A 230,686-nucleotide genomic window follows, 5' to 3' on the forward strand; every position below is an offset into this window, starting at 1 on the left:
ACATCGTCGCGTTACGGCGATGGGCTTTGTTCCATGAATTCCTGGCTCGATAACTCACGGCAGCTCAGTACGACTACGACCGCATATTGCGGGAGCTTCCTCAGATCTTTGAGCATTCCGCGAATCATGGCTGGTAGTCCGTATGGATCGCGATCTCGGCGGCAAGCCGGAGTGACGATAGCCCCATGGTCTTGCCTTCCGGGAGGATGACGAGCGAGGTCTTTTTCTCGTCTTCTGCATTTTTCGGCTTGTTGGTGACTTTCTAAATCCGCACAAAAATGACGACAAGAATGGGCGGTAGGATGGTGAGGGAACTAAAAAGGCGGCCCGCAAAGGCCGCCGCCGAGTGTCGCAGTGGTGTGTGTTTCAGAAGGAGTGTGGTTGCTCTTCGTCGTCGCGGTGATCGGCCGGCGCTTGTTGCTCCTGGATGAGTTCCTGGATCTTGAGGCAGTAGTGCGACCAGATGCTGTCGGATAGATCCTTGAGGAGCTCGTGGACAGCGAGCGCCTGCTCCGGGGTCCATTCGGGATTGATGAGGAAGCTGATCCCGAAGTTGAGGCCGGATGGTTGATGGTGGTTTCTGGTCATGCAACGTGCTCCTTCTCGTTGGTACTGGCGGGCCGGCTTCGATGCTGTGTGCTCTGGGCCTCGGCGCGTTCCAGAGCTTCCTTGAGGCGGTAGGATTCGCCGTCGATGGAGATCACCTCGGATCGGTGCACGAGGCGGTCGACGAGGCTGACGACGCATGCGGCATTTGGGAAGACCTCCGTCCATGCGGCGAAGGGCTTGTTGGTGGTCACGATTGTGGAGCGGGCCTGATAGCGCCGGCTGACGAGTTCGAACAGCAGGTCTGCGTGACGGTTCGAGTAGGATAGATATCCCACCTCGTCGATCGCCAGAACGTCGGCGGCGGCGTAGTGATGGAGCCTTCGGCGCAAAGCGGTATCGCTGTCGAGGGCGGCAAGCTCGCCGAGCATTTCGCTGGCCGATCGGAACAAGACCGAGTGACCGGCGATGAGCGCCTGGTAGGCGATATTCTGCGCGAGGGTCGATTTGCCGACGCCGTTTGGTCCGACGAAGACGATGTTGGTTGCGTCGTTCATGAAGGACAGCGACATCAATTGCTCCACTGCGGCGCGGTCGAGGCGCCTGGGCCAGAGCCAGTCGTAATCGGCCATCGGTTTGAAGTGACCGATCCTGGCGTCGCGCAGGCGTCGCTGCAGCGAGCGCCGGGCACGTTCCTCCTCCTCCCATTGCAGCATGGGGGCCAGCCATGGGGCGCCGGCGATTTCGTCCCAGTGTTCGACCAGGCCGTTGAGGCGCAGCGCCTTGGCGCGGTTCAGCAGGGCATCATCAGTGCTCATCGTCGTTATCTCCAGAAGGGGTCAGTTGGTCGTAGCTGTCGAGGCGGTGCGGCCGGACCGTTGTATCCTTGCGCCGCACATGTTCGGGCAGGCTGGTTTCGACGGGCGGCGGTTCACCACGCTCAAGGCGCCGACGTTCGAGTGCGGCGCGGACCGTCGCCGCATGGACGGAGCCCGCACGCAAAGCGTCCTCGACGGCGGCCTGCAATTCCGTTGCGCCGTAGCGATCGAGCAGCCGCAGCAGCGCGGTCGTGAGCGCACCGATGTTGGCGCCACGTTCGGCGGCCCTGATCATCAGGGTCTGACAGACCGGCACGGTTCGGGTGAGGCTGTTGAGGCCGCGATGCTGGCGCGCCTCACGCTTGATCTCGGCGAGATCCTTCAGGTGTCGTCGGTCTTCGATCTCTTGGCCACGATCATAGCTGCGACGGTGACTGGCGATCATTTGCGCGCCGTCGAAGATCCGGACCTGGCTGAGATCGGCCCGCACGCTCAGCATGCGCCGAACATGGGTATGGGGAACCGTGTAGTCGTTCAGGTCGAACCGCACATAGGGCGTTTTGCCGACCTTCACGGCGACCTGCTCCTCAACGGGATACGGGTTGGCGGGCAGCGGCAGAAGCAGTGGTTGCTCCTTTGCGAACGCCTGGCGTACTGTCATCTCGCGATCCTCCGGACATGGTCGGTCCGCCGCTTCGGATCGGCACCATTGTTCGGCCTGGGCATTCAGCTCGTCGAGATCGGTGAACTTGCGGGCGATGAAGAATGCCTCCCGGATATGCCGTATAGCGCGCTCGACACGGCCTTTTTCGTTGCCCCGGGCAACCGCGACAGGACGCGGCTCGAACCGATAATGGCCGGCGAAGGCAAGCAGCGTGGGATGGAATCGGATCGCATCGCCCTGGCGCTCGAGCACCGCGCTCTTAAGATTGTCGTAGAGCAGGACCCGGGGCAGCCCACACCATGTGTTGAACGCGCCGATGTGGCCGCGCAGGAAGTTTTCCATGCGCGCATCGAGGAAGAAGCGCAGGTAGATGTCGCGCGAGTACGACAGCACCATGACGAACGCCATCAGCGGACGGCGGGCGCGACCGATCTCGATGTGACCGAAGTGCCCCCAATCCACCTGCCCTTGTTCAGACGGCAACGTGCGCAGCCGCAGGAACGCCTCGGCTGGCTTGCGTGGACGGTGCAGAGCGATCAGGTGCCGGAAGTAGCTGGGCGACCCGCGGTAGCCGCGCTCACGCATCATCGCATACAGGCGGCTGGCCGTGAGTGCGGGGAACTGCTCCAGCGTCTTCAGGACGATCGGCAGATAGGGCTCGATCTTCGTGGGGCGCAATATCGGCCTATTCCTGGGCAGTCCGGCCTGGGTCAGGACGCGATGCACGGTCGTGTGATGAACGTGCAACTGCTTCGCAATGGTGCCGCAGCGCCATTTCTCGACGTGATACAGACGCAGGATCTGCGCTTCCAATTCAGGGGTAACGGTCATCGGTCGGGTCTCGGCCTCCATAGGGGTGAGCATGACGAGGCCCCCGGCGACGCACGAAGCCGGTACGAAGGAACAGCGACAACCGACAGCCGCAGAACCGACAGCTCGGCATGGGCATGATCGATGTCGTCGCTCGCTCGCCGACGTCAGTAGGTGCAACAACGACATCGTCCGCAGGCCGGCGCAGTAGTGAACCGACAGGCCATGCGGGTGGAGAGTGATGCGTCACGTTATTGTGCCGCGCCCGGTATCGTCGGGCGCGGGTCGCATGCGCCAGGCGTCCGCGGCGGCTGCGCTGATAACGCCGTCCCGCCTCGCGCAGGCTCTCGCGGCGGGCAGCACGGGCGCAGTCATGGCCGCAATAGCGTTGTCCCCGGTCGCAGTTGCGGCAGATCGTTACCTGCGAACGGCAGCGGCCGCACAGAAAGAAGCGGCCCGTGAGCATCCGCGGCGGTCCTTTCGGAGCGCCGCCGGAGGTTGGTGGAAAAGGTCGACGGAATGCGCTGACAGTGCGATAGTGCAGGCCGCGCACCGTCCGTGGGGCGTGACATCGAGCCCCACTTGCCAGTTGAGATCGGTGTTACGCCGGCTTTGTTTCTGCGGCGCTGATTACCCGCAGATCTACCATAAGGCAGGCGCAAAGCGGGGTACGTCGAAAGGAGCCTCAGGGCGCCCGGAGACGTGCCCCGCGTCTTTTATTCCTCAACTCAGACGCTGGTCGTCGCCGCAAAGGCGTCCGCCCGCTTCGGCGCGATTGGTGAGCGCGCGTGCGGACGCCTTCGCTCTACCGCCGTCGACCTCGTCGTCATTCTTGCGCGGTTTTCGACAGTCAACGACACGGCTGTTCAGTAGATCGCCGCGCCCGCGCCTACATTGATTGAGGCGTCTTTCATGGTCTCGACAATGAATTCGATCTGGCTATCAGTGAGATGCGTATGAAATGGCAGTGCGACGGCGCGATCGGAGATCTTTTCCGTCACCGGCAGATCGCCACGGCGATAGCCCAGATCAAGATAATGCCGCTGCAGATGCAGAGGATGGTTGTAGGCCGCAGCCTCGGTCTGCTCAACGCGAAGATCCTCGACGATCGCGTCGCGGCTGGAGCGCGTGAAACGCGTCCCGAGATGGACAACATAGAGGAACCAGTTTACTTCGGTCACGTCGGGTCCGACATAGGGCGGTTTGATGCCTTCAAAGGCCTGCATATGCGCCGCATAAAACTGTTCAATCAGCCGGCGACGCTCCAGGATCTCGTCGATACGCCTTAGCTGCGTAATCCCCAGTGCAGCGGACAGATCGCCCATTTCGGCTTGATATGGCGCAGCCGAACCGACGGTAACGGAAGAACGCTCGTCCGACCGATGCGAACGGTGACGACGAAGTGCCACAGCAAGATCGATATCATCGGTAACCACTATGCCGCCTTCGCCGCAGGTCAGAAGCGAGGGCTGCGCGAAGTCGAACACAGCGACATCGCCGAAGGTCCCGACCAATTGGCCCTTATAACGTGAGGCGACGGCCTCAGTGGAATCTTCCAGCAGCAGAAGATTACGCCTTCTCGCGATATCGCGCAGCTCCGACCAGGCTGCGGGATGGCCATTGGTGTTGCCGGCGAGGATGGCGCGGGTCTTTGGCGTGATGCGCTCCTCGACTCTCTGCGGAGCGAGCGTCCCGGACCAATAGTCGATGTCCGCAAATACCGGCCGCGCACCGGCGAGGCTGACCGCGTGCGCTGTTTCACGATATGAATAGGACGAGGCGATCACCTCGTCGCCCGCGCCAATGCCGCAAGCTTTCAGAGACAGCAGAAGGCCGATGGTTCCGCTCGGTACCGCAACGGCATAATTCCGTCCGAGATAGGTGGCAAATGCCGCCTCGAATTGTTCCATGAGCGGACCGTTAGAGAGACGCGGCGAGCGCAACACGCGATCTACTGCCGCGATTTCGGCCGGGGTAATGTCGGGATCTGACAACGGAATCAAGGATTCATGGCCCGTTGAAACCGGCTCTTCGTCCGCCTTGGCAACGAGGCCGTGGCCTAGGGCTGGTCCGGTCACGGCTCGACCGCCCGCGTGGCGAGCACAATGCCGGTCGCTCGCGTCGGATCGTCCGTGATCCGGGCACAATGATCCGCGCTATCGAGCAAATGCAGGTCGAATTGTCCGACGCTGTGAAAAGGCGTCTCGGTAAGGTCAGACGAGTCGCAGCGGATCCAGGCGAGATGCGGGTACCTCTGTCGCAACACCGCATAGGCTTGAGAAGCATCATCGAATGACGCAAGCGCCCGCTCGATGTCCGCAATTTCGCCTGCTCCCAGAGCCATCGAACGGGTCCTTATTGCCAAAACACGCGTTCCGGATCGGCGTTCAATAGATCGGTAACTGCTGCCAAACGCTGGTGCGTGGAGTGCAGTTTCCAGATGCCCTGCTTGTGATCTTTTCGGAATACCTGCCAGTTGGCGCTTGCCCCGTCATGCCGCAGCATGGCTACGTCAATGATGCCGCCCTTAACGTCGATATTGCGCGAGCAGCATGGGCATTCGATCAAGTAGCCTCCGGCAACTCCGGTGATGTTGGCTGAGACATAACGGTAGCGCTCTCTCGACCTCAGCGCGCGCTCGATGCGCCTGCGATCGATGTCGTTGGGGTGCGCGGGTAGGTCCGGCTTTATGTCTAAGGCCACGTTCATCGCGTCTACTTCCTAGACCAGGCCGATTTCTCTTTCGAGGCAACCGACGACCAAGTGCTCACCGAACTTGACAAGATAGATCGGAAGGTTCGCTTCCGTGTGCCGGCGAACTTGGACGATCTTGCCGATGTCGCCGAGGCTGACCAGGAGCCCTTCAGCTGGGGCATCGGGAAAGGATCCGTCATTGGTCAGGTCAAACATCGCCTTGACGCGCTGGCCCCGCTGATATTTTGGCAGCCCGGCTTCAATCATCGTTGGCTCCCGGCAAGTGCAGGTCCTCGACTTCGGCGCGTGGTATGACCGGATCGAGTTCCTTGCGCTTCATGCCGACCCGGTGACCGCTTTGGATGAATTCAACGCCGTAGATGTAAAACCGCTGCAAGAAAGTGCCGATCGATATGACGTAGCCGACCTCGCCCTTCTTCGCCAGGATGTCGCCGATCTCTTTGCCGGCGTAGGTGCCGTCATTGCGGATGGTGCGGTTGGCCCGCACCTTCTCGCCAAAGTCGAAGAAAGGTGGTGCCGTCAGCTCGACGATGTCACTGTCAGCCACAATATTGCTCATGCCGGGGTCCCCTGTTCTTGTCCCGGCTACCGGGCAAGTCGCGAGCGCGCGACCTCGCGCACCAGGCTATATGGGTCATCGACAAGGCCTATGAGCTCGGAGGGTACGATCCGGCTTGCGACCTCATGCCGGATACGCCAATCCGGGTCGTGGCGCAGAAGCCACAATAACTCCGCCGACAGGCGTTGAGCGACCTCCAACCGCACCAATGCGTCACGGTCGGCGACCAGGCTGAGCAACCATTTCTCTGGGAGGCGTCGCGCCACGGCGCGACGGACCTCAGCGTCCTCGTCGCGGATCATTCCGCGGAGCAGCAACGGCGCAATCCGCCGCGCAACCACAAGGCGGACGTAGTAGTATTCATCCGAGGCCATCGGCAGCAGTTCGTCACCTTCGAGCAGTGTCGCGACCCACATCCTAACTTCGTGATGAGGGTCGTTGCGAAGTTGCAGGGCGAAACGCTTGGGCAGGCGACGGACGGCGCTCCAACGCACGGTTTCGTCGTGATCGTGGAGCAACCGCGGCAGCAGGAAGACGTTGGCGAATCTCGCCGCGATTGCGCGCACCTCAAATTGCGGGTGAGTGAGGTAGGCGTCGGCGAGGCTCGGATTCCTCTCGAAGAAGCGGTCGATACGTCGGGCATAGCGGTCGTTAACGCAAGCATGCTTGAGTTGACAGCAGCCAGCGCGATTCAGAGCAATATGCGCGCAGCAGGCGCAACTGATCTGATTACCCTGCCAATTTCTGGCCTCGTCAACGTCCTCACTCATCCGCCTGCCCCATGCGTTCGAGGACACGCAGGAGAACCTTGGCACCGATCTTATCGGTGGGGTCGATCTCAAGAAGCTTTTGAACGGCTAACCGCCCTTCCTCGGTTTGACCGAGGCGCATCTGCAAATAAGCGTATCCTTTCAGCGAGAACAGAAAGAACCGCGGCAGAATATCTTCGTATCGACCGAACGCAGCATCATGGGCACGGACAAGACGCCAGTCTGATGGGAGATTGTTCATCTCCGACGCCTTGCTTATGCAGAGCTTGGCAACCTGAAGCGCCTCGGCGAGCCGCGCCTTATAGAAATAGAAGCGAAATAAGCCGATCAGCACTGCCGCATGCCCTGGTGCCAGGCCGACGGCCTTGCGCAGGTGGCCTTCGGCGACCTCATCAAGGTGATAGGAGAGGCTTGCTTGCCACAGGTGATGCTCGGCCTCGCTGGGCAGCCCATCTCCAAGCAAGGTCCTGGCGAGGAGCGCCTCGTTGATCTCGGATTGCGGACTGAACAGAGCATCTGGCATCGCGGGTCGCCTCTTGAAATCAATGGTCCCCGCAAGAGACTTGCATGCGATCTTGCAATACGAACCCGGTCCGCTTCGGCTTGTCAACGAAGTCGGCCGTCACATCGTCGTGCCGGCTGATCCCACAGACAAGCCCGGAACATCCACTTGGGCTGATCGCGAGACAAAGGTCGCAGCCGGCGCGGCCGCCGGCCTGGAGCATCATTCGGATGGCTCGTCGCACCGATCGTATGTTCCAGAAGTTCATGTCATTTCCTTCGCTCAACTGCGCGCCTGGTAGCGTGCAAGCGAGGTGTCAAGGACACATGTATTGTCGACTGGGCAGACCGCCACGCATTGCGGCTCGTCGAAATGGCCGATGCATTCGGTGCACTTTTTAGGATCAATCATGAATGTTCCGCCCTTCTCCGCGATCGCGACATTGGGGCATTCCGGCTCGCATGCCGAACAGCTCGTGCATTGAGCGGCGATGATCTTGAACGGCATGTTTTTCCTCTCTCATGCCGCGGAAATCAACGCGCCTTGGCGGATCGCAGCATCGCCGCGTTCGACATGTTTGATCGCACCGCTGGTGACCCTGTCGAGATAGGTCTTGAACCAGGCGATCGTCGACTTATCGATAGGCTCATAAGCGTATTGATCGACGGGCTCTACGCCGGCCTTGATCAATTCCGCCCTGGGACAGCCGCCAATTTTGGCGATGAATACTGCGTGGCAATCGTTAATGGCACGGATGATGGTCTCGAGCTTTCCCTCTTCGGCATAGCCACCTTGGCAATACAGATCGACGCGGCGATGGCCAATGAACTTGGCACCGCCGCTGGAGAGCTCATAGACTTGAAACTCCTTGGCGTGACCAAAGTGCTCGTTTATCAGACCCGAGCCCTTGGTTGCGACCGCCACCAGGACCTTCGTATCGCCGAGGCTAACTGCGAGTTCCACAAGGTCAGCGTGCTTGGCCGCGGCCTTGGCGGCGCGGTCGTCCTCGACTTTGGCCTGATAAGCGTTGCGGCTCTCGACATCGTATTTGATGTCGATCGTCGCGAGCTTTTCGGTGGTGAACTCCGCGCTGCGGTCTTCGCCTAGCAGCCCGATCGCATCGGCTCGGCACTGTCGGCAGTGGCGCATCATATGCAGCTCACCCTCGCAGCTATCCTGCAGCGCCTTTAGTTCCAGTGCCGTCGGGCTGCGCTGGCCCTTCACACCGAAAACGGTTCCGTATTTGGGGGACGAGATCAACGGCATGATGTTGTGCAGGAAGGCGCCGCGCGACTTCACTGCCTTACTCACTTCGACGAGGTGTTGATCGTTGATTTCGGGGATCATAACCGAGTTGATCTTGCAGAGAATGCCCCGCCGAGTGAGCATCTCCAGGCCCTGGAGCTGGCGTTCAGTGAGGATCTTTGCGGCTTGGACGCCCGTGTATCGTTTGTGATTGTAGAAAATCCAAGGATAGATCTTTGCCCCGATCTCGGGGTTGATCATATTGATCGTGATCGTGACGTGCTCGACGTTGAGCTTGGCAATGGTGTCGATGTGATCGGGTAGGGCGAGACCGTTGGTTGACAGGCACAGCTTGAGATCCGGTGCAAGCTTGTGCACGAGCTCGAAGGTCTTGAAGGTCTTTTCGGGGTTCGCGAGCGGGTCGCCAGGACCGGCGATACCGAGCACGGTCATCTGCGGAATCGTAGAGGCAACGGCCATCACTTTCCTGGCCGCCTGCTCAGGCGTGAGCCTCTCGCTGACCACGCCCGGACGCGATTCATTGGCACAGTCGTACTTGCGGTTGCAGTAATTGCACTGGATGTTGCAGGCTGGCGCGACCGCGACATGCATGCGCGCATAGTGATGGTGCGCTTCCTCGCTGTAGCAGGGGTGCTTTTTCACCTTTTCCCATGTCTCAGCTGGAAGATCACTGTGGCCTGCCGGCGAGCCGCATCTAACTCCGCCGCCGCAACTACTCTTGCCACAGCCCTTGTGCTCGGCAATCGACTGCGTGATCTCGCCGTCTTCAATGGCGTCGCTCGATGATCCCCGATGCATTGGAGTCCCCATTTACCCAGTTCTCCCTTCAAGCCTGAGAAATTTCTCGGTATCTAAGGCTCAGCAATCAGCGTGCCACGGCTCGGCGCGCAACTTTCATGATCTTGTTCAACGAGCTAGGAAGCGCTTTGGTGTGCCTCTTGCCGGGGCGTGTTGGAAAGCCGACATGCGTTGTGATCGAAACGGCACGTAGCGGCGCGAGAAGATGTTGACTGAAGGTATGGCCGCTGCTTTCTCCTTTTTTGCTGGAAACATGGCTCGTCAGATGGCGGCAAGATGGTGTGAGAGCTGCCCGGTCAAGCGCTGGTCAAATGTCCACGCAGCGCCCCTAATCTGCCAAAAGGATCTCGACGGCACGTGCAAGCGGAACTGCGAGTGGCGTTAGGCCTTGGTCGACCAGAAAGCGGAGCTCATTTTTGGAGAGCGTGTCGGCCTCGACCACGGCATAGTGAACGTCGGACGAGCGCTTTGACACCTGTCGCGCATAGGTGCGCAGGAGCTGGTCGTTGAAGCGGCACCCCAGAAACAGGAAGTTGCGGCCGGTGCGGCGAGCCTTCACCTCGCCGGGAATCGGCGTCTGTATGTCGATTTCCGTGAGCACCTCAACATAGTCGGCATCGGAGACCAGGAAATTCTTGGCCGGGGCAACGCTGCCGTGCGGCTTGTAGAGGATCGTTGTCCAGCTTTTTGCAAGAGAGCAATCGACTTCATTGCCTGCGGAATCGTAGAAGCGATACCAGCGATCCTCACGCAGACCGGCGCGGGCGATGCCCTGGATCTCGCCCCAATTGCTGTGTCCCGCCAGCGCATTTCGCATCGCGTCATCGTACCAGCTGTCGACGATCAGCGGCAGCCGCAGCGTTGCAAGATACCGCTGTAGCTGCGCTGGCGCGATCGGCGCGCTAAATGCGTCCGCCATCATCGCTGTTACGGTGGTGCGGTGCCTCGTGCTTTCGATGTGCTGTGCGGAGGCCCAGGCGTTCCCTCTCGTGCGCCTTGGCAACGTCACCTTGGTGCCGAAGAATGCCGCCAGGTCCTCCGGATTCATCGGCGCGCTCGTGTTCGACGATCCCACTAAGCCGGGCCCGAGATAGGGAACGACATTGCCACGACGAAGCCCCTCCGCGACCTTGCGCAGCAGGGCTTCGGCAACTGGCCGACCAACGAACTCGATCCGCGGAGCCGGCACGTTCACGTCTCTTCTCTGTCGCCGCCACGCCTCTTTGCGTTGATCGTAATCGGCAAGGTAGTGTCGCTCGTCATCGGCGGCAGGTCGAGCACCCAGCCATTAGCTATTCTGATCCAGCCGCCCCACAGCGTCTCGTGCTCGGATTCAACGATCCGCTCCTCAAGGTCCTTCTTGGGGACGTAGATCGAGAGACCAGTTTCAGGTGAACGACGAATGATGACTTTCATCTGATAGACTCATTGGATCGAAAGGTCGTTTCTGCACGCTCTGACCGCCCAGGTGGGGTCCCTCTCAATTTCGCGATGATATTTCGTAGCACAACGAGGACGTGATCGATCTCCTCGCTGGTGGTCTCGCGGGACAGCGAAAAGCGGATCGCGCCGTGCAACAAGGCAGACGGTACGTGCATCGCTCGAAGCACATGAGACGGTTCCATGGCGCCGGACGCACAGGCTGATCCGAGGGACGCGGCAACGCCGGCGCGACTCAAATGATGGATAATTGCTTCACCTTCGAGATGCTCGAAGGCGATATTTGACGTGTTTGGCAGACGGCTCTCCTTGTCACCGAGCACCACGCACTTGCCGAAGTCGAGGACGCCATCCTCCAGCCGGTCGCGCAGCGCGGCTATTTTCCTGCGCTCCTGCCCGAGCTCTACGGCAGCAAGCTCCGCCGCCTTACCCAGCCCAATGATACCGGGGACGTTCTCGGTGCCGGAACGTCGGCGGCGCTCTTGCGGTCCGCCGAAGATCAGTCGTCTGAACTTAGTGTCCTTGCGCACATAGAGCGCGCCAACGCCTTTTGGACCATGCAGCTTGTGGCCAGAAAGCGACAGCATGTCGATCTGGGTCGTCTTCACGTCGATCGGAACTCGCCCCACAGCCTGCACCGCATCAGTGTGGAAGAGTGCGCCAGTGGATCGCGCCATCTTGGCGAGGACCTCCACTGGAAAGATCGTGCCGGTCTCATTATTGGCCCACATGACGGAGACGACCGCGGTATGCGGGGACAAGGCACGGCGATAAGCATCAATGTCGAGCCGGCCGGAGCAGTCAACAGGAATCAGATGGCATTTGTTGCCGCGACGGCCGAGCTCGTCTGCGAGCGAGAGCACAGCTGGATGTTCCACGGTCGTGGTGACGAGTTCGTCGCGTCGCTCCTGCACGGCAAGTGCCGAAAGGATTGCCGTGTTATCCGATTCGGTACCGCCCGAGGTAAAGACGATCTCGTGATCAAAAGCAGCACCGATCAGTGCCTGCACACTCCTGCGAGCCTGTCTTATGCTTTCTGCAACTTGCCTGCCTGCTGCATGGGCGGACGATGCATTTCCGAATTGCTCGGAGAAGAATGGTAGCATCGCAGCGACGACGGACGGATCCGTCCGAGTCGTCGCGTTGTTGTCGAGGTAGACCGACTGCACCGTATGCCTTCTTTAGTGTCGGGCTTTGGTGGATCCCGCGACCGGGATCAGGCGGACGAATGTGCCAAGCCGTTCGATGAGGCGCGCCTGGATGCCTTCTAGTGTCGCACTGGCGAGCTTGCAGAAGACGCAGGCGCCCGTAAGCTTGATCATGATCTTGTTGCCATCGATCCCAATAAGCTCGCAATCTCCGCCGTCACGCTTCAGATTCGGCCGAATTTCGTCGAGTACGGCGCGGACGATACGCTCACATTCGGTAGATTTCGCGGCCGCCGATTGTCTCGTTTGTTCAGTCTCGACAAGCATGTTTGACACCTCTCCGTGGCGACTCGTCAGGAATGCGGCTCTAGCTAAAGGACTTGCCACATGAGCAGCCCGACTTGGCGTTGGGATTGTCAAAGGTGAAACCAGATCCCTCCAGCGCCACCACAAAATCGATCGTCGTTCCGGCAAGATGCGGGTGATAATTCTTGTCGACAAACACCTTGATGCCGCCCCGCTCAATTACGGTCTCATCGGGCTTTGGCTCATCGGCAAGCCCCATTGCGTACTTGAACCCGGCGCAGCCGCCCCCTTCGACCATTATACGCAAGCCCTTCACCGGCTGCGCTGCCGCAGAGATCGCGCTCTTCACCGCATTCTCCGCGCTCTTCGTCAGACTGATCATCGCTTTCCCTCATCAGCTACGGCAGTTCGGGATGAGATTGGCAAGTCCCATGCCAGCAACCACCCTCCCGACAATACTTGGCTTTTGCCAATGTCGGTCACTTGCGTTGCAGGGCGTGTCGGGCTTGCGACACGACGCTTTGCAGCTAGCGAACAATCTTGGCGCGGCGCCGTAACCCTGCCGGCAGGGGGTATATCTGCCAAAGCCGCACAGACAAGGCCTTGCTTTTGGCTTTCGCCGCATACTTGGGCCGACGGCAAACAATTTGCATGGAGCCGAACGTGGGTTCGCGCGGTTCGATACCTGCGCCAGCCGCATCAAACCAGGAGGATTTCATGACGTCGATCGACAACACCGCTCTTGGTCGGCTTGATAAAGAAGGCCGCTTGCTTAATGCGGTGCTGAAGGGTGACACCACAAAGCCGGGCCGCTTCGGCTTCCGCGGCGATATCGCGCTAAGGTTCCAGGTTCAGGTGGCCGACGAGAAGCGCCCGCCCGACTATTCGATCGAGCAGGTATTAACGGTCGCGGACGAGGGAGAGACCACAATCCCTGTACTGGCTGGCTACCTGCATTCTCTTGCCTATCTTGCCGATGTCGCAAAGGTACTGGATGGCGCCTTGAGCCCGAACGGCACCTACTTCATGTTCTGCAATAATATCGATCTTCTGGCGAAATACCGCATCAAGATCGGTAACGTCACATTTCGCATACTGCCATGTGACGAGTCGACGGTTTGGAAGGAGATGATGGATCTCACTGGGGTCGAGAAGAACGACATCAAGAAGCTCGATACTGCCGGCAAGCTCGATTATCTGCTCGATGCCGCCAAGAGCATCAATGCCTCTTATGCCGAACTCTCCTACGAAGACGGCCTCGCCAGGATGCAGCCGGTGAAGAATCGCAACGAGAACCGCCCTGTGTGAGGTTCTCGCGTCAGATCTCTTCTTATCCCATATTGCCAGGGCTGTTGGCGTTGTGCTGGACTTGCCCGCCAGGCCAGACAATCGAACGATCAACAGTGCGGAAGTCTCGCATGCAAGTCCCCTCGGTACAGATTGCGGCAGTTCAAGTTCAAACGGCTGGCTTGAGCCGCTCGACGGCTACAATGCCCATCCTACGTCCGGGCTTCGCTAAAGGAGCGAGAGGGAAGATGGGTGGAGCTCACGTTCTGTTTGACGGGACTAGATTCCAGCTGGCGTCGCGTCGGACCCGTCCGACTATGTGCTGCGGCCCAAGGCGACTTTCCATGTGGCTGATTTCAGCGGTGCCGACGTGTCTCGCTTGGACGCGGATGATCGTGTGATCCGGTAGAAGTCAACGCACTTGAAGCTTGACAAGCTCTGCCGCAGCTTTGGATCGTGAAGCTATATGTGGGCGCCGCGCAGGAGGCAGAATAGAAATGGCAACGCTCGTCAAGACCACTCAGGACGGCCGCAAGCTCGAGGTACTAGGGCTGGCAATCCTGCTTGGCGGAAAGCTCGAAGCTGGCGAGCTCATCGAGGTCAAGGATCATCCGTACCGCCGAGCAATCCTGGCCGCAGTACCGGACGCTACCCACATGGCCGGCCGCGTCCCGCTGACGCGCGAGGAAGCCGAGATCGTTCTCGCCGCCTTCAAAAAGGCCGAGGCGGATATGCTCGCCAACCCCATCTCCATCCAGGAGCGGTTTCGGATTGCCGCGATGATGAAGGCACGCGAACAGGGGATCGAGTAGCAAGAGTTGAGGCAGCTTTAGCTTCGATTTGACCGTCATATCTCGGCGAACTGGTATCAAGTATTCGCGACATACCGAATTCTCGCGGACAAGCGCGGCAATGACGACGAGAGGCGCCAGCGCCAACACATTTTTTAAAGCTTGCAGCGGCATAGGCGGAGCACTCACGCACTCATATCAATGCCTTCTGACGTTATACAGGCTTGGCCCCATGCAGAAGATCGCTAAAGACGTTTATCGCTGCTCTGTTCCCGATGGCTAAACTCAAGCAGCTGAAACGTGGGTTTGGCAGTTGGTCGGGCACACCCGGGCACAAGCGCCGCAGCCGATGCACGCTCCGTCATCGCTCAGCACCATGATCTTCTTCTCGATCTCATCGTCATCGTCTTCGAGGTCGATCGTCTCGCCGTCCTCGTTGATGCCCTTCAGCATCATGACCTCACGGCCACACACCTTGTAACAGCGGCCGCAGCCTATGCACTTCTTTGGGTCGATGGAAGCCAGATACTCTGGCTTCCAGTCGCGGCCGTCGCGCGTTGCGAATGACATGGTTACCATCCGTCTGCTTTTTCCTGCGCTTTGAGATCCTCGCGCTTGCGCTCGAGCTCGTCGAAGGCGTCGTGGACCTTCTGGGCCACACTCAGGATCGAGGTCCAGTTGACCGGCAGTTCTTCGGCGAAATCGTGGAGATCCATCTTTGCCTGAGTCGCTTTGGCGGAAAGCTTCTTGATCTCGGCTTTTAGTGTTTCAAGATCGCTCATTCGTCACCTCAGTAGTTCGCAACTTCCGGGAACCTGCGGATCATGTCGATTCCGCGGTCGACATACATGTCACCTTCCGTGGCGAGTTTTGAGAGGTTGTCAAATCCGAAACGATGCACGTCGCGCAGCTGCTTGTTTACGACAATGAGCCGACCGCCGATCAGTACTATGCGGCCAAAGCCTTCATGGTGCATTTTCAGCATCGGCGAGACCATCACGCCGGTCGCCTTCTCAATGGACACGGCGACAGCGTTGAAGAACAATTCAAGCCGCCAGATCGTGTCCGGATCGGGGTCACCGACGATCGGCAAGGTACGGCGCTTCTCCCTGTCGAGAATATAGGGCTCGAGCAGCTCTAGGTCCTTCTTGTCCTCCCAAGCGCCATGGCCGTCCTCGGCGCGCCAGATTTTGACGAGCTCCTTCACAAAGGGCGCCTCTCCCGCAAGGCCGGGTTGGATCAATTCAGCCGCCTCAGTCATAGTCGTTTACCTCAATCCTCGAAATCAAACGAGCGTTCCTGGCCCTTGGCAAGCACCTTGCGCAACCAGGGTGGCGGTGAGCCTTTCAATACGGCTTCAAGCTTGACACAGAGATCGTCGATCGCTTCAGGCTGGTTCACCTTCATGGGATGGATGTTATTTGCGACGACGCGCGCGGCGCCTGAGCCGCCGATCGCCGCAACATAGAGAATGGAGCAGTCTTTGATAGCTTCGATCTTCGGCGCGAGCTTGTCCTCGTTGCCGTCGTCCTTGAGGTCGCCGTCAAACTGGATGGCTTCGACGAAGCTGTGCCCCTCGGGCCTGACGTCATAGATGGCGATGTTTTTGGCCCAGCCAAAATGGGCATCGACGCGCTTCAGATCCTGGGTGGCGAATGCGACTTTCATCGGCGTAATTCCTCTCTTCGCGTCAATTGGGCCGCGGGGGAACGACATGCAGGCCGTTGTCGGTGATGCGCCAGGTGTCCGGCGTCGGCTGGCGGTTGTCCTCGCGGTCGGTAATGATGAGATTGGCAAGGTCAAAGATCAGCTCGCGCGTGCCGCGATAGCCGACGGTCAACTGGTGACCTGCGCCAAGGCGATCGAACATCGGAAAGCCGGCACGGTAGAATGGAATGTTCAGCCGTGCTGCCGCTTGGCGGCCGTGTGAATGGGAGATCAGGAGATCGCATTCGCGCGTTTTGGCAAGCTCCTCCAGATCTTCAAGATCGCCGATGATGACCTCTCCGATCCTGACGCGTTCGAGCACCGGAGAGGCCGTTGTCGTCACTGCCGCGGTCAGCTGTGCGCCCATCTCATAGAGCATGCTGGAAATGTCGAACAAGAGGTCCGGCTCGGCCCCAATGGCGAGCTTTCGGCCGCCAATATGGAAATGCGCATCCAGCATGGCGTCCGCGAGCTGGCCACGTTGCCGGCGGTATTTGGGGGGCACTGGTTTGCCGCTGATCTCGCTTACAGATGCGATGAATACATCGCTGGGGACGAGGCCACAGAGCCGCTCGAACAGCCGAAACGGCACGCCCGTCCTTGCTTGCATGGCCTCGGCCGCGCGCCTCATCTGCGCTCCGATCGCGATCGTCCAAGCCGCCTGCCCCATGGTCGCGATCTCGTCGACCCCGATCCCACCGATCGTGGTCGGCGTGAATTCATCGGGAATGTGACCGTCGAGCGAACCGGCGATATCCGGCAGGAAGGACGGCCTCAGCCCAAAATCCTCAAAAATCGTCCGCAGCTCGTCAAGGTCGCCGGGGGTCAGGTGGCAGCCAGGCAGGACATTAACGCGCGAGAGGTCGCGCGGTGCGGCCGCATCGACAGGATCGACAAGCACCTCGATTACGCGCGCCACGGTCTTGTCCCAGCCATCCTGAAACGCGTCCTTGAAATCCGGCGTCGAAACGTAGACGAGCGGCAATTTTTCGAGCTGCGGATGCTTCTGCCGGATAAGGCGGATGAACGCCTCGACGTCGTCACCCTTGGTCTCGGTGACTCCGGTCGAATTGATGCCGATAATTTCGGGCTTGGTACGGTTGTAGATATTGAGGATCGCCTGCTCGACATTCTCGTAGCCGCCGAGCACCGTGGCAACCTCGCTCATCGCGGTGGTCTGCAGCGGCACCGCCTCCTTGAAATGGCGGACAAACAGGGTCAAGCCGAAGGACGTGCAGCCTTGAGAACCGTGTAGGAGCGGCATTGCGCCCCGAAGCCCCAAGAAGGCAAAGGAGCCGCCGATTGGCTGGCTCATCTTGAGCGGATTGCTCAAGCAGGCCTTATTGGAACTGGTAACGATAGCCATGGCTTGGAACCTGCTTTGCCGTCCTACTCTGCCGCCTGCTGCGTGGACGTGGGCTGGGCCGCAGTCATGTCCGCGATGGCCCGCTCGCTGGCGCCGCAGACGTCGGGGGCCTCGGTGTGCTGCGCGATGTCATCGACCGTAGTCGAGCCGAGAGCGACCACACTCTCCTTGGTGACACCGAGATCAAGATTTTGGCAACGGAAGGCGCTTTTAGCGCAGCGGGCCTTTTCGACGCGACCCAGATTCGGATCAATATCGACAGTCGCCACATCTGCCTGTACTAGCGACTTGGCTTTCCAACTCACGTCGGCATCATCCCACGGCGCGGGCTTACGGAGCTGATCCCATATTGGGTTGTAGAGTGCCTTATCGATCTCTTCGATCAGCTTCACGATGCCGAGATAGCCCATATAGGCGTGGCAGCGCTCCTGATTGATATCGAGCCATGGAGTGGCGGTTTTCAGGGCGACAAATTGCGACTTGCCGCCCGAGAGCATGATGTCGGCTTTTGCTTCTTTGAGCATCTTGTACATTTCACGCGGCGTCATATCCTCGATCATGTGAGCATCATGGCCCATCAATTTTTGGATGCGCTCCTTGTCCTTCATGGTTGATTTTTTTACAGACGTGCCGACGATCTCTAGCCCGGCCTCCTGCAAAGCTGCAACGACCGACCACGATTTCACGCCCCCGGTGACGAGCAGCACCTTTTTGCCAGCAAAACGTGGCTTGAAGAACTCGATCGCGGCCCTCGCCTTTGCTTCCTCGCGTGCGACTGTGAGCTCGGTGCGTTCCATCAACTCGGCCGGGGCGCCGCGCTCGATCAGCATCCGCGCAATCTCGCGCAAGGACTCGCTGGAGTCCTGGATACCGTAGAATGATCCTTCGAAGAATGGGATGCCGTATCGCTCCTTCATCTTACTCGCGACATTGATCAGGGACTTCGAGCACACCATCATTGCCGCGCGCGCCCGATGTGAGCAAGCAACGTCGCGATATCTGCCATCGCCGGAGATGCAGGACAGGACGCGAATCCCGAGTTCGTCCAACAGCGGCTTGACCTGCCAGAATTCGCCGGACAGGTTGTATTCGCCGATGAGATTGATGTCGTAGGGGGTCGTGTAATCGGGTTCTTGGGTGCCGATCACGTATCGCAGCAGGGCTTCGCCGGCGAGCTTATTTCCAAGGTTCTTCGAACCGACAAATCCCGGCGCGTTGACAGGAATGACGGGCCTGCCGCATTTCGCTCTGGCGATCTTGCAGACCGCATCGATATCGTCGCCGATCATGGCCGGCACGCAGGTTTGGTAGACGAAGATCGCCGAGGGATCATACTTCCGGATGATTTCCTTTATGGCTTTGTATAGCCGCTTCTCGCCGCCGAACACGACATCGATCTCTTGCATGTCGGTCGTGAAGCTTCTGCGCCAGAGATCGGAGCCAGAGGAGGCAGACCCGCGATTGTCCCAGGAGTTTCCTTCGCACGCGATCGGGCCATGAACCAGATGAGCGACATCGGTAAACGGCTGCAGCGCGATCTTGGCGCCATCAAAGGCGCAACCTCCGGCGGCTCCGCCAGGCTGCAGTTGCTTGGTGCAGCCTTTCTTGCGGGCAGCTGCCGATTTGTTGGCGTTCTCGACGCAATTCGCCTCGTTGAAGACGCCTTGGATGGTCGCCGATAGCGAAGTCAAGGTTTTCTCCTTCCGCGGACGTTTTCTGGTTCGGGCACGGTCGATAGGCCGGCTGGCGCCCACATCCCCACCTCACGGCGGCGACAAGCCGCAATGAGGCGGAGACACGCCCACATCAACGGATGATGTCGAAGCTGTAGTCCGTTTTTCCGACCACGTTGGTGTTCTTATCGATCTCCTCAAAAATCTTATCGAGTATCTTCACCAGAACATTCATGCCCCCCTGATAACCCCAAACCGGATAGCGGTGATGATGGTGCCGATCGAAAACCGGGAAGCCGATGCGGATCAGGGGCGTGCCCGTATCGCGCTCCAGGTACTTGCCATAGGTGTTGCCGATCAGAAAATCGACCGGCTCGGTGAACAGCAGCGAGCGCATGTGCCAGAGGTCCTTACCCGGATAGGCATGGCAGTCTTTGCCGAACTGCGAACTGGCGAAGAGCGCCTGCATCTTCTCTTCCCAGGCCTTGTTGCCGTTGGTTGACAGGACGTGCGTCGGTTCGGCACCTAGCTCGAGCAGGAAGGTCGCCAAGCCATAGCAAAGGTCGGGATCGCCATAGATTGCAAACTTCTTACCGTGAATGTGTGCGCTGGAGTCTGCCATGGCGTCGACCAGACGGCCGCGCTCTTGTTCCAGGACCTTTGGGATTGCCTTGCCCGTAATGCTCGACAGCGTCATCAGGAAGTCGTCGGTCGCACTGACGCCGACCGGATGGTTGAACGCAACGACTTGCTGGCCATGACTCTCGATGAACGGTAGCGTTTTCTCCGTACAATATTGCTGCATGGAGATGGTCGCCTTGGCGTGGATCGCATCCGCGACGTCTTTCAGCGTCGTGCCGCCATCATACATGCGAAACTCACCGTCAGTGGGTGTGTCGAACACGTCACTGTTATCTGCAAGGATCGTGTATCTGATCCCCATCAACTCGAAAATGCGCTTTATCTCGCGGATGTTGCCTACGGTGTAGCCGTCGAAGCCGCCGATGAAGTTGATCTTGTCGCTCGGCTCGCGCTCAAGCTTGGGTTCGGACCCGGCTTTTCCGTCCCAGAAATGCTCGATGATGCCTTTCAGGGCGTTATCATAGCCGGTGACGTGGCTACCGACGAAGGCAGGCGTATGAGCAAAGGGAACGTCGAACTTAGCCGGCACCGACCCCTTTTCCTTCGATGTCTTGATGAAGGCGTTGAGATCGTCGCCGATCACTTCCGCCATGCACGTGGTTGAGACCGAAATCATCTTCGGTTTGTACATGTTATAGCTGTTGGCGAGCCCGTCGATCATGTTGTTGAGGCCGCCGAATACGGCTGCGTCTTCGGTCATCGACGAGGAAACACAGGAGGTCGGCTCCTTGAAGTGTCGTGACAGGTGGCTTCGGTAGTAGGCGACGCAGCCCTGTGAGCCGTGCACGAAGGGCAAGGTGCCCTCGAATCCGACCGAAGCAAACACCGCACCTAACGGCTGGCAGGCCTTGGCCGGATTGATGGTCAGTTCCTCGCGCGCGAAGTTCTTCTCGCGATATTCGGGGGTTTTGGCCCATTCGCGGATACGCGCAACCTCCGCGGGGTCATGTGCATTCTCGAAGAGCGCTCTTTTGTTGGCCAGCATCTGCTGGTATTCCGGACCTCGGAACAGCTCGAAATGATCGAGCACGTTTTCGGCATTCTGGGTCATCGTGGCGTCCTTTTTGGATTCGTGTTCGATCGTTTGGCCCGGCTCGCCTATTCCGCCGCCATCAGGCTCGGACGTGGGGCGTCCTTCCACGGCGCCCTGGTCTTCTTCCAGATCGGGGAATTGATTGCCATGTCCATGTCTCGGGCGAAGATCGCGAACCCATCGTAGCCATGATAAGGACCCGAATAGTCCCAGGAGTGCATTTGCCGGAACGGCACGCCCATCTTCTGGAACACGTACTTCTCCTTGATGCCAGAACCAACGAGGTCAGGCTGGATCTTCTCGACGAAGCGCTCGAATTCGTAGCCAGTGACGTCGTCATAAATCAATGTGCCGTCCTTGACGTAATGCTGGGCGGTGCGCTGATAGTCGTCGTTGTGGCCGAACTCGTAGCCGGTCCCGATGACCTCCATACCGAGGTCTTCATAAGCGCCAATCACGTGCCGAGGGCGCAGGCCACCCACAAAGAGCATCACGGACTTGCCTTCCAGGCGCGGTCGGTACTTCGCGATGACGGCGTCCATCAGCGGCTGGTATTTCACGATGACGCGCTCGGCCCCCTCCTTGATCTTGTCGTCGAAGAAGCTCGCGATCTTGCGCAGTGACTCTGCGATTTTGGATGGGCCGAAGAAGTTGTACTCGCACCACGGAATACCAAACTTCTCCTCCATGTGGCGAGAGATGTAGTTCATGGAGCGGTAGCAGTGCAGGATGTTCAGCTTCGCCTTTGGCGTCGCCTCAAGCTCGGCAAGGCTGCCGTCGCCCGACCATTGCGCAATCACCCGAAGGCCCATCTCCTCCAGGAGGATGCGAGAGGACCAGGCGTCGCCGCCGATGTTGTAGTCGCCGATGATGGCAACGTCATAGGGCGTTGGTTCGAATCGCCGTTCTGTCTCCGAGGTGATCTTGTCGAACACCCAGTCGCGGATGGCATCGTTGGCGATGTGGTGACCAAGCGACTGCGATACGCCGCGGAAGCCTTCGCAGCGCACCGGAACGATTGTCTTGCCGTCATATTCCTTTGATTTGACCCTCGACACCGCCTCTATGTCATCGCCGATCAGGCCGATCGGGCATTCCGACTGGATGCTGATTCCGCGGTTGAGCGGAAACAGGTCCTGGATCTCGTCGATGACCTTGGCGAGCTTCTTGTCGCCGCCGAAGACGATGTCCTTTTCCTGGAAGTCGGAGGTGAACTGCATGGTTCCGAAGGTATCGATGCCGGTGGTGCCGACATAATAATTGCGCCGCGATCCCCAGGAGTACTGCCCGCAACCGACCGGGCCGTGGCTGATGTGGATGATGTCCTTGATCGGTCCCCACACCACCCCTTTCGAGCCGGCATAGGCGCAACCTCGAATAGTCATTACGCCCGGGATCGATTTGAGATTCGATTTGACGCCGCAGTCGGACTTACCAGCCTCGTGCACGTTAAGGTGCTTTGCACGACGCTTGGCGGTCTTCTCCGGGTAGACCTTCAAAACTTCGTCAATCAGCTCCTTATTGCGGGCCTTGATCTCTGCAACGCTCTGGGTAGATGCGAGGCTCATACGGATATCCTTCAAATTGTCCTGTGCGCTTTAGGCGTCGACGCTTTCTCGAAAGACGCCGAATATGCGGGCTGGATTACGCTGACAGCGCGGCTAGCTCGGAAGCAGTTTTACCGACCTGGCTTTCATCGATCGGCTTCATGATGCCGTGCTCCATCAGCATGTCCTCAAGCTCGTCCATGCTGATCGGGGTGGGGATGATGCCCTTGCCGCCATTGTTGTGGATTTTGGTCGCAAGATTGCGATAGTGGTCTGCCTGCTTGGAGTCCGGCGCATATTCCAGCACCGTCATGCGGCGCAGCTCGGCGTGCTGGACGACATTGTCGCGGGGCACGAAGTGGATCAGCTGGGTGCCGAGCTTCTTGGCGAGCGCTTCCGCCAGTTCCAGTTCCTTGTCGGTCTGCCGCTCATTGCAGATCAAGCCGCCCAGCCGCACGCCGCCCGAATTGGCATACTTCAGAATGCCCTTGGAGATGTTGTTGGCGGCATACATCGCCATCATCTCGCCGGACATGACGATATAGATCTCTTGCGCCTTATTCTCACGTATCGGCATTGCAAAGCCGCCGCAGACGACATCGCCGAGCACGTCGTATGACACGTAATCGATGTCCTCGTAGGCCCCGTTCTCTTCCAGGAAGTTGATCGAGGTGATGACGCCACGGCCGGCGCACCCGACGCCCGGCTCCGGACCACCGGATTCGACGCAGCGAATATCCTTGTAGCCGACCTTCAAGACGTCCTCGAGCTCGAGGTCCTCGACGCTGCCGGCGCTTGCCGCGAGACTCAAGATTGTGTCCTGTGCCTTGGCGTGCAGGATCAGGCGGGTCGAGTCCGCCTTCGGGTCGCAGCCGACGATCAGGATCTTGTGACCCATCTCGGCGAGTGCGGCGAGGGTGTTCTGCGAGGTCGTCGATTTGCCGATACCACCCTTGCCATAAAACGCGATTTGTCTCAGTGAAGCCATGTTGCTCTCCATCAACCGATTGACGATCTGCCTACTGCGCTCTGTCATGATCCATCGTCCAGCTCGCCGCATCACGGCGCAGTCGAATACGATGCTCGACAGCCTCGCCCTCGGGTAATGACTTTTGCAACGAGCGTGCCAGTGCCTGTTCGGGACGAAAAACGAAGCAAGTGGAGATAGATACCGGTCCAGATGGGCTTTGTTGCAAGTCCGACATCGGCAAGGCTCGACGTTTCGTCGCTCTCGCTCGTCCGAAACAAGGCAACGCTCGTCTTACCGACTAGCCAAAACGGCAGTTATCCTACCGCTCATCGCTGATCGTAATCCGGTCCGGAGCTTGCTTGAGGCGCATCAATGAACGAGCCGAGGGTACCATGCAGTTCGAAACCGACGTTTCAGCGAGTGAAGACCGTCCGACCATTTTCCTGATCGAACCTGAGCAGGTGGTGCGTTCCGCGCTCGACTACATCTTGCGCGAGCGCTATCAGACACATGCTTTTGCCACGGTGGATGAGGCTATGTCGTCGTCCACGAAGACTCCCGCCGTGGTACTGATCGGCATTGCCATCCTGCGGGACCGAGGCGAGGCGGTCCTGGACGAACTCAATAGAGTGTTCACGAGCACCAAGATCCTCCTCGTAGCGGAACGGAAATCCGATCCTGTGGTGCAGGCCGGGCTTGAACAGGGCGCACACGGGGTCATCAGCAATCCAATCTCGTTCAGTTCTGTCTGCGGTGCCGTCAGTGCAGCCTTGGGCGTACCGGACCTTCCCGGCGAACCATCCCATGTCATTTGTGTCGCGTTCGATTAGGCGTTTGTTATGCGTCTTCGGATGGCCGAATTGCAGTCCACCTGCGCCAGCTCGCGGATGACCTCCGCGAATCGGCATGACACTTTTATCTACTTTTTCAGCTCTGCCTTGGCGGTTTGGCCAAGGTAACCGGTTTGAAGCCCGCTTCGACCGCGAGCTTTTGCGCCGCAGACCTCCAACATCACCACCTCGGGCCGCCCTCGGGATGCTCCGATCGAACTCGTCGAAAGGAGGAGACCATGTCTTTCGACCTCCGCGCGCATTATGTCCTGAAATTCGGGCTCTTGGGGTCCTCGACGCCTGGGCTGTCCCGGTCATGGTCCAATAGGCCTCCAGCGGTCATGGAGGCATTCAGGCAAGTTCGTTCCCTCTGTGATGGATTTCTGCGATCTTCCGACAGAGCCTTTCAGGCTGTCAGAGCCTCAAAGTGATAGCGATTGGTCGAGCGCGATGCCGCGCACACTCTGCTAAGCTGCCAATCATCTATTAATCGCTGGCGACGATGACACTGACCGGCAGGCTACCGCAAGCTCGCCGCGCCGCTTGACAATTCGGCGCGCATGCGCCGACGATCTCTCGATCGACTCTATCGGTCGGGGCAACATCCTCTTCGACGTCGTCAGGCGGGGACGCATGTGCCCTCGACCGGACAAACGACCGCGCATTGCGGCGTATCGCAGTGCCCCTCGCACTCTGTGCACTTTTTGGGATCAATCACATATGTGTCGCGCTTTAGACTGATCGCGCCGTTCGGACACTCGAACTCACATGCACCGCAAACCGAGCATTGCGAGGCGACGATCTTGTAAGCCATGAATTGCAACTCCTGCGAGTAATGATGCCGTTAGACTTCGGCATTTCCCCTTCAAGCATCGTGCCACACACGAGAGATTGGATAGCCCGACACTATCCGTGAGTCGTGTGCCGTCGCGAGCCAGACGGCACCTCGCATTCGTGATGCCCGCCAGAATTATTAAGGTACCAATGTCCTGAGCGTGTAGCCGATCTGCAGCGATCCCGAGAGAGGCGACGTGGGCTCTTCCCGTGTTCAGCTGCACCAAGCCTACCAGCAGCTAGCTGCTGTCACTATGAACGGCGCCTCGTCCGACTGCCTCACACTTCGTCCGGCTTCAAATTTCAAATCACTGTAGGTCACGTGGGAAGTTCTACTTACGCTGTCGGACTAGCGACAGCCATTTTGTCGTCTATGCGGGCATTTTTGTCCCGTTTGCGACCGTCGAACTGACAATGCACGACGGACAAGCCGATATCTCGTCTTAAGCCAGCGCGACTAAGAGTACTTTCGCGTCTGCTCTGTCCGCCAATATCACACGTGCTGTCCGCCATTGATCGGCACTTCCGCACCTGTGACGTAGCTCGCAGCGCTTGAACAGAGGAAGAAAATAACCTTCGCAACCTCATCGGGCGTGCCGACACGATGTAGCGGTATGATCGGCGCTAGCTTCGCTTCGGTTTCCGGCGAGAGGATGTCGGTCTTGATCTCGCCTGGCGCGATCGCGTTGACCCGAATCCCGAACGGAGCGTAATCATGCGCCATCTCGCGCGTGAGACAGGCAAGCGCCGCCTTGGAGGTCGCATAGGCTGTACCGGCGAAAGGATGCACACGAGTGCCAACGATTGAGGTGACGTTGACGATCGAGCCAGATGCCACTTTCAACTCTTCGAACAGACCTTGGGAAAGCAGAATCGGCGCGACCAAATTGACGTGAAATACGCTCATCCAAGTTCCGATGGATGTTGTTAGCGAATTCAGTCGGCCTCCGTCCGACGCCTTTGGGGAGATGCCCGCATTGTTGATCAGCGCGTGAAGCGGCTCTCCATTGAGCCGTTTCTTGATTTCGGTAATCGCGCCCGGTAACGCGCGATGATCGCTCAACTCAACCTGCACATGGTTATTGACTCCCGACTCCCAGGGACATCGGCTATCGAAGGGTTGTCGAGAACAGGAGATGACTCGCCAGCCAGCCTCCGAAAACAACTTGCCCGTCGCGTGGCCAATGCCGCGCGAAGCGCCGGTTAATACAAGCGTCTTCCTTCCGCCAGCCTGCGCGTGCGACCTATCGTCGTGAAACGGACAGAGCGCGAGATCCGGCGCAGAGGTCGGGCCAGCAACGCTGTCTCCTTTTGATTCATGAAGGGGCAAGCGAGCTCCTTTAGGACTTGATTAGATGCGCAACCTCGGCATCTACGACCGGGAATTAGCAATTATTGGACCAAGGCCGGCAATGCAGGACGCGATGCCCTCGGCCAGATGTCAGCTGACCGACATCTTCGTCGGTTCGGTGCAGAAGCTCGTTGCCTCTCGAATTAAATGCGGCGTTGAGGTCGGCTCAGGTGGCGAGGCGGGCTGACAAGGCCATGTTCGTGCAGGTGCCCCCATCGGTTTTCCAGCTGGTTTGCAGCTTGAGGCGACACGTCAAAGCCCACCAACCGTCCTCCGACAACGCACTTCGGCGCTGTCGATTCAGACTTCGACGCATTGCGGCTCGCGATCAACCGAGGCGCCCAGCGCACTTTGCCGTGTGTAAAATGCGCCGGGTCCCGCCTCTAGCACCACCAGTACGTCCGTGATGATGCTGCTCTGACTGAAGCGACTAGCGTGGCAAAACTGAGGCGCATAGCCTGCTCCACAGCAGCAAAGCAAAATTTGCGCGAGCGCTTCGATAGAACTTGAATCGGACGTAGCGTCAGTTGGTAAGCTCCGCAAATTTGCGTTTGCACGACAAAACGACAAGCTACAAGAAAGGCGCCGTGCCATTGACGCTCTCGCTTTTGCGACCATTAATCCGGTGGCGCCGCTTAACAGGACATTCGACGCGAATCGCGCAGTACCGTCTTGGAACGTTTCTGTTTAACAGCACGACGGCTTCGCCCGATGCACGTCGAATGTGCTCCAATCGCTTTGTAAGCTTCACGAACAGTGGACTAACTACTTTCCGGCGCAAAATTTGGTCTGGTTAGCCTTTGAATAGAATCGGCCGGTGGGCTGAAAACTGCAAGGTCGGACGGAATTGCAGTTGACGTTGGTCGCTGCCGCTGATTCATTCTTGCGGATGAAACGCGCGCAAGCTCTCCGGGCCCGCCAGAAGCTGGCCGGCAAATTGCCGGTCACCGGCGAGATTCTGCGTGGCTCGCTGCTGGAGCGTACTGTCCGACATACCAAAGATTGCCCGAAATGCGCGCGCGGCGAAGGGCACCAGGTCTTCGTGCTGACGGTGAGCTACGCCGGTGGACGAACCCGGCAAATCAGTGTGCGCCGCGAACGGGTTCCCGAGGTTCGCCGCTGGCTCGACAATTATCAGAAGCTGAAGGAGGCGATCGAGACGATCTGCGAGCTCAATCACGATTTGCTGCGTCCGGAGAGAGCCGCGACAAAGCGCCGAGCACGCGGGGGCAAGAGCTGTGATTAAGATGCGGCGGGCGCAGCTGAGCTTCGGCGACGGACTGATCACTGAGGAAGTGAGCGATCTTCGTGAAGACTGGATGACACACGCCGACCAAGTGCTGGCGGACGAACAAATCGTAGCTGCCGTGTACGAAGCGTTGGCGAAGCGGCATCCCAAGAGTCGCAGCCGCGGCCGACCGGGCGCTCCAGCCGAAGTGGTGCTCCGCTTGTTGATTCTCAAGCACATCCGTAACTGGAGCTATGGCGTGCTGGAGCGCGAAGTGCGCGCCAATCTGGTGTACCGGGACTTCACCCGCGTCGGCGCCGCCAAGACGCCCGATGCCAAGACCATGGGGCGCTGGGGCGTGGCGGTGGGGCCGGACGTGGTCAAACAGATTCACGAAAGGCTGGTAAAGCTCGCACGAGACAAGGGGGTGACGGAAGGGCGCAGAATGCGCGTGGATACAACGGTGGTGGAGACCAACATCCACTATCCGACCGACTCGAGCTTGTTGGGAGACGGTGTTCGGGTGCTGATCCGCACCATGAAGAAGATCACAACGATCGCTGGCGAGGTCGGAGCCGCGCTGTCCGACCGTAGCCGGACCGTGAGGCTGCGGGTGCTGGACATCGCGCGCGCGGCGCGCTCCAAAGCCAAGCAGAGCCGGGAGAAGCTCACGCGGGCGTATGGCAAACTGCTCAGTTCGACCAGCCGGGTGGTGGGACAGGCGAAGCGGTTCTCCAAGGAGATCGCCGAACGAGTGAAGCGCGCCTCGAGCGCCCGCAAGCAGCTGATGCTGGAGGGCCTGCGTCAGGAACTCGATGCGATGGTGCCGCTCATCAAGCAGGTGATGAAGCAGACCAGAGCGCGCATCTTCCGTGGTGATACGCGCTCTGAAGGCAAGATCCTCAGCCTGTTCGAGCCATCGACAGAAGTCATTCGCAAGGGCAAAGCGGGCAAGCCCAACGAGTTCGGCAAGATGGTGAAACTACAGGAGGCCGAAAACCAGATCGTGATCGACTATGAAGTCTACGCTCAGCGACCGCACGATTCGGAGCTGCTGATTGCAGCCATCGAAACGCATCAAACGATGCTCGGACGTGCGCCACGCCTCGTGGCGGCAGACGCCGCCTTTTACTCCGCAAAGAATGAGGCAGCCGCGAAAGCGAAAGGCGTCAGACGCGTCTGCATCCCCAACCGCTCAACCAAGAGCATTGAACGCAGGTGCGAGCAGAAAAAGCGCTGGTTCCGTAACGGCCAAAAATGGCGGACCGGATGCGAGGGCCGCATCAGCGTAGCCAAGCGGCGACATGGGCTTAACCGTTGCCGCTACAAAGGCGAGGCCGGCATGAAGCGTTGGGTCGGCCTCGGTGTCGTCGCCGACAACATCGTCAATATCGGCCGTGCAATGGAAAAGCGGACCGCCCCATAGACAGCCTCGCCATCTGACTCTGCAACACTCCGCCGGTCACCTCCGGCGACTTTTGCGTTGCCGGACGCCCTCGGCCACTCTCTCCAAAACATCAATTTTGCGCCGGAAAGTAACTAGGAGCGGCTAGAGGCTGTTATGAACCAGCAGCGAGTTTAGCGACGTTTTTGAGCATGATGCATGCGAAGGCGATGAGGTGAAGGTCGGCGAGGGTCTGAGCACATCGCTCGTAGTCTTTGACAAGTCTTCGGAAGCGTGTGGCCCACGCGAAGGATCGTTCGACGACCCATCGCCTTGGGAGCAGCACGAAGCCTCGTTTGGCCTCCGACAGCTTGATGACCTCGAGGGCAATGCCGTGTTCTGCAGCCGCCGTTGCAGGCTTGTCGCCTGTGTAGCCTTGGTCAACGAAGGCGACTTCAACGCTCTGGCCAGTCTCTGCCTGAATCGCCTTGGCGATCCGGCCAATCTCGGCGCGATCGTCGCTGTTGGCGGGCGTGACATGTAGCGCCAGAAGATGGCCGAGCGTATCGACGGCCAGATGTAGCTTCGAACCTTTCTTGCGTTTGGCTCCGTCGTAGGCGCCGCGGGCGCCACTCTCGGGTGTCGAGCGCAGAGTTCGACTGTCGATGATGGCGGCGGTCGGCTGCGCAGGTCGTCCAGCCGCAAGGCGCAGGATGACGCGCAGATCCTCGGCCAGGGCCTCAAAACAACCCGCGCGCAACCACCGCTGCGCCTGTTGATAAACGATCTCCCACGGTGGCAAATCGTTCGGCATCCAGCGCCAGGGCGCGCCGGTCTTCACGATGTAGCGCAGGCCGTTGAAAACCTCGCGAAGCGCGTGCGTCCGCTGCGAGGCGCCCTCGGGCAAAAGTGTCAGATAGGGCGCAACAAGCGCCCACTCGTCATCGGAAACGTCAGAAGGATAAGGCTCGCGGGGAATCGACATCCCGCAAACCTCAACCTCTATGGTTAATCAGTCCCTAACAGCCTCTAGTTGTTTGGATTTTCGAAGTTGCCCCCTCGTGGCTGCTACCTCGTACAACATCATCTCGGTGTACACGCTGCCTCGTGCGTTTGCCCACGCGGACGCGGGAGAGCCCTCAAATACATGCGTGCGGGAGCTGCGGCTCGTTATTCTCATGAGCAGCTGCGGATTCGATGTATGCATCCCGCTCTCCACTGCATGAGCCATTGAACGATAAGAGAACCTTCCGCTACTCGGAAATCATCCCTGCCCTTATCGGCTCTCGCGGTCGCAGGCGTCTGGAGAGCCGACACTGGGGGGCGCATCAAGCACGTCCAGTCTGTACTGGTCACGTCGCCGAAACCGTGATTCTAGCGCGGCATAGGCGAACCCAAAGCTAGCAAAGAAGATGGAAAGTAAAATGAAGAGGAGAGCAACACCCTCCTTTCCCCACATGCATTGTGAGAACGTCATAAATCGCCACCTTCCTAGGTCGGTATCACCTATGGTGCGATCTACAACTTGACGTAACGTGCGATTCAAGCTCCGTCGAGCTCTGAGTCAGAATATTGCGGAGGCGATGCGTTGACCGACTGGGCCGCCTCAGATTTCCCACGCAACTTGATTCATGAGCGGACACATTGTCAGAATGCACGGGCGATGTGTGCCGGAGCTGGCGCACTTTCTTCCTGACAACCTGCGCCGGACGCTTCAACCATCCCTTTTCTCCTGCGCCGTCTGCTCGCGTCCCAAGATGTCAGGGCTGACCGCGTCGTGTTAGCTCCGTATCCACCGGCTAATGTCACGATCAATACGTTAACCCGGACAGCTAGGCCCATTTCACCTAGAAGCAAAGCCTGTCATGGCGTACTTCAGCCTTTATGTCCGCGCGAGCGCCAAAAGGCATAAATCCGCTCCCTGCGCGTCGGCCACAAGCGCCGTTCGATCTTCTTGCGAGATCATGGCGCTACTGCCAGCTCGAACACAAACAGACGGATGGTTTTTGAACCAACGTTCCTCAGACCGTGCGCTCCGCCTGGGCTGTTGCGGATCAGATCGCCAGCGCGGACAGGAAAGACATCGCCGTCTCTCCACATTTCACCATGCCCATCAAGAACGAGATAGAACTCCTCCTCATTCGGCTTATGCCGATGCCGTCCAATGGACGAGCCGGGAGGGACTTCTGCGTAATCAACAAAATTGCACGAGCCTGCAAAATTGCCCGGTACAGCAATGCGACGGGAAAGTACATCCCCTTCCCCGCAGTGGGCGCACTCTCGCTCGAGAGGCAGTTCGAACAAATTGCAGCGATCAAATGTCTTTGGGAAAAGATCAGGGTCAGGCATGACGACCTTCTCAAACCGCATCGCTTTATCTTAGTGTTGAATATGTCATACTACCGGGATGTCAAGCCGAGGGCAAAATCGTCGCCGTAACGGCGGTTCGGTTTTGAAGTGACCGCAACCCTCGGAATCGTGTTACGGTTATCGAGTTCGGGTTTGTTTCATCTTCATGGTCTTGCCGGCTCCGACCGCATGGGCGAGATGCGTCGATCCGGCCGAGACAATGCGCCAGATACCGCGCTTCTGGTGCCCATAAGGAACAAAGGCGCCAGAGGCACCCGGAAGCTTCAGGTGGGAGCCGTCGAAGGCTCTTGGCGCGATGTTGTTGAAGCGATCGTTATAGACCCTGGCCAGGCGATCGGTGCGATCCGGATCGGACCAGATCCAGCGCTGGAAGGCGTCCTTGATCTTTTGCAGCTTTGCTTTCGCGGCCTCGGTCTCGACGACATTGAGCACGCGCCGCTCGCTCATCTCCTCCTTGATGGTGTCGAAGATCTGCGGCACCCTGCTGTTGAGCGCGTCGGCGAGCAACTCGCCGGCGTGCCAGCGGTCGGTGCCACATTCCGACGTACCGCCGCCATCCATGCGAGCTGACGTGCCTCCACGGTCCACGACGCCAGTTCTGGCATGTGATGGATCCTGATCTCGGCATCCATCGTCTGCTTGACGAAGGCGACGACATCGGCGGCCGGAATCCATGTCATTCGGCCCTTTAATTGCGGAACTGATGTCAAGTGATCTCTCCTTTTTTCTTGACGGTGGTAGCGCTCGACCTGTCGAAGCCCGCCATATTGCGTAGACAGGGCGAGCGCGGGTGGTGACGTGATGCCGCCCCGGTAGCCGTTTGGCGTCATTGGGCCTGATGCCGTCGCTGGGCTCATGATCCTTTCCGAGGTCGCAAGGCGCCCCATGTGATGTCCGGGGCGGACGCCTCAACGTCTGCAGCGGAGTACGGTCGAGCCGCTACCAGCCGAATGAACGAGGTCGTCACAACCAACAACCACCGTCCCAGCGGTGCCGATCAGATAGCCACCGCTAGATAATGAGCTCGGCCACCCCATGCCGCGCCGGGCGTGGCGAACTTCGAGAATTTATCTCTTCTCAAATGTTTGCCGCGTCCTTCCAGCACTGGCGGCAACGTTAGTGCCCCGCGGGGGTCCCAGATGAGGACATATCTGAGCTCGTATCTACTCGAAGCTATTCGCGGGGGATCTGGCGGCTTTCGGCAGCCCTGCGACCGGGCGCTCAGGCGACTTGAACGCCTTCACCCCGCCCGCCGCCACGTAGTCCTTCACCGTGTGATGACTGCAGCACAGCTGGCGCGCAATCCGCTTCAGACCCCACCCGCACGCCCTCTGGCGCAACTTCTCCGCCACGACATCCGGCGTCTTCATCACCTGCCCCGCGGATCACTCCACGACGAGCCTTCCGTGATCCGTTCCTCGTTCATTCGCTCTCTCCTCGGCTATCCTAGGAGGGGGCAATTCCTCATGATGCCGAGGGGGCAACTTTCCATGGCGCGCGTCCATCGCGATCGGGTTCGCTTGCCACTTTGGGGCTCCGCCTACCAAAACTTGCAGGTGCTGAACCTCTCGAGAGCTGATCAACTGAAGCAGGATTTATGCACGACGTAGCGCTTGGTCGTTCTGTCGCAGAGCGTATGCCCAGCCGCCGACCCAAATACTTCGGTTGCGCCTGCGTGTCGTTGAGGAGCGGCTTGATTGGACGAGGAGCGGCTTGATTGGACGGAGTCTATTTTAAGCGACTTGGAGATCGGTATCAATGATCTCCAACATCTGCGATCTCCTGTCGTTGTACCATGCAAGCTGTGGGGCCGTCGGGTTGCATCCGGCTGCTGTCCCACAATAGGTCCGACAGTGATGGCTGACACCTTCTCTCCATTCTGCCTTTCCATTCTGCGTGTCGACAAACAAGCGCCAGGAAGTGTGCTTGGCGCTGGTGCCAAGCCCTTCATCAAAGTCGGAAAACACTCACATCGTGTCAACCTGTTCGCGGCGGTATTCGAAGCCATGCAAGGAATCCGCGCGAACTCAATCCTTGCAGTCACTGAAGCGTGCCGGTTGCACGCGGGAACTTGTCAGATCCACAGCCGATTGTCTGAACGACGGCACTTGCCGGATCACGCGGCACATCCACCTCAAGGAGCATCCAAGGCACCTTCGCTCGCAGCTGTCGGAGCGCACCACCATCGGAGGACCCTTGGTGACAATGCTCATTTCTCGGGCGACTGACCGAAAGACTCGTCAAGTTAGAGGACTACTAGGAGATCGACATGAAACCTTCGCTGGCCGTTTCGCCGACTGAACATCCCGACGTCGCTGCGCCGGAGCTTGAACTATCGCTTGGAGCGAGCCGCTCTTGGCGCTTTGGAGTCGACCTGTTTGAGGATGTCACTTCAGCCTCTTTCACGCGATGGATCAAGACTCATCTGAACGACCATCGTATCCTCGTCGTTATGACGCCAACCGTTTATCGCCTTTATTCGCAACAGCTCAGCGCTTGTTGGTCGGTGCTAGACGTCGAGCCGCGTGTGTTCGTGCTGGCATGCACAGAAATAACAAAATCTATTGATGCTGTCATGGCTGTCTGTCGTCAGGCCCAAGAAGCGGATATCGATCGCCGCGGTGTTCTTGTTTCGATCGGCGGCGGCGTGTGCTCCGACATCGTTGGTCTCGCCGCGTCTCTTCTGCGACGGGGTATATCTCATGTGCGGATTCCGACCACCCTAATCGGGCAGGTGGACGCGGGCATCGGACTCAAGGGCGGTGTCAACTTTGGCGTCCTCAAGAGCTACATCGGTTGCTTTTACCCGCCGAAAGCGGTCGCTGTCATTCCGACGTTCCTTAGAACCCTCAGCGAAGATGGCATCCTCCAGGGCATCGCCGAGATCGTGAAGCTTGCGTGCGTTTGTGATAGTGCGTTGTTCGAGGATGTTGAGGCGACGGTCACCGATCTGACGCGAACGCGATTTCAAGAGCCAGAGGCTGTCGCAAAGAAGGTTCTGAGGCGGTCGATTTCGGGAATGCTTACTCAGCTCAGCGAGAACCCTTTTGAGACGGTAACATTGGAGCGTGCGGTCGACTTTGGTCACACCTTAAGCCATCCATTGGAAGCAGCGACAGGTTACCAACTGCATCACGGTTTCGCCGTCGCAATTGACATTGCGTTTAGCGCAATTCTGGCGTCGCGATTGTCGTTGATAACAGAGCGGGAGGCGCTGCGCATTGTTCACCTGCTCACTAACGCGGGGCTGCCGATCTATCATGCAAAACTGGACGGATCACTGGTCGAGGGCGCGTTTGACGCCACAAAGAAACACAGAAATGGCGCGCTCAACTTAGTGGTGCCCACCGGGATTGGCCGGCACACTTTTGTAAAGGACACCAATTGCCTCTCGATGTCGCTCATTGGAGAAACGATTGAGTATCTACAAAAGGCGTCTCACACCACAGCGAGACTGCCAGTGGACGACGCAATCAGGAATCAGCACGAAAATGCTCGAAACGCGCTCCGCCTCTGAGGATACGGCTAGTGGCTCTTCACAGTGATTTTGACTGGTTGGGTTCGGGCAGTCAGATTAACTCCGGCAGAGTTTTGGGATCGACGAGGAGTTCGATACTGCGAGCCGTCCTTGGCAACCTTTTGATAAGGCCTGCTGTCTCGAGCGATCGTACCATTTGATGAACCGAAGGCGGGCTGACGCGGAAATATTCCTGCATGTCAGCTTCTGCCGGAGGCCTTCGATGCAGCCTCGTATAGAGGTGGATGAAGGAGAGGTATTGACCCTGTTTGGGCGTGAAGGTTTTTGCCGAAGGACTCACGCCGGCCATCCGATTCAGTTGTTCGTGCGTGCCTCTCAGGGAGGCAGGCATGAATGTACGCTATCGGATCGAACTCAGCCAAGTCGAGCGCGGCGAACTCAAGGCGCTGCTCACCGGCGGCAAGCATGCGGCCCGCAAGCTCAAACGCGCCCAGATTTTGCTGGCTGCCGATGCCGGGGCCGGTGACGAGGAGATCGCCAGGAGCGTCGGCGTGGGCGGCTCGACCGTGTACCGGACCAAGCGCCGCTTCGTTGAAGGCAATCTGGAACGGGCGCTGAGCGAGGAGCTGCGGCCCGGGGCGGAACGCAAGCTCACGGGCAAGGAAGAAGCTCTGCTGGTGGCGACCGCCTGTGCGGCCCCTCCAAGGGGGCGTACCCGCTGGACGCTCGATCTGCTGGCGGGTGCACTCGTCAAGCTCACCGAGCACAAAAGCCTGTCGCGCGAGACGGTCCGGCGACGTCTGGCGGAGAATGACCTCAAACCCTGGCGCAAGGACATGTGGTGCATTCCGCAGGTCGATGGTGAGTACGTCGCCCGAATGGAGGACGTGCTCGATCTCTATGCCGAGGCACGGGATTGAGTGTGTCAAGGTGGTTGGTCAGCTCTTTGTTCGATTGCAGGCCAGCTCTTCGTCCCGACCTTGGAGCTTTGGAGATGGGGCGCGCAGATCAAGTCAAGGCCGGGCCCGTAGGGCCGCCGCGCAGCGGCTTGGCCTTGACTTGATCGAGCACGCCATCAGGCTGATGTGGTCGGGCGTAGGCAGGCCAGATAGCTCCTTTTTTCGATGGCGATCCAAGGTCGAGCCCGGTTTTGGCAATCTGGTTTACTTGCCAGATCAAACTCACATTCGGTCGTCGCGCGAGGCAACTGCACCAACATTCCGCTTGCGGCGGGCAGGCTCGAGAGGACGAGACCATTCTTCGACGCGGCTTTTTGAAGCCATGCACACCATCGGTTCGTCCACCCGGATCGGCCGAGGCTGATCGAACCTCGGCAGATTGGTTTTGAGTGTGCGGGGGAAAGCGCTTGTGTTAGGCGACGGACTTCATCACGGCTCCCTCAATCACGACGCCAGCGGTCACGTATTTCCACAGAGCCACGAGCAGCTTGCGCGCCAGCGCCACGATCGCACGCTTGCGGCCGCGCTGGCTGTGCGCCTTGAACCACTGCGCCAGAGCCGATTGTCCCTGGTGGCGCACCCAGAGCCAAGCGAGCTGGACCATGGTTGTGCGCAGCCGCGGATTGCCGGCCTTCGACACGCCCTGCTCGCGTTCGATACCGCCACTCCGCCATGGCGTGGCCGCAAGACCGGCATAGGCAGCAACCTGACGACGGTTGGCGAAGTGGCGGTAGAAGGCCTCCGACCAGAGAACCCCGGCGAAGTTGGCGCCCATTCCCTTCAAGGCGAGCAGCATTGTGACCGGGTCCGCTGCGCCCTTCTTCTCGCCCGCTGGCTTTCCCGCCTCGACCAGGAGAGCATCCTGCGCGGCCTCCACTGCCTTGATCTGGTCGAGCAGCAGTTCGAGCCGATCGAGTTCGCGACTGACCTGCGCTTTGAGATGCGGCAGCAGTGCGCGACCGTCCCCCGTACGCAGGGCCTCAAGGCGCGCCCGCCGGTCGCGCCGCAACGGCGCGTAATCAGATATCCCTTGCGCGAACAGAAGGCCTTTGATCCGGTTCACATGCTCGATCCGCTCAGCGATCAATGTCCGCCGCTCACGGCAAATCCGGCGGCGGTCCTCTTCTTCCGGAGAGGGAGCAACGACCATCGCGCAGACTCGCGGCTCGCCGCGCTTGTAGGCCAAAAGCGCCCGCAGCAGCGTCTCGCCATCCAGCCTGTCCGTCTTGGCCCGCCTGCGCCGGCGCGAAGTCGCGATCGAGGCCGGATCCACCACGTGGCTCTCGATGCCCTCCTGCTGCAGACTGCGATGAAGCCAGAACCCATCCAGCCCCGCCTCCTGGATCGTGATGATCGGATAGCTCTCACCCGTTCGCGCCTGCGCCTTGCGCTTTAGCTCTGCGAACAACTTCAAGAGTTTCGCAATATCGCCGGCCTTCACGCTGTGTTTGGACATCTTCTCGCCCTTGCCGGGCGACAGCGAGGTAACCAGCCAAGTCGAACGGCTCAGTTCCAACGACACAAAAATTGCGCCAAACTGCGTGCGGATAGCGGCCGGTCCGTCGAAATGATGATCGAGCAACATCGTCGTTCTCCAGGTTGAATGGATTCAGCAACCTCAGTCTGGCCTCAGACCTAGTCGCTATCCACTCCCCATGGAATCTTCGACGAAAGCCCCGTGCAGCTCATCGGCGAGGTCCGTCAGCCAATTCCGCCAAGGCCCGGCCGGCTCGAACGTTACGACTACGAATACCGTCGCAATGGGACGGTCAATCTGTTCGTTCTCCTCGACGTGCATCGCCCCTGGCGGAAGGTCAAGCTCACCGAGCGCCGAACGGCAAAAGACTATGCCCGATGCATGCGCGACCTCGTCGACATCCATTATCCCGATGCCGAGCTCGTCCGCGTCGTGCAGGATAATTTGTCGACCCACTCAGCCGGAGCCCTGTATCAGACCTTCCCGCCCGCCGAAGCACGGCGCATCCTGCGGCGGATCGAGTTCCACTACACCCCAAAGCACGCGAGCTGGCTCAATATGGTTGAGATCGAGATCGGCGTCCTGCGGGGACAGTGCCTCGACCGCAGGATCGACAACCCCAAGCGACTGCGCCGCGAAATCTCCGCTTGGGAACGCCAGCGAAATGCCGCTCGCTCCCGCATTAAATGGATGTTCACAACACAAAAGGCCCGCGCCAAAATGGGCCGCGCCTACCCAAACCCTTCCAAAGAGTCATAATCACTGTGCAGAAGTACTAGGTCAACGTGGCGGTTTGGACGGATCTTGCATGTGGGCTTGCAGGGCAGATTCATCAGAGCGATCATCGTCTCTCTCCCATAACGCTCGTGGATCGCTGCGTTACTGCACTCAGTCCGTGAACTCCAGGTCAAACCTGTTTGGGCCGGTCGATTTGGTGCTAAAAATGAGGGTCTTTCCCGATACTGCGATCAGGCTGCCGGAGGCGAATTTGACGAGCGCTCGTCCAGATGTCGCGATGCCGGAAGGAATACCGTCTTTCATCACGACGGTGCCCTCGATTCGACGAGTTGCGTCACCGCTAATCCGCCGCTGGTTCAGTGGATCCCCCCACCGAAAAAGTCGGATGTCTGAGGGCCGTCGGCTTCGCCGATGACCATCGCGCTATACACCGCGCCCATCAACATACCGTAAGTTCCAAGGCACGTGTATTGCTGGCTGACCAGGGCATGCCCGCTCCGGTCGCCTATTTGGTCCTGGTCAGGCAAACCGAACACGTTGCATTCGTACCGTCCGATCGTCTCAGGAAGCATGATCCCGCTTGTGCCCATCGTGACACCGCTAGCGCCGATCAGAGCCACAACAGAACAAACACACGTCGCCAGAACACGTGTCCGACGTGGGTTCTCGATTTTTTTCAGATCGGGGATTTGTCAGCAATGGATGTCCTCCCTGTTTTTGTTTCACGATACGCTTCTCCGTCATTCCACAATTGCGCGGGATGGACGCCTGCAAAACCTCGAGGTATCAGCACAAATCTCTCCCTCAGGTCATGCTTCCCGGCATGAAGCAGCGGATGATCGGATGACCGTCCATATACATGGGCCAAACCATTGTACGCCCGACCAGGTTGGGTGCGGTGATCAGGCGATCTTCGGGAACGTCGACCCATTCACCCTCGATCCGCACGCGGTAATGTCCGTCCTTGCTCTCCGAATCGACGTCGGCGATAAACCTGCCGTCGGCTTCGGCGCAGCATTGTTCGCCATTCTTGCTGCGCAGGCTCTCGAACCACGCCTTCATGGGCGAGTTCACATACTGGCCTTCATCGCGGCCATGCGCGGGACCTTGTCCGAACCCTACCGCGAGGAGTAGCGCAGGCATAAGAAGCTTCCTGAACATCTTAGCCGCCCTCGGCGTTAGCCGGTGCGATAGCCGCCAGTCGGCCCGTCGTGATCGACGAGCCGCTTACTTCGTAGGTCGGCGCTTCGATCGTTAATCGATTGTGCATTGAGCACACCTTTCTTGAAATACGTCAGATGCAATGATCGTTCGTGTCGCCGCCAGCATCAACGATGCGCGACTGCCGCGGCCTCGCCGATCCCTTGCGTTAGCGCCGCCTTAATAGATCTCACGAAAACAATACGGGACATCGCGGGTATGTCGGCGTCAGCTCTGCCATCTTGCCCAATGAGGATGAGCCCGGCCCCGCCATTCGCAATGTTCAGAATGACCGGCTCGCCGCCCCAGGTCCTGATCGGTTCCATTCCGACGATGAGAAATTCCCCGATGGGCTGCTCGAAATACTGCAGCCGCAACTGCGCGCCGATTTCTGCCGTTGCAAGCTGGAAGCCCAGTTGCTGCGCCCGCGCATAAATTGCCGCCAGCTTCGCGGTGTCGCCTTCAAAGCCGAGTTCTGTCGCAGGTACCGCCACCAGCTCGACGTCCGTTTTGGTCGCGCTAACGGTAGCGGCGGGACGGACGAGAATTTCCGCAGCCTGGCCGCCGATCTTGCAACCTGCTGCATCCGATGCCCCAACAAGAGCGAACGAGCCCGCGAGGGTACCGACTTCAATTGTTTTCCAGGTCTGGATATCGGCCGCGGATGCAGTCGGAGCTTTAGGCGTGCGAACTTGCTCGGCAGTCGGAAGCTTCAGTCGATTCTGCAGGACGTCTCGCGCCGTACATTGGGCTGTGGCTTGGCTGATAAACGGGAGCAGGAGTGCAGCCCAGAGCATCACAAGAACGAGATACCGGCGACGGGGGATGGCTGCGATTCCCAAATGTTCCGACACCGCAATCTCCGCTACTCAAATATCAACTGTCCAAATGCATCACTTCCAATGAATTCATTCAAAGCGCATCAGCCGCGATGCGCATGTCCCAAATGGGAGGGGCCGAGATAAAAACGACCCGCGCACCGTGCCTGAACGCTATGAGCACTCAAGAACGGCAGCATCGAAAGTATAGCACAACGCACCGGGCAACCCGCGCTTCATAGAGCGCATGAATTTATCTCCCTTCAAGGGTCTGTACGTTTTCGTACAATCGCAACTTGATATGAGATGAGCCTCTTTCCCGGTCGATGAGAATCTCGTCTTCCACAGAGACAGGCTCGCGATGCCTCCGAAGGACCGTCAACGCGGAACCCACATGCGGGTCATTCCGAAAAAACGCTTCGGCGTGAGCGGCCAAGGAAACATGATTGAGTGCATCAATGGTTTGGCCTCGCGCCCCGAGATGATTGCCCAATCGACGAAGAGCGCGAGCGTAAGCGCATGCTGTTCCTTCTGTTAGATTCCCGCGCTTAACCTCGGCCTCGAGAGCCGAGTTGATGAGGTTCTGGTCGTTATCGGACAGATGAGGATAGTTACGGTCTGAACGCGGCAGGACCCGTGCGATGGGAGCAGCACCCACATCAATTGGTCCAAGCTCACGATATCTCCTAAGGGACGTCAACGCGGAGCCAACATGAGGGACATCCGAAAAAAACTTTTGGGCGTGAGCGACCAAGGAATCATGATCGATTGCATCAATGGCTTGCCCTCGCGCCCCGAGATGATCGCCCAATCTACGAAGAACGCTAGCGTATTTGCGTGCTGTTCCTTCTGTTAGATTCTCGCGCACAACCCTGGCCTCGAGAGCCGAGCTGATGAGGTTCTCATCGTTATCGGACAGATGAGGATAGTGAGGGTTTGAGCGCGGTGGGCGGCCCCTGCGATGGGAGCAGCACCGCCTTGGCGCTCCTCGACCAAGTGCTGCTCAGAGTCCTCGTGCGCGACCTGGTCTACCGCTCCTGGCGCGGCCGGCTCTGCCTGTTGTTGCAACATGGCGTCGTACGCCTGCAGCCAACCTGGATCGAATGGATCGAAATTGTCTGGGTCCACGCCAATCTCCCGCGTCCGAACCTAGATCGTAGCAAGTTCTCGACCTCAGCGCCAAAAGCGGGAGGGGGTGAATTGATCGGGATAGGGCGACAGTCCCGCACGTTCGCGGGCGACGACTTGGATCCCTGGCCGGCGCTTCAGCCAGCTGCGCTGGGGTGGCTCCATTCACCGACAGGCCCATATTCGCACAGACCGTAGAATTGCGGACCTACCAAAGCTGGGCGGCGGCGATCAGGGTGAGCACACTCCGTCTCGTCTTCTTCATCATCCGCTCCATCTAGGTCAGCGTTTTCGTGGTTCGAATCATATTCAGGTGGCCTCGGCGAGCTTGTAGGACCAGGTGTGGACGACAGGATACCGATTGACGTCGTCGATGCCGGCCATGATGCGCTCCTTGAGTTCGTGTTTTGAGGTCACCCGGATATGGCGCAGGACGGAACGAGCGAATTTGGAGAAGAAGCCTTCAATGAGGTTGAGCCAGGAGCCGTGCTTGGGCGTGAACGTAAACTCGAAGCGGCCTGCCGCTCGTGTATCGAGCCAGGCTCTGGTTTCTTTCGAGATGTGTGCGGAGTGATTGTCGAGAATCAACTTGATCGCGGTACCCGCCGGATAGGCAGTATCGATAAGTTTGAGGAATTCGATGAACTAGCTGTTAGCTGCTCTATGTGATGGCCGGGGCCCCATTGATCACTTCCCAGTTACTATCCAGCATAGTACCCGCCAAATAGAAACGCCGCGCAAAATGCCGAGCGTTTCTATTAACGGTTGACGGAGCGGTCGCCTTCCAACCTAACTGAGGGTCCAAAAAGCAAGCCATCTCGCTTTGTCTTTAAATGGCCGCAGCCTTCCAGATGTGATCGAGGGAGCACGCTACTCCAATTCGCTCGTTGACCCGCGCAACAGTGCCTCCAGTTTACGCCCGCCTTGCTCGATCGCCTCAGACCAATGGCCGAACCGTTCCTGCGCGACGACTTCGAACGACGGGTACCACAGTGGCTTTCCGCCAGCCTGGGCCCAATACCAGGGATAACCGCATGGCACGAAAACCACGCCGGGAACTCCGAGTGCTCCGGCGATATGGACGGCGAAGCTGTCGGGCCCAACCACGGCGTCGAGATTGGCGATCGCTGCGATCAATTCCGCAGGGCGCTCGATATGCACACCGGCATCGATCGGGTGACGCCATCGCTTCATGTCGTGGCGTTGCGCTCCACTCATCAAACTGATCGGCGTGACGGAATGTGGAATCACAGCGGCGACCTGCTCCATCGATAGGCCAAGAGCGCCGCTCTCCCATAGGATTCCTACCAACGGCCTTGCGAACACGGCCAAAGCATCGCGCCACTTGGCGAATAGCTCGGCATCGGGACGCAGGTACGGAACGTCATCTGCAATGGTGCAGGCGTCGATCGACAGAATGCGCAATAGCGATTGCAACGGCGTAGCTGAGAGTCCAGGTCTCGGCTCGTCCATAATCACCGGCTCAGCGAGGTGGGCAAGAAGAGCCTGATAACGCGCCTCCGCGACCACCTGCACATCTTGCTGGCTCGTCAGCCGGCGCAAGAGGCGAACGAGCGCTACGAACTCGAGTGCGCCGGTCGTCGGGGGGACGAGTATCCGCGTGACAGGCTCTAAGGCGGTCGGATCGGGTGACGGGAAGCGACCGAGCGTCAGTTCGAGCGTTTTTTGTAAAGACTTCGCTGCTTCATTCTCTGGCAGCGCCTGCGCGACGCGGTCGACAAGCTTGAGGGCTTCATTGAACCGGCCAACGAGTTGCAGGACACGCACCAGAGCAATCGCGGCGGAGTGGTCCGATTTTTGAGCGCGAACGAATGCCGTCAGTTGCGCAATGCCTCGGTCCATGTCACCCTTGGCAATCGTAACGCGGGCCAAGATTTCGCGGGCACCAACATGAGCCGGCGCATAGGCCAGTAACTTCTCGCAGGTCGTCTCCGCTTGCGACCAGCGCCCTGCTGCGGCGCGGCAATAAGCCAGATGCAAGAGGCCGTCTGTATCGAGTGGGGCGCGCAGATGCGCGCGTTCGGCAAGGTTGAGTGCCTCGTCGAATCGGCTTCGTTCGAGCATAAGTGCCGACAAATGGCCCAGCGCATCAGGATCGTCTGGAGCAATCTCGAGCGCACGAAGCAGGACAGTCTCAGCCGACGAACTGTGGCCCAAGGCGAACTCTATGGCTCCGAATTGAACGAGAGCGCGCGTATTGCCTGGCTCGTTGTCGACAACGGTCTCCGTCATCGCGCGGGCATCCGTAACGTTGCCGCGGCTCAACAAGGCTCGAGCGAGCGCTAGCTTGATCGCGCCGTTGCGCGGGGCGAGAGCAACCGCGCGTTCGAGGCAGATCATCGCCTCCTCAGCGCGGCCGAGCAATTGGTGAGCGATACCGAGGTTGGTGATGAGGCTCGCGTGTTCGGGGTAAATGGTCGCCGCTTCTGCCAGCATACCGAACGCAAACTCGGTCTGTCGCCGCGCAAGCGCCAATGTGGCCCTTGCATTGAGCGTATCCGGATCGCTTGTGGCAGGGATCTCCTCCAGTAGCGCTTCCGCCTCCTCGATACGGCCGGCGGCAATAAACTCCTGGGCCGTTTGAACCCGGTCTTGCCAGCTCGGAGCGGACATGCCAGCGGACGGCATCGGCTACGCAACCGTGACGCGTTTGCCGTCGAGACGGAGATCCTCGCTCACCATGGCGACTTTGATAAGGGCTATCTCAGAAGCAATGCCAGTAACCCTAATGGCTCGGGTTTCGGTCTGCAAAACGTCGATGCGCTCAATCACCGTGGCACGGTCGACTACCTTTACGGTGAGCGACCCGGTGCTCGCTTCCTGGGGCCGCGCCGAGGATCGGACATGATCCGCGATTAACGTGTAGAGTTTACCGATCCAGGTGCCTTTGTTCGCGAGTACCGAAAACAATTTGGCCTGCAGATCGACACTATCGGCGCAAAAGGAGGCGCGCTGACGCGCCGCAAGAGTGATGGTCTTGGCTTCAATCGTAATGTTGTGACCTCCAAGTAGGCCGACCACAGGACCGTTGAAAGCCGCCCGCTCGAGCACGGTCACGACAAAACGCTTGATCCACGTAGGTAGCGAGCAAACCATGTCCTGTGGCTAAGGTCGGGCGAGGGATATCCGACAGCTACCGTCAGCTGTGCCGAGTGCTAGCGAATTTGACGTCCACCGCAATGCGCTGACTGACACGACACGGGCCGTGTTATGTTCGCCTTCTAGCAAGCGCTCGGCCGTCGACAAAATGTGGGCGTTTGTGGCGCGGATCGTCATCGTCATTCTTGCTCACTGGTCAGCTACAGGAAGATTGTCTGGTCCTTTTGTATGACTTCCCTCTTACCGGTGCGGGACATGGTCTCTGCTGCTCGGATGACAAGCTCGTGCTGCGCCGTGCTTAACTTGCCCTGCCTCACATCTTTTTCTGTAACGGACATGCTGGTCTTGCAGATCTTGCTGTCGCGGCCGACCACCTTCAGGTCTTCAACGGGCACGTATTTGAAACTGCTTGTCTTGAGAATTGTTTGACTACTATCTGCCGACTTGAAGTCGGGTCCAAAAACACACTTAGTCGACTTGCCGATCACTTGCTTGACGTCGTGGCCTCTGACAACGTTGAGGTTGTTGCCAACCGTGACAGATTGCGTATCGCTCAGATTAAATGAACATGATCTTGAAATCTTATAGGTGAACGCTTCTCCAAAGAAGATTGATACTTTCCTGGCCATCGTCAGCTGGGTAGCCGCGCCGCGCATACAAGTGAGTTTTGTTCCGTCGAAGAATTCCTCCGCGTTGCCCATAATCCGCTTTTCGGTGTTGCCAGTGGTCGTTTCTACTTTGTCACCCTTATTGACCAATTTGACCCGGTTCGAAGCCGTCAGGATGATGTCTGCGGACGTCACAGCGCTGCCAGCAGTGATTGACACGCCATTCTCGGCGGAGATCTCATAGATGCCTTTTGGCACCTTGTGCTGGACGTTGCCGTTCGTGACCTCCATCGTTTGGCCGCACCCGATTTTCAACAGTGCCGCGCCTTCGACATTTGTCTGGAAGTCCTTGTTGGTAAAGGCAAGTATGCCAGCGTTGTCGCTCTCATGCTCGCGGGTCACTGCCGGACCATCGTTGACTGTCGCCGTGAGACCAGTGACAAGGTTTGCCTCTTCGTCCGAATAAGAGCCGAGGCGCAGATAACTCGACTTGGTCAGAGGAGAAGAAAAGGTTTCTGGAACGCTCAGTCGCATGCTGGCATTTGGCATCGTTGAATTCCCTAATCGTTTGGCTGTAGGCGCTCTAGCGCTGCGTCATCAAGCGGATTTGAGAGGTCAATATCGAAAGCCCGAAGGCATTCGGGTTGGCACCGTTGTGCTTGGTTAGCATGGCCACTCTGGTTGCCGCTGACCCGCCGATTGACAAATCGTCCGATCCAGCCTTGGCGCGGCCCGGACCAATGACAAGACCAGAGATGACGCCCAGCGCCAGCCGCGCTGGCTCCATTCATCAACAGGCTCACATTCACACAGACCGTAGAATTGTCGACCTACCAAAGTTGGGCGGCAGCGAACCGCATCAAAACCCCGGCCTGCCGCCGCCCATGCTCGGGCACATACCGACGAGGTTCTGAACGAACTGGGCCTTTCCGCAGCGAGCGTCGCAGAATTGCGCCGCTAGGAAATCGTCAGTTGATTGGAAGCAGAGCTTCCCGTTGAAGCCACCTTCTCCCGCAAGGGGAAGCTTATTTCCGGGAAAGACGCAACACTCTCAATGACTAACCTCGCGAGTGTCCGCCAAGTGTCGGGAGTAGCGTTTTTCAAGCCTTTTAAAGTATTTTGTCGGCGCGCCGCCCGTGGACATGCTGGACGCGGCCTATAGCCCGGATGCGCCGGATTTTTGACCTTGAACCAATGCGCGGTACGCCCATCGCGATGCGATGCTTCGACACCGGGCCCTCCAAGCCCATGCGGCACGCCGCGAGGAATAGGTGTGCGGTCTCTCGGATGCCCAAGCGCAAGACAAAAGCCGTTGGCGGTTTTGAGCGACGGCTGGAATGCCTCAACGATTAGGTACACGAAAATTCAGAGGCTGGTGATCACCAAATGCGAAATGGGTCTCAAACAGGAAAACCCCCGGCATTGAATGGATACTGAGAATAACACCACGTAACCGCCAACCGGCGCACAGGGAATGTTTCGGCGAGCGTCCAGTGTCGCCGGAGCCGTAGGCCCGCTCCGTGCTGTCCCTGCCTTTCGGGCTTAATGAGTTCACCAACGCGTGCACTCGGCTCCCTTCGCGAAGGTCTTTTCTTCCGCGCAGAGCCGATGAACGTTGTTTAGCGAGATCGCAATAGCTCGAACCAGGCGCCACGGCCTTGGCGAACAGCGAAGGACGGCGTCCCAGAGAGGTTACACGGTCGATCTGCGCGAGAATATGCCGGCGCCATTGACCCGGCTGCCACCACCGTCCTGGGGACTCTGCCGGTGCGCATTAAGCTCAATCGCTCGACTGAGGGCGAGAGCGGTTACCACTAATGAGAACGGGCTCGAGCGCACGCGGTGGAATTCGTGCTGGCGCACGTTGCGCCCCGGCGGCAAGGTCCAGAAGGCCTACCGGCGCGGCATGATGTTCAAGGCGCGGATTGCGATCATGCGCGACTGGGCCAACCATTGCACGGCGCTGCCACCCACGGCCAGGCTCGACAATGACAACGTGGTGCCGATGGGCAGGAGCGCCTGACGGCGAGGCGCGGTGGAGCCGGACGCGCAAGGTCGCGGCTTTGACTTAACTCAACGGCCGGCGTGGATATCTTTGGTTAGGGTTCTTTGGCGATGGAGGAGATCGTCATGCACCATCCCGCTTATCCGCTCGGTCACTCTGACCATGAATTGAAGCGTCTCCAAACCCAGGCCCGTTACGTGGACCCGCTCACGCGACGGTTTTTGAAGCGGGCGTCAAGGCCGGAATGCGTGTGCTGGACGTTGGCAGCGGCACGGGCGACGTCGCATTTCTAGCGGGCGAGCTTGTTGGTGACGCTGGTGAAGTGATTGGCGCGGATCATGTGGCGACGGCAGTCGGGGTAGCAACACAACGGGCAATGGCCAAAGGCATGCGGAATGTTTCGTTCCGCGTCGGCGATCCGAGCGAATTGGAGTTCGGCCGGCCGTTTGATGCTGTTGTGGGAAGATACGTGCTTGTTTTACAAGCCGCCGCCGCCGCGATGGTGCGGAAACTCGCAAAGCATCTTTCGCCCGGAGGCGTTATCGTTTTCCACGAGCCCGATTGGAGCTGCGTCCGATCGTTCCCGCCCGCGCCGACCTACGATGCATGCTGCCGATGGGCCGTGGAAGCGTTTCGACGTGCCGGCACAGACCAAAACGGAACTATAACTCTGTACGTGCGTTCTTGGACGCCGATCTGCCGGCGCCGCAGATGCGCATGCAGCTTTATTGGATTCGGTGCTGCCTGCGCGGACTGGTTGACGGTTGCGGCGGATCTTGAACGTACCTTGCTGCCAAAGATCGAACAATTCGGCCTAGCAACGGAGGCCGAAGTTGACGTGGCAACGTTAGCCCAGCGCCTCCGTGACGAGGTGACCGCGAGCTCGTCTCTAATCGTCGGGCGCTCTGAAATTGCTGCGTGGTCGCGGCTGTAGATGATGCCATTTACGTGTGCCGTCAATGATATCAATCCTCGTCCGGACAAACCCACGAGGAGTCCACGAAAGCACTTCCAGTTCCGTGGATACCGGTTTCATGGAATCGATTCTAGTGAGGCAACACGTCCACAAGCTGATCGTGAAGTTCAGGCGGCATCTTCGCCAGAAGAAATTTTTCGATCGTCTTATGATTGTCAGAGAAACGTTGAGCCCCATCGATCACTGAGCTGCCCTTGACATAGAGTTCTCGTTGAGTGCCCCCCGTTAGGAAGTTCACTTTGAAACCGCGAAAACCGAGTCCGTTTGCCGCACCGGCAGCAGACTTCACCTTACTTAACTTCTGGAGCAAACCTAGAAGCACCGTCAGATCGGTGCGTCCAAGCTCCCACGTTGGATTGGGGCGGCCCGAAAAAACGTCAATCTCGACTTGAGCGCGATCGGGTAGCTGATCCATCGAGTTCTTGCTTTGTCGTGTGTGGGGCCAAGCATCATCGGATGTGAACCTCTCGGCTCGTGACCATGTAAGCACAAAAATCGGTATAAGGGCCGCGATTGCAAGACCGCGGATCGGAAATTGCAGCGCCAGCATTGTCGACGTTCCTCGCCGCCGTTTGTCCCGGCTTATGCGACCAACATCCAACGTCGTCCTGTCGGTACCAATGATAATCATTGTTCGGCCAAACGACCAGAGCCACGTACCAGCCGGAACCTTTGGCCAAGGGGCTCGAGAAGTTCGCTGCCGGTTTCAATCCATCCGATTGAGCCCCCGGCTGCACATGGCTGCAAGCCATGGCCGTCGCTGGATGTCCGCTGGCGCGACCTGGCTGAGCGAAGGTATTTGTCGCGTTATTGTTCGCGTAGTTATAGCAGTTGTTGTACGGCTGAATATTGGGAATATTCCAGAGGCCTGGGTTGTAAGCTGGCGCATCCACGGCGCGACATGCCGGGCATGAAGGCGGCCCCGCCAGATTGGCATCGAATCTGGTTTGAGCGTGAGCGCCGATGCGCGAACTGACATGCTGGCGGACTTCGTCACTTGTGGCACGCGCCGACGTCGTGATTAGCCAGTTCTCGATATCGGAATCGGCAACGTAGTTGGCGAGACCAAGGCCTCGATCAAGGATGCCCTCGTGCAGAAACAGGCGGCTCGGTCCGGTCAAGCTCTCGACCTGCTGCGCAATATGAAATCCGCGATATCCTAATCCGCCGACGACGCCGGAGGGTCTCGCGTGGGTGAAAGTCGATGAGGCTCGGATCCGGTCCTCCAGTTCCCTCTCTTCGACCGCCGTCAATTGCCAACTCGGGTTCGGCAGTCCCGAGAACACGTTTAGCGTTACAACCGTTGTCATCTTCTGGTCCTCCTTAATTGCTCAGACCTTCGTTCGCGTGAAGGCCGTCCCTGCGCCCGAACAAGCAGCGCAGCAATGGCCGTGCCACACCCTGCGAACCTTGGGCGGCGGCTGGCTGCAGCACCAAGAAACTTGTTTTGTCTCGACGAACGGCGGCGGCTGATGCCAGCCGCCGCCTAGGAGAATCAGGAAACCTTGATAAGGTTTTCGAGACCGATTGCTGCGGTCCGAGCCGTCAGGGCTCCTCCGTAGGTCGCCTCCACAGCGCCGGTTACATCTTCGACGTCGATGACGTCCCCGGTCTGGTAATTGCCGAAGATCACCCAATAATTGGGGTGAGGAGTAAACACGGCGGTCATGTTCGGAGCGGCTTGGACCACGAAGGTGCCCGACCCCGCCATGCCGACGCCGACGGATGTGCGGTTTGGCACAACATTCGACAGTTGACGGATGGTCAGTGAACCCACAGCGCCATCGACGCTGGGATTGATGAAAGTCGTCGCGCCGGCACTGTCCTGGGTAAGTTGAATTAGGTTTTGGCCGCTCGGATCGGCAGGCTGTACCTGCGTGGCCGAGAAGTTGACGCCTGGTTGCAGCACTCCGGTCTCCGACCAGACGAAGCTGTAGTCGAGGCTCCACGTAAAGGTCACACGGCTACCTGGAGCGGTTGGACGGGCGAACCAGGCGAGCGAAAATACGTTGCCAGGGATCGTCGTCGGCGGCGCTTTCTGGAATACCGCGAAGCTACCGTGCAGCTGTGAATTGTTGACGCAGGTCAGAGAGTATGACGTCATTGATCGTGTCCTTCATTGCTGAGATGGCGCCCGGGATTGTTGGTGGCCGGCACCGTTCCGGGCTTAAACGGCGCCGACCCTTGCTCACTCAAAACGAGGAGTGAGAAGCGCGGGGGAACTGAGCACTTAGGAGCCGCGACGCGTTGAAGGGATCTCTGCTGCCGTTGCATCGGGGCCGATTGGAATGTTGGACTGCTGGTCTTTCATTCTGACCGACATCGAAGAGATTCCATTCGAAGGCACCCTGTTGGCACTGCTCTCTGCGGTCCTAAGCGTGCCTATGACGCTACTGATGTTCTTTCGGGGTGTCCTTGGACGCGCATCCCGAAAAGTTGGACCAGCGTCCCAACAGGCGTCGTTTAGTCGGTCCGCAATTCCATCACCCAATCGGAGAAGGTGCCGCCGCTGAATGGGCGGAACGTGCCGTCCGCCGCCGAACTGTCCGCTTGTCGTGTGGCTGCGCGAATAGCGCGCGGAGAGAGGCCAAAGGCCTGCCGGAACGTGCGACTGAAATGAGCCTCGTCTTCAAAACCCATGTCGTGGGCGATGTCGCCTATTCTTCGATCGGCCCAGCGCGGATCGCACAAAGCCAGCAGGGAGCGCCTCAGGCGGCGGCGGCGGATATAGGCCTCGACACCCGTCGTCTGGAACTGTCGGAAGAGTTGACTGCGCGAGATGCCAAGCTCCCGCGTTAAACGGGAGGAGGTCAAGTCGTTGCGATGCAGGTTTTCCTCGATGTACCGACGCAAGCGGCGCCCAAGGTTTTCCTTGCGTCCTGTCGTGGTCAGAACATCTGAGGGCCCGAGGCAGGAGGCGAGTAGGTCCGGGATAGATGCCCCGACCGCGATCACGTCGCTTTGGCCGAAGTGCCGGGCCGCCGCGGAAAGAGCCTCGACGAACTTCCCGACGAAAACGCCCATTGCGTTGTCTTCGGGTAGAACGCGTCCGTGAATCGGCTGCACTGGAGCAACCGAGGCCGGCAGCGCCGCTCGCGGGATGATCAGGTGTACCGCCTCGACGGCTTCCAGAACGAAGGCCACGGGTGTGGACAGATCGAGCACCGCTACATCGCCCGGTCGAAGTCGCCGAAACGCTGGAGTCGACAACGCGACACGTCCGCGCTGGATGCATGAGACAATGATATGGTCGAGGTCGTCCCAAGCCAAACGTGCTGTGGTGCGTCGATAGCGCCCGCCGTCAGCGATGCTGCGGCAAAGCAGGAAGGTGCCAAAATGGTAAGCGAGGAGATCCGCTTGGAACGTACTTGATTCGGAAGTTTGTTTTGACGGGTGGCTCTCGAACAATATCTCGACCAGCGATTGCCACGCGTCAAAGGGGGCATCCGTCTCGGAGGTCGTGAAATGGAAACTTGGGATTGGGCTTTGTCCGCCCATAGGACGCGCCGACTCTGTTTGTTTGCTTACCCTGACCTCGCGCGCGGCAGATGGATGGTGATGGGTGACCCCGCGCTAGGGGCGAAGAGCACGCCGCGCCAACCGCGCTGCTTACTCTTTGCGCCGTCGCTTCAGGGCTACGCCGCCAGACGTCTACGGTAGCCTTGGCCTGTGGTTGATGTTTGCCGTCAACTTCCGCGCGAGTGCGTGCTCGCGGGCGGTTTCCTGCGCACAGCCGTCCGATGCTCATATCGCGGCCCTGTGCTCCGACGGCCAGACTCTACGGCCGCAGCAGCCTGTGCTCGGCACGCGGGAAACGCTAGGCGTGCTGTTCGTCACGGCGGGTTAGTACAATTCGCGAGCCTCTGATCTGCATTATCCGAGTTTGGGTCTTTCGTTAGCGGCCTACGTTTGAAAACCCGACCGAAGCAGCGGTAACGAGAGAGCGTCCGGTGCCTGGATTTGACCACGGACTTGCGAAAAACGGTTTAGGGGCGAATTGAGACTTGGACCTTAGGACGTAGAACAGCCTTGCTATCGTGGTTCTCTTTGTAATGCCTTTCTTTCAGATCCGCGATGTCGTTCAATAGTTGGGCTAGGTCGTAGATTGCTCGGGTTTCCTGATTGTCAAGATGTTGCAGATCGAGGTGGTTCAAGATGACGATCAGCCCGTCCTGAAGCCGACCGAGCTGTTTTCCATAGCTAGCCACGTTCGACAGAACTTCTTCTTCAATCGCTGGATTGGATGCTTTCCCGAGGTTCACGTTAATCAGTCCAAGCTGACCGGTCATTGTGCTAAGGACTGATTGCCAAGAGCGGAGCAACTGCGACACCGCTCCTGAAAGCGGTAGGTTTGCATCTGACATGAGAGACCCTCGAACAGACATCTTACCATCGCCACCGCCTCGCTGCCTGCCCCAAAGACGGCAACTCCGGGTTTGCATTCTTCATGCCAAGGCAATTTGCATCATGTCTGTGTCCAATTTGTCGTCTTTCCGACGAGCTATGGCTGATTCTGGGGGACGCGGCCTGATCAGGCCGCGTGGCTTTCAGTGGTCGGAATGACCTCGATGCCGTCGCGTTGGTCTTCGGCAACTGATTTGTCCATTTCAGTCGGCGTGATGTCTTCGATGCTGCGTCGATCAACTTGAACACCATCAGTTTCGCGGTCTTCGGCGAGGGCGATCCTTTTGTCCGCACCGTGCGTGCGGTACCGCGCCGTGGCGAACACGCTCTCGATCGGATTCGAAGTGTGCAGATGAGCCCAATGCTCGGCAGGGCCTGCATTTGGTTCTGCATTTCTCGACGAAGGCGTCGATCGCGGTTTCGGCTTTCGCCCGGCTCGGCGCCAGATAGACGTTCCGCAGGCCGTTCTTCATTGCGCCCTGCACGGATCTGGCGACCTTGTCGAGTACTTTGCTGACTTTGTGGCACCAGCATCGCTGGTGTCGCGTGCCGGGGAAGACCTCATCGAGGGCCTTCCAGAACCACCAAAGCGCCGCCGCCGACCGCCGCTTCAGGAGCGATCCACAGGCCGCGTTGCTTCACATCGATCAAGAGCCACCCAACGTTCGTCAAGCTCTCATCCATTCGGGTTTGGCTACGTGCTCACGGGTCCGCGCCGCCCTAGCCGCCACGCCCCTTTTTTCAACTCTCACCACTCGTCGGAATTAAAGCGATCGGAATCATACTGCACGATAATCCACTTGTTGATGGTTACCGGACTTCGCATCTCGCGCTCGGTCGCGGCGCGGGCAGCCTCCAATGCAAGCTCGGCGACTCCTATTTCTGCAAACGTGCCTTGCAGGGTCGTATGGGGAAGGCGGTACCATAGGTTGTTGCTGCCGAGCACCCAAGCCTCCCAGCCGTGCGCCACGGCCTGTTTCAAGAACACAGGGTGGGTGCCGCGAAAGCTTCTTCCGCGAAAGTCTCTTCCAAGTCATACGAGCACAGATACTTTGCCATGGTGGCGCCGCTTCACAGAATTGCCCACCAGCAAGCAATCACGATCGCGGTATAAACGAGCACAGCACCAATTGCTGACGTGATTTCTACCAACGTGATTTCCATCGCGTAGCTCCCACTTCAATTGCGTGCGCCGCCGCCCACCAGACGGTGTATGTGAGAAACGAGTTCCTCCGCCAATCGGCTATCTTGACGCCATTGTCTGTCACGCTCACCGAGAAACGGGTTGAGGTGCAATAATCAAAGCCGCTGTAGAATCGTGGGCGCTTAGGTCTTAGCAGCCAATGCGACTTGGCACCGAAGTGGTATATGCTCGGTAGCGCACCGGCGATGTGGCACTCATCGTCGAAGTCGTAACCGTTTGCTAGGCTCCCGGCTACGCGGACACTGATCCTGTTGTACCCGCGGCCTTCATGTTCGTACACGCTGAGGACTTCGCGATCGAACGCATGCGCGAACGCAATCGCCGCGGAAGCCGCCCGGACATGTTGCTCCATGCATGTTGTTCCATGTTGCCTCGCGAGCGATAGACCGGGCGGCCCCAGTAGTGCCCTGAAACTACCGGGTCCGCCCTCAGCATCGCAGCCCCTGCAAGACCGGCAATGCTCACCCCAGCGAAGCAAGGAGCGTGCCGCCTTAACTGTCCTCTTTCTGTTTTCATGTTCAGCCCGGCCGCTTCAATGCGCAAATGTCTGATACTGACGCGCACGCTGCAAATGTCTGATACTGACGCGCACGCTGCATATGCATACTCCTAAAGAGAGCAGCGCGGGCGCGACTGGACAGTCCGCGGCGAGAGGACGCTGTCCCTGTCCGCCCGCGCTGCAGGAGAAATTAGCGGTCACATGACTCCGCACCCGAGGTCGAATGAGGAGGCGCTGAGTCACACGCCCCTAACTTCACGAGTCAACGATCGCTGAGCTACGATGCTGACTAACCACGGGGAGTAGCAGCCCCGGGGCAATACCGAGTCCTGCACCCTTCGTGCCAAGATCAGATCCACAGTTCGCATCTTGTTTGCGTCGGATTTTGTCAGCTTTCGACATGCCATGTCTTAGTATGGACGCCGACACGGATTGATGTCCGCTCTTCGCTTGCTTTTGTGGGCAGAGCGGATGAGGCGAATTTATGATGCACGGCTCCGACGGCGATGGCATTCGAGCCACCGCGCGGTCACGCCGGGCGCGGCTTGTGTTCGCTCGCAGTGTCGACCAGCGTTGCCAGACAGCGCGCGATTTCGGCGGCCGGGACCAGAACCCGCGCGCCGCAGCGCTTCCTGAAACTTCATTCGACGATCCAGGCCAACCCGGAATGGGAGTCGTCCAGGCGGCCGGCATCGTGACCAACCAACTCTGGTAGGCGCCTCGCGGATCTCATCGGGATACAAATCCGAAGCGGATATAAGGACCGGCAGCGTGGGGTAGAGAAATGGCCGATAGACGCGTGCTTTGGTTCTGCCTCGGTCTTGGTGTCGGTTTCAGTCTTGGCCTACGGATTTTGCCGGGTGGGCTGGCCGGTCAGAGCGGCGACATGCGTGCGGATGACAACGCCCTGATCAACCAGGTTAGATCAACCTGGCGAGCGCAAGATGGTGAGACGGCGGAGCAAATCTTCGCCAAGGTTGCAAAGGTCGCACACTTCGTTCCCAGGGGATGGGAGCTTGGCCGAAAGACCGACACAGGCGAGCCGGTCGTGCTTTCGTGGGCCAAACACAGGTTTGATAAAACAACGGACGAGCATACGGTCACCTGGGAGGTGGGACGCGATGGCACAGTGACACTTGTGACGCCGTATGCAAAGCCGATGGAACTAGGCTGGCGGGCGTTCGCACTCTCACTTCTTGCTGACGAGGTCACCAACAACGAAACAGGGGGGAGCCGTCGCTTTCTACATGATCCCGCTAACTTTAACTTCGTGACGACAGCGCAAGGTAAGCTGGGTGACCTTCTACGGCGCGGTCGTTGCACTATTGGCGATGGTGTTAAGGTGCACTACTTGCCGACGGTGGACGAGCAACAAACGGTCAAGGATGGCTTGTGGCGCGTTCGGCTTTCGGTCGACTGCGATGTTCAGGGGGATGGTTATTCTACCCGCGATGTCATCATTTTCGAGAAGCGCGAGGGGCAAGATTGGAAGCCGCAATCGTTCTTAGCCAAGCGTATCGAGACCTATGCCCCAGATTCCTGGTTTGATCTTGCAGAACCGAAAGATCAGGAAGCGTTCGAGGCGGCGCGTAAGGCGTTGGCAAAATGACATTGGCTTGCGCTGTCGATACCCTGGCGGATGACGATGATTGAACGCGAAGTCGCCGCGCGGCTGCTCAATGTGTTTCCGCGCCACCCAACCCCTGTTGGGTTGGCGCAGAGGTCGACGTTGGATCAGCCGATGACGCCCTTGACGATCATTAGCGATTGGTTCCAAACGCAGGACGGAAAAGTGCAAGCCGAAATCGCTGGCATGGCGGCGCTTTTGATGTTCGACGGTGCTGACCTTCTCGACCTCGGCAGCCAAGAGCAGGTGGATTTTCTCCGACATTGGTTGCATGAGGTGGGATTGGAGACCCATACGGTCGTTGGCCGTGTTTTGACGTTCCGATTTTGAGTATGTCGCGGAAGACAGGTTTACCGAGTTCGGGTGGAGGCTCTCCGAAAAGGCCCTCCGTAAAGCTCTCGAAGAGGCTGAGCACGCGCCGAATTCTGACACTATGCGTCTTGCTTCTCATGCGCGAAGAATGCTCGATGATTTGCCAGCCCGCAAAAACAAGTGGATCGAAGTCGGGAAGTCTTGGCGAGAACTGGCTGACGCCTGCCTGACGTCTAGCGCTCTCAGGGATTGGACCTCCTCGCAGAGGAACAGCCCCCGGACAGCGGCTGAGCGGGTTAGCTGTGGATGAAGAGATCGATGGGAGAGACAGAAGTGGAGGCTAGGTAAATCTCTGTAAGATAGCCCTCTATACGCCCCACGGGGGGCTGATCGCGACAAGGGCGGGCGTCCTCATCCCTCAGGGGCGCGGGAAGTCCCGCGCTACGCAAATCATTGCATAATTAGGAATGACGCAAGGGCCTGGATTGAGCCTTACTCTGCCTCATCGAGCCGACTAAAAGGATTTTCGATAGCATGCTCACTGCCCAGCAAATCGCCGAAGCCAAAAAGCACGTCCGCTATCAGCGACAGAACAATGTCCACGAACATGATGACTGCATCAGGATCGCCTATGAATGGCTTGATGCGCAAACCACGACCAAGGGAGCGTTGAAGCGAGCGTACCCAATTAAACAGATCATCGAAAGATGGGGCGGCAGATACATTTCATCTGCGGACGTGGAAGTTGCGGCCGAAATTCACCCGAGGATCAAAGGACGGTATCCACGCTTCAATATCAGTTCTCGCCTTATACTACCCCGTCATGGTCGGTTGGCAGTTATTCAAGAGGCGAGAGCGCAGGGATTCCAGCTTACGTCGCTCCATATTACCCAAACCTATTCTCGGATCGAAGCCGAATCGGAGGGTCGCAAGACCGATAGCACATCTTCGGGACCCGCTTCAAAATGAGCGAGAGTGGGGGAGCTCCTGTGCCCAGATCTGGTTCACACAGGCGCGGCTGCCAAAACAGCCTTCGCAGCACCGGCGTCACAGTGCTGTTCGATGGTAGGCCATGACCCAACCAGCATCAACACTGAGACGATCCATCTCGTCGGGCATGCGCGCCCATAACCTCGCTGACCTCTTTCTCGCCAGCTCAATCCACATGGCAACGGAAACCTGCGTTAGAACGTAGATTAGCGCTTGGGTGGAGGCGCCTGGCTAGGAGGCAAGCCGCTGCTCGACCGACGTGTGTAGCTCAATGCCAATGGCCATCGCCCACGCGTGCGTCGTGCCCTGCGAAAGCATCTGCACGCACGCTGCAACTGGGAGAGCGACAGGGCGGCGGTCGGCAGCCACGCCGTGCGACGGCATAAGCGCGCGAAGCGCATTACTCGCTTTGGCAATCGCTATTTCGGAGTCGCTCTTTTCGAACTGATCGAGTTCGGTGAAATTGAGACCTACAAATCCGTCCGCTCGGGCAAGATCATCATCCGTTGTGCTGGACCCGCGCGGGTACCAACTTGCAATAACGAAGGAGAGAGAACTGGCCTACCAGTTGTCAGAGGTGTGGGAAGCCAGAACGAAGCGCTAATTGGTAACTTGGAGATAGCGCATGTTCTACGTTTACAAGTACGCGCGCAAGCCCGGCCGAGTAAATGGGCCTTTACGTCGAAGCACGCGAAGTTGGAAGACGCCGAAGCGGCGGCGCGCAAGCTATGCCGACGGGCGCTGAGGTCTGCACGGAACCAAGCATCGAACTGCGACGTGGCTTCTTCGGCTCCGAGAGGGGGACCGATTGGTCCACCTTTGGCGTCGGCTGCGACAACGGCGACGCGGAGTGCCGCTTCTTCGCCTACTACGCGGACGTAACTTGGTCGCAGTATCAAATGATGTTCTCGGACGAACACGAATATGCAACCAATCGAGGATCACAGAAGCCGACCTCGTCGCGATTGAAGCGAGTGCGTTGCTCCATCGGGTAGTCGACTTGGAGCGCGCGTTGTGCTTTTACGGGGACCCGAGGCGCTATGAAGGTCCCCATCAACTCATCGATGGCGAGCGCGACACATACCAGCCAAAGGATGCGTCATACCTTTGGAACGTAGCGAGCGATGGCGGCCAGATCGCACGTGATGCGCTGGACGGCAAAGCCGTGTCGAGCGCAGTGGCCGCTGGCATGTCGACATTTCAGGCTAGAAAGTACGTTCCTTAGGGCACAGATGCGCTTCGATACTTCGCTCTGGGAGCGCGAACACGGTAAGAAGCCAAGCCGGAGGCGCAAATGGCGCTTCCGAATCGTCTCGCCCTGCAATACAGTCGAAGACTATGAAGTCACAACCGCTGCACTACCTTCCCCACCGCATGTCGAGTTGCGATCGAGAAGGCCAGGCAGCGCCGTTCGGACCGAATTGTGGTGTTACCGTAGGGGGCGCCCACACGATGCCCGACACGTCCTTGTATGCGGCGCCGCCCTGTGAGGCCGCTTCAATCGCTTCGCCTTCGGCAGAAGCGCCGGAACGCTTTGAAGATGCGGCGCGAGCTAATGGAAGCATGATGCCGCTTCGACGAAGGTGTGTCTGACGTTGTGGCGCTCCGCGCCTAGGGACGATCGAATGTATGATCGTCAAAAGCCGCATCGGAGGCAGTCTCGACGGCAAGCGGCCACTTTTCGTTTTGTGAATTGCGTCGGGCTCTCGTCAGCTTTTGGAAAGCTAGCCCGAATACAGGGTCGCTCGTGAAGAATTCGGAAGCGATTGATCTGTCGCTGTGATTTGACGTGAGCAAGTATTCGATTGTGCAAGAAAGCCGTGGGTAGGTGTTGGTTTTCTTGCGTTTTTGGATTCCGGATTTGGCGACGTCGTGATTCCTTTGACGGCGAGATTCGCTGTTGGGGAGAACCCATGAGCCATCCGCGCGACGATCGTCAGGACGATCTGTTTCGTCCATCTCTGGAGAAGATCATCAACCTTCGCCATCCGTTGGTGCGTCTGGCGGCGGAGATCGATTGGGACTTCCTGGCGGGACGCTTCAGTTCGGTCTGTCGCCTCGGGCCGGGGCAGCCACCGTTGCCGACACGATTGGTAGCCGGACTGTTCATCCTCAAGCACATGCACAATCTCTCTGACGAGGCGCTGTGCGACAGGTGGGTCGAGAACCCGTATTTTCAGTATTTCTGCGGCGAGGTGGTGTTCCGGCACGACCTGCCGTTCGATCGCTCGTCGCTGACCCGCTGGCGCCAGCGGCTGGGTGAGGAGCAGATCGCCGCGCTATTGCAAGAAAGCCTCTCGGTGGCGCATCGAACTGGGGCGATCGAGACCAAAGATCTCGAGCGGGTCGTTGTGGACACCACCGTCCAGGAGAAGGCGATCGCGCATCCGAGCGATGCGCGGCTTATGCACCGGGCGATCGAGAAGCTGGTCGATTTGGCCAAACGCGAGAGCGTCGAACTGCGCCAGAGCTATCTGCGCGTGGCCAAGCGCGCCGCCATCATGGTGGGGCGGTACACGCATGCCCACCAGTTCAAGCGTGCCCGACGAGAGCTCAAATTCCTGCGCACCCGGCTTGGCCGCATCATCCGTGACATCAGACGCAAGATCGAGGGCGACCCTGCGCTTGAGGACCGCTTTGGTCCGCTGCTCGATCTCGCCCACCGGGTTCGCCATCAAGAGCAGCGTCAACGCGGTCCCAAGGTCTACTCGTTGCACGCCCCCGAGGTGGAGTGCATCGGCAAAGGCAAGGCCCGGGCACCTTACGAGTTTGGTTGCAAAGTCTCGATTGCCACGCCTGCCACCGCGCCCAAAGGCGGGCAGTTTGTGCTGCATGCCAAGGCCCTGCACGGCAATCCCTATGACGGCCACACGCTCGGTCCCGTCATCGCCGACCTCGAAAAGCTCACAGGTGTTGCAGCGCGCCGCATCCACGGCGACAAGGGCTACCGCGGCCACAACTATCCCGACCGGTTCAAGGTCTGGATCAGCGGCCAGGTTCGCCGTGTCACCAAAGCGATCCGTCGCGAGATGCGGCGTCGCGCCGCCGTCGAGCCTGTGATCGGCCATCTCAAGGACGACCACCGAATGCGCCGTAACCATCTCAAGGGCCGCGACGGCGACCGCATCAACGCCGTGCTCGCCGCCGCCGGCTACAACTTCAGCCTGCTCCGACGCTGGCTCGCGGAACTTTTACGCGGCCTGTTATGGATACTCTGTCGCCACCTATCGCAACCACACCTTGCGTAAAAACCGTGCTCAGAAACGTTCTTCACAAACGACTACAGAACCGTCGAGGTCAGCGGCGCGCGGTAGGGACAGCGCTATCTACGCAGAAGGTCAGCGCCGAGTCGCGTCGCTGCTAACCTCAATCGGCAGCGCGGACGCGGTAGGGACAGTGCCCGATCTATTGCTCCCCAAAGCTGGAATCTGGCGCCGAGTCGCGCCCGCGCTGCTTCCGGTCCCAGGTGTCAAGCCACTTGTGACGGCCAGTTCTGGTAGTTGTGCCCGTGAAGTTAGCGGCGCGCGTGGTGCGACTTTAGCGAGTTGGTCGGGACGCCGGTAGAACTTCAATTCTCTTCACCTTCACAACAATGCGCTTCGCGAAGGCGCTGGGTGAATCTTCAGCGTAGTCGGCAGGAACTATTCGAATATTCCTTCGGCAGGCGGGCGACGCAATCCTCTTGATGACGCCGCAGTCATGTTCCAATGTCTCCCGCTCAGCCGCTGGTTCGATAGACTTCGCGAAAACTACCGTAATCATCCCGCGTGAAGGCGCACAGCGATAATCGCCCCTATCGGCGTAGAAGCAGCTCACGTTTCGAATCTCGATAGGCTTCCCAATGAACTTTTCAGGGGCAACATGAAGGTCGTCAGGATCAACGACCTTGAAATCGTTAGGGCTGAAGTTCGTAACGATTTCTTTGGTGTTCGCTGTTTCCGGTCCGACGAGAACGTCAACGGCCTTGAGCGTTGCAGCGGCTTTGTCGAAGCACAATAAGCTAACTTTGTCGTCCTTCACCGCCGTGCAGCCTTGCATGACGGCTTCCAGTGCATCCGCGGCGAGCGCTGGCCGTGTCGAACAGATTATGATTGCTGCGCCACAAACATACATAAGCCGCTTCCGCTTTAAGAATGCTTTCCTGTACTTCATCGAAGCCAGCTTTCTTCCGAATGAATGCGTCCCGGGCGCAGTTGGCTGAGCTGCTGTCAGTCGCGGTGTCACGGACACTCAGCGAGCAATAGAAGATTGTCGTGATGAATGACGTCCGCCGCCGTCTTGATGTACTTGTGCCCCTCGTGCGTGGCGCACACGACGTCAACCCTGCGGCCGTTTTCTTCGACATAGAACTCTCCACTCGTTGATCTCGATGTCTCCGATAGCCTGATCGATGGATCGCTTCCACGGCGTTCCGTCGGGGTTTGCTCCGCCAACATGTGAGAGTCTTTCGTGAGGGTTCTTTCTGTCCGTCGTGTTGATGCAGCGAATGCGTGCGTGTTTGGTCATTCACGTCTCCTGAACCTGCAAGGCTGAGGACCAGCCTAGTCCACAACGGCTGGATTAGGCGGCCACCAATTCTGATAGGTGCTTGCGGTACTTCTCCACGATGCAAATAGGTACCATCCTAGGGAATTGAGCTTCTCGGGGAGCGAGGTGGTCAGCTTTGCTAATCCAAGGGCGAAGGCTGGCCACGAAAGTTTGCGGCGCGTGGTAGGGACAGTGCTTCAGGCGTCTGGTCTCGCCACTACGCGAGCGCCGTGTCACCTCCGCTGCCTCCGTCCCAGGAGGTGACGGACGGCGATTTCGCGAGCAAGCGCCTCATCGATCGTCGCCGGCTATCCCCCACTCACGACCACGGAAGGTACAGCGCGACGAACAGCACCAGGACGATTAGAGCGCATGCCCACGCGATCAATAGCGCCTTATCCATCGGCCGATTCCGATCGATCTCCTCGGCCGCCCGCCTGCATCTGAGCGGTCCTTAGCAAGCCGACGCGCTTTCAGCTCCACCATCGACGCTCAGCCTGCTACACTTTGTACTGCAAAGGCCATCTCTGCCCCCAACCAAGTCCGGTAGTTGAGACGACCGCGTCAGGTTGCAAAGCTCCGGCCCCCTTCAAATCTATCGATCATAGGGGCGATGCCGGAGGAAGATTGATCGCTCGTTTCCAATACTTCGTCACGCTCCATAAAGGCCAGTGGATGGTTGCGCTCAATGGCGAGCATTTCGGCCCGTACGCTACTCAGGAGGAAGCAATCCGCGCCGCGGTGGACGCAGCCCACAAGGTGGGGAAAGCAGGACACGGCGCTCAGGTTCTAGTTCTAGGCCGGGACCAAAAATTCAGAACCGAGTGGACATATGGCCACGCCCCATACCCACCACGCGGCTAACCGCGTTGACCTGCTCGCCGACGGATATGAAGCTTTCAAAAGTGAGGGCTCCTCGGCCGATCCACCATCCGGCGCTTCTCGCTCATGTCGCCACGGCGGCCCCATCAGACCCGGTAGACGACGACCGCGTCGGCATGCACGGGTCTGGCGCTACCCCCGCACTGATCTCGTCCAGCGCGTCCGCTAGCCTTGTCAGAAACGGTTGATGCCAATCATATTCATCAGACAGCAGCCAAGCCGGTAGGCTGGCGACGTAGCGACTCAGAGCGATGACGCCCGCAAGCGTGGTCGGTTTGGAGTGAATGAGCGCGGCTGCGTACTGCTGGAGCGCCAACAACCGTTCGTCGCTGATTGCGTCGTCGGCACCAAATTCGGGACCGTCGTCTAGTTCCGCGGATATGGATACCGCGGCATCGTATTGCGCGGAAAGCTCGCGGTGATGCTCAATCACATCGAAAATCGAATCGAATGCAGTCGCCATGGCGCATTTGCCCCAGGCCACGTGAGATCGGCACCAACCAATTCTGGCAGGTGCAATGGAGACCATTCGTCGATAAAGCTTGAGGGGCATACCCGTGGACTCGCACCCCGCGCGGCCTGTGCCTGGCGGCGCGAGCGGTAGGGACAGCATCGCTCGTGCTTCCCGACGCCGAGTCGTGCTCGCGCTGCCTCCAGGCCGCGCGTGCGCCGCAGAGCGGAGCAATACGATGCCGAGATTTATTGCCTCATACGATTTGAAAGAGATCATGCCGGACGCGCACAAAAAGTTCATCAATAAGGCAATCGAGCACGGATGGTCTCCATGGATTTTGGACCATGATCACACCACCTTGCAGGGATCGTTCGTCGATCTTACGCAAGCGGTCGCTGCTCTCAACTCAACAAGGGCGGAGACGGAATAAGAGCTTGGGATCAAGGTCATAATGGAAAAGTGGTTGGTCGCCCGATACGAAGCCACGCCAGACTTAGACTGCAACGAAAGGGAGAAGATCGTCTAGCAGACTATCCGCGCCAGTTGCCCCCTACTGTCTTTCCATTCTGTGAAAATGGGAGGTCGGATGACGTTGTGATTGCCTGCGGGAGACGTAGTCATCTATCTACGGCGACCTGCGCGCTAAGGCAACAGCCCTTCCGAAGCTTCGGCTTTCTGACGGAACGACGCGCAAAGATTACACGCCAAGGAGGGATTGTTCGTGCCGCGGGCCGATAAGCGATCTCCAAGTTTACAGAAGCCCCAGCACACGCTACACATTCTTGCTTCGCGCTGTCACCGCGCTCTGCGCCACTGTTCAACTCCACGGAATCATCAGTCGTCGGCAGCGAACCCTGCCGATGGCAGCGTGATCGAGCGCGCCTTCGCCGCCAGCAGCATTTTCTACAGCTGGCTCACCGGCCCGAACTATCCAGGTTTTTGGACTGCGGTTGCGATCTCGCTGCCGACATTCGCATTTGCGGCTTGGTACCTTGGGGCGAACAGGAAGCATCGCGCCATCATCTATTTCTGGACTCGGCGCCGAAAGGCTCGGGGGTGTCAACGACGCTGTCCCTACCGCCCGCGCTCAACATTTTTGCTTACCGTGCGTGCGGGGAGGCAACCTTCATTAATGGGCATGACGAAGGCGCGACGCGATGGCAACCAATGGAGGATTCGCGGCACTTGAAATAGTTTTCAGGCTGGGGCGCTTATCGCTCCAATCCGTGAGAGCCTTAAGAGTCAGGCGAGTCGAAGCCAGTTCATTCCAGGATCTCGCCACCTCATGCCATCTTGCTTGTCGTGTGGGCAATAGCTCAAGCATCCTTTGCGCCTTGCGTGCAGCCGGGAACTTCCCGACGCGCTTAGCGTCGTCCAGGGTTTTGCGCAGCTTCGCTTCGGTTTGTTTCCATCCGCAGCCGGTAGTTCTACCCTCGACAAAGTAATCCATGGAGATACGGAAGGTCAGAGCACGGCTTGCGGCGGCGTGCGATTCCAATTCGGGTTCGTTCAACCATTGACGAACAGCTTCGAGCTGCTCCGGTATGCTAAGCGAGGGAACGTCGCCAGCCTCGAAAATCAAGAATGAGGCGAATGACGCGACGTCGATTTGCAGGTCCAGATCTTGCGCTTCCAGCCAACTGACGATTGCTTCGATTGGTGACATCACTTTGGCTCTCCTTCCTTACGGTCGTGATTGCGCTTGATGCCCCTAACCAGGTAGCGCTCATCGTGAGAGCGATTCGGCCCGAAGAACGTTGCACTGGTCAACTACAAGAATTTGTAGGCCGCCCTGGTCAATGGCTGGCGATGAGGGCGTACCTCTCCTCGAAAGTTTCGAGGTTCTCATCAACGCTAAGTGAGCTGCCGCCGCGTTTTCCCGAGCGGTTTGCTTGACCGCTCGGATTGCTCTTTGTCTCGCAGCTTAGGCTTTGTTTCTTTTTTTGGGCGCGTTTGCTTTTGGGGCGATATGGTGCGGTCTCACTGATTTTTTAGCTATGCGATTTGGAAGTCTGATGCCTCACGCGTATTGACTTTGAACTATCACCGACAAGACCACGTTATGTCTCTAAACGCATCCGTGCGGAAGGGCGGCGGCGCTTTTTGCCATTGGCACGGCGCTTGCTGGACGCCATGGGCCACTGAATGAATAATCCAGTGCAAATTCACGCTGAACCACGCCCATGAATTGCTTGACGGCATGAAACAGTATGTTCGCGCTTCGGCAGTATTCAAATGATCACGCGCCGCGATTTTCTGGCAGGTACTGGCCTTGCCATCGTCGCCGGTATAGCCCCTATCGACTTCCTTCGGGCTCAACAGTTCTCACCCTACTATCCGCCGTCTCTGACAGGTCTGCGCGGCAGCCATCCTGGCTCATTCGAGGCGGCACACGCACTTGGACGCGAGGGTAAGGGTTTCCAGGTTGCACAAACACCTGCGGAGGAAACTTACGATCTGGTCATTGTCGGCGGCGGCATCAGCGGCTTGTCTGCCGCATGGTTCTATCGACAGAAACATGGTGCGGATAAATCAATTCTCATCCTTGAGAACCACGATGATTTCGGCGGACACGCCAAGCGCAACGAATTCACCGTCAGTGGCCGGCTAATCATCGGCTATGGTGGCACGGAAACCATCGATTCCCCGCGCACCGGCTATAGCGAGGTCGCTGCCGGCCTACTAAAATCACTGGGCATCGATCTCGACCGATTCACCGCGGCATTCGACCGTACTTTCTACGCATCCAGGAATCTGAGTCGCGGTGTCTTCTTCAACAGGGAACACTGGGGCGAAGACAAGCTCGTGACCGGCGACCCGTTCTGGATGGCACGCGACGACCAACTTCCCAATCGGCTGAACGCCCGCCCGCTAAAAGCCTTCATCGCCGATTTTCCACTCGCGGAAGCTAACAAGGCGGCTCTTGTTGCCTTCCATGAAGCGCCTATCGATTATCTCAAGGGAATGGCTTTGGATGCCAAGGAGAAGATTCTCGCCAGAACCAGCTACCGGGACTATCTCATCAAGCATGCCGGGCTGAGCGAGAGGGCTGCGCAGTATTTCCAGGGACGTTTTAACGACCTCTTCGCGTCAAGCTCCGACACAGTGTCGGCGCTGGCTGCAATGAACACCGGCTTTCCGGGCTTCGATGGCCTAGGCATGAATACCGAACGGGCCACCGACAAGGATGCGGATGATCCCTATATCTGCCATTTCCCGGACGGCAACGCCTCCATCGCCCGCCTGCTGGTCCGCAGCCTCATCCCTGGTGCGGCGCCGGGCACGACAATGGATGACATTGTCCTTGCACGGTTCGATTATAGCAGGCTCGATGAAGCCACTTCGCCGGTGCGGATACGCCTCAATAGCATCGCGGTGAATGTTAGGAACTTCGATGATCATGCAGATGTCAGCTACGTGAAAGGAGGTGCGCTACGCAAGGTTCGCGGACGCAAATGCATCCTCGCCGGATACAACATGATGATCCCATTCCTTTGTCCTGAACTGCCGGAGGAGCAGAGGCTCGCGCTCCGGAAGAACGTCAAGATGCCGCTGATCTATACAAACGTGGTGGTGCGGACTTGGAAGCCGTTTCTCGAGCTCGGCATTCACGAACTCTATGCGCCAACCGGAACATACGCCCGCGTCAAGATGGATTTTCCAGTCAATCTCGGCGGATACGAACACCCGAAGGATCCGTCAGAGACGATGTGCGTTCACATGTACTGCGCTCCAACCACGCCGAATCAAGGCCTAGATGCGCGCAACCAGTCGAGGCTTGGTCGCCAGAGATTGCTCGAGACGCCCTTCGACAAGTTGGAGCACGATGTCCGCGACCAGCTCAGTCGCCAGCTCGCTGGCAGCAGCTTCGACGAAAGCCGCGATATCCAGGGTATTACCGTCAATCGCTGGCCCCATGGCTATGCCTATTCTCCGAACAGCCTGTTCGACGATCCAAATGAGATGGCGCACACGATGACGGTGGCGCGGCGCCCCTTCGGCAATGTTGCGATTGCCCATTCCGATTCCGGCTGGGAACCCCTTACCCAAGCGGCGATCAATCAAGCTTGGCGTGCCGTCGGCGAGATCGGCTAGCAGGCAGGAGTGACTGGCCTATGTGCGGGCTAGCTGCGAGCTTTTAATAGGTTGCCCATCCGGCTCCGGTCGGGGAAGCTGAAGTTGTCGAAGCTTTAGCAACCCGCAGGAGGAACCGGATGGACATTCATGAGAATGCCCGGCTTACGCCGCTCACGCTGCTTGGCCGCACAGTCCCGCCGGACTAACTCAATTGCGGCGATCCATTTCGACTTTGTTTGCCGTCATGAGCATATTACGGACATATCCCGTCAAGTCGCCGACCTCTTTCTCCATGGCCTTTTGAGAAATGCCTTGCCCCCTCGTCCCCTCAATGAGGCGACCGACTAGTTCGTTCACGTCCTGCGACGCGCCGGGCGTTTCGTATTGCTCAGCGGCGTGAATGCTATTCTTGACCCAAAAATCAATGTACTCGCGCGTTTTGGTCTGCATTTGCTGTCCCCTGCTGAATACGGTTAGCCTGCGAGACCGCGGCCTGGCAAATGGAATCCTTATTCCTAGCAGAGAAAAAGACCGGCTATTGGCCGGATTTTTCTGTAAGGCTGGATCAGTTGACGGCCTCTCTCTTGATCAGCCGTCCTGGACGGGCTGTATGCCGGCGGCGACGTGCATCCGGCCTTTCTATAGCACTCATTGTAACACAACCGGTGATAGTACTATCATTTCACTCCGGGCAGGGGGCAACGGCGCTGCGTCCCTCAAAAAAGGAGGAGCACGGTGGCGGCTGAGCAGAGAGCTTACCTTCTTTATCGGTACGAGCTGCTAATCGAGGATGAGCCGCTCGATGAGCGAGCACAGGCGACTGCGCTCAAAGAACTCCAAGGACAATTCTATCCGTCCGGGCCAAAGGCAGAACGTGATAGAATTTTCGACACGGTGCTGATGCGGCCCCGTGGTTTTAAAATGGACGAAATTCAGGTTCTGACTTGGTCGGTAGGTAGCTCAATTCAAGCGAGGATCAGGGTTACCTACGACAAGAGGAACGACGAGCTGAATCGCAAATTGTTGGTCGACAACGATAGCCTGAAATACGCCGACTTTGTTGCAGTGCCTGATCTAGTCTTACTGCGTCACAAATTTCGATAGCTACTTTGACGTGAGACTGCCCTGATGCAACAGGGGCATCGAGATAGTGTGGACGCGAGAGCGACGCTCAATCCTCGCCGAACGGTCGCGATCGAATTTGGAACGTGCCGTTCAGGCCGCAATGGCGGCCCCCCTCGGGCGATAAGTTTCGGGAATTGTAATTTCTTTGAAAAGCCCGGCGGAACCTGTTGCTGAGGGGGGAATCGTCTCCCGCTCGGAGACCAGGAATCCGTAGGCCGCGATGCACAGCGTTGCGTGATGGTGGAAGCCGCGCCAGCCTCGCCCCTCGAAGTGGGGGATGTCCCGATCGCTGTTGAACTAGGTCGGGCCGACGTTGCCGGAATGAATGTTACGCGGCCCTCGTGACGTGGGCAACGGGGTTGATCGTCATGCGATTGTGGCGAGCTTGAAGAGCCGCACGCAGAACCGACAATTGCTTATGCGCCTTCAATCGTCGGAAGCCCTTGTTGGCCTCGATCATGCCGGCCGCGACCCATCGCAAGGCCATACCGGCATCCCGCCAGCGTTTGACGTTGCGCGTGACGCGGCGAATGGTGCCCATCATGTTCTCGGCGATGTTGGTACAGGCGAGCGATCGACGAAGCTCCTTCGGCAACTTCAACCGGACGACAGTCAGGATTTCGTCGAGGCCTTCGAGGATGCTGGCCGCTACGCCGGGCCATTGCTGGTCGAGTCGACGCGCGAGATTGCGGATCAATTTTTCAGCCTTGTCGGCGTCATCGAGCTCCCAGGCCTGGCGCAGCACCCGACGGGTGGCCGCATGATGCTCTTTCGGCAGGCGCTCCACGATGTTGCGCGCCTTGTGGATCTGGCAGCGCTGGATCGCAGCGGCCGAACCGAAGGTGCGGCGGATCGCCTTCGACAACGCCTTCGCGCCGTCGACGATGAACAGTCTCGGCACCGTCGGGTCGAGCCCGCGCGAGATCAGGTTGTCCAGCAGGGCCTGAACCGTTGCGGCATTCTCGGTCGCCCCTTCCACCAGCGCCAGCGGATGCTTGTTGCCTTCACCGTCAACCCCGATCGCGGCGACCAGCACGAGATCGTCGCCGAGATGCAGCCCGTCGATTTGGACCACCAGAAGGTCGAGCGCGGACAGATCGGTAGCCATGAAGTTCGCCAGCCGCGCCGCCGACAGCGCCACAAACCTCCGCGAGGCCGCCGACTTCGAAACCCCCGATCCGGGCGGTGCCGGTACGTCACCCTCGGGCAGCCGGACAGCGCGGCCGAACCGGCGCGTCGACACATTGATCAGCATCAGGTTCATCGCCCAGCGACCGAGCCAGTCCTCCTGCGCTGCCGTTTCCCAGCTCGGGATCGTGACCTCGCGGCCGTCCACGCCCCGGACCCGCGGGCGCTCGACCTCGATCTTGCCGCCGTGGAAGCCAATCCGTCCCCGCGTTCGGCCCCAACGGTGCGCCCGCCGCGCCGCATCGCGACCGTGGCGCGGCCCGCAGGCCGCCGTGACATCCGCCTCCATCATCGTGCCGAGCGCCTCGATCCCCGCCGCAAGGCAGAACCGATCAAAGCTCGCCCGCACTTCTGCAAACGCTTCGTCCACAGCCCCAGTCGCCGGCGAACCAGCCGGTGTGATATCTCTCGTCATGGCGTTGCTCTCCTTTGTGGAATCAGCACCCCGAGCCTACCGGCTCAAGGTGGGCAACGCCGACCTCTTCAGAAATTCAACAGAACCCGGGACATCCCCTCGAAGTGGCCAAGGCCGATCTCCTGTTTGAGTTCGTAGTAGTCGCGCTCAATGCGCCAGCGCAGCTTGGCGGTGTCGACCAGCTGACGGAATTCAATGTTCGCCGGAAGCGTCGAGAACCAATATTTGGTGGGTGCTTCCTCGCCCTCCGGCCATTCGATCAGCAGCCATTCCTCCGGCCGGCTTTCGGCGAGCCAGTAATCTCGATGTGCCGCACGGATGCGCACACGGGCAAAGCGCGAGGATAAGCGTTCTGCCGTCCCCTCACGCCACGTGATCTTGCGCCAAGCATCCATTGGCAGACCAATCGCAAGCTTCTTAACTGAGATCGGTTGATACTTGCCATCACGTCGCAGCAACTTCGGAGGTCGTCCGCTCCCCGACCACTTCTTCGGCGCCCGCGGCCCAGTGCCAGGGCGCCATACGGACGTTTGTGGCTGGATGCCGGCCACATAGTTCAAGCCGAGATCTGTGATGTTCGTACGCAGATCAGTATCAGTACCATAGCCGGCGTCCATCAGCACTACGCCACGCGGCAAGCCCCCTGCACAGGCCCAGCGCAATTGCTCAAGCGCGATGGCCGGCTTGGTTTTGAAGGTGATCTCGTTGGGCACACCGGCTTTGCGCCGACGCGGACGGTCGGTCGCCCATTCCTTTGGTAGATAAAGGCGATACGCCACCGGCAGGCTCGCGTGATGGTTGGCAATCGAAAGGGTCACGGCGACCTGACAATTGTCTTGCTTGCCCAGTTGGCCGCAATATTGCCGTGCAACCCCGACCGAATGCCGCCCCTTCTTAGGAAAGCCCGTATCATCGATGATCCAAGCTTCGATCTCTCCGTGGCGTTCGATGCTCGGCAGCACTAACTCACGGACTTTGGCCAACACTTGCTGGTCCGACCAGTCGCCTTGACCGACAAAATGCAACAACGACTGGTGCTGCGCTGCTGTCCGCTCAGGAGCCGTGATGGCCGCCATCGGCTCGACACTCTTGCGATCGCAAGGCATCATCAGACCGGTGCAGTAATCGCGAAGCGGTTTGGCTCGGTCTGCGTGTCCGATCACGCTCGTAAGACCCTCAACATACGCCGAAAACCGCGACGCGACGTCCCCCGATTTTGCCAGACCCATCTCAGCCTCTCCGCATGCTGAAAAGATGAGTCTTCTCAAATACATGATTCTTCTCGGTAAACGCCGCGACACTCTGACTCAGTAAGACTAGCAGGCTGTTGAAGAACTCAGCCGCGTTCGCAAACGAAGCCTGAATCGTCGCCATTGTGGATGTAGAAGTGGCCGACAAGCCTGCCCGCAGTGCCGATCATCGCCCATCCGCGACCGCAGGACGGATCATTCTCGTCGTGCCCTTCCCATGAAAAACTCGGCGCAAGCCGATCCGTCGCGGGTGCCGTAGCGCACGTCCAGGAAGCCCTTGAGAGCCCCGAAGACGATTTCGCCATCGGACTTGCCCTGGAAGGTGAGATGCGCCTCTTCGACAAGATCGAGGAAGTCGCTGTCCCAGACGTCCATTTCGACGATGCGCCAGCGGCCGACAAAGGCCTTGGCGAAGCCGGGCACCTTGGCCATCAGCCGGTCTCCGCGATCAACTTGGGCAGCCGCACCAGATTGTAGGCGGTGGCAGCGAAGGTAAAGGCCCATGCGACGCGATCGCGACCACGGAAGCTGGTCTTCTCTTGCCTGGCGACCGTCTTGATCCAGCCGAATGCCTCCTCGATCCGCTTGCGGATGCGCTGGCTGACGGCATAGCCGCCGTGCCGGGTCGTTCGCCCGTCAATCGCAGAGCTACGGCCGCTGGTGTTCTGCGCAACATGCGGCGTCACGTTCATCGAGCGAGGCGCAGACATAGAAGCCCACATTGATGGGCTATCGGCTTTTGGCCGAAAAGAATGCTTTTCTTTCCCGAATTTTCGGAAGAGCGGCCGTTAAAATTGGAGCGCCGCCGCGCTCGAGATCTGAGTGGTTGATAGGAAATTCCCTGCCCCCCGGCCCACTTAGAGCCCAGGGACGGGCTGTTTGCACGCGGCTCTGATATAATTTTAATCTCTGGCTGAGTCCGAGTCGGAGGACCCTTGCATGTAATGAGATTAATGGCTCCGTCTTGCTGTTGGTCTCGGTTGCGAAAGGGTTATGCCGGCTACAGTTCTGTATGAACCTTATTGCGCCAAGCCACACTGGTCATCCCGATCCGCACCAGCTGTCTTTCTTCCCTAAAGGCAAAACGGGTGTGAGGTACCCTACACCCAGCGCAAAATGTCGCGATGGGCCCAGGAGCGGTCGTCTCAAGTCACCCGCATAGTGAGCTAGCCTCACTCGCGGGAGCGTTCTGGCGGTTGAGGATTGTTGGCAGGATTGCTGTCGAACTTAGATATTTGATTGATGATCCCGCTACGGGCGACCGACTGCAAGTCCGCTTCTAGCGCGTCAGCAATCTCCCTTTCATAGACCTCTTGATCATCCACGTAGAGCGTAAAGGATTTCAAATACTTTTCCTTCTTCGTTGGATCTTCGATCGTTGCCTTCGTCCACCGATAGAGCGGATAACTTTTGACGCCGTTTTCCTCTGCCGCGGCGACATACTCCGCAAAGGCGTCGAACTGACATTTCGGTGCCGCGCCATGCGCCGTGAGTATATCGAATAGAGGCCTCAGTGCCGGATCGCGAAACTTTCGACGTAGTGATTCCGCTACCGCAGTATCGCGGACATCAAACCTAACTTGATATTGCCACTGAGAGGTCACGAGGCCGTACCGTTTCGCCATGCATTGGCCCATTCTACGCCAGTTCGCTCTGGTTACAAAACGAGACAACGCCGACTTCTGTCACAAAGCTTAGCAGACATTATGTGACGAACTTTAGATTCACGGGACTAGTTTGGCGGATATCGATACCGCGGCATCGTATTGCGCGAAAAGCCGCGGTGATGCTCAATCACATTAAACACCGGATCTAATTCAGTCGCCATGGCGCATTTGCCCCAGGCTACACAACATCGGCACTACCAATCCTGGTAGGTGCTTGCAGCACTTTTCCGCGATACTCCTTGCTCGCCCCCTTGGGAATTGAGCCTCTCGGGGGCAAGGTGATCAGTCTCGCTAATTCGAGGGCGAAGGCGGGCCACCGAAGTTTGCGGCGCCTGGTAGGGACAGCGCTTATGGTCCAACGCGAGCGCCGAGTTATCGCCGCTAACTTAACTGGCAGCGCGAGCGCGGTAGGGACAGCGTCATCGGCTTCCAGACGCTGAGTCGCACTCGCGCTGCCTCCAGTCCACGCGTGCGCCGCAAAGCGGAGCAATACGATACCGAGATTATTGCCTCGTATGATTTGAAAGAGACCAAACCAGACGCGCACGAAAAGTTCATCAATAAAGCGATCGAGCACAAGTTTTCTGCTCCGGCCAACCAAAGCCGGGCCTTTCGCTGTTCAGCGCTTCTCGATGCAGCATTGCAGCATCGCGTCCTTGCGCGCGATCGATTTGCTCACCTCGTGCAGCGTGAAGGCGAAGCTTGCGAGCACGATGACGTTGATCAGGACCAGCGCCAGGGCGAGCGGCTCAGTTCGCAGGCCCTCAACTATGTTGTTGGCGAGTTGTCTGACCATATCGGCTCTTCTCGACCATAAACGGAGCGGCGCTTGTCACGCGCTCCTTCCTCCCAACGCGCCAAAGGCCACGAAAACTCGTGCACGGTGCGAATATAGTGATATGGTTCGAGCACGTTGTCGACGTCAAAGGAACGGCTCTGCGGCTTCAGCGCTTTCGAGAGTAAAGCGGACATCAATGCCCGCTGAATCCGTCGAAAGGCACAACCTGGGCATTTCTCGATAAGCTGGGAAGCGTGCCATAAGGGGTCAAATGAGGCGGTGCTCGTTTGCGCGGTGCTGGCGGTACTTTCGCCAAGATGCGCAGAATCTGCGGATCGCGTCTGGCGCTTAGGCGTGCTCTCGCTTCCCGACCGTGGCGCTATCCGATCTGTCACGCTGCCCTACTTGGCGGCCCGGGGCTTCGTCGAAGGCCGCAATCTAGTTGTTGATTTTCGTGTGGGTATCGAGGAGCAAATGCCAGCACTGGCGCAGGCCCTTGTTGGCGACAAACCCGATGTCATCATTGCCTCTTCCGATTGGTCGCTCCACGCTGCTCGCGCAGCAACGAGGACAATTCCGATTGTCGCCGCACCAATGGGCGCAGACCCGGTCGGCGCCGGTGTTGCCGAGAGTTGGGCGCATCCGGGTGGCAACGTCACGGGCGTTTGCCTGATCGCCCCGGAACTTGAGGTCAAGCGGCTGTCCCTGCTTCGTGAGGCCTTGCCGTCAGTGCATCGAATTGCAGTGATCTCCGCTCATCGCAAGATCGTGGAAGCCGGCTTCGCGCCCTTGCGCAAGGCTGCTGCCCAAGCCGGACTGGAACTGGTCGAAATTTGGGTCGAGGGCCCGAACGAGTATGCAGCCGCGTTTGATGCGATGCGCAATTCTGATGTGGAAGCCCTCGTGATCGTGCCGACCCCGGAGCTGAACCGCGACCTTGAAAAACTCGGCGCGCTTGCGGTGAAAGCCGGATTGCCGACGATTGGAGGCTCCCGCGAGGCCGCTCAAAGCGGGCTTCTGATCGGCTATGGCCCCAGCATTGCAGAACTTGAGCAACAGGCGGCAAGCTATGTGGAGCGCCTGTTCAATGGCGCGCAAGCTGCCGATTTACCGTTTCAAGGTCCCACCCATCTCAACTTCGCCGTCAACATGAGGACAGCCAAGAAGCTTGGCCTCACCATCCCGCCGTCTTTGCTCGTGAGCGTCGACGAGGTGATTGAATGAGTCTGCAACGAAGTGGGGCACCTCTCGTTGAGGTCCGCTCAGCGCGGAAAAGCGGACTAGATTTGCTCTCGTTGAGTTCTTCGCCATTTGACCGGATTATGGTCCGGCCGCGCGTTGCAAGAAGATTTCGACGACCTGGCGGTGAGCGGTCTTGCATCAATGTATCCGGCCTCTGTTTGGAGCGTGACCGCTAATCAGATCGCATGCGCGCTGATATCCATGATGGTCCGGAGCAGAGGCCTCGACCGGGCCATTCGGGTCACGCGCTCGGGCTGATCCGGCTTGTTGATAGTTTCGGTGTCGTTCATTTCGTCCGTCCTTCCTCGCCTGCCTCGCAAACTCCAAGGCTCACCCCGCCCTGCCTCGCCTTGCCGATCCATGCCTGACCTCGCCTGCCACCCCTAAACTGCTTCCCTCAGTGCGAATTTGATGCGGTCATCGGTGCTTGCCCGCCACCAATCCGGTAGATCGATAAATTCTGCATCCGCGCGGTCATCGCCAGGACCAGGCCACACGCCGCTGCGGTAGCAGTCCCAGAACATCTTGGCGGCCAGCTCATTGAGGGCATGGCCGCGCGCCAGGTCCTCGTCCTTGAGGGTCTGGGCGCGCACGCAATAGGGCGACTTGCTTTCGACCCAGAGCAGCGTGAACGATGAAGGCCGAGCGCGCGGGCACCGTCTAGCACGAGCGCTCCTTGCTGGGTGTAGCCGTAATCGGTGATCGAGCGCTGCGTGTCGCGATAGAGCACGCTGCGCGTCGTTTTCAGATCGACATAATCACCATCGCTGTTCGGGATCTGATCGGGCCTCGCCTTGAGCCAGAAGCCACGCGGGTCGCGCCAGATCTGGGCCACGTTCAAGGGCCAGAAGGAGCCGTGCTATTTCCCGCCCCTCGACGCGGACCCGGATCAGTTCACGCTCGGCAAGCTGCGGCCCAAGCGTAACGACAAGGGCTTCATCATGGGCTCGCCGCTGATCGACCGACCAGTGATGCGTAATTGGAGTGTTGGCTGATGTACAGTTTTCTCCTGGCAAACGAACACGGGCACGCGGGCACTTCGTTCGCAATGCCGGTCGTGGCGGCCGAAGCCGCGCGATATCTCTCGATGCTCGCCGAGTTCAAGGCCATCAGATGCAGCGCGAGGACTGGGCCGCAGATCGGGGCTGGCATCATCCAGCATGAGGAGAGCTTTGCGGCCATGCGCGCGGGTCGATAATCCGGGGCGTAGGGCGGTCACGGGGAGGTTGATGCGCGAAGCGGCGTTTCCGAAAACGCAGGCCCACATTCAATCCCGCACGACGGGCGACTCGTGGTAAAGCTAGGTCACGTCACCCGCGCGACTTGGCGGTCACGTTTCATGGCGGCCTCGGCCTGCGCGTCGCTAGTACCCGGAATCAGAGCTGAGTGATACGGCGGCCTTTGAAGGGGCGTTGACGAACCTTTTTCTTGGTCCAGACGAAGGGCTCGGCTTTGTCGTTGTATGCGTTGACGTAGGCATCGATGTGTTCCTGAAGGCGCTTGAGGCTTGTGAAGGAGGTGCCGCTGAACGATTGCCCCTGCAAGATTGAGAACCATACCTCGACCTGATTGAGCCAGGACGCACTTGTCGGCGTGAAATGGAATTGCACATTGGGATGGGCCTTGAGCCAGTCCTCGTTCTTCTTGTGGGTGTTGAGGTTGTCGAGGATGACGTGAAGCTGACGGTTCGGAAAGGCCGCGGTGAGGCTGTTCATGAAATCGAGAAACTCGACGCGGCGACGGCGTTTTGAATGCCTTGCGATGATCTTTCCGGTGGCGACGTCGAGCGCCGCAAACAATGTTGTGGTGCCATGCCGCTTGTAATCGTGGCTCTGGCCGATCAAGGCGCGGCCATTGGGCAACTTCAGATAACCCTGCGCTCGCTCCAAAGCCTGGATCGAAGGCTTCTCGTCCACGCAGAGCACAATAGCCTTCGCCGGCGGGGCGACGTAAAGGCCAACAACATCGGCGGCTTTGGCCGTAAAGTTCGGGTCGTTGCTCTCGCACCAGGACTTGCGAGCTGCGAGGTCAAGCTTGTGGCTGCGCAGGAAGCGCCGGACATATTGGACGTCAACATCGCCCAGCGCCTCGGCCAGCAGAGGACCGGTCCAGCGCGCAAACCCTTGCGGGGGCGGCTTATCCAGCAGCTTCAGAATCCGCTTGTCGGTCGTCTTCGTATAGATCGGCTGCTTGCCAGGCCGCGGCTTATCTCGCAGCCCTTCAAGGCCATGGTCGGCATAGCGATGCCGCCAAAGGCTGACAACCCGCGGCTGGACCCCAACTTCCTTGGCGATCGAGCGGGTGCTGCGCCCGGCCGCCGCCAATAGAACTATCCGTGCCCGCTTCAAATCGCGCTGCAATGTCACCGGTGAGCGACAACACGCCTCAAGCACCTTGCGATCTTTCCTCGAAAGGTGGACTTCTCTTGCTTCGGGTATCATCCATATCTTGAATCACGACTCACGATCTAAGAAAAGTGGGTACTAGGTCAGCGTTTTCGTGGTTCGAATCATATTCAGGTGGCCTCGGCGAGCTTGTAGGACCAGGTGTGGACGACAGGATACCGATTGACGTCGTCGATGCCGGCCATGATGCGCTCCTTGAGTTCGTGTTTTGAGGTCACCCGGATATGGCGCAGGACGGAACGAGCGAATTTGGAGAAGAAGCCTTCAATGAGGTTGAGCCAGGAGCCGTGCTTGGGCGTGAACGTAAACTCGAAGCGGCCTGCCGCTCGTGTATCGAGCCAGGCTCTGGTTTCTTTCGAGATGTGTGCGGAGTGATTGTCGAGAATCAACTTGATCGCGGTACCCGCCGGATAGGCAGTATCGATAAGTTTGAGGAATTCGATGAACTAGCGGCTGCGGTGGCGATCTTTGACGAGAGCGTGGACCTTCCCGGTCAGCAGATCAATTCCAGCCAACAAGCTGAGTGTGCCATGACGTTTATACTCAAAATCGCGCGCAAAGGCCGGATAGACGCCTGGCACGGGTGGCAAATCCGGAGCCGTCGCCGCGATCGCCTGGATTCCAGGCTTCTCATCGTAGGAGATGATTGCCACCCGCTTGCCCGATTTCTTCGACTTGGCGGTGCCCTTCTTCAGGACCTGGACCTCGCGATAGACACACAAGACCTCCGCCATTTTCTGCTCGAACTCGGCATCGCGACGTTCCAGATAGTAGCGTACCTTGTGCGGCTTAATTTCCTCTTGGCCGAGAATCTTGCACACCGTGCCCTGGACCAGGTTGGCAAGGCATTGGTGTCCCGCCGACGGGCCATGTTCACGCGCATGGCGTGCCAGCAGCCGCGTCGTCCACAGCTCATGCGCGTAGCCGTGCTCCTTGGCTTTGTCGCACGCCAAAGACACCAGCCAGGCCTTGGCCTCCGCCGTGATCACCGGCTCCTTGCCCGGTCGCGGTCGGTCGTCGAGTGCGGCCAGCGCACCATTGGCTACCGCCCGCTCGATGCAGCGCTGAACCGTCTGATGATGCACACCAAGTCTTCGTCCCACGGCAAAGAACGACGGGTTCTCGCGATAGGCCAGCAGCATTGCTGCCCGCGACACCCGGCTCGCCGACTCGGTTCGAGACCGCGAAAGAGCCGTCAACGTTTCAACTTCCTTCTCAGTCATCGCCAACTCGACTGCTTGCCGCCATGTTGCCATGATACCAACCCTCGTTCGGACAATCCCAAAACGAGGAATCCACGAACACACTTCCAGTTCCGTGCCGGTTTCACGGAATCGGTCGTCTAGGGGTCAAAAAACCAAGCTGTCAGAACTTGCTTTCGAGCCCGCTTGCGACATGCCTTCGTCACCTAACCAAGGCCTCAGACGCTCTAGCTACTTTCCTTGGGGCTTGCGGCCTCTCTTTTGGCGCGAGGTGGTGATGACCATCGCACGCAGGCCGTCGTGGATGCGGCAGAGACTGTAGTGCGTGACGTGCAGCGCGAAAGACCAGATGATCCGCAACGAGATTGAGGTGGGATGCTCGCCATTTGAATTTGCAGCAGCCCATTGAGATACTCCTTCATTTGCGCCAGATCTCGGGCTGTTCGCTCCGCGACAACTGCTTGGGCGGCCACTCGGATAGCCGCCTCGTACTCCGGGCGCGTGAGCATGATTTGATCAATGACTGTGGTGGTTGCAGTCTTCATCTTTGGCGATGTTGTCTAGGAGCTCACATTGGTCGGCCAACTTGGCATATGTTTTGGAGATGCTGACCAAGACGCACAATCGCCTAGGCGACACATCATCGGCTCTCGACATGTCCCTGTAGATCTGAGCTAGTTCGCGATATTCTTTAGGTCTCAGCATGCCCATAGCTCCGCGACACATCGGCGTTTCTCTAGCTCCGCGACCGCACCGCAACCATCAATGCGTATCAGTTGAAACTGCATCATATGGCCTACTAACTTTCGTAGGCGTACGCGACCTCCTATCTACCTATATTTAACTGCATCATGACCTCTCGCGGAGTGTCCTATGGTGAGACGAGGTCGGATCGGCAAATCGCTGCATGAACGGCTGACGGCAGTTGCGAAAGAGGCGCGGGACAAGGCGTCGCGGTTGCCCCCGGGACCGGAGCGCAATAGCTTGCTCATCAAAGCCCAACAGGCAGAAACAGCGTCTCAGTTCGACGAATGGGCCAAATCTCCAAGCCAAGCGCCCAAGCCGTGACGCAACCCGTGCGCCCGCCCGTGGTGCGTTATCTGGAACCCGCAGCTACTCGTCATAGGCTCAGACAAACGTCTCTCAGCGGGCTCCGTAGATGGCAATCGCCCTCGGAGCGGCTCTCGCCATGGTCGCGATGCGGCGCGGCGGGGCGCACCGTTGGGGCCGAACGTCATCACCAACCAGGCCGTCTGCTTTCTTCAGCAAGGCGGCCTCAAGCGGGGCACTGGCCCAAACTCCGGCGGTGACGAAATGATGCAGCTGTTCGCCGCTGCGGCCGCAGCCATCAATCTTGCCCGGAAAAACGATGGATCGACGGAAGTCATCGATCCCTCGCGGCGCTCGATCTGGAGGCTGGGACGAAACATGTGCTGATCGCGTGGCGCAAGAAGGGAGGGTGGCGCTTCGCCTATGACACGGCTAAGATCGAAACTCTCTTCATCGAGTTCCCCGAACTTCCAATTCCCACCGCCGATTGGGCAGAGTTAGGCTGGACGAGGCTCGGTTTCCAGACCGGTAACCTAACCCTGTACTTCGCTTCGATTGCCGCAAGCGGCCGCATCGAGGTGAGATGGGGCAGAGACTTTCTCACTCTCTTGCTGCGTCACCGCCGTGCCGAAATTTGCATCGATGCTCGGGGCAAACTACGTGGTAGCGATGCGGGCCTGATTCTGGGGCCGCTGCAGAGACTCGGCAGAATTGTAAAGCATCGATTTGAGTTGACGTCAGGCCTCCCGTATGCGTTTAGTTCCTTCGTGGGGCAACCGAACTTCATTGTTAACGCAGCGTTAATAGCTGGAATGTTCGGATCTGACTTGGCGATTGCCGAGTCGCAAAGGGAGATCAGCATGGCTATGGCAACGGGTCGTCTGTATGGCCCACCGGAGGAACGGAAAGACGCGAATTACAGTTCGCTTCTCGGGTTCGTTGCTCAGCCTGTACGGATCGATCCGCACACCCACGATGCCGAGCAGAGCCCGCAGATCAATCTCAGAGACATCGCGGAAACCATTCGTCGGTCGACATCAGCCACGGAATAGCATGACTGGTGCGCCGCCTGCGCCTCTAACGGCCGACGAGCAGTTTCCGCGGTCGACAAATCTACCTAAGCAATCTCCGCTGTTTTGGGTGGCGGAGAAGGATAGGTATCTTAGGCAATTAATGATACGCGACATTCAGGCCATGACCGGCCGGACGTTGCTCGTCTATTTTGCCTCTATGGCTGACCAGCGAGCACAAATCAGCCTGGGCGACGAGGTCTATTTCACGGAGATGTTGCGTGACGCCAAAGGCGGCCCCGTGGACCTCCTTATTGAGACCCCAGGTGGCTACACAGATCCTACAGAAAAGATTGCATCTCTGCTTCGGACCCTCGCGCCGGATCTACGGGTGATCGTGCCCTGTCGAGCAAAGAGCAATGGAACGATGCTTGCGCTCGTGGGATCGAATATCATCATGGGACCTGCCTCGGAACTCGGCCCAGCTGATCCGTTCATTTCTCTCGGACCAAACAATATCGTCCCCGCGCATTTTTTGATCGGAGTGGAGGGGGTAGACCCGGTTTTTGTGCAGGCTGACAGCACGCTATCGCACAAACTATGAAGCTCGCGGAAAACCTTCTCACCACGGGCATGATGAAAGGTAAGCCGCCTGGCGAGATAAACTCTGTCGTCCAGGCCTTAGCTTCGCGACAACAGTACCCCTCTCACGGTTCGGTCATTGACGCCGATGAGGCGAAGCACCTGGGCCTTTCGGTGACGAAGCTCGGTTCTTCGGATGACCTGTGGCAACGGTTATGGCTGTTGCGGTGCATGTATGAGCATGACATTCGTCGCGCTGGAGCCATCAAAATATTCGAAGGTCCGTCCATCAGCAACAGCCTGAGGGCCGCTTAGACCGGCGGCAGCGAAGGCCGCGAAGATCAACACGATTGGAAGAAGCTGCCTCATCTAGAAATGCTCTCGCAACCGGAAGGCGAGCACAAGAGGCGGTGTGAACAGACCGAAGCGCCCCGACGGGGATAGATATCTCTTAAAACACGGAGGGCGAGTGAAGGTCACTGGCGCACGGCCTAGCATCACAGTTGCGTTTTTCGCGGAGTTCTGAATCCATGGGCAACCATGATTCGAATGTCGTGGGCGCGGGCCGCGTCGGTTGAGGAGACGCTTGCGTTGTGGGCGGCGTCGCTTCGAGAGATCAAGCAGCGGATACGTCCGTTGTTCACGCAAGAGCGTGTTGCGACGAATGCGGGTCTGTTCCTGGAAGGTCTGCTCGGAGATGAGCAGCGCAAGACCGGTTGGATGCGCGCGGAGGCGGCAGGCGATCCTGGCCCATGGCGGCAGCAGGCGATTCTGGGTCGTGGGGATTGGGACGCCGATGCCCTGCGCGATATCGTGCGCGACTATGTCATCGAGCATTTGGCGGATGACGATGCGGTGCTGGTGATCGACGAGACCGGTTTTCTCAAACAAGGCAAAGCGTCATGCGGAGTGGCGCGGCAATACACTGGTTCGGCAGGGAAGATCACGAACTGCCAGATCGGCGTCTTCGCTGCCTACGTTTCGCGTCATGGCCATGCGTTCATCGATCGCGCGTTGTATCTTCCGAAGGAATGGACCGACGATCCAGATCGTCTGGAAGCCACCTATGTGCCTGCTGATGTCGGCTTTGCGACCAAACCAAAGCTTGCGACGAGAATGATCGCACGCGCGATAGCCGCGTCTGTACCATTCAAGTGGGTTGCCGGTGATACCGTCTACGGTGTTGGCAACATCGAACAGCAACTACGTCGGGCAGGCAAAGGCTACGTGCTTGGGGTCAGCAGCGCTCATGTGTTTCGATCCTGGGGCAAGCGACCGCCGGTCGCCGGTACGGCTGCAGACCTCGCCCGGACGCGACGCTCATCCGACTGGAAGCGCCTGTCGGCGGGAGCCGGAACCAAAGGACCGCGGCTGCACGATTGGTGTTATCTCGAGTTGGCCGATCTCGAGGCCGAGCAGTTCAACAGTGCAAATGACGGCTTGTGGACACGCGGTCTACTGATCCGTCGTCGCATCGCCGATGATGACCTCGCCTTCTTCACCACCTGGTGCCCAGCGGGAACCGCCATTGAAACGCTGGTCGCGGTCGAAGGCCATCGATGGGCGATCGAGGACAGCTTTGAAACCGCGAAAAACGAGCTCGGGCTCGATCACAACGAAAGCAGATCCTGGCATGGCTGGCACCGTCACGTGTCCTTGGTGATGCTCGCCTTCGCCATAATGGCCGCGATCCGACATCGCGCTAACCCGCCACCGCCCAAAAAAACGAAACGGCGCCCCCCGGCAAAAGCCAAAGCGCAACCACCCCACCGCTGATCCGTTGGTCAATCCAGGAAATCCGCCGAATTGCTATCAGACTTGCTCGAAAGCGGATTCAACCCGCACACATCATCGCATGGTCTTTCTGGCGCAGAGCTCACCAGGCTGCCGCTCAACGCGCCCACTTCAAATCAAAACAGCAACTGTAATGCTAGGGGATTTTGATGCGCAAAGCAGCGTCCCCGCTAGGTGTAATCCGGTAGCTCCCGCTGGTACTCCGACTTTCAATCCGGTCGTGAGACAGGTGTCCCGCTCGGAGCCGGGAACAATCGACAGGGAAGAACGCATTATATACCGCTCCATCGGCCAGCCGGATCAATCCAACCGGGTCGCGCCGAGAGCGTCAAAGCGGTAGGAACGGGCCGAGAACGGCGTGCGGGAGTGCAGGACTTTTGCCGGAGTATCGAACACGAAGATGTGGTGATCCGGCAGGGCAAGTCCACGCCTGGTGAGCAAGACCGGCCTGGTTCGGACGAAGCGCTTCCGCTGGATTGTCGAGACCGTGCTGAAGCGGCGCCAGGAACGGTTGGTACTCAACGGTGTGGCTGGGGTCCTGGGCGTCGAGGGGATGTCCAACTTCGATGAACAATGAGGAGACCCAGCTCTACGCCTTCGACATGCTTGTAGGGGGCGGCGACGACTATCGCAAGCTGCCGCTGTTCCTTCGGAAGCAGAACCTGGCCCAACTCCTGGCGCGCCGCCCCGAGGGCATCCACGCCGCGCCTTTCGAGCAGGGCGAGATCGGCCCCGATCTATTCCGTGCCGCCTGCAAGATGGGCCTGGAGGGCCTGGTCTCAAAGCACCGCGAGCGCGCTTATCGCGGAGGCCAGTGCGCGCATTGGGTGAACATCAAGAACCCCGCGCATCAGGGATACAGCCGCGTCAAAGACGTTGCGCGAGCGAAGCGCCGATGACTGTGGTATTTCTTCATCGTCAATGATGGAAACTGCTATGGCCCTTCCAAGCCGCGCTCAGACCTTCGCGTTCGAAAACTGCCGGGATTTACTTGATAAACTTGAGAGGGAAATCGACCGATATCAAAAGGTCGACGGCCGCGACGAGGATGAGCCGGAAGCGCTCTTGGCGCTGGTTGATCAGCTAAAAGACAGCGCATTCAACGCAGCCGTGACGGCTTGGCAATTGTGCGATTGGGTGTTCAACGACATGACGCCCGAGCAGCGTCAGAAGTTGAAGATCAGCAGCCTTGGTGATCTGCAGACACACGCGAGGGACAATTGTCGGGCGCTTTACCTATGTCGGCACGCCGCCACGGCGTCCAAGCACTGGGAAGTCAGCCATAAGCCTGATCCCGACGTTCAGGTCGAGGTTTGGCACGACGAAACGGGCTGGACCATCCACTTCGTTGATGGGGCGAACAGTCAGTCCGCCTACGTTGTTTTCGAGTGCACGCGCGCGTTTTGGAATGAATTTATTCGCGGCCATGGCATAGGCAAAGGACAGGACGAGCTATGACAAAATTCCTGAAGCAAGAAATCGAGCAGATGCGGCGCGACATTCAAACCATCCGCGAGAGTCTGGCCGCCTCTCGCGAGGAAATGGCGAGCAACCCGAGCAGAGCGCGCGAGATCGTTAAGGAGAATGTGGACGCCATCAGAGAGGGATGGCGTCTGAAGGACGAGTTGAAGCTGCTGCAGGAGGAGTTGGAGCGCCACCAAGCAGCAGACCGCGATCCCTCCTAAAGCGCTAAGGATGGGCGCGGCGGGAATCGGGCCGCGCATAGGACGCGCGGCGAAAAAATACTTGGAAACGCCTGAAAAACGCACTTCCCGACACTGGGCCGACACTGGCGGCCTCTGCTATTGAGTTCATTGACCTTTTTTCCCCGTGGCGTATCCCGCAAGGGGAAGCTTATTTCCGGGAAAAACGCAACACTCTCGATGACTAACCTCGCGAGTGTCCGTGAAGTGTCAGGAATAGCGTTTTTGAAGCCTTTTTAAGTATTTTTTTCGACACGCCGCCTGGCATGGGTTGCATGGGATTTGCATGACATCATGGTTGAGGTCCGCACCGAACGCCTTGAGTTGGACGAGCTATGGAGCTTCGTCGGCAAGAAGCAGAAGAGGAGTTTTGGCAGTGGTTGATGAACCCGCGACATTCCCGCTTTCGACGGAGTTTCGGTTGGGAGTGGACCTAGTCAGTCAGTTGCCTGCCGACAATTGGAATACACCTAGCCCCGCCTGGAGGCCGTGGCCCACCTATTTGCCGGAGCAAGGTGTATTCGGGCCTGCCACTCCAAATCTAGCAATGTACGTTCGAGGTTGGCAGCACGGCGACCAACCCGCGTCGCCCGAGCTCAGGGCCGCAATGCTCTCCAATGGAGTGCTGCCGAGCGCGTTTCGTCCGCAAACAATTTTCATGATCGGTCACGTGAGCTACACAGCCACGTTCGGGCTATTAGGCAGACCAGACGACATCATCGTCCGCCAAACCGAGACGTTATTGACCGGCGAACGTAGCACCAGTCTTGATACTCGGTCTCCCCCAAGATTACTGGCTCCCGATATGGAGGAGTCCATAACACTCAATGGGGACGTGCATGACTCTCTCAAGTCGGCGCGGCCTCACCTCCGGAGGCTCACGTCTGACGGGCAGGAACTCCAGGCAGTTGGCCCTTTGCCCGGCCTGATGGGGCGCCGAAAAATGAATCCCTATCCCGATGACGCCCACATCATCAATATCGACAGCTATATCAATGATAACCCGTTTTCGGTGATCAATCCCGCAGGCACCAACAGGGTCGAGGTACGCGGTACGCCTCAGCTATTGCACAACTACGAAGACACTGTTGCAAGAGACCATGAACGGGCGAATAGCTTCGTCCGCATCACCACCCAGAAGCTAGAAGCCTACTTGGATCCCCGCATGCGAGAAGACGTCGAGCGAGAGGTGGGACCGGCCTTGAGCAGATATTTTGGTGTCGCGGGCACTCGCAGACAGGACCTCGCCGACATCCGGGAAATCCTCGCAAGCTATAGCAAGGTGGCCACCTATCTCAATCGCTACAAGCCAATAACACAAGGGCAGCGTTTCAAAGCGTGGTTCGTCGACGCTCCTCTGTACCGGATCCGGCCGAGATCCAACGACGCCACGCTTGCTTATGTCAGGGCCGGCCCAGTGACCTGGCCGGAGTGGCGTATCGTTCCAAGATCGTTGCGGTCCCGCTCGGTGAGCTCGGGATGGTCTGGTTTGGGTCTGTTTCTGGCAGGAGGGATGGCGTTCGAGCGTGGCTCGGCGTCGTTCCGTAGCAGTGGGTCAGTTGAGGAACTGCGCGTAGAGCATGCCGGAGCACTAGCTGCGATATTCTTCGGCACCCTCACCATGGGAGTGATTGGTGGATCTTATGCCATGAATCACATCCGGCGCTTGCTCCCCGACAGCGGGATCAATCTGCATGAACGGCACTTCGCCAATTCCGACCGCCTCCGATCCGCAACCGTTGTGCATGAGGCAACACATCTGGTTTTGGGCACTGACGACCATGCCTATCTCGACGAGCCAAGCTTCCATCGCCTATCGACAACCCAATACATGACCAACGCCGATAGTTACGGCCTGTTCGCCGAAGAGGTCAGCCGCCGATGAGCCTTCTTTGGAACGCCAGCGACAGCATTCGATCCGAATTGCACTCCGGTTGCCGCCTCATCCCGGTCGATCCATCTGAACGAGCGGCGCTCGATCTGGCGCCTGGGACGAAACATGTGCTGATCGCGTGGCGCAAGAAGGAGGGCGGCGCTTCGCCTATGACACGGCTCAGATCGAAACTCTCTTCATCGAGTTCCCCGAGCTTCCAATTCCCACCGCCGATTGGGCAGAGTTAGGCTGGACGAGGCTCGGTTTCCAGACCGGTAACCTAACCCTGTACTTCGCTTCGATTATCGCAAGCGGCCGCATCGGGGTGAGATGGGGCAGGGACTTCTCACTCTCTTGCTGCATCGCCGCCACGCCGAAATTTGCGTCGATGCTCATTTCACAGACCCGCTTGTCGACGATTTCCACACTGACACCCTCGAGATCGACTGGACTTTCAGCGCGGATCTGCAGGCTTCTGCTATCGTCGCTTCGCGGACGACAGTGCCGCCCACCGATTGACCCTTGGCTCAAAATCCGACGAAGAATATGCTCCAAACGCCTGCAAACGGTGGTTGACTGATTGCGCGCTGAGTACGATCTGAAGGAGGGATCGACGATGACGGACAGTCCGCCGCACAAAAAGCAAAAGCACGGCTCATCCGGTAACTCTTCCGCCCAGCCAGAACCGGGCCCCTACGAAGTTGATGCGGCACTAATTGCTCTCTTCGCAAAGCAAGCCGAGGGACCCGGCTTCCACAAAAGTTACGTGCTATCGATGAGTCGCGTCGCGCGAAAGTTTAGCGGATGGCTTCGCAAGACCGAAAGGCCGCCACTGGCCGGTCGGTTGAGCCAGCTGGATGGCGATTTGCAGGCCTATACGACCGCGCTCAGCGTTTCTGACCGAGGAGTTCTTTATGTAACGTTGGAACACCTTCGAGCTGTCGGTGCCGGGAGGGCGATCGAGCGTCTTACCCCCGGACCCAGTCCCGCCCGCAGGCTCTCTGACCGGCAGAAACAGCTCTTCGAAAGTGATGCGCAGCTCATTTCAAGAGTCGCAATGGAAGCCGAAAGTGACGTCTCAAAAAACTACTGGGAGACGCTGGAAAACGCAGCGCATAAGTTCGGCGTCTGGCTTCGCCAGACTGGAAGGCAGCCAATGGCCGATCGGTTGAACCGCCAGCTGGATGCCGATTTGCAGGTCTATACGAGCACCCTCGAGCCTTCTTCGCGGCAATTACTTTCGCGGGCGTTGAGACGCCTTCAAAACGCCGTTGCCGGGGGGCCGGTCGGGCATCTTATCAGCAGCCGCGCTGGCCCCATCAAAGCGATGTGTGCTGAGGATGAGAGGCTTATTTCCGACTTTAGGATGGCACCCTTGCCTGTACAACCAGCCACTGTCCGCAACTACGCTTCTGCTCTACGCGGATTCAGTGATTGGCTCCAGGCGCAAAAAAAGAGGTCGATAGCTAGCCGCCTGTACGACGATACGCTGACCCAGGATGCTGAACACTACCACGCTTATGAGAACCATCTGTCGGTTGCGTTGGGGCACCTTCGAAAATTATGCCGCGAGCAGGCGCAATCGAGCGCCGGGCCGGGCACTTACATGGTTGTCGCGCCGGATGTGTCCACGAGCTATGAGCCGCGTCACGATGCTCAAGTTGCCCCGACCTCCGCTGTGCTTCGGCCATTATCGCCTGCCAGACGTGGGGAGCTATCCTCGGCGTACGGCGGCTCGGCGGCGCCTGGCGCATCGTCGGAGGCTGCGGGATGGACAGATGACTTCGTCCTCAGTGAGGGCGATCAAGAACTGCTCAATTCGTTTCTGGACAATCCGGCAGCCGACGGCGCTCCGCAGCACGGCGCATCGCAGGTACCTCCCCCGTTTGTGGGCGGCATCGACGATGCTTCGCCGCCGTGGGATCAAGCCACCGGACGATCTTCATTTGCCGGTACTTCGGAAGCGTCATCGAGTTTCGTCGCTCGCCCGTCGGCGTCCGATTTTGGAAGTGTGGTTGGTTTGGGGTGGGCGCACGGCATCCAACCGGCTCCTCCCGAGCTGATCCGCGCACTCGACACACACGGGCTCCTGCCGGGGCCGTTTCGGCCGACAAATCTGCGGATCCATGGTTGGCTGTATTCGGCGCAGTGGGCAGGGAGAGGAAGAAGCGAGGTCGCGACCTTAAATAATTTGCTCGGCGCTGACATTATGCTGATTCCGCAACCTGGGTTTGAACACCAGGGACCGGTGGAGGTGCGCCCCGGAACTGTTCCATCATTTGCGGTAGCGGCATCGTCCACAGCCGGTGCATCGTCCTCCGGGCAAGGCGGTTCGCAGGCACTGCACGGCCTTCCGGACATCGGAGAGTATGTTCCCCAGGACTTTGCTCACGGCGACCAATACGTCCCAGATGCCATGCTCTGGCTACTGTACGAATGGTACCTCCTGCCGACCGACAATGAGCCCACGACAACGTTTGCCATCAGGAACGAGATCTACACGGCGCAGTGGTGTGATGAGGGCCTATATCTCAAGCATCACGCTCGTCGCTGAACAACGCGACTGGCTGCAAGATGTGAGTCTGTGAGCCCGGGCCTTGCAGCGCCGAAGGGCCTGCCCGCCTGCCAATAGTCTCTCGGCGATCGGCCGAGAGTGCAACGACTCAAGCCGGCGTGCGCCAAGACCTGATCGATGCGCCATGGTTCATCGAGGGGCCAATCGATGGCGTGAGCTTCCGTACCTATATCGAGAAGGTTCTCCTGCCGACCCTTAGGAGAGATGGCAAGGCACGCGAGAGCGGACAGAAGCATTGAGCTATAGCCACCGCGTGGACGGTCTGAGCACGCGGAGCGGATGGGGTATCTGCTTGGCAACGCCAGGGATGTCCGCCCGCAACTCTCAGGCTGGCGACAGTGACGGACAAGTTGGGCCAGTTGGATGAGGCGTGGGACTGCGGCCATGGTCGACGCCGCAAAGGGCAGCACCGTGCGCTATGCTACCATTTCCACGTATCGGGGCTCGTGGCGGTAACAAGCACACCGATTCCGTAGCGGCTGATGGTTACGACGGCATAGGTGTCGCCATCGTAACAGTTCAGCTGGTACTCTCTGAACCGTTCCGACCAGCGCCAATAATCCCGGTTACCGCTCGACGGGAAAAACTGCTTTCGCGGCGAACCCCTGCCGGGCTCAAGACCATTGACATCGAGCTTGATCTCGTTGCCGCCACTTCTCCACAAAACGTGCCCCTTCAGCTTTTCATTGGTCAGATTCACCACAAAGAATTCGTGCCGCCCTCCGCCCTTCATTGCTCCCTTTTCGCCTTTTCTTTCCTTACTCATCACCGGCCCTCGTGAACGGCAGATTCGCCGAGTTTGCTGACGTGATCCCGCCGTCTCAACTATCTGATCTGGTGGGCCGGCGGTCACATCCGGCCCGCAGTTCGCGGATAGCCTTCGGGCATCTTGGTGAGCTGGTTGGAGCTAGTTGGAACGGACAATGCGTATGTCGGTGCGAGCGCGCAGATTGCGGGCGGAAGAGTTCCGGCGGCTCGAGCGGGGTTACCTGCAACAGGCCGAGCATTCGCCGGGAGGGCTCGAACAAGACAGCTTGCTCAATCTCGCTCGGGGTTTCGGATATGCGGCCGAGCAAATCGAGAAACGCGCGGTGATCGGTAAGACAGTGGTTCTCTGCGCCATCGCCGCGCTCGCACTCCTTGCCGTGCTGTACATTCCTTAGGTTGCTCCCGCGCGCGGCGAGGGCATCAGCCATGGTCCCGCACCGGCCTCGATCGCCGCGACGATGCGGTCGCTGAGATGCTGGTGAATATCGAAGCGTTCCTTGCTGTCGTCTCTCCTTTGTTTGCGGCCGTCGGCCGTGCCTGGCGACCGAAGGGACGCGGAGAGACGGACGCCGCACACCGAGAGGTGCGCGCCTGCGCGCGAGGGACCGCCCCTTGCGGCGGACGGATATCCGTGCGCGTCAGGTTCTATCTGCAGGCCTTTTTGCGACACGCACCAAAAATCAACAACATAGGATGGTCTTCGCCATTGTCGAATTCGAGGCCACGTAGATCTCATGCGAAAAACCCCTGCCGATTGCTCGACAGGGGCGCTCTCGACACTTATCTTCATCTGCGCTTCACTAGGTGCGGAAAGCTTCCATTCTGCGAGAGCCCGAGCGGCCTCTTCCTGCCCGCCGTGCCGGACGCTTTGGCGTCTTGGCCAATCCCTCCTTGGCGCCAAGAAGTTCGGCGATGACGGTCTCGGGCGGGGTCAGAAGCAACTTGCTCTGTTCGCCGCCGGAGAAATCACGCCATTTGAGCCTCGTCTTGTAAGGCTTTGCCCGATTGAACTTCTCGGTCGGCTCGAAGGTTTCGACCCTGAACGCGATCTCCCGATTGACGGCGACGCTGTCCTCGGCGAACAGGTGGAGCTCGTGCTCGGTTGCGAACTCCTGCGGTGTCTGTTCGGTGAGAACGACGTCACGGTTGAGCAGAACGAGGCGCGCCTTGAAGTCATTCTCGGGCTTGAACTCGGAATTGGCGGAAGGATCGAAGGGCTCGACGAACGCGACCTGCTCGACGGGGACCAGTCTTTTACCGATGGTGACGACTTTCATGGACATCTCCTTTGTTGTGGTTGATAGGAGATTCCGATGTACCGAAAACACTCCCAATGCTGGACCGAAAGGATTGGGAATCGACGCGGAAGGATTGGTAATGTCCGGGACTCGCTCGCCGAAATGCGAGGTCTCTTGTCAACGCTGTTGAGTACCGCCAAGCTTAAGCTGAAGAGGGGAGGTGTGATGTCGCGCTCTAGCGACCTCGCTCACGGGCCTGTTCGGCATCATCATCTATTCGCCTACGGACCATCTTGTCCCATACATAACCATCGAAATATTCAATGGAGCCGCCGCCACCATTGAGGTAGTGCGTCCAGGCATCAGAGCGCTCGGCCTCGAGACGCTGCGTTGCATTCGGGCCGCGTAACGGCTCGCCGGTTGCTGTCAGCGGCTCCCACATTTGACAGGCTCCTTAATTCGAAAGATCGTCCTCATCGCTAAGCGTCGCGCCGAGCGGGTCGTATTTCCAGAGAGGCAGGCTTTCCTCGACGAGCAGGTCGGCGCCATCGCTGTCCCACGGAAGTACTTTCATGAGCTCGTTTGTCGGGCGCAAGACGAAGCGCCGATGATCGCGTTCTTCCGGATCCAATTGAGCGTCGGGATCATAGGGCATGCCAAGCGCAACAAGACAGAGAACGGCCGCGCCTATTTCCTTGATGCCGGTGAGGTAGCGCTCCGGTTCGGCCAATCTTATCGACCCAGATACACGCTTTCGGTTCACGCCTAGCCTTCCGCAAGAGATCTCGTTCGGACACACCAAGCAGTACGCCGGCTCGGCGAGAGAAAAAAGCGGAAAGCTTGGCAACGGCTCGGAATGTGCGGGACTCGGCTGAGCGTGCCAGCGCGGTGCTCGTCCTCCCGCTCGGCGCAGAGCCGTCCGTCCAGGGGTGCCGCCGCTATTGTCGGCGCTGACATGCTCATAGGGAATGAGCCATCCGAAAGCGGCTCGGCACCAACCCGGTGATCTATTCTTGTTTCAAGGCAATGTTGATCACATTCGCGAGCCGGGCCGCAGCAGGGGCGGCTTGGCCGCGTGCACTATTCCTGGCAGTCGTCTCATACCCGATATCGATGATGAAACGGATGGCCTTCTGATCTTTCAATGCTTTGCGATCGCTCACACGGCAAGCTCCGCCGCCGCGCGTTGCATATTGGAGGACATGTCGCCGGACTGCTCCTCGATCGCGTCGGCGCTGCTCGCCACGAACTTGCTGACGCTATCGATCGCGGACCGGACGCCGTTCAGGGCGGAGACAACCTCCTCGGCAATGGCGTTCAAGGAGGTGATCTCGTTCGATATTCTGGTGGTGGCTTGCTTGGCTTGGTCGGCCAGGTTCCCGACCTCGCCCGTGACCACCGCAAAACCAGCCCCGGCCTCGCCGGCCCGCGCACATTCGATCCTCGCATTCAAGGCGAGCAGATTGATCTGGCCGGTGATGTCTCCGATCAGCTCGACGATGCCGTCGATGGCGCGTGCCGCCGCGTTCATTCGGGCCGCCTGAGTATTGGCCGACTGCACTCGGCTGACAGCGAGGTTTGCTGCCTCCTTCGATTTGGCCATGGTTTGTGAAATCTCGCGGATCGAGGCGTTCATTTCCTCGCTGCCGACTGCAACGGACTCGATCAGCGTGCGGGCGCGCTCTGCGCGCGCACGGGCGAGAGCGGCCTGCGTCACGTCAACCGCGTATTTGACGACCTTGTAGGGCTTGCCATTGAGGCCGAGGATTGGGTTATAGGACGCCTGGATGTAGATTTCCTTTCCGTTAGAACCGATGCGCCGGTACTCGCCAGCCTGGTATTCGCCGTCGTAGAGGCGAGCCCAGAAGTCGCGATAGGCCGGACTGTTGCGCTCGTCGGCCGTCACGAACAGATTGTGGTGCTTGCCCTGGATCTCGCGGAGTGAATATCCCACCGCCTTGAGGAAGTTCTCGCTGGCGGTGATGATTGTGCCAGCCATGTTGAACTCGATGACGGCCTGCGACCTGCCGATCGCATCGATCTGTCCAGACGTATCGACGGCCTTCAGCTTCTGGCTGGTTACATCAGTGGCGAATGTCACCACCCCAAAAGGCGTCCCCTTTTCGTCGAGAACGGGATTGTAGGTAGCGAGCATCCATACTTCCAGGCCCCCTTGGCAATCCGCTTGAATTGCCCGGCCTGGCATTCGCCGCGGTTGAGCCGTGCCCAGAATTCCTGGTAAGCGGCGCAATCGCGCTCGGCCGGATCGACGAACATGCTGTGGTGCCCGCCTTCGATTTCGGCGAGCGTGTATCCCATGGCGCGGAGGAAGTGTTCGTTCGCGCGCTCGATCGTCCCGTCGAGCTTGAAAGAGATCACGGCCTGCGAGCGGTCGATGGCCGCGACCTGGCTGGCATCCTCCATGCTGCGCATCTTCCGCGCGGTGATGTCGGTTGCAAATTCGATGACCTTCGAGGGCCGTCCCGTAGCATCGAGGATCGGATTATAGCAGGCCCGTATCCAGACCTTTGCGCCGCCTTTTGCGACGCGCTCGTATTCAGCGGCGAGGCATTCACCGCGGTTAAGCCGGGCCCAGAACTCGCGATAGCGGGTCGAGTCTCGCTCATCTGCGTCGACGAACATGCGGTGATGGTGGCCCTGGATCTCCGACAGGGCGTATCCCATCATTTTCAGGAACTTTTGGTTGGCCGTAATGAGCGTCCCGTCCATCCGGAATTCGCTGACGGCCTGCGACCGGTCAATGGCGGCCGCCTTCTCCAATTCACCCTGTTTGAAAAGTCCGAACATTCCTTGATGTCTCCTGCAATTTTCCTCTGGCTTCGAGGAGGTTGAATAAAACGCTGGACTTGCGTCCGATACGTCGGAGCACCAGGCGGTGCCAGTATAGCCCTACGCCGCCAATTCCGAGATCAACGGCAGAGGGCAAGCCCGTGTCGCTAGCGCGAACGAACCCTATGCCGTGGCAGGCAGAATCAGGACGAGGCGGTCGACTTCCTTGCCATCGAAACCAACCGTCGCGGGCTCGGTAATCGGCGTGCGCCGGCCATCGAGCTGCCTTTGCTGAGTTCGATCTTCGCGCTTCTCTACTATCTTCTTATTTTCCGAATCAAGAAGAAAATGACTTCAACGAGACGGCGTCTCGCAAAGCACGCGCGCAGGAAATCGTGCAGGGCCGATTCGCAATCCGCGTATATTCGGGACCTTCATATCGACACCCAACACTCTTCGATGGCTCAGGCAATGGCGAGGGCCAGCGCCAACCGCAACCGGATTGAAGCGCGAGGAACTTTGGCAGACAATTGCCTTGGGGGTGAGTGATGATGGCGAGACACCGGCATACGGTTTGGGCAATGCTGTTCGTCGCAAAGGAGAGCGAGACATCCATACGACGGTTCTTAACGCAGCAAATGGGCCTCCGCTCCTCGCTCCTACACGAGCGGCTGCATCTAAGCGTTTACCACGCGAGGCGCGCGCCCTGAAGGGACTGACAAACTACGAAGAGCCCGTTGAAATTGAAGTGGCGGCCGAAGATCTTCGCTTTATGGCCATGACGCCGGGAGGCGAGAACCCCAGACCTGAGATCGATCCAGCCCGGTGCCATGTCGGTGTGCGTGTCAAGCGAACAAGCTCGAGCAGACAGGCGATCCGTTCGTTTCGTGCCCGCTTTTACCCGCTCGAGACCATGGAAGTGATTGGCGTCCGACAGCCCAGCGACCACAATCGCAACGCATTTGGGGCAAGACACTTTCAGCCGCATATCACGCTAATCCGCCCCAACAACGGTTTGAACCGCGACCTGAATGCGATCGGCACGGCGTTTCGAGCAGCCGTTCCGGGAATAAAATTTGATCGCTTCGTTGTTAGATGTCGAACCAACACCAGCTATAACTAGCACGACGCCTCCATCTATAGTTGCGCGTCAGGCGCGCACTGCCTTGTTCGGATCCTTGCCAGGGTCCCGGAAGAACATTCTGGGAACAATTCAATCTTTCGCGAAGAGAGAGGCGGTTCAACCCGCTGATATAGCGGACATAAAAGCGGACTTATGGACGGCTATTTTGCACGTGAATTTTATATATCTACATGATATTATTCAGATTATGACAATTTCTGCAGAGGACAAGAAAGAGGACATCGCCGGGACCGTCGACCGCGGCGAGGTAGTCTTCTCGATAGAACCGCTCTTGATCGGAGAGGATTCCCGGCACCGGAGCGAGCTTACGGATTTGGCCGTCGATCTGGCGGGCAAGTCTGCCGGTTTCAAGAGAAGCCTGCCGCAGAGCCTGTTGGGTGCGTTGGCAGATTTGGTCCGTGCGATGAACTGCTACTACAGCAATCTCATCGAGGGACACGATACTCATCCGGTCGATATCGAGCGTGCACTCAAGAACGATTACAGCGCGGATCCTGAGAAGCGCGATCTTCAGCTTGAGGCCGCCGCGCACATTGCTGTGCAGCGCTGGATCGATGAGGGCAATTTTCGCGGTCGAGCTGTAACCACGGATGGTATCCGCGACATTCATCGCCGTTTTTGTCAACACCTTCCTGAATACATGCTCTGGATCGAGGAGCCTGACACGAAAGAACGGCTTCGTGTCGTGCCCGGCGAACTGCGGCTCCGCGACGTTAAAGTGGGACGTCATGTCGCCGTTAGTCCAGGCGCTGTTCCACGCTTTCTCGCGCATTTTGAGAAGATGTTTGGGAAGGTCGGCAAGACGGACGCGATTCTGGCTGCGGCGGCAGCGCATCATCGCCTCTTATGGATTCATCCATTCCTGGATGGAAACGGCCGTGTCACACGCCTGATGTCGCATGCGATGCTGTCAGATGCGCTCGATACCGGCGCTGTCTGGTCCGCAGCTCGCGGCCTTGCTCGAAATGACGGCGCCTATAAGGAGCATCTCGCGCAATGTGATCTTCCGCGACGCAACGACCTGGATGGTCGCGGCAGCCTCAGCGAGGAAGCACTCGCATCATTCACCCGCTTCTTCCTTGAGACCTGCATTGACCAGGTGAACTTCATGGAATCGCTCATGCAGCCTGATCGGCTGCGCACGCGCATATTGCTGTGGGCGGAGGAGGAGATTCGCGTCAACAAGCTGCCCCCTAAGGCAGGTGCGGTGCTTGAAGCAATCCTCTATCGCGGCGAGCTTCCGCGCGGCGATGTAGCCGGCCTTCTCGGTCTGACGCCACGTCATGCCCGACGTATCGTCTCTGAACTCCTCGGCCGCGGCGTCCTCAGCTCAAAGGGGCCACGTGATCCGTTGTTGCTTGCGTTCCCCGCCGCCCTCGCCTCGCGGTGGATGCCGGGACTGTTTCCGGAGCACGCAGATGAGTGAGCAGGGCATGAGCTTGTCGGCAGACACAGAGGCGCGCAAAGCGGCTCTAGAGGCTGTTAGGGACTGATTAACCATAGATGTTGAGGTTTGGGGGATGTCGATTCCCCGCGAGCCTTATCCTTCTGACGTTTCCGATGACGAGTGGGCGCTTGTTGCGCCGTATCTGATACTTTTGCCCGAGGACGCCTCGCAGCGGACGCACGCACTTCGCGAGGTGTTCAACGGCCTGCGCTATATCGTGAAGACCGGCGCGCCCTGGCGCTGGATGCCGAACGATTTGCCGCCGTGGGAGATCGTCTATCAACAGGCGCAGCGGTGGTTGCGCGCGGGTTGTTTTGAGGCCCTGGCCGAGGATCTGCGCGTCATCCTGCGCCTTGCGGCTGGACGACCCGCGCAGCCGACCGCCGCCATCATCGACAGTCGAACTCTGCGCTCGACGCCCGAGAGTGGCGCCCGCGGCGCCTACGACGGAGCCAAGCGCAAGAAAGGTTCGAAGCTGCATCTGGCCGTCGATACGCTCGGCCATCTTCCGGCGCTGCATGTCACGCCCGCCAACACCGACGATCGCGCCGAGATTGGCCGGATCGCCAAGACGATTCAGGCAGAGACTGGTCAGAGCGTCGAAGTCGCCTTCGTTGACCAGGGCTACACAGGCGACAAGCCTGCAACGGCGGCTGCAGAACACGGCATTGCCCTCGAGGTCATAAAGCTGTCGGAGGCCAAACGAGGCTTCGTGCTGCTCCCAAGGCGATGGGTCGTCGAACGATCCTTCGCGTGGGCCACACGCTTCCGAAGACTTGTCAAAGACTACGAGCGATGCGCTCAGACCCTCGCCGACCTCCACCTCATCGCCTTCGCATGCATCATGCTCAAAAACGTCGCTAAACTCGCTGCTGGTTCCTAACAGCCTCTAGAGATCGTCGCCACCAAATGCCGTTGCCGCGCAGGGGGCCGCGTGATGCGCCCTGCGCTGTGCTCGACCTTCCTCGGCTGGTGCCAGGGCCGCGCACCTTTTTCAAGTTCGCGAACGATGTGATCGGTGATCTTCCGATCCCCATGGCTTCATGGGGCTTGGGCTCGACGGCCTGGGGGCCGCAGGCCCCACACTTTTCATCGAACACGATTCAGGAAGGAAATCGGTTGCTCCACGTTCAACGCGGCGATCTGGATTCCGCACATGGGAGAGTTCAAACCAGTCCCGTCGCTGCCTATGATGTGTAGATGCCCGGCTACGAAAAGCCTCCATGTTGGACCAGCGCAGCGTGCGCTCGGAGCCCATTACGATTCCCGAGCTCACCGGGGAAACCAGCGAGAACTGTGAGACGCTGCTGCGCGCGCTAGATCAGCCGTTGAGGGAAATGCTCAGCCATGCCTTCTGCTCTACAAGGCCATCTCACGAACTCTTTCAGCCGAGATTTCGATTTCGCGAGCTTTTGGATTGCAGCCTCGAACCCAATGTTCGAGCCGCTCTAATCAACCCCCGCGGCCGACCAAATAGGCTGCTTCCCTTTTCATCGTCCGTCATATTCGGCCCAAGCATCGGATGTTTCATAGACTCGAACGCACGACATTCCTTGAAATTTGCGATTCAGTCTTTCCCAGATCCAAATGGCAATGTTTTCCGCCGTGGGATTCCCCAATCCTTCGATCTCATTCAGACATCGATGATCGAGTGCATTCATCACTTCGACGAAGGCCTCCTCGAGGTCGAAGAAATCTACGACGAATCCTGTGATCGGATCCACCGGTCCATCGAGTTGCACTTCAACTCGATAGGAATGGCCGTGCATGCGGCTGCACCTATGTGCGGCCGGCACGTTCGGGAGACGGTGAGCTGCCTCGAATTTGAACGCGTGTGATATCTTCATTGGGGCTCAGATGCTTGCAGATGTGGTGATCCGCCGTCGCCGATGCGAGCGGCGCCGAACATGAAACAGGCAAGTTCCGCGGTGACCTTCGCCATCAGTCGATCTTGGCTGCCTTGGCATAGGTTTCCCGTGAAACCATCGGAATGGCCCCTCCGCGGGTCGGATCCGCGAAGGGGCCGCCCGCCGAAGCGTAGTTCTTACCGGTGCGACGCTCGAGTACGATGCCCATAGCCTCGATGTTCGGGATGTCCGTTTCGCGCAGCTCCGGCATCAAGGGCTTGCGGGCCAGCGCCGCCTCTACGTAGGGTGCCAGTTCCTCTTCTTTACGTCGGACGCGCTCGTCTTCCCGTTCCTTTAGTGCGGGCATAACCTCTTTGGCAAACAGCTCGAGTGCCTCGCAGATATGCTCGTGCTTATTCAGTCCGCATTGCTGGATGAAGATCATCTGGTCGATACCGACATCCGCGTAGCTCATGAGATGGTCACGAACGCTCTGAGGCCGACCGATGCTGCCCGAGCCCGGCGTCTCCTTCATGTCGTCTTTGACCGCTTGGAAGCGCCGCCACAAATTCGTGCGCCCAGGACGATGTTCACCATATATCGCATAATGTGCGATCGAATATCCGAAAAACTTGAAACCATCGATTCCGCGACGCATCGCTTCCTCGACACTCTCATGAACCATCATACCGTTGAGCGTTGCAATATTAGCGTTCACCGAATGACCGATGGGAACGCATTCGTCGGACTTGATTGTCTCATAGTATTCGTCCCGCCAGAGTTTTGCTTGAGACGCTTCGACAAACCCAAAGACCAGCGCGCCTACACCATAACGGGCGGCGCGCAAAATGCTGTCGCGCCGCGAACAAGCCATCCAGAGCGGTGGGTGCGGCTTCTGTATCGGCTTTGGCACGATGTTGCGGGGAGGCATTTTGAAGAATCGCCCCTCGTATCCCGGATACGGCCGCATCGTCATCATATTTGCGGTCTGTTCGACGCCTTCCCGCCACATGGCACTCTTCTGCTCGGGTTCTATTCCAAACCCATGCATCTCGATTAGCGAGGCGGATTCTCCAGTCCCCCAGTCGACGCGTCCTCCAGAGATAAGATCGAGCGTCGCGAGGCGCTCAGCTACCCGCGCTGGATGATTGTAGTGCGGCGGCGAAAGACAAATGCCGTGGCCAACACGGATATTCTTCGTACGCTGCGAAACGGCACCCAGAAAGACTTCGGGCGCGGACGAGTGGGAGTATTCCTCCAGGAAGTGATGCTCGACCTGCCACATGTAATCGAATCCGAGCCGATCGGCGAGCTCGATCTGCTCCAGCGCGTTGTCGAACAACTTTTTTTCGCCGCCATTTTCCCAGGGCTGCGGTAATTGGTGCTCATAGAACACTCCAAGCTTCATCAGTTTTCCTCTGGCGGAACAGTCATAGCCGTTCGTATTTCTCGGATGCGATCTGCGTGGTCGCGCCATCGATCGCTGACCACAGGCATCATGCGATCTGCGTTCTTGCTCCAGAATTTGTAGGCACAACTTTTATCCCGATATGCAGGGCTGCACTGCCGGCTTGGGAAGCCAGAGTTTGGCAAGGGCATTGGTCCGCACCAGCTGGCCTGGCCTCATCTGAACTCCCTCGCCAGCGACTGCAATATCGCCGTGACGGCGCCCTTTGACTACCGAGCAATCTGCGTGCCAGGGCTCTGCAAGCCACGATTGAAGAGAGGATGCAACGATTTGCATCGCGCCGACGCGACGTTCTCACCCTAATGTCGTGTTTCGGACATGGGTCACTCCAAGCAAGGCAGGGCGAAATACGACGAAACCAAGTGTCGAGTTCCGACAATTTTCATATTCGTCCTCACTCCGACGCAGAAGCGGCGCGATCGTCATCCACGATTGAAGTTGCCCCATGCATCCAGGTGTGGGACGGGTAGGAGCTGCCTCTATGGGCACATGTTGGACGCAGCTGGTTTGGGCGAGCATTGCAGCCGCAAGTGAGCAACTGGCCCGACAAAGAACGGGGACCGTTGTGCGATATTTCCTGATTTCCACTGCCATTCTGACCAGCTGCTTTCAGCTCCCGAAAACCTGTGCTGAGCAAATTCTTGTCTCGCCATCCGGCGACAAGGCATATCGCTCCATCCAGGAGGCCATAGACGCATTGCCAGCTCGAGGCGGCGACATTCTGATTGCGCCGGGCATCTATCGCGAGAAGGTAAAGGTCGGCAAATCTGGCGTTCATATCAGAGGCACCGGGAAGAAGCCGGAAGACACGGTTGTCGTCTATGGCGACGGCGCGATCAAAGTGGGTGGAACCGTTCATTCCGCCACAATGGACGCATCTGGCGATGACTTCCGGCTCGACAATCTAACGGTACAAAACGACTATTCCCTAAATCCGGTCAATGCGCCGTCGCAGGCGGTGGCGCTGGCTATTACTGGAGACAAGGACGTTATTACCCACACCCGCCTACTCGGCGCACAAGACACGCTGTTCGCCAACAAAGGGCCTAATGGCCGAAGAGCACGGCAATATTTTTCGGACTGCTATATCGAGGGACATGTCGACTATATATTCGGAAACGCCAAGGCCTATTTTCAGCGTTGTGAGCTGCACGGCGTCGCCCATCAGGCAGTGGTGTACACCGCACAAAGCAAAGACTCGCCGGAGGAGGACAGCGCCTATGTTTTTGACCATTGCACTCTGACCGCCGATCTCGCCGCACGTGGCATCGCTCTTGGCCGCCCTTGGCGCTCTTATGCTACGGTGATCTTCTTATCCACCAAGATGAATGCTCCGGTGATAGCGGAAGGCTGGATCGAGTGGGATCGCGACAAGACCAACAGACTGATGACAGCCTACTATGCCGAATACCAATCCACCGGAATCGGCGCCAATCTCAGAGGACGGGAGCCTTACTCCCATCAATTGACGGACGGTGAAGCTAGGCAATGGTCCCTCAAATCTTTTTTTGCCGATGACACGAACTGGCTGCCGAACTCATTGTCAAAATAGGAACTAAGGGCCGGTCGTGGAAATTTGATCCGTCTGCCGTCGCACCGTTCTCTCGCGCGCACACGACCGCCTCGCGAACCTCGTCAGATTCTAGGACAGCCAAGCTTATCCCTCGATTAGGCCCCGAGTAACAACGCGAGCCACATTCCGAGCGCCTGCTATTCTTGTTCGGTCAAGTGCGGATGCTACAACGAAGCGATGAGTACTACCGGGGCGCGGGGCCGTCCTGGGCGTTGGGAGGTGGTTAGCGGAATGCCTTTGCACAGCCTTCCCATGCACCCGACGACAGTGGGGCTTGCCCACTCCGCAACGGCGGCCACACGTCGGACACCACCACATCTGCATTTTCCACCTGCCAGGTCGCAGAATCGGAAAATCGCACATCGTCGAGCGCAATCTCAAGGTTATGACCTCCATCAAGCCCGTGCATCACCAGCGCACCATCACCGCCACGCACGTGGCGTAGGGCGATCTTTCGGTAGAGCGGAATTCGGTTACCGGATGCATGGATGTCATAGCGTGTATCAAAATAGATGGGCCATCGGTTGCCGCGCAGGCACACATTCTCATAGGTCACCCTCTCCACCAGACCGCCCCGGCTGACATCGCTCTTGATGCGCAGGCCAGACGTCGTGCCGTCCAGGGTCAGGCCGTGCACCAGTATGTCGCTGACACCTGAGCTCACTTCACTGCCGATCGACATGCCGTGCCCCCAGCCAAAGTAGTTGTCGATAATGGAAATATGGCGTGTGGGACCATTGTTGCCTGCTTTGATAGCCACATTGTCGTCTCCAGTGCGGATCTGACAGTGAGTAATCGTCACATCCTGGCTGGCGCCGGGATCGATGCCATCTGTATTGCGGGCGTCGGCCGCTGTATCGATCGTGACGCCCCAAAAGGTGGCACCTTCGACCCGGTTCATCGCCACGTGGAAATTGGGCGCATTGCGCAGTGTGATGCCGTGGAAGGTGATGTCATGGGCATGATCGATCTGGATCAGGCGTGGGACGTTCTGATAGCCGCCCTCGGCTTGCGCGCGCCGAGCCAGCTGCCACCAACTCTCGGTAGTGCCGACCATGAGCGCACCGCCCTGGCCATCGATAATGCCCTCGCCATAGATGCCGCCACCACGTGTTTTGGAGAAGCTGATGAATGGCCGGCAGCCATCGCCCTTGCCTTCGATGCGACCGCAATTTCCGAAGCCTTTGTCATAGGCCTCCCTCTGGGCAACCGCGACAAGCGTGGCGTCGCGCTCGATCCACAGCGTTACTCCGGATTTCATCTCGAGGGGGCCCGACAGGAACGTCCCGCCGGACAAATAAACCGCTGAGCCAGGAGGGCAGTGAGCAATGGCGTCTTGCAGCCCGGCTGTGTCGTTTTGTCTCGACGGCGCCAGGCGGGCGCAGACATAACCAGGTGCGACAGGTTCGGCGACCGTGCGGCGATCTTTCGCTTGTGCGCCGGCGCCTACGGCGGCGAGCATGGACAGCATTGCCCAATAGCGTAATGGGACTAACATGAACAACCTCTTCGTTTTGCGGCGCCACCCATGCTTGCCGTCGTCATCCGAAAGCCGAATGCCAAGTTGCTTCTAGCTCTCGTTACACAGAGCTGACAGACAAGCAGTCAAGCCAGCAGAGGCTTGACGAAAACAAATTTGCAAAAGTGTGGTAAGTCCACGCGACACAGAAACAAAAGATGCTCGCCAGGTCTGATCATATGAGGCGGCGCCTGCCAGCAAATCTGAACTGCTGGAGCTCTTGGTCGGTCATGAACTGCTCAATCATGATGTTCCAACCGAGTTTGAGGGCTGATGACCGTGCTGTCGCGCTTATTCCACTGTCACGGATTTCGCGAGATTGCGCGGCTGATCGACGTCGGTGCCCATCACCACCGCCGTGTGGTAGGCCAAAAGCTGCACCGGAACGGCATAGACCATCGGCGTGAAGGCAGCCGCCATGTCGGGCATGACGATGGTGACGAGGGTATCGACCGTCGCCTCCGCAGCGCCCTTGGCATCCGTCATCAGGATGATGTTGCCGCCGCGGGCGGCGACTTCCTGCATGTTGGAGACGGTCTTCTCGAACACGCGATCGTAGGGCGCAATGACGACGACCGGCATGGTCTCGTCGATCAGCGCGATCGGCCCGTGCTTGAGCTCGCCGGCAGCATAGCCCTCGGCGTGGATGTAGGAGATCTCCTTCAGCTTCAGGGCGCCTTCGAGCGCGAGCGGGAAGCTGGTACCACGGCCGAGATAGAGCACGTCGCGCGACTTGGCGATCCTGTGTGCAAGCTTCTCGATCTGCACTTCGGTGGCGAGCGCGTCCGCCATCAGGCGCGGGATCTCGACCAGGCCGTGCACGAGCTTGGTCTCGTCCTCCTCGGACAATTCGCCGCGCGCCTTGCCGGCCGCGACCGCGAGCGAGGCAAGCACCATAAGCTGGCAGGTGAAGGCTTTTGTGGACGCGACGCCGATCTCGGGACCGGCGAGCGTCTGGAGCACCGTCTCGCTCTCGCGCGCGATCGTCGAGGTCGGCACGTTGACGACGGCGAGCGTGTGCACCCCTTCGGCCTTGGCGTAGCGGAGCGCCGCGAGCGTATCGGCGGTCTCGCCCGACTGCGAAATGAAGATCGCCAGATCGCCCTTGCGCAAGGGAGACTCGCGGTAGCGGAACTCGGAGGCGACGTCGACCTCGACCGGCAGGCGCGCGATGCGCTCGAACCAGTATTTTGCGACATAGCCGGCGTAGCTCGCCGTGCCGCAGGCCGTGATCGTGACGCGCTGGATGTCGCGGAAGTCGAACGGCAGCTTCACCGGCAGCGACACGCGCTCGGATGCCATGTCGACATAGCGGGCCAGCGTGTGGCCGACGACCTCGGGCTGCTCGTGGATTTCCTTCGCCATGAAGTGGCGGTAGTTGGCTTTGTCGACCAGCGAGCTTGAGGCCGCATGCTTGATCTTGTCGCGCTGGACGGCGCGGCCGTCCTTGTCGAAGATGGCAACGCTGTTGCGGGTCAGCACGACCCAGTCGCCGTCCTCGAGATAGCTGATCGTGTCAGTGAACGGACCGAGCGCGATCGCGTCCGAGCCGAGGAACATCTCGCCGTCGCCGTAGCCGATCGCGAGCGGCGGACCGTTGCGGGCGCCGATCATCAGGTCGCCCTCGCCCGCGAAGATGAAGCCGAGCGCGAACGCGCCGCGCAGCCGGCTCAAGGCGAGCTTTACCGCCTCGACCGGCTTGTTACCGCGCGTCAGCAGATCGTCGACCAGATGCAGAACGATCTCGGTGTCGGTCTCGGTGCGGAACACCGTCCCCTTCGCTTCGAGCTCCTCGCGCAGTTCGCGGAAATTCTCGATGATGCCGTTATGGACCACCGCGAGGCGCTCGGTGGCGTGCGGATGGGCATTGTGCTCGGTCGGCTTGCCGTGGGTGGCCCAGCGGGTGTGACCGATGCCGGTCGTCCCCTTCAGCGGCTTGTCACGCAGCCGCGCCTCGAGGTTCTTCAGCTTGCCTTCGGCGCGGCGGCGCTCCAGGTGATTGCCTTCGAGCGTGGCAACGCCTGCGGAGTCGTAGCCGCGATATTCAAGCCGCTTGAGCGAATCCACCAATTGCTCCGCAACCGGTTCGCGCCCGAGAATGCCGACAATCCCGCACATGCGGATCAATATCCCCCAACTTCAGTAAAATTGATTTTCAAAGTCGCTTTACTTTCTTGCGACGCTCGATTGCCAAAGATGCTCAAACAATTGTTGCGAGGTCAGATGGCTTTTGTCCTACGATTCGCTGTCGGACCAGTTAACCCCATGCGTTCTTACGTATGAGGTCGCTTCAACAGTGCCATTTCGCCAAGACGCAGTGCGGCTTCGGTGAGTGCGATCGAATACCAGCATGTAGCGGCAGCAAAGGAAACGACAGTTTCGATGTGAGTGAAATAATCACGCGCGAGCCGACGGACGCCGTATCTAATCGCGAGCCACGGCACGCATAGTCCCTTCTCCCGGTAGCAAAGATAGCAATCGTAGCCGCAATAGGGCTCCCGCGTGGACATATCTCGCAAGTAGCCGACTTCTAGTGGTCGATGACACTCGATGCAGATCGACGAGCTGCTTGGTGTCCTGTGATTTACCAAAATGAACTTCATGATCATCGGTTATATGGAGAGTGATTCATGATGCGCCGACGCGACTGTTAATGGATGCGCGGCCGCTGCCGGAATGAAGCGCATACTGGATTACGAACTGCCGCCTGCACGCTGTCACTCGTCCGCGCCACACAAAAGATGCCCGGCCACTTTCGGTGGCCGGGCAGAAGTCAGTCTCGGAAGGAGCGATGCGACTGCACATCGCGCCAGCTTCCGTCGGCAGAGGGAGGGGCTGCTGCCGACGGTCCATTTGCGGCGAGGGCATTCGCCGCTAACCTTAGCCACAGATGGCCAATGTCCGTCCCGAACGAAATCTGGTGTTGCTTTCTTCTGTTCTATCGAAACGGGATCCACTGAATTCGGCCTCATGCCAACCGAAGCACGTGGCCGGACTTGACGTGCGCTGGTATTGACGCTCGACGTACATCGACTGTTTCTCCAGGCCAGTTAAGCAAGGATCGATAACCATTCCGATATGACTGAAGGCTTTTCTCCAAGCCGACTTTTGCCTTATGCGGCATCCTATCAGACTGGTAAAATCGATTGTGTTGATGGGCTGCATCTACGCTGTGGATCACTTTAAGACTTACCTTTCGGGGCCGTCGTGGCGACTTCGCGGTTTCGAGATCCTCGCCTGCGCTATCTGTACGAGCTGGGCAGGTCCGCGGCCTGCCGCTTATCGAGTTTGCGCTACTAGGGCTCACCTTCCTTCGCTAAAGCCGAGGATTACCAAGCTAGAATGCGTTGCCGTCAAAGCGCGCTCTTCAGCCAAGCTCAGGATGGATCCGAACGCGTTCGCCGCTGTCCGTTTGTACCAACTCGGCCCTGTAAGGCACACCGTGGATGTTGACATACGTTGGGCGCCCGACAGCGGGCATGAGGCCCTCGCCTTCCAAGGCTCTGGCAAGGTAATTCGGAAGCAAGCGTTCGCGATGTTGCCACCCACCGCGGATGAGATAGCCAAGATCGGGTACAGGCCGAAGGGATTGCCCAGTGGCCCGAACGGATGGCCCAGCTTCATCTATCTGGCTAGCGCGCGGATGATGGATGAGACGAACGTCGTTGCGCCCTCCCGGCCCCAGCGTAACCGAGTAAAGCTCTCCGTGGATCTCGACCTGCCGCGGGCCGAACTGGTTTGGCAGTCGATCAATGTTATGGAGGATGTCGATGACCACGTCCGAGGCCGGCTGGGAGCCGTGGCGCCAACCCTCACCGATGATTGGCCCGATATCCCCGACCTCCTGCTGGGGAACTGATGGCCCAACGAACGACGGCGGTCTGGCCCCGCCAAGTGCGGGCCCAGAGTGCGCATCGTCGTACAATTCGTACGGTGTGGGAGGATTCAAATTAACCAGTGGCTCAAGATCGCCATAGATGTCCGACGGCATCCGCGCGGCGGATGATGATGACGCGGGTTCTTGCATAAACTCCCTCCAGACGCCCCAAGCCCCTTCGCTCGGTGTCTCTGGCATTGCGGAAAGATCCTGGGCTGGGCTCAGCTGCGGTCCACGGACCTGTGTGGCTGATGGTGAATCGGGTTGTTGCATGACCTCCCTCCAGAGATCCCATGCCCCGTCACTTGGTGTGGCCGGCATTGCGAGAGGATCTTGCGGTGGGCTGGGCTGTCGAACTGTATTCCCGGCAGCATCCTCAGGAGGACCTAATCCCAGCGCTTGATTTGCGTCGACCACTTGTTGATATCGCTGGAGCCGGAGCAAATCGGCGTCGATTTTGCTGTCCCCAGTTTGCTGCCTGTACTCCTTGACGTCTTGAGCGAGCCCTTGAGTGAAGAGCCTGCCAGCCATGGCTCCCCTCTCTCGCGTTTCAGCCAGTCACTCAGCCTGGAAAGACGGCTAGCCTGTCGGTTCACAGTCTCCGGCTCGACCCTATGTGTCCTTTTTTCCGCCGCCCTCCACATGTCGATCAGGGTCGCGTCCACGGCATAAGGAGCCAATCGAAAGCTATCGGTTGTCACAGCCTTTCCGGCCTTGACATCCCGAAGCTTCTTCAAAGCCGCATCCGTGCGCCTTCTGTTGATATTGCGAGCCTTCGCGTAGGCCTCTAAATCGCGATCCAACCCCGGTTCCAGCGCAGGATTACCCAGCCGGTAGGCGATTTGTGCCCTTCCATTCTCGTTAAGCCAGGCGCTGAAATTGCGAATGTCGGCTCGAGCATTCCGAATCGTGCCAGCGCTCAGCCCTGTGGCTTGGCTCTCGAACTCGTTCAAGAGCGCCTCGTCCTCCTCGAAGACGCCGCGTATGCGGGCCGGTTGCTTGGCGTGATCAACTCGAATGCTTGTTGAAAGGATATCATGCTGCGCCTGGAAGCCAGACGATTTTCCGCTGCGTCTCCCTCCGAACGCCTTCCCCACTCCTGACTTGATGCGCGACCATAGTCCCCGTTTCTTGCTGCTCTTGGCTTGGGTCGGGGACTCCGAATCGGATGACGGGATGTACCGTGCACTGCCGAAGCGATCACCCCGCAGATCGGACTGCGGCTGTTCTTCGATCCAATCTCTAGGGAGAGCGCAGGGGATATCAACGCTGCGCCGCGTGGACCTGAACGCGCTCCCCGCCTGTCGCGGCATCCGCATCGAACCACCGATGTCGCCCCACCGGATCGCTCCACTCCCTCCGGGGCGAGCATCAGGCGAACTGGCTTCTGCGGAGTTTTCGCTAGACGAGCTCAGTTGCAACTCGCCCAATCGCTCCTCAAAACCTTGAACGGTATCGCCGGAGCGCTGATCGGCCTGCGGCTGCTGACCGTACGCCCGCGCGAATCCTTCCACATCAAAGTCGAACAGGTTGAAATTGTTGTTCGTTCGCTCCATGCCACCTCACAAATCCGCGCAGCTGGAAGACATCGAACCTGGCCCACGGGACACGGCCGAGTGAAGTCGTGAAAGCTCTGGCCCCGGTTCCGCGTATCGAGTCTGCAGCCCAGCAGATTAATCGTGCGTACTGTCAGCAAGCGGGCACCCCTTCAGTTCATATTGACATCGGCCAGTCCGTGTCGTTCTCAGTCTGGTAGAAGGAATTGACGTTCAGATTTTTGGGACACTCCTCAATAGGTCAGTTAGCTGTTCAGGAGCTGACAAGCCCCAAAATTTCAGCGATCAGTTGCGACTTCTTCCACGGCACGATACGGCCTGCTCTTCAGACGATTTTGAGCGAGCACGCGACTTCAAAATTGTCCTGACTCGGCACACCCGACCAAACACGAGCCTTCCCCGCGCAGCTCGCGAATGGCGATTGGTGCGGAGCCGCGAAATGGAGTTCGCATCCATTCCTACAACGGCGTCTCGAGAGAGAGGCTGCGCCTGCGCCATGTCTGAAGCGGTGAGCCCAACTTAAAGGAAGCGGGGGGAGATGTTTTCGTGGTTGCCGATCCCGCACGGAGGACCGGCCGATTGGAGCGGGAGATGACGTTCCGATTGACAAAACGACGAAAAGATGGCGCGAAACGCCAATTCAAGAGTATTCATTCGACGTAGGCCGCAGAGACACCGCTTATGGAGTTAACGGTTTTTTCTGTGGAACTTGTAGGCTCGATCAGTTTTTCGATTCCGAAGTCGGGTCTGAAGGCCGACCTCTCCGACGCCTAAACCCAGATCACCCGTCCTCGATCAGAAGCGCAATCGTTCTCTAGTTTGCCACCGTGCGATTTCGATAGTTCCGGCCGACCTGAGAAATTTCAGCGCTGCGGACCGTTTCGATCTGCCAGGAGGCCAGGCTCGACAAATCCGCGCATCAGAAGGCGGAATGACACGGGACGCAATTGTCCGAGACAGAACCAATCGCTACGCGGACCGACCTTTGCCGGGACTCTCGTCGTGTCTCATGCCGCTGGTATTCCATCAGTTTGTAAGGCGGGATCGGTATCATCCGGTTCGACAGGCAGAGTGAACTGAAAGACGGCGCCTCTAGTCTCTTTCGCACTCGCCCACATGCGTCCACCATGGGCCTCGATGATTGAACGGCAGATGGCCAGTCCCATGCCCATGCCCTGGGCTTTGGTGGTGTAGAAAACCTCGAACAGACGCTCTACACTGTTCGAATCAAATCCTGGACCGGAATCTTGCAAGCTAACCAGTATGCCAGTCGAGCCAGATCTGGCAGTGCTGATTACCAGCTCCCGCGCCTCCTCCTGTGCTCCGCTCATCGCCTCGACGGCGTTGATGATCAAATTGATAATCACCTGTTGGAGTTGAACTCGATCTGCCCGAATGAGCGGCAAGGCGCCCGCGAGTTCGGTTTGCACCGAGACACTGTTATTCATCACTTCCGCGCGGGTCAGGGCTACAACTTCAAGTACCACATCATTGATCGCCAAGGGGGACTTTTGTGGAGGCGCGTTCCTGATTAGCGCGCGGATCCGATCGATGATCTCTCCAGCTCGCACGGCATCGCTGAGAATCCGACCGAATGTCTGCCGGACCCGTTGCAGGTTTGGCGGCTGCGCATCGAGCCAGTTTAGACCGGCCTCCGCGTTGCTGACGACCGCACCGATGGGTTGGTTGACTTCGTGCGCGATCGAGGCCGTCAATTGCCCCATTGTGGTGACGCGATTTGCGTGTGCGAGCTCGATCAGGGTCTCACGATACCGCCGCTCGCTTTCGCGGGCTTCGGCTTCCGCCCGCTTGCGTTCAGTCAAATCAACCACAAACGCAACACCCTGATCCTGTCGCACATCGAACCCGGCTGCGCCGATCAGAACCGGCACGCGGGTACCATCCTTGCGGATGTACTCCTTCTCGAAAGCTTGGACAGCTCCAGTCATTCGCATCTCCGTCTCGGCGCGCGCAGTGCGCGCCTTCCAGTCTGGGGGAGTTAGCTCGTTCCAGCGCACCCGGCCCGCGACGAGATCTTCGCGGTCGTATCCAACTATCTCGAGAAAGGCATGATTAGCTTCGATAATTTCCCCCTCATCGCTAAAGATAAAGATCCCGATAATGTTGGCGTCGACCAGGCGGCGGATTTTCGTTTCACGTTCCTGAACATCACGGTACAACCGACTGTTTTCTAGGGCTATTGCTGCTTGCGAGGCGAGCAGCTTTAGCACCGAACTCCGCGCCAGCGCGAAGATGCCAGGCGCCAGGTTGTTTTCGAGGTAGAGCAGACCGATGAGCTTGGATTGAGTGATGAGGGGAAGGCACAGAACGGAACGCGACCCGTGTTCGCGGATATAGGGGTCGTTAGCAAATGAAGATTGGACGGCAGCATTCTCGAGAATGACGTTTTCACCGGTGCGCATGACATAGTGGAGCACCGATTCTGGGAGGGCTGCCGCGGTCACCGATTGCTCATGCATGTGCACAACGAGCGCTTGACTGCCGGTTGTGGCTTCTGCCTCGATCCGCGGTTCATTGCCACGGAGCAAGATCAGCAGACCTCGCTCGGCACCGGCCTGCTCAATGGCGGTACGCATGAGTCTATCAATGAGCCTCTGCAGAATGATCTCACCGGAGACCGCCTGCGAGACTTTGATAACCGTAGCAAGGTCTAGATTTTCAACCGGCGCTCCTATGCTCGTGCCGGACAGGGCTCGCGCGTCATCCTCCTCATTCAGATAAGGAAACAACTCGCCGAGCTGTCGCACTTTTCCATCCGCTCCCCAACGCAGATAGTTGTGCCGTGCATCTCTCAGATAAGTCTTTGCGATCCTCTCATACCCACGCGCAGCGTAAAATCGCCCCGCAAGCTCGCAGGCGATCGCCTCATGATGAAGAAAACCGTCGGCCGCTGCGGATCGTATGGAGTGCTCGTAGAGCCGCATTGCTTCTACATCGCGATTGTCAAGCCTTGCTATTTCGGCCGCAACCAAAGCAGCTCGGTGTTCAAAATTCTGAGGGCAATTCGTCACCCACGCCAGAAGCTGTTTGTGATGGGCGTCTATGATACCTCGATGCTCTTGCTCTTCACTCGCGACTGCACCGTCGCAATGACAAGAGTGAGCCAGCGCACCGTAGAAGTGGAAATCCGCTGTTGAGCCTTCCGTCGGTACGGTCCATATTAGAGGTTCTGCCTTTGACCTCGCATTGATCGCGGCGACGTAGTCACCCGCAAAGAAACGCGCCTGAAGCTTACGGGTCCAATAGATGGCTCCAAGAGCGGCTACTTCTGGACCTTGCTCGAGCGACCACTCGACGGCCAGTTCGTCAATTTCGTGACCATCAAAGCAGCCGAATGTGCGCGTGAGGCCACGCATGGTGCGAACGAATCCGAGCTGCAGACCGATGATGTCGGCCGCGAAGCGGAACTTCATCTTACGAACGGTAGCAAGGTTTCTCGCTATTTCGCTCTGTACGTCTTTCAGAGGATCGCCCGCGCTGATCATGCTTGAGGTCAAATGCGCCAGACTATAGGCCTCATAAACGAGATCGCCGACTTCGGTGGCCGCCTTGAACGCCCGCGTTATCAAGTCGCGACCGGCCCGGATGTGTCTGATCCAAGGGATCACTGTGGATCCGACGGCCAGGTAGACCGGAGCCTGAAAACGGACCAACCCACGACGATCGACCAGATCGCAGGCGAGCTGACCAAAACGATAAGCGGCTTGATAGTCACCGAACCGGCCACCTAAGACCCGGTTAAGCCAAGCGTAGTGCGCACACGAAGCGTCAGAGTTGCCGTGGTCGAGGCTAAGATTCACCGCTCGGCATATTACCAAGGTAGGCAGGTTGGCGTCAGTAAACGCGGCCGGAGGCAGGATCCGAGTCAAGACGGCCAAAATAGCGAGGCATGTCTCGTCCTTCATTAAAGGCAAATCTGCAATTTTCTCAATCTGGCCATCAGCGATCTTTGACCACATCAGCTGATATTCGGATTGAGCCTCCTCCTGCGTTGGACGTGGCGACCACTCAATCCCGACGCAGCGCAAATATTCGAGACCTACCGCCACCGCACGCGCGTTGTGGCCGCGCGTTAGGTACAGGTCCACTCGCAAACATGCTACACTTGCTTGCTCGACCGCATGCATAGTGCGCTTGGAAAGCGCGGATAGGCGCTCCTCGGCGACATCCAGCTCGCCGATCAGGAATTCGCATTCGGACCGGTTCAACTCCAGTGCGAAGGTGAGCTCGCGTTGATTTTGCCACGAGTCATTCGCAAGCAGCGCAATACCGGCAATCAGGTAGGTGAGTGCAGATGCATAAGCTGCGGACGCTTTGGCGCGCTGGCCGGCGATCAGGTTGAACTCTGCGAGCTGCTCTCGTTCCTTACTGGAGGTTATTAGCGACAGACCTCGATCGAGCTGATTAACGATATTGAAGATAGCCGCTCGACGGCTCTCCGCAGGTGTATGTGCCGCGAGCATCCTGCCAATCCGCAGATGAGCCGGAGCGCGCGATACCTCCGGGACTAACAAGTAGGCCGCCTCCTGAATTCGATCGTGAATGAAACTATAAGTTGTGTGTGCGTGCCGCTCGACTAGACCCTGATGGATGGCTGGCCACAGCAGCGCGTGTACCCGCGCCTCTGAAGTCCCGAAAACAATTGAAAGTTCCGAAGTTTCGGCGGTGTTACCGAAACAGGCAAGCTGCTGTAGCGCGTTCTGAGTTGCGGCCGGCAGGCGGGTGAGTTTCCCGACCATCAGGTCCACTACGTTATCGGTGTATCCCTTTGCGTGGATGCGTTCGAGATCCCAAGTCCAGCGCGCCGCGCTGTGATCGAAGCTCAATAGTTTCTCTGCGGCGAGAGCAGAAACGAATTGAATGACAAAGAACGGATTGCCCACAGTCTTCTGGTGAACTAACCGCGCAAGTGGCGCTGCGCGCTTTGGCTCGCAGCGAAATGCATCCGCGATTAGCTGCTCGACATGCTCAGGGCTCAGCGGCGGAAGCGCGATCTCCTCTATGTTCTTCCCGGTGCTGTTAATGCTATCGAGTTTGCGTTTCAGTGGATGGCTGGAATCGACCTCGTTGCTCCGGTACGCACCGATGAGCAGCAGTTGCAGGTCGGCCTCGGCCAGAAGATGCTCGAGCACGTCAAGAGTTGCCGCATCGAACCACTGCAAATCGTCAAGGAAGATCACCAACGGATGATGTTGGCGGGCGAAAACGCCGACAAACCGGCGAAAGGCCAGTTGGAAGCGAGTTTGTGCTTGCTGGGGCGGAAGCTCCGGAACGGCAGGCTGCTCGCCGATGATCAGCCCTAGGTCGGGAATCAGGTCGATCATTAGTCGTCCGTTCGGACCGAGCGCATCCAGGAGTGCGTTGCGCCAATTCGCGAGCTCAGCGTCACTTTGGCCGAGAAGAGGCCGGACAACACCCTGAAATGCCTGAACTAGCGTCGAGTAGGGGATGTCACGCTTGAATTGATCAAATTTGCCCGACGCGAAGACCCCACGCGAGGGCACCAGAGCTTTATGCAGCTCGTGGACAACGGATGACTTGCCGATGCCGGAGTAACCGGCGACAAGTACTAACCTCGGGGCGCCGCTCTTGACCACGCGATCGAAAGCCGCGAGCAACGCCTCGATCTCGGCGCCTCTCCCGTAGAGCTTCTCGGGGATCAGCAGGCGATCCGGCGTATCTTGTTCGGCTAGCACAAAGGGGGCGATACGTCGCCGGCTCGACCATTCGACGAGGCAGCGCCGCAGATCGTGCTCAACACCGGCGGCCGTTTGGTAACGATCCTCCGCAGCCTTGGCGAGTAGCTTCATCACTATTCGGGAGATCGGCTCCGGGATGCCTTCTGCTTTCTCTCGCGGTGATATTGGCTTTCTGGCGATATGACAGTGGATCCACTCCATTGGATCTGACGCGGCGAACGGCAGTGTGCCTGTGAGCATCTCGTAGAACGTGACGCCGAGTGAATAGAGGTCACTGCGAGAATCTATGGAGCGATTCATCCGCCCGGTCTGTTCTGGCGCCATGTAGGGCAGTGTGCCCGCGATGAACTCGGGCGGCTCGCTCGCCTGCCGCTCGCGCGGGTGGCGCGAAGCAAGGCCAAATCCGGTGAACCGAACCTGTCCGTCTGGGCAATTGACCAGAATATGAGCTGGCTTCACGTCTTTATGCACTAAGCCATTCCGGTGAATGTTACCTAGAGTTGCGGTGATGCTAATGGCCAGATCCAGAAAGCAGTTCAGCTCCAAAGGTACCCCCAGCAGGCGAACCAGGGGTTCACCGGACGGATCCTCCAGAACCAGAGTGGTTCGGCCAGCTTCGCGGAGTAGCTCCAGAGGCCGCACCGCCCATTCCCGGTCGAGCCCTTCCCTTAGTTCATACTCATGGGCCAGGCGGTCGAGCGCAGCACGCGGAGGGTGCGCCGGAGCGGTGCGCACAACCAGAACTGGTTGCCGGTTGCCATCGGCGTCCGGACGCCACGCGCGGCAGAAGACCCAATCATCGTCTTCCCAAAGGACCACCGAATCGTCATGTCTTTCCATGTCGAACTGAGGCGGCTTGAGAGGGTCCTGCGACATTCGACCGTCCGGTCGATTAAACTAGGCTTAAATAGACTCTGCCATATATTCCGCAACATGACAATTTCTGCGCGTTGGCGGGAGTTTCAGATTTCCGCTTGTCTGAGCGATCCGTAGCGGGGACGCGGTCTTCGAACCCTCACGGGGCGGCCTCGGAAAATGTAGGCGCCCGGCATATCCCCACTTATCGCATCTTACCAGACACAACCTTGAGACGATTGCCGCCCGCTAGAGGCTATGATCGCTTGCGTTGCCGGCTGCAGTGACGCGTTTTCAACAGACACGACAAGCGTGCACAATCTAATCGCGCGACGAGGCCCTAATACCACTTTCAAAATGGTGGCGGGTACGATCGAGAGTTGCTGAACACGGGCGATCCGCGAATTCAATCCTAACGACTCCACGAACGTTCTATTGCTAGGCATCTGAAGCAGATAGCCGTGCGCCAGCAATCCGATTTGGCTAACGTTGTAAATAGTACGCACGTTTTCGGATCGACAATGGACTCATTGCGTCGATCCGGCCGCATCCGAAGAGCGTTTGAAATCTACAAAGCGACATCGAGAGTCGCGGTCATCTTCCATTGAGAACGGAAATAGAGCAGAACCGAACCGGCCAATCCGCCAGCGGATGCAGGAAAGAAACGGTTAGAGGCTTGATGACCGATCAGATAGCAACAGCGTCAACAGAACGTAGCTCGCGCTCAGCTGACAGGGATCTGAGTTTTGATTTTGCCAAAGGGATTCTCATTATTCTGGTGATCGTTGGACACCTATTACAATATGTCATCATCAGAGCTGATGAGTATTGGTATTCGGCATATTTCAAGTCGATCTACATGTTTCATATGCCTCTCTTTATGGCACTCAGCGGATATCTTTCCTCGGGCGCACTTTTGCGAAAAGCGTTCGCTCGCAGCGTCAAAGACCGCGCGGTGCAGTTGTTGTTGCCTATGCTGTTTTGGTGCACATTCACGGAAGCAGCTAAGCTGGCCGCATTTTCGCCCGCGCCAAGCGTAGCGAGCGGCGTGCTGGACTTCTCAAGAGAATTCGCTGGCACATATTGGTTTATATGGGCAACCTTTGCTTCCTTTGTTGTCGTTGGGCTTCTCATCGTTGCCAATCTGCGATCGACATGGATGATATCCATGTCTGCTGTTCTGATCGCACTCGCACCGGTCACATTTTCGATAGTCCCCTTGATCAGGTACACTTAGGCATTCTTTTGTCTTGGGTTCTTGCTTGCCAGGTCTTCTGGCTGGCGGACGAGCGCCTCCGTCCGCTACAATTCTCTTTCGCTCCTCTTGCTCTCTGGTCTCGCTTGCGCGTGCTTTCTTGCTTGGGGCAAGGAGACTTATGCCTACAACAATCTCGTTCTGATTGACGATGTTCAGTCGGCCAAACAAGTATTGCTAATGTTCGTTGGCCCTGCAGCGGCCTCTGCTGTCGCCGCGGGAGTTATGCTGCGATGCTGGAATTTTTTTGTAGTTCAAGTCGGGTCGCTCGCTTTATCGCAATGGACCTGGGTCAGAGCACGCTGCTCCTTTACCTCCTCCAAGCGAGCGTCTTCCGTCTCATGGACCTGGTCCAGTTCGGAGAACTCTGGGATCTCCCGACCAGAATTGCCGTCGCGATTGCGCTTGGCGTGACGATCATTGTGGTTGCAACAGGCATCCGCTGGATTGTGCACGACCTTGGATTCATGTCGCGAATTGTTCTCGGAACGCCGCCACGCTCAGGCTTGCTGAAAACTCAACCCGCGTCTAGCTAGCCTTGTAAAGCACGAACGACCAGTGATTACTCGGCATTGCATCGTGCCCTGACCAACGCGCAGGGATTCCGCATTCAGTGATCGAGGCGTTTACTGCCGAAATTCTGTCTCAATCTGCCGGTCAGCTCCCCCTCGATTCGAAGTCAGACTTATTCGAAGGCGACCGTTTCCTCTGCTTCACCTAATCTGTGTCGCAGCGCGAGAAAACTCACTCCTTGGCCCACCGTTCGGCAACTCCCCAGCGCCAAGCTCGACCAGGCACGAAGGAATCGTGGTCGTAGCGCGGCATCAACGGCAATTTCAATTGCCGCGGACATAATCCGGAATACGTCATTGCTCGCTCATTCTATCCATGGGGTGAATGCGCTGCATCACAACAATCTATTTTACCAATCCCAATGAATGCTGCTAGTCAACGCAGCGCTTGAGCTCGGGGATGGAGCGGGTCATGAGAATTAATCGTCGACTGTTGAGGGCGGTTGCTCCAGGTGGACTAATTCGCCACCTGTTCAACGGTAAGGCTCCAGGAAGGCCTTTCGAACGGTTATCAGCAGGTCTTATCGGGCAGCATCCTCCCGCGCGCTGGAGGCCAGCGCGTCGCAATAGAAGATTCGTGGACCAGAACGATGCATGAGGCAGCTATGACTTTGACAGTGTACGTATCTCGAAAATCGAGGCCAGTTGAGCGCCTGAACCAAGCATATCGGGTGATGGCATTTGGTTTTTTTGCGCAGCTCCTTCGATATTTCGCTCTTCCTTTTCGCGCTTTCGCCAACTCATCTCCCATTCGACTTAAAACTGATGCTGACCCACATTTGCCCACTGCGCCGCCTGGAGAGCGTGCTGCGGACTCACGTTGCTGCAACTCCCGTGTTCAACATCTTAAACAGAGGATCGAATTACAAATCGAAGAGATTGCAAGACTAATCTGCGAGGACCAGAGCGCGCTTGAAGCAACTCGGATCCTCAATGCACTTACAAACGAGCTAGTAGCGGCGAAGCTCGACATGTGCTCGAAAGTTGACGAACAAACTGATAGTGCAGTCACAGGAGGGAAAGCGAACCGCATCGAGCACGAGTCCAGCAAACTGTACGAGCCGGAACAGCTTTTGAAGCTGGGACGGCTTTTTGATGAAGCAGTCTTGGCGTTACCCCCAAGCTTGCGAACTCCTTCCAACCGGACAGACATCGCCAAACTCATCCTAGGACGTGCATCTTTTACTCAAATCGAACTTGGTCTTCTCGTTAAGTTGATTATCGCCCTTGTGGCTGCCGCTTGAATACTAATAGACCTCGCTCCTCATCGTAACACGATGAAGAACAGTCATGACAATGCCAAAAAGAGAAATCGAGCTGCTTTCGCCCTAGCGTCGGCGGCTCGACGCGTCCGAGGCGACTTTCGGCAGATCGCCGATATCTGATCTCGTCACTCGATCGCCGAAGTCGCGCCAGAGCAACCGATTTCCGGCACCGCTGGTGCGCTCACATAGGCCAAAGCATCGCCCCTACCAAGTCTCTGCACCGATGGGCAATGGACGACCACCTCGTTTGACGAATTCTTGGCTCGACGGATTGCCAGCGAGTGCCGGACTCGCAGATGTTCGCACGGTTCCTCGACACTCTACCGATCCGACAATGCTCAGATCTCTCTGCTTGTAATGACTTCGCGTGCCAACGTTCAACTGACTGCTCGAACCACGGCGAAGACAATGGCCATCCATGTGGCGAGGCAGAACAATAGGACGACGCGCCACGCCCTTACCCTGAATCGATTGCGCCAGTTGACTAGCTCCAATGCGCAACCGGTGAAGCAGCGGCCCCGCACGACGTCCATCATCTGATTGTAGTCGCGGAACTCAAACTGCGAGCGATTTTTACGGATGTACTTGATCCGATCCTGAGGTGCGAAGCAGTCGGCCCATATATTTTTGGCCTGCTCTTGCTCGTCTTCCTTAGACCGGCCGCAATTATTGGCGAGAGGATAGTCGGCAGCCGGCGTCACGATGCCATGCTCTCTGCCGAGCATGTAAGTGGGGAGCGTATTCAATTGAAAAATGCGCCATTCATGCATGGTGCATACCTTTCATATTCCGTTCATATTGCGCTCTCCACGCCTACAATGTGACGTTACGTAAGATTCAAGCCATTCCTTTGTTGCCTACCAAATCTAGTTGGCTGCAGCCGCGACCCTGCTCTCCTTATTGAGCCTGAGGACTTGGGCTTTCAATTCGCAACGCAGCAATCGAGCACGTCGAAGTTGGGCTGACAGCTGCTTGTTCGGCTCGCTTCGGAAGCGCTACCCCTTCTCATGCCACCGTCTTTGCCTGCTTGACCGCTCGCCTCATCTCCGCGTGGGCGGACGGCGAACGGGCCTTTTTTGCCTTTTGTCGACGAGTGGTCCCGTTTGGCGACTGACGTCAACTTTTGCCTCGCAATCACACAGGATCGGCCACGATCAACTTTGCGATTTGGTGGGCTGAGCCGCGAAATCGTTTCACCCTCTATCTTTCTCTATCTTTCTTGTCGCCTTGCCTTCTAAACATTGTCGCGAATGAGGTGCCTGCCGCCGCCATACGAATTCACACAATTTCGTCAAACCAACCGCTCGGAGGGCTTGAATCGCACGTGGCGTCAAATTGTACGATCTCGAACAAGTGATGGAGGTCTCCGGCGAGGCCAACGTCTCCAAGGAGTCTAAGGATCGCCAATGTCCCACCGTCTTTATGTTCACCCCCGACGACGCTATCAAGATCCAGACACCCTCGCCCGAAAACGCGATCGCCGACTTCCTCTAGACCTTGAATTGCTTGCCGCCTTTGGCCCAAGTCAGGCGAAAGAGAGCGAGTACTCTGAACTCGATGCCGAGCATGCGCACCTCTCCGCCGCCCATCGCAAGAGAATTCCATTCAGTTCGCCAATTCGATGTCGCATCGTGGTTCGTGCTCAACGTCACAAACGCGATATGTCCGATACAGCACCCCTCCTACGCGTCACGAGGATGTCCGACACGGAACACTGTGATGACAATGATCGATGTGCAGTTCACCTGCGTCCCGAGACGCGCGTTGCAATTGCCCCTCATCTGTCGCTTTCGGATGCATTCGAGCTCACTTGAAGTCACCGTCACTATGGCTCAGAGCAGCGCCCCGCCCGTGAGTTAAAACGCGCGCTCTTGCCGCGATAGTCGCTGATCTGAACCCTTGGCCAACTGTCTATTGCAGGAGCCGTTGACCGTCGCGCACGACGCTCAATACGGCGCCAATCAACCATCAAAGAGGACCTCTTGACTCGACGCCTGTGTCCCCTCGCTCTCTGGGCCTATAGAACCGGTTGCAATGTAATAGCTTTCGTTGCGTTTGCGACCATGCTCTCTCTCACCCTTGAGCGCGCCGTCGCCCGAGATAAACCGGCAACAGAGGAGGCGCAGAGGGCTTGCACACCGGACGTGTTTCGGCTCTGCAGCGGCGTCATACCGGATGTCGAGGCAATCACTGCTTGTCTCCGAACTAAGTTCAGCAGCTTGAGTGACCAGTGTCGCTACGTGATGTCAACGCATGATAGCGCAAAGGCAAAAGCAGGCTCGAAATGACTTCGGCGCGGCTTCGATTGGTCCCGGTCGGCCTCGCTCGAGCCGGATCCGACGGGCATCGTTGCTATTTCGCCTTTGCGTGACGAGCGCGTGCACTTGCTCGTGGACCAACACCTCTCGAACGTCGGAATTCCGCCCTCCTTGGACGAATACGCGATGCAAACACTACCCTTCGATACGGTCCTGATCGCCAATAGGGGCGAGATAGCCGTGCGCATCATCAAGACGTTGCGCAAATTGGGGTTACGCTCCGCAATCGTCTATCACGATGTCGATGCAGACTCGCCAGCGGTTTCCATGGCGGACACCGCGATCGCCATCGACGGTTGCTCCCCCATCGCGGCCTATCTCGATGCCGATCAAATGATCGCTTCCGCCTGCAGAGCAAGGGCCGGCGCCTTGCATCCTGGCTATGGATTTCTGTCGGAGAGCGCGGAGTTTGCGAGAGCTGTTGAAAGGGCAGGCATTGCATTCGTCGGGCCGAGTTCGGAAAGCATCGAACTGATGGGCGATAAAATTCGCGCCCGCCGTTTTGTTCAGCGGAGCGGATTTCCCGTCGCGCCTTCCGCCGTCGAGGAAGACGATCCAGAGACCTTCCCTTCCAGAGCGCGAGCCCTTGGCCTACCTTTACTGGTCAAACCTTCCGCTGCCGGCGGCGGCAAGGGCATGCGGATTGTTCGCAATCTCGACACCCTTGATGACGCGATCGCGCACGCGCGCCGTGAGGGGCTACGTTACTTCGATGATGGCCGGCTCTATGTCGAGCGATATGCTGAAAACCCTCGCCACATCGAAGTGCAGGTGCTAGGCGATTCCTTCGGAAACGTGATCCACCTTTTCGAACGAGAGTGCTCGGTGCAACGCCGCTTCCAGAAACTCATTGAGGAGACACCCTCACCTGCCTTGTCGCCAGAATTGCGTAAAGAGGTCTGCGAAATAGCGGTCGGCATCGCTCGTAGCGCTAACTATCAAAATGCTGGAACTGTCGAATTCATCTTCGATGGGAGAGAATTCTATTTTCTCGAGATGAATACTCGGCTTCAGGTTGAGCATCCTGTAACCGAGATGGTCACCGGCATCGATCTCGTTGCCGAGCAACTTCATATCGCCGCAGGTCGCCCGCTTCGCCTTTCACAGTCCGATATCGTCTCTAAAGGCCACGCGATTGAGGCCAGAATATACGCTGAAGCTCCTGAACGCGACTACGTTCCGACGACCGGAAAAATACTCATGCTGGAGTACCCTCAGCGCGAGGGGGTACGAATCGACAGCGGCATTGTTCAAGGTCAGCAGATCACGACGGCATTCGATCCCATACTCGCAAAGGTCGTTGTACATTCGTCTACGCGCCGTGACGCCGCATTAGCGTCGGAACGCGTAATGCGCGAGTTGGTTCTTCTTGGCTGCGAGACAAACATAGATTTCCTTGCGCGTCTGTTCGCTGACGAGACGTTTTTGAGCGGACAGATTCATACCGGCTATCTCGACGAGAACCCCCACGTGGCGGCTGGCCAACGTGCGAGTGACCTACCCGCCGTCCTAGCGGCCGCCGCGCTTCTGACGCGGCCCGTTCGCGACTCAGCAGACGCCGTGCCCACGCTCCATGCAGAGATCGGCCAGTGGAGAAATTGAGGTGAAGCACTCCTTTGCGCTTGATGCCGAGAACTATGAATTATGGCTTTCACCTAGCCAACACGGCTATCGTCTTCACCTGGACGACGAGGTATTTGCGCCGGTGTCGTTTTCACACGAACTCGACGGTAGTGGTACCCTTGTCATTGCGAGCGACACCATTCCGGTCAAATTCGCAATCGACGGCGATATGCTTTACCTGCATATCCGCGGCAGGACGTACATTCTACGATATCGCGATCAACTGCGAACGCTCGCTTGCTTGGATGAGCAGGCGAGCCATCTTGTGGCTCGCGCACCGATGCCTGGCGTCGTGATTGCAACCAAGGTTTCGCGTGGTGATGTCGTGTCTGCAGGCGCGACGCTGATGTTGGTCGAAAGTATGAAATTGGAATTCGTCGTACGCGCTCCTCGGGGCGGTGTGGTCGAGCGCATTCATTTTGGCGTAGGCGACAGCTTCGAACGAGACTCCGCACTGGTTACATTTTCCGAGGAAGGGCGCTGACGTGCAGCGGATTGTTTCCCGGGTGGACACCAAGTCGCAAGAATTTCGCCTCAACGAGCTCCATAACCGACGACTTGCGACCGAATTGAAGGAGCGCCAGCGTTCAGCTCGCTTCGACCGACCGGCACGAGATCTTGGGCGCCTGCGGCAGCAAAACAAGCTATTCGTTCGTGATCGGATCGAGGCGTTACTTGATCCCCACACTCCGTTTCTCGAGCTTTCGGCTCTCGCTGCCAACAAGGCCTACGACGGCGAGGTGCCGTGTGCAGCGCAGATCGTCGGCATCGGCATAGTGGCGGGTCGCGAGGTCATTGTTCATGCGGATGATGCCAGTGTGAAGGGTGGCGCTTGGTATCCACTATCCGTGAAAAAGATCGTACGCGCCTTGGATATCGCAATTGAGAACCGCCTGATGGTGGTTCATCTTTGTGACTGCGCCGGCGGATTCTTGCCTTTGCAGGCAGAGTTCTTCGCTGATCGCTATCACGCAGGTCGGATTCTGCGTAACCAATCAGTCCTCTCCAAGATGGGGGTGCCGCAGGTTGCCATCGTAATGGGGCACTGTACCGCGGGAGGAGCCTACGTTCCGGCGCTGAGCGATTACAATATCATCGTGCAGGGGACCGGGGCCATCTTTCTCGGCGGACCTCCAGTCGTAAAGGCCGCCACCGGAGAGGTGGTATCTGCAGAAGAGCTCGGTGGAGCTCGCATGCATACGAGCGTTTCGGGAACGAGTGACTACTTCGCGGCTTCCGAGATGCATGCGATTGCCATTGCGCGGGACATTGTTGATCAGATGAAGCGTCCAACGAAAGAAGCGATTGCTCAATCTGCTCCGGAGCCCCCCGCCTATGATCCATCCGAACTATACGGCATTATTCCAAGGGATCCTCGCGCTCAGTTCGACATGCGGGAGATCATCGCGCGCCTCGTTGATGGCAGCCGGTTCCACGAGTACCAGCCCCGCTATGGCCAATCCCTGGTATGCGGTTTCGCGCGACTCCATGGATACCAGATCGGGGTAATCGCAAACAACGGCGTGTTGCAGAACGAGAGTGTTCTGAAGGGCGCCCACTTCATACAACTCTGCGACAACAACCGGACGCCCTTGCTCTTCCTGCAGAACACCACCGGCTTCATGGTTGGACGGGAATACGAAGAACGCGGCATCACGAAGGACGGTGCCAAGCTCATCATGGCCGTCTCCGGAGCGGAGGTCCCGAAACTTACAGTGATTTGCAACGGCTCTCATGGTGCGGGGACATACGCCATGGCTGGTCGAGCCTTCGATCCACGCTTTATGTTTACCTGGCCACACTCTCAGATTTCGGCCATGGGGGCGGAGCAAGCGGCTGGCGTGCTAACCCATGTCAAGGCGAGGCAATTGGCCCGTGACGGCGGGCGTTTGTCCGACCAAGAATTGGCGGCCATTCGAGAGCCGATTTTGGATGAGTATCGGGAGCGATCGAGTGCCTATTATGCAACATCCGAGCTTTGGGATGACGGCATTCTTGATCCCAGAGACACCAGAAACGCACTCTCAATCGCATTGAGTGCTTCGCTTAATACTCCAATCGAAGTGCCACATTACGGCATCTTCAGAATGTAGGTCGCGCTTCGCGCGCGACGACTTGGACAAGCGATGCCCCGCGCCGACCTACGCTTCACAAAAAGGATGACTCCAACTCACCTGGACGAGCCTTCCGACGCGCAACTCACTTCCTCCGGAAGCAAAGTTGTTTTCATCGACAAAGATCACTCGCAAACCAAAGCACGCCGAAAGCCTGATACATGCAGTGCCCCAAATGTCATGCCAGAGATCAAACCGCATCACATGACCCATGGAGCGGCCGTCCTGTGATCGATTGCAAGGCGTGCGGCGACTATGTTGAAGACACCTTCGCCGAGCGACAGAAAGCGTACTCCATAATCACCGGCGTCGTGGCATCTAGCCAGATCGGCGAGCACAAGGGCGACGCTCAACATGTTGCAAGTGCGATCCTACAAGCGCTCGAGAACGCCGGTCTGGCGATCTGTCTCACCTGACTAGTAGGACCGACCCATGCGCATCCGCTCTTTCCAAACCTTCAGCCGCGGCCCGAAGTCGTTGTTGTTGGCGCATCGAGGTCTTCGAGAAGGCAGGGGTTGGGACAAGCGTACTTTTGTCGCTGCGGTCGCAATCGTGCTTTCGGATGTGATTGGTCCGATGATGCCGCCCGTCCGGAGGTTCGTATGACAACGCGATGTCGCCATCGCTTCAGTAAGCCACTCGGAGATGGAAACGCAAACATGAACTAAGATACCATTTCTTCCAGAGCGACGATGGACAGCCGCATCCTCAACAGCAGCGGCCGTCACTATTCACAAATCGAACGAACTCCACATTGGGCCATGATGGCGTCGAAGGCACGACCGCAGACACGCAGGCCGCGCGCTTCGCGGTCGCATGGATTGAACGAGCATCTTGAGAGGACTTCTATGGTAAAGCCAGTTGTTATTGTGATCGGCGCGGACAAGGGAGGGGTCGGCAAAACGACCGTGTCTCGGACCCTTTTGGATTATTTCAGCGCGAATAATGTGCAGACACGCGCATTTGACACCGAGTCGCCGCGCGGGACGCTCAAGCGCTTTCACCCCGCGATCACCGAAATCGTGGATATGACGAGGACCGCGGACCAGATGAAGATTTTCGACACGCTGAACTCCGGCCTATCCGTCAGCGTGATCGACGTGCGCGCAGGACTGATGTCCCCAGCGCTAGCGTCGCTGCGCGATATAGGTTTTTTGGACGCCGCGCGATCGGGGCAAATCACCTTTGCCGTATTCCATGTATTGGGATCGTCTATCGCCTCGCTGGACGAGATCGCCGAAACGAGCAACTTCATGGCCGGTGCAAAATACTACCTGGTCAAGAACTTCATCAACGACACGCAGTTCTTTCAATGGGACCAGGCGACGTACAGTTCCTATTTCCGCCGCATCAAAGACGCCACTGACTTAACGATCCCGAAGCTCAACGAGATGGCCTATGAACAGGTCGAAGTCGCTTCCGTCCCGTTCGTCAATTTTGTCGCGAACAAAGGACCGCACGATGACGCAGCCGACTACTCTTTCGTGCTGCGCGGTTACGTCAGACATTGGCTTGCCAATGTCTGGAGCGAGTATGACCGCATCAACTTGACAGACCTCGCCGGCGCCAAGTCGGTAACCCGCGCGGGCGAGAGGTAGTCAATCGAGGACTCATGCGGCGCTGGATCGCAGTTTTGGTAACCCCAGTCTACATCATCTGCTCTGCGAGCCCGCAGGTCGGCAAGACGCTGATCGCGCGGCTCTTGAGCGAGTTCTTGCTGCTGAAGAACGGTACAGTGCTCTCCTTCGACCTCAACTTGAAGGAGCCGTCGCTGCTCGACTACCTCCCCACTGTCACCGAGACAGCGGACGTCATGGATACCTATGGCAAGATGCAGCTAGTTGATCGACTGATCCTCAATGATAGCGTGGCCAAGGTGATCGACCTCGGCTTCCACGCCTTCGATGAGTTTTTCAAAATGTGCGGCGAAATTGACTTCTTGAGCGAGGCGATACTGCACCACGTCGTGCCAATCGTCCTGTTCATGCCTGACATCGACCGTGTCTCAGCGCGCGCCCATGAGATGCTACGGCGGCTGGTTCCGCCGCAGATACTGATCACCGTGCATAACGAGTTCGTTGTCCGCGGCGAATTATTCGACAACATGAAGCGGGGCCGCGTGCTCCGCTTCGCGGCGCTGCCGGTATTTCTGAACGCCTTTATCTGCCGATTAGGTTTGTCTTTCACTGGCTATCTACGCCATGAAAAGGATTCCTCGAGCGAACTGCATCAATGGATTCGGCAGAACTACACCAGCTTCCGTGATCTCGAGTTGAGTGTGATACCGCAGTAGTCGTGCTGAGGCGTGAGGCGCGAATGACACGAAAAATGCCAGCCGATCGGATCCCACGACAATGCCGAACGCGTCTGGTTCGAAGCCCGCCCCTGCGGCGGCCTGAGTTATACGGAGCCCTGGGCGCCACGATCCCGGCGATTTCGGTTCAGCCGGTTGTTGAATGGCCCTGATGTCTTGTCCGTTTGGCTACATCGGCCTCAGAACGTAAAACACATTACAACCTTCAAATGGACGCCAACAAACGCTGATTCGGACAACTCAGCTGAGAGCCCTGTATGGACCCCAAGAGAGGATCAAGAATAGTGGATCTCTGCACACTGATTGAGCGCAACGCAGCGTTCGCTCCTAACAAGCCTGCGATCCATTTCGAAGGCGAGACCTTAAGTTACGCCGACCTTAATCGACGCATCGGCCGCGCAGCACGTGCCATGAAAAATGAGCTCGGCGTCAACAGAGGCGATCGCGTTGCTCTCCTCAGCCTCAACCGCCCTGATTACCTCGTTCTCCTCTACGCTTGTGCGCGACTCGGGGCGATATTGGTGCCCTTGAATTGGCGGCTGGCGGTTACCGAGCAGCTTTTTATCTTGTCCGATGTGGGGGCCAAGCTTCTGGTCATCGAGCAGGCTTTTGAAGGACTTCTGCCGATTCTAGCAGAGACACTGCCCCAGGTAACGACTGTGGGCTTCGACTTTGCGTCTTCCGGCACGCGCGCGTGGGAAGGCTTGTTGGAGCAATTACAGCGAGACAGCTACACCCCCAACGCGGACCTGACCGACCCGCTTCTGATCGTCTATACTTCAGGGACCACGGGCCGGCCAAAGGGAGCAGTTCTGAGCCAGGAAGCCTTGTTGTGGAACGGCGTGATGAGTCAGCATATGCACGCCCTCACATCCGACGATCATGTGCTGACAGTATTGCCGCTTTTTCACGTCGGCGGGCTCAACATTCAGACGACGCCGGCATTGCATCTTGGCGCGACCGTTAGCATCTATTCACGGTTTACGACTGACGCCACCTTTGCCGCACTCGAGCATGATCGGCCGACTTTGACCGCCTTGGTGCCTGCGATCATTCAAACCTTGACTGGCGACCTTAGGTGGTCGACGGCCGATCTGTCGTCGCTGAAAGCGATCTCGGTGGGTTCAACGATTGTGCCGCAGCACCTGATCGATCGCTTGGTTGCACGCCGCGTGCCCGTGCTGCAGGTTTACGGCTCTACGGAAACAAGCCCCATTGCGATCTATACGAGGCTCGGCGGTGACCTTTCGCGGGAGGGGTCGACCGGCCTACCCGGACTGTGCTGTGAAGCGATCGTGATGGACGATGCCGGCAACGAGTTGCCCGCGGGGACGCCGGGTGAGATCGCAGTGCGCGGCCCAAACGTATTGTACGCGTATTGGGACAATCAAGCAGCCACGCGCGAGGCGATGCATGACGGCTGGTATCGCACTGGCGACATCGCCTCTCGCGATCGCGACGGCTATTTTTGGGTTCATGACCGCAAGAAAAACCTGATTATTTCCGGCGGGGAAAACATCTATCCGGCGGAGGTCGAACGTGTACTCCTGGAGCACACTGACGTTGCAGAGTGCGCGGTCATTGGCCGGCCGGATCCATTATGGGACGAGGTACCGGTCGCTTATGTGATCACGCGCCCCGGAGCCGGGACGAACGCAGAGGCTCTCGTAACGCATGCGCAATCGCATCTCGCGCGTTTCAAAGTGCCCCGCGAAATCATTTTCACGGAGGAATTGCCGCGAACGGCCTTAGGCAAGATTCAGCATAGTGTACTCAGAACATTTGATTCCCGATCAGGCGAGCAAGACTACAGCAATTGACGGAACTTGGATTGTTTACCACCGCAGTTAATGTGCCTCGCCCACGCGTGTGGCCGCTCCATGAGCAACTCTCTCGCGATGGCGCGCTTGAAAGGAAATTCCAGCCTGATCCTTAGCAGGATCTCGGAGGCGGATCGTTTTGCACGTCTTCAGCATCCTATCGACCGCCGATTCTGACCCGTTGTAGGTCTACTGCTCGCCCTCCTTCCGGCGTTCAAGATCTAATGCACGCGGGAGTATCGTTTGTGCGATCAATCGATGACCCAGGCAATGTGGCGCGTCACGCTGAGCCGGTTGTAGATCCTGCTCGCCTGTTTGCGACGAGATAATTCCGCAAGCTCGCGCCCCGTGCCTGCCGAGGAAGCCGTTTGTTTCAGTTCCCCATTTTGGAAGACGCCACAAAGGTCAAGAAGTACGTCGCAGTGGACCGGCAATCACACTGCGCTTGGGCATAGAGCACAGACTTAAGTCCAGCTGGCTTCCCTCGGCGCTCCCTCGCGTCCGCCAACGAAACATTGAGGCCAGGGACCGGATCGACTTCAGCTTTCGGCAACGCCCTCCCCGTCGATTTTTCCTGACGAAGATTGACGCACCTGCGACAGATGTCAGGTGTTGCCGATCTATCGCTTCAGCATCTGCGCAAAGGCGCCACACTCGCCCCCTATGTGGGCAGCCGACTCTGCGCGCCGATTCCGAGAGCAGGATCCACATCAGATAGCGGGAGCAATTTATGCCTGGTCAGAACGTCATTTGTTTCGATGCAGCCCATAAGATACGGCGCTCGAAGAAAGTGCGGCTCGAGCGACTTTCGGTGGGCACCGGCGAGCGATCGTCCTTGCGACCAGCACGGATCCATCAGGACTGTTCGACTTCTCCAAAGACGAACTCCGGTCGTTTTGTTCGGCTTCCGCAATTCTGAGCGGACATGTGAGCTGAAGTCACGACAACCACTCGGCCGCAAGCGGCCTCGGACGCAGCAGCGGATATGTCAGCCTCGCGCTGGCCTCTGCTGCGCCAGGCGTCCCAGCCCGCCGAGCTGACGGATTCGTCCTGCGGATGGACGATAGATTTTATCCATCACGTGAGGCGCCAATCTTAGCAAAGTTTACTAGAATACCGAATTTGTGAAGTACTGAAGCCACTTTGCACAGCAGCAGTGATCATCGCTTCAACAAGCACCTGTATAGGCGTGGGTTCACGAGCTGAATGACTGCGGGTTACTCCCCGCCCCGCTTAAGCGCCGCTTTCAACCTACCTTCTCTGACCAGCGGCGAGTCGTTGCTGAAAAAGGATATCTTGTTGGAGTTTCTATCCATGGATCACACTTCGCCCACGCAGGAGCACACACTCGATACTCTGGTAAGCGCGGCGTTTGAGAAGTCATGGCGTTTCGTAGAGAAAGATCCATTTCTGACCCACAATGCTGAGGCGTTGCTGCGGGCTAGGCTACGAGCCCACCTGGAACATTCATTGAGAACAGGAGAAAAGAATGTATTTGATCTGGCGAACAACGCTATTTGTAATCTACGTACCGAACTAGGACGGCGGCCCGGATTATAGTCTCGCCCTCAGTGGTGGCGTGGTGCGGCCCCCGTGGCACGGATCTAGCGGCCTTGCATAGGCTGCGGCCCTCGTTCTTCCAGCTCCCGGACTTCATCTTCCTACCGATCTGTACTGTCGGCCTGAATCATGGCCGGCAGGGATACACCAGAGGTGGTCGTTCTTCTGCACCCCACACAGCGGGTCGTCTGATCCCCCGCCACAGGACCAACGACGAGCAACTTTCAGATACAAAACTTCAACGGTCTTCACTCGAGAGGAGGTTCCTCGTCGAGCTCCTGGGCGCGCCCGGCAAAGAAGATTCATGCTGCACCCGACGCCGAGATAGCACAAGATCCACCAAACGCGGCAAAAAAACATGTTTGCCATTCTGACCGTTCAACTCCCTCGACCGTTCAACTCCCTCGCATGTGGGGGCTCAGCCTAAATTCCTTGCCGTTGCCCTAATCATCTCAAGGAGCCAAACCAAGCCCGTATCGTTCGATCTGTACCTGTGCCACTGCACGGATAGTTGCATGGGCGGGAGCTTGAACGGAAGTTCAACGATCTTGATCGGTAGCCGGCCAATTGCCTCGTTTGCGAGGCGCCGGTGCGTTGTCGCGATTCGATTGGTACCGGCGACCAGCCTGGGCAGCGCGCTGAAGCTATCGGTGGTCACGTCTATCCGGCGTTCTACGCCGCGCTGCGTCATAAGGTGCTTTTGGGGTGATTGACGGTCTTCGGCGGCTCGCATTACAACATGGGGCGCCGTGGAGAACTCTTTCCTCGAAAGCTTGCGGCTTGCGTAATGCCCCCTGCTCCACGCGACAGCGCAATAATCGTCATGCAGGATCACCTCCGAGGGGTTGCGGTTCGAGCAGAACTCCTTGGGAATGATCAGTAGATCGGCCGTTCCCTGTTCGAGCAGCCGCTCTGGCGCGGCGAGTTGGCTCGCAAAATTGAACTTTACGTCTGGTGCAATTCGCTCGCAATGGCGAAGTAGCGCTGGAGCGATTGTCGCGAGCGTGTACTCACATGCCACGATGGTGAAGCAGCGTTCCGACTGCGAGGGGTCGAACTTAGAGGATCTGGCGACTGTCCCTTCGATCCGAACGAGCAGATCTCTCACCGAGACCTTGAGCGCCTCGGCTCGCGGTGTGAGTTCCATGTTACGGCCGGCTTTGGCTAGAAGTTCGTCTTCAAAATAATCGCGTAGACGCTGGAGCGCGCTGCTCATGGCCGATTGCGTCATGTTCATCCGTGTCGCTGCGGCGCTCACGCTGCGTAAGTGAAGCAAGTGATCCAGCGCGACGAGAAGATTAAGGTCAAGCCTGTTGTTGAAACGCATCCAGTTCTTCCTGCTGATCAACTAGCTGTATCAAGGTCATAAATTTCCACAATGGATTTCTAAAATGTGTAACGAACCGCTCGACGCTGCTGGAGGAAAACGCGAGGACTTGCGAATGATCGGATAGTTTCTGAACACCAGCAAGAAGCGCTCGTTAAAGATCCGCACCGAGCGCGAGGACGGTTATCAACACGCGAAGCGCAACGACGACGTCGAGCCATGACATCGCAAAATGGACTGCAAATAGAACGATGAAAATCGTCGGATTGGACAGCCTCACCTTCGGCGTCGAGGACGTAGCTGGTTCCTCACGGTTTCTCACAGACTAGGGAGTGACGCCGGTGCACGGCACAGAGATTGGCGATCGCTTCGAGGCCATTGACGGCACGTCGGTGGTGATCGCTCACGAGCGCAATCCGCTGTTGCCCACGCCGCCGAGCCCGGGTTACCGACTTCGGAAGACGGTAGTGGGCGTGACCAATATGGCAACGCTAGACACAATTGCTGCGGAACTGCGCCGCGACCGCGATGTGCGCTATCTCGATGACGGATCCATCGAACCGATCGATGACGCACATTTTGTGATCGGCTTTCAGATTTCGGTCAGACGGCGGTTCGTGGTTATGGGCGAATTCTCGAACGCTCCGGGGACGTACATATTGCGGCCAATCAACAGCCTCGGCGTTTTGTCGCCAGCCTCCGTTATCCGCCCACGAACCCTATCTCACGTCGCACATTTTGTACCTGACGTTTCGAGAGCCGAAGCATTTTACGTCAATCGGCTTGGCTTTCGCTGCACCGACCGCTTTACCGGGAGTGGCCCGTTCCTGCAGCCGGCTGACAGCCTCGACCATCACACGCATTTTCTCATCGCCGCGCCCTCGGACATGCAGGGGCTGGAACACTTCGCTTTTCACTTCGGCGGCCCCACCGGGTAATTACCAATGGTTGCCGCCTTAGAGAGAAGGGATACCGGGCCTTCTGGGGTCCGGGCCGCCACGTACCGGGTTCAAGCTGGTTCTGGTACTTCAATAGTCCATCCGCATGTCATATTGGGATGGACGCAGACATGGACCGGCACGATGCGAATTGGACGCCGCGCGAGACGGCGATATCTGCCGATACCTCGCAGGTCTTCCTTCTAAGGATTCGGAAGAAGTGGTTTGCGGATCCGGGAGCCCCCGACGACGATGCTTAATGCCGCAGCGGTCGACAAAATCGGTTAGGCCGGGAGCTAGTCGCCGGAGGGGCGAGACGCCCGGCTTCGATCCGGTTGGAGATGGAAGACATCCGTTCCTCATGCTCCGCTCCCCTAGGAAATGCATGAGCTTGGTGCGCCCGATATCCTCGCATCAATAGCCGAGCTATGGCATGAGCAAGAACGTCTGGACGGGTCCGGCCACGATCAATGCGCAAATGGTACGTGCTCTCGAAACGGGGCTCCGACGCTCGATCAGTCTCGGTGGAGCTACCTGCAAATGAGCCTCCGCTCGGTGCCAAGGTCGACTTTCCCGTCTCTGACAGTCCGATCAATCCCTGCTGGGTTCATTCTGAGGCGCCGCAACCTGCTCGATCTGCTAGACATAGTCGCAGAATATTCAGCCCGATCGTCGGCCCACCACGTTGCCATCGGCGCCGGATCTCCGATGCTGCTTCTTCTTGGACGTGCAGGCCTCTTGTCACTTCACGCTCGCGGTCCTGACAGCATAGACCAAGTCCATCAGCCGTTCACAGGCGCTTGATTTCGATGCCATATTTCCTGAGCGCGTAGCCGATTTGGCGCGGCGTTAATGCAAGAAGGCGCGCGGCCTTTGCCTGAACCCAGCCAGCTTTTTCCATTGCAGCAATGAGGCGCTCGCGATCCGTCAGCTTCGCACCACTCACGATCGCACCATCGGTCGGCGCGACCTCAACAGGTGGAGTTAGAACGGCAATCGACGCAGCTGTGTCAGGGGCCGGTACAGCTGGTTTCGCCGATAGGTCACCGATCACCGCGGCCCGCGGCTTCGTTTGATCCAGTCCGCTCTTCCACAACAGGGCAGAGAGGCATTGACCGTGACAGCAAGCAAAATCGCGCCTGACGATGAACGGCCCTGGCGCCAGTGTTGCGGTCCGCTGCACGCAGTTTTCGAGTTCACGCACATTACCCGGAAAACCACAATTCATCAGCACGTCCATGGCACTTGGATCGAACGTTAACGTACGACTGTTTTCGCTGTTGAAATTTTTGAGAAACTCAGTGGCAAGCAGCGGAATATCGCTACGTCTTTCGCGCAACGGGGGCAGCAGCAATGGAACTACGCTAATACGATAATAAAGGTCGGCTCGAAACTCGTTCTTTGCCACCGCCCCTTCCAGGTCCTTGTTGGTTGCAGCGATCACGCGGACATCAACTTTCATAGTGTGGCCGCTACCGACCCGCTCGAACTCTTGTTCCTGAAGAACCCGCAACAGCTTTGCCTGAAACGAGCCCGAGATCTCGCCGATCTCGTCCAGAAACAGCGTACCCTTGTCGGCAAGCTCGAAGCGCCCTTTGCGTGAGTTAAGGGCACCAGTAAACGCCCCCTTTTCATGACCGAACAATTCGGATTCCAGCACTGTCTCAGGCAGCGCCGCGCAGTTCATCTTGATGAACGGCCGCTTAGCACGCGGAGATAACTCGTGAATAGCTTTGGCTACCAGCTCCTTGCCGGTACCCGATTCACCTCGCAACAGAACTGTGGCATTCGATTTGGCTACTACCGCGATCTTGTCGAGCAGTCCGCGTAGCGCCGGGCTGGTACCGATAATACCATCGATATGAACCTTCTTACGCTCTCGCGCCGGTTGCTTAAATTCGAGGAGCTCCTTCTGCCACCGGTAGCTCTCCGCCATGAGGCGCTTGCGGTCGCGCACCACCAAGCGATGGAGCTTCACCGCCTGTCCGATTAGGTTGGCAATCATGGTGAGTAGCCGGACATCGGAATCGAGCGGGAACATCGAGTCGATGTCTGGCACACGCTCGATCGATAGGGTGCCGACTACTTTTGCATCGACGCTGATGGGGACTCCGATGAAGGATAACCGTACGTGATCGCTGGCCCCGAGCACATCCATATCAGCAGCGCTAAACGCTGGATGCGTTGCAACGTCTTCAGCCACGAACGGCATACCCGTCGCCACAATCTCCTCAATCGCCTTTTGAGGTAGGCGCATGCGGTAGCGTTCATCGCTTCCTTCGGTCCAACCGGCGCCGACCGCAATCTCCGCCACGTCGTCGTCTGCCAGGAGAGACACGACACCGTGCCGCATCTGCAGTGAAGATTGCAGCAGTTCGATAACGCTTGCCAGAGCGACTTCGAGCCGCGAAGGGCTGGCAAGCATGTTCGATATTTCGAACACTCCTCTGAGGGCGATTTCGTTCAAGGGCACGACCACGGGATGGTTCGCCTCGCCTTCCGAGCCAGGCCATTCGCACTCGGAAGCAACATGCACTGTGACAACGCCGACGTCGCCCTTCTTGCTTGCACTTAGTTCGAACTTCGAAACATCGTTTTGCATCTCACACTCAATCTCGTGTCCATTCGGATGCCACCAGGAGATAACATCTTTTCATGGCACGACGGTAAACAAGACGCCTTCATTCGATTCACGCTCCTTCACAAACTCGCGCACAAACCTCCGTTGGAATAATATTGGTGCAGACCCAACAAAAACGAGCAATGATTTCTCACGTATTCGCAGACGATCACATACGGCCTACGTCGCCGATCGCGATCCCTCGTGTTTCGCTTGATTCATTCGAACGCAAGGTGAGCGTTTTTCTTTCCCACCACGGCGTCCCGGAATGTTGCAGCGATATGCCTACCCAGTGTGGCCATGCAGGCCGCATGTGGGTCAAAGGACCGAACGCCGCCGCGACGCCAACAGGCTCCGCCGGCTATAACACATGTTGAACGCGCCCGTCGACGACTGGCGTTGTCGATAATGTCAGCAGCGCGCCCTCCGGCACCTTGGGTGGGCCGGCCGCGCTGTTGCGCAATGCCAGCAACCGCTTGCGCCCAAACTTTTTGAGTTTTGTCACGCGGCGCGGCCGCATCGGGCGGTAGCCAGCTCGACCTCGAGATCGCGTTCAGCCACCGCCCCTTGCGAATATAAATCATCATCGACAGCTCGCCGCGCGCAAGAGATGGTGCGGCAGAGCAAAAATCGATCTTTGGCGGTCGAGCCGAAGTCGCAACTCCCACTGGGCACCAGCATGTTCCAGTCTTTCCTGCTGCATGCAGATCATACCAACATGGAGAGGATCCTGACGTCGACTTCCGACATGCGACACTGGAGCGCATGGTTGTCTGACATGCCGGCCCGAACCCATCTTTCTTCCCCGAACCCATCTTTCTTCCCTTCCCCTTGCCGCACTCACTTGCGCTTGGATCGGTGCAGGATTTGGGCCAGTGCAACACGAAGAATGCCGATACGATTGCGACGCAGTGTCGCGTTCGCTAACAGCTTAGCGGATCAAAGGCACTAAGCGCGTGTGCTTTCTGACAGCCACACAGGCGACGGATCCTTATCGTGTTTTCGAGCTCCGAAGTTGTCGGCGGACGCGCGCTCCTGTCAAATTCGCCTCTTTTCTTACTCAAGCGCAACCACGGCAACAGTGCCAGGTTTGTTGGAAATGCTTCAATGCGTCCTTGAGCGAACAGTTTGTCATTTGTCAGCCGAACGACCCGACGTCACAGCCGCTGGTGCGCACTTTTTGTCTGACCACCCTTCGATTCGCGGGAAATGAAGTCGCGCGGCTTCTTCACGTCCCACGACCACCAGGTTGCGGCTCGGCAGCCTTTCGTCTCTCGATCGAATTGGGATCACTCGACTATCTGCGAAACCGTGGACAACGAGCACGACAGCCTGTTGCGCGCGGCATACATCTCAGAACAGCGGCACTCACCGCCGCGCCCGCAACGATGCCCGCTACGCCCGCTAATCGAACGTTACCAGCCCCGTACGTCAGGTTTGTTGGCTCAGTGGCCGCTCGATTCGACGGTGAGCTCGTTTCGGCGCAATGAGCTAAATTAGAGCGACGACCTCGACTTCCACGGCGCCCAATCGGCAAAAGGCCCGCCACCCTCGGCACGGCGGCAACAACAGAACAAACACAAAGTCGCGGCACGATCGGCGAGAGTGTAAGGGCATGCAGCTTATAAGATCGGGTGATGCTCGGACGACTCATCGATCAAGATCAGACGGGTCGGATCATCCAAATCGAACTCGATAACGCGCGGCGCGACAAGGCGCGCATAGCGCGTAAAGGCGCTGGTCGGCGGAAAGCGAATCACGGTATCGCATCGACCGAGGAGGTACATCTCGATCAGAGCGGAGAATCCTCCCTCCGCTCCCAGTTCTGCGCTGTGCAATGGCCCTGCTTGAACCGCCTGGAAGCGCTTTGAGATAGTAAAGAGGTCGGGAAACATGGCCGACACCCGATCCACAATTTTCGGGCTGTCCGTACATAAAAACACTCTCACTGGCTTTTCGCGGGGCGATGCCTTGGCCTTTTCGATGGCAGTGCATACCTGCCGCAACGCACGCTCCGGATCGGCCCAGTATGGCGTGTGCCCCACGATATCTTCGCCATTGCCGTGTCGAACATGAACCCCAATTACGCTGCGACCCTTGAAGTGCTCCTGATAGATCGCGTCAATCCGAGCTTGAACTTCGGACCGCAGTTTGACGGCCCGAAATACTTGTCGCTCGGCATCCTGATCACAACCCCACATCAAACAAGCATCACACACCACAGTATTCGCGTGAGTGTCATCCCGGGCTTCGAAGAGCTGCCTCAGCTCATCGCGTTCGCGGAAAATCTGTTCGTCTGGTCGATAAACGCAGTCGAAGGATGGCCGATTCCACCAGGTTGGAAAAAACGGTCCGGGAAAAGAGAGTTGATTGATCCGATCATCGCAAATCACGGGTACACCGGCGATGTCCTGAATTGGCTCGAAGAACACCCCAAAGGCGTTGGTGAAGGGGTCATCGAGATAACAAGATCCGCGCCAATCGATAACCAGCGTACGCCCTGTCCGCTTGGCGTATTGCCAAGCTGACGCGAGCGACCACAGGCAATCACCGAAACCAGTACGCCGCCGGGAAACAACGAACCTTTCTTTCATGGACCACCATCAACTAGCATTTTACCGTCCTCGTCACGACAGACCGGACGGATCAGGACGTAGGGAGCTCTGCGTAAGATCTCCAGAGGTCATCGCGGCCTTATTCGTCGATCGACGTTTAGTCTTACTGAGTCAGAGTGTCGCGGCGTTTACCGAGAAGAATCATGTATTTGAGAAGACTCATCTTTTCAGCATGCGGAGAGGCTGAGATGGGTCTGGCAAAATCGGGGGACGTCGCGTCGCGGTTTTCGGCGTATGTTGAGGGTCTTACGAGCGTGATCGGACACGCAGACCGAGCCAAACCGCTTCGCGATTACTGCACCGGTCTGATGATGCCTTGCGATCGCAAGAGTGTCGAGCCGATGGCGGCCATCACGGCTCCTGAGCGGACAGCAGCGCAGCACCAGTCGTTGTTGCATTTTGTCGGTCAAGGCGACTGGTCGGACCAGCAAGTGTTGGCCAAAGTCCGTGAGTTAGTGCTGCCGAGCATCGAACGCCACGGAGAGATCGAAGCTTGGATCATCGATGATACGGGCTTTCCTAAGAAGGGGCGGCATTCGGTCGGGGTTGCACGGCAATATTGCGGCCAACTGGGCAAGCAAGACAATTGTCAGGTCGCCGTGACCCTTTCGATTGCCAACCATCACGCGAGCCTGCCGGTGGCGTATCGCCTTTATCTACCAAAGGAATGGGCGACCGACCGTCCGCGTCGGCGCAAAGCCGGTGTGCCCAACGAGATCACCTTCAAAACCAAGCCGGCCATCGCGCTTGAGCAATTGCGCTGGGCCTGTGCAGGGGGCTTGCCGCGTGGCGTAGTGCTGATGGACGCCGGCTATGGTACTGATACTGATCTGCGTACGAACATCACAGATCTCGGCTTGAACTATGTGGCCGGCATCCAGCCACAAACGTCCGTATGGCGCCCTGGCACTGGGCCGCGGGCGCCGAAGAAGTGGTCGGGGAGCGGACGACCTCCGAAGTTGCTGCGACGTGATGGCAAGTATCAACCGATCTCAGTTAAGAAGCTTGCGATTGGTCTGCCAATGGATGCTTGGCGCAAGATCACGTGGCGTGAGGGGACGGCAGAACGCTTATCCTCGCGCTTTGCCCGTGTGCGCATCCGTGCGGCACATCGAGATTACTGGCTCGCCGAAAGCCGGCCGGAGGAATGGCTGCTGATCGAATGGCCGGAGGGCGAGGAAGCACCCACCAAATATTGGTTCTCGACGCTTCCGGCGAACATTGAATTCCGTCAGCTGGTCGACACCGCCAAGCTGCGCTGGCGCATTGAGCGCGACTACTACGAACTCAAACAGGAGATCGGCCTTGGCCACTTCGAGGGGCGAGGCTGGCGCGGCTTCCACCATCACGCAACGCTGTGCATCGCGGCCTACGGATTCCTGGTCTCCGAGCGGGAGACGATTCCCCCCTCAGCAACAGGTTCCGCCGGGCTTTTCAAAGAAATTACAATTCCCGAAACTTATCGCCCGAGGGGGGCCGCCATTGCGGCCTGAACGGCACGTTCCAAATTCGATCGCGACCGTTCGGCGAGGATTGAGCGTCGCTCTCGCGTCCACACTATCTCGATGCCCCTGTTGCATCAGGGCAGTCTCACGTCAAAGTAGCTATCGAAATTTGTGACGCAGTAAGACTAATTAGGCTGGCTCTGCCATACGATCGCAGTCGTTCTGCACCCAAGTAGCGCGTGAGGGAGGATGCAGGCGAACACGCCGCTGATCCCATAGGCTCCGTAGTTCTTTGACGAGAACTTCGCGCTCGGCCTGATCCAATGTCATCGAATTGAAGAGGTCGCGGAGGACGGCTTCGCCTTTGATCCTCATCAGCAGATCGAACACGTTATCTGAAATGCGCACATCACCACCGCCGGAAAAGGTCATGCGGATCTCGCATACCGTCTCCTGTCGATCTCGTGCTGTGTGTGCGCGGACGCGATACAGGGATGCATAAGGCGGCAGTGAAACCGCGAGCGAGGTCCAATCCTCGAGCGTTGCAGCGCGCTTTTTGACAAGGAACGGCCCAACTACGAGAGCATCGAGTTCGGTCGTCAGAAATGTCGCAACAGCATCTGCAACCGAATCCACGATCGGCTCGGCATTGTTGTTAAAGGAGGTATTGAGCAGAACCGGGATGCCCGTCCGTTTCTTGAACTCATCGATAAGCCGCCAGTAGGCTGGATTCGACCTGCGCGACACTGTTTGCAGCCGAGCAGTACCATCAACATGCGTAATGGCGCCCAGCAAGCCGCGCTTGGCATCACGTACGCCAACTACGAAGTTCATGAAGGGAAATTCGCCCGTTCCGGCCGGGAGATCGAAATATTCGCGCGCATCCTCCTCCAATACGGAAGGCGCGAACGGTCGATAGCCCTCGCGCTTCTTGACCATCGCGTTTATGCGATCCTTGTTCGCCGCAGGTCGGGGATCGGCGAGAATACTGCGGTTACCCAGCGCACGTGGTCCGAACTCCGACCGACCCTGCACCCATCCGATTACTGCGCCGTTTGCCATCCAATCGGCCGCTCTGCCCGCCACGTCATCGCTGCGTTCGACGTCGAGATGTCCGGCCCATGCCGCCAATTCCTGCTCCACGGCACGCTCGGTCCCGAGATCTGGCCCCCAATAGACCTCCTTCAGCCGCTCGCGCGGCGCGGGCCGTCCAACCTCATCAGATGCCATCAACGCAGCGCCTAGGGCGCAGCCTGCGTCATGCGCCGCGGGTTGCACGAAGATCTCCTCGAAAAGCCCCGAATACAGCAGCTTACCATTGACGGTGCAGTTGTGGGCCACACCACCAGCCAAGCATAGCCGCTTCATGCCCGTGGCTTCGCGGTAATGCCGAACTATGTGAAACACGATTCGTTCGAGCGCTTCCTGCAATGACGCGCTGACATCTCGATGCTGCTGGGTGAATGGCATTCCTTTTCGTCGGACCTGAATATTGCGGACCAACGCCGGTCCGATGCGATCCAGGTAGAGCCGGTAGCCCCCGTTCTCAGAGAGCTCGTAGAACCGCTCAAACAGCTTGCGATAAGGCGCGGGATCGCCATAAGGAGCAAGGCCCATGACCTTGTATTCATCGAACAAGCTATAACCCAGATACCGGATCGTCTCGAGATAAAATAGCCCCAAAGAGTTGCTCTCCGGGAAGCTCTCGAGTTGATTGACTTCGCTTCCGGACCCGATCGCTACGAGACCGGAGAGAAACTCACCACCGCCATCGATTGCGAGGACCAGACTCTGCTCAAATCCGGACATTGCAAATGCACTTACTGCGTGCGCCTGGTGGTGACTTACGAATGAGACGCGCGATGGATCAACTTCGGTGTTGAACTCCTGAGCTAGCATCGTCCGGAGCAGGAGCCTGGCATCAATCGGAATGGCGTCGGATGGCTGCGAGACAAACAGGCGTTCGAGCATTGCATTGCAATACGCTTCGGTCGCATAGAACGCGATGCGATCGACGTCGCTAAGTCGAACACCGGCAGCATCGAGACAGTATTGGATCGAGTTGCTTGGAAATTTATTGGAATGCTTGACCCGATTGAGGCGTTCTTCTTCGACGGCCGCTATCACACGACCGTCACGCACGAGCACAGCAGCGCCGTCGTGAAGAAATGTACTTGGAAGCTCGGGTCGGAATTCAAACACCTTGTCTAATCCGCCGCTCAATCCGAGACACAGCATCTTACTCTCCATCTATTGTAAGAGGGCTCTATTGGGACAACCCGGCTCACAGTTGCTCGCTGCGGCGTCGTGTTTTCCACTGCGGCCTCTCAGCGCATGAGGCGCCGGAGAAGTAGCGCAACCGACAACAAGAATGGCACGACCGCATAAATGCAGAGTGCGCCTATATGCATACCGACGCTGCCGATTGGCCGCCCGAGCATCGCCGGGCGAATGAGCTCAATCGAATGCTCCAGCGGCAACAGGCCTGCTACGAACTGGAAGGCCGCGGGCAACTGATTGATCGGAAACACTGCGCCGCAGAGGAACACCATGGGTGTAAGGACGAGTGTTTGGTAGAATACGAAATAGTCGTAGCTGGGCGCTAGGGATACGATGACCATCGCCAAACTCGCGAACACGAAACCAGTAAGAGCGATTGCGGGTAGCGCATACAGCATGGATGGCCACGCCGCGTAACCCAGTCCCGCGGCAACGATTGTGATGCCTGTGCCGGCCAGCACCGCCTTGCTGGCTGCCCATGCCACTTCTCCGAGCAGGATGTCGCCAAGAGTAAGCTGTGTGCACAGCATTGCCTCCCAGGTCCGTTGCGTGTGCATGCGGGCGAACGTTGCGTAAATCGTCTCGAAGCTTGCGGAAGTCATCGCGCTGGTCGCGACCATCCCGCCCACCAGAAAATCGATATAAGAAGTCCCGTTTACACGACCGACGATGAGTCCGAGGCCAAAGCCAAGACCGAGTAGATTGGTCATCGGATCGGCGAGATTGCCGAGAAGCGAGGCAAGCGCGACCTTCCTCCATGCCAGATAGTTGCGTCGCCATACCGCTACCCAGTTAGACGCATTCGCGGGCATGGCCGCGCCATAAGTCATTCTCATCATATCTCTATCTCGCGTCCGGTCAGTCGCAAGAACACATCCTCGAGGTTCGGCGGACGCTCCAGAAGGCGCAAACCCACAGCCCCTCGCAACTGCTTCCGCACCTGCTCCAGATCGGGCGCATAGCAAAAGATCGTCTCGCCGCTTAGTTCGATGCGCTGCGCGTAAGGCCTGATCAGCTCAATAGATTCCTGCGGCTTGCCACCATAGATCTCCATGACATCGCAGCCGATCTGTTCGATGATGAGCGCCTGAGGCTCGCCTTCGGCGATCTTGCGTCCTTCCTCAAGCACGCAGAGCCTATCGCACAAGCGCTCGGCCTCTTCCATAAAATGGGTCGTCAGCAGGATCGTCTTGCCGCGCGCAAGTAGCGCACGCAGGCGCTCCCAGATCAGATGGCGCGCGTGCGGATCAAGACCGGTCGTTGGTTCGTCCATAACAAGCAGATGCGGGTCGTTGATCAGCGCGCGTGCCAGCACCAGTCGGCGCTTCATGCCGCCCGACAACTCGGCAACGCGCGCATCCGCCTTGCTCTCGAGGCGGGCAAATTCGAGAAGTGATGGAATGACCGCACCGATTTCACCTGCGTTCATGCCGAAATAGCGCCCGAACACCAGCAAGTTCTCGCGGACCGTGAACTCGTTCTCGAGGTTGTCGAATTGCGGGACCACGCCCACGCCTGCGCGTGCCAAGCGAGCGTGTGCCGGTACTTGCTTGCCGAGCACCGTAATCTGGCCAGAGTCCGGCGGCACCATGCCGAGTATCATACGCACAATGGTGCTTTTGCCCGCACCATTTGGTCCGAGCAGTCCGAAGCATTCTCCCGCTGCAACGGTGAATGCCAGCTCGTTGACAACGGCTTTGCCGCGGTATGATTTGTTTACAGCGGCAAAATCGATCGCTACGCTCGACATGCGTCCATCTCAGCTTGTCAGGGCCAGCTCGGACGACGGCACCTTGACTTCGAGCGTTTTGGTCCAGAGCAGGCCGTCGCACCAGATATGTTCGATGCGCCCCCATTTGCAGGCAGCCGCGACATCGGGGAAGAAGCCCCGTCCATGGTGATTGGCGCTGGTGTTGCAAAGCAGCGGAATGCCCGTGAGTTTTTCATATTCAATGAGAAGTTCAGCAACCTTATGCTGGGATGTTCTGCCAATCGTCTGTAATCGTGCGGATCCGTCGAGGTGCACAACGGCGGGGATTCTGTCTCGCCACTCTGGCCGTGTCTGATGGTCGAAGAGCATGTAAGGGTCCGGCGATCCAGGATCGAAAATGTCCGACGCTCGGTCCTCCAGGCATATCGGCGCAACCGGACGGAAGTGTTCGCGGAATTTGATGTCGTTGAGATAGTCCTTCATTTTCGGAGATGTCGCGGCAGCAAGAATGCTCCTGCCACCCAAGGCGCGTGGGCCGAGTTCGGCGCGGCCGTTAAGGAAGACCACGGGCTTATCAGTTGCGAGGAGTGCGGCAAGCTCGCTTATGCTGCAGGGCACTGCGTCCCATCCCGCTGATGCATCGCCGTCTGCAAGGGCCGGACCACTATAGACCGACCACTCGAGGGGCACGAAACCTTTGTCCGCCACCATTGCCGAGCAAGCGGCTCCGATTGCTGAACCGCTGTCATTCGGGAACGGCGGCACCCAAACCGCATCGAACAGGCCAGTCGCACGTAACGCACTGTTCCATTTGATGTTAAGACCGCAACCACCGGCTATGCATAGATTGCGCGGCCCCGGAAAGGACGAATGCCGAAGCAAAGCAAGACCCATCTCCCGCACGAGCAGACGCTCAAGGAAAATATGAAACGATGCAAGTACATCCTCAGGTCGCTTGGTGTCTAATCGAAGTGCGCTTTCTTCCAAGAATTCGTGCGTAGCCGCAAGCGACGCCTCGGCATTATTTATGTTCGCGCGGTAACGCCGAGCGTGCTCCGTGTCCGCCGCAAAGCGCTTCTCATAGACTTCCCTAAACACCGTCACAACGTCTTCATCAGGCGCCCCCAGACCGATATAGGCCATCAGTTTGCCCGCAACGCCAAGGTCCCAGTTGGTCCGGTTCGGCTGCCGATACGGCCCGAAGTGGTGGCCTGCGACAGCATAAGCATGGCCTATCATCGGGAATAGGCATTCGAGGAAGCGGCCCCCGCCCGGCTCTACATGATAAAGTCGTGGAAAGATGCAGCCATCCCATACGAGGCAGAAGGCCGGTTCTTTCGTTTTCGCGAACGGGCTAGTGCAGTAAGCGGAGGCAACATGGCCCGTGACGTGCGCATAGCTCTTATAGGAGAAACTCTCGCCCTCGAGCACCAGCCCATCCCCCTCGTGTGAAGATAGGAGCCCATCGGGACGTTCAACGTACGGTGCGCCTTTGAGCGTCAGATGTTCCGACCCACTCAGGACCTGGAATTGCGTTTCGATTTCCCCGTCCCAACCGTCGATGACGAACTGATCAATATCGCGGGGATGAAGGCCGTGTTCCGCCAATGTGAGAACAACTGTGTCGAGATTCTCGATGGCTGAGTACCGTCGGTTGTTCTCGCGTTTCTCATGCTCGATGCAAAAGACCAGACGTCCATCCTCAACAAGAGCGATGGACCCGTCGTGCGTCAGCTTGATGCCACAGATGCGCATAGTGCCTCGATGCTAAGGTCGGTTGTTAGATGGAAGGGAAGACCGAATTCCGAAAACAAGCGAGCAAGCAATCTTCGTTGGCCGACTCGCCCTGACATTGCACCCGGTCGACCTCGACCAATGTTTCGTTCAACATTGCGATGATCGTTTCGGCGCCGGCAGCATGTCCCCAGCCGCGGCAGGTGGCATCACGAGCTGATCCGAAAACCAGATGACCATTCGGCGCAAGCATTCCCACCAAATTGCCGATGGCCGTACGCATCTCGGCAATATCGCGGAGGTAGTAGAGCACTTCCGCCACCACGATCAAGTCGAACCGTTCCGTTCGAGAGAACCGCTGAATGTCAGAGACTATCCATGTGATGTGCGACCATCGCTTCGTCCGTTGACTCGCCCGACCGATCGCTCGCGGCACGACGTCGACGACTGTAAGTCGTCCGCAGTGGGGCGCCAGCTTCTCCGTGAATGCGCCGGCTGCGCACCCGACCTCGAGCGCATTCGTGATGAAGCCGTTGGAAAGCGAAAGCCGGAGCATTTGCGTATGACGCTCTCGCTCGAACGGATTGCCGTCCAACCGCCATGGATCATCGGCAGTTAATTCTCGTTCTAACGATTGATAACTGTTATCCGGGTTCATGAGCTATCCGCTTCTCAGTCCGCATCGCTTGCCGCTGCAAGTGCGGTCGTGTCACTGCTAGTTGGACGGCACGAGCTGCGAATCGGAACTGCGGACCCCGAAGGCCGGATCGGGTCTGGTTGGGACTCTGCCTTGGCTGACTTGCGTGAGAGCCAATCGCTATTGCTTAGCGTACACAACGCATAGGCCTTTACCGTAAGTAGCAGAAAGATATTGATGGGCGTGTGCAGAGCAAAAGCGAAGAATCGCAGTTGACGTGCACGCAAGGCAGCTACGCCGCATCTCACCATGGTCATTGATGCGACTATCAGAACTGTCCACCATGGCACAGTGGCCGTAAGTGCGAGCTGCGCAATGCCCGTTACCACCGAAAGCGCCAGAAGAAGCGGGCCGACGTTTTGCCCGATAACGTCCAATGTCAGGTATCGATCCAGACGGGGCAAAAGGCGCAACGCAAGTAGGGTATCTCGGAAAGTGCTGCGGGCCCAGCGAAGCTGTTGGCGCAGATACGGCCCTACCCTGTCTGGAACGACTGTTGCGGCGTACGCGTCCGGAACGTACTCAGTTCGAAATCCTGCTTTCAGCATAAGAATCGTCAGATGGCGATCCTCACCAAAATCGCTCGGCTTTCCTCGGAAGAATTGCGCTTCGTACTGATCCAGCAGCAGATCGAGAGCTGATCGTCGGTACATGGCACATGGACCGCAGCAGCACATGACCGCGCCGAAACGAGCTTGAGCTGCGCGCTCTTCGTTGCACGCCAACCAGTACTCCATGTCGATCAACCGAGTTAACCAAGTCGCGCTCCGGTTGCTCGCCGTCAGCTGCCCCATGGCAGCGCCGATCTCATTATCTTGCATCCTCAGTGCAAGCTTCCTGACCACATCGGTCGCGAGTATCGTGTCCGAATCGACGTTGAGGACCAGATCTCCGGATGACCGGCGGATCGCGGCAATCTGTGCCTTCCGTTTTCCAACGTTCTTTCGCAGGAGAATAAAGTTGAACCTTGAATCGTACGCATAGGCATGATGGACGGGTGCCACATCCTCGCGATTTCCAGAACCGTCATCGACCACGTAGACGCGTAGCTGCCCGACGTAGTCTTGGCTCGCAATGGATTCTAGGCATGCCGACAGCGTGCGCGGGTCCTCGTTGAAGCAGGGCACGATTACATCCACGCTGGGCATCGATTCAGGGCCGCCCCCATCCGATGACACCGACGACACTCGTGTCGGCGAGGCATGGAACGCCTGCACGGACTTGTAGACCGCGGAGAGCAACGCATAAGACGAGACGACAACAGTACTAGTTGTGGCAAGCAGGTTCATTGGGACGCCAATTGTTCAATGAGTTTGCGGAAGCGGGCGGATCGCGAAACCGCGATCGTGCAAGGCTGGAATAAGTTGGGAGAGTGCCTTCACCGTCTGGTGGCGCAGACCGGCATGAATGCCCCGTCCCAACTCGTCGGGCGGGCATCCATCATGCAGGAGAACGATCGCACCAGGGCGGACAGAGGCTAACACTGTTTCGACGATCGTATCCACGCCGGGACAGGACCAGTCGCGCGGGTCCACTGACCAGTGGAGAGCGTTAAGTCCGGCCTTCGCTGACTTGGCCAGCACTGCTTCGGTCCAAATGCCATACGGCGCGCGCACGCGTCGCACCGAGGCCTGAGGGCATGCGCTCCTGATGGCGCTACTCGCGGTCATTATTTCAAACTGCACTTCGTCGGGGTCGCATCTGGACAGATCCGGATGTGTCATCGTGTGGTTCGCGACCTCGTGCTCTTCCGCGATCATCCGACGGATCAGCTTTGGCTCATCCGTCGCGTACGTGCCAATGACGCAGAACGTCGCCGGCGCGCGGTACTCCGCCAGCACATCGAGAATATCCGGCGTGCAGTATGGATTAGGCCCGTCATCGAACGTCAGATAGACGCTGTGGCGAGCGGTGTCCGTGAGGCGCTTGCTGTCCGCTTCGAAGAAGCAACTAGTGTGTTTCACAGCTCTGGCCCATTACGCTCGATGACTGTGCCGGTGGGCCACTCGCTCATCGACCGCGCTATAGGGAACACTACAAGCAGCGCGTCATCGACCCGAGTTGGGGGCAGGTTGGCATAGATATCCGGAAGAGTTGATCGGACGCGAATGCCCGGAACGATTGTCGCCATTCCTGGGCGGCCGAGCAGCCTAAAGATGTGCTCTTTGAGTTCATGTCGAACCGTACCGAAGCCGAAGGGGACGCCGAGCTCCTGCAACACGGGATACATCACGCGCATGGAATGACTGATTCCGAGTCCTTCGAGATCCGGACGTACCGCGTACAATCCAAGTTCGGCCACCAACAGATCGATTCCATCGACTTTGATGAACCGGCGCAATGCGCCGATATGAGCCGCCACGCCGCGATCATCGTAGCCAACTACCCGGAGCTCCGGTCTCGCGCCGGCCCAGCTTCGATTGCCTTCAAACGGTTTTGCGTTGAACGCCCCGGTCGGCCCGTAGGCGCTTCGAAAGAACTCGGAGATTTGGACGTGGTCGGCGAGTTGTAAGTCATTTTCCCAGCACGTCCTCCACTGGAGTTGAGGGCGCATGAAAGGCTCTCCTGCTTCTTGCTACGTTCCTGAGGCACGCATCAAGCGAGCGACGGGCAGTGTGACGGTGCTCGTTCGATGGGGTCGTCAGCGAATGGGGGGAATGTTGGCTTGTGGACGGCGTTAAGATCGCATCGCGCGGGGAGCCGGCCAATTTGCATGCTCCTCTTGTGTGTGCCGCGGCTCATTATCGCCGTTGTCTCCAGGCGAGTGGCGACCGGCTCTGTTACAGGTCGCGCTCTGTCTACTGTCTCAAATCCTCCGCGGCTGCGATGTGTGGTACTCAAGTTATCGAAGGACCACCCAGTTACCCAATCATATCGAGGTAGACGCCCTCCATTGAATGGTATGCGGAGCCTATACGATGGTTTAAATCGCGCTCCTGGCCGCATTATTGAGCGGCCTACAGTTGCAGTGGGAGACGCCCCCATTGTAGAAACTGCCTCGAACGGGCAAAGGGGCTGCGACTCCGCTGCAAGCGACGTCACGCTCCTCTGGCCACACGGCAGATATGCCGATCGCGGCCACGGAAAGCAGGACACGACGGTGTTAGCCGCGGCTTCATTTGCCTCGTCCAATATCTGGCGCCGAGCTTGATGCACGCGACGAACTTGTTGCCGCTCATTTGTACTCTTGAAGCGGGCATGACGGCTCGCCGCGTGTGCACCCAGCGAGCGTTCGCATGAGTGGTTAACACTGGAATCGATGCAATGCATTCGGATGTGACAATACAATGACGGACGCCGAGCTAAGCTGTTGCGCACAACCGCTGACGACACTCCATCACCAATTCCTGCGATCTGCGGTGCCACGCTCTGCTTCTCCGAAACCTACCCGATTGCTCAGGTACTGGAGATTTCCTAGACGGCGCCGAGCGAATTCGTAAAATCGATTGTTTGGATGAGAAACATCTACACTGCGGATAGGTGACAATGCGTTTCCGAGGGCTTGATCTTAATCTCCTCGTCGCGCTCGATGCTCTGATGACCGAGCGCAACCTCACGGCAGCAGCACGCAGCATCAACTTGAGCCAGCCGGCCATGAGCGCGGCGGTTGGCCGCCTACGCGCGTATTTTAAAGACGACCTCTTTACGATGAAGGGCCGCGAACTTATTCCGACTCCACGCGCGGAAGCCCTCGCTGCTCCAACTCGCGAGGCTCTACTTCACATCCAGTTCTCCATTACCTCCAGGGATACATTCAAACCGAGCGAGTCTGAGCGGCGCTTTAAGATCAGCCTGTCTGACTTTGCTACGGTCGTGTGGTTTCGACATGTCGTGGAGCGTGTCGCACGAGATGCGCCCGGCGTCAGATTCGAGTTGATGCCTCTCGCGAATCCATTCGATCACCCTCTCCAACGCGCCGAAATCGATTTTCTTATCGTGCCAGAGCTATACATGTCGGACGCGCACCCCAAGGCGACCCTTTTTGACGAGACACTCGTGTGCGTCGGCTGCCGCTCGAACAAGCACCTATCGCGGCAGCTTACATTCGAGAGGTACATGTCATTGGGGCATGTCGCGGTCAAGTTCGGGAGCAATCGAGTGCCTTCCATAGACGAATGGTTTATGCAAGAGCACGGCATCAAGAGACGCGTTGAGGTCGTCGTGCAAAGCTTCAGCATGATCCCTCCCATGTTACTTGGAACCAACCGAATAGCGACGATGCCCCTGACGCTCGTGAAGTATTTCGCAAAGGCGATGCCGCTGCGGATCACTAAACTCCCGCTACCGCTTCCGGGCTTTACCGAGGCCGTCCAATGGCCTTCCCTTCACAATACTGATCCAGCAAGCATATGGATGCGTGAGGTTTTGTTGCAGGAGGCAGGGCGCCTGGTCTCTCGCCGCGCCAAGACACGCCTACGGCATCTTCCGAACCACTCTTCGCAAGCTAAAGACACAGCGGTAGATGCTTCGGAATGACAATCGCGGTTCGCAGGACCTTCGCTCGCTCCAAGGAATGTTGGCTCTACGACAGTGAGAAGTCACGAGTCGATACAGCTTTCCGTCCCCGGTGATTCTTCGGGGTCAGCTCTTTTCCGCACATTCTTCCTGTCAAGCAGCTCGAGCGTTCTCTCCCTGATTCACCCGGCCACGTCGATCGCGGTGTCTTTCGACCTGCGATGGTTGCCTCGGAGGATCGCATTCTCGTCCACCGCAACTCTATTGGGCGATCGACTGGCCAAATCAGGCGGCGGGCTTGTTGAAGTTCAGGTCGTTGGTTCGGTCACCGCTACTGGTCTACTCGACCCTCTCGATCGTGTTGTCGCGCCAACGATTGACGACGAAACCGGTAGACACATTGTCGCCTTTCGCATCAAACCGCACGTGGCCAATCACGGTTTCAGCTTCTTGCGAACGAAGCGCTTTCGCAACGCGCAGAGCGTTGAAGGAGCCAGCGCGCCTCACCGCAAGGGCCCACGCCTGTACAGCCGCATAAGCGTAAAGCGTGTAGCCTTCCGCAGTTCGTTTTGTTGCTTTCAACCTGGCTACGACGTCGGCCGCCTCCGCGTTCTTGGTGGCATCGAGCATGAATGTGAAGAGTGTGCCATTTGCGGCACTGCTCGCAATCGCCCAGAATTCGCCCGTCATCAGCGGGTCGTTAGCCATGACCGTGAGATGAGCGTGTGCCTCTGCGGCTTGGCGTACAATTAAGCCTATCTCGGCGTAATAGCCACCAATATAGGCGATTTCGATTCCTTCCCTTTTCATTCTTGATACCAGCGCGGTGTAATCTTTTTCGCCGGCCATATAGCTTTGCCGCATGATATTCTGCAGACCCGCATCATGAAGACGAGACGCAACGACATCTGCAATGCCCTTGCCAGCTGTGCTCTTGTCATCGAGGACGGCAATCTTGCTCTTGGAGTGGTGCTCCAGGATATAGTTGGCGGCCACTACACCCTGCTGGTCGTCACGGCCGCAGATCCGAAACACCGTTCGCAGCCCTCGCTCGGTCAGCTGAGGATTGGTTGATCCGGGCGAAATCTGAATAATTCCCGCTTCAGCGTAAACATCGGAAGCGGGAATTGAGGAAGAAGAACAATAGTGGCCAACAACCAACCTAACCTGGTCCGCCGCCAGCCGATTGGCCACCGCAACGGCCTGCTTCGGATCGCAGGCGTCGTCGGCGACAGTCAATCTGATCTTGAATTCTGGAAGCAATCCGGAAGAGTTCAAATCATCCACGGCCGCACTTGCGCCGTAAAGCATCTGAGCACCAACCGCAGCGTTGCTGCCTGTCATAGGTCCGGCCACTGCAACGTAAACATCGTCAGCGGAGGCGCCGGAGACCAACACGAAAGCAAGGACCGCTGCACAGGCAAATGAACTCATGCGAAGGAATGCCATTTGAGGCCCCTGACGTCGGCTGATTCGCGCTACGATTTGCGCTCGTTTTGGCACCTGAGTCGTGGATATTGCAGCACGCATAACGTCGCGTTGTTGACCGACCGTTCGCGCAACCCTAGTTCTCCTGCCGCCACTATCGATCCGCATCATCGGGAGCGCGTGCCCGCCGGCGCGTCTGACCACAGCTCTCTCGCGACATTGCATCAAGGCGAGCAGGTAGCTCGTCTACACTGACATCCGATTCCGTATTCTTCGTGATGTTGCGCAAGCGATCGCGCAACTTTGTTGCACGCGCGACCTGAAGCTCCGCTCGTTCCAATTGCTCGCTCAATAAGTCAGGAAGCGAAGTTCTGCCGTCCATCGCCTTGCGAATTTCTCGAAGAGAGAATCCGAGCTCACGAAGCGCCAGAATATGATAAACTCTTCTGAGGCTCTCACAGTCGTAGATCCGGTGACCACCGCACGTGCGCTGCGAGGCGGCCAGCAATCCCGTGTGCTCATAGTGACGCAGAGTGCGCACCGTCACGCCGGTCGCATCCGCAAGTTCACCGATGCGTCGCCATCGACGCCTGAGTACTGTAGGTCTGGTCATGTTTCTCAGTTTTCAAACCTACAACCTAACGCCACGTGAGGTTCAAGCGGTTTTGACGGCCGGCAGATCTTGTTGCCAAGTTTTCGCTCGAAATACCGAACTTTGCCTTCCGGGGAAGCGCTTCACCGGGCGGATGTGGCATGCAGGAAGCAAGCAGCAACCACACTGTTGACTTCGCGTCGGATGACCTCGTCATGGGCGCATCCAAAGAAGCATTGAACCTCTGCTGGACTAGACGGCAGAAGCAATAGCTACCATCAGCTTCCTGAGGAGGACCAATTCGGCCTGACCAGCGGCTGTGCGTCCAAGCACAAGCTTGGCGATCTCCGTTCTGTTGATGGGAGTTCGCATACTTGCCGGCAGCGCCGCCACCGCCTCATCAAAGATCTTCCCCAACATGGAAAGGTCTTCCGGATCGAAGACACCACTTCTTACCTGCAACACTTGCACCGTCTCTCCTGTCGAACATCGTGTCGGCGGCTCGGCTCCTTGCAAGGGCATTTGGCTGCGTTAGGGCAAAAAAAAGACCGACCTGCGGCGCGCGCCCATGCGCAGGTCGATTTGTCGCTCGATGCAACATGAAAGCGCGCTGGCCCGATGGAGGCGTGCAAACGCAATGTCGACTGGATTATTCTTACTCGTCGACTGGATTTTTCCTGGTGCACAGGACGGAAGGAGATGCCCCAGACGCAACGTAGGTGTAACGACCCGCCAGGGGCATTCATGTGCAGAGATCGTGCGATCATTCATCGCTCTTCGGCATTCTTTCGCGGTCGTTTTTGGTCTGGCTTGCACCGAATCGCCCAGCGCTTAGACAAACGCGCCCGGAAGACTGAACAGTTTTCGAGCATTTGACACGCAAGGCATGCAGCACAGATCTTTTGCCTGAAACACAAGGCGGTATACACCGGAGCGGCAGTTCCGATCGACCTCGCCACCAAGTCGAGAAGCCGTACTGCCTTTTCCGGCGCGGCCTCAACGTTGCGCTGCCTTTAGTTGGAGACGTTGCGCAGAGAGATCATCGGCGGACGTTCAGACACCGGGTGCCCGGTCTTGATTCCGATTGCATTCAAAGAGAATGTTGCTACTAGCCAAAAATGAGCCGCTTGTAGTCCTGGGTCGGCGCCAACAAAGAACCACGCTGCGACACTCGACATCAAAGCAGCGAGTCGAGCCGATCACGACCTCGCCGCAAAGTGCAAGAGCATGACCAATATGTAAGACAACTCGTCCGGAAGAGAACACCCGCGCTAAACGACCAAGAATAAGAAAATAATTTTCGGCCTGCAGAGTCGGATGCAAAGCTCGCGGCTCTCTCTCGAATGAATTGATCGACTAGAGTCTATTCGATTTTGGAATTCACATGGAGTTTCGGACATTACGTGCTTTCGTGGAGGTCGTACGGCAAGGCGGGTTTTCCAAGGCCGGCAAAGTCGTATTCGCAACTCAGTCCACGGTCAGCAAGGCTGTCAAGCAGCTCGAGGATGAGATTGGCGTGCCGCTACTTGATCGGATCGGCCATCGCAGCAAGCTTACCGCTGCCGGCGAAATTGTTTACCGCCGTGCGATCAGGATACTGGTGGAGCGGGACGATCTGATTTCAGAACTGGGCGATCTGCGCGGCCTTGAATGCGGCATTCTCAAGCTCGGCCTGCCACCGGTGGGTAGCGGAACGCTGTTCGCAAAACTATTTGCGATCTACCGCGAACGTTATCCGGGCGTCGATATCCGGCTCGTGGAGTACGGAAGCGAGCGGCTTGAGGAGGTTTTGCTATCGGGGGAGATCGAACTTGCGGCCTCGCTTCTCCCGGTGTCAGAAGGCTTTGAGTGGCAGGACGTCAAGCGCGAGCCCCTTACTGTCGTGCTACCGGTGAATCACGAGCTTTCGGGGTGCCGATCCCTTGATCTTCCGGCATTGCGGGATCTACCGCTCATTCTCTTCGAAACCGGATTTGCATTGAACCGCGTGATTTTAGACGCTTGTCAACGGCACGGCTTTGAGCCCCGAGTCGTCGCGCGTAGCAGCCAGATTGATTTTATCGTCGAGCTTGCTGCGACGGGTATGGGGGCCGCTTTTCTGCCACGGATGATCGCGGAACAACGCAAACATCTGTCGATCGCCAGGGTGCCGCTCGATGAAGCCGATATGGACTGGCACATTGCAATGATTTGGCGCCGCGGTGCTTATCTGTCACATGCCGCGAGGGCGTGGCTAGATCTGGTGGCTTGCACGCGCGGAGACGATCATGCCAGTAGCGACTGAATTGCAGTCGAACAATTCATTTACGCGATATCGCGCTGCGCCGTAGATATGTTTGCGAGGCATTCGCGCTTCGCTAAGTCAATCTCTCGGACGAGACATGGGTCATGGCGCAGTCTGTTGCAGATCAGTTCGCACACACTCTTGCTGAGGTGGGGGTCAAGCGCATCTATGGAATCGTTGGGGATAGCCTGAATGGCCTTACCGATGCGATCCGCCGTCACGGATGCATCGACTGGATTCATGTCCGGCACGAGGAAGTGGCCGCCTTTGCGGCCGGTGCCGAGGCACATCTGACCAGCGAGCTCGCCGTCTGTGCCGGAAGCTGCGGGCCAGGCAATCTCCATCTCATCAACGGCCTTTTTGATTGTCATCGTTCGCGCGTGCCAGTGCTTGCGATCGCTGCACATATTCCTTCCGCAGAGATCGGCGTGTCGTACTTTCAGGAGAGCCATCCCGAGATCCTCTTTAGAGAGTGTAGCCACTATTGTGAGCTGGTATCTGGCGCCAATCAGATGCCACGCATCCTTGAGGCAGCCATCCGCGAGGCTGTGGGAAAGCGCGGCGTTTCCGTTGTCGTGATTCCTGGTGATGTCGCGCTTCGTCCTGCGGCCGATAGGATGCGGCCCAAGCTCGCTGGGTTGCGGCCTCCGCAGCCGGTCATCTCACCGAAGGCCGCCGAACTCGATAGCCTGGCCGACATGTTGAACAGAGCTCAGCGGGTAACCGTTCTTTGCGGGTCCGGTTGCGCCGGGGCCCATGATGAACTGCTGGCGCTCGGCGAGCGGCTGAAGTCGCCGATCGTGCATGCTCTGCGCGGCAAAGAATACGTGGAATGGGGCAATCCTTACAACGTCGGCATGACCGGGCTGATCGGCCTTTCTTCGGGCTATTACGCCATGGCCGATTGCGACGTTCTTTTTATCCTTGGAAGCGACTTCCCCTATCGCCAGTTCTATCCTCAGGGAAGCGGCGTACGGGTTGCGCAAGTGGATCTACGTCCGGAACATCTAGGTCGCCGGGTGACCGTCGACCTCCCGGTGGTTGGTGATGTCCGCACGACTCTGGCGGACTTACTGCCACGTCTGTCTTCAAAGTCCAATGATGAGCGTCTCAAGAGAGCACAACAACACTATGCCCGGACCCGGAAACAGCTGGACGGGCTAGCCGAGATCAAGCCAGCTAGCCAGCTCATCCATCCTCAGCAGGTTGCTAAAGCAATCAGCGACCAGGCGGCTGACGATGCCGTTTTTTCCTGCGACGTCGGCCTGCCAACCGTTTGGGCCGCGCGTTATTTGGCGATGAACGGTCAACGTCGGCTCCTCGGCTCGTTTTGGCACGGTTCAATGGCCAACGCCATGGCTCAGGCTATCGGGGCGCAGGCTACGTATCCTCGCCGACAGGTGATCTCCGTCTCAGGCGACGGTGGCTTTACGATGCTGATGGGCGATTTGCTGAGCCTTGTGCAACTTGAACTGCCAGTGAAAGTCGTCGTCTTCAATAACGGTGCGCTCGGCTTTATCGAGTTGGAACAAAAGTCGACGGGATTGCTCAATTTCGGGACCGAGCTCAACAAACCAGACTTTGCCGAAATTGCCAGAGCCGCTGGTGTGTATGGGGTGCGCCTTGAACATCCCTCGGAGGTAGACGACGGCATCGCCGCCGCGCTCGCGCACGAAGGGCCAGCTTTGATCGACGCCGTCGTCAATCGGACCGAGCTCGCCGTTCCGCCCTCCGTAACGATGGAGATGGCCAAGGGCTTCTCTCTCTACACGCTTAAAGCAATTGTGAATGGCCGGACCGATGAGGTCATTGATCTTGCCAGGACAAACCTCTGGCGCTGAGCCTGTGAGAAACTGCGCGGTCGCGCATTGCCGCTTTCATGTCCCACGCATTCGACCAGACGTTCGTGCCTTACTGATACTGATGCGTGTCAGCGCCGCAACCTCGGGGCGCCTTTGCAACACGGCTTAAGGTTAAAGCACCACCGCTAACTGACTACTTGGCATTGACTGACGAGTTCGCTCATTTCCGGGCGCACAATGCCATCAGTTGCAGCGTTGAAGGCGGCGTTCAGCGCGTTGCGCATGTCCGCTATCAACTCGTTGGGACTCTCCAGGCCCGCGTGTACGCGAATCAGCGGTCCTGCGAACGCGTGCGAGGCTTCCGTTCGCTTTGGTGGCTCGACAAGCAGAGCGAGACTTTCGTACCCGCCCCAGGACAGACCAATCCCAAAGAGGCGCAGGCTACCGAAGAGAACCGAAAGTTGTTCCCGTGACATGGGCTTCAGAACAATCCCAAAGAGTCCACTGGCGCCCAGAAAATCCCTTTTCCAAATGATATGGCCGGGATCGTCGGGAAGGGCCGGGTGCAACACCCGGTCGACAGCTGGATGCGTCTGCAGGCTTTGCGCCAGAATAAGGCCATTTTCCCAATGGCGCTTCATGCGCAAAGCCAGACTACGCAGTCCCCGGAGAGCCAGATAAATGTCATCTGGTCCGCCAATTTCGCCGAAATGATGCGCAGTAGACTCCAGTGCAGGCCAAGCCGCTTCATTCGCAGTTGCAACGCCAAGAAATGCATCGGAATGGCCAACGATATACTTCGTCGCGGCCTGGATCGATATATCGACCCCATGCTCGAATGGTCTAAAATACAGAGGTGTCGCCCACGTATTGTCCATGATCACAAGCGCGCCCGACTGATGTGCAATGGCCACGAGTGCTGGCACGTCTTGAACCTCGAAGGTCATGGACGATGGCGATTCCAGATAGATGACCCGTGTATTTGCGCTGATCTTTGCCGCCAATTCTGACGGGCGGGTTGGACAAAAATACTGTGCCTTGATCTGCAGTCTCGCAAGGACACTGTCCGCGAAGGCTCTCACAGGCGCGTAAACGCCGTCGCTGATCAGAATAGCGTCGCCGGCCTTCAGACACGCAAGCAGCGAATGAGTGCAAGCAGATTGCCCTGATGGGAAGAGAATCGAACGGAAGCCACCCTCTAACTTGCAAACGGCCGCTTCAAGCGCGCGAGACAGGGGCGAGCCAAAGCGACCGTAGCTCGGAGTGTCTTTGTTCCGGATATCCCAATCCTCCAAGGTCTCCGAAACAATGGTAGAACCGCGGTAGATCGGCACATTCACCATCCCGGCATGTTCGGCCGGCGCACGACCCAGGTGACAAAGTAGGGTTGCTGTGTCGCCTGGCTCCTTGTCGTTCAGATCCTCCATGGCAATTTCTCTTCCATCGCATTTCCTTCCCGCTCGTGCCATATGCGCACGCTCTGGAGCGACCTGCCCGCTTCGACTGCATAGCTTGTGCAACAACAATGCCACTCTCGAGCATTGCTACTGCAGCTTCCTCGCTCCCTTTGGCGATGAATGAAAGGTCAATGCGGCTTTGAGCTCGTTGTCGCTCACGCAATTTTGTGGAGCGGCTGCCTCGCTGCACTTTTGTTCGACCAGTTTCTTTATGGCTTGGCGATTTCGTCGATCGTTAGCGCGCTCGAGTCTCATTGTAGCGAGTAGGACACATTGTCCAATGACTATCGGCCCCCTTGAAACGAACGTAGGGTCAAGTTGTACACTACCAGAACAGGTAGGGCATCGGGGCCGTCGATGACGACGGAACGAGGGTTGTGAATGTCTCAAACGCAAATGTTTGCGCCGCGTCGGTCTGTCACGCTCCTCGATCACGTCCAAGAAACCGCCCAGGAGCATCTATATCTCCCTGCTGGAGAACAACTACGATGTCCCTCAACTCCAAGCATAGCCAGCGGCCGCACGGCGGGCATTCTTGAGGTCCGCCGTTACCGAACAGCAGACATTGTTCTGTCTGAATTCACCGCCGACAGTCTTCATCGAGATGTCGACGAAGTTCTCCAGGCCGACAATGCGCCTTCGCTGGAGTTGAACAGCACTCGATGCAGGTATCATGGGGGAGCACACATCCGACCGGCTCGCCCCGCGCAATACAAGGAACGAGTAGCGCAAGTTGCGGTTTCTCTCCTGTATTCATGCAACTGTTAGGATAGATATCTAAAAACGGGTGAAGCCCGGCGCCGTCCGACTGTGAAGAGACAGGTCGGCCTGCTGTTGCGGAAGCTCATGCGAAGACCAGAGTGTTCAGCCAGATCGGACCATCGCCATGCTCAGAACCCATGCTTTTCGACGGAGCGACCACATGTCAGACGCAAGGCTGCTAAGCGCCCTCTCGTCCCTCTCGCACGTGGCAAAACAGTTAGATATTGCGCCGCCTGCTCCGCCCGCGCTTGATGCTAATTGCGTCAAACTCAACATGAACGAGAACCCATTCTCGTTGCCGCCAATCGTCAGACAAAGCGCGATTGCCGCCCTTGAGCAGCATTATCTGTATCCGGAAGACGAGAACGGCGGCTTACGCGAGGCGGCCGCCTGTGCCTATGGACTGTCCGCCGATCAGGTGATTGCTGGGAACGGATCGTCTGAAATTCTCGGTCTCATCTACAAAGCGTTCCTCGCTCCGGGCGACACCGTCGCGATGATATCGCCCGGATTTTCGTTCAACCGCAAGCTCGCCATGTTGCACGAAGCTCAATTTCTGGAGATCGGGTGGGGTAAAACCCATTCCTTACCCACGCACCAACTGCTTTTCGGTCCCGCCAGAGATGCCAAGTTCATCGTGCTGGCCAATCCGAACAATCCGACGGGAACGTTTGTTCCGATCGCCGATATCGAAAGGCTCGTAGCACAATCGGATCGACTGATCGTGCTCGACGAAGCGTATGTCGACTTTGCGCCCGATAACGGACTACGGCTCGTCAACCGCTATTCAAATCTTCTGGTACTGAGAACTTTTTCGAAAAGTTATGCCACCGCGGGCCTTCGCATCGGCTTCGGCTTCGGTCACCCCGAGCTCATCGGCAGGTTGCGTACCATGCAGAACCTCTTCAACATGAATGTGATTGGTCATGCGGTCGGCGCGAGCATCATTGCGCATCGAGCCGCCTTCGAGGAGAACCACCAACGTATCATGCTTGCAAGAGAGCGAACGACAATTAAGCTGTCCAAACTTGGGTTTGCGGTATTGCCTTCGCACGCCAATTTTTTGATGGCTCGAGTGCCCGGCGAACACGATGGCACTTGGTGGCAATCAGCATTGCGGGGCTACAACGTGCTTGTTGCATTCTTTCCTGAAAACGGCCTCGAAAATTTCATACGCATTACAATCGGCACAGACACGCAAATGGATACGTTTCTTTCAGCGGTCGGTGACATTTCCAGATCTTCGCTCTAAGCCGAGCCGATAGCTTTCCTGCTGCAATTCTCGAGGTGGTCAAGTGAGAAATCCCCCTTCTTCAACACTGACGTTCGGCATCTTCGATCACCTGGACGCGAACGGCCGTGACGTCGCCAAACAATATGACGATCGGCTCCTGCTCGCCGAGGCATGCGATCGCCTGGGGTTCTATGCCTATCATCTAGCAGAGCACCATTGTACTCCACATGGCAGAAGTCCTTCGCCGAATCTGTTCTTGTCCAGCGTCGCTCAACGCACAACCAATCTTCGTATCGGCCCGATGGTTATGCTGCTTAGCCTTCATCATCCGCTGCGAGTCTTTGAAGAGGCCTGTATGCTGGATCACTTGAGCGGCGGCAGGCTTGAACTTGGCATCGGACGCGGCTCCCTCCCGGTTGAGTTGGGATATTTCGGGGTCAGTGCAGACGCGGCACCGGGACGTTATACGGAGGCCAGCGAAATCCTTGTTAAAGCTATGCGAGGTGGCACGCTCTCCTACGAGGGCATCCACTACCGATTGGACGAGGTTCCATTGACGCTGACGCCTCGTCAGTGGCCGCATCCCCCGACATGGATCGCTGTAAATCAACCCGATTCGGCAAGCTGGGCCGCGGAAATCGGTGCAAACATCGCGAGTCTTGGGCCCTCATCGTCCGTCCGAAGGGTCACGGACGCATACCGCTCGCATCGAGAGCAACGCTCAGACGCGAATGGTCAGTCGCCGTTTCTTGGCTTGCTACGCATGGTCGTGGCTGGAAGTTCTGAAGCAGATGCTTATTCACTCGCTGCACCTGCTTATGGTCGCTGGCTCGACAGCTTCAAGTTCCTTTATGAACGCAACAACATCCCCACTCCACAAAACCTGCCCTTGACGTTCGATGCAGCAATCGAGAGTGAGTTGTGCGTTGCCGGGACGGCCGCTTCAATACGGAAAACACTTCTTAATCATCTGGAAGAGGCAGGTGCCAACTATCTTCTTTGTCAGCTCGCATTTGGGGACCTCTCGCTAGAGGCTTCATTGAACACCGCAACCATCATTCGGTCTGAAGTCGCGGCGGGAGTTGGCCGAACATAAGGCTTGCCGTCCGGCGCTGGGGATCGATAGTTGCGGCCAACGTCTTTTGAGCCTCACAAATGCTGAGCAATGGTGGTCACCTCGTTCATTGCGCAGCTGCGCTTTTGACCTTGGCCTACCCTCCTAACACTCCTGTCACTCGCCTTTTGGCAGGCTTATTTCTTGCGCTGCTCACGTGTCCATTCTACCGCCTCTGCCCACAACGCTTGAGCAACAACGACAAACGCACTCCGACAAAATCGTGTGCTGCGCCTCCTTGAACTGCACGGTCCCATCCTCCAACCAGCTCTCGACATCCATCAGGCTGAACTTGCCCTGGCGGACACCTTCATGGAATGACATATTGGCGTTCTGAACCTTCGTCCGAGGAGCTTGAGTCGGCCAAGTGGACCGTCGGAAATGCTAGGTACCGCCTCTCCGGCGGCTTCCGTCTAGTGAAGCACACCGCGCGACGCGAAGTATGTTTGCCGCGTCGCGGATTGCTCACGCGACTTGACTTCTGCGCGGCTTCCCGAGTCTGCTGCCCTCTCGATCCTCGCGGCTCGGCCGATGGGGCGTATCGGATGCGAGATTAGGAACGCTTTGTGGCGTGCGGAAACTCTATTACCTCGCCGCTTTCGACGTCGACTGCTTTCAGCGTCTGCCGTTTCGCCGTCGCAAGGCTATGAACCTCGGCCGCAGGTCGAAAGAAGCCTGGCTCTAAGCCCGCGATCTGCTCAATCTCCTTCTCAGGCAAATTCAACGCGGCTTTGATTGCTACCTTGCTTGTCCCGAGCTCAATGACAACCCGCATTCCACGGCGGATCATTCTCGGCCGTTCGATCGGCATCTCGGACGGGCTGTCGAATGGCTCTTGCAATGGGCCACGCCAGCCTCGCCGCGTCAAATTTCGATAGAGAACGCTCTTTTCCTGCTCGTCGATCATGCCCAGGTCGAACGCTCGATAGATCATAGCGGCGATTGACATCCCCCATCGCTTCTTGAGCGCGCAGAAATAGTCCAGTGTCGGACGCGTCACCTCAAAACGAAATGCTTCTGCTGGAAACAGAAAGGCGCCGGCAAAACGATGAGCCTGCTGCTCAATCTGCTTGTTCAACAACGGATCCCGCAGCTGTTGCGGTGTCACGCCCCGATGAAGCACGATGTGACCGAGTTCGTGAGCAACGTCGTATCGAGCTCGAGCCGCGCTGATGTGCAGTGTATTGATGCCTACGAATGGACGTCCCAGTGACGCCGAATTGAAGCAAAAACCATCCTGTTTCTCCGAAGTGATTTCGAGGTTCACGACCGGAATTCCGGCGTTCTCCAGCGCCAAACATGCGTCCGGAATCGGCAAATCGCGAAACTTCCAATGCTGCCTCACCGCTCCGGCGGCCGCTTCGATCGATGCGGGCGTCAGAGCTCGAAAGTCCGGCAGCTTCAGATCAGGCAGATTAAGCAACGGGAAATTCACGTCCCGCTCAAGATAGGAAAATAGCTCGCACATCCAAATCATACGCTGCTCGGTCATTTCGCGCGCGTATTTGGTCTCCGCCGATCGCGAACGCCAATGAACTACTTGCGGCAGCTCAGGCCACTCCGGCTGGAGAAAGAATTCGAGAGGGAAATTCAAGTGCTTTGCGATCGAGACTGCCCTGTCCTGTTGAGGCTTGTCGATGTCATCCTCATAACGCGAGATCGCGGTACCGGTAATGCCGAGCATATCGCCAAGAGCGTTCATGTAGAGGCCCCGAGCGAGTCTTGCCTCGCGAAGGCGCTTCCCCCTAAACGCTTGCATCCCAACAGGCATTAACCGAATTCCGCTCTATCGTTACGCCGCTTCGGCGTGACCACTACCTGATCTTCCTGAGTCGACTGAATGTCTCGGTCATCCGCGTTTGGCAAGCCTCGTCCAAACCTTGCGATCGTCTGTAGGTCCAATCGAGTGACCCAGTGCGAATAGGCCGCGTCCGGTACCGCGAGCATGGCTCTGCCAAGCGATTTGTGATCCCGGTTAAACTTCGGACCTGCAGCTCCATGGAGCAGAACGGCGAGCACGCAGCCGGACCAATCACGGATCCGGCCGGGCTGATCCCCAAGATCAAGTTCGAGCTGTCGAACGAAACCGTGCACGTCCGATAACTCGACCTTGTAATCGGCAACGGCCGGATGATCATCGAGGGTCTGTATCGGCTCCTGGATCAAAATTACGCGGCCGGCTTTCGCAAGCAGCTTATGTTGACCGTTGCAAGCGAGCCGGTGGTATTCGAACGGAATTCCGTGTTGCTGACACGCCCGCGCTATCGCGCGCTTCGCGCAATCAGCTCTACGCCGATTAAACTCCTCCTCTCTCGAATGATCGAACTGCGTGGAGTCATCCGCGAGTTCTTCGTAAAGCTCATCGTATTGCCACCCCAATTCTACGACGATCTTCTCGACGTAATCGGGATCAAGATCGCGCAGCACAATACTCCGCGCCCTTTCGAGAAACGGCTGGTCCAATGCCCTGCCCCTTTCCAAGTTCGACCATTGAAGTATAGCGTCGTTCTTTGCTAAAAAATCAAGTAAGGCGTCGCGATGCATTTTTTGCAGGGTAGCTCAAATGCTTAACAGGACTTGGGCGACCGATGCCATCGCAACCATTGGCTATTAATCGCGCGAATCGCGCGGCGAAACTGCAGCGACGCCGCAGGCGCGCCGCCCAGAGCTTTCAGGGTTTGAAGGTTCCCCTCCCCCGCAGCGCTCTAGCTAGGAACAGAACCTTTCGAATTAGTGTGTATTTATGTGTTGACTCTCGCTAGTGTCGGTGTGTATAAATACACATATGAAATCGGCGAACATTATCAAAGCTCTGAAGGCCGACGGGTGGGAACAAGTTGCCCAGAAAGGCAGCCACATTCAATTCAAACACCCGACTAAGAAGGGCCGGGTCTCACCCCAAGCGGGACATCCCGGTTGGAACGCTAAAGAGCATCGAGAAGCAAGCCGACCTGAAGTTGAAATGACACCGCATAGAGAGGGCCACCGGCCCACCCAAGGAGGGGAACTCACATGCGACACTTTATTGCACTGATCCATAAGGACGCGGACAGCGACTATGGTGTTTCGTTTCCCGATCTTCCCGGCGTGATCACCGCTGGCACGGATCTGGACGATGCACGCGCCATGGCTGCGGAAGCCTTGGCCCTACATCTGGAAGGTATGGCAGCAGACGGCGAAGCCGTACCTGAGCCCTCCTCTCTCGAGGATATCATGGCGAACGCTGAGAACAGAGATGGCGTTGCCGTTCTCATTCCAGCGCCTGCGGAAGAGGTGAAGAGTGTGCGCGTCAACGTCACTCTTCCCGCCGACGTTCTGAGTGAGATCGACAACTATGCCGAACAGCATGGCTTCACTCGATCTGGTTTTCTTGCGCAAGCCGCCAAGAAAGCGATGGCGGCCTAACTAAGGCCATATCCGGTTGAAGCTGCATCCGTCTCCGAGCGTCGCATACGTGCCCGGCTTTCCGGCCAATCGCATCTTTACACGCTGGTGCTGTCTCCACAAACCAAAGCCGCCAGCTGCGCAAAAGATCGAGCCTGATTCAATCCCTACCCAGCACAGTCTCAACGAGCTGTCTAACGGCCTCTGATCGAGTGAGAACGGCATCCTTCTGCTTCGCGAGTGACGGTGCCCGCGTGCGGCGTGCGGCCCCAAACCAAGCCCCCGTAGAGCGCGGCCATCGCCAGGATCGCGACGATGGCCGGAAGGGCGGGTAGACGGGGGCAGCTGGTTGTTGTCGATGGACCACCCAATTTATACCGATGATGAAAAAGTGGAGAGCGGGCGCAAACGACAGATCGCTGGCCTCAAGAAGCAGGCGATGGCTGAACGGGCCGATCAGTTGCCGGCCGGAAAGGGCTGGCTGCCACCCCTGCTCACGCCCGCGTAAGCCACAGCACAATCCAACTGCAAGGGAGAGCCGGGTCTCCGCGGCTGTCCCGCATGGCGGCTTCTGAAAGCTTAGAGGATAGCTTTGATGCCTCTACGGCGGATCACATTGAGCAGCACAAGGGCCGGGCCGGTCGGGTGTTTGTCGCCGCGTTCGAGCTGCGACACGTAGCCAGCCGTGACGTTGAGATACCGTGCGAAAACCGCTTGGCTCAGTTTCGCTTCCTCGCGGATCGCCCTGACGTCGGCGCCCGAAATTTCCGCCGTGACAGCAGCGAGTATATCCGAAGCCCCGAGATGCCGCATGGTGATCTTGTCGCGGGCTGCCTTCGTCAGCAGGCCGCTCTTGCGCATATCATGCGCCGTTTCCAGCAGCTCCTTTGTGAGCCGGCTGGTCTTTGCCTTCTTGCTTGCTTTCTTTGCCATCGTGCACTTCGATTAAAGTTCCGTCGTATAACGCTTGGTCGATTTTCTGTTTGCTCGCGTCCAGAAATGAGGCTGCGATTTCACGCAGGGTGAGCAGCTCGCCGTTGCTGATGTTCTCGCGCTCGTTTTTCGCGAAGGCAAAGAGATAGACAGCGCGATCAGAACCGAATCCGATCAACATACGAAAGCCGCCTCTTTTGCCGTGACCTGGACGAGCGACCCGCTGCTTGATGACCGACCTTGCCGCCCAAGTCGGCATCGATCAGGCCTCGCTTGGCACGGTCAACGGCCTCGACAAGGGCCGCATCGCTGATGCCATGTTGGCGGGTGAACTTCGCAAGGGTCTTGGTCTTGAAAATAGCATAAGCGCCTCTCTAGTTCTATAAACTATAATTTATAGTAACAACATTCAAGGCTATAGCGCGCAAGAATCGTGCGTTTTTTTTCGGTTTATGACCGCGTCGCTTATTCCGCCTTCGCGTCCGAACGGCAACGCGATCGGCGCCGCCTATCGGCGAGACCGTCGCAGGACACGCCGGACCGCCAAGGCCGTTCCGACCATCAGGCCTCGATCCCTTCTCTGTGGGACATCAAGCTTCTCTTTTGCCGGCTCGCCGAATGAAGGGTCCTCGACACGCTCGGGTACCGGCTGGACGAGATCCAGGGCAAGCATCACTCCATGTTCGTGCCGGCCGAGCAGCGCGACAGCCGCGACTACAAAGCGTTCTGGGTTGTCTTAAATCGCGGCGAGTTCCAGGCGGCCAAGCCCAAGCGCACCGCGAAAGGCGGCCGCGAGGTCTGGATTCTCGCCTCCGACAATCCGCTCCTCGACGACAAGGGCAAGCCATTCGGCGTGGTGAAATTCGCAACCGACGTCACCGCGGACAAATTGAAGAACGCCGATTTCGCCGGCCAGCTTCCCGCGATCGACAAGGCGCAGGCGATCATCGAGTTCAATATGGACGGCACGATCATCACCGCGAACGAGAATTTTTTGGACCGGGATAATTGCAGCGGCCTGAGCTGAAATGGATATTGATCAATGACCCGGCCAATCCTGTAGGCCGCCGCTTCCTTCAGGTCGGCACGACGCAGATTCGCAATTCTGCGGCGCAGGTCGAGCAGCGAAATATTGCTGAGAGGCGGCTCCGGTGATCTCGCCATTGACTCGCGCCCAATAAACCCGTGTATGTCCTCGCATTTCAACTGGCACGCGTTGCGGCACTTCGCGGTCTCATGCTGATCGAGGCCGACCTCAAGCCCAAGACCATGCAGACCTTCGCCGGACTTAGCAGCCTGCAAGCGACGATGGATCGCTGTGGTCACCCCGTCAAAATCGGACGATCACAAGGGTGCCATGGACGCGATCGAAAAAAACCTCCTAGATTTCATAGGCTTAGGTTGGGACATTTCAAATATCAAAAATTCGCGATTATCGCGAATTCCTGACGTGTCACTACCGAATTTAGGTGCTGCCAGCGTTGATATGCCGGTTGAAAAAACTGCATTCAATCGTGCGGTAGCGTTCGAAGTTCGCCGCGACAGTTGATAAGCGGATTGCCCTCGCCTGGGCGCACCGCAACGGTTCGGCCGATAAATATTCCGTGCGTGCCAATGACTTGATAGTGGTGCAAAACGCATTCGAGAGCGCAAATTGCGCCTTGCAATAGAGGCACGTCGAGAATTCCCTGATCCCAAGGAGCGGTATCGAACCGTTGGAGACCTTTGGAGCCATCTCGGCCGGCGAACCGCAGAGCGATGTCCTGATGATCAATAGCAAGAAGGCTCACGCCAAAACTGCCGTTCGCAAGTATCGCATCGTGAGTGCCGGAACTATTATTGATGCCGACCAGCAAACAGGGGGGCTCTATGCAAACCGAGGTGATAGAACTGACCGTTAAACCCCGCCGTTCAAGTGCCGTTCCTGTCGCCACGATCGCAACGCCGCTGGCCAGATTTCGCATGGCTTGGCGAAACTCGATCGCCTCAATTGATTGAATATCGCTCATCTGGCAAGGCAACCGATGATCAGCGCCCCGCCTGCGGGACCACGTTCAAGTTCGAGCGTTCGCGCTATGCGGACATTGCCGCGCTCTCGGCTCTCGGTTCCCCAGGCCGGCGCCGAGCAATTTGTGCTTTATCGCTCGGATAAGCTTCCTTGGTCGCAGATCGGTTGGGCGAGATTTCTGGCCTCGACTGAAGTCGCCGAGCTTCACCGATACCGTGACATGCGACGGCCTGGGAACGTTGGTCGTGGCTGGCCTGCGGTCGACCATCTCGGTGATTTCGCCGACGCGTATCTTCCTCCACGTCGTTTTCATCTTCAGGCGGTCCGAGCTGGCCTTCTGATCGATCGATATGCGCCCTCTCAGCTCCGTTGAGCACGTCGAGCAGGCTTCTGCGTCGGAGAGAAGATGGGTAACAAGCGCCTCGGTCGAGCTTGTGACTAGCCGGTTCTTGGTGATGAACACGCCTGGAGGTTTTGTCGGCAAGCCTACTGCGGGGCTGATAGTGGTTGACACCAGCCCAGCCGTCTTCAAGGCCTAGGCCCCGACGCGCCGCTGGAATAGTCGCAAAACTGCGCAAACGGGACTTTTGGCGCTCCGCTGCAATTTGCATATGATCCGTGACATGCGGATGCGCGATCAACACTCGCCGATTCCACCATGGTCCTAAGGCCGATTTCGCAATTGTCGATACACGACCTTTCGCTGTGGCGGGTTGCACACAGACGCGTGTTCCCGATCTACCGATCATGCGAAAACTGCCGCTTTCAGCGTGGATATGAGTGTGGCGCATCAGCTGATTGGAGACTTTGCGGGTCATTGGTTCGCCCAGGTCGCTGCCGCCTGGTTTGGTGAAAGCAGAGCGCGAGTTGCTGCTGTCAAGTCAGACTGACGCATTAGAGTTTCGCCCACAAGGAAGGTCGAGATGCCGGCTCGCGAGAGCCGCGTCAGATCAGTGAACGCGCAGATGCCGCTTTCACTGACGATCAGACGATCCTTCGGGACGAGCGGTGCCAGGGTTTCACTTGTCTTAAGGTTTGTCACGAACGTGCGCAGGTTGCGGTTATTGATGCCAATCATCTGCGAGCGAAGCTTGAGGGCGCGATCGAGCTCTGCGCGGTCATGGACCTCGATCAAGACGTCCATGCCGTACGTTAAGGCCGCAGCCTCGAGGTCGTAGGCAGCCCCGTCGTCCAGCGCGGCCATAATCAGCAGAATGCAGTCGGCGCCATGGGCGCGAGCCTCGATCACCTGATAAGTGTCGAAAATGAAGTCCTTGCGCAAGACCGGCAGGTTTGTGGCCGCACGGGCCGTCTCCATATAATCAAGGTCACCCATGAAAGATGGTTTGTCCGTCAAGACCGAGAGGCAGGCGGCGCCTCCTGCTTCATACGATCTGGCAAGCGACGGCGGATGAAAGTCAGAGCGAATGAGCCCCCTCGATGGCGAGGCTCTTTTGAGCTCGGCGATGAGGGCATAGCTACCTGACGCGCGCTTCTTGTTAATTGCGCTGAGGAAGCCGCGCGGAGAAGGCGCACGCCGTGCGCGCGCGTCGAGCTCAGCACGCGGAAGCTCGCGTCTGGCAGCTGCGATCTCTTCGCGCTTGTATATCTCGACCTTCGTCAGAATGTTGGATTCGATCATGTCGTCTATTTGGCGTTGGAAATTGCAACCAGATGCTTCAGGCGGGCGGCGGCGGCGCCACTGTCAAGTGATGCCTGCGCGATGGCCACGCCCTCCTTCAACGTTGTGGCACGACCGGCTACTATAATGGCCCCTGCTGCGTTCAGGAGAGCAACATCCCGATATGGGCCTCGCATGCCCTCCAGCACGCTCTGCAGTGCAATCGCGTTCGCATGGGGATCTCCGCCCTTCAGTTCCTCCTTTCCGCAAAGACGGAGCCCGGCTTCTTCCGGCGTCATCTCGAAGCAGCGAATCTCGCCCTTCTCCAGCGCCGCGACAGAGGTGGGGCCGGTGAGCGTGATCTCGTCAAGTCCATCGCAGCCGTGCACCACCCACACCGATTCCGCACCGAGGCTCTTTGAGACCTCCGCTAGAGGCTTCACCCATCGGCGCGAAAACACCCCGATCATCTGCCGCTTGACGCCCGCAGGATTGCAGAGCGGTCCGAGGAGATTAAAGATTGTGCGGGTCGCGAGCTCGACCCGGGTCGCGTTCACGTTTTTCATTGCCGGATGATGGGTCGGCGCAAACATGAACCCGATCCCCGCATCCCGGACACAGCGGGCGACATCATCTGGCTCCAAATCGATTTTCACTCCAAGCGATGCCAGCACATCGGCGGAGCCTGAGCGTGAGGACAACGCGCGGTTTCCGTGCTTGGCGACAGGAATGCCGGCGCCGGCGACAATGAAAGAGGCGCATGTCGAGACGTTGACCGAGCCGGAACCATCACCTCCTGTGCCCGCAATGTCGATGGAATCGGGCGGTACATTGACCGGTCGCATTCTGCCGCGCATTGCGGAAACCGCGCCGGCAATTTCTTCCACTGTCTCGCCGCGCACCCTCAGCGCCAGCAACAACCCGCCCATCTGCGCGGGCGTCGCCTTGCCCGACAGCATACTGTCGAACGCCACGGCCATTTCCTGGTGGCCCAAGGGGACGCCGCTGGCAACTTTGCCCATGATTACCTTTAGATCCATCACGCACTCTCGAGCCAGACGGAATTGTTGGTAGCGCTTTCGGCCCGCGCACGAGCGGCCCCGTCGATTGACGCGGCGATTTCCCAATGCGGCCTGCCGCCCTGTTGAGAGACACCGCCGGCGGCTGTTTGCTCAGGGCGCATTGGATGCCTTCCTTTTCGCTTTTGGTCAGTTCGGGACTTCGGCTGAGGCAGGACGAGTTAAGTCAAGACGATCAGAGTTTCGGTGCCATTATGGCTTTCTGCCTGTCCGATGCCGCTTGGGCTGCCGCCACGGCCGCCGCAAATATCGTCGGTGCCGTCCAACGCAACGCGCGAAGTCTGCAAGATGCTTCAGATCCGTTTCAACCAAACCCGCCACCTTCACCTTGGCATTCGCGCGCACTGACAAGCGCAGCCTGCTCCATTGGAGGACCTCGATTTGGCTACGATCTTCTGGAAACCTACAACTTGACACTGCGACAGCTTCAAGCCATTTCAGCAAACGGGGAGGCAAAACGCTTGCAAGCGTGGACTCGCGCTAAAAGCGGGAGGCGATCAGTCTGGCTAACATTTGCTACACTGCTCACCCTCGACGTCCCTTCTTCAGGACTCGAGATACGATGTGATTCGTTACGGCGTCGACTGGAATGCCCGGATGTCGCTTGAACTTTCCGCAGTTGTGCCGCCAGTCGCTGTCTGCGCCTGGCGACCACGCCTGCCCGCACACGGCACCTTGCTCAATAACTCTGTCGCGAGAGCGTTGAGCCGCAACACGCGCGACCAAACACAGCGAACCCGCATGCCCAGCCACCGGGGATGGTTCGGCGCAGTTGGCCCAGGAGCGCGCGACGCAACCGGCGAGGGCCGAGGATGCCAATTCTCGAGACGAAATGCGCTTGCGGAACCGCCCTAGTCTTAAATCGTTCCGCGCATAGTTTTGACGCTCAAGTGAGAAGACGCATGAGCGTGTGGGAAAGCGATCGACTTTTCAAATCTAACGACACTTCCTTTCTCACTACGTCCTGCGTCGATCTCGTTCTGTGCCGGGTTTAACGCCACGGCCTTTAGAAGATACCCCCGCCGGTGCACTCGGCGGGGGCCCCGCAGGTGGATGACGCGAGGCTCGCGAACGAGGTGTCGCATCAAGGACCCGCGCTCATTGAACGCCCTTGTCACCGGCAAGCTGGACTTCATTGTCCGTGCCGGCCCTTAGCGTCCATAATCGCTTATTGTCGGGAGATTTGTGCCGATGACCTGAAACCGCTCCACCTGCTGTGTCCAATAAAGCGCAAGCCTGCACATCTTCCGTAATCCGCTTCGGTTCCCCTGTCTTTTTGGGTTCCGGCTTGATCACACATCAGAACGCTCTGCGCTTAGGCATTTCTATGGGACGTTCCGTAACGCGGGAGATCGGCCGAAGGTAAGCCGCGTGCAAACGATAGCGCTCACGCCGCTTGTGAGAGCGCCATGCGCGCACGGCGTACCCAACTCCGAAGCCAACAAACAAAATCGGAAGCAGCACTAGAAATATCATCATCGAGAAGTCTCAGCTTGCAGAGCGGTTGCGCTTTTTCGAATGAGCGGCGAGGACATCATGACCGGCCCTTTATTCCTTGTTCGTATTGAAACCACTCTGCGACCATACAACTTGACGCGACGTCCGATTCAAGCCCTGTGAAACTCTCGCCCGGAACGATATTTTGCCGCAGAAACCGTAGCCGACACAGATTCACTCAAGGTCCGTATTTTCTCGACAAACTTGCGGTTGGTGGAACGGCCCATGCGGGAACGCTCGTCTCTCGCCAGCCGCGCTATGGGAAACGAGCGCCGAGTCACCCGAAAGCATTGACTAGGCCGTCAGATCAACTCGCTATGGATTTATCACGATAGGCACCTGAAACGCGGTGCTGTCTTGATAATTTGGCGCGGCATGCGGAGATGGTGCGGCTCTTCGAGTCAGAAAGGAGAGCCCTGCCTGTTGCGGTCGCTCCTGCAGGTTGGCGCAGGGTTGACCGATTCCTCAGAACTCCTAGATGGAGGCTCCTCTCGACTGCAATCCGAAGGCTGCGAAATGAAGGTCAAAGAGCTTATCGAGCTTCTGTCAGGATGTGAGCAAGATGCTGATGTCATCATTCCGGACTCGTCTTCGCCACGCGAGGCTTTCGCAGTGGTGAAAGCCGTCCAGACTGGATGGATTTATAATCCCCGGCTTGCGGTCGAGGATATGTCATTTTGGATTGACGGTGTCGACCATGTTGAACCGCCGCGCGGTAGCTATGTAGCTCGTGGAGTGAGGTTGCTCGGTCCGAGATGTGGACCAGTCCTGGCAATCCAATAGATTGCCCAGAAAGAAGCAACTAGTGTCGTTGATACTCTAGCCATCGATTGGCTTCGTTGTTCTCCGACAACGCTGTAGGGCCGGCTCCCAGGCTCTTCTGCGGCCTTAGCGAGCTCATTCGTTTCGCTCCTCGAAAATCGCGCCTTGTCTATTACTTCGCGCGCGACTATTTAATGCGATGAAATTTCGAGCATGGCAGATCGCAATGAAGATGAATGACCTGAGGTCAATGAGTGTCGACGAGCTGTGGAGTCTCCACGAGAAGGTGTCCGCAGCTCTCGCTCAACGGATTACGGCGGAAAAGGTCAAACTAGAGGAGCGGCTGCGAACCATCGGAAGGGGCGATAAGCTCGCCCGGCCAGGCCGTGAGCGTCGGCCCTACCCGCCTGTGCGGCCAAAGTATAGAAATCCAAAGAACCCGGAGCAAACTTGGTCGGGGCGCGGGAAACCACCGCGATGGCTCAGCCCGCAACTTCGTGCCGGCCGGAAGTTGGATGATTTCCTTATCGACCGATCTGCTCGTAAGCGTCGCCACAAGGCTTCACAAGCCGGTTAGCAATGCTTGCTTCGATCTATGCGGCTATGGGCCCAATTAACTCTGAACGACTACGGTTTTCTTCCTGCCTATGTCGCAAAAGCTCAATATCCCGGCCTCGCCAGGAGTCTCGGCTCCCAGCTCGCGCACTTCCCGGTTACCGATCGTGCAACTCGAAAGAGCAACCGCGTGCGGCAAGCGCCTAGGGCATGAATTTTCCATGCCCTTCAACTACCGGCGACGGGTACCGCGCCACGGATCTCGAACAAGCCTATCTCGACTGCTGGCGCATCTGTTCGGGTTCGGCCGAAGCACCTCGGGCAGTAAAGAAAAGCAGAGGCCGAGCTAACAGCTCGTATTCCTGAGCAATACATCACCCTCCACTGCGCGGGGATAGACCGTTACCACTTCGAATGATGGCAAGAGATCAAGGATGGCTCGCAATGACAGCTGCCCTTCGTAAAGCTCTCGGTCGCTATATTCCGTGTAGATGAAGCGCGTATTGCTCAAGGTCCGTCTGCCGCCAGCGATGACATCGGACTCCGCTCCCTGAACATCCATCCAGATCAAATCAATCTTGTTCAGGTTAACTTCGCTGCTCCAGTCATCCAGCCTTCGCGTTTCAACGGAGATCGGATGATCGAATCGAACCCAATCATACTCGGCAAGATGATTCTTTGGCCGGCGTATTGAGCCCGAGAGGTCCCATCCCTCCGCCTCTCCATCTCCATTACTTGGATGAAATTCAATATTCCCGTTTCGATCGCTAATCGCGTACTCAAACAGCCTTACATTCTTGACGTCCTGCATGTTCCTCTTAAAGCGAACCAACGCTCGCAGGTCAGGTTCAAAGCAGTAGAACTGTGCTTCGGGGCGAAGCTGGAGAAAACGTCTCGCATCGGTTCCGTCATAAGAGCCGATGTCCAAGATAACGGGGCCTTGACTTTCCAGAAGTGAAACGATCTGGTGATGAACTTCCAAAGGGTTAAGGTCTAGCATGAGCTTTAGGCCTCTCGCACGGATCGCTTTTGAGCTTCGGTCGACTTCTTTGAACTAGGGCAGTATTTCGGTTGAATGTCTGAACTCCTTAATGCACATGCGGCGCCTGCCATGCGATGATATCAACCGAGCTCTGGTGGCTTGAGTTGACCGTCTTATGCTTTGGAAGGCAGGCTTGTTGCCGAGAAACGATTTAACTTCGGCGTGACTAGAACTCGCATCCGATTTGCGGCCAGGAGCCGACTCCGGTGGTTACGCACGAAGAGGTCGCCAAGCCGGGTCCGATCAAATCAAGGGGCCCTCCGAAGCGTCGTCCGGTCTTTGAGCGTCGCTTTGATGCACGCGAGCAGCTCGCCATTGCTGAATGACTTGCGCAGGAGATGCGATACGCCGGCTTTCAGCGCGCGAGCTTGGTTGTCGTCGTCGAGTTCAGCCAAAAGAAGTATAGTGGGAATTTCGTTTCCGGACGCGACGAGCAGCTCATGCAAGTCTAGCCCATTCGTGCTCGGCAGCTGCATGTCCGCGATCAAGCAAGACGTGCTGATGAAACGCTTTGAATTCAGGAAGTCATGTGCACTGTGGAACAGATATGGGACGCAGCCTGCTGAAATCAGCATATTCAATAATGGTTCGTACACCGCCAGATCGTCACACACGACCGAGATGATATCGAGCGTGTGGGCCATTCGCACCAGATCTAACAGGGACCTTTTCTGAACCTTCGGCGCAACTTGACCGCACTGCACACGATCCTTTTGAAGAAGCATCAGACACCCACACTCGACAGCTCTCGCCTTCGTCGCGAGGCTAAGGTGACATCGAGGCGTGCCTCAAGTGTACGGTGGTAGGTAGCCCACATCGAAGAGGTTGGAAGACCTATACGAAGGTTTGCTGACGTCGCCGACCACAGGGCTCCGACAATACTTGGTGCGAGTCGGCGAATACACGTTACTGAAATTGGCATCCGCCCACGATGCTCAACGCAGACTTGAGAATTCCTCTCGCGCCTAACCATCCTGATACGCCCTGACGTCTCTCCGGACCGGTCTTTTTTATCCGCCGTTCCCGGCAGTTCGTAAAATCAATTGTATCGATAGGACATATCCGAACAATGGATGGGTTTTCTTGTATCGGGGCAATGCGGGCGAATGACCAGGAGGGAAAGACCGCTCCGCACAATAGGTTATGGAGCCATGGGCGGAGTTTCTAAAGACCCTCAAAATGGATCGATGGCCGATCAATTGCATTCGGCCGGCGGATCGGCGCGCAGCCCGTTATCCTTCACGAGATCAGATTCTCCTTGATCGCGCGAGCTCCAGTTTGAGGCGGGTCCAATCGGTCAGTGTCACTTGACCCGTATTTGTGCAGCCAGTGTGGCCGCTTCAGATGGGCCAATCCCGACTATACCGACGAACCCCGAGGGCGGCATCGGAATTTCCTGGCTAGTCGGCCTCCAGAGATGCAGACAGTAACGGCTGTTGTTCACGTATTCGGACTGGGGCGGATGAAGCTGCATCACGCACTCTTCCTCGTCCCAAAAGAGATCCTTGACGAAGCACATCTCCTGCCAATTCGGACAACGCCGCGGTGTCGAGACGGAGACATGCTCCCAGCGCGGACGGAGCAATCCAATGATTTTTAGTTTGCAGCCGCAGGGTCCCTGCACAAAGAAGAGACCGCAAGGACCTGATCCTGGTGCGCTGGCGAATTGTCCATATCGTACGCGACCAGCTTCGAGCTGGTCCACAATCTGCGCTCTCATGCTACCTCCTTTGCCACGCAGATACATCGGATCTGATGTAGATCGCGTTCCGCTCGAACCTTCTTCGTTCCAGACTGGCACTGCTGTGCAATGCCAGTCTGCCCCTTCTACTGTCACGGGACCTACGGGCGCATGTCGCTAGGTGCCCTGCCCTCGATAAAGCGGCACCGCTCCCCCGATTGACGAGACGACCGCTTCCCGATCCGTTCACGTCCTGCATCGTGAGATGCGCCATTGTGTCCTCACCGGCAGTTCGGCGCTGCGTGGGCGCGCCTCAACCTGGTGCGAGGAACGATCGCGCTGAAGATGGAAGCGCCCCACACCCAGCGCCTTTGAACGCTACAACTCGCGGCAGTCCCCGTGGCTCGATCGCTTGATCCACTTTGCAGAACACGACCTCGATTCGAGCCTATCAGGCGCGGATGAAGCAAAGCGTTAGTTTAGTCATCACTGACCATGCACCGAGCTCCATTGCTCGTTCGTTACAAGCTACCAGCGCTTCGTCGTTTGAAACGAGCGGCGGCATTTTTACGGCTTTTGGCTTCGACAAGACCATATGTTCACCGTCGCCGTGGTTAGACCACACCAAGTCGTTTCGCAGCAGTTTGGGAAGCCCGTGACGGCTGCGCAGCCGACCGGCGAGAGACAACCCTGTCGTTATTTGTCCCGACGGCGGTATCGATGTTATTCTCATTCTGCCAATCGCCGACGTCGCCAAGCGGGGAAGACGGACAACTGGATGCGCCGCCCTCCCTCAAGGCTGCCCTCTCCTGCATTGCCGGCCATGAGCGAGCGTTTCGAAACGCGCGTTGGGACCAATGGCAATCCTGACATCGCTTGTCCTCCCTTCATCGCGCATTCGACTGGAACGTTCGGCACATGCGTTGACCTCGCACACAGCCAACTCTCCTCAAGATCCGATTACATCGGCTGACGTGTCGCCGTAAGCTTGTTCACGATTGTCGCTAGTCCTACAACCTGCCGCTACGTTAGATTCAAGTCATTCCAACAACGCAGCCGAGCCCTATTTGTCCACCGGCCAGCAACGCACTCTGTTGTCGGCGACATTTGCCGCTCAACAAGATGGTAGCGATTGATGAGACTGGCAGATAAAAGAGCAGCTTCGGTGCGGCGTTAAACCGCCAGGCGCTCGGAGAGGGATTGCCAATTCCGGCCACGAACTCTGCTAAGCGGTTGGCGCGAGTTAAAGAAGGGGACTAGTCATGCAAGCGCGGCGAGCCTGGACCATCAAATCCCTAACACATCGAGATGCGGACATCGAACGACTTCAGGCTCAGCTGAACGAACTGAACCAACGCCTGAACGAACTTAGATGTCCCGTTCTAGATCGGTCGAATGTAGCGGCTATTCGGGCAAGAGCACTTACGCTATCTCGCGAAATTGACGAGATTCGTTCCTCGGCGAGCGGGATTGACGCGTTAACAGAACTTCTCCGGAGATAGTCTGGGCTCGTTGCGGCGTCGTAGCAAGGCGGTTCTGCAACGGCGAAGGGCTCGATGCCGCCACCTCCACATGCCCCTTCGGCCTGTTCGCCAGCTCGCGTCCGATGTTCGCGAGCCCCCAACCAAAATCTGTCCATGGTTTGACCGTGAAGTCCCCTGGCATCTCGTTCTGGCGCAAAAAAATTGGACCGGCGGGTCGCTCTCCGCTCAAGCCTCCTTCGGCAATAGTTACATTTACATTAATGCGCAAACCCAACGACGGGTCTCGACGTGCCGCTGCTACTCCTTCCACCAGCGGCGCAGAGATTAGCCTCGCTGCCGAGCCAGCACCAGCTGGTCGCTATCGCACTGCATCCAAGGCGTCAGGCCTGCAAAGTTTGCCGTAGTTCTCTGATACTTGTCCGATCGATTTAGCGGCAGACCCGCCCACTGAGCTCCTTGCGATCGAGTTCGCCTTCCCACCAGGCGACGACCACGCAGGCGACGCCGTTGCCGCAGAGATTGGTCAGCGCGCGGCATTCGCTCATGAATTTGTCGATACCGAGCACGATTGCCATGCCCGGCACGAGCCGCGGATCGACCACCGCCAGCGTCGCGGCGAGCGTGATGAAACCGGCACCGGTGATGCCGGAGGCGCCTTTCGAGGTCAGCATCGCCACCACCAGGATAGTGAGCTGTTGGCCCAAGGTGAGATCGAAGCCGAGCGCCTGCGCGATGAACAGGCTCGCCAGCGTCATGTAGATGTTGGTGCCGTCGAGGTTGAACGAGTAGCCCGTGGGCACCACAAGGCCGACCACGGACTTCGAGCAGCCCAGCCGCTCGAGCTTCTCCATCAAGGACGGCAGCGCGCTTTCCGACGACGAGGTGCCGAGCACGATCAACAGCTCGTCCTTGATGTAGGCGAGGAACTGGAAGATCGAGAAGCCGGCAAGACGCGCGATGGTTCCGAGCACGATGAGCACGAACAGCGCAGCGGTGGCGTAGAACGTCGCGATCAGTCCGATCAGGTTGAGGATCGCACTGGTGCCGAACGTGCCGATGGTATAGGCCATCGCGCCGAATGCGCCGATCGGCGCTGCGCGCATCACGATCGCGATGACGCCGAACACGGCATGGGCGGCATCGTCGATGAAGTTTCGGATTGCGTGGCCGCGCTCGCCGAGCCCCATGATGGCGAAGCCAAACAGCACAGAGAACAGCAGAACCTGGAGGATCTCACCTTGGGCAAACGCGCCGACCACAGTGTCCGGGATGATGTGCAGGATGAAGTCGACGGTCTTTTGTCCCTCAGCGTGCTTGGCGTAGTTGACAACCGCCTTTGCGTTCGCCGCTGCGCTACCGAAGCCCGCACCCGGGCGAACCAGATTGCCGACGACGAGCCCGATCACGAGCGCAAACGTCGAAACGATCTCGAAATAGACCAGCGCCTTGACGCCGATGCGGCCGACCTTCTTGGCGTCCTGGATGTGGGCGATGCCCGAGACCACGGTACAGAAGATGATCGGGGCGATCACCATCTTGATCAGCTTGACGAAGCCGTCGCCCATCGCCTTGATCCAGTCGTTGGTGGCGAGCGAGGGCCACAGCCAGCCGACGACGGTGCCCATGACAATGGCGATCAGCACCTGGGCGTATAGAATCTTGTACCAAGGCTTCATGGGCAGCACCACGGCGCGACAATAGCGGGAGATTTCAACGGCTCATCGCTACGGCTTCAGATCAGAAGCGCGCGCCAGGGCTGCAAGTTCAGTTTCTAGCTTTGGCCGGTGCTTAAAGATCGCGTCGATCAACGCCGGTACAGGCTGCTCGGTGTCCTCCACCAGCATTGCTCTCTCGGCGCGCTTGGAGGGGGCGAAGACACGCTTAACGATAGTCGGCGAGCCTTTAAGGCCGCATTTCGAGATATCTGCAACGCCTGCGTCCTGCGCGTTCCATTTGACGATGTCGGTGCGTGCCGCACGCAACGCATCCATCATGCTCCCTCGCCGAATCTCGTTTGTCGCCTCTAGCATGGTAATGAGACATGGCAGCTTTGTGCGCAACACCTGCACACCGCCTTCCGAGCGTCGCTCAACCTCGATCGCGCGCGATGCCAGATCCAGGCTCGTGATCCCGGCGACATAAGTGAGTTGCACCACTCCGAGCCGTTTGGCAATGCCAGGCCCAACCTGTGCGGTATCACCATCGATCGTCTGCTTGCCGGCAAAGATGAGGTCGGGTGGCCCATACTCCTCTCCGATTTTGCGAATGGCCGTTGCCAGCGCGTAAGTGGTCGCAAGCGTGTCGGCCCCCGCGAAAACACGATCGGTGAGCAACACCGCACGATCTGCACCGAACGTCAGTGCCTTTCGCAGCGAGTCTTCGGCGGCTATCGGCCCCATGGTGAGAACCGTGACCTCGCCGCCAATCTTGTCGCGCAGCTCCAGCGCGGCCTCGAGCGCGAACAAGTCGTAAGGATTGACGATCGTCGGGACGCCCTGGCGCATGATGGTGTTGGTCACGGGATGCACGCGTATCTGCGCGGAGTCCGGAACCTGCTTTATGCAGACGACGTTGTGCATCGACGATCTCTCCAAAGGCTGCAGGGAATTGAATTGAAACGGCAAGTCTCATGCCTGTGAACGGACTTCCAAAATTGGACGTCGATGTAGGGATGTGTCGGAGTCACCGAGGGCGTCGGTCGGTGTCTTAAGCTCAACAATTCCGACGGCACGTCGCAGATAGGACAATGCTTTTCGCAAATTCCGGCCGCGTACGACAAAGCGATGCTGCGATTCGTGAAGACATTCCATACGCGTATCCTCCGGGCGCCCTTGAGCTTAGGCGGTGTCATTGCGAATTGCCGCCAGGTCGATGGGAGTTCCTGGCTGAGAACGACGGGGCGGGCCTGACGCACGAGCAGGGGCGCACCTGGCCCGCCCCTACATCACCAGGCTGGGTGGCGATGCTACGTTGAACAAAGCAAGCAACGTGCCGCAATCGAGAACGGTGCTTTCACAAGCAATTCGCACGAGCACCTTCCAAGGAAGGGCTACCGAACATCAAATCATCCGAATTGTCAGCAACGCAACAATTGGTTGCTTCGCGAGCCGTCGCGATGGGCTGGCGATAGTCCGCAATCATAGTGATTCTCTGCTTTTTGCTTTTCATCAGAGGCGTCTTTCGGCGTTTGGACTTACCTGGGGTATCCTCGATCACCGAAAGAGATTTGTGCGAGCTGGAGGCACGCGTTCTAAACGTGATTCGTAAGTGGCGGGCCCGGGCTGCCTAGCAATCCGAGCCCATAGCCTCAGCAATCCGGCAAGTCGGTTGTTCGGCTACAAATACAACGTTGATGGAGACGCTCGGAAAACGCATTGATGTCGCTCAAGAGATCCGTATCGGAAAGTTCGGTCGCGCAACTCGCATGTGTGAATAGCGGCCGACTTGAGATCGCACAACCTGATGCCATCCAAGATTCAAGACTCCTTATACGCCGGGGGTTGAACCGTACGTAGCGTCAGGTTGTAGGGATAGTTCAACGGCGTTGCTTTCTTTTGAAAAGAGGTCCTGCGACCTCCGACTTTGTGCCTACGCTAGCGGTGCACTTTCGTAGACGTCGGAAAACCCATGATGGTGGGCAGAGTTAAACGGATCTTGGCTTGCTCGACAGGACTCAGTTGCTTGCAGAGTTGGACGTTCAATAGTCCTGTCGGGTGGACGCTCGCGTGATCGCCTTTAAACCAACAGGATATATCATGGCACGATTTGCGCGCCCCGCTGAACGGAGCGCCTATGGAAGGCATTGATTTGTTTGTCTTGGTCATGGCAGGGATGACCTTGGGAGGATTGGCTGCCGCCATCGCACGCGAAGGGTCTGAGCGCGAGTTTTGCTGGTGGAAGCATCTCGCATTGTGGGCTGCCGCAATCGCGCTGCTCTGCATTATCGCCCATAAGATAGTTGAGGCCGAGGCCAACCGCGGCGTCGAATTAGACAGTATAAGTCCAGGCACGACGCTGCCGCTAGCCGCCAGCCCTTCCCGAGACAGCAGTTATGGGCCTCCATCCACGCAGAGTGCGACAAGCTGGCGAGGAGGGTCGCCGCCGCCAGACCTTCACGAGCGTCAAATCCCATGCCGCGAGGCTTGGTGCCCTGATGATTGATCTGAAGGATCTCTGTGAGCTAAACGCGACGGCCGTGCAGGACCGGGCATCGAACAACCGCAAAGTCCGATATAAACTCAAACTTGATGTTCCTTTCGCGGGGGGGAGCATCGTCCCTGTGCCGCTCGGCGTGCGACGAAAGGTTTGCGTCTCCGCCAGAACAGGCTTGACGTGACCACCGCTGCGGTCCTGCATCACTGATGCGACCGAACTGTCGTCAACCTCAGCCGCCCCTTTGCGCGCATCAGCGAAGCCGGCGCGACTGCTCTATAACGCAGATCGCCCGGCAATGGCGCTGCCACGCGCGTAACCACATACAGTACGGGCACGAACGGCCAATCGCAGCGGCTTTCCCTGACACGAGGTCTATGGCCGGTGAACTGGTCCATGAGAGTGTGTGAACGACCAGATCGCTCGCATATTGTATCTCTTCACGATCATGGTGCGAACAAGAACTCGGAGAACACTGATATTTGCATCGATCTGCCGGGAAGTGCGATGGCCACCCCCGTTGATCCGTCTCGCTATCAGCGGCTACGCCGCATTGGGCGCTTTCTTGTCGAGCAACCCGGCCTCGATCAGCGCCTGTTCAATACCCATGATCTCCGAGGGATCGAGCTTCACCAAGGGCGGCCGCACCACTGCGCGCGGCAATCTGCCGAGCAGTACCAGAGCTTCTTTCATGCGGTTGTGCATATCGACGAACGGATCGGCGTAGAACACGCGCGTCAACGGCTCGATACGATCATTGAGCCGCTTGGCCTCGGCGAGATCGTTGCCCTGCACGGCACGGTATAGGCGCACTTGCAATTCCGCGATAACGCTTCCGGAGCCCGATAGCAATCCATTGCAGCCGAGCACCAGCGAAGAGAACAGCCAGGCGCTGTGGGTCGTAAGCACGTTCACAGATCGCGGCAGATTTTGCAGCGTGCGCACGTGCCACTCATGATGCGGCACGTTGCCGACCCAGTCCTTGATGGCGCAAACGGTCGGCACCTCCTCGCACAGCTTCAGCAGTGCGTCCTTCGGATAGGTTTGACCAGTTGCGAGCGGATATTGGAACACGATCAGCGGCAGGTCGGTCGCATCGGCGATGCACTTGAAATGAGAGAGAGCCATTTGCGGCGTCTGGCCGAGGCTGAACGCCGCCGGCGAAAACACCAGGAGTGCGGAGGCGCCGCCTAGCGTTGCCATGCGGGCCGCCTCGAGGCTGCCATTCGCCCAGATGCCGGTGATCAGCGGCAGCTTGGCTCCGATTTCGTCCTGCGCGATATCAAGCACACGGCGCTGCTCGTCGAAACTGCAGGATGCGACCTCGGTCGAATGAGCGTTGACGGTGATGGCCGAAAGACCTTCGACGGAGCTCACATCTCGAAGGTGCTTGCGGACGCTCGCCTCGTCAATGGCCTGATTATTGTCAAACGGTAGCAGGACCTCCGGGATCACGCCGTGCGGAACATAGTTCACGTGGCGGGGCATAGCTCGTCTCCTGTCAGTCGTTCATCCGGAAATCGCGGGTAAAGCGCGCGAACCCAGAATACAGAAACGAACGCTGAACGAGTACGTCTGCATTTTCCGGGTTTGCCATGTCTCGTCTTCGAGGGATGATAAACATTTCGCCATCGCCTTCACCCGGCGCGCTGACTTAGCCGACTTCTCCGATAGTCGATCGGCGGCAACGCGCACCATGCGCGCTTCTGGAGGATCTTTCACGACCGTCGCCAGATCTGATTTGAAATTCCGATCGCGCCGAGGACCTGGGCGTCGAAACATCGCACTTCAGCGCGGCGCAGCGTGACATCACCGGCCGGGATCAATTGATCAATCGTCCGCTTCGCGTTGCTCGGAAGCAGATGCGCTCGTCTTTGACGGCGCCTCCGCGCCGACCTGGCGCGCTTCCATCAGATCGAGGAGGGCGCGACCCTTTTCCGTGATGCGCCAGCCACCATTTACCCGCTCAACGAGCTTCTGCGTAAAAATGTCGAGGTTCGGGACACGGGCGGCCATTCTCTTGGTGCGCTCGGCCCAGTCTCGACCACTCGTCGCTAGAATGGCCATGTCGCGTTTGAGCTCCGCCATCGGCGCGAATCCGTCCGGGTAGCTCACAAGGATCTTAAGAACGGTAACCTGGAAATTCACCTGCGTGGGAGATCATATTGTCCGCGCCTACCGCCACATGGTCGGTGCATCGCGAAGTGCTTCGAGGCCAATCTGTTTGAGGCGGTCGGGTATCGTTTCACCTCTGGTGGCGGCTTCCAGAAGCTTAGCGGCAACATGCGCGCGGACGCCAGTCTCGTAGCGCGAAATGCGCGCGCAGACCTCCTCGAGGACCGCGCGCAGAAGCTCGGCGGTAGCCGAATCCACCATTTGGAGATCTCCCGCGTGCTCGACATGAGGAAGATAATACGGATCGCGCGTTCCGAAATTCAAGTGGGATGAATGACCTAGCTTCCAACCGTGCTTTCTGCGCCCTTGTCGCAACGCCACCGGGCGGGCTGCCCTTCGTTGTTCGATTGCGGCGGCTCGGCTTCGATCGCACTTGTCGCCGCATCTACTCTCACTTGAATTTTCGGAGTTCTGCTTCGGCGCGGCGCTCGAGCTCCTTTACTTGGCGGCCATTTCTATCCGGCACTCCACGCCAGCCTGCGCCCTGTCGAAGTCCAACACAGTCCTACGAGCAGGCTCATCTTCGCTTGGAGTCCAGCACAATGTCTGGCTCTGGCATCCGCGCGGCGGTAGAGATGGCCAGTCATGCCGTCACCTGCCGAATTGAGAATGTGCTTTACCTTGTGCTTCTTCAGCGATTCCCAGACAATCGGCGCGTGAAAAAGGTTAGAGCTTACACTGCATGGTAGCCAGCTTTCGAGTTTGATGAGTGCAACGAGTTCGTACTTCGGCGCACAAATTCCGCGTCTGGTTGCAATTTTCGACGGATTTCACTTGTTTCGCTCACGGTGCTCTCACGATTTGCATCTATCTTTGCTTGCTCGAAGATTGTGCCACCCGAATAACAGGATGACGAGCCTGCGATTGCAGATAAGGGGTTGAAGCTGGGTTTGAGGCCTTTAGCCGCCTCGGGACGCCTTTGGCGTAGATGCTCTGAACGTCATCACGGCGCCGGAAAACCGAGGAGCAGGCGAAAACTTCGTAAAATCAATGCCGTAAACGTCTATTGTCCTTAGGCATTCATTTCTTTATCACCGTGGATGGTTTTGAGGGCTTGAACAGAGCTTCCGTCGGGGTACGGGCGGAGGGTGACTGAGGGGCACGTAAAACCGATCGGTTCGTTTGCACCAGGGTAGAATTTGACAAGTCAGAACTCTCAACGGCGGGTCGCTTTGATTACCGGCGTGACCGGGCAGGATGGCGCCTATCTCTCCGAATATCTATTATCGCTCGGCTATGTCGTGCATGGCATCAAGCGACGGTCCTCTTCCTTCAATACCGCGCGCGTCGATCATCTCTATCAGGACCGGCATGCCGGGAACGTGCCGTTTCTGATGCACTACGGCGACATGACCGACTCGACCAATCTGATCCGCTTGATCCAGCAGATCCGACCGACCGAGATCTACAACCTTGCCGCCCAGAGCCATGTCGGCGTGAGCTTTGAAAGCCCAGAATATACTGCAAACGCCAAAGCGATCGGCGTGCTGCGCCTGCTCGAGGCGATCCGGATCCTTGGCCTGGAGAAAGAGACACGCTTCTACAGGCTTCTACTTCCGAGCTTTACGGCCTGGTTCAGGAAGTCCCCCAGAAGGAGACCACGCCGTTCTATCCGCGCTCGCCCTATGGTGTGGCCAAACTGTACGGCTACTGGATCACGGTGAACTATCGCGAAGCCTACGGCATATTCCCAAGTAACGGCGTCCTCTTCAATCACGAGAGCCCAGTCCGCGGCGAGACCTTTGTTACCCGTAAGATCACCCGCGCCGTCGCCCGCATTGAGGTCGGTCTTGAGGAGACGCTCTACCTCGGCAACCTCGAAGCCAAGCGCGACTGGGGGCATGCACGCGACTATATCGAGGGCATGTACATGATTTTGCAGGCGGACCAGCCCGATGATTTCGTGCTCGCGACCGGCGAGACGCGGTCGATGCGCGAGATGGTCCAGCTTGCATTTGCCGAGGTCGGCCGCCGCATCGAGTGGCGCAGCAAGGGCGTCGATGAGACTGGTGTTGACGCGAAGAGCGGTAAGACCGTGGTTCGAATCGATCCGACCTATTTCCGTCCGACAGAGGTTGATCTTCTCATTGGGGATGCCAGCAAAGCGCGCGAGCAGCTCGGCTGGAAGCCGAAGCGCAGCTTTGCGCAGCTCGTGCAGGAGATGGTGGCAAGCGATCTAGACGAGGCGAAGCGGGAGGCCGCCGGTGGCCGCCACACCGTTTGAGCTGAAAGGGAAATCCGTCTATGTCGCCGGCCATCGCGGTATGGTCGGGGCCGCGCTCATGCGGCGCCTTGTGCAGGAAAATGCGCGCCTCGTCATCTTGGAGCGAAGCGAGGTCGATCTGCGCGACCAGGCTCAGGTGTTCGACTGGTTCGCCAAGGCACGGCCACAGGTCGTGTTCTTGGCTGCCGCCAAGGTCGGCGGCATCAAGATGGTGGAAGCCTATCGCAGTCAGTACGGAAGCGACTTCATCAGCGTGATGCCAAGCAACCTGTACGGCCCCCGCGACAACTACCACCCCGAATATAGCCACGTCGTCGCAGCCCTGATCCGCCGCTTTCACGAAGCCAAAGTCGCTGATAAAAGAAGCGTCGTGGTGTGGGGCACGGGCGCGCCACGCCGTGAATTCCTCTATGTCGACGACATGGCGGATGCCTGCGTGCATCTGATGAAGACCTATTCGGGGGCCGATCTCGTCAACATCGGTACCGGCGAGGACATCACCATCGGCGAGTTCGCCCGCGTCGTTGCCGACATCGTCGGCTATCGAGGTGAAATCACTTTCGACACCTCGCGTCCCGACGGTCCCCCCCGTAAGTTGCTCGACGTCAGCCGACTCGCAAAGCTGGGCTGGCGCGCGAAAACCTCCCTGAAAGATGGCATCCAGCAAGCTTACCAAGCCTTTCTGACATCAGGCAACGACTGAAGAAGATTGCCCGGCTACAAAGCCCAGTCCACGGCGAGACTTTGTCGCCCGTCAGATCACCCGCGCCGTCGGCCGCATTGAGGCCGGCCTGGAGGATTCGCTCCATCTCGACTAGCTCGATGCCAGCCGCGACTGAGGGCGTGCACGAGATCATGTAAGACAAGCACGTGATCCTGCAGGCCGACAAGTCCCGGGACCGGCGAGCCACGGTCAGTGTGCGAGATGGTCGAGTTCGCGTTTGCCGAGGTCGGCCTCGAATGGCGCGGCAAAGGCGTCGAAGAAACTGGCATCGATACCAAGAGCTATAAGGCCGTTGAGCTCGCCATAACGTCGGTAAGACCATCTCCCGGTTGCATCAATGCCGGAGTGGCTTGCATTCATTGCAAGAAGCTGATGCATCCTCATTCCGCTGCAATTTTGGTGAGCTCTGCCAGTGGTCCCGGTTCTACTCGGATATCACCGGAAAAAGGACGCTCTTGCAGGCCAATGAGTCCCAGCGCTATCACAACGGCTACTGAGAACACGGTTAATGCCGTAATTTGCGCACCGACCTTCTTCAGGTGCACCAATCCGATCGATATTTGTGTGACCACGCCAAGGATGAGGACGAGAATCCATTTGGCATCGATGGTGCGGTCGGAAGCCAAGGCGAGCCGTTCGGAACGCGCGCTGCCCGCTCCGACTGCGGCATTTAACAAGGCTGTCTGCACTGCCCCGCCCGCTACTTGAGCGATCTGCGGATCGCTCACTTCTCGCAGCAAGGCGTCATAGGCGGGACCAGGCGAAGCGGCCTTCTGGTCCTGTGCCATCGCCGGCCACTCGTCGTCCACGAGGGCGGCGACGTATTTCGCAACCACTGAGCGGAGGCTGGCCATGTCCGAGACGGACGCGTGACTAACAGCATAGATGTTGCGCAGCTCCGCCGCCTCTGACTGCACCGCGCGGGCCGCTTGACGGTTGCGATCGGTTATATCATTGGCCAGAAATCCGGTCAGGAACGCAAACAACACTCCGACCGTGCCGAAAAACGGAGCGACCACGCCTTCTACGCGGCGCATCGGCACAACCGTTGCAGGGCTGAAACTCGCGATCACAATGACAGCGCCGGTCGTTGCGTAAAGAGTGATGAGGACAGCGAACAAGTCAAATATCGGAAGGTCCAGCCAAGCTTTGATCATTGGGTTAGCCGATCCTCTGATGCAAGGCGCAGGCTCCGATTGAAGCATATGAGCATTCGGCCGCCCGATAGTGCATTGCCAGCGAAAGCACAACTCTGGGCCCGCGCTGGAACGGTCCAGGGATTGGGTTCGTTCGCTTAAGGATCATAATTCTCTCAGACTTTTTTCATGGCTTTTGCAAGGGCCAACTCTGGGCAAGAGATCACCTCGCTGCGACATTTGGTCCGCATGGTACAGCCCGCCTACGTGATGCCTTATGTCCACCCGAACAAGACGGGTGCCGCGGATGCAGAAGCGGCTTGTGAGCTGGCCGCCGGCCGACAACGGCCGAACAACAAGCCGCGGGTATGATTTGTGGACGCGGAAATGCTGATGAGGCAGCGTAGCCTGACATGCGTGTCGACAAGGTCGAATTGGACATTGTGGCAGGCACCGCAAAGTCGCTGACAATTCTTCGGAACGAAAACGACGACAGAATCCGTGGTGCCGCCCGCTACGCCCGCTGAACAGATAGAGCTGCTTATACGTTCAGGCGCGAAAATAACCCGGTCAATGCCCCTTCCTCCTCGACGTCTGACGTGAATGCAGGACGACCATCATCGTCTGCAGCGACAGGCCGCCGAATCGACCGTGTAGCGGGCACCAATGCCTGCCGGATCAACTCATTTCCATGCGAATGCCCCGGGCAAGGTTTGCAAGCTTCGTAGCGCGACACTCCGAGCCTCGAAATCGCACCGCCAATGCAAGGATGCCCCCGAGAAACGGGAGATAAATTCCATTGATAGTGCGACTGCCGAAACTCGTAGGTTTTTCCGGATTGATGATCTCCGCCTCGAACAACCCACTCTGGTCACCTGCCCTGACACTGACATCTTGAAAATCGAGGAATTCACCGGTTTCTGGCGAATAGGACTTGTATACAGCTTCCTTGATTACGAAGATTAGTTTCGGGCCAAGGCGATTGCTGGACCATTCCCGACGCTGTAGTTCCGCGCAGGTGCATATGATTGGCAGAAGGTCGGCTCCGAGCGGCTCGTCATCTTCGATGTCTAATCCCAGAGCGAGGACGTTCCTTGAGCGTCCCGCAACGGCCCCACAGTCGGATGAAGAGTGGGAAATGCTCCCGACGACTCCGAGAGGCCAAAGAGGAGCCCGATCACTTCTAGACAAAATGGGAACAGGAGTGAAGCCGAGGCGACGCAATGCTTCATGGGCGTGATGCCGCCCCCAAGCGAATTCACGCCGACGACGCAGGGCTACGTTTCCTAACATTTTCACCTCAAGAGGAAACAGAGGGGGAGCGGGATCATATATTGGTCCGCCCGAAAAGCTGATATCGTTCGCCAAAGCTGTGCCGATGGCGGCTCCTAACGTCGTGAGCGCTTTCATAGATGTGACAAGCCCCTTCTCTCGCGGTAGTGCGCCTGAGACGACGTCAATAGCATTCGGTCATTTCGCTGAAATGCTGGCACGCGCTTTGTGTGCTCGCTCCTCCTTGCGGGTGCCGGAGCGCGAGATGTCGATCGCCGGGAAGGTCCGCTTGTCCGAGACCTTGCGGTCGTGCGATGTTCTGCATCAGCACGGTTTTACCGGTGCGCGTGGGGCGATATGCGCTCCGAAGTTCCTTTTTTTGAGGAAGCGCAATAGCTGCACTCGTTGTGAGTGGTCGGGAGATGTACCGCATGTTTTTGCGCCTCGGCTTCAGATCGTTCTCGGCGAGGTGGCGCGGTTACGCCCCAGCTGCGCGAATGGTTCGAGGCCAAGCCGAGGCGAGCCAGGCAGCGAACTCCTTCTCAAATTAGAATGACCCAAGCGATCACGCGGTGCCCCGATCTCGGCTGGCTCGCAGGTCCGGCTCGGCGTCCACTTCCGATTGCCGTGGCGGTGGCCTGCAACATCCAGCGCGCCACCCCTCAAGACGAATACTATTGCGCATGGCTTTTGCGCGTTGCGCTCGTCATGACTTTGGAGCGCAACACCTCCCCGGCTAGGCCTCATGCTCTGGGCTCCGGTGATATGATATGTGTTGCCAGGTCACCCCACAATCTCGATTGGTCCTGAAGCAGGGTGCCGGAGCGCGCGTCTGAGCTCAGCGAACTGGTGGAACATGACAAACAGCGCGATCATTCCGGCGCCCAGCTCGGCGATTGCTTGACTGGCCAACACTCCGTTGAAACCCGATATGATCGGGAAAAACAGTACCGCCGGTATGAAAAGATAGCCTTGCCTCGCGAAGGACACAACTGCGCTGAGGCGCGCTCTCCCGAACGAATGAAGCATCGTCGTCACGAAACTCTCAATACCAAAAAGTCCAAAAAAAAGATGGAAGACGATGCAGGTCGAGATGCCAATTTCCCTGACCTTATCGCTATCGCTGAACAGGTTGACCAAAGGCCGGGCAAAAGTCACAACGGCTGCAGAATATGCAACCGAGAAAGCGACATTTATAGAGAGTATGAGCTTCGCAGCCTTCAGCACTCGAGCAAAGTCCCGTGCGCCCCAGCCGAAACCGAGGACAGCTTGAGAGCCTATACAGAAGCCAGTGATAGGCAGTGCGCCGATCGTCAAGATCCGCACAGCTATTCCCACGGCCGCGATGGACTCGTCCCCGAACGGTGCGGCAGCTCCGTATAAGAGCATCACGGCAATAGCAGATAAAATGCTGGTCATGGACGCCGGCGCACCTATCGACGCGAGCTGTCTGATGCGATCGGCTCGCAACGAGACGTGAGATATCCTGACGAGGACTATCCCGCGGAGCGTCGTAAAATACGCGATATAGAGGCTGATCGCAGCGATCTGGGACACAAGCGTTGCGAGGGCAGCGCCTCGCACACCGAGGTCCAGTAGGAATATGAAGATCGGATCAAGCACAGCGTTCAGTATGAAGGCGGTAACCATGGTCCACATGCTGAATCGTGTATTGCCTTCGGCTCTGACAACAAATCCGTTGACGATATTGAGAAGCATCAACGTGTACCCGAACAAAAGCGTCGCTGCGTAGTCGAGCGCCATGGGCATGATGGTTGGAGTCGCGCCGAGCGTTAAGAAGATCCCTCGCAGGCTTGGAAGCAGAGCGAACGTAACAGTGATACCGATCGGAGCCGCGAGCGCAAGTGCGGTGCTCGCGTCTTTGCTCGCCTCCAGGTACTCACCAGCGCCAAGATGACGGGATATAATCGACGCTGTTCCAACACCGATCCCCTGTCCAGCTGCCGCGAGCAGGACCACGATTGGCAAGGCCATGCTGACAGCTGCAATCGCCTGTGGGCCAAGTGCGCCAACAAAGATCGCGTTGACGACCTGCTGTAGCGCGTTGATCGATAAGCCAACAACAGAGGGAATGGCGAGCCGCAGAATGAGACTCGAGAGATTTGGGTCCGAAAGGTCACTATGCGGGCTCTTTTTTGTTATCACACCGCGATCGCTCTCGATGGCGAATTCCGCATCGGGTTCATTCATGGGTGAACGTGCCGCGAACTGTTCCGAAATTCGCTAATCGTCTCCAAAAGCTCCTGTTGCAATGTTGTGCAAAGATTACGGGTCGGCTCATAACCGACTTGGCTTGAATCGTACCTCGCTTCGATCTGTAGCTGGCCGGCTTGATATCCGACATCGAACCACAAGAGATGACCCACGGACGCCTCATCCATGTCTTCGCCGATCCAGAGTGGAGAGGGTTCCTTGGCTAGGAGACGGCGTGGAAAATGGCGCTGCACACCCGCTCGATAATTCAATCCAATTCTTGGTAGGGGCAGGCGATCGACCCGGCTCCGCACGGCTGGATCTCGGTTAAGGAATTTCATGGCCCGAAGCCCTATTCCCCTGCGCGGCAGGGCATTGCGCTGGCGGTATATTGAACGCGCACGATCGGAGCGGCGCTTCGTTCCTGTCAGTCTCAAGGGAAGCGGAACAAGCTCGCTGATATTGCCGATGATTTGAGATGATTCGAGATCGTCAAACACCCGACCTCGGATTGAGGTAAGGTTATCGATCCAAAGCGAGTAGTTGCCGCAGACGCGTCCGAAGGCGCCAGATATAGCGGCAAGAAAGACATCGACGTCCTGACAATGCGCCCATCTGGCTGCAATATTGAAGAGGTCGGCCGTCGCTTCTTTGTCGATCTCAAGATAGTATTTGGCCTGATCTTCCCAAAGGGGGCGGCAGTTCGCTTCGTCCACGCGACGTTCAAGTCGCGCATAGTGAAGCTCTCTCGCGGTCACTTTCGAAAAGCTCGCGCCGCCTGATGAAGTGTCGCTGACGTGGAAATCGAACTGATGGTAGTCAATTCCCTCCCAGTATGTGAGTTCCGTCGGCGCTTCGCTGTTCGCGTAGTGCTCAAGGCGCTTCCACCATGGAGCGAGCATTTGTATGCTCTCGGCACCACTCTCGATATGGCCCGAAGCAAGCGCGTTGTACGCCGTATCCAATGCTTCCAGGAACAGTCGATAGCCGATCCCGTCCACTACAAAATGATGCATCAGGACCAGCAGATAGTAATCGCCGCTTTCCGCGGTGCGGAAGGCCGTGACGTTAACAAGAGGCCTCTGGCCATCAAACCGAAACATGTGCTGACGTCTTGCCGAGATGCTCTCGATCATCTTGCGCTGCTGAAGGACGTTCATTCCGACAAGATCGATCTCTTCCACGAGGCGTTCGGCCACGGACCGTCCGATTGTCAGACGTAGGCCCTCAACAGTTCGAGCAATATGGAGTCTGAGGCCTTCGTGCCTATCCATGACATGGGCAAGGGCGCGCTCCAGCGTTCGGGCGTCCAGGATGCCGGCGGGCAAGAAGAACAGATCGCCGATGTTGAAATGCTCATCGAAGCCGGCAAGACGGTTCCAAGGTGAGATTACGGGGGTCACTGGCAATGAGCCGTCTGGGGAACGGAAGGCATCGCGTGCAACCGCTTCGTCTGCCGCCAATTCCCTGATGGTCGGTGTTCGATGGAGCCGCTCGACGGTGAGATTCAGCCCGGCTTTGCGCGCCAGCGTGACGCAGCGCACGCTGAGAAGAGAATCTCCGCCGATATCAAAGAAGCTCCGATCTAGTCCGACCGACTTGGCGCCTAATAGATCCTGCCAGATCTCAGCAAGAATGCGCTCCTTTTTCGTGCGGGGCTCAGCACATGGAACTGGCCCGACCTCGCGGGTGGGAATGGACGACAGGCGAGAACGATCTATCTTCCCACTTGCCGTAAGGGGGACGCTGTCAACCAAACGGAAGGCGGCAGGGATCATGTAGGACGGCAATGTGTGGCGCAGGTGAGTGATGATATCTCCAGAGCTCAGACTGTCGCGAGCCTGAACCACGTTAGCGATCAAGCGACGATGATTATCCATGCCTTCCGCGACCACAGCGGCCTTTGCGATTGCAGGATGAGACTCAAGAGCCGTTTCGACCTCCTCCAGCTCGACGCGAAAGCCCCGTATTTTGATCTGATTGTCCGATCGGCCGCAAATTTCGAGCAGACCGTTGGTTGAGATGCGTGCGATATCGCCACTTCGATAGAGAACGCTGTATTGGCCGTCATCATAGGGATTGCGGACGAAACAGCGGTTGGTCCGATCCTGATCCCGCCAGTACCCAGCGCTGACGCAACGTCCGGCGATGCAGAGTTCGCCGGCAGCTCCGACAGGGACTCTCTTCAACTGGGCATCGAGAACGTAGAGTTTGACGTTATCGATTGGGCGTCCAACGGGGACAAGCGACGAGCCGTTGCAGGCGTCCGATGTTTCATAGACTGCTGCATTGGACGCACATTCCGTAGCACCGTAAAAGTTCCACAATGGCACGTCCGGGAACTTTGCACGCCAGCCACCGGGGAGCGAGGAAGGCATCGGTTCGGCGCTGCTTGTGACCAGCCGCAAGGCTGTCGGTCGCGACTGCCGTTCTTGCGAAGCAATGATGCCGGACAGGAGGGGGGGCGAGGCAAATAAATGTGTCACGCGACGTTTTGCCAACGTGCATAACAACAGATCTGGATCCAGCAACTGCTCCTGGGTCAGGATCAGCGTAGGTACACCCTTCAGAAGCCCCCCAAAGTACTCCCAAGAGGAAGCAACAAGGGAAGCGGACTTCTGGACAACCATAACGTCGGTACGCTCGAAGGGAAAGCGTCGCCACATCCAGTTCAGCCGATTGAGGGTTGCCGATTCCGGTATGAGAACCCCCTTCGGCTTCCCGGTTGAGGACGAGGTGTATATAAGGCTTGCAATTCCCTGATCTGATGGTTTGTCGCTGCGCCCAAAATCGTGCGCGCCCACGCTGGACCCTTCTAGGGTCAATAGACAGACCGACGGCACGTCGAAACCAGGTTCATCGGTATTTGCGTGAACCAAGAGCCTTGCCTGACTATCTCGTAGGATATGTTCGATCCGATCACGCGGACAGTCCGGCGATATTGGGACAACCACGGCCTGCAGGGCTCGTGTCGCGAGAATAACCGCCGCCACGTCAGACGACCGGTCGACCAGCATGGCGATCATATCGCCAGCCCTCACGTCCGAAGCTCGCAATAGCGACCTGATAGCTGCTACGCGCTCGCACAGTTGGCCGAATGTGATCTCGCCGAAATTGCCAAAATATGCCACCCGGCTCCGATTAGAGACGCTGATTTGCTCGAACGCCTCGACAAGCGAGCATTCAGTCTCATATGGCTGCGCCGAGCCATTTAGCGAGTCCAGCATAGCGAGCTCTAACGCGCTGAGGCAGCTCAGATCTCTAATGGGCGCAAGCGGTTTCTCAATGCAGGCTGCAATCAGACAGCGCAGATTGTCGGCCATGCGGACAATCAGATCGCTCGAAAATATGTCTTCCGCATACGCTAGCTGGAGGACAATTTCATCGCCCAGATCTTGCGCGTACAATGTCAGATCGAATTTTACATAGCCGGTCTCATATTCGCGGAATGTCAGATCCAAATCATGTTTGCCGGGTGGCTCCGCGGCCTCGGAGTACATGTTGAACATGACCTGGAAGATCGGCGAGCGTCCCGCTTCGCGATGTACACGGGCATCCCTTACCATCCAGCCGAATGGATATGCCGAATTTGCGATGGCACTGCTGACGAGGTCCTGGACGCGCAGGGCATGAACCACAAAGGATTGGCCGACATCGATCGCGGTGCGGATCGGCAGCATATTCAGGAAAAATCCAACAATTTCTGTGCTGCCAGGTTGATCCCGTACGACGTGCGGTATGCCAACGAGAATATCGTCCTGGCCGCTATACATCCGCAGCAGCAGCTTGAAGCATGCGAGGAGTGTTGTCGACGTGGTGCACCTATGTCGGCGGGCAAACTCCCGGACCTGATTGGAGAGCTCGCTGCGAAGCAGCACCGCATGCGAGGCGCCGCGGTAGGAATTTGTCTGCAGCCGCGCTCGTCCCGTTCCAAGCGAAAGCACCGGCGGATCATCACCAATCTGACGACGCCAATAATTACGCTGGTTGGCCAGCGCTTCTGTAGTCGTGTGTTGCGTTTCCCAGAGCGCGTAGGTCGAAAGTGACGCGCGGTTCTCTGGCGAGAACGACGCAGGATCTACGTACCTTTGTCGAAGGTCCCTAAGCAGAACGGAGATCGACCAGGCATCGATGATGATTTCGTGAGCGGTGATCAGTATGAGATGGTTGTCGGGGCCAAAACGGATCATACGCGCGCGGAACAGGTGTCCTTGGCTGAGATCAAAGCTGCCGTTCAGCTCTGTTCGCCGTAACTCTGCTATCAGCTCCTCAGCTTCCTGCGCCGTGAGGTGAGATGCATCGACCAATTCAAGGCTTGCGCATTGCGGAGCATCGAAAAGCTGAACCGGACCGTTTTCGTCCGTGAAACGTGCAGAAAGTGCCTGATGGGAGTGAACAACATCGGTCCAGGCACCATTGAACGCGGCCGGATCGATGATGCCTCTTAGTCGCAGGCCGCCTTGAATGATGTAGTTCCTGGCAGACGGATCGAGCTGCGACAAAAACCATAGGTGCTCCTGAACTCGCGTCAGGGGCGCTCGCATAAGCTTGCCGTGCGCCGGGGCTGTGCACGGTTTCGATTCGACTCGGGCCGAGATCGACGCCGCAAGAGACCGGACCGTTCCATTCAGAACCAGCCTGAAATCCACTCTTGCTCCGAGCTGGGTCTGCAGCCGGCCCAATATGAGCATGGCCCGAAGCGAGTCTCCGCCGAGGCTAATGAACTCGTCATTGACGCCAATGTTCTCAATACGCAGAATTTCGGACCAAATTTGGCACAGCCGAGCTTCGAGCTCTGTTTGCGGCTCCTCGAATGGAGTCGGCAAGAGAGGGCGAACGCCGGTCGGGTCCGGCAAGGCTCCAAAATCGACCTTTCCGTTGCTGGTCAGTGGAATACTGTCGACGTGAATGATCCTTTCTGGGAGCATGTAGGTGGGAAGCGATTCGGCCAGGAAGGTCTGAAGCTCGCCCTCCCCTACTTCTGGCGGGGCTGACACATACGCGATGAGTCGCCTCGATCCGGTTTCTCCCTCGACCCCGGTTATGTCTCTCGCCGTAAGCTTTACGCCTGCGCAGACCGAGGCGACCACGGCGGCGCCACGTACCAATTGATGGGCGGAAAGCCGGGCCTCGATTTCTCCCAGCTCAATTCTGTGCCCGCGAATTTTGACCTGACGGTCCCGTCGACCGAGACATTCCAAGAGGCCATCGGAACGAACTCGCCCGAGATCGCCTGTCCGGTATAGGCGCTGGAACGAAGGATCGTTCGAGAACGGGTTTGGCCCAAAGGCATCCTCGGTGCGGGCATCGTCATTGACGTAACCAGCAGCGACACCAATGCCGCTAACACAGATTTCGCCGACCTCTCCCGTGTTGCACAGCCGCGGTCCGTCCGCGATATAAACCTCAAGGTTAGAAATCGCTTTGCCGACCGGCACATACGTGTCAGCCAGCGCGGGAGCGACGGAAAGCAGATGATGCGTAACGCCGTCCGCGCACTCGGTCGGCCCGTAGTGGTTGAGAATGGGAACCTGGGGATATAGGGCAAGCCACGCGCGCGCCAGTCCGGGTGTTAGAGGTTCTCCGACCGTAGAAATACTCCGCAAAGCATCCAAAGCTCGCTCAGCGGCCGCAAGCGACTGCAGATATTCAACAAATATCGCAAGCATCGACGGCACGAATTGAACGACCGTCCCGCGGTATTGTTGAATGGCTTGGAGAAGAGATACTGGCGATTTCAGTGTCGCATCATCGATGATCGCGATACAGCCTCCGACACAAAGTCCCGCCAGAAGCTGCCACAGCGAGATGTCAAAGCAGTGCGACGCTGTCTGCGCGACGCAATCCGTCCGAGTGAGATTTAAAGCGTCAATCTTTGCCACCAGATGATTATTGAGGGCTGCGCGCTCAATCATTGCGCCCTTCGGCTGGCCCGTCGAACCAGACGTAAACAGAATGTAGGCTACTCCACCCTCGTTCGGTGATGGTACAACGGACGAAGTCTGGCCCTCGCGCAACGCCGCCTCTATCGTCACGAATTGGGTGGTGGCCTTGCTGGTAGCCTGGAATAGGCTGAGCTGCTCCAGCTGGTCCGGGCCAATAATCAGAGCGCAGCGGCTCTGCTCGATCATGAATGATGTGCGGGAAACCGGTAACGATGGATCGAGAGGCAGGTAGGTTGATCCAGCCTTCAAAATTGCGACGACCGCCGTCGCCCAGTCGAGGTCTCGCTCACCCCAATAGCCGACCACCGCGCCGTGAGCCACCTTCTCTCGTAACGTCCTCGCGAGCGCATCAGATCTTGATCGCAGTGCTTGGTAGGTGAGTGCGTCTACGCCGTACCTGAGTGCAACCCTTTCCGGATCCGAGCTTGCAAGCCGATCGATCGCCATGATGGCGTCGAGCGGTTGACCTTCCACGAGCGGATTTTTGCCCGACCGATTTTCCGTAGGCATACGCCTGCCGCCATTCCTCACCCTGTGCGGCCTTTCAGCCAGAACATCGAGGGTCCTGAATGGGTTGTGCGTTGCTTAGCCACCCTGGTTCTGCCAGTCATAATACGCCGATTTGCCTATTTGCTAGCTTCTCGCTTTTTGCGTTCACGATGTCCTCGATGATCGGCAGGGAACATGACCGAACGCTAGGGCCTCAAGTTGGCGGTGGCATCTACCGGATCTTGTAGTAGACACGCGCCTAATCTGCATGACACCCGCAATCAGCGCCTCCAGAGACTCGGCTCCGGCCTGTGATTTCCTGCATTTGTAGGCGCCTGGGCTATGGTTTGGTGCCGTCTTCATGAAAGAAGACTTGGCGCTCGCCGGGCTGCAGGTCACCCCCGGGGCGGCGGAAAGCGATGACGTCGATTGTGCAAGAACCAAGACGGAACCGTCTCATCTTCTTCCACGAGGCCCACGTCGTTTGCGTGGCCGCTGAAGGCAGTCGTTAAGTGCTCGAATTTTTGGACGCTCTTCGCTATAGCGAAATGGTTAAGAGCAGCGTAACGAATCGTCGGCGTGCAGAACCACCCACCGCGATTGATATGCTGTTCGCAGTCGTCCGCCTTGGTCCACACGAAAACGCACGCAGAAATATCTATTCTGGACGTGCAGACTACGCGAAAGGGCGTCGTTTCGATACGCTTTCCGAACCGGGATTGAACGTGGGGTAGCGCTGCTTGGCCGCCATGACGTGCACGCTCGACAACTCCTTTCAGCGCGTCAAAGCAAACTTCCGTCTCGCCGCCGACAGCAGATCCGATACGAACAATGTTGCGGAGCCGCTTAGCACTCAGGCGAAGCCGGAGTGTTATCATCGCGCGGGTGTCGGTGGTAAGCTTGAAGGGCTGATGATGAGCCTTTTCCTGCCGTGCAGCGTCGCGCAACCGATCGCTCGTCACGTTTTGGCGCGAGCCAGACTTCGATAGCCGCAGCCTAGCCAACAACGAAGGCGGTTTCCTGCAGCGCAGCCTGCTGTACGCTTCGCTACAGAGCGATTGTGAGCTTTAAGACCATTGTCCATAAGTTGACGCATGCACCCGGTACGAAGCAACTGGTGCCCCCTCAATTTCCAAGCGGCACGCTGCTTGCTTCATTCGCGGTGCCATCACCGACGCGAGCTCGAAAATGCTCGGTTGTGGATAGGGATAGCCCTGCGGAGTGTTTAATGCGATCTGGAGTTCGTTCTGGGGGAGCGACAACGATTGCGCTGGAAGCAAGCGGCGTAGCCAATTCGGCGGATCTTGAGCCAGCAGTACATCTGCCATCGGCCCCGCGGAGCTGGTCCGGAGAATATATAGGCGCGCACGCCCGCAGTATCTGCGCTCAAACATGCTTCAGAAATCCCGACGTTCCGTCTGTCTATGGCGGCCGCGCCGATACTCCCGCCTTTTCTGCAGGCGACCGGATCGGCTACAACTCGCAGAGAAATGGTTGGGTGTTTGGCCTCAAACGCGATGCAAACGGCTCTGTCTCCAACTGCACAAATACCTGTCTTGCCGGCTCCGGCATAGCAGTGAGGATAAACTGCAAGGCGGGTCCAAGCGGCTTTGTCACCGGAGCCGGTCGCTTTGGGCACGCAGAGCCACACCGTGCCCTACCTCAAGGGAAGGGTGGCTTGGAAATGCAAATGTCGGCGACGGAGCGCTCGACTTCTGCAAGACGCGAGGTTTGTTGGGCGCGAACCGAGCGTCTACCGAAGGGGCGATCGACGTCTTGGCCGACAAGCGTTGCGGCAAGTACGGCCTGGTGTTCGAATGCCTGGTCAAGGATCGCGACGCACCCCGAACAGGGATCTCTTGCCAAACCACCAATTCCATCGAGAGCCTGTTCGCCACCGGGCAATACAGGAGCATGCGGACGAAGGGCTCCTTGATGCCAACCACCGCCAGGCCGATGGTGTTCGAGCTGCTGCATAAGGGACCCGGCGGCGGCTTAAGGCACACATAAGCGCCCAAGGTCGCAGTTGTCAGATTCAATGACGGCATTGAAATCATCCAAGTGCCGAGCGCGCCTGATCCCTTCGTCATCCAAATCCCGAATAGCTCAGCCTAATGGGCCGATAATTCAATGGAGAATTCTCAATGACTATTGATGGCGAGAAGGCAGCCCCGCCGGCTCTGTCCTCGGGTGGGACGCATATGCTCATCGACCTATGGGGAGCGAAGAACCTTGACGACCCGGCCATTGCGGAAGACGCAATCCGAAAAGCCGTGCTTGCGGCGAGTGCGACCTTACTCCACCTTCATGTTCATGAGTTTTGTCCGGGTCACGGCGTCTCGGCAATAGCCTTGCTGGCGGAATCGCACATCACCTTGCATACTTGGCCTGAGAGGTCCTACGCGGCCGCTGATGTTTTCGTATGTGGCAACAGCGATCCTGCGAGCGTCGTGCCGGTTCTAGTTCAGGCCTTTCAGCCCGAACAGTCCGACGTTCGTCGTTTCCGCAGATGCGCGTCAATCAAACCAACGCGATGAAGCAGATGGTCGATCTCCTTGGAACAGCAGAGGATGCTGCTTCGCTCGCGCGCGTCGCACCGGCAGTTTTCCGAATGCCGTTTAGGGGCCGGCGTTGTGCGCAATCTTGCGGCCATTGGCGCGGATGACAGGATTCGGAGTGTCTTGAGTGCCAGGTCGGCGGTATGCATTGATGGAGCGGATGGCCTCCGTATCCGAGATCATGGTGGCCTCCCGAAGATCACGCCAAGGAGAGCCCGTATGGTGCCAGCGAGCAGGCTCTGATGCTCAGCATTGCGTCAATTAGGCCTACAATCCGATACTTAGCTTTTGAGATGCCAATCGGCTGTTCTTGGCAAGCAAGACTAGCCGTTTGTTGACGTAGTGAAGAGACTCCTCGTCGAGCCCGTCAAGCATTGTAGAGTTAAGAGCTTGTCTTTTGCTTGACAGCTTCCTGATGTCCGCCTGCGCCTTTTCAGTCAGCGACATCCGCAGGTATCGCGCATCATCAGGCGATGTCACGCGGGCAAGGAGCTCCAGCTTTTCGAGTCGCTTTGTTTGATGGCTGACGAAGGCGGGATGGATACGCAGTTTGTTCGCAACCGCTATTCCCGAGACGCCTCCACCTTCGTCGAGTTCGTCGATGGCCATCAAGATCAACCACTGCGGCTCGGTTACGCCTAATAGCTGAGCCCAACTCTTGTGTATTTCCTCGAGAATGGAATGCACCTCGACGATATTCCAGATGAAGTCACTAACGGCTCGATCGAGTCTTTCTTTCATTTGCATCTGGCGTCTTGTTTGTTTCCGGCAGGTCTCGGTGTCGCCAATCACGGTTGGTGTTCACTTCGGCCGAAACGTACGTAACCTTCTTGTGTGATCCAAAATGGGCTCAGGCAACACGATGCATCAAAACAACTGAGATCAGCAATTGTTGAGCGCCGATCTCAAGGAATAGCCGGTTCTTCAGCGCCAGCTTGGGCCCTATGCACAAATAGTAGCCGGCAACACAGACGAAACTTCACGGTAGTAGGCCATATACCGCCGAAATTCTGCTCTTTGTCGCGGGAACCGCGCAGCTTTTCATCCGAATAAAGCCATCAGATGTTCCTCGACTGAGATGATGCTCGCATCCTATGAATTGGGGGCGAACGGGCGCCAGCGGCACGGTGAAAGCGGAGCTTGGTTCGTGAGTTGGCGAAACGAGCGGCAAAAGCCATTCTGATGATGCGTTCGGGAATTCCAAGAGAGGCTATCCAAAGCTCCTTGCTCCTGGTCGCGGCGAGCTGGGATTCAAGCCAAAAACAGCGCTCAGACTTCTTCAGGGCATCGTCCGTTAACGAACCCCACACAATTGGCCGCGCTCTTCAGGGCTCGAGGAATTACAGCGCCAAACAAGGAAACGGCCTCAGCGGGCTCCGGGGGGATATGCTGAGGCCGAACCTACGCCTCGCGGACAAGCCGGAGGCGGAGCCAGAACGAGGAATGGTTGGCTGATTTTCGTTTGCGCGAGGAAGACTATCCAAGTCGGAGATTTTCGGCGGCGACTCTGCCAGAACGTCCGGTCGTTATCTCATAGCTAATCTTTGCACCCTCTGCCAGCTCGCTATAGCCGGCCCTTTCAACGGCACGAATGTGCACGAAGACATCAGGGCCGCCATCCGGCTTGATAAAGCCGTGGCCCTTAGTTGCGCTGAACCATTTCACAGTACCTATCGCCACAACGGTAACTCCAAGTTGAACGCGCGCGATTTAGCCAGAGTTCCCACTGAGCATCAAGACCATCCGCAGTGTGAGACGTCCGTGTTGGTAGACCGCGCGATCGTAACGAATCCGCAGCTGCGTACCATAGCGGCGCCTAGGGCCCCGGTCGCATAGAACTTCTGACCGTTGATACGATATCCGTCGCCATCAGGGGTCATCGTTGTCTCGAAAATTCCGGCATGCTTGCTTTTGGCTTCCGAGACCGCGTTACCGAAGCGATAACCTTGCAAGGCCTTACTGAACCAGAAGTTCTTCTGCTATTCGGAGCCGGTCAGTCGCAGTAGGTCCAGGACTCTCAGATGACTTTGTGGAATTTGCCCAAGCGAGGGGTCGGCAGCCGAGATGATCTTGACCACTTCTCCAACCGTCACGAACGAGACGCCTGCCCCGCCATAAGATTTCGGCACGGAGATGCCCCAGAGACCGCTTGATGAAAAACGATCAAGTTCGGCTACCGGCTGACGCCGTTCGCGATCGCGCGCTGGAGCCTCGAGCGCAAGTTCGGCGGCCACTTTGTGCGCGATGTCGATGGCTTCGGCATCGGACCTGATGATCTGCGCTTTCGGTACAACGCTGAATTCCGATCCCGGCCCGGATCGGTCGGCGCGTCCAACTCGTGCGCTCATGAAGAACTCCCAACGCCTGCTCGTCACCCCGGCTGGCCGGCGCCGTAACGTGCCGTTCACTATCCGATCCTGATCGCCGCATCTCCCGCGGCATGCACGAGGTTCCAATGCTCCGCGGGTTGCCCTGCGAAGTTCGAACTATGCCTATTCGGTTTTCACCCATCGTTGCGACATGTAGGGTGACGCCATTCGCCGGAATAAAGCGCTTCGTAAGTCGGCGCGGTCACTTCGCCGGTGATGCCGAGTAGGGAGCGGAGGGCGTTGAATGGATAGAATCGCCGATTGAACCGGAAGGTAAACTCGTTGAGGTAGGCTTGCAGGTGCTGCGGGCTGACGCCGTGGTGGGTGCCGATCAGCCAAGTCTTCAAGTTGGCGAACACCAGATGAACTATCGGCAGGTGCTCCTCGGCGACTCGCGGATCACTCCGTTCCGCGACTGCATGATGGTCATACCCAAGCTTGGTGAGATCTGCGTACCCGGACCAATTGTCGGTGACGACCTTCGCCCCAGGCGCGACGGCTTGTTCAACAAAGCCGCACAGTGATCCGGCGCTGCGGTCCGGAATGACCGCGAGTCGGATCCGCCCGGCGTAGCGTCCGTTCCTGCGCGCGTCGCGTTTGGTCCCCGGTACACGTTGACGTACTTCGGTAGCGGCCGCAACTAGCGTCTTGTGGTGGACGCCGCTGCCTTCGCCGCGCGTGCGTCCGCCAACCCAAGTTTCGTCGACTTCGACATGCTCGTTGGCGCGCCCACCGATGCGGTCATGGGCCGGCCGCACCATCCCGGCGCGCAACTTGTGCAGGATCTGGAATGCCGTCTCATAGCGCTTTAATCCAATCTGGCGCTGGAACTGCGCGGCGGACATGCCGGGCGTTTGACTAGAGACAAGATACGCTGCCCAGAACCAAACACTGAGCGGCGTATGCGAGCGCTCCATCACCGTGCCCACAGTTAGCCCTGTATTCTTCCGGCAGTTGCGGCAGCGTAAGACCCCGGGGCGGTTGGTGAAACGGAATGGTGAACCGGAAACTCCGCAATGAGGGCAAACGAACTCATCCTTCCAACGGACCTTTTCGAGGTAGCCAGCGCAAGCCGCGTCGTCGGGGAACAATCGCTGAAACTCAGGCAGAGACTGCGGGAACGGCAGGTCGTCGCGCTGAAAAATATCCATCAAGCTGCGACTATGGCTTCGGATTTTTGGACTCCTGGCAACAAAGCGTCCGCGAGAAAATGGAAATCCTTCCCCAGGATTTCGGGAGACCGCTTATGGCCGTCGTTATCGTGGACTTCATATCGTCGGTAAGGCGCCACGGCTCGTTCAAGTCGTTGAAGTAGGTCAGCGACTTCAACGTGATCATCGGAGGCACACTCGACCCGAAAAGGGCCTCCAACGCGGCTAGTCCGCGCGGCAGGCTCTGCCCGTTTGCAAGTATGACAGCGATATCCTGGTAATCCTTGGCTTCGCCCCGATCATGAATCAGCTTATGTGCGAACAAGTCGTACATCGACGCGACGCACAGGACATCGTCGTCGGTCTTGTCCGGTTCACATACGCAACCGTTCTTCACGCCCCCGAAGAATGACACCTTTATCGGCGCGCCCATATGATCGACGCTGACTGTCAACGTATCCTTCTCGTTTTGCAGTACGGAGGCGCCTTTGAGCCACGCGATTTCGTTCAGCAGGTTGTACTTTTGTCCGTCGTCGAGATCAGCGTCCGAAAAAAAGTCGAAATCGACGGATTGACGATGTCCGAGGCGAAGCGCAATCGCCGTACCGCCATATAGAACAAAGTGGCCGGGCACTTGGGCGAGATGAGGCCATAGGCTGCGTTGAGCAGGGGGTAGAATGTCGAGGCGCGGCGTAAACACCATAAGCAAATCCAGCGTCAGGAAAACCGGCGACGCGACTTCGGCGGTGTTCCATGCCCGCCCAATCGATAATGCCAAAAAGCGAGCGATCGGTTGGAGACTACGCCAACTGGGGGAGAATTTAGAACTTCCCTAAACATATCAATTCCGACGCATTCGATCAGCGCGGAGGCGTCTTCCCAGGTACCCATCTCCATCACATTAGCAACGAGCCTAGACATTCCGTCGGACGCAACAATATCGGGCGGCGTCCACCACACGTACTTGGCCGCAAGCCGCAGTATTTCCGAACTTCGAAAAGTCTCGTTCATTGCGGCATCTCCAGTGGTCTGAAACTAGCACTAGCCGGTGTGCGTCAACCGGATAGGCTTAGTTCGAACTATTCTCCGCCTTCGTAGAACAGCTCTAGCGGAAGGCCGACCAGCGATTTGCCAATCCAGTCCCGAGCAATGATGTTGGACGGCCCCATTGCGATGGCAGCACGAGCGTCGCGGAAGGAACGCTCGATCGGCCCTCGGTGATAGCCATAACCTCCCGTCACCGTCAGTGCAGCGGCGGCGACCTTGTTCGCGACCTCGGCGGCGTGCACCTTGAACTCGGTCAGCGGGATCAGGATTTCACTTTGCGGCTTGCCGACGCGCCAGAGTTCGTCCAGCCTTGCTGCTAGTTCAAGGCGCCACGGCCGCAACGATTCGACGAGCACCTTGGCCGCACCGAGCTCCTGTCGGATTGCCTGATAGTCCGCAAGTCTTTTGTTCCGATCCTTGTGTACGAAACTTGCGGTGTGCTTGACGGCCGCATTCAACACGCCCCTCGCCAGGCCTTCCCAGACGGCCCCGAGCCCGATCAGATAGACTGGCGAGACACCGTTGTAGATGATTTCCTTCCCCTGTCCTTCTGCGCCGAGCCGGTCCCGTTGCGGTACCCGCACGCTGGTGTACTGGATAGGCCCCGAGTGATTGGCGCGCACGCCGAGGGCGTTCCAAGGCTTCGATTCGATCCCGGGAGACTTGCCGTCGACGATGAAAAAGACAATGTCGGCCTGATCCTTGGCGCCGGGCGTACGTGTCTGCACGACATAGAAGTCAGCCTGACCGGAGCTCGTTGTGAATGATTTCTTGGCATCGAGCAGATAGTCGTCACCGTCGCGCGATGCCTCCGATAGATTATACCACCAGTGTCCCCCGGTCGCGCGTTCACTGGTCGAATATGTACCCAGCAAGGCACCGTTCTTCGCCTTGAGCCAGCGCTCCTTCTGGTCGTCGCTGCCATATAGATTGATGGTCTGAGCCGCGCCGACATGCATGACGTAGATAAGGCCAGTCGATGCATCAACCTGGCCAATACGATGGGCAGCTTCGGCAAAATCGACATGGCCTTGGCCAAGGCCGCCAAACCGGGTTTCGTTCAGGACGCCGGTCCAGCCCGCTTCGGCCAACGCCTCCAGATTCTCTTTGGGAAAGCGGCTTTCGAGATCGTTGCGTTCGGCATTGACCCTTATGGTCGCATCGATGGCGGCATCCAGCCGGGAATAGAGGTCATGGTCGAAATTGTGTACCAGCTTGGCTACGGCCATAGTTAGTCTCTCCTTTTTTCTGACGAATTCAGGCAACGGCGTGCGTCAGCACTTTCTTTGTGGAGTCTGTTTGCAGTGAGCCGCCGAGGTAAAGCGCTTTGATCTCGTCGCGGTTGCGCAAGGCGACTGATGCACCGGACAGGACGCTATGGCCGTTCTCGAGGACGACCGCGTGGTCGGAAAAGCGTAGCGCGACCGTCGAATTCTGTTCAGCTACCAGGATCGAGAGGCCCCGCTCTCTGTTGAGCCGCTTCAGCGCTCGGAAAATGCTCTCAACGACAAGCGGGGCGAGCCCCATGGACGGTTCGTCGAGCACCAACAGCCGCGGCCGCGACATCAGCGCGCGGCCGATCGCTGTCATCTGCTGTTCGCCGCCCGACGTTAGTCCCGAGATAGACCTGCGATGATCCTTCAGTCGCGGGAAAAGCTCGTAGATCTCCTCCAGATCCGTGCGGATCATGCGAGACTTGGCCTCTCGGCCAATGGCACCCGTAATAAGGTTCTCTTCCACGGTCAACGATAGGAAGCAATGCCGACCTTCAAGCACCGGAACGATCCCGGATCGGACCAATTTGGCGGGCGACGCAGATGCGATGTCGCGGCCTTCAAAAGCGATCCGCCCGGCAGCTATCTGACCGCGCCGCGCCGGTAAGAGGCACGAGATCGCTTGAAGCGTGGTCGATTTGCCCGCACCATTGGCGCCGAGGAGAGCGACGATCTCGCCGCGCCGAACCGCGAACGATACCTCGTTCACGGCACGGATGACGTAATTGTACGTCGCCGCAAGCCCCTCGACTGAAAGCAGAATGTCACTCATGCCGGATCCATCCATCCCAAGGCGGCACCGTTCGTAAGCTGACGCTCCCGAAAGGTACCGCCTATTCCTTCACTACTGGCTCACCGGATCATCACCGGAGGTACGGATCTTGATGCCATGCTCCTTGGCATAGGCCGTCGACGACTTCTCGATGATCGGCCGGAGGAACGCCCAGTTGGGCGCGATCCAATCCGAGACGACCTTCCACTTGCTGCCGTCCCATTGCTGAAACGTGACACGGCCGTCGCCCTCATGATTGTCCCAGGTGACGTTGATCGAATGGAATAGCCCCTTCGCGCCCAGTGCTTCCACCCGCGCCGAATCCAGCTGGAGGTGCTCAAAGCCCCAGCGAACCTCGTCGCCCGTCAGGGTGCGCTTGCCGAACCTGGCCTGCGCGATCCGGACAGATTCGACATTGAGGATACCATTTACAATCCCGAGATTGTGGTAGACGCTGCCGATCCGCTTCTTGTCGTCGAGATTGCCCTTGTTCGCGCCGTAGACGGTTTTGATCACCTCCTGCAGCACCGGATATTCGGCGCCGGACGCCTGGGTCGTAATCGCGATATAGCCCTTGGCCGCATCACCCGCGGGAATAACGTCTTCCTCGGAATTGGACCAAACATTGCCGATGATGTGGTCGGCTGGGAAGCCGACCTTTTGTGCGGTCTTCAAGGCCACTGGATTCATCACGCCCCAGCCGCGCAGTACCACATAGTCCGGCTTTGCCCGTCGGATCGACAGCCACTGCGATTGCTGCTCGTTGCCCGGATGCGGAACCTCGATCTGCTCTAGGCCAAAGCCGTACTTGTCCGCGAGCAGCTTATAGATCGGGATCGTCTCCTTGCCGTAGGGCGAGCCATGATAGAGCACGACGATCTTCTTGCCGTTCAGCTTGTCCGGGCCGCCTTCTCTCGAGGCGAGATAGTTCACGATTCCGGAGGTCTCGCTATAGGGATTGAGCAGCAGCGGAAAGACGTAAGGAAACACCCGGCCATCGGTCGAATCGGTACGACCATGGTTGATCGTGATCAGCGGCACCCTATCCTTGGTGATACGGTCGATCATGGCATAGGCGATGCCGACCGACAGGGGATTCCAGGCGGCGATGCCGGGACGGTTCTTCAGCCGCTCATAGACCTCTATGCCGCGCTCGACTTCGTATTGGGTCTCGCCCTCATCCCAGGTCAATTTCACGCCATTGACGCCGCCATCGCGGATGTTGATCAGATTGAGGTAGTCGATGAAACCGCCGAAGAAGCCGGTGCCGCCGGCGGCATAAGGACCAACGCGGTAGCTCTGCAGCGGGAAAAACTGTTCGTCGGCGTGGGCCGCCGGCGTACTGGCAAGGCCGGCGGCAAGCACCGCCCCCATGATCAATTTGAAGCGTCTTAGTTTGCTCATTGCAAGCTCCTTTGAGTAAGAGATCAAGTCGGCGCTGCCGTGCGCCTTGCAGACCAAAGGGTAGACCAGGTGCGATCCCATAAGGCGATCAGCCCGCGTGGTTCTGCGATCAGAAACCCAATGATGAGCGCACCGATCACGATACGTTGGCTCATCTCCAGAATGCCGGAATCAAAGACGCTGCCGAGCAGAGCCGCGCCGACGCGCGACAGCAGAAGCGGGAATACAACGATGAAGCCCGCCCCGATGAAAGAGCCGCGCAACGAGCCGAGCCCGCCGATGATGATGATGAACAGAATCTGGAACGAACGGTCGAGATTGAAGCCGGCCGGCTCGACTGTGCGCAAATAAGCAAAGGCCCAGAGAACGCCGGCAACGCCGATGAGGAAGGACGAGATGCCGAAGGCGAGCAGCTTGGTTCGAAGCAGTGGCACGCCGATCACTTTGGCCGCGACCTCATGGTCGCGCACCGCGATGAAGTTACGGCCTGACTGAGATCGTAGCAATCGCAGTGTCAGCAAGGTCGAGATAACCACGATCGTTAGCGAAAAGACATACCGCTCCGCAGCGTTCGTGAACGAAATGCCCGCAACGGTTAGAACGGGTGCATCGATCACGCCGGACGGATTGTCGTTAGAGAACCAGCCGAATTTGGTGAGCGCCCATTGAACGAAGAATTGTGCGGTGAGGGTCGATACCGCCAGATAGAACCCCCGCAGCCGTAGGCTGGGCAATCCGAACAGGATCCCAACGGCAGCAGCGATGCCGCCCGCCAGCACCAGATCAATCAGCAGCGGCAAGCTCGGGATGCGGAGATGAAGGTTATAGGCAGCGTACGCGCCGACCGCGAGAAAGGCGGCCGAGCCGAGCGAGACCTGTCCGGTGTATCCGGTGAGAACGTTGAGCCCCACGGCGGCCAGTGCCAGCGCCAGGAACGGCGTCAGCACGGCATCGAGCAGATAGTCGGATCCGACGAACGGAACGACACCGTAGGCGACCATCAAGACAATCGCGCCCCAGAGAGTTTCGGCCGACGGACAGCTTGATTTGCTGGAGGCGGGAATCGCCATTGCCTATACCCTCTCCACCGGCTTCTTTCCGAACAGGCCCGATGGCCGGATCAAGAGGAGCGCAAGTGCCGCGACGTAGGCTACCCAGGTCTCGATGCCACCTCCAAAGGAGGGCCCGACATAGACTTCGGCCAATTTCTCGATTGCCCCAACCACAAGCCCGCCGACGATCGCGCCTAGGATGGAATCAAAGCCGCCGAGCACCAGCACCGGCAGCGCCTTCAACACAACCAACGACAGCGAAAACTGCACACCGAGCCGCGCGCCCCACAATAGCCCGCCGACCAGCGCCACGATCCCGGCCACTGTCCAAACTGCGGCCCAAACACGTGGCAGCCGCAGGCCGACTGCAAGCGCTGCAAACTGATCGTCAGCGACCGCACGGAACGAGAGTCCAGTGCGGGTGTAGCGAAAGAACAGCGCAAACACCGCCACCAGGCTGCCCGCAACCGCGGCCGCGAACAGGTCGAACCGGCTGATCAGCACGCCGGCGACTTCGAATGGGGTATCACTGATTCCGATGTCGAGCCCATGTACTTGCGTGCCCCAGAGGAGCTGTGCGGCGCCTTCGATCACGTAGGAGAGCCCGAGCGTCGCCATGAACAAGGTGATCGGGGGCTGGTTGACCAGCGGCCGCAACACCGTGCGCTCGATGGCGAGGCCCAGTACGATCATGGTGGCCAGCGTTGCCACGAGCGCCGCGGGAAGCGACGCGCCGCGTTCGACCAAGCTGACAAAGGTCAGCGCCGCGAACAGCAGCATCGCGCCTTGGGCAAAATTGAGTACGCCGGAGGCCTTGTAGATCAGCACAAAGCCGATCGCGACCAGGGAGTACATCACTCCCGACAGCAGGCCACCAATCAGCACCTCAATGAAGAACTGATAGTCGAACATCAAATCGCAAACTCCATATCGTTCCCGTGGTCTACGCCGAGATAGGCATCGATCACGGCCGGATCGGCTCGGACTTCCTCAGGGGTGCCGTCGGCTATCTTCCGTCCGTGGTCGAGCACGGCCACGCGGTCGGACAGCCCCATCACGACGCCGATGTCATGCTCGATCAGGACGACGGTGGCCCCGAAGCTATCGCGGGCTTTGCGCACGTAGTGCGATAACTCCTGCTTTTCGGTCAGCGTCACACCGGCGAATGGCTCGTCCAGCAGCAGGAGCTTTGGCCGGCCCACCAGCGCCCGCGCAAGCTCGACGCGCTTCTGCACGCCATAAGGCAGCGTTCCGGCTAGACTGTCCTGAACGTGATCGAGATACAGGAAGCCGATGATCTCCTTCGCCGCCGACCGGTTCTCCGCCTCGATCCGCCGCGCCAGCGGCGAGCCGACGATCTGCCGCAGAAAGCCTGCCCGGACACGGTGCGCAAGACCCATGAGCACATTGTCGAAGACCGAAAGTCCCTTGAACAGGCCAAGATTCTGAAATGTCCGCGCCACACCATGGGCGGCGAGCTTCGACGTCGGCACCTCACGGAACGAATGCTCGCCGAACCACACTTCGCCTTGATCGGGACAATAGAGTCCGCTGACGACATTGAGCAGCGAGCTCTTGCCGGCCCCGTTCGGCCCAATGACCGCACGGATTTCGGCCCGCGCGACTTGTAAATCAACATCGCGCAGTGCTGCGACACCTCCGAAGCCCAGCGAGATGTTCGAAAGTCCGAGGACCGGACTTTGAAGCGTAACAGGCTCCGCGCGGCTCACAATCGCCTTGCCGCGCTCTTGCCTCGCGTGACGGACATGTTCGTCGGGAGAATCGTCCTCCAGACCAAGCGCAGCCGCTCCTGTCGCAATCCCCGCCACTTGGCCCCCTTCCATAACGAACTCGATTATTCGGCAGCTTGCGCCCGCACGGGCGCGCTCGCCTCGAGCTCCCGAACGAGCGGGATCACATGCTTGCCGAAATATTCGACCTCTTCCTGGAAATGGAGGAAGCCGAGCAGGATCAGATCGGCACCAGCGCCCTTGAGCTCGATAATGCGTTCGGCGACCTGTTGCGGGGTTCCGATCAAGTTCGAGCGGAAGCCATCATTGTATTGAACGAGGTCCTGGAAGGTGGATTTGGCCCAGTTGCCCTCGCGCTCGGGGCTGGCATTGCCGGCATTCTGGACCTCGTGGTGGAATCCGCGAACCGCATCGGGGATCGCCTTATCGATAATCTCCTGCAAGACCTCCTTGGCCTCGTCTTCTGTTTGCCGGACGACACCGAAGGCATTGATTCCGATTTTGGTGCGCCAGCTTTTGCCGAAGGCCTTTTCCTTGGTCCTAATGTCCTCAACCTGGGCCTTCAGGCCGTCCGGCGTATTGCCATTGGTGAAATACCAGTCGGACACACGGGCAGCCATGTCGCGGGCTGCCCGCGAAGAGCCGCCCTGAAAGATCTCCGGCAGCGGATCGAGCGGCTTTGGCTTGAGCGAATAATCGTTGAACCGATAGAAGTCGCCCTTCAGGGTGAAGCTTTCCTCGGTCCAGATCCCCCGTAGCGCGGTGATGAATTCCTCCGAGCGACGGTAACGCTCGTCGTGGTCCAGCCAGGGCTCGCCGATCGCATGGAATTCGCCGCGGAACCAGCCCGAGACGATATTGACCGCAACGCGCGCATTCGTCAGCTGGTTAATTGTGGCAATCTGCTTTGCGGCCAGCGCCGGGTTCCAAGGTCCGGGAAGGAGAGCGGCGATAACCTTGAGCTTCTCGGTCGCGCCAAGGAGCGCGTGGGAGAAGCTGACGGACTCGTGTTGTTTGTCGGCGCCATAACCTGCGGTGAATCGGATCTGGCTTAAGGCATAGTCGAAGCCAGACTTCTCGGCGATTTGAGCAAGTTTGCGATTGTAATCGATATCCCAGCTGGTGCGCTGCTCGATCGAAGAAATCACAAGACCGCCGGATACGTTCGGCACCCAATAAGCGAATTTGATCGGATTGTTGCTCACAGTCATCCTGTTTGTCCCTCAAGAATTAGGCTTGCGTGGAGAAGAGCGACGATCTCAGGCGGGCAGCATCGTGCTGTCCCGCCCGTCGAGACGGGCGCGGCTCACTTGTTGTTCGTAGTCGTCGTTTAGGCTATTGATTCAGAAGCGCTACAGTCGTCTCGGACACCATCCGAGCGCGTGCATTTTCAGCCGCTTCAACACAGGCACGCGCAACAGCATCGACCAGCTGTGGGCTTGGTCAAATCACTCAACTTGTCGACGATGTTGTTGCGCATCATGAGCGTCCCCGGCTGTCATCATTGCGTGACCATCGTCTCAGAGAAGCCTCGACTGCGCGAGTCGAAGACGAACTATTTTTCCGACGTTGGAGATAATCCGATTTTGTAATTTTTCATCAGACGCGACGTTTATTGCGCGAATGAGAACTCTCACTGGCTGAATGCCTACGACCTTGTCGCAAAGCTCACGATCGTCAGCCAACGTCTCTCTTGTTCGTCGAAAGGACTTTCGCCGAGTTTCTGACAGTCAGGAGCACTCTTGCTTATCGTCCCATAAGTTTTTCTAAAACCCTCGCCATGCCCCTCTCGGGGCAACGCACGCACCCGCTAGGATCACTGGTCCTCGCGATTTCGTCTGCATGGTGGAGCGGCCTTTTGACTGCCCGCCGAGGTCCGTATGCTGCTCATCAAGACCAGCTGTCGCAAGCAAAACAGACATCTGGAGCGCTCGACGGGGGGATGCCTTCGTACCGCCGTGGCTGGACGCTAACTCATGCCACGCCCCACGATGACAGGCAGACGCCTCGCGGCGTCGCGCCTTGAGATGTTCATCGCTCACGGAAGGGTTTTTCATTAGTGACCGTCCATAGGAAACAATCATGGAGGATAGCGGACGAACCATGTCCGCCGCCGACGGCGAGCGGATCGTGCAACTTTGGATCGTGGTGGCGTCTATGCTTGTGTGCGCTCCCGCCGACATCGGCGCTCTCATCCGCGACTGGGGCAAGCGCCTCAAGCTTGATCAGTCAACGCTGGCCAAACACATCGGCCGTGATCCACCCGCGTGCAGAGCTGCGACTGGTGCTCCGAGCCCTCGGTGCCTCGGGCTTTGGCCAGGAAGCAAGGGACGAACCAATCAGTCCTAGCGCGTTCAAATCCCGCGTGGACATCAACGCCATCGCGACAAGAGCCAGAACCAGAAAGAGCGCCCTTGTTTGATCCGTTCGGTGGGCTATCCGCGGCCGGTCGATTGAACGATGGACGAGGCTCTGCCTCTCAGTGGCGAGCTGGACGCCACCGCGACGAAGCGTTCAATGCTCCCCCCACATTCATGGACGGCGGCTAGGGCTGACCCTAGTTGGTGAGCCGGTGCGTCAGGATTTGGTGAGGGGCGCTGGTCTGCGACCTTGTCGAGCTAAGTCTCCGGTAACGCCGGTACAGTTGGGTGGGTACCGCAGTCCCGCGTCTTTGCCTTTGATAAACCTAGCGTTTTTTAGATGCGCCGATGACTTTTGTAGGGGACTTTTGTATTTTCCTCAACAACAAATCACTCGGTCTTGCGAGCTAAGCGAATTTGCCGATACCGCTGGTCCGAGACACGATGTCCAGCACTTCTCCTAATGTTGCGAACTAGCGGAAGACCGGGGTTTGGGCTGGCTTACAAGCTGGAGGGTGGTGCTTCGGCTGAGTGCGTTGTTTCAGCGGGGGGAGTTGGTTGCGTTGATGCTACGATTGCGGCGGGATTGAACTCAGAAAACCGAGCAAAAATCTCCTCGATTTCTGCGAACGGCGAACTCGCCATATCCTCGGCAGCTTTGACGAAGGCGTTCTTGAAGCGCCCGAAGTCGAGACCGCAATGCTTATTTGAGCAGAAAATCTGCAAAATCGGCCGCCCTGGAATCTTTTTCCGCCAAGTGCCATCCGAAAGGCTCGTCTCCAACTCCGTCATCGTCTGTCGAGTGAAGGCGGCTATGTCGTTGGCCGAGAGAGCCTCGTTGAGCCGCAGTCGCTCGGAGGCTGCCTCCGCTTCAAAGAGCGCAATAAGCTCGTCCGTTGTCTTGCCCTGGCATCCTTTGGGCATCAGATCGACGTTTCCTGCGCGCTCGCGAAAATGCGCACTCACCACTAGCGCTGCGGCATATGACAGTATCTCGCGCGCAATTGTCTTCAAACGCTCGTCGATAGCCACTGGATCGCGGAGCCAAGAGCGCTCGGACGCTTCTGTTTCGAACGGCTCAAAAATGCGCGCGATTACTTCTGCGTCCAAGAAGTAGTTCTCTAAGTGATAGCGCTTCAACACCTGCATCCGGCCTTGAGACAACTCAGTGAGCCTCCCCAAGTCGCGGCTTGGTGGCACGGCATCGGCGTCGCACAACATGAAAAAGCTAACGCCCCAAATCGTTTTCTTAAGCACCAGATCGTTCAGTGATCCAAATGACTGAATGAAGCCTTTGCCTCCGCTTGGGACCAACACCAAGTCCGGAAATCTTCCCCGCAGCACTGCACCATAGGTCTGCTTGTCCAAGCTGCCGTGCTGTCCCTCAATGAGCACAATCTTTTTTCCGAGCGCCACTATGCCTATTGATTGCCCAACCAGCCGCAGTGCTTGGTGGGTATCATCATTTTCGGTGACCCGGATGGCTTGATTAATGGGCGGCTGCTTTGGAGGAGCAATGAAAATGACCGAGTTGTCGAGCGAAGCAGAGATGATTTCGGCCGAATGGGTGCAAAAGATGAACTGATTGCGAGCACCCGCAGTGCGCAGCGTCTGGATCAGACGGTAGCTGAGCTCTGGATGAAGATGCAGCTCTGGCTCGTCGAACACAACTATGCAGTCGGATGGGTTTCGCAGCAGGAAATCGAAGACGATATTTACGACCTCCCGCTCCCCTGAACTAAGCGCAGTGATAGGGAAGCTCTGTCCCTCATGTTCGTAGAACAACTGCGACTTCTTCGGATCGGGCTCTTCTAGCTGCTTGGGAGACAAGAGGCGCGCAAAGGCTTCCTTGAATGGGACCAATGGATCGGGAAAGTCATCGGGATTGATGATGATGCCATTTACCAATCCCTCTTGCCCGGCATGTGCACTACCATTCTGACGCTGAGTCCGCATTTGCTCTTCGACGTGAAGAGAAATGTTCTCTCTCCGGCTCCGGACTTTTCTAAAGATCGAGTGCACGGTGTCATTGAACCGGTTACTCAAGGTGTTGAAGCCGTAGTTCCAACCAATGTCTTCAAGAAAAGGATCGGCGTAATCCCAACTAAATTGGTACGGCTGTATATTTGTTATCTTTCTGTCGCTCTCGAAATTGAGAAGGCTGCTCTTCGTATCAGCTCGTTTTCGGCCGCCCCGTTGGAGGGTTTGTTGGAGCAGGCCAACATCCTGCGCATTTCTGGTATCGAGGCGCGACTTTCCCCACGCGGATCGCTCGGTTTCGGAGGTAGCGTCGACTATGATCCAGTTCTGTGCGTTGGCGGAGGGGTTTTGAAATTGGTTCAACATCCATTGTAGGAAGCGGCTCTTTCCGACGCCATTCGGACCTGCAAGGACCACCACATCTGATAGGCTATCTGCTTCGACCAATTTGATCGGCTGGATATTCTCGGCGTGAAACGCAACCAGCCTCATTAAATCCTCCCCCGCTCACCGTCCTCGACGGAGCACGCATAGCGGGAATCTCGCACCCCAAACAATTACCAGGTTTGACGGTATGCACAGCTTTTTAGCTATCATGGGAAAACAGTCCGGATGGGCGAACGCCAACGATATCAGCTTCAGCAGAAAGGCAAACCGTTTGCGATGGCACACGCCGTGGGGAATCCCTGGGATTCCGAAAGGGCGCTTCGACCTTTACGCAGGCCTTTGTATTTTTGAGAAGTTGACCACTCGCTATGTGTGGGTTGATTTCCTTCGATGCAAAAGGAGCCTCTATGGCTGAAACGTCGATCGAATGGACCGATGCTACGTGGAACCCCGTCGCTGGGTGCACGGTCCTGACTGCCGGTTGCACCAGCTGCTACGCAAACAGCGCGCCTCGATGCGATGGGGCAAGCTAAGTACAAGGGACTGACCAGACGGAGCGGTGGCCGGTGGGTATGGACCGGAAAAGTACGGCTGGACCCAAATTCGATTGAAACCCCGAAGTCATGGGCGAAACCCCGCCGGGTCTTTGTCAACTCCATGTCCGACTTGTTTCATGGGGACGTACCGACCGCGTTCATCGCACGCGTTTGAGCGACCATGAAGGAGACCCCGAGGCACACCTATCAAATTCTGACAAAGCGCCCCGACCGCATGGCGAGCGTCTTGTCCCAGAGGGATTGCGAGGTGCTTCCTAACGTCTGGCTTGGCACAAGCGTGGAAGATGGCCGTGTCCTCTCTAGGCTCGACGAATTACGGAAGGTGCCCGCGGCTGTCCGATTTGTTTCCCTAGAGCCATTGGGTTGGTGGCTGAGGCAGACTTTACCAATGTTGACTGGGCGATTGTAGGCGGGGAAATCGCCGCCGCATCGCCGCACTCATTAGACGGAGGGATTCCATAATAGACTTTGTCCATAAATCCATTGACTTACTAACGAACCATATTCAGCATTGCTGGTCTATTTATAGATCAAACCATCGACAAATCCGGATTTTGGCTATAAATGGCCCAGTTGGGTCCATGAGGTCCATTAATGGCTCAGTGATGATGAAGAAAACGAGACCCTATTCCCGCTACGCAAAGGAGGCGGCTGTCCTTTTAGGTCAGCTCATTCGTAAGGCGCGCATCGACCGAAAGATGACGACCGAAGAACTCGCCGACCGCGCGGGCCTTTCGCGCGGACTCCTGCGGCGAATCGAGAACGGAGATCTCGGCTGCACGCTGGGCGCCGTCTTCGAAGCCGCCGCTATCGTTGGCGTGCCGCTGTTTGCTGCCGATGAACGCGCTCTGACCAGCGCGCTCGCATCGAATACAGCCGTAATGACGCTGATGCCGAAAGCCGTCCACACATCGCGCGCGAAACCCGATGACAACTTCTGACAAGAAGCCGACTGAAACCTATGTGTGGGTCTGGCTGCCCGGCGAGACGGCGCCGGTCGTAGCCGGCCGCTTGTTCGCTTCGGGCAATCAGTTCCTCTTCAACTACGGCCAAAGCTATCTCGCGCGCAACAACGCGATTGCACTCTACGATCCGGAATTGCCTTGATTCCCCAATCTACGAAGGGCCCGAGCATAATTGGCAGCGGTCCTCGGTCGCAGACCCTGGCGTGCAAAATGTTGTGCCGCGTCCTGGATGAGGCGACGATCTTTGTCCGATAGACAAGGAAAATATCGGTCTTGAGGGGCCACCTCTCTAGAAACAAGAGAGTCGGCACGGCGCGCCTCGTGCAAGTGCTGCTCAAAGTCCTCTGACCCGGACCGCCCCACTTCCTGCTGATGCAACATGGCATCGTCGGCCTGCCAATGACCTGGATCGAATCGATTGGAATAGTTTAGGTCCACACCAACCCTCCGTGTCCGAAGTCAATCAGATCAGGTTGCCTACCCCGCCTGGCTGTCGAGAAGCTGAAGAGCCCCGCCCTCCAACGCAGAAAGGCACATCTTGAGTGCAGGCGACTCTGCTTGAGTGCAGGTGGCCGAGCCGTTCGTGGACCCGACGCTCGAACTGGCTTGGCCCGATGCGACTCTCGCTCCAGCCGCTTCCGGCTACAATCTGAGCACCGCGCTAAACCAGTCCGCTGCTAGCGTGTTTCGCTCGTCCCGATGGTTATAGATCGTGTGCTCGCCGTCTGGCCAGGACTTGAGGCGCGATCGGGGATCGGTGTTGCCTTCGAGAAACGCACTCTGAGATCCCGGCTTGACCAGCGCATCGGCGTCGCCCTCCAGCACCAGCGTCGCGCAGGCGATAGAAACGCGGCCGTCGAAGACAAGCGCGGAAACGCGCTCGGCAAGCAAATCCGGATCGTGGCAGCCGAACATCGCGGCGAGCTGCTCTTGCGCCGTTCGGAACGGCGGCACCTCCGTGCGCGCCGGAGCACCATTAATGCAGCAGGCGCGCACGCGGGTATCGCGGATGGCGGTGAGTGCCGCGAGCAGCCCGCCATAGCTGTTGCCCCACAGCCCAATCCTCTGACCAGGCGAGCGCATCAGGGCAAGATCGACGAAGCGGCTCAAACCGCTTGCAACGTCCTCATCGGCGAGGATGCCTCCCTCAAGCCTGCTCTCGCCCTGCCCGGGACCATCTACCAGAAAGCACGCGATCCCTCGCGCGCAGAGCGCTTCCGCCATCGAGCGATAGGCCGTGGACCAGCCACTCATGCCCCCGAACACGATCACGCTCGCGCGGGTCAGCTCCTCGACCGGTTGAAAGTGCCATCCGAACAGCGTCCCCTGCCGGTATGGCACTTCCACCTTCGTCGCCGGGTAATTCGACAGTGCAGCAAAGCGCGCGAAGCACTGGGTCATCCGGCGATAGAGCTCCCGCTTACGGTCGCCATCCGCATTGAAGGCCATTTGAGCAAAGATCAGGCTCACAGCAGCGGCGTGCCAGCTTTCGCGGGCAAGCGCTGCGTCATCGGCCACCTCGGCAAGGCGCTCCGCCTCGTGCGCCATCTCTTCAAGCACGAGGTCCCAGGGCCTCCCCTCGCGCACCCGCTGATGTGCGAGCCGTGCCTTATCGCGCGTCATGCCATAGTCGACCATGCGCGTGACCGACATCGCACGGCACAGGGCCTCGATTTCTTTGGCCTGTTCTTCGGATATGGCCATGTTCACGCTGCCAAGGCCGTCGCGTGCCACGACAGCTTCTGCTGGAGCTTTTCTGCAAGGTCGGCGACGTCCTTCAGCCCGGCGGCAAAGCCAAACAGATTGGTGTCCGGACGGGTGACCATCGCGGCAGCGTTCTTTCCAGCGAGACAAGACGAATAGGTTCTATCGATATCGAGCATACGTTCAACGCCGGCGCCGGCATCGTCGGCGAGCGTGAATGCGCGACAACCGAGACTCCGAAGAAAGCCCATCCGCGATGGGCCAAGAACAGCCGCTGGATTGCGTTCAGCAATGAGTGCGAAACTGTAGCCGACCTGGTCGTCGAGCCTTGCAATGCGATCGCCGATCCTGACACGCCCCTGCGGCGGTACCGAGCCCACGGCCTTGCCCCAGGCGCCGCGACGGTCGTCCTGGATGATGCCGGCGGAAAGGGACGGAAATGGCGGCGGCGGCGGGAACAGATTGAACCGGAAGGCAAGATCACGGAAGAACGCGACCGTTCGGCTATGTGTATTGGCGATTTTCCCCAACATCACCGCCGTGCGCATGATGTGGGCGACATGTGGACGGCGCTCGGGCTCGTAGCTCTCAAGGACTTCCGGTGAAGCGACGTTCCGGAGCACGAGATCAAGCTTCCAGGCGAAATTCGCGGCGTCCCTGATACCGGAGCAAGCGCCCTGCCCGAGATAGGGCGGCATGGTATGCGCGGCGTCGCCTCCCAGGAACACCGGCCCGCTGCGCCAGCTCTGCGCCATACGGCATTCGAAGGTGTAGACGATCTGCCTAATGATCCGAAGGTCGTCCGGGCCGACATCGTGATATTGCTTCAAGATTCTCCACGCGCTCTCTGCCCGCTCCATCTCGTCAGTGTCCTCGTCCGGCAGCAGCGCAAATTCGAACCGCTGTCGATTTGCCCCGATCGGCAGGAACATGTGGCCTCGTGCCGGGTCGCAATACTGCTTGGTTTCTTCGAAGCTTGCGGGAAGCGGCCGCTTGCGCTCCCCGTCGATATTGAGCCAGCGCTCGTTGAAGCCGGAGTCGTCGCGCTCAATCCCGAGCGCGGCCCTCACGAAGCTCCTGGCACCATCGGCCGCAAAGACGTAGCGCGCGTGCGCGGTTTCCGCGGCGTCGCCCGCCCTTAGCGCGAGTTCGACCCTTCCGGCTGAAATCTTCAAGCCGGTGAGCTCCACCCCCTGGCGCACCGTTACATTCGGCAAGCTGCGCACCTTGCGGTCGATCGCCGCCTCGATATCAGGCTGATGAATCGAAATATGCGCCGGAAATCCCATCGGCAGGCTAGGAATATCGACGACATCGACCAGCCGCTTTCCTTTCGCGTTATAGAAAATGTAGGACTCGATCGGCGATGAGTCCCTGAGCGCCTCCTCGATGTCGCATGCGAAGCTGAGCAGCCTTGCGGTCTCTCCATCGATGTGCGTCAATCGCGGAAGACCATAGAGAGAGGGCCATCGCTCGACGACCAGGACGCGGTGGCCCAGCTGCCCCAGGAGCGATGCCGCCGTCAGGCCCGTTGGCCCGTATCCGATGACGGCCACATCGAAGTCGGTCTGAGCCATGAACGTCCTCCCGGTTTTTTTGCAGCTTGTGATACTGAGAGGCATTGGTACAATCGATTGTCTTTATGAGCCATATCTATAGCGTGGATGCCCCATCATGCGCTTCAAAGGTCTCGACCTGAACCTCCTCGTCGCACTCGACGCGCTGATGACCGAGCGCAGCCTAACTGCGGCAGCGCGCAGCATCCATTTGAGCCAGCCGGCCATGAGCGCGGCGGTCGCAAGATTGCGTGCCTATTTCCGCGACGATCTCTTCACGATGCACGGCCACGAACTGGTTCCGACGCCGCTTGCCGAAGCGCTGGCTGCGCCGACCCGCGAAGCGCTGCTGCACATCCGGCTTTCCATGACCGAGCGTGACACGTTCGACCCGGCCAAATCGGACCGCCGCTTCCGGGTCATTCTGTCTGATTTCATGGCATTGGTGTTCTTCCGGACGGTGATCGCGCGTGTTGCGCGCGAGGCCCCCAACATCACGTTCGAGCTGATTCCGTTTGACGACCAACCGGACGAGCCGCTTCGTCGCGGCGAGGTCGATTTCCTCATCTTTCCGGAAATGTACATGTCAAACGCGCACCCCAAGGCAAAGCTGTTTGACGAGACGCTGGTGTGCGTGGGCTGTCACACGAACAAGCAGCTTTCACGCAAGCTCACCTTCGATCGGTACATGTCGATGGGTCACGTTGCGGCGCAGTTCGGACAAACGGGCAAGCCCTCCATCGAGGCATGGCTCCTGCTCGAGCATGGTCACAAGCGGCGTGTCGAGGTTGCAGTGCCGAGCTTCAGCTTGATCCCGCCCCTGCTGCTGGGCACCGAGCGGATCGCGACAATGCATTCGCGGCTGGCGCGACATTTCGCAACGACGATGCGGCTAAGGATCGTTGATCTTCCAATCCCGCTACCGGCCTTTACGGAAGCCGTACAATGGCCGGCTCTTCACAACAATGATCAGGCAAACATCTGGATGAGGGAGATCATGTTGCAGGAGGCGTCCCGCATGGCGTGAGACCACAAGAGTCGCATAGCTGCTTGGAGAGCCGAGCGTTTCGCCTCAATCTACCGAAAGCGCTACCTGAATGAAATGTTCGCTTTCTACGACCGACCTTGATTTGTCACGTCCAGCAACCTGAGCGACTTTCGCAATCGGATTGAGGCGGAAATCGCAGCTCAGATGGAATTTGCGATCATCGGACGCATGTGAAAAAGGCCCCATACAAAGCCAGCAATCCAAATTTCCGTGGCGTGATTCTATTGGACAATTTCCAATGCAAGAAAACAGGCGCGCCGGCATTTCGAGGCATAGTACGCCCGCATTTTTTCAGGAATGCTTAGCAGCGCGCGGGCCCTGCAGTCGTGATGTCCGCCCACTGTCGGCAAAAGCCGGACCTCGCTGGCCCGCGCTCGGCAAAGACCGGTTCTGGGATGAGGGACCGCTGAAAATATGCCCGATCGGTAAAAAACATCTCATTTCCTGGAAAAGATCCCGATCGGGAAGATTCGCTCATTCCGCGACGGGGACGCGGGAGCTGTCCGGAACACATCGCCTCTTCGTCGGTCGCTGGCGCCGGGTGTTCCGGTCAACCGTGCGTCGGCGCGATCATCATCGTCAGCACCAGCAACAGTAGCAGTCGTAGCCGGTTCGGCGCGGCGATGATCGCCGCGAACATGCCGACCATCATTAGCGGTACCGTGTCCGGCGATCTTCTCGCCTCTCGAGCGCCGCAGAGGCTCTTGTCGATGCCTCCAATTGTGGCCAGCAACCAGGCCGCAAAAGTGGCAACCGCTGCATGCATCCATAAAAGGCGGGGCGGTGCGTCGGATCAGGGCCGGCGGTAGTCATTTGATTTGGTCGGACGCGCGCGACCAGCAGTTCTCCGACGCACGCCCTGATCAGAGCGCTTCAATTCGAAGCCTCTCGCCCGCGACGGGCGATGAGCGAGTACGCGACCGGCACCACAAACAGGGTGAAGAGCGTTCCGATCGACAGGCCCGTGGCGATCACAAGACCCATGTTGTAGCGGGACACCGCGCCGGCGCCACTCGCTGTGACCAGCGGCAGCACGCCAAGCACCATGGCCGCCGTCGTCATGAGAATGGGCCGCAGCCTGATTGTCGCCGCCTCGATGATGGCCTCCGTGCGGTTTCTCCCTTCGGCGCGCAACACATTCGCCACCTCCACCATCAAGATCCCATGTTTGCTGACGAGACCCATCAGGGTGACGAGGCCGACCTGAGTGTAGATATTGATACTGGCGCCGCCGATGCCGACGCTGATGAAGATCAGCGCGCCGGCGAGCGACATCGGTACCGATATCAAAATAATGACCGGATCCAGGAAGCTGTTGAATAGTGCGGCAAGGGAAAGATAGATGATGATGAACGCGAACATGAACATGGTGACGAAGCCGCCCGATTCCTGCTCGAGTTGGCGGGAGGCGCCTGCGAAGTCGGTCGAGTAGCCCGCCGGAAGGGATTTTGCGAGCGTCTTCAAGGTCGCAAGCGCATCGCCCATCGCGACGCCCGGCATCGCCACCCCGGAAATGGTCGCGGCGTTGATCTGCTGGAAATGGTTGAGTGCCTGCGGAGCGGCCTTATTGTCGAGATGGGCGACCGTTGCCAGCGGCACCATGGTGTTGTTGCTGGTCCGAATCTGGTAGCTCAGCAGTTGCTCGGTGGTGAGGCGGTCGTTTTGCCGGACCTGCGCGATCACCTTGTAGGAGCGGCCGTCCAGGTTGAAATACTCGACGTAATTGCCGCCCAGCATGGTCGCCAGGGCGCCACCGAGATCGCTCATCTTCAAACCGAGATCGCCGGCCTTGTCGCGGTCGAACACGACGGTGCTCTTCGGCTTGTCGATCTTGAGGTCGTTGTCAAGGAACATGAACTGCCCGGTCTTGAGCGCCTCCGCCATGAAGTTCCGGGCGACCTCGTCAAGCTCGTTGAACGAGCCCGTCGTGCCGATGACGAACTGGATCGGCAAGCCGTTGCTGCCCGGCAGCGGCGGCGGTTGGAATGCCACCGAACGCGTGCCCGCGATGCCGTTGAGTAGGTCCTGGAATTGAAACTGAAGCGTGCCGGTGGTCACACTACGCTTGTTCCACGGCTTGAGCACCCAGCCGGCAATCGCCTGGGAGGGCGTATCGATCTGGAAGACGAGCCCGGTCTCAGGGCGCTTCGAGACGAGGTCGTACACCTGTTGCGCGTAGAACCGACGCTGCTCAGGCGTGGCCGAGGGCGCCGAATTAGTCATCGTCAGGATCACGCCTTGATCCTCATCCGGCGCGAGTTCGTTCTTCGAGCTCGCATAGAGCCAGGGGATGCTGGCGAGCAGCAGCAGCGCGAAGACCACCACGACGGCCTTGGTGACAAAGAGAGATTCAAGGCGGCGGCGATAGGCGGCGGTCAGCCGCTCCAGCGCGTGATCGATCCTGCGTACCAGACGCGCCTGCCAATTCGTAGCATCCCGCTCGGTCCGGCGCAGCAGCCAGGCACAATTCATGGGGGACAAGGTCAATGCGATGACCGCCGACACGATAACCGCACCAGCCAGCGTGAACGCGAATTCCGTGAACAGAGCGCCCGTGAGACCGCCCTGGAAGCCGACCGGAACGTACACCGCGATCAGGACGACCGTCATTGCGATGATGGGGCTGACGAGCGCGCGGGCCGATTGGATCGCCGCCTCGACGGGCGGCGTGCCCTGATCAATCAGGCGGTGGACGCTCTCCACGACGATGATGGCATCGTCGACGACTAGTCCGATCGCGAGCACCAGGGCCAGCAGCGTCAGGAGATTGATCGAGAATCCCATCAGCAGCATTAGTTCGAAGGTGCCGATTAGGGACAAAGGGATCGCGATCACCGGGATCAGCACCGACCGCCACGAGCCGAGGAAAAGGAAGACCACGATAGTCACGATGACAACCGCCTCAAGCAGCGAATGGACGACCTCATCGATCGAACTGCTCACGAACCGCGTCGAGTCGTAGAGGATCTCGCTGGTGATGCCGTTCGGCAGGCTCGCATTGATGTCGGGAAGCACCCTTTTTACCCCCTTAATGACATCGAGCAGGTTCGCGGTCGGCGCCACCTGGATGCCGAGATAGACGGCCGTCTTGCCGTTGAACTTGGCCGAGCTATCATAGTCGTCGTTGCCAAGCGTCACGTTCGCCACATCCTTCAGGCGGATAATCGCGCCGTTCACGTGCTTGATGACGAGATTGCGGTACTGCTCGAGCGAATGAAGGTTCGTCGTGGCCGAGAGATCGACCTGGACGAGCCGTCCCCTTGTCGAACCGAGACCGGCGATATAGTCGTTGCCGGACATCGCGGTGGAGACGTCGCTCGCCGTCAGCCCATAGGCTCCAAGCTTATCGGCGTCGAGCCAGGCACGCAGGGCGAACTTCTTGCCGCCGATCAACTCGGCCGTCTGAACGCCCGGCACGGTCTGCAGCTTGGGCTGCACCACGCGGGTCAGGTAGTCAGTGATCTGGTTGGGAGCGAGCACCTCGCTCGCAAACCCGATGTACATTGCATCGATGGTCTGGCCCACCTTCAGCGTCAAAGTCGGCTGCTGGGAGCCAGTCGGAAGCTGGTTGAGGACGGAGTTGACCTTGGCGTTGATCTCCGTCATCGCCTTGCCGGAATCGTAGTTCAGTCGCAGGTTTACAGTGATGGTGCTGGTACCGGTGGTGCTGCTGGAATTCATGTAGTCGATGCCGTTCGCCTGGGCGATCGCGTTCTCCAGCGGCGTGGTGATGAAGCCGGTGATGATGTCGGAATCGGCACCGGCATAGGCCGTCGTCACCGTAACGATCGCGTTCTGGGTACGCGGATATTGCAGGATCGACAACGAGGTCATCGACCGCAACCCGAGCACCAGAATCAGCGCGCTGACCACAAGGGCGAGCATCGGGCGACGAATGAAAATGTCCGTGAAGCGCATCGTATCGCTCTTGCTGCTCGTCCCGTCGTTCACTGGTCAACGACTGTCGGCGCCACTTCCGCGAGCGGAACGTGGGAATTGTCGATTTTTACCGGGCTACCGTTGCGAAGCTTGATCTGCCCCGCAATCATGACGGTCTCGCCGGGCTTGATGCCGTCAGTCACGGCGATGCGGTCGCCCTTTGCCGGCTTGGTCTTGACGAACATCTGCCGCGCGGCGCCCTGCCCGTCGTGCAGACCGTCCACGAGATAGACCAGGTCGCCATAGGCATTATTGACGATTGACGTGAGCGGAACGGTGACGATCTCTTCCTGCTTTCCGATGTCTATCTCGACCTTGGCGAACATGCCCGGGAGGAGACGGGCCGGATTGTTTCGGATCGTCGCCCGAACCTGGATGTTGCGGCTTGCGCTGTCGACCTTGGCGTTGACCGCCGATATCCGGCCCCAGAAGCGTTCGCCGGGGAACGCATCCACCGTCGCGGTGACGTCCTGGCCGATGACGATCGAGGCCAGCGCCTGCTGCGGCAGAAAGAAATCGATGTATATCGGATCGAGACTCTGCAATGTGACGATGGCCGTGCCCGCGCTCAAGAACTGGCCGATATCGACGGCGCGAATCCCGAGCCGCCCGGCGAACGGCGCCTTGAGCGTCTTTTGCTCGACGATGGCCTTTTGCTGCTCGACCAGGGCTCTGGCATTCTTCAGATTGGCTTTATCGCTGTCGAGCGTGGCCTGACTGACAGCGTTGAACTTGATCTGCTCCTCATCGCGTTTGACTATAATCGCGTTGTTCTCGGCGATGGCCTGCAGCGACTGCAGCTTGGCGACGTCGTCGGACGCGACGAGCTGGAGCAAGGGCTGGCCTTCAGTCACCTCGTCGCCGGAAGAGAACTGGATACTCTGCACGATCCCGGAAGCCTGCAGCGCGAGATCGGCGCCGTTCACCGCGCGGAGCGAGCCGACGGAGGAAAGGGTCGATCGCCAGGGCGCTGTTACCGCGACCACGGTGGACACGGTCTGCGGCGGATTCTTCATGGCGCCGATCGCCTTCCTGATCATCATGTCCTTGAAGGTCTGAACGCCGTAGAGGCCGGCGAACAGGACCCCCATCACGGCGAGCATGATCGTCATGCGCTTGATCATCGCATTGCTTCCTGTGTTGAGCGGTTGGGACCGGCGAAATAACCGGGATTGGCGCGAGGCAGAGCATCGACCGTCAGGTCGGCTCTGTTCCACCATCCGCCGCCGAGCGACTGGAATAGCGCTGCGGTGTCGGCGAAGCGCGCCGCCTGCGCCTTAATACGCGATATCCGCGCGTTGAGATAGGATTGCTGAGCCGTGATGACGTTGGCGTAAGGGACCGCGCCGGTCTTGAACTGCTCGATCGACATCGAAAGACTGTCGGATGCGGCCTTCTCCGCTTCGGCTTGCGCCTTCAGCGTCGCCGCGTCGTACTGAATCGCGCGCAGCGAATCCGCGACGTTCTGGAACGCTGTGATCACAGTGCTCTTGTAGGCCGCCATATCCTGCTCGAAGAGCGCAACGTCGGCTTCTTTGGTGTGATAGAGCGTGCCGCCGTCGATCAGCTTCTGCGTGACGGTGGAGGTCGCGTCCCAGACGATCGTTCCGGGCGAAAACAGCTTGCCCGTTCCGCTCGCACCGTAGCTGCCGGACAGCGTGATCTGCGGCAAAAGATTTGCCATACCGACACCGACGGCCGCGGTCGCCTGATGCAGCGTCGCCTCGGCCTGGCGGATGTCCGGACGCTGACGGACGAGCTCTGACGACAACGACACCGGAAGCCTTCCAGGCAAACGCAGTTCGGCAAGCATGACATGCTCGCCGCGATCCTCGCTCGGCAGGCGCCCAAGATAGGCCATCAGCTGATTGCGCTGCTGCACGAGCTGCTTCTGCAGCGGCGGCAGCGTCGCCTTGGCCTGCGCAAGCGTCGATTCCTGGGACAGCACATCGGACTTGGAGACCGCCCCGATCTCGAACTGGCGCTGGATACGCGCCAGCTGATCCGTCTCGGCCTTGACGATCTCCTCGGTCGCTGAGATCTGGTCGCGGAGCGAGGCGTCGGCGATCGCCGCCGTGATCACATTAGCGGTCAGCGCCAGGTAGGCCGCCTCCAGCTTGAACGCTTGGTAGTCGGCTTGCGCCTCGAGCGCCTCGACTTCCCGGTGCGTGCCGCCCCAGAGATCGAGCGCGTAGGAGACGCTGACCGAGCTGTTGAAGAGCTTGTAGAGCGGGCCCTGCTCGCGTGCGGCAGAACCCGTCCCGGTCGCTTGCGGGATCAAGGCGCCCTGCTCGGCGAGCGCGGTCTCCCGGGCGGCGCGCAGCGCAAATTCGGCGGACTGAATATCGGGATGGTTGCGAACGGCTTCTTCAACGAATGCTGTGAGCTTGCGCGAGTGAAAGTGCCCCCACCAGTCGCCTGAGATGTCGCCTCCCGGCGAAAACACTTGCGAATTGCCCCCGGCCGTTTTGGTGCTGTCGGTCGAGGCGAGGTGAGGCTCCCGTGTGTAGCGGTCAACGGCCGGGGCGTTGGGCGCAACGAAGTTCGGTCCGACCGCGCAAGAGGCGAGCAAAAAAAAGCAGGTGCGACGGCGCCCGCCAAAAGGCGAACGCATCCGAGCCGCGACATGACGGGACACCGTGCAACCGTGCGCCTTCCGCTCCGCCGTGCTGCCACAAAAGGTTCGCTATTCCCCAAAACCGACATTCTCTTCCGACACCAAATATCGAACTGTACGGTTCGGTACCGATATTGTGCGCAGAGATCTCTGTCAACCAACCGTACCGTGAGGCTCTATTTTTTGAGCACCATCACTGCGCACGAGGTGCAACTGCGGGGTCTGCTCCGGCAGCGCTCACATGCGACGGCTTATCTTCCTGGTGGGTCAGCCCCGAAAACCGAAAAACCAGAAAGGCTGGAAATCAAGTGCAACATTTGCTGCAAAGTCGTCGATTTGCGGGCGCAGCATTGTCGGCCCGCGCCTTTGCTGTGTGGCTTGCGTCGGGGCACCCATGACTCCGCGAGAACTTTCGAGTGTGACGGACAGGAGAGGACCGCGCACGACCGGACTCGGCCGGTGAGTACCCGCAAAAGAGTTACTGTGTGGATCGCTATCGATGGGGCTCGCCGGTGCGGCAGGCCGCGAGGAAGAACGAAACGCTCTCCGCCACATGGCCACGCATGTGTGCCTTAAGCCGCTTGGGATCTTCGCCGAACACCGCCCGCATCACGAGCGGCGCGACGACGAGATCCAGGAAGAACTGCGCCGTTCTAGTCAGCCGCTCCTGAGCGAAGGCGGCATACGCCCTGCCCTGCTTGGAGTGAGTCACGTCTTTCAAGACGTTAGCCGCGTGATGAGTGCCGCGTTCGCGCATCATTCGCTCCACCTTGGCCAGATCAGGGAAACGCCGCGCTTCGGCAGCCGCGAGACGCATGAAATCGACACTATCGGCGGCAAGGACGTGCTTGAGTATCTCGCTCCCAAGGACCGTCAATCGCTCTTCGATCGTGTCGCCAGAGGGTACCGCACTTTCGTAGCCTTCCCGCACCTTCTCCGCGTTGCGCATCGCAATTGCAGCGAATAGAGCCTCTTTGGTTGAAAAACGCGTATAGATCGTTGCCTTGCTTGCACGGGCAAGGCTCGCAATTTCCCCGACGCTGACCCCGGCGAGCCCCCGAGCGAGAAACAACTCACGCGCTGCGCTCAGGATTCGCTCATCCACTTCGGCGGCCAACTCCTTCGGAGGGCGACCAACGCGGACAGCCTTCTGCAGAGCCTTGCCCTTGTGTCCCGTCTCCATTGATCCACCTTAGTTTTTCGAAAGGGCCGCCTGGGACAGAAATTGCGCTGCCCATGCAGCGGTTTACCCGGCACTATAAAGGAAGTAAATAGAACTTATCGGTACACATTTCTTACTAGGGCACCATGCATTCTCGTGGTGAACAAGATTTCGGACGCCGCAGCCCCCAGCCTCAGAGGTCAACTTTGAACTTAAGGCGCATTTTACAAGCCCTTCATCCCCTGCGAAGGTGCCCTGGAAGCGGTTTTCTGAGCGCCGATCGTGCTTCCCGCTTGTCGTCTTTGGGGCGTGGCCATGCTCGAGGCGCGCCACCCACCATGTGTATGACGAGCCTCCTCGTTGCGTGGCAAACTGCCGGCTAGATGTGTTCGGATAAGTCCGATCGACCTTCTAGAGGCTGTTAGGGACTGATTAACCATAGATGTTGAGGTTTGCGGGATGTCGATTCCCCGCGAGCCTTATCCTTCTGACGTTTCCGATGACGAGTGGGCGCTTGTTGCGCCGTATCTGACACTTTTGCCCGAGGACGCCTCGCAGCGGACGCACGCGCTTCGCGAGGTGTTCAACGGCCTGCGCTATATCGTGAAGACCGGCGCGCCCTGGCGCTGGATGCCGAACGATTTGCCGCCGTGGGAGATCGTGTATCAACAGGCGCAGCGGTGGTTGCTCGCGGGTTGCTTTGAAGCCCTGGCCGAGGATCTGCGCGTTATCCTGCGCCTTGCGGCTGGACGACCCGCGCAGCCGACCGCCGCCATCATCGACAGTCGAACTCTGCGCTCGACGCCCGAGAGTGGCGCCCGCGGCGCCTACGACGGAGCCAAACGCAAGAAAGGTTCGAAGCTGCATTTGGCCGTCGATACGCTCGGCCATCTTCTGGCGCTGCATGTCACGCCCGCCAACACCGACGATCGCGCCGAGATTGGCCGGATCGCCAAGACGATTCAGGCAGAGACTGGTCAGAGCGTCGAAGTCGCCTTCGTTGACCAGGGCTACACAGGCGACAAGCCTGCAACGGCGGCTGCAGAACACGGCATTGCCTTCGAGGTCATAAAGCTGTCGGAGGCCAAACGAGGCTTCGTGCTGCTCCCAAGGCGATGGGTCGTCGAACGATCTTTCGCGTGGGCCACACGCTTCCGAAGACTTGCCAAAGATTACGAGCGATGCGCTCAGACCCTCGCCGACCTCCACCTCATCGCCTTCGCATGCATCCTGCTCAAAAACGTCGCTAAACTCACTGCTGGTCCCTAACAGCCTCTAATTGGTGGGAAGCAGCCCTGATGTGATGGAAGAGGCGCACAACATTGAACAAAGACAAGGCGTAAGACATTCTAAGATCAAGACCCGACTATGAGCAGCGCGCCTTCGAAGTCGAAAACAATCAGCTTCATTCGGCGTCTTCCTTGCTAAACGGCAGCTACTGTCTGTGGTGGATCTCTGCAGGTCGGCCAAGCGCCCGCCGCATTTCGGCGGCGAGATCCGCCTAGAGCGCCCCTTCAATCGGAACCACTGGTGCTCGACGATCTCCGTTCCTCGAAAGTCGCGTCGACGATCTGATAGAACGCCATCGGGCTGTTGGCGAGTTCCCACACAGCCAAAATCACTTGGTAGCCGGTGCGCCTTGGCAGCTCGCACATGTGCACAGTGGGCGCCGTGGGCATCAGGTTGGCATTCGGATCCCAAAACGGCTGGCGGCCATTCTGGATTGTGCAAAATGGCTTCACTTCGAACTGCGCGCGCGTGAGCGGCGAGGACGGATTCCAGTCCACCCGTGTGATGAAGTAGTTCCAACGCCGTGTCGGGTGAGGCGCATCGTATTCCCACTTGAACTTCTGCTTCGCGCCGGAGTGTAAGCGAATCTTCTCCCAGCGCGTTGGCGTCTGCTCATCTAGCAAGGGCACATCGCCGCGCACGGTGCTGCCGGCAATGTGCCCGTCCGCTGGCGGCGCCGCGTTCTGCACATCGGTCGGTGCGATCGGGTCTAGCAGACCCCCCTTGGTGGCGGGAAAGAATTTGCCGCCCTCCATCGCGTTTGCCCTCCACAAATCGATTGGACAGTCCTTATTCCTGTGCTCGGCACAGAGCACGACACGTGAGGCAGGTTCAGTAAGGCGACCTTGCGCGTGCACGCTAGCAGCGGCGAACAACGATGCCGCGCCGCCGAAGAGTGCACTGGACCGGCGCTGAAATACATACTTCATGGTTTACCTCGTAACTGTCGGATGGGCATATGAAGAAAGTCCGCCAAGCCGAGGCAGATGTCCGCCGTCAGGCAGCCCAGCCCCTGCGGGACAGAGGGGTGCTAGGTGGCGCTCGCCATCCCTGCTACGCCTTCGGCACGCACATCGCGATTGCGGAGGCGTCTGGTGAGCCGCACCCAACTCTCTGGGACCCCAAGATTTTCCGGTGACGACGCGCAGGTTTGGCCAATTGAGCTGTAGGGCGGTGGCGGGGTGATTATTTCAAGTCACTTCGCTTAAGACATCTCTCCATCCGCTGTTGTTCAGCCTCGATCAGGATTCAACCTGCGCGCGAAGCGCGCCATGGATGTAGCAAGTCACAAGCAGCTAGCGCTGCGACACACAAGACGCGCCACCACCCCCTCCAGGCCTCCAGCAAGCTAAGCTTGTCGAACTGCGAGAATCCCCGCCTCATCTCGCCAACACTTGCCAGACACGATAGGGACCAAAGCCACCTGTTGAGAGCGGCGGCGGCTATCTTCGACGAACTCGGCAACGCTGCAATCAACGGGACCAGATCAATGATGCAGCGTCTGTGACATCGATTGAATCCGATTGAGCAG

189 protein-coding genes and 15 pseudogenes are annotated in these 230,686 nt (G+C 58.2%); 68 read left to right on the forward strand and 136 right to left on the reverse strand.

From position 1 onward, the window contains the following. Positions 1 to 366: 366 nt before the first annotated feature. From NLN62_RS09285 to NLN62_RS09365, 17 genes are all read right to left on the reverse strand, one after another. Entirely contained in the window at positions 367 to 588 is a 222-nt protein-coding gene (locus NLN62_RS09285; protein WP_254108354.1) for a hypothetical protein, read from the reverse strand. Beyond that, on the reverse strand, positions 585 to 1,364 hold the full coding sequence (istB, locus tag NLN62_RS09290) for an IS21-like element helper ATPase IstB (protein ID WP_254108353.1): 780 nt from the start codon (positions 1,362 to 1,364) through the stop codon (positions 585 to 587). Before istB ends, NLN62_RS09285 begins: the two co-directional genes overlap by 4 nt. Beyond that, positions 1,354 to 2,892: an IS21 family transposase gene (gene istA / locus NLN62_RS09295; RefSeq protein ID WP_254108352.1), complete on the reverse strand. Its 1,539-nt coding sequence runs from the start codon at positions 2,890 to 2,892 to the stop codon at positions 1,354 to 1,356. The genes istB and istA overlap by 11 nt, the downstream gene beginning before the upstream one ends. A gap of 812 nt (positions 2,893 to 3,704) precedes the next feature. Continuing rightward, a complete protein-coding gene (locus NLN62_RS09300; RefSeq protein ID WP_371932942.1) occupies positions 3,705 to 4,916 on the reverse strand; it encodes a DegT/DnrJ/EryC1/StrS family aminotransferase in 1,212 nt (403 codons plus the stop codon). After that, complete coding sequence (locus NLN62_RS09305) at positions 4,913 to 5,182, reverse strand: hypothetical protein (protein WP_254108499.1); 270 nt, start codon at positions 5,180 to 5,182, stop codon at positions 4,913 to 4,915. The genes NLN62_RS09300 and NLN62_RS09305 overlap by 4 nt, the downstream gene beginning before the upstream one ends. 11 nt (positions 5,183 to 5,193) lie before the next feature. After that, complete coding sequence (locus tag NLN62_RS09310; RefSeq protein WP_254108500.1) at positions 5,194 to 5,547, reverse strand: hypothetical protein; 354 nt, start codon at positions 5,545 to 5,547, stop codon at positions 5,194 to 5,196. Between the two features lie 12 nt (positions 5,548 to 5,559). Next, positions 5,560 to 5,799, reverse strand: coding sequence for a nitrogen fixation protein NifZ (locus NLN62_RS09315; RefSeq protein WP_254108501.1), 240 nt, complete (start codon positions 5,797 to 5,799; stop codon positions 5,560 to 5,562). Then, entirely contained in the window at positions 5,792 to 6,112 is a 321-nt protein-coding gene (locus NLN62_RS09320) for a nitrogen fixation protein NifZ (protein WP_027527702.1), read from the reverse strand. The genes NLN62_RS09315 and NLN62_RS09320 overlap by 8 nt, the downstream gene beginning before the upstream one ends. Before the next feature lie 26 nt (positions 6,113 to 6,138). Further along, positions 6,139 to 6,882 (reverse strand): 4Fe4S-binding leucine-rich repeat protein, encoded by a 744-nt coding sequence (locus NLN62_RS09325; protein WP_254108502.1) that lies wholly within the window; start codon positions 6,880 to 6,882, stop codon positions 6,139 to 6,141. Continuing rightward, a complete protein-coding gene (locus tag NLN62_RS09330; protein WP_254108503.1) occupies positions 6,875 to 7,405 on the reverse strand; it encodes a hypothetical protein in 531 nt (176 codons plus the stop codon). The genes NLN62_RS09325 and NLN62_RS09330 overlap by 8 nt, the downstream gene beginning before the upstream one ends. A gap of 261 nt (positions 7,406 to 7,666) precedes the next feature. Next, a complete protein-coding gene (locus NLN62_RS09335) occupies positions 7,667 to 7,891 on the reverse strand; it encodes a ferredoxin (protein ID WP_254108504.1) in 225 nt (74 codons plus the stop codon). Between the two features lie 12 nt (positions 7,892 to 7,903). Next, positions 7,904 to 9,460 (reverse strand): nitrogenase cofactor biosynthesis protein NifB, encoded by a 1,557-nt coding sequence (nifB, locus tag NLN62_RS09340; RefSeq protein ID WP_254108505.1) that lies wholly within the window; start codon positions 9,458 to 9,460, stop codon positions 7,904 to 7,906. A 316-nt stretch (positions 9,461 to 9,776) separates the two neighbouring features. Then, positions 9,777 to 10,643 carry an SIR2 family protein gene (locus NLN62_RS09345; RefSeq protein WP_254108506.1) on the reverse strand — a complete coding sequence of 289 codons (867 nt, stop codon included), beginning with the start codon at positions 10,641 to 10,643 and terminating at the stop codon, positions 9,777 to 9,779. Further along, entirely contained in the window at positions 10,640 to 10,864 is a 225-nt protein-coding gene (gene nifT, locus NLN62_RS09350) for a putative nitrogen fixation protein NifT (RefSeq protein WP_027527695.1), read from the reverse strand. Before nifT ends, NLN62_RS09345 begins: the two co-directional genes overlap by 4 nt. Beyond that, complete coding sequence (gene nifS / locus NLN62_RS09355) at positions 10,861 to 12,057, reverse strand: cysteine desulfurase NifS (RefSeq protein ID WP_254108507.1); 1,197 nt, start codon at positions 12,055 to 12,057, stop codon at positions 10,861 to 10,863. The genes nifT and nifS overlap by 4 nt, the downstream gene beginning before the upstream one ends. A gap of 12 nt (positions 12,058 to 12,069) precedes the next feature. Next, the gene (locus tag NLN62_RS09360) at positions 12,070 to 12,363 is read right to left on the reverse strand and encodes a NifU family protein (protein WP_254108508.1); all 294 of its coding nucleotides are present in this window, start codon (positions 12,361 to 12,363) and stop codon (positions 12,070 to 12,072) included. Between the two features lie 40 nt (positions 12,364 to 12,403). After that, positions 12,404 to 12,724 carry an iron-sulfur cluster assembly accessory protein gene (locus NLN62_RS09365; RefSeq protein WP_254108509.1) on the reverse strand — a complete coding sequence of 107 codons (321 nt, stop codon included), beginning with the start codon at positions 12,722 to 12,724 and terminating at the stop codon, positions 12,404 to 12,406. Between the two features lie 335 nt (positions 12,725 to 13,059). Here NLN62_RS09365 and NLN62_RS09370 point away from each other — a divergent pair, with 335 nt between their 5' ends. After that, positions 13,060 to 13,650, forward strand: a complete 591-nt coding sequence (locus tag NLN62_RS09370; RefSeq protein ID WP_254113405.1) for a hypothetical protein — start codon at positions 13,060 to 13,062, stop codon at positions 13,648 to 13,650. 476 nt (positions 13,651 to 14,126) lie between these two features. Continuing rightward, the gene (locus NLN62_RS09375) at positions 14,127 to 14,441 is read left to right on the forward strand and encodes a hypothetical protein (protein ID WP_027527691.1); all 315 of its coding nucleotides are present in this window, start codon (positions 14,127 to 14,129) and stop codon (positions 14,439 to 14,441) included. A 264-nt stretch (positions 14,442 to 14,705) separates the two neighbouring features. Here NLN62_RS09375 and fdxB read toward each other — a convergent pair whose 3' ends face one another. From fdxB to nifH, 9 genes are all read right to left on the reverse strand, one after another. Beyond that, entirely contained in the window at positions 14,706 to 14,990 is a 285-nt protein-coding gene (fdxB, locus tag NLN62_RS09380) for a ferredoxin III, nif-specific (RefSeq protein WP_254108510.1), read from the reverse strand. A gap of 2 nt (positions 14,991 to 14,992) precedes the next feature. After that, positions 14,993 to 15,202, reverse strand: coding sequence for a CCE_0567 family metalloprotein (locus NLN62_RS09385; protein WP_254108511.1), 210 nt, complete (start codon positions 15,200 to 15,202; stop codon positions 14,993 to 14,995). A gap of 8 nt (positions 15,203 to 15,210) precedes the next feature. Further along, positions 15,211 to 15,681 carry a NifX-associated nitrogen fixation protein gene (locus tag NLN62_RS09390; RefSeq protein ID WP_254108512.1) on the reverse strand — a complete coding sequence of 157 codons (471 nt, stop codon included), beginning with the start codon at positions 15,679 to 15,681 and terminating at the stop codon, positions 15,211 to 15,213. A gap of 11 nt (positions 15,682 to 15,692) precedes the next feature. Then, complete coding sequence (gene nifX, locus NLN62_RS09395) at positions 15,693 to 16,088, reverse strand: nitrogen fixation protein NifX (protein WP_254103486.1); 396 nt, start codon at positions 16,086 to 16,088, stop codon at positions 15,693 to 15,695. 22 nt (positions 16,089 to 16,110) lie between these two features. Continuing rightward, complete coding sequence (gene nifN, locus NLN62_RS09400; protein WP_254108513.1) at positions 16,111 to 17,493, reverse strand: nitrogenase iron-molybdenum cofactor biosynthesis protein NifN; 1,383 nt, start codon at positions 17,491 to 17,493, stop codon at positions 16,111 to 16,113. A gap of 23 nt (positions 17,494 to 17,516) precedes the next feature. Beyond that, a complete protein-coding gene (nifE, locus tag NLN62_RS09405; RefSeq protein WP_254113406.1) occupies positions 17,517 to 19,184 on the reverse strand; it encodes a nitrogenase iron-molybdenum cofactor biosynthesis protein NifE in 1,668 nt (555 codons plus the stop codon). A 115-nt stretch (positions 19,185 to 19,299) separates the two neighbouring features. Then, positions 19,300 to 20,859 carry a nitrogenase molybdenum-iron protein subunit beta gene (gene nifK, locus NLN62_RS09410; protein ID WP_254113407.1) on the reverse strand — a complete coding sequence of 520 codons (1,560 nt, stop codon included), beginning with the start codon at positions 20,857 to 20,859 and terminating at the stop codon, positions 19,300 to 19,302. A gap of 47 nt (positions 20,860 to 20,906) precedes the next feature. Continuing rightward, positions 20,907 to 22,409, reverse strand: a complete 1,503-nt coding sequence (gene nifD, locus NLN62_RS09415; protein ID WP_254108514.1) for a nitrogenase molybdenum-iron protein alpha chain — start codon at positions 22,407 to 22,409, stop codon at positions 20,907 to 20,909. A gap of 76 nt (positions 22,410 to 22,485) precedes the next feature. Further along, positions 22,486 to 23,376, reverse strand: coding sequence for a nitrogenase iron protein (nifH, locus tag NLN62_RS09420; protein WP_254108515.1), 891 nt, complete (start codon positions 23,374 to 23,376; stop codon positions 22,486 to 22,488). Between the two features lie 374 nt (positions 23,377 to 23,750). Here nifH and NLN62_RS09425 point away from each other — a divergent pair, with 374 nt between their 5' ends. Next, complete coding sequence (locus NLN62_RS09425; protein ID WP_254108516.1) at positions 23,751 to 24,188, forward strand: response regulator; 438 nt, start codon at positions 23,751 to 23,753, stop codon at positions 24,186 to 24,188. A gap of 619 nt (positions 24,189 to 24,807) precedes the next feature. Here NLN62_RS09425 and NLN62_RS09430 read toward each other — a convergent pair. Both NLN62_RS09430 and NLN62_RS09435 read right to left on the reverse strand, forming a co-directional pair. Continuing rightward, positions 24,808 to 25,002: a 4Fe-4S binding protein gene (locus NLN62_RS09430; protein WP_084801612.1), complete on the reverse strand. Its 195-nt coding sequence runs from the start codon at positions 25,000 to 25,002 to the stop codon at positions 24,808 to 24,810. 513 nt (positions 25,003 to 25,515) lie between these two features. Beyond that, positions 25,516 to 26,352 carry an SDR family NAD(P)-dependent oxidoreductase gene (locus tag NLN62_RS09435; protein ID WP_254108517.1) on the reverse strand — a complete coding sequence of 279 codons (837 nt, stop codon included), beginning with the start codon at positions 26,350 to 26,352 and terminating at the stop codon, positions 25,516 to 25,518. A 25-nt stretch (positions 26,353 to 26,377) separates the two neighbouring features. Here NLN62_RS09435 and NLN62_RS09440 point away from each other — a divergent pair, with 25 nt between their 5' ends. From NLN62_RS09440 to NLN62_RS09450, 3 genes are all read left to right on the forward strand, one after another. Beyond that, a complete protein-coding gene (locus NLN62_RS09440) occupies positions 26,378 to 26,560 on the forward strand; it encodes a hypothetical protein (protein ID WP_254108518.1) in 183 nt (60 codons plus the stop codon). A 702-nt stretch (positions 26,561 to 27,262) separates the two neighbouring features. Further along, positions 27,263 to 27,619, forward strand: coding sequence for a DUF6788 family protein (locus tag NLN62_RS09445; RefSeq protein ID WP_371933107.1), 357 nt, complete (start codon positions 27,263 to 27,265; stop codon positions 27,617 to 27,619). 1 nt (position 27,620) lies between these two features. Then, entirely contained in the window at positions 27,621 to 29,027 is a 1,407-nt protein-coding gene (locus NLN62_RS09450; RefSeq protein ID WP_254108288.1) for an ISNCY family transposase, read from the forward strand. 133 nt (positions 29,028 to 29,160) lie between these two features. Here NLN62_RS09450 and NLN62_RS09455 read toward each other — a convergent pair whose 3' ends face one another. The 4 genes and pseudogenes from NLN62_RS09455 to NLN62_RS09470 form a co-directional block, all read right to left on the reverse strand. Further along, positions 29,161 to 29,970, reverse strand: coding sequence for an IS5 family transposase (locus NLN62_RS09455; RefSeq protein WP_254108519.1), 810 nt, complete (start codon positions 29,968 to 29,970; stop codon positions 29,161 to 29,163). 977 nt (positions 29,971 to 30,947) lie between these two features. Then, the gene (locus tag NLN62_RS09460) at positions 30,948 to 31,355 is read right to left on the reverse strand and encodes a cupin domain-containing protein (protein ID WP_254108520.1); all 408 of its coding nucleotides are present in this window, start codon (positions 31,353 to 31,355) and stop codon (positions 30,948 to 30,950) included. Positions 31,356 to 31,493: 138 nt separating this feature from the next. Continuing rightward, positions 31,494 to 32,029: pseudogene (locus tag NLN62_RS09465) on the reverse strand (lactate dehydrogenase); the annotation flags it as partial. Positions 32,030 to 32,518: 489 nt separating this feature from the next. Further along, complete coding sequence (locus NLN62_RS09470; protein WP_254108521.1) at positions 32,519 to 32,725, reverse strand: hypothetical protein; 207 nt, start codon at positions 32,723 to 32,725, stop codon at positions 32,519 to 32,521. An 899-nt stretch (positions 32,726 to 33,624) separates the two neighbouring features. Between NLN62_RS09470 and NLN62_RS09475 the strand changes: the two genes are divergently transcribed. Then, entirely contained in the window at positions 33,625 to 34,872 is a 1,248-nt protein-coding gene (locus tag NLN62_RS09475) for a sedoheptulose 7-phosphate cyclase (protein WP_254108522.1), read from the forward strand. A 52-nt stretch (positions 34,873 to 34,924) separates the two neighbouring features. Here NLN62_RS09475 and NLN62_RS09480 read toward each other — a convergent pair whose 3' ends face one another. Further along, positions 34,925 to 35,224, reverse strand: coding sequence for a LexA family protein (locus NLN62_RS09480; protein WP_371932943.1), 300 nt, complete (start codon positions 35,222 to 35,224; stop codon positions 34,925 to 34,927). On the opposite strand from NLN62_RS09480, the pseudogene NLN62_RS09485 reads away from it, so the two are divergent. Beyond that, a pseudogene (locus tag NLN62_RS09485) lies at positions 35,223 to 35,750 on the forward strand (IS630 family transposase); the annotation flags it as partial. The gene NLN62_RS09480 and the pseudogene NLN62_RS09485 overlap by 2 nt on opposite strands. A gap of 454 nt (positions 35,751 to 36,204) precedes the next feature. On the opposite strand, the gene NLN62_RS09490 reads toward NLN62_RS09485, so the two are convergent. After that, a complete protein-coding gene (locus NLN62_RS09490; protein WP_254108523.1) occupies positions 36,205 to 37,377 on the reverse strand; it encodes an IS110 family transposase in 1,173 nt (390 codons plus the stop codon). 78 nt (positions 37,378 to 37,455) lie between these two features. Here NLN62_RS09490 and NLN62_RS09495 point away from each other — a divergent pair. Next, positions 37,456 to 38,028 (forward strand): annotated as a pseudogene (locus tag NLN62_RS09495) (IS630 family transposase); the annotation flags it as partial. 129 nt (positions 38,029 to 38,157) lie between these two features. On the opposite strand, the gene NLN62_RS09500 reads toward NLN62_RS09495, so the two are convergent. The 7 genes from NLN62_RS09500 to NLN62_RS09530 form a co-directional block, all read right to left on the reverse strand. After that, positions 38,158 to 38,310 carry a hypothetical protein gene (locus tag NLN62_RS09500; protein WP_254108524.1) on the reverse strand — a complete coding sequence of 51 codons (153 nt, stop codon included), beginning with the start codon at positions 38,308 to 38,310 and terminating at the stop codon, positions 38,158 to 38,160. Positions 38,311 to 38,811: 501 nt separating this feature from the next. Next, positions 38,812 to 39,150, reverse strand: a complete 339-nt coding sequence (locus tag NLN62_RS09505; RefSeq protein WP_254108525.1) for a hypothetical protein — start codon at positions 39,148 to 39,150, stop codon at positions 38,812 to 38,814. Between the two features lie 185 nt (positions 39,151 to 39,335). Beyond that, positions 39,336 to 40,061: a hypothetical protein gene (locus NLN62_RS09510; protein ID WP_371932944.1), complete on the reverse strand. Its 726-nt coding sequence runs from the start codon at positions 40,059 to 40,061 to the stop codon at positions 39,336 to 39,338. A 1,401-nt stretch (positions 40,062 to 41,462) separates the two neighbouring features. Then, a complete protein-coding gene (locus NLN62_RS09515; protein WP_256576085.1) occupies positions 41,463 to 41,795 on the reverse strand; it encodes a transposase in 333 nt (110 codons plus the stop codon). A 228-nt stretch (positions 41,796 to 42,023) separates the two neighbouring features. After that, positions 42,024 to 43,787 carry a tetratricopeptide repeat protein gene (locus tag NLN62_RS09520; protein WP_254108526.1) on the reverse strand — a complete coding sequence of 588 codons (1,764 nt, stop codon included), beginning with the start codon at positions 43,785 to 43,787 and terminating at the stop codon, positions 42,024 to 42,026. Between the two features lie 18 nt (positions 43,788 to 43,805). After that, positions 43,806 to 44,231: a hypothetical protein gene (locus tag NLN62_RS09525; RefSeq protein ID WP_254108527.1), complete on the reverse strand. Its 426-nt coding sequence runs from the start codon at positions 44,229 to 44,231 to the stop codon at positions 43,806 to 43,808. Positions 44,232 to 44,473: 242 nt separating this feature from the next. Next, the gene (locus tag NLN62_RS09530) at positions 44,474 to 45,430 is read right to left on the reverse strand and encodes a hypothetical protein (RefSeq protein ID WP_254108528.1); all 957 of its coding nucleotides are present in this window, start codon (positions 45,428 to 45,430) and stop codon (positions 44,474 to 44,476) included. A gap of 1,315 nt (positions 45,431 to 46,745) precedes the next feature. Between NLN62_RS09530 and NLN62_RS09535 the strand changes: the two genes are divergently transcribed. Both NLN62_RS09535 and NLN62_RS09540 read left to right on the forward strand, forming a co-directional pair. Next, positions 46,746 to 46,904 (forward strand): hypothetical protein, encoded by a 159-nt coding sequence (locus NLN62_RS09535; RefSeq protein WP_254108529.1) that lies wholly within the window; start codon positions 46,746 to 46,748, stop codon positions 46,902 to 46,904. 148 nt (positions 46,905 to 47,052) lie between these two features. Then, the gene (locus NLN62_RS09540; RefSeq protein WP_256576084.1) at positions 47,053 to 47,820 is read left to right on the forward strand and encodes a class I SAM-dependent methyltransferase; all 768 of its coding nucleotides are present in this window, start codon (positions 47,053 to 47,055) and stop codon (positions 47,818 to 47,820) included. A 112-nt stretch (positions 47,821 to 47,932) separates the two neighbouring features. On the opposite strand, the gene NLN62_RS09545 is transcribed toward NLN62_RS09540, so the two are convergent. From NLN62_RS09545 to NLN62_RS09575, 7 genes and pseudogenes are all read right to left on the reverse strand, one after another. Further along, positions 47,933 to 48,277, reverse strand: a complete 345-nt coding sequence (locus NLN62_RS09545; protein WP_254108531.1) for a hypothetical protein — start codon at positions 48,275 to 48,277, stop codon at positions 47,933 to 47,935. A gap of 34 nt (positions 48,278 to 48,311) precedes the next feature. After that, positions 48,312 to 49,172, reverse strand: a complete 861-nt coding sequence (locus tag NLN62_RS09550; protein WP_254108532.1) for a hypothetical protein — start codon at positions 49,170 to 49,172, stop codon at positions 48,312 to 48,314. Positions 49,173 to 49,357: 185 nt separating this feature from the next. Then, a complete protein-coding gene (locus NLN62_RS09555) occupies positions 49,358 to 49,966 on the reverse strand; it encodes a protein rhiA (RefSeq protein WP_254108533.1) in 609 nt (202 codons plus the stop codon). 359 nt (positions 49,967 to 50,325) lie between these two features. Next, positions 50,326 to 51,360 (reverse strand): helix-turn-helix domain-containing protein, encoded by a 1,035-nt coding sequence (locus tag NLN62_RS09560; protein ID WP_254108534.1) that lies wholly within the window; start codon positions 51,358 to 51,360, stop codon positions 50,326 to 50,328. Positions 51,361 to 51,848: 488 nt separating this feature from the next. Further along, positions 51,849 to 52,226, reverse strand: coding sequence for a hypothetical protein (locus NLN62_RS09565; protein WP_254108535.1), 378 nt, complete (start codon positions 52,224 to 52,226; stop codon positions 51,849 to 51,851). A gap of 220 nt (positions 52,227 to 52,446) precedes the next feature. Then, positions 52,447 to 52,959, reverse strand: a pseudogene (locus tag NLN62_RS09570) (transposase); the annotation flags it as partial. Between the two features lie 55 nt (positions 52,960 to 53,014). After that, entirely contained in the window at positions 53,015 to 53,212 is a 198-nt protein-coding gene (locus NLN62_RS09575) for a hypothetical protein (RefSeq protein ID WP_254108536.1), read from the reverse strand. Positions 53,213 to 54,753: 1,541 nt separating this feature from the next. Here NLN62_RS09575 and NLN62_RS09580 point away from each other — a divergent pair. The 4 genes from NLN62_RS09580 (at position 54,754) to NLN62_RS09595 (ending at position 60,146) form a co-directional block, all read left to right on the forward strand. Next, complete coding sequence (locus NLN62_RS09580) at positions 54,754 to 55,578, forward strand: nodulate formation efficiency C protein (protein WP_254108537.1); 825 nt, start codon at positions 54,754 to 54,756, stop codon at positions 55,576 to 55,578. Between the two features lie 30 nt (positions 55,579 to 55,608). Continuing rightward, positions 55,609 to 55,926 carry a hypothetical protein gene (locus NLN62_RS09585; RefSeq protein ID WP_254108538.1) on the forward strand — a complete coding sequence of 106 codons (318 nt, stop codon included), beginning with the start codon at positions 55,609 to 55,611 and terminating at the stop codon, positions 55,924 to 55,926. Positions 55,927 to 56,442: 516 nt separating this feature from the next. Then, the gene (locus tag NLN62_RS09590; protein WP_254108539.1) at positions 56,443 to 56,877 is read left to right on the forward strand and encodes a hypothetical protein; all 435 of its coding nucleotides are present in this window, start codon (positions 56,443 to 56,445) and stop codon (positions 56,875 to 56,877) included. A gap of 1,934 nt (positions 56,878 to 58,811) precedes the next feature. Then, positions 58,812 to 60,146: an IS5 family transposase gene (locus NLN62_RS09595; RefSeq protein WP_254108540.1), complete on the forward strand. Its 1,335-nt coding sequence runs from the start codon at positions 58,812 to 58,814 to the stop codon at positions 60,144 to 60,146. A 289-nt stretch (positions 60,147 to 60,435) separates the two neighbouring features. Here the strand turns inward: NLN62_RS09595 and NLN62_RS09600 are convergent, their stop codons facing one another. From NLN62_RS09600 to NLN62_RS09610, 3 genes are all read right to left on the reverse strand, one after another. Then, on the reverse strand, positions 60,436 to 61,050 hold the full coding sequence (locus NLN62_RS09600; RefSeq protein ID WP_254108541.1) for a hypothetical protein: 615 nt from the start codon (positions 61,048 to 61,050) through the stop codon (positions 60,436 to 60,438). A 68-nt stretch (positions 61,051 to 61,118) separates the two neighbouring features. After that, positions 61,119 to 61,211: a DUF3892 domain-containing protein gene (locus NLN62_RS09605; RefSeq protein ID WP_254108542.1), complete on the reverse strand. Its 93-nt coding sequence runs from the start codon at positions 61,209 to 61,211 to the stop codon at positions 61,119 to 61,121. 4 nt (positions 61,212 to 61,215) lie between these two features. Next, positions 61,216 to 61,404 (reverse strand): DUF3892 domain-containing protein, encoded by a 189-nt coding sequence (locus tag NLN62_RS09610; protein ID WP_254108543.1) that lies wholly within the window; start codon positions 61,402 to 61,404, stop codon positions 61,216 to 61,218. A 648-nt stretch (positions 61,405 to 62,052) separates the two neighbouring features. Between NLN62_RS09610 and NLN62_RS09615 the strand changes: the two genes are divergently transcribed. Further along, complete coding sequence (locus NLN62_RS09615) at positions 62,053 to 62,289, forward strand: DUF2188 domain-containing protein (RefSeq protein ID WP_256575900.1); 237 nt, start codon at positions 62,053 to 62,055, stop codon at positions 62,287 to 62,289. Between the two features lie 82 nt (positions 62,290 to 62,371). On the opposite strand, the gene NLN62_RS09620 is transcribed toward NLN62_RS09615, so the two are convergent. After that, a complete protein-coding gene (locus NLN62_RS09620; protein ID WP_254108544.1) occupies positions 62,372 to 62,770 on the reverse strand; it encodes a hypothetical protein in 399 nt (132 codons plus the stop codon). Positions 62,771 to 63,890: 1,120 nt separating this feature from the next. Next, a complete protein-coding gene (locus NLN62_RS09625; protein ID WP_254108546.1) occupies positions 63,891 to 64,427 on the reverse strand; it encodes a hypothetical protein in 537 nt (178 codons plus the stop codon). Positions 64,428 to 64,996: 569 nt separating this feature from the next. Between NLN62_RS09625 and NLN62_RS09630 the strand changes: the two genes are divergently transcribed. Next, positions 64,997 to 66,856 (forward strand): NAD(P)-binding protein, encoded by a 1,860-nt coding sequence (locus NLN62_RS09630; protein WP_254108547.1) that lies wholly within the window; start codon positions 64,997 to 64,999, stop codon positions 66,854 to 66,856. 189 nt (positions 66,857 to 67,045) lie between these two features. Here the strand turns inward: NLN62_RS09630 and NLN62_RS09635 are convergent, their stop codons facing one another. Next, a complete protein-coding gene (locus NLN62_RS09635; protein WP_254108548.1) occupies positions 67,046 to 67,288 on the reverse strand; it encodes a hypothetical protein in 243 nt (80 codons plus the stop codon). A 285-nt stretch (positions 67,289 to 67,573) separates the two neighbouring features. Between NLN62_RS09635 and NLN62_RS09640 the strand changes: the two genes are divergently transcribed. Then, on the forward strand, positions 67,574 to 67,942 hold the full coding sequence (locus tag NLN62_RS09640; RefSeq protein ID WP_254108549.1) for a hypothetical protein: 369 nt from the start codon (positions 67,574 to 67,576) through the stop codon (positions 67,940 to 67,942). A 111-nt stretch (positions 67,943 to 68,053) separates the two neighbouring features. On the opposite strand, the pseudogene NLN62_RS09645 reads toward NLN62_RS09640, so the two are convergent. The 7 genes and pseudogenes from NLN62_RS09645 to NLN62_RS09675 form a co-directional block, all read right to left on the reverse strand. After that, positions 68,054 to 68,236 (reverse strand): annotated as a pseudogene (locus NLN62_RS09645) (IS701 family transposase); the annotation flags it as partial. Between the two features lie 55 nt (positions 68,237 to 68,291). Further along, a complete protein-coding gene (locus NLN62_RS09650) occupies positions 68,292 to 69,566 on the reverse strand; it encodes an IS256 family transposase (protein WP_254108550.1) in 1,275 nt (424 codons plus the stop codon). Between the two features lie 95 nt (positions 69,567 to 69,661). Continuing rightward, positions 69,662 to 70,795: pseudogene (locus NLN62_RS09655) on the reverse strand (IS701 family transposase); the annotation flags it as partial. 107 nt (positions 70,796 to 70,902) lie between these two features. Beyond that, a pseudogene (locus tag NLN62_RS09660) lies at positions 70,903 to 71,248 on the reverse strand (hypothetical protein). Next, a pseudogene (locus NLN62_RS09665) lies at positions 71,248 to 71,514 on the reverse strand (transposase); the annotation flags it as partial. The pseudogenes NLN62_RS09665 and NLN62_RS09660, both read right to left, overlap by 1 nt. 474 nt (positions 71,515 to 71,988) lie before the next feature. Next, a complete protein-coding gene (locus NLN62_RS09670; protein WP_371932945.1) occupies positions 71,989 to 72,441 on the reverse strand; it encodes a hypothetical protein in 453 nt (150 codons plus the stop codon). 661 nt (positions 72,442 to 73,102) lie between these two features. Beyond that, entirely contained in the window at positions 73,103 to 73,279 is a 177-nt protein-coding gene (locus NLN62_RS09675; RefSeq protein ID WP_254108551.1) for a hypothetical protein, read from the reverse strand. A gap of 336 nt (positions 73,280 to 73,615) precedes the next feature. On the opposite strand from NLN62_RS09675, the gene NLN62_RS09680 reads away from it, so the two are divergent. Then, positions 73,616 to 74,485, forward strand: a complete 870-nt coding sequence (locus NLN62_RS09680; protein ID WP_254108552.1) for an ABC transporter substrate-binding protein — start codon at positions 73,616 to 73,618, stop codon at positions 74,483 to 74,485. 401 nt (positions 74,486 to 74,886) lie between these two features. Here NLN62_RS09680 and NLN62_RS09685 read toward each other — a convergent pair whose 3' ends face one another. Then, positions 74,887 to 75,096 carry a hypothetical protein gene (locus NLN62_RS09685; protein ID WP_254108553.1) on the reverse strand — a complete coding sequence of 70 codons (210 nt, stop codon included), beginning with the start codon at positions 75,094 to 75,096 and terminating at the stop codon, positions 74,887 to 74,889. Positions 75,097 to 75,297: 201 nt separating this feature from the next. Here NLN62_RS09685 and NLN62_RS09690 point away from each other — a divergent pair, with 201 nt between their 5' ends. Together NLN62_RS09690 and NLN62_RS09695 are read left to right on the forward strand one after the other, a co-directional pair. Then, positions 75,298 to 75,498, forward strand: coding sequence for a hypothetical protein (locus tag NLN62_RS09690; RefSeq protein ID WP_254108554.1), 201 nt, complete (start codon positions 75,298 to 75,300; stop codon positions 75,496 to 75,498). Continuing rightward, positions 75,498 to 75,701, forward strand: coding sequence for a hypothetical protein (locus tag NLN62_RS09695; RefSeq protein ID WP_254108555.1), 204 nt, complete (start codon positions 75,498 to 75,500; stop codon positions 75,699 to 75,701). Before NLN62_RS09690 ends, NLN62_RS09695 begins: the two co-directional genes overlap by 1 nt. 178 nt (positions 75,702 to 75,879) lie before the next feature. On the opposite strand, the gene NLN62_RS09700 is transcribed toward NLN62_RS09695, so the two are convergent. From NLN62_RS09700 to NLN62_RS09710, 3 genes are all read right to left on the reverse strand, one after another. After that, positions 75,880 to 76,944: an IS630 family transposase gene (locus NLN62_RS09700; RefSeq protein ID WP_254108556.1), complete on the reverse strand. Its 1,065-nt coding sequence runs from the start codon at positions 76,942 to 76,944 to the stop codon at positions 75,880 to 75,882. A gap of 74 nt (positions 76,945 to 77,018) precedes the next feature. Next, a complete protein-coding gene (locus NLN62_RS09705; RefSeq protein ID WP_256576085.1) occupies positions 77,019 to 77,351 on the reverse strand; it encodes a transposase in 333 nt (110 codons plus the stop codon). Positions 77,352 to 77,354: 3 nt separating this feature from the next. Next, a complete protein-coding gene (locus tag NLN62_RS09710) occupies positions 77,355 to 78,131 on the reverse strand; it encodes an IS630 family transposase (RefSeq protein WP_254108558.1) in 777 nt (258 codons plus the stop codon). A gap of 1,409 nt (positions 78,132 to 79,540) precedes the next feature. On the opposite strand from NLN62_RS09710, the gene NLN62_RS09715 reads away from it, so the two are divergent. From NLN62_RS09715 to NLN62_RS09750, 8 genes are all read left to right on the forward strand, one after another. Beyond that, complete coding sequence (locus NLN62_RS09715) at positions 79,541 to 80,212, forward strand: hypothetical protein (RefSeq protein WP_254108559.1); 672 nt, start codon at positions 79,541 to 79,543, stop codon at positions 80,210 to 80,212. A gap of 1 nt (position 80,213) precedes the next feature. Beyond that, positions 80,214 to 80,774, forward strand: a complete 561-nt coding sequence (locus tag NLN62_RS09720; RefSeq protein ID WP_254108560.1) for a hypothetical protein — start codon at positions 80,214 to 80,216, stop codon at positions 80,772 to 80,774. A 518-nt stretch (positions 80,775 to 81,292) separates the two neighbouring features. Then, complete coding sequence (locus NLN62_RS09725; RefSeq protein WP_254108561.1) at positions 81,293 to 82,528, forward strand: IS701 family transposase; 1,236 nt, start codon at positions 81,293 to 81,295, stop codon at positions 82,526 to 82,528. Positions 82,529 to 82,979: 451 nt separating this feature from the next. Then, a complete protein-coding gene (locus NLN62_RS09730) occupies positions 82,980 to 83,123 on the forward strand; it encodes a hypothetical protein (protein WP_254108562.1) in 144 nt (47 codons plus the stop codon). Beyond that, positions 83,113 to 83,445 (forward strand): hypothetical protein, encoded by a 333-nt coding sequence (locus NLN62_RS09735; RefSeq protein ID WP_254108563.1) that lies wholly within the window; start codon positions 83,113 to 83,115, stop codon positions 83,443 to 83,445. Before NLN62_RS09730 ends, NLN62_RS09735 begins: the two co-directional genes overlap by 11 nt. Before the next feature lie 37 nt (positions 83,446 to 83,482). Continuing rightward, a complete protein-coding gene (locus NLN62_RS09740) occupies positions 83,483 to 84,004 on the forward strand; it encodes a hypothetical protein (RefSeq protein WP_254108564.1) in 522 nt (173 codons plus the stop codon). Further along, positions 84,001 to 84,231 (forward strand): hypothetical protein, encoded by a 231-nt coding sequence (locus tag NLN62_RS09745; protein WP_254108565.1) that lies wholly within the window; start codon positions 84,001 to 84,003, stop codon positions 84,229 to 84,231. The genes NLN62_RS09740 and NLN62_RS09745 overlap by 4 nt, the downstream gene beginning before the upstream one ends. 961 nt (positions 84,232 to 85,192) lie before the next feature. Then, entirely contained in the window at positions 85,193 to 86,134 is a 942-nt protein-coding gene (locus tag NLN62_RS09750; RefSeq protein WP_254108566.1) for a M35 family metallo-endopeptidase, read from the forward strand. A 168-nt stretch (positions 86,135 to 86,302) separates the two neighbouring features. On the opposite strand, the gene NLN62_RS09755 is transcribed toward NLN62_RS09750, so the two are convergent. Next, a complete protein-coding gene (locus NLN62_RS09755; protein WP_254108567.1) occupies positions 86,303 to 86,548 on the reverse strand; it encodes a hypothetical protein in 246 nt (81 codons plus the stop codon). A gap of 190 nt (positions 86,549 to 86,738) precedes the next feature. On the opposite strand from NLN62_RS09755, the gene NLN62_RS09760 reads away from it, so the two are divergent. Continuing rightward, entirely contained in the window at positions 86,739 to 88,676 is a 1,938-nt protein-coding gene (locus tag NLN62_RS09760; RefSeq protein WP_254108568.1) for a hypothetical protein, read from the forward strand. A 119-nt stretch (positions 88,677 to 88,795) separates the two neighbouring features. Beyond that, complete coding sequence (locus NLN62_RS09765) at positions 88,796 to 88,936, forward strand: hypothetical protein (RefSeq protein WP_371932946.1); 141 nt, start codon at positions 88,796 to 88,798, stop codon at positions 88,934 to 88,936. Between the two features lie 182 nt (positions 88,937 to 89,118). On the opposite strand, the gene NLN62_RS09770 is transcribed toward NLN62_RS09765, so the two are convergent. Further along, the gene (locus NLN62_RS09770; protein ID WP_254108569.1) at positions 89,119 to 89,463 is read right to left on the reverse strand and encodes a hypothetical protein; all 345 of its coding nucleotides are present in this window, start codon (positions 89,461 to 89,463) and stop codon (positions 89,119 to 89,121) included. Positions 89,464 to 89,620: 157 nt separating this feature from the next. On the opposite strand from NLN62_RS09770, the gene NLN62_RS09775 reads away from it, so the two are divergent. After that, a complete protein-coding gene (locus tag NLN62_RS09775) occupies positions 89,621 to 89,860 on the forward strand; it encodes a hypothetical protein (protein ID WP_254108570.1) in 240 nt (79 codons plus the stop codon). A gap of 405 nt (positions 89,861 to 90,265) precedes the next feature. On the opposite strand, the gene NLN62_RS09780 is transcribed toward NLN62_RS09775, so the two are convergent. From NLN62_RS09780 to NLN62_RS09800, 5 genes and pseudogenes are all read right to left on the reverse strand, one after another. Next, entirely contained in the window at positions 90,266 to 90,742 is a 477-nt protein-coding gene (locus tag NLN62_RS09780; RefSeq protein ID WP_254108571.1) for a hypothetical protein, read from the reverse strand. Positions 90,743 to 90,938: 196 nt separating this feature from the next. Next, entirely contained in the window at positions 90,939 to 91,145 is a 207-nt protein-coding gene (locus NLN62_RS09785; protein WP_254108572.1) for a hypothetical protein, read from the reverse strand. Positions 91,146 to 91,157: 12 nt separating this feature from the next. Then, entirely contained in the window at positions 91,158 to 91,433 is a 276-nt protein-coding gene (locus tag NLN62_RS09790; protein ID WP_254108573.1) for a hypothetical protein, read from the reverse strand. Positions 91,434 to 91,710: 277 nt separating this feature from the next. After that, complete coding sequence (locus NLN62_RS09795; protein WP_254108574.1) at positions 91,711 to 91,866, reverse strand: hypothetical protein; 156 nt, start codon at positions 91,864 to 91,866, stop codon at positions 91,711 to 91,713. Next, a pseudogene (locus NLN62_RS09800) lies at positions 91,863 to 93,511 on the reverse strand (PAS domain-containing protein). The gene NLN62_RS09795 and the pseudogene NLN62_RS09800 overlap by 4 nt, the downstream one beginning before the upstream one ends. Positions 93,512 to 93,995: 484 nt before the next feature. Here NLN62_RS09800 and NLN62_RS09805 point away from each other — a divergent pair. The 3 genes from NLN62_RS09805 to NLN62_RS09815 all read left to right on the forward strand — a co-directional run bounded on the left by NLN62_RS09805 (position 93,996) and on the right by NLN62_RS09815 (position 96,967). Continuing rightward, positions 93,996 to 94,616, forward strand: coding sequence for a hypothetical protein (locus tag NLN62_RS09805; protein ID WP_254108575.1), 621 nt, complete (start codon positions 93,996 to 93,998; stop codon positions 94,614 to 94,616). Positions 94,617 to 94,824: 208 nt separating this feature from the next. Further along, positions 94,825 to 96,063: a Fic family protein gene (locus NLN62_RS09810; protein ID WP_254108576.1), complete on the forward strand. Its 1,239-nt coding sequence runs from the start codon at positions 94,825 to 94,827 to the stop codon at positions 96,061 to 96,063. A gap of 94 nt (positions 96,064 to 96,157) precedes the next feature. Further along, positions 96,158 to 96,967: an IS5 family transposase gene (locus NLN62_RS09815; RefSeq protein ID WP_254108577.1), complete on the forward strand. Its 810-nt coding sequence runs from the start codon at positions 96,158 to 96,160 to the stop codon at positions 96,965 to 96,967. Positions 96,968 to 97,574: 607 nt separating this feature from the next. On the opposite strand, the gene queD is transcribed toward NLN62_RS09815, so the two are convergent. Both queD and NLN62_RS09830 read right to left on the reverse strand, forming a co-directional pair. After that, complete coding sequence (gene queD / locus NLN62_RS09825; protein WP_084801965.1) at positions 97,575 to 97,931, reverse strand: 6-carboxytetrahydropterin synthase QueD; 357 nt, start codon at positions 97,929 to 97,931, stop codon at positions 97,575 to 97,577. 94 nt (positions 97,932 to 98,025) lie between these two features. Then, positions 98,026 to 99,339, reverse strand: a complete 1,314-nt coding sequence (locus NLN62_RS09830) for an LLM class flavin-dependent oxidoreductase (protein WP_254108578.1) — start codon at positions 99,337 to 99,339, stop codon at positions 98,026 to 98,028. Between the two features lie 625 nt (positions 99,340 to 99,964). Between NLN62_RS09830 and NLN62_RS09835 the strand changes: the two genes are divergently transcribed. Further along, the gene (locus tag NLN62_RS09835) at positions 99,965 to 100,951 is read left to right on the forward strand and encodes a pectinesterase family protein (RefSeq protein WP_254108579.1); all 987 of its coding nucleotides are present in this window, start codon (positions 99,965 to 99,967) and stop codon (positions 100,949 to 100,951) included. Positions 100,952 to 101,195: 244 nt separating this feature from the next. Here NLN62_RS09835 and NLN62_RS09840 read toward each other — a convergent pair whose 3' ends face one another. Further along, a complete protein-coding gene (locus NLN62_RS09840) occupies positions 101,196 to 102,443 on the reverse strand; it encodes a glycoside hydrolase family 28 protein (protein WP_254108580.1) in 1,248 nt (415 codons plus the stop codon). A 339-nt stretch (positions 102,444 to 102,782) separates the two neighbouring features. After that, positions 102,783 to 104,609, reverse strand: coding sequence for a glutamine--fructose-6-phosphate transaminase (isomerizing) (gene glmS, locus NLN62_RS09845; protein ID WP_254108581.1), 1,827 nt, complete (start codon positions 104,607 to 104,609; stop codon positions 102,783 to 102,785). A 1,264-nt stretch (positions 104,610 to 105,873) separates the two neighbouring features. Here glmS and NLN62_RS09850 point away from each other — a divergent pair. Continuing rightward, positions 105,874 to 106,350, forward strand: coding sequence for a hypothetical protein (locus NLN62_RS09850; protein ID WP_254108582.1), 477 nt, complete (start codon positions 105,874 to 105,876; stop codon positions 106,348 to 106,350). Positions 106,351 to 106,754: 404 nt separating this feature from the next. Here the strand turns inward: NLN62_RS09850 and NLN62_RS09855 are convergent, their stop codons facing one another. Next, positions 106,755 to 107,924 (reverse strand): hypothetical protein, encoded by a 1,170-nt coding sequence (locus NLN62_RS09855; protein ID WP_254108583.1) that lies wholly within the window; start codon positions 107,922 to 107,924, stop codon positions 106,755 to 106,757. Positions 107,925 to 108,931: 1,007 nt separating this feature from the next. Next, complete coding sequence (locus NLN62_RS09860; protein ID WP_254108584.1) at positions 108,932 to 114,520, reverse strand: trifunctional serine/threonine-protein kinase/ATP-binding protein/sensor histidine kinase; 5,589 nt, start codon at positions 114,518 to 114,520, stop codon at positions 108,932 to 108,934. Positions 114,521 to 115,178: 658 nt separating this feature from the next. Here NLN62_RS09860 and nolL point away from each other — a divergent pair. Next, positions 115,179 to 116,290 (forward strand): annotated as a pseudogene (gene nolL / locus NLN62_RS53370) (nodulation factor fucose acetyltransferase NolL). Between the two features lie 626 nt (positions 116,291 to 116,916). Beyond that, the gene (locus NLN62_RS09870) at positions 116,917 to 117,570 is read left to right on the forward strand and encodes a hypothetical protein (protein WP_254108585.1); all 654 of its coding nucleotides are present in this window, start codon (positions 116,917 to 116,919) and stop codon (positions 117,568 to 117,570) included. 398 nt (positions 117,571 to 117,968) lie between these two features. Here NLN62_RS09870 and NLN62_RS09875 read toward each other — a convergent pair whose 3' ends face one another. Beyond that, complete coding sequence (locus NLN62_RS09875) at positions 117,969 to 118,361, reverse strand: hypothetical protein (RefSeq protein WP_254108586.1); 393 nt, start codon at positions 118,359 to 118,361, stop codon at positions 117,969 to 117,971. A gap of 565 nt (positions 118,362 to 118,926) precedes the next feature. Here NLN62_RS09875 and NLN62_RS09880 point away from each other — a divergent pair. From NLN62_RS09880 to NLN62_RS09915, 8 genes are all read left to right on the forward strand, one after another. Further along, positions 118,927 to 119,085 carry a hypothetical protein gene (locus NLN62_RS09880; RefSeq protein ID WP_254108587.1) on the forward strand — a complete coding sequence of 53 codons (159 nt, stop codon included), beginning with the start codon at positions 118,927 to 118,929 and terminating at the stop codon, positions 119,083 to 119,085. A gap of 935 nt (positions 119,086 to 120,020) precedes the next feature. Further along, positions 120,021 to 121,511, forward strand: a complete 1,491-nt coding sequence (locus NLN62_RS09885; RefSeq protein ID WP_254108588.1) for an acetyl/propionyl/methylcrotonyl-CoA carboxylase subunit alpha — start codon at positions 120,021 to 120,023, stop codon at positions 121,509 to 121,511. A gap of 1 nt (position 121,512) precedes the next feature. Then, positions 121,513 to 122,016, forward strand: coding sequence for an acetyl-CoA carboxylase biotin carboxyl carrier protein subunit (locus tag NLN62_RS09890; protein WP_254108589.1), 504 nt, complete (start codon positions 121,513 to 121,515; stop codon positions 122,014 to 122,016). Position 122,017: 1 nt separating this feature from the next. Further along, positions 122,018 to 123,625 carry an acyl-CoA carboxylase subunit beta gene (locus NLN62_RS09895; protein WP_254108590.1) on the forward strand — a complete coding sequence of 536 codons (1,608 nt, stop codon included), beginning with the start codon at positions 122,018 to 122,020 and terminating at the stop codon, positions 123,623 to 123,625. A gap of 248 nt (positions 123,626 to 123,873) precedes the next feature. Continuing rightward, the gene (locus NLN62_RS09900) at positions 123,874 to 124,062 is read left to right on the forward strand and encodes a hypothetical protein (protein WP_254108591.1); all 189 of its coding nucleotides are present in this window, start codon (positions 123,874 to 123,876) and stop codon (positions 124,060 to 124,062) included. A gap of 432 nt (positions 124,063 to 124,494) precedes the next feature. Beyond that, positions 124,495 to 125,244, forward strand: coding sequence for a hypothetical protein (locus NLN62_RS09905; protein ID WP_027524780.1), 750 nt, complete (start codon positions 124,495 to 124,497; stop codon positions 125,242 to 125,244). A gap of 14 nt (positions 125,245 to 125,258) precedes the next feature. Further along, the gene (locus tag NLN62_RS09910) at positions 125,259 to 125,939 is read left to right on the forward strand and encodes a hypothetical protein (RefSeq protein WP_254108592.1); all 681 of its coding nucleotides are present in this window, start codon (positions 125,259 to 125,261) and stop codon (positions 125,937 to 125,939) included. 305 nt (positions 125,940 to 126,244) lie between these two features. Beyond that, positions 126,245 to 127,780 carry a class I adenylate-forming enzyme family protein gene (locus NLN62_RS09915; protein ID WP_254108593.1) on the forward strand — a complete coding sequence of 512 codons (1,536 nt, stop codon included), beginning with the start codon at positions 126,245 to 126,247 and terminating at the stop codon, positions 127,778 to 127,780. A gap of 1,978 nt (positions 127,781 to 129,758) precedes the next feature. On the opposite strand, the gene NLN62_RS09920 is transcribed toward NLN62_RS09915, so the two are convergent. Continuing rightward, positions 129,759 to 130,667: a LysR substrate-binding domain-containing protein gene (locus NLN62_RS09920; RefSeq protein WP_254108594.1), complete on the reverse strand. Its 909-nt coding sequence runs from the start codon at positions 130,665 to 130,667 to the stop codon at positions 129,759 to 129,761. A 341-nt stretch (positions 130,668 to 131,008) separates the two neighbouring features. Here NLN62_RS09920 and NLN62_RS09925 point away from each other — a divergent pair, with 341 nt between their 5' ends. Continuing rightward, positions 131,009 to 131,605: a VOC family protein gene (locus NLN62_RS09925; protein WP_254108595.1), complete on the forward strand. Its 597-nt coding sequence runs from the start codon at positions 131,009 to 131,011 to the stop codon at positions 131,603 to 131,605. Between the two features lie 790 nt (positions 131,606 to 132,395). Here the strand turns inward: NLN62_RS09925 and nifA are convergent. From nifA to NLN62_RS09940, 3 genes are all read right to left on the reverse strand, one after another. Continuing rightward, positions 132,396 to 134,207, reverse strand: a complete 1,812-nt coding sequence (nifA, locus tag NLN62_RS09930) for a nif-specific transcriptional activator NifA (protein WP_254108596.1) — start codon at positions 134,205 to 134,207, stop codon at positions 132,396 to 132,398. A gap of 519 nt (positions 134,208 to 134,726) precedes the next feature. After that, entirely contained in the window at positions 134,727 to 134,906 is a 180-nt protein-coding gene (locus tag NLN62_RS09935; protein ID WP_156944495.1) for a hypothetical protein, read from the reverse strand. Positions 134,907 to 135,847: 941 nt separating this feature from the next. Next, a complete protein-coding gene (locus NLN62_RS09940) occupies positions 135,848 to 136,819 on the reverse strand; it encodes a nodulation protein NodZ (RefSeq protein WP_254108597.1) in 972 nt (323 codons plus the stop codon). A gap of 209 nt (positions 136,820 to 137,028) precedes the next feature. On the opposite strand from NLN62_RS09940, the gene NLN62_RS09945 reads away from it, so the two are divergent. Then, entirely contained in the window at positions 137,029 to 138,333 is a 1,305-nt protein-coding gene (locus tag NLN62_RS09945) for an IS701 family transposase (protein ID WP_254108599.1), read from the forward strand. A gap of 141 nt (positions 138,334 to 138,474) precedes the next feature. On the opposite strand, the gene NLN62_RS09950 is transcribed toward NLN62_RS09945, so the two are convergent. From NLN62_RS09950 to NLN62_RS09985, 8 genes are all read right to left on the reverse strand, one after another. Continuing rightward, on the reverse strand, positions 138,475 to 140,523 hold the full coding sequence (locus NLN62_RS09950) for a carbamoyltransferase (protein WP_254108601.1): 2,049 nt from the start codon (positions 140,521 to 140,523) through the stop codon (positions 138,475 to 138,477). 89 nt (positions 140,524 to 140,612) lie between these two features. Continuing rightward, entirely contained in the window at positions 140,613 to 141,401 is a 789-nt protein-coding gene (locus tag NLN62_RS09955) for an ABC transporter permease (protein ID WP_027524789.1), read from the reverse strand. Next, entirely contained in the window at positions 141,401 to 142,315 is a 915-nt protein-coding gene (nodI, locus tag NLN62_RS09960) for a nodulation factor ABC transporter ATP-binding protein NodI (RefSeq protein ID WP_027524790.1), read from the reverse strand. Before nodI ends, NLN62_RS09955 begins: the two co-directional genes overlap by 1 nt. 9 nt (positions 142,316 to 142,324) lie before the next feature. After that, the gene (nodU, locus tag NLN62_RS09965; RefSeq protein ID WP_254108603.1) at positions 142,325 to 144,031 is read right to left on the reverse strand and encodes a nodulation protein NodU; all 1,707 of its coding nucleotides are present in this window, start codon (positions 144,029 to 144,031) and stop codon (positions 142,325 to 142,327) included. Between the two features lie 25 nt (positions 144,032 to 144,056). Then, positions 144,057 to 144,668: a nodulation methyltransferase NodS gene (gene nodS / locus NLN62_RS09970; RefSeq protein WP_027524792.1), complete on the reverse strand. Its 612-nt coding sequence runs from the start codon at positions 144,666 to 144,668 to the stop codon at positions 144,057 to 144,059. 14 nt (positions 144,669 to 144,682) lie between these two features. After that, positions 144,683 to 145,996: a chitooligosaccharide synthase NodC gene (nodC, locus tag NLN62_RS09975; RefSeq protein ID WP_254108604.1), complete on the reverse strand. Its 1,314-nt coding sequence runs from the start codon at positions 145,994 to 145,996 to the stop codon at positions 144,683 to 144,685. A gap of 15 nt (positions 145,997 to 146,011) precedes the next feature. Then, positions 146,012 to 146,671, reverse strand: a complete 660-nt coding sequence (gene nodB / locus NLN62_RS09980; protein WP_051389870.1) for a chitooligosaccharide deacetylase NodB — start codon at positions 146,669 to 146,671, stop codon at positions 146,012 to 146,014. Then, positions 146,668 to 147,261: a NodA family N-acyltransferase gene (locus tag NLN62_RS09985; protein ID WP_254108606.1), complete on the reverse strand. Its 594-nt coding sequence runs from the start codon at positions 147,259 to 147,261 to the stop codon at positions 146,668 to 146,670. The genes nodB and NLN62_RS09985 overlap by 4 nt, the downstream gene beginning before the upstream one ends. Positions 147,262 to 148,193: 932 nt before the next feature. Between NLN62_RS09985 and NLN62_RS09990 the strand changes: the two genes are divergently transcribed. Beyond that, positions 148,194 to 149,183 (forward strand): LysR family transcriptional regulator, encoded by a 990-nt coding sequence (locus NLN62_RS09990; RefSeq protein ID WP_254108607.1) that lies wholly within the window; start codon positions 148,194 to 148,196, stop codon positions 149,181 to 149,183. Between the two features lie 318 nt (positions 149,184 to 149,501). Here NLN62_RS09990 and NLN62_RS09995 read toward each other — a convergent pair whose 3' ends face one another. From NLN62_RS09995 to NLN62_RS10005, 3 genes are all read right to left on the reverse strand, one after another. Beyond that, on the reverse strand, positions 149,502 to 150,611 hold the full coding sequence (locus NLN62_RS09995) for a branched-chain amino acid ABC transporter substrate-binding protein (RefSeq protein ID WP_254108608.1): 1,110 nt from the start codon (positions 150,609 to 150,611) through the stop codon (positions 149,502 to 149,504). A 133-nt stretch (positions 150,612 to 150,744) separates the two neighbouring features. Further along, positions 150,745 to 151,203 (reverse strand): MerR family transcriptional regulator, encoded by a 459-nt coding sequence (locus tag NLN62_RS10000; protein ID WP_084801533.1) that lies wholly within the window; start codon positions 151,201 to 151,203, stop codon positions 150,745 to 150,747. 231 nt (positions 151,204 to 151,434) lie between these two features. After that, positions 151,435 to 151,653: a hypothetical protein gene (locus NLN62_RS10005; RefSeq protein WP_245288080.1), complete on the reverse strand. Its 219-nt coding sequence runs from the start codon at positions 151,651 to 151,653 to the stop codon at positions 151,435 to 151,437. A gap of 913 nt (positions 151,654 to 152,566) precedes the next feature. Here NLN62_RS10005 and NLN62_RS10010 point away from each other — a divergent pair. Together NLN62_RS10010 and poxB are read left to right on the forward strand one after the other, a co-directional pair. Then, positions 152,567 to 153,466: a LysR family transcriptional regulator gene (locus NLN62_RS10010; protein WP_254108609.1), complete on the forward strand. Its 900-nt coding sequence runs from the start codon at positions 152,567 to 152,569 to the stop codon at positions 153,464 to 153,466. 104 nt (positions 153,467 to 153,570) lie between these two features. Then, complete coding sequence (poxB, locus tag NLN62_RS10015; RefSeq protein WP_254108610.1) at positions 153,571 to 155,307, forward strand: ubiquinone-dependent pyruvate dehydrogenase; 1,737 nt, start codon at positions 153,571 to 153,573, stop codon at positions 155,305 to 155,307. Between the two features lie 146 nt (positions 155,308 to 155,453). On the opposite strand, the gene metC is transcribed toward poxB, so the two are convergent. Then, positions 155,454 to 156,695 carry a cystathionine beta-lyase gene (gene metC / locus NLN62_RS10020; RefSeq protein ID WP_254108611.1) on the reverse strand — a complete coding sequence of 414 codons (1,242 nt, stop codon included), beginning with the start codon at positions 156,693 to 156,695 and terminating at the stop codon, positions 155,454 to 155,456. 952 nt (positions 156,696 to 157,647) lie between these two features. On the opposite strand from metC, the gene NLN62_RS10025 reads away from it, so the two are divergent. Both NLN62_RS10025 and NLN62_RS10030 read left to right on the forward strand, forming a co-directional pair. Next, entirely contained in the window at positions 157,648 to 158,739 is a 1,092-nt protein-coding gene (locus NLN62_RS10025; RefSeq protein WP_254108612.1) for a histidinol-phosphate transaminase, read from the forward strand. Between the two features lie 43 nt (positions 158,740 to 158,782). Continuing rightward, positions 158,783 to 159,817 (forward strand): LLM class flavin-dependent oxidoreductase, encoded by a 1,035-nt coding sequence (locus NLN62_RS10030; RefSeq protein ID WP_254108614.1) that lies wholly within the window; start codon positions 158,783 to 158,785, stop codon positions 159,815 to 159,817. 571 nt (positions 159,818 to 160,388) lie between these two features. Here NLN62_RS10030 and NLN62_RS10035 read toward each other — a convergent pair. After that, entirely contained in the window at positions 160,389 to 161,606 is a 1,218-nt protein-coding gene (locus NLN62_RS10035) for a helix-turn-helix domain-containing protein (RefSeq protein ID WP_371932948.1), read from the reverse strand. Further along, positions 161,606 to 162,298, reverse strand: a complete 693-nt coding sequence (locus NLN62_RS10040) for a hypothetical protein (protein ID WP_254108617.1) — start codon at positions 162,296 to 162,298, stop codon at positions 161,606 to 161,608. The genes NLN62_RS10035 and NLN62_RS10040 overlap by 1 nt, the downstream gene beginning before the upstream one ends. A 322-nt stretch (positions 162,299 to 162,620) precedes the next feature. Between NLN62_RS10040 and NLN62_RS10045 the strand changes: the two are divergent. From NLN62_RS10045 to NLN62_RS10055, 3 genes and pseudogenes are all read left to right on the forward strand, one after another. Beyond that, positions 162,621 to 162,801 (forward strand): annotated as a pseudogene (locus NLN62_RS10045) (type II toxin-antitoxin system HicA family toxin). A 46-nt stretch (positions 162,802 to 162,847) separates the two neighbouring features. Next, positions 162,848 to 163,240, forward strand: a complete 393-nt coding sequence (locus tag NLN62_RS10050; protein WP_254108618.1) for a type II toxin-antitoxin system HicB family antitoxin — start codon at positions 162,848 to 162,850, stop codon at positions 163,238 to 163,240. A gap of 337 nt (positions 163,241 to 163,577) precedes the next feature. After that, a complete protein-coding gene (locus NLN62_RS10055) occupies positions 163,578 to 163,727 on the forward strand; it encodes a hypothetical protein (RefSeq protein WP_254108619.1) in 150 nt (49 codons plus the stop codon). Positions 163,728 to 163,798: 71 nt separating this feature from the next. Here NLN62_RS10055 and NLN62_RS10060 read toward each other — a convergent pair whose 3' ends face one another. Genes NLN62_RS10060 through NLN62_RS10070 form a run of 3 tightly spaced genes read right to left on the reverse strand, consistent with a single transcriptional unit; the run spans position 163,799 to position 164,511 of the window. Continuing rightward, positions 163,799 to 164,152, reverse strand: a complete 354-nt coding sequence (locus NLN62_RS10060) for a DNA-binding transcriptional regulator (protein WP_254108621.1) — start codon at positions 164,150 to 164,152, stop codon at positions 163,799 to 163,801. Beyond that, entirely contained in the window at positions 164,082 to 164,333 is a 252-nt protein-coding gene (locus tag NLN62_RS10065; RefSeq protein WP_254108622.1) for a type II toxin-antitoxin system RelE/ParE family toxin, read from the reverse strand. Before NLN62_RS10065 ends, NLN62_RS10060 begins: the two co-directional genes overlap by 71 nt. Next, entirely contained in the window at positions 164,311 to 164,511 is a 201-nt protein-coding gene (locus NLN62_RS10070; protein WP_371933111.1) for a type II toxin-antitoxin system RelE/ParE family toxin, read from the reverse strand. Before NLN62_RS10070 ends, NLN62_RS10065 begins: the two co-directional genes overlap by 23 nt. Positions 164,512 to 164,786: 275 nt before the next feature. Between NLN62_RS10070 and NLN62_RS10075 the strand changes: the two are divergent. Beyond that, positions 164,787 to 165,149 (forward strand): annotated as a pseudogene (locus NLN62_RS10075) (PAS domain S-box protein); the annotation flags it as partial. 511 nt (positions 165,150 to 165,660) lie between these two features. Here the strand turns inward: NLN62_RS10075 and NLN62_RS10080 are convergent. The 3 genes from NLN62_RS10080 to trpD form a co-directional block, all read right to left on the reverse strand. Continuing rightward, on the reverse strand, positions 165,661 to 166,161 hold the full coding sequence (locus tag NLN62_RS10080) for a flavin reductase family protein (protein ID WP_254108624.1): 501 nt from the start codon (positions 166,159 to 166,161) through the stop codon (positions 165,661 to 165,663). 813 nt (positions 166,162 to 166,974) lie between these two features. Further along, the gene (gene trpC, locus NLN62_RS10085; RefSeq protein WP_254108625.1) at positions 166,975 to 167,802 is read right to left on the reverse strand and encodes an indole-3-glycerol phosphate synthase TrpC; all 828 of its coding nucleotides are present in this window, start codon (positions 167,800 to 167,802) and stop codon (positions 166,975 to 166,977) included. Positions 167,803 to 167,807: 5 nt separating this feature from the next. Next, positions 167,808 to 168,824: an anthranilate phosphoribosyltransferase gene (trpD, locus tag NLN62_RS10090; RefSeq protein WP_254108627.1), complete on the reverse strand. Its 1,017-nt coding sequence runs from the start codon at positions 168,822 to 168,824 to the stop codon at positions 167,808 to 167,810. Between the two features lie 2,545 nt (positions 168,825 to 171,369). Between trpD and NLN62_RS10095 the strand changes: the two genes are divergently transcribed. Beyond that, positions 171,370 to 171,696: an H-NS family nucleoid-associated regulatory protein gene (locus NLN62_RS10095; protein ID WP_371933112.1), complete on the forward strand. Its 327-nt coding sequence runs from the start codon at positions 171,370 to 171,372 to the stop codon at positions 171,694 to 171,696. Between the two features lie 324 nt (positions 171,697 to 172,020). On the opposite strand, the gene NLN62_RS10100 is transcribed toward NLN62_RS10095, so the two are convergent. From NLN62_RS10100 to NLN62_RS10130, 7 genes and pseudogenes are all read right to left on the reverse strand, one after another. After that, positions 172,021 to 172,674 carry an FkbM family methyltransferase gene (locus NLN62_RS10100; RefSeq protein ID WP_254108630.1) on the reverse strand — a complete coding sequence of 218 codons (654 nt, stop codon included), beginning with the start codon at positions 172,672 to 172,674 and terminating at the stop codon, positions 172,021 to 172,023. 290 nt (positions 172,675 to 172,964) lie between these two features. Beyond that, the gene (locus NLN62_RS10105) at positions 172,965 to 173,360 is read right to left on the reverse strand and encodes a response regulator (RefSeq protein ID WP_254108632.1); all 396 of its coding nucleotides are present in this window, start codon (positions 173,358 to 173,360) and stop codon (positions 172,965 to 172,967) included. Positions 173,361 to 176,309: 2,949 nt separating this feature from the next. After that, positions 176,310 to 177,557: a dicarboxylate/amino acid:cation symporter gene (locus NLN62_RS10110; protein WP_254108633.1), complete on the reverse strand. Its 1,248-nt coding sequence runs from the start codon at positions 177,555 to 177,557 to the stop codon at positions 176,310 to 176,312. 48 nt (positions 177,558 to 177,605) lie between these two features. Next, positions 177,606 to 178,460, reverse strand: a complete 855-nt coding sequence (locus NLN62_RS10115; RefSeq protein WP_254108635.1) for an electron transfer flavoprotein subunit beta/FixA family protein — start codon at positions 178,458 to 178,460, stop codon at positions 177,606 to 177,608. 2,116 nt (positions 178,461 to 180,576) lie between these two features. Beyond that, the gene (locus NLN62_RS10120; RefSeq protein WP_254108636.1) at positions 180,577 to 181,521 is read right to left on the reverse strand and encodes a dihydrodipicolinate synthase family protein; all 945 of its coding nucleotides are present in this window, start codon (positions 181,519 to 181,521) and stop codon (positions 180,577 to 180,579) included. 384 nt (positions 181,522 to 181,905) lie between these two features. Further along, a pseudogene (locus NLN62_RS10125) lies at positions 181,906 to 182,181 on the reverse strand (hypothetical protein); the annotation flags it as partial. 27 nt (positions 182,182 to 182,208) lie between these two features. Beyond that, positions 182,209 to 182,409, reverse strand: coding sequence for a hypothetical protein (locus NLN62_RS10130; RefSeq protein ID WP_254108638.1), 201 nt, complete (start codon positions 182,407 to 182,409; stop codon positions 182,209 to 182,211). Positions 182,410 to 183,347: 938 nt separating this feature from the next. Here NLN62_RS10130 and gmd point away from each other — a divergent pair. Both gmd and NLN62_RS10140 read left to right on the forward strand, forming a co-directional pair. Continuing rightward, positions 183,348 to 184,432: pseudogene (gene gmd / locus NLN62_RS10135) on the forward strand (GDP-mannose 4,6-dehydratase). Next, a complete protein-coding gene (locus NLN62_RS10140; RefSeq protein WP_305881666.1) occupies positions 184,413 to 185,135 on the forward strand; it encodes an NAD-dependent epimerase/dehydratase family protein in 723 nt (240 codons plus the stop codon). The pseudogene gmd and the gene NLN62_RS10140 overlap by 20 nt, the downstream one beginning before the upstream one ends. 210 nt (positions 185,136 to 185,345) lie before the next feature. Here the strand turns inward: NLN62_RS10140 and NLN62_RS53375 are convergent, their stop codons facing one another. The 6 genes from NLN62_RS53375 to NLN62_RS10175 all read right to left on the reverse strand — a co-directional run bounded on the left by NLN62_RS53375 (position 185,346) and on the right by NLN62_RS10175 (position 197,159). After that, positions 185,346 to 185,534, reverse strand: a complete 189-nt coding sequence (locus NLN62_RS53375) for a hypothetical protein (protein WP_371932949.1) — start codon at positions 185,532 to 185,534, stop codon at positions 185,346 to 185,348. A gap of 2 nt (positions 185,535 to 185,536) precedes the next feature. After that, on the reverse strand, positions 185,537 to 186,313 hold the full coding sequence (locus tag NLN62_RS10150; protein ID WP_254108640.1) for a DUF4239 domain-containing protein: 777 nt from the start codon (positions 186,311 to 186,313) through the stop codon (positions 185,537 to 185,539). Positions 186,314 to 186,970: 657 nt separating this feature from the next. Next, positions 186,971 to 187,702 (reverse strand): 4'-phosphopantetheinyl transferase, encoded by a 732-nt coding sequence (locus tag NLN62_RS10160; protein WP_254108641.1) that lies wholly within the window; start codon positions 187,700 to 187,702, stop codon positions 186,971 to 186,973. A gap of 645 nt (positions 187,703 to 188,347) precedes the next feature. Then, positions 188,348 to 189,775 (reverse strand): MATE family efflux transporter, encoded by a 1,428-nt coding sequence (locus NLN62_RS10165; protein WP_254108643.1) that lies wholly within the window; start codon positions 189,773 to 189,775, stop codon positions 188,348 to 188,350. Beyond that, entirely contained in the window at positions 189,772 to 196,233 is a 6,462-nt protein-coding gene (locus tag NLN62_RS10170; RefSeq protein WP_254108644.1) for a non-ribosomal peptide synthetase, read from the reverse strand. Before NLN62_RS10170 ends, NLN62_RS10165 begins: the two co-directional genes overlap by 4 nt. 374 nt (positions 196,234 to 196,607) lie before the next feature. Further along, entirely contained in the window at positions 196,608 to 197,159 is a 552-nt protein-coding gene (locus NLN62_RS10175; protein WP_254108646.1) for a hypothetical protein, read from the reverse strand. An 829-nt stretch (positions 197,160 to 197,988) separates the two neighbouring features. On the opposite strand from NLN62_RS10175, the gene NLN62_RS10180 reads away from it, so the two are divergent. Both NLN62_RS10180 and speD read left to right on the forward strand, forming a co-directional pair. Continuing rightward, entirely contained in the window at positions 197,989 to 198,222 is a 234-nt protein-coding gene (locus NLN62_RS10180; RefSeq protein WP_254108648.1) for a hypothetical protein, read from the forward strand. Between the two features lie 134 nt (positions 198,223 to 198,356). Continuing rightward, entirely contained in the window at positions 198,357 to 198,749 is a 393-nt protein-coding gene (gene speD, locus NLN62_RS10185; RefSeq protein ID WP_254108649.1) for an adenosylmethionine decarboxylase, read from the forward strand. Positions 198,750 to 199,037: 288 nt separating this feature from the next. Here speD and NLN62_RS10190 read toward each other — a convergent pair whose 3' ends face one another. The 13 genes from NLN62_RS10190 to NLN62_RS10250 form a co-directional block, all read right to left on the reverse strand. Next, positions 199,038 to 199,562 carry a MarR family winged helix-turn-helix transcriptional regulator gene (locus NLN62_RS10190; RefSeq protein ID WP_254108650.1) on the reverse strand — a complete coding sequence of 175 codons (525 nt, stop codon included), beginning with the start codon at positions 199,560 to 199,562 and terminating at the stop codon, positions 199,038 to 199,040. A gap of 684 nt (positions 199,563 to 200,246) precedes the next feature. Beyond that, entirely contained in the window at positions 200,247 to 200,450 is a 204-nt protein-coding gene (locus NLN62_RS10195) for a cold-shock protein (protein WP_254108652.1), read from the reverse strand. Positions 200,451 to 200,749: 299 nt separating this feature from the next. Then, a complete protein-coding gene (locus NLN62_RS10200; protein WP_027524816.1) occupies positions 200,750 to 201,118 on the reverse strand; it encodes an acyl-CoA dehydrogenase family protein in 369 nt (122 codons plus the stop codon). Positions 201,119 to 201,273: 155 nt separating this feature from the next. Next, positions 201,274 to 202,290 (reverse strand): IS1595 family transposase, encoded by a 1,017-nt coding sequence (locus NLN62_RS10205; protein ID WP_254108653.1) that lies wholly within the window; start codon positions 202,288 to 202,290, stop codon positions 201,274 to 201,276. 10 nt (positions 202,291 to 202,300) lie between these two features. Beyond that, the gene (locus tag NLN62_RS10210) at positions 202,301 to 203,068 is read right to left on the reverse strand and encodes a nucleotidyl transferase AbiEii/AbiGii toxin family protein (RefSeq protein WP_254108655.1); all 768 of its coding nucleotides are present in this window, start codon (positions 203,066 to 203,068) and stop codon (positions 202,301 to 202,303) included. A gap of 301 nt (positions 203,069 to 203,369) precedes the next feature. Beyond that, the gene (locus NLN62_RS10215; RefSeq protein ID WP_254108657.1) at positions 203,370 to 204,566 is read right to left on the reverse strand and encodes an acyl-CoA dehydrogenase family protein; all 1,197 of its coding nucleotides are present in this window, start codon (positions 204,564 to 204,566) and stop codon (positions 203,370 to 203,372) included. Positions 204,567 to 204,594: 28 nt separating this feature from the next. Then, a complete protein-coding gene (locus tag NLN62_RS10220; RefSeq protein WP_254108659.1) occupies positions 204,595 to 205,383 on the reverse strand; it encodes an ABC transporter ATP-binding protein in 789 nt (262 codons plus the stop codon). Positions 205,384 to 205,455: 72 nt separating this feature from the next. Next, the gene (locus NLN62_RS10225) at positions 205,456 to 206,787 is read right to left on the reverse strand and encodes an ABC transporter substrate-binding protein (RefSeq protein WP_254108661.1); all 1,332 of its coding nucleotides are present in this window, start codon (positions 206,785 to 206,787) and stop codon (positions 205,456 to 205,458) included. A 23-nt stretch (positions 206,788 to 206,810) separates the two neighbouring features. Further along, positions 206,811 to 207,788 (reverse strand): branched-chain amino acid ABC transporter permease, encoded by a 978-nt coding sequence (locus tag NLN62_RS10230; protein WP_371933113.1) that lies wholly within the window; start codon positions 207,786 to 207,788, stop codon positions 206,811 to 206,813. Positions 207,789 to 207,860: 72 nt separating this feature from the next. Next, positions 207,861 to 208,751 (reverse strand): branched-chain amino acid ABC transporter permease, encoded by an 891-nt coding sequence (locus NLN62_RS10235; RefSeq protein WP_254108665.1) that lies wholly within the window; start codon positions 208,749 to 208,751, stop codon positions 207,861 to 207,863. After that, a complete protein-coding gene (locus NLN62_RS10240; protein WP_254108666.1) occupies positions 208,751 to 209,683 on the reverse strand; it encodes an ABC transporter ATP-binding protein in 933 nt (310 codons plus the stop codon). Before NLN62_RS10240 ends, NLN62_RS10235 begins: the two co-directional genes overlap by 1 nt. An 11-nt stretch (positions 209,684 to 209,694) precedes the next feature. Continuing rightward, the gene (gene sfnG / locus NLN62_RS10245) at positions 209,695 to 210,801 is read right to left on the reverse strand and encodes a dimethylsulfone monooxygenase SfnG (RefSeq protein ID WP_254108668.1); all 1,107 of its coding nucleotides are present in this window, start codon (positions 210,799 to 210,801) and stop codon (positions 209,695 to 209,697) included. A gap of 1,650 nt (positions 210,802 to 212,451) precedes the next feature. Next, the gene (locus NLN62_RS10250; RefSeq protein ID WP_254108670.1) at positions 212,452 to 214,422 is read right to left on the reverse strand and encodes an ATP-binding protein; all 1,971 of its coding nucleotides are present in this window, start codon (positions 214,420 to 214,422) and stop codon (positions 212,452 to 212,454) included. Positions 214,423 to 214,724: 302 nt separating this feature from the next. Between NLN62_RS10250 and NLN62_RS10255 the strand changes: the two are divergent. The 3 genes and pseudogenes from NLN62_RS10255 to NLN62_RS10265 all read left to right on the forward strand — a co-directional run. Continuing rightward, positions 214,725 to 215,291, forward strand: a pseudogene (locus NLN62_RS10255) (DUF5131 family protein); the annotation flags it as partial. 191 nt (positions 215,292 to 215,482) lie between these two features. Then, on the forward strand, positions 215,483 to 215,815 hold the full coding sequence (locus NLN62_RS10260) for a helix-turn-helix transcriptional regulator (RefSeq protein WP_254108671.1): 333 nt from the start codon (positions 215,483 to 215,485) through the stop codon (positions 215,813 to 215,815). After that, a complete protein-coding gene (locus tag NLN62_RS10265) occupies positions 215,802 to 215,981 on the forward strand; it encodes a hypothetical protein (protein WP_371932950.1) in 180 nt (59 codons plus the stop codon). The genes NLN62_RS10260 and NLN62_RS10265 overlap by 14 nt, the downstream gene beginning before the upstream one ends. 500 nt (positions 215,982 to 216,481) lie before the next feature. Here the strand turns inward: NLN62_RS10265 and NLN62_RS10270 are convergent, their stop codons facing one another. After that, the gene (locus NLN62_RS10270) at positions 216,482 to 217,543 is read right to left on the reverse strand and encodes an alpha/beta hydrolase (protein ID WP_254108672.1); all 1,062 of its coding nucleotides are present in this window, start codon (positions 217,541 to 217,543) and stop codon (positions 216,482 to 216,484) included. Positions 217,544 to 217,545: 2 nt separating this feature from the next. Next, positions 217,546 to 219,120: a bifunctional 3-(3-hydroxy-phenyl)propionate/3-hydroxycinnamic acid hydroxylase gene (locus NLN62_RS10275; RefSeq protein WP_254108673.1), complete on the reverse strand. Its 1,575-nt coding sequence runs from the start codon at positions 219,118 to 219,120 to the stop codon at positions 217,546 to 217,548. A gap of 97 nt (positions 219,121 to 219,217) precedes the next feature. On the opposite strand from NLN62_RS10275, the gene NLN62_RS10280 reads away from it, so the two are divergent. Next, positions 219,218 to 220,126, forward strand: a complete 909-nt coding sequence (locus NLN62_RS10280) for a LysR family transcriptional regulator (protein WP_254108674.1) — start codon at positions 219,218 to 219,220, stop codon at positions 220,124 to 220,126. Positions 220,127 to 221,020: 894 nt separating this feature from the next. On the opposite strand, the gene NLN62_RS10285 is transcribed toward NLN62_RS10280, so the two are convergent. The 4 genes from NLN62_RS10285 to NLN62_RS10300 form a co-directional block, all read right to left on the reverse strand. Continuing rightward, positions 221,021 to 224,065, reverse strand: a complete 3,045-nt coding sequence (locus tag NLN62_RS10285) for an efflux RND transporter permease subunit (RefSeq protein ID WP_254108675.1) — start codon at positions 224,063 to 224,065, stop codon at positions 221,021 to 221,023. A gap of 29 nt (positions 224,066 to 224,094) precedes the next feature. Further along, entirely contained in the window at positions 224,095 to 225,210 is a 1,116-nt protein-coding gene (locus NLN62_RS10290; protein ID WP_254108676.1) for an efflux RND transporter periplasmic adaptor subunit, read from the reverse strand. Beyond that, a complete protein-coding gene (locus tag NLN62_RS10295; RefSeq protein ID WP_254108677.1) occupies positions 225,207 to 226,700 on the reverse strand; it encodes an efflux transporter outer membrane subunit in 1,494 nt (497 codons plus the stop codon). The genes NLN62_RS10290 and NLN62_RS10295 overlap by 4 nt, the downstream gene beginning before the upstream one ends. A 496-nt stretch (positions 226,701 to 227,196) precedes the next feature. After that, on the reverse strand, positions 227,197 to 227,808 hold the full coding sequence (locus tag NLN62_RS10300; RefSeq protein WP_254108678.1) for a TetR/AcrR family transcriptional regulator: 612 nt from the start codon (positions 227,806 to 227,808) through the stop codon (positions 227,197 to 227,199). A 516-nt stretch (positions 227,809 to 228,324) separates the two neighbouring features. Between NLN62_RS10300 and NLN62_RS10305 the strand changes: the two genes are divergently transcribed. Beyond that, a complete protein-coding gene (locus tag NLN62_RS10305; protein ID WP_254108679.1) occupies positions 228,325 to 229,134 on the forward strand; it encodes an IS5 family transposase in 810 nt (269 codons plus the stop codon). A 245-nt stretch (positions 229,135 to 229,379) separates the two neighbouring features. Here NLN62_RS10305 and NLN62_RS10310 read toward each other — a convergent pair whose 3' ends face one another. Next, a complete protein-coding gene (locus NLN62_RS10310; RefSeq protein WP_254108680.1) occupies positions 229,380 to 230,084 on the reverse strand; it encodes a lytic polysaccharide monooxygenase in 705 nt (234 codons plus the stop codon). Between the last annotated feature and the right edge of the window lie 602 nt (positions 230,085 to 230,686).

It is taken from the genome of Bradyrhizobium sp. CCGUVB23 (assembly GCF_024199885.1).
In the GTDB taxonomy this organism is placed as follows: domain Bacteria; phylum Pseudomonadota; class Alphaproteobacteria; order Rhizobiales; family Xanthobacteraceae; genus Bradyrhizobium.

Coding starts and splice junctions, on each gene's coding strand:
- glmS (WP_254108581.1), bottom strand. CDS start 104,609: ATGTGCGGGATTGTCGGCATTCTCGGGCGCGAACCGGTTGCGGAGCAA.
- NLN62_RS10110 (WP_254108633.1), bottom strand. CDS start 177,557: ATGAAGCCTTGGTACAAGATTCTATACGCCCAGGTGCTGATCGCCATT.
- NLN62_RS09770 (WP_254108569.1), bottom strand. CDS start 89,463: ATGAGTAAGGAAAGAAAAGGCGAAAAGGGAGCAATGAAGGGCGGAGGG.
- NLN62_RS10060 (WP_254108621.1), bottom strand. CDS start 164,152: ATGGCAAAGAAAGCAAGCAAGAAGGCAAAGACCAGCCGGCTCACAAAG.
- NLN62_RS10240 (WP_254108666.1), bottom strand. CDS start 209,683: ATGGAAGGGGGCCAAGTGGCGGGGATTGCGACAGGAGCGGCTGCGCTT.
- metC (WP_254108611.1), bottom strand. CDS start 156,695: ATGGAGGATCTGAACGACAAGGAGCCAGGCGACACAGCAACCCTACTT.
- NLN62_RS09905 (WP_027524780.1), top strand. CDS start 124,495: ATGGTAAAGCCAGTTGTTATTGTGATCGGCGCGGACAAGGGAGGGGTC.
- NLN62_RS09725 (WP_254108561.1), top strand. CDS start 81,293: ATGATTCGAATGTCGTGGGCGCGGGCCGCGTCGGTTGAGGAGACGCTT.
- NLN62_RS09325 (WP_254108502.1), bottom strand. CDS start 6,882: ATGAGTGAGGACGTTGACGAGGCCAGAAATTGGCAGGGTAATCAGATC.
- NLN62_RS10010 (WP_254108609.1), top strand. CDS start 152,567: ATGGAGTTTCGGACATTACGTGCTTTCGTGGAGGTCGTACGGCAAGGC.
- NLN62_RS10165 (WP_254108643.1), bottom strand. CDS start 189,775: ATGAATGAACCCGATGCGGAATTCGCCATCGAGAGCGATCGCGGTGTG.
- NLN62_RS10310 (WP_254108680.1), bottom strand. CDS start 230,084: ATGAAGTATGTATTTCAGCGCCGGTCCAGTGCACTCTTCGGCGGCGCG.
- NLN62_RS09550 (WP_254108532.1), bottom strand. CDS start 49,172: ATGACAACGGTTGTAACGCTAAACGTGTTCTCGGGACTGCCGAACCCG.
- trpC (WP_254108625.1), bottom strand. CDS start 167,802: ATGATCGAATCCAACATTCTGACGAAGGTCGAGATATACAAGCGCGAA.
- NLN62_RS10270 (WP_254108672.1), bottom strand. CDS start 217,543: ATGGCCATATCCGAAGAACAGGCCAAAGAAATCGAGGCCCTGTGCCGT.
- NLN62_RS09430 (WP_084801612.1), bottom strand. CDS start 25,002: ATGGCTTACAAGATCGTCGCCTCGCAATGCTCGGTTTGCGGTGCATGT.
- NLN62_RS09585 (WP_254108538.1), top strand. CDS start 55,609: ATGACGATGATTGAACGCGAAGTCGCCGCGCGGCTGCTCAATGTGTTT.
- queD (WP_084801965.1), bottom strand. CDS start 97,931: ATGAAGATATCACACGCGTTCAAATTCGAGGCAGCTCACCGTCTCCCG.
- NLN62_RS09710 (WP_254108558.1), bottom strand. CDS start 78,131: ATGACTGAGAAGGAAGTTGAAACGTTGACGGCTCTTTCGCGGTCTCGA.
- NLN62_RS10080 (WP_254108624.1), bottom strand. CDS start 166,161: ATGAGCGATATTCAATCAATTGAGGCGATCGAGTTTCGCCAAGCCATG.
- NLN62_RS09985 (WP_254108606.1), bottom strand. CDS start 147,261: ATGCGCCCTCAACTCCAGTGGAGGACGTGCTGGGAAAATGACTTACAA.
- NLN62_RS09520 (WP_254108526.1), bottom strand. CDS start 43,787: ATGTCCGCTCCGAGCTGGCAAGACCGGGTTCAAACGGCCCAGGAGTTT.
- NLN62_RS09870 (WP_254108585.1), top strand. CDS start 116,917: ATGCATGAGGCAGCTATGACTTTGACAGTGTACGTATCTCGAAAATCG.
- NLN62_RS53375 (WP_371932949.1), bottom strand. CDS start 185,534: ATGCATCAGCTTCTTGCAATGAATGCAAGCCACTCCGGCATTGATGCA.
- NLN62_RS09920 (WP_254108594.1), bottom strand. CDS start 130,667: ATGCGTTTCAACAACAGGCTTGACCTTAATCTTCTCGTCGCGCTGGAT.
- NLN62_RS09945 (WP_254108599.1), top strand. CDS start 137,029: ATGGGTCTGGCAAAATCGGGGGACGTCGCGTCGCGGTTTTCGGCGTAT.
- nifN (WP_254108513.1), bottom strand. CDS start 17,493: ATGGCTATCGTTACCAGTTCCAATAAGGCCTGCTTGAGCAATCCGCTC.
- NLN62_RS10275 (WP_254108673.1), bottom strand. CDS start 219,120: ATGGCTCAGACCGACTTCGATGTGGCCGTCATCGGATACGGGCCAACG.
- NLN62_RS09650 (WP_254108550.1), bottom strand. CDS start 69,566: ATGACGAGAGATATCACACCGGCTGGTTCGCCGGCGACTGGGGCTGTG.
- NLN62_RS09860 (WP_254108584.1), bottom strand. CDS start 114,520: ATGTCGCAGGACCCTCTCAAGCCGCCTCAGTTCGACATGGAAAGACAT.
- NLN62_RS09875 (WP_254108586.1), bottom strand. CDS start 118,361: ATGCATGAATGGCGCATTTTTCAATTGAATACGCTCCCCACTTACATG.
- NLN62_RS09625 (WP_254108546.1), bottom strand. CDS start 64,427: ATGTCACCAATCGAAGCAATCGTCAGTTGGCTGGAAGCGCAAGATCTG.
- NLN62_RS09385 (WP_254108511.1), bottom strand. CDS start 15,202: ATGAGCGATCTTGAAACACTAAAAGCCGAGATCAAGAAGCTTTCCGCC.
- NLN62_RS09580 (WP_254108537.1), top strand. CDS start 54,754: ATGGCCGATAGACGCGTGCTTTGGTTCTGCCTCGGTCTTGGTGTCGGT.
- NLN62_RS09600 (WP_254108541.1), bottom strand. CDS start 61,050: ATGAAGTACAGGAAAGCATTCTTAAAGCGGAAGCGGCTTATGTATGTT.
- NLN62_RS09565 (WP_254108535.1), bottom strand. CDS start 52,226: ATGTCAGATGCAAACCTACCGCTTTCAGGAGCGGTGTCGCAGTTGCTC.
- NLN62_RS10250 (WP_254108670.1), bottom strand. CDS start 214,422: ATGAGGCTGGTTGCGTTTCACGCCGAGAATATCCAGCCGATCAAATTG.
- NLN62_RS09390 (WP_254108512.1), bottom strand. CDS start 15,681: ATGACTGAGGCGGCTGAATTGATCCAACCCGGCCTTGCGGGAGAGGCG.
- NLN62_RS09630 (WP_254108547.1), top strand. CDS start 64,997: ATGATCACGCGCCGCGATTTTCTGGCAGGTACTGGCCTTGCCATCGTC.
- NLN62_RS09315 (WP_254108501.1), bottom strand. CDS start 5,799: ATGATTGAAGCCGGGCTGCCAAAATATCAGCGGGGCCAGCGCGTCAAG.
- NLN62_RS10115 (WP_254108635.1), bottom strand. CDS start 178,460: ATGCACAACGTCGTCTGCATAAAGCAGGTTCCGGACTCCGCGCAGATA.
- NLN62_RS09675 (WP_254108551.1), bottom strand. CDS start 73,279: ATGGTCAGACAACTCGCCAACAACATAGTTGAGGGCCTGCGAACTGAG.
- nifA (WP_254108596.1), bottom strand. CDS start 134,207: ATGCAAAACGATGTTTCGAAGTTCGAACTAAGTGCAAGCAAGAAGGGC.
- NLN62_RS09995 (WP_254108608.1), bottom strand. CDS start 150,611: ATGGCATTCCTTCGCATGAGTTCATTTGCCTGTGCAGCGGTCCTTGCT.
- NLN62_RS09810 (WP_254108576.1), top strand. CDS start 94,825: ATGACAATTTCTGCAGAGGACAAGAAAGAGGACATCGCCGGGACCGTC.
- NLN62_RS10260 (WP_254108671.1), top strand. CDS start 215,483: ATGAAGAAAACGAGACCCTATTCCCGCTACGCAAAGGAGGCGGCTGTC.
- NLN62_RS09460 (WP_254108520.1), bottom strand. CDS start 31,355: ATGCGGTTTGAGAAGGTCGTCATGCCTGACCCTGATCTTTTCCCAAAG.
- NLN62_RS10000 (WP_084801533.1), bottom strand. CDS start 151,203: ATGACCAGACCTACAGTACTCAGGCGTCGATGGCGACGCATCGGTGAA.
- NLN62_RS09620 (WP_254108544.1), bottom strand. CDS start 62,770: ATGGCGACTGCATTCGATTCGATTTTCGATGTGATTGAGCATCACCGC.
- speD (WP_254108649.1), top strand. CDS start 198,357: ATGACTATTGATGGCGAGAAGGCAGCCCCGCCGGCTCTGTCCTCGGGT.
- NLN62_RS09740 (WP_254108564.1), top strand. CDS start 83,483: ATGGCCCTTCCAAGCCGCGCTCAGACCTTCGCGTTCGAAAACTGCCGG.
- nodI (WP_027524790.1), bottom strand. CDS start 142,315: ATGTCGAGCGTAGCGATCGATTTTGCCGCTGTAAACAAATCATACCGC.
- NLN62_RS09935 (WP_156944495.1), bottom strand. CDS start 134,906: ATGCTGGTGCCCAGTGGGAGTTGCGACTTCGGCTCGACCGCCAAAGAT.
- NLN62_RS09775 (WP_254108570.1), top strand. CDS start 89,621: ATGCGTATGTCGGTGCGAGCGCGCAGATTGCGGGCGGAAGAGTTCCGG.
- NLN62_RS10200 (WP_027524816.1), bottom strand. CDS start 201,118: ATGAGCGCACGAGTTGGACGCGCCGACCGATCCGGGCCGGGATCGGAA.
- NLN62_RS10215 (WP_254108657.1), bottom strand. CDS start 204,566: ATGGCCGTAGCCAAGCTGGTACACAATTTCGACCATGACCTCTATTCC.
- NLN62_RS09445 (WP_371933107.1), top strand. CDS start 27,263: ATGAAACGCGCGCAAGCTCTCCGGGCCCGCCAGAAGCTGGCCGGCAAA.
- nodS (WP_027524792.1), bottom strand. CDS start 144,668: ATGAACCCGGATAACAGTTATCAATCGTTAGAACGAGAATTAACTGCC.
- fdxB (WP_254108510.1), bottom strand. CDS start 14,990: ATGTCATTCGCAACGCGCGACGGCCGCGACTGGAAGCCAGAGTATCTG.
- NLN62_RS09830 (WP_254108578.1), bottom strand. CDS start 99,339: ATGAAGCTTGGAGTGTTCTATGAGCACCAATTACCGCAGCCCTGGGAA.
- NLN62_RS09720 (WP_254108560.1), top strand. CDS start 80,214: ATGACTGGTGCGCCGCCTGCGCCTCTAACGGCCGACGAGCAGTTTCCG.
- NLN62_RS09940 (WP_254108597.1), bottom strand. CDS start 136,819: ATGAAAGAAAGGTTCGTTGTTTCCCGGCGGCGTACTGGTTTCGGTGAT.
- NLN62_RS09780 (WP_254108571.1), bottom strand. CDS start 90,742: ATGAAAGTCGTCACCATCGGTAAAAGACTGGTCCCCGTCGAGCAGGTC.
- NLN62_RS10235 (WP_254108665.1), bottom strand. CDS start 208,751: ATGTTCGACTATCAGTTCTTCATTGAGGTGCTGATTGGTGGCCTGCTG.
- NLN62_RS09475 (WP_254108522.1), top strand. CDS start 33,625: ATGAAACCTTCGCTGGCCGTTTCGCCGACTGAACATCCCGACGTCGCT.
- NLN62_RS09785 (WP_254108572.1), bottom strand. CDS start 91,145: ATGTGGGAGCCGCTGACAGCAACCGGCGAGCCGTTACGCGGCCCGAAT.
- NLN62_RS10100 (WP_254108630.1), bottom strand. CDS start 172,674: ATGCTAGACCTTAACCCTTTGGAAGTTCATCACCAGATCGTTTCACTT.
- NLN62_RS10285 (WP_254108675.1), bottom strand. CDS start 224,065: ATGCGCTTCACGGACATTTTCATTCGTCGCCCGATGCTCGCCCTTGTG.
- NLN62_RS09310 (WP_254108500.1), bottom strand. CDS start 5,547: ATGAACGTGGCCTTAGACATAAAGCCGGACCTACCCGCGCACCCCAAC.
- NLN62_RS10220 (WP_254108659.1), bottom strand. CDS start 205,383: ATGAGTGACATTCTGCTTTCAGTCGAGGGGCTTGCGGCGACGTACAAT.
- NLN62_RS09815 (WP_254108577.1), top strand. CDS start 96,158: ATGTCGATTCCCCGCGAGCCTTATCCTTCTGACGTTTCCGATGACGAG.
- NLN62_RS09530 (WP_254108528.1), bottom strand. CDS start 45,430: ATGCCAAATGCCAGCATGCGACTGAGCGTTCCAGAAACCTTTTCTTCT.
- nifK (WP_254113407.1), bottom strand. CDS start 20,859: ATGACCCAGAATGCCGAAAACGTGCTCGATCATTTCGAGCTGTTCCGA.
- NLN62_RS09285 (WP_254108354.1), bottom strand. CDS start 588: ATGACCAGAAACCACCATCAACCATCCGGCCTCAACTTCGGGATCAGC.
- NLN62_RS09950 (WP_254108601.1), bottom strand. CDS start 140,523: ATGCTGTGTCTCGGATTGAGCGGCGGATTAGACAAGGTGTTTGAATTC.
- NLN62_RS10160 (WP_254108641.1), bottom strand. CDS start 187,702: ATGAAAGCGCTCACGACGTTAGGAGCCGCCATCGGCACAGCTTTGGCG.
- NLN62_RS09560 (WP_254108534.1), bottom strand. CDS start 51,360: ATGGGCGGACAAAGCCCAATCCCAAGTTTCCATTTCACGACCTCCGAG.
- NLN62_RS09330 (WP_254108503.1), bottom strand. CDS start 7,405: ATGCCAGATGCTCTGTTCAGTCCGCAATCCGAGATCAACGAGGCGCTC.
- NLN62_RS10230 (WP_371933113.1), bottom strand. CDS start 207,788: ATGGTCGCCTACGGTGTCGTTCCGTTCGTCGGATCCGACTATCTGCTC.
- poxB (WP_254108610.1), top strand. CDS start 153,571: ATGGCGCAGTCTGTTGCAGATCAGTTCGCACACACTCTTGCTGAGGTG.
- nodU (WP_254108603.1), bottom strand. CDS start 144,031: ATGCGCATCTGTGGCATCAAGCTGACGCACGACGGGTCCATCGCTCTT.
- NLN62_RS09440 (WP_254108518.1), top strand. CDS start 26,378: ATGCGCAACCTCGGCATCTACGACCGGGAATTAGCAATTATTGGACCA.
- nifH (WP_254108515.1), bottom strand. CDS start 23,376: ATGGCTTCACTGAGACAAATCGCGTTTTATGGCAAGGGTGGTATCGGC.
- NLN62_RS09840 (WP_254108580.1), bottom strand. CDS start 102,443: ATGCTGTCCATGCTCGCCGCCGTAGGCGCCGGCGCACAAGCGAAAGAT.
- NLN62_RS09335 (WP_254108504.1), bottom strand. CDS start 7,891: ATGCCGTTCAAGATCATCGCCGCTCAATGCACGAGCTGTTCGGCATGC.
- NLN62_RS09320 (WP_027527702.1), bottom strand. CDS start 6,112: ATGAGCAATATTGTGGCTGACAGTGACATCGTCGAGCTGACGGCACCA.
- NLN62_RS10120 (WP_254108636.1), bottom strand. CDS start 181,521: ATGCCCCGCCACGTGAACTATGTTCCGCACGGCGTGATCCCGGAGGTC.
- NLN62_RS09305 (WP_254108499.1), bottom strand. CDS start 5,182: ATGGCTCTGGGAGCAGGCGAAATTGCGGACATCGAGCGGGCGCTTGCG.
- nifT (WP_027527695.1), bottom strand. CDS start 10,864: ATGAAAGTCATCATTCGTCGTTCACCTGAAACTGGTCTCTCGATCTAC.
- NLN62_RS09545 (WP_254108531.1), bottom strand. CDS start 48,277: ATGGATCAGCTACCCGATCGCGCTCAAGTCGAGATTGACGTTTTTTCG.
- NLN62_RS10170 (WP_254108644.1), bottom strand. CDS start 196,233: ATGCCTACGGAAAATCGGTCGGGCAAAAATCCGCTCGTGGAAGGTCAA.
- NLN62_RS09590 (WP_254108539.1), top strand. CDS start 56,443: ATGCTCACTGCCCAGCAAATCGCCGAAGCCAAAAAGCACGTCCGCTAT.
- NLN62_RS10305 (WP_254108679.1), top strand. CDS start 228,325: ATGTCGATTCCCCGCGAGCCTTATCCTTCTGACGTTTCCGATGACGAG.
- NLN62_RS09610 (WP_254108543.1), bottom strand. CDS start 61,404: ATGACCAAACACGCACGCATTCGCTGCATCAACACGACGGACAGAAAG.
- nifD (WP_254108514.1), bottom strand. CDS start 22,409: ATGAGCCTCGCATCTACCCAGAGCGTTGCAGAGATCAAGGCCCGCAAT.
- NLN62_RS10050 (WP_254108618.1), top strand. CDS start 162,848: ATGCGACACTTTATTGCACTGATCCATAAGGACGCGGACAGCGACTAT.
- NLN62_RS09470 (WP_254108521.1), bottom strand. CDS start 32,725: ATGAAGACGCCGGATGTCGTGGCGGAGAAGTTGCGCCAGAGGGCGTGC.
- NLN62_RS10225 (WP_254108661.1), bottom strand. CDS start 206,787: ATGAGCAAACTAAGACGCTTCAAATTGATCATGGGGGCGGTGCTTGCC.
- NLN62_RS10265 (WP_371932950.1), top strand. CDS start 215,802: ATGACAACTTCTGACAAGAAGCCGACTGAAACCTATGTGTGGGTCTGG.
- NLN62_RS09735 (WP_254108563.1), top strand. CDS start 83,113: ATGAACAATGAGGAGACCCAGCTCTACGCCTTCGACATGCTTGTAGGG.
- NLN62_RS09760 (WP_254108568.1), top strand. CDS start 86,739: ATGACGGACAGTCCGCCGCACAAAAAGCAAAAGCACGGCTCATCCGGT.
- nifB (WP_254108505.1), bottom strand. CDS start 9,460: ATGGGGACTCCAATGCATCGGGGATCATCGAGCGACGCCATTGAAGAC.
- NLN62_RS09910 (WP_254108592.1), top strand. CDS start 125,259: ATGCGGCGCTGGATCGCAGTTTTGGTAACCCCAGTCTACATCATCTGC.
- NLN62_RS10280 (WP_254108674.1), top strand. CDS start 219,218: ATGCGCTTCAAAGGTCTCGACCTGAACCTCCTCGTCGCACTCGACGCG.
- NLN62_RS10055 (WP_254108619.1), top strand. CDS start 163,578: ATGGACCACCCAATTTATACCGATGATGAAAAAGTGGAGAGCGGGCGC.
- NLN62_RS10035 (WP_371932948.1), bottom strand. CDS start 161,606: ATGCCTGTTGGGATGCAAGCGTTTAGGGGGAAGCGCCTTCGCGAGGCA.
- NLN62_RS09480 (WP_371932943.1), bottom strand. CDS start 35,224: ATGCCTGCCTCCCTGAGAGGCACGCACGAACAACTGAATCGGATGGCC.
- NLN62_RS09425 (WP_254108516.1), top strand. CDS start 23,751: ATGCAGTTCGAAACCGACGTTTCAGCGAGTGAAGACCGTCCGACCATT.
- NLN62_RS09500 (WP_254108524.1), bottom strand. CDS start 38,310: ATGAAAGACGGTATTCCTTCCGGCATCGCGACATCTGGACGAGCGCTC.
- NLN62_RS09365 (WP_254108509.1), bottom strand. CDS start 12,724: ATGATCAGTCTGACGAAGAGCGCGGAGAATGCGGTGAAGAGCGCGATC.
- NLN62_RS09370 (WP_254113405.1), top strand. CDS start 13,060: ATGACGTCGATCGACAACACCGCTCTTGGTCGGCTTGATAAAGAAGGC.
- NLN62_RS10025 (WP_254108612.1), top strand. CDS start 157,648: ATGTCAGACGCAAGGCTGCTAAGCGCCCTCTCGTCCCTCTCGCACGTG.
- NLN62_RS10095 (WP_371933112.1), top strand. CDS start 171,370: ATGAGTGTCGACGAGCTGTGGAGTCTCCACGAGAAGGTGTCCGCAGCT.
- NLN62_RS09595 (WP_254108540.1), top strand. CDS start 58,812: ATGAGCCATCCGCGCGACGATCGTCAGGACGATCTGTTTCGTCCATCT.
- NLN62_RS10105 (WP_254108632.1), bottom strand. CDS start 173,360: ATGGCCCACACGCTCGATATCATCTCGGTCGTGTGTGACGATCTGGCG.
- NLN62_RS09455 (WP_254108519.1), bottom strand. CDS start 29,970: ATGTCGATTCCCCGCGAGCCTTATCCTTCTGACGTTTCCGATGACGAG.
- NLN62_RS09850 (WP_254108582.1), top strand. CDS start 105,874: ATGGATCCGAACGCGTTCGCCGCTGTCCGTTTGTACCAACTCGGCCCT.
- NLN62_RS09490 (WP_254108523.1), bottom strand. CDS start 37,377: ATGTTGCTCGATCATCATTTCGACGGACCGGCCGCTATCCGCACGCAG.
- NLN62_RS09955 (WP_027524789.1), bottom strand. CDS start 141,401: ATGAGAATGACTTATGGCGCGGCCATGCCCGCGAATGCGTCTAACTGG.
- NLN62_RS09450 (WP_254108288.1), top strand. CDS start 27,621: ATGCGGCGGGCGCAGCTGAGCTTCGGCGACGGACTGATCACTGAGGAA.
- NLN62_RS10290 (WP_254108676.1), bottom strand. CDS start 225,210: ATGATCAAGCGCATGACGATCATGCTCGCCGTGATGGGGGTCCTGTTC.
- NLN62_RS09375 (WP_027527691.1), top strand. CDS start 14,127: ATGGCAACGCTCGTCAAGACCACTCAGGACGGCCGCAAGCTCGAGGTA.
- NLN62_RS10295 (WP_254108677.1), bottom strand. CDS start 226,700: ATGCGTTCGCCTTTTGGCGGGCGCCGTCGCACCTGCTTTTTTTTGCTC.
- NLN62_RS09695 (WP_254108555.1), top strand. CDS start 75,498: ATGTACAGTTTTCTCCTGGCAAACGAACACGGGCACGCGGGCACTTCG.
- NLN62_RS09635 (WP_254108548.1), bottom strand. CDS start 67,288: ATGCAGACCAAAACGCGCGAGTACATTGATTTTTGGGTCAAGAATAGC.
- NLN62_RS09700 (WP_254108556.1), bottom strand. CDS start 76,944: ATGATACCCGAAGCAAGAGAAGTCCACCTTTCGAGGAAAGATCGCAAG.
- NLN62_RS10150 (WP_254108640.1), bottom strand. CDS start 186,313: ATGATCAAAGCTTGGCTGGACCTTCCGATATTTGACTTGTTCGCTGTC.
- NLN62_RS09670 (WP_371932945.1), bottom strand. CDS start 72,441: ATGGCGAAACGGTACGGCCTCGTGACCTCTCAGTGGCAATATCAAGTT.
- nodC (WP_254108604.1), bottom strand. CDS start 145,996: ATGAACCTGCTTGCCACAACTAGTACTGTTGTCGTCTCGTCTTATGCG.
- istA (WP_254108352.1), bottom strand. CDS start 2,892: ATGCTCACCCCTATGGAGGCCGAGACCCGACCGATGACCGTTACCCCT.
- nifX (WP_254103486.1), bottom strand. CDS start 16,088: ATGAAAGTCGCATTCGCCACCCAGGATCTGAAGCGCGTCGATGCCCAT.
- NLN62_RS09555 (WP_254108533.1), bottom strand. CDS start 49,966: ATGACGTCATACTCTCTGACCTGCGTCAACAATTCACAGCTGCACGGT.
- NLN62_RS10205 (WP_254108653.1), bottom strand. CDS start 202,290: ATGGATATTTTTCAGCGCGACGACCTGCCGTTCCCGCAGTCTCTGCCT.
- NLN62_RS09745 (WP_254108565.1), top strand. CDS start 84,001: ATGACAAAATTCCTGAAGCAAGAAATCGAGCAGATGCGGCGCGACATT.
- NLN62_RS09855 (WP_254108583.1), bottom strand. CDS start 107,924: ATGGAGCGAACGAACAACAATTTCAACCTGTTCGACTTTGATGTGGAA.
- NLN62_RS09990 (WP_254108607.1), top strand. CDS start 148,194: ATGCGTTTCCGAGGGCTTGATCTTAATCTCCTCGTCGCGCTCGATGCT.
- NLN62_RS09505 (WP_254108525.1), bottom strand. CDS start 39,150: ATGCCTGCGCTACTCCTCGCGGTAGGGTTCGGACAAGGTCCCGCGCAT.
- sfnG (WP_254108668.1), bottom strand. CDS start 210,801: ATGACTGTGAGCAACAATCCGATCAAATTCGCTTATTGGGTGCCGAAC.
- NLN62_RS09750 (WP_254108566.1), top strand. CDS start 85,193: ATGAATCCCTATCCCGATGACGCCCACATCATCAATATCGACAGCTAT.
- NLN62_RS10065 (WP_254108622.1), bottom strand. CDS start 164,333: ATGTTGATCGGATTCGGTTCTGATCGCGCTGTCTATCTCTTTGCCTTC.
- NLN62_RS09360 (WP_254108508.1), bottom strand. CDS start 12,363: ATGCTTGTCGAGACTGAACAAACGAGACAATCGGCGGCCGCGAAATCT.
- NLN62_RS10130 (WP_254108638.1), bottom strand. CDS start 182,409: ATGGTGGATTCGGCTACCGCCGAGCTTCTGCGCGCGGTCCTCGAGGAG.
- istB (WP_254108353.1), bottom strand. CDS start 1,364: ATGAGCACTGATGATGCCCTGCTGAACCGCGCCAAGGCGCTGCGCCTC.